Here is a 230686-nt window from a genome sequence, read left to right as displayed (position 1 = left end):
GCGGCCAGCGGGCGCGCGCCGAAGCGGAGCTGCTGGACTCCGCCGCGCAGACGGAGGCCGCGGCGCTGCTCGTCTATCGCGCGGCGGAGCTGCTGCAGCGGGGACGTCCGTGCGCGAAGGAGGCGTCGATGGCGAAGATGTTCGCCAGCGACGCGGCCGTCCGCATCGCGACGCGGACCTTGCAGTGGTGCGGCCCGGAGGCTTTGACGGAGGCGCATCCGGCGGAGCGGCTGTTCCGGGACGCGAAGGTGACGCAGATCTACGAAGGGACGAACGAGATCCATCGGATCGTTATCTCGGGCGAGCTGCTGAAAGGGCAGCGGGGATAGGAGCGAAAGGAGGTGCGGGCGATGAACGGCGGCAAGCGCGGCGGAATCAGGCATGACGGCGATAGCGGTTATCGCGTCCTCGATGGGATGGACGAAAGCAATAATGGTATTCCTGGCGAGATCGGCGAAGAAGGCAATAGCGGCCGCGACGGCGAGCCGAAGAACATCGCCGGCGAAGCCGCCCGCAATGGAAGCGGAGCACCCGAAAGCCGCAATGACGTAAGCTGCGCATCTGACGTCAGCGATCCCAAAGTCATCGCCGGCGGAAACGTTCGTGACGGAAAGGGAATCGACGCAAACGTCATTGCCGCGACCCGGACTGCCGAAAGCGCAGCGAACGGCAGCGGCCGCCCCAAGGCCGGCGCCGTCAGCGCCTCGCCGGGCGCGCGTTTCAGGGAGGCGCTCCGGCAGGAGAAGCCGCTGCAAATCGCGGGCGCCGTGAACGCTTATGCCGCCATCTTGGCGCAAGCGGCCGGCTTCCGCGCGCTGTACGTGTCCGGCGCCGGCGTGGCGAACGCGTCCTTCGGCCTGCCGGATCTCGGCATCACGACGCTGAACGACGTGGCCGAGGACGTGCGCCGCATCGCCGGCGCGGTTGAACTCCCGCTGCTGGTCGACGCGGACACGGGCTTCGGCTCCGCCTTCAACATTGCCCGCACCGTGCGCGAGATGATCCGGGCCGGAGCCGCCGGCATCCACATCGAGGACCAGGTGGCCGCGAAGCGCTGCGGCCACCGGCCGAACAAGGCGTTGGTGCCGCCGGGCGAGATGGCTGACCGGATCGCCAGCGCGGCGGATGCCCGGACCGACGCGGATTTTGTCCTGATGGCCAGGACGGATGCGCTGGCCTCGGAGGGGTTGGACGGCGCGGTCGCCCGCGCGCTGGCTTACGTGGAAGCGGGCGCCGATATGGTGTTCCTGGAGGCGGCGTCCAGCCTTGACGAATACCGGGCGTTCACGGCCCGGGTGAAGGTGCCGGTGCTGGCCAACGTGACGGAATTCGGCCGCACGCCGCTGTTCACGGCGGAAGAGCTTGGCGGCGCCGGCGCAGCGATGGCGCTGTACCCGCTGTCGGCTTTCCGGGCGATGAACGCGGCCGCGCTGCAGATGTATCGGACGATTCGCGCCAGAGGAACCCAGGCGGACGCGATCGGTCATATGCAGACGCGCGAGGAGCTGTATGGTTATCTCGGCTATTACGAGTACGAGCGCAGGCTGGATGCGCTGTTCGGCGCGGGAAGCAAACCGGAGGAGGGATGAAGGATGGTCGTGAAGAAGTCCGGCGGCCTGGCCGGGGTGGAAGCAGGCGAGACGGCGATCAGCACGGTGGGCAAAGACGGCCGCGGGCTGACCTACCGCGGTTATGCGATCGAGGATTTGGCGGAGCACGGCAGCTTCGAGGAAACGGCGTATTTGCTCATTCGCGGCAAGCTGCCGAACGTCGACGAGCTGACGGATTACCGCCGCAAGCTGGCCGCCGCAAGCCGGCTGCCGGACGCGCTGCGGCGCATGCTGGAGCTGGTGCCGGCGGACGCGCACCCCATGGAGGTGCTGCAGCTGGGCTGCGTCGCGCTCGGGACGCTGGAGCCGGAATCGCCGCAGCGTCCGACTGCGGAGATGGCGGACCGGCTTATCGCGCTGACGGGTCCCATGCTGCTGCACTGGTACCACCATCATCGCCGGGCGGCGGCCGCAGGCGCAAGCGGCAAGGTTTCGGACAGCGACGGGGAAACGCCGCAGAAGAAGCCGGTCTTCACCGCGGACACGGATGACGGCCTGCCCGAAGAAGGCGGTCTGGCGGATGGCGGTTCGAGCGACGTCGTCGCCTCCTTGGGCTTGCGTCCAACGGATTCGTCCGGCGCGGCGCATGGCGGCGCTTCGCGGGACGTTCCGGCTGGCGCGCCGGACCTCGACGATGCCGGGGAAAGCCCGCCGCCGATCGACGAGGATTATACGGTTGCCGGCCATTTCCTCTATCTGCTGCACGGCAAGCATGCCGCGATCCGCGCCCGGCGCGTGTTCGATATCTCGCTCACGCTTTACGCGGAGCACGAGTTCAACGCTTCGACCTTCGCCGCCCGCGTCACGGCGTCCACGCTTTCGAATTTCTACTCCTGCATCGCGACCGGCATCGGCACGCTGCGCGGCAATCTGCACGGCGGGGCCAACGAGGCCGTGATGGAGCTGATCGAGCGGTTCAAGACGCCGGAGGAAGCAGCCGGGGCCGCGCGGGCGCTATTGGCGGCGAAGCAGCTCGTCATGGGCTTCGGCCATCGCGTCTACAGCGTCTCGGACCCGCGTTCCGACATCATCAAGAAATGGGCGGAGATGCTGTCCTTCTGGTCGCCGGACGGGTATTTGTATCCGGTATCCGAGGCGGTCGAAGCCGTCATGCGGGAGGAAAAGGCCTTGTTCCCGAACCTGGATTTCTACAGCGCGACCGCGTACCATTTCATGGGCGTTCCGACCGCGATGTTCACCCCGGTCTTCGTGATCGCGCGGCTCGCCGGCTGGACGGCCCATATCGAGGAGCAGCGGCGGAATAACCGGATCATCCGGCCCACGGCCGCTTATGCGGGACCGGATAACCAGCCGTGGCTTGAGCTGCACGCGCGGCGTTAAATCGAAAGCGAGGTGACGACAGCATGTCGCACGAAACGAATGCAAGACCCGAGCCGGATCAACTGCTCGTCGATATCGCCGATTATGCGGCGAATTACCGCATACGGAGCGATTCGGCGTACGAGACGGCGCGCTATTGTCTGATGGATACGCTGGGCTGCGGCATCCTTGCCCTGAAGTACCCGGCATGCACGAAGCTGCTCGGCCCCGTCGTGCCCGGCGCGGAGCTGCCCGAAGGCGTCCGGATTCCGGGCACGTCCTACGCGCTTGACCCCGTAACGGCAGCGTTCAATATCGGCACCATGATCCGCTGGCTGGATTACAACGACACGTGGCTCGCGGCGGAATGGGGGCATCCGTCCGACAACCTCGGCGCCATCCTGGCCGCCTCCGACTACGTCAGCCGGAAGAACGAGACGGCGGGCAAGCCGCCGCTGCAAATGAAGGACGTCCTCACCGGCATGATCAAGGCGCATGAGATTCAAGGCGTCCTGGCGCTCGGCAACAGCTTCAACCGCGTCGGATTGGACCATGTCATCCTCGTGAAGGTCGCTTCCACGGCCGTTGCGACCGGCATGCTCGGCGGCACCCGGGACGACATCATCAACGCGCTCTCGCAGGCGTGGCTCGACGGACATCCGCTGCGCGTCTACCGCCACGCGCCCAACACGGGGCCGCGCAAGTCCTGGGCGGCCGGGGACGCGGCGAGCCGCGCCCTGCAGCTGGCCTTCCTGACGCTGCGCGGCGAGATGGGCTATCCGTCCGCGCTCACGGCCAAGGGCTGGGGCTTCAGCGACGCCTTGTTCAATGGCCGGCCCGTTGCGCTCGAGCGGCCGTTCGGCTCCTACGTCATGGAGAACGTGCTGTTCAAGGTCGCGTATCCCGCCGAATTCCATGCCCAAACCGCGGTGGAAAGCGCGATTCGCCTGCATCCGCTCGTTGCCGACAGACTGGACGACATCGCCAGAATCGTCATCTCGACGCACGAGTCCGCCATTCGGATCATCGACAAGAGCGGACCGCTGCATAACCCCGCCGACCGCGATCACTGCCTCCAGTACATGACCGCCGTCGGTCTGCTGCACGGGCGGCTGACGGCCGATCATTACGAGGACGAGGCGGCGGGCGATCCCCGCATCGACAGGCTGCGCGGGCTGATGAAGGTAACGGAGAACGCGCAATACTCCCGCGAGTACCTCGATCCGGAGAAGCGCTCCATCGCCAATGCCGTGCAGGTGTTCTTCCGGGACGGCAGCATGACGGAGCAGGAGGTCACGGAATATCCGATCGGCCACAAGCGCCGGCGGAACGAAGGCCTTCCGATGCTGAAACTGAAATTCGAAGCGAATCTGGGCACGCATTATTCCAAAGAACGGGTCGAGCGCATCGCCGAGCTGTTCGGCGACCCGCAGAAGCTGGAGGCGATGCCCGTGCATCGTTTCATGGATTTGCTGGCAAACTGACTCCGCCGACCGGGCGCGCAATAGCCGGCGCGAATGCAAAGCGGCCGCCTTCCGCTGCGTTCGCCGCCGGCTATTGCGGTCTGGGGAGCGAGCGCGCCGCGTTCCGCCGATTCGCGGAATGCCGCCGGATATTCGTTGATAAGCCAGGGACATTCGATTCAGGAGTCTTGCGAAGGGCCTCCTGTTTCCTTGCTCGGATAAGCGTCGTTAGGCATCCTGCCGTTCCTCCGCTTCCCGACCGCAGGCGGTTATTTGGCCGGCAATATGCTATGATTGCTAGCAGATAGCGTTGCGAGCGTAGCAAGAGGAGGCAGGCATCCGGCATGGGAAAATCGACTTTCAACCCCGAACGGCCTTTCAGCGCCGATCCCGATCTGCAGTTGTTGTACTGGGGGAAGGAGCAATGCGCGCCGGGCCATTCCGTCGGTCCGGGGATTCGGGAATGCTACAAGGTGCATTTCGTGCATGACGGCTTCGGAACCGTGAACGTGGGCGAACGGTCGTTCCGCCTGTCGGCGGGCGAGGCGTTCATCATTTATCCGCATGTCGTGACGCATTACGAAGCGGACGGGAACGAGCCGTGGACGTATTCGTGGATCGCCTTTCAAGGCGTGCAGATGGGCGATATCCTGGCGGGGACGAGCCTGACGCCGGATAATCCGGTATTCCCCATGGACCTGAGGCTGATGCCCGGCCTGCACGAAGCGCTGAGCGACGCGCTGTCCAATGGAGGCATCGCGGGCCTGCGATTGACCGCGCTGCTGTACGAGTTTATGTTCGCCTTGACGGAAGCGGCGCCGGCTGCGGCCGCGAAGCCGCCTATCCGGAAGCAGGACGGATATGTCCACCGCAGCATGGACTTCATTCATACCCATTACAGCGAAAGCATTACCGTCAGCCAGCTCGCCTCCCACATCGGCCTGGACCGCAAATATTTCTCCGTGCTGTTCAAGGAAGCGCTCGGGATGCCGCCGCAGCAGTATTTGCTCCATTACCGCATGGACAAGGCATGCGACCTGCTCGGAAGCGGCTCGTATACCGTCGGCGAGGTGGCCCGTTCCGTCGGTTACCAGGATGCGCTGCTGTTCTCTAAAATGTTCAAGAAAGTGAAGGGCGTCTCCCCGAAGCAGTGTATCCCTTCCGCGGCTAATCCTGACTTTGTCACATAACAATCAGCCATGCTGACATTGGCCGATCCTCGGCTTTGCATTAAGATGGATGTGAATGGACAAAGAGGAGGATATGACAATGACCTATTTGGCAGATCAAGCGCGATACGACAAAATGACATACAACCGCTCAGGGCGAAGCGGGCTTCGGCTCCCCGCGGTGTCGCTCGGGCTGTGGCATAATTTCGGCGGCATCAACGTGCTGGAGAATCAGCGTACGATGGCGAGAAGGGCGTTCGACCTCGGCATCACCCACTTCGATCTCGCGAACAATTACGGACCGCCTCCCGGCTCCGCGGAAGAGAACTTCGGCACGCTGCTGAAGCAGGACCTCGCTCCTTACCGGGACGAGCTGATCATCTCGACGAAGGCCGGTTATTACATGTGGCCGGGGCCGTACGGCGAGTGGGGGTCCAAGAAGAACCTCGTCGCCAGCCTGAACCAGAGCTTGAAGCGGATGGGCCTTGACTACGTCGATATTTATTACCATCACCGTCCGGATCCGAACACGCCGCTGGAAGAAACGATGGGCGCGCTCGATCTGATCGTCCGCCAAGGCAAGGCGCTGTATGTCGGCCTCTCCAACTACTCGGCGGAGCAGACCCGCGAAGCGTCGCGGATTCTGAAGTCGCTCGGCACGCCTTGCCTGATCCACCAGCCGAATTATTCGATGCTGTCCCGCTGGATCGAAGACGGGCTGCAGGATGTGCTGGACGAAGAGGGCATCGGCACCATCGCCTTCTCGCCGCTCGCCGGAGGCATGCTGACGGACCGTTACCTGGACGGCATTGCGCCGGATTCGCGCGCGGCCGGCCCTTCGGTCTTCATGCGGCCGGAGCATGTGACCGAGGAGCGACTAGCCAAGGTCCGCAAGCTGGACGAGCTGGCAAAGTCCCGCGGCCAGAAAATGTCGCAGCTGGCGCTCGCTTGGGTGCTCCGCGGCGGACGCGTCACCTCCGCGCTGATCGGCGCGAGCAAGGTCAGCCAGATCGAAGACGCCGTCGGCGCGCTCGAGGCGCCGGAGCTGACGCAGGAAGAGCTTGCTTTGATCGATGCGATATTGGCTTGACGCAATAGACGATAATCAGAAAGACGCAGGGCTGCCGTTAAGCGGCCCTGCGTCTTTCTGATTGTATGAGCGGCTATCGCCCGACGATCGCTTCCGCTTCGATCTCCACCATCAGCCGCGGATCGATCAGCGCCTTGACCTCCACCATCGTGGCGGCCGGCTGAATATCGCGGAAATACTCCCCGTGCGCCTTTCCGATCTCCTCCCATCTCGCGATATCCGTCACGAACATCCGCGTCCGCACGACATCGGAGAGCTTGGCGCCGAGCTCGTTCAAGGCGCCTTCGATCGTTTGCAAAATGAATCTTGCCTGCTCGTACGGATCGCCGGGGCCGACGACCTCGCCGTCCTTGATCGCGGTCGTGCCGGCCACTTCGATGCGGTCGCCGACGCGAACGGCGCGGCAATAACCGACGACCGGTTCCCAGGGCGAACCCGTGAATACTTGTCTTCTGTTCATGCAATCCACTCCCTGCTTCACTGTTATAGCGTTCATTATACGGAACACCCGCGCGTAAATGAAGAAGCAGGTTGCGGTGTTTCGTTGCGTATGATAATTTAGGTAGTAACTAATATTATTAGGCATTGCCTAAATATTGTTCATCGACAAAGGAGGACTTGCGATCATGCTGATCTGGAAACTGCGGCAAATCATGGCGGAGCGGGGAATCTGGTCCGGCGCCGCTCTCGCCCGGCTGCTGAAGGAGAAAGCCGGCTACGAGTTGTCCGCGCCGTCCATCGGCGCGCTGCTGAACGCGCCGCCGAAGCAGCTGAAGGCCGAGACGATGGACGCGCTGTGCACCGCGCTGGCCTGCACGCCAAGCGACCTGTGGGTGCATACGCCGACCTTTACGAAGGGCGCCTGATTCATGAACCGCGAAGAGGAGAGGAGGACGGACATGGCGGAGAAAACGATCCTCCCGTTCGGCGATCCCGCATTGCGCAAAATCGCCAAGCCGATCGAGGAGATCAACGCGAGAATCATCAAGCTGCTGGACGATATGAGCGATACGTTGTACGCGGCCGATGGTCGCGCGGGGCTTGCCGCTCCGCAGATCGGCATCCTGCGCCGGGCCGTCGTCATGGATTGCGGTGACGGGCTGATCGAGCTGATCAATCCGGTCATCCTCGAGGCATCCGGCGAGCAGACCGTGGCGGAGGCCTGCTTGTCCTATCCCGGCTATCGAGGGTTGGTGAAGCGCGCCCAGTCGGTGAAGGTCGGCACGCTGACCCGTTCCGGCGATTCGGTCCTGCTGGAGGCGGACGGTTATCTCGCCGTATGCATGCAGCACGAGATCGATCACTTGAACGGGATTCTGTTCATCGACCATGTGCGGGAGCCGTACTTGGTGCACGAGGAGACCGGGCACCGGGTCAGGGTATTGGACGCGCAGCGGTTGACGCGCCGCGTCTAGCGGACGCTAGCGAGAACGCGCAACATGAAGTTTGCGGACACGGAGGCCGCTAAAATTACCACTTAAGCCAAGATTACAAATGAAGCAGCCTAAGCAGCCATACGACCCCGACCGTCCGAGCCCCGGCCTATAACAAAAGCGCGCCTCCCGGGGGAGGCGCGCTTTTACCGCGTATCGAATCGTTTGTTGCGACCGGCGCTAGCGCATCAAATGATACGGCACCGTCGCGACGACGACGTCTTTCTGATTGAACAGGTAGGCGCGGAGCAGTAGGCTCGATTGGTTGTGCAGGAAATTCTGCCACCAATGCTTCGTGATGAACTGCGGGATCAGCACCGTGATATGGTCCGACTCCTGCGTCTTCCATTCCACCGTCTCGATGAAGCGGACGATCGGCCGGATGATGCTGCGGTAGCTCGAGCGCAGGACGATCAGGCGGACGCCCGGATCCCACTCTTCCCATTTCTTCTCGAGCCGCTCGATCTCTTCCTCGTCGAACCCGACGTAGACGGCGACGACGTTGTCGGTCAGCGACTTGGCGTAGCTGATGGACTGGAGAACGACCTTCGTGATGCCGGCGACGGGCACGACGATGGTGCTGCCTTTGATCGCGGGCTTCTCCTTGTCGATGTTGACGCGCAGCTCGTCGGCCGTGTTCATGTAATGCCGGTTGATCTTGAAGAAGATGAAGATGACGATCGGCAGGAAGATGAAGACCATCCAGATCTGCGAGAATTTCGTGAAGATAAAGATCAGCGTAATGATCAGCGTCGTCAGCATGCCGATCGTGTTGACGATGAAGCCGAACAGCCAGTTGGCCGGCTTCAGGCGCAGCCAGCGGAGCATCATGCCGAGCTGCGAGAGCGTGAACGGGATGAAGACCCCGACCGCGTAGAGCGGAATGAGATTTTCCGTGTCGCCGTGGAACAGGATGACGAGCAGGGCCGAGAACACGCCGAGAAAGATAATGCCGTTCGAGAACCCGAGCCGGTCGCCGCGAACCATGAAGGCATGCGGCATGTATTTGTCCTTCGCCAGCATGAAGGCGAGCAGCGGGAAGGCCGAATAGGCGGTGTTCGCCGCCAGGAACAGGATCAACGCGGTGATGCCTTGGATCGCGTAATACAGGAAGCCCCGTCCGAACGTGGCGTTGGCGATTTGCGACACGACGGTTTCCGTCGCGCTCGGCACGATGCCGTTCCAGTAGGCGAGCAGGCTGATGCCGATGAACATGGCCCCCAGGATGACGCCCATCATCATGAGCGTGACCGCGGCGTTGCGTTCCGCCGGTTTCTTGAAGTTCGGGATGGCGTTGGAGACGGCCTCGACCCCCGTCAGCGCGGAACAGCCCGAGCTGAACGCTTTCAGGAGCATGAAGAGGCTGATGTTGGAGACGGCCGTGCCGAGCTCGGGAATGCCGCCGCTCGCGCCGTGAAGGGCGAATTTGACGACGCCGGCGATGATCAGCAGGAACACGGCCCCGACGAACAGATAGACGGGATAGGCGAGCACGGAAGCGGATTCCCCGATCCCGCGCAGGTTCATGACGGTCAGGAACACGATCATGACGAGCGCGATCAATACCCGGTGGTCGTGCAGGGACGGGAAGGCCGACGTGATGGCGTCCGTTCCGGCCGAGGAGCTTACGGCGACGGTCAGGATGTAATCGACGAGCAGCGAGCCGCCCGCGAGCAATCCGGTCGGCACCCCGAGGTTGTCCTTGGCGACGATGTAAGCGCCGCCGCCTTTGGGATACGCGTAAATCGTTTGACGGTACGATAAGATCAGAATCAATAACAAGCCCAGGACGGCGATCGAAATCGGGATGGAAAACCATACCGCGGCGAATCCGGCCGCCATCAGCACGAGCAGGATTTGCTCCGTGCCGTAGGCGACCGACGACAGCGCATCGGAGGAGAGCACGGCAAGCGCCTTCAGCTTGGTCAGCTTCTCTCCCTCGAGCTCGGCGCTCTTCATCGGCCGCCCGATCAGTAATCGTTTGAATCGGCTAATCATGGATGGAACCTCTCTTTTCTCCGCATCAGGAAAACATTGTCGATGGTTAGCATTGCGTCTAGAATTTCCGTAATGAACAGAATTCATTATAGCAGAATTACGGCGGGTTAGAAGATGCACGGCGGAATTAAAAAAAGCAAGAGTTGCTTGGCTCTGCCCGGATGGTATACTTGGAACCATGCATACATTTACTGCTGCTTAACACTTGGCAGGGAGAACGGGAGGAATACCATGCCGCCGGTGCTGAAATGGGATGGGCACACGCATACGAAATTTTGTTACCATGGCAGTTCCGAGGAGTCGGACGCCTATATCGAGCGCGCGATCGAGCTTGGTTTCCAGCGGTACACGATCAGCGAGCACCCGCCGCTGCCGGCCGATTGGGTGCCGGATAAGCGGCTGATGGCGGAGCTGGCCATGCCGGATGCCGAGCTGCCGCTCTACATGGACTACGTATCCACCATTAAACGGAAGTACGAGGGCCGAATCGAAATCGCGATCGGGCTCGAGCTGGACTATTTGCAAGGCGCGCTGCCTTTTACGGAAGCGATCGTGGACCGGTATATGGACAAGCTCGAGGATGTCGTCTATTCCGTGCATTTTTTGCCGGGCGCGGGCGGCATGCGCTGCATCGATTTCACGGCGGAGGATTTCGCGGCGAACCTGCTGTCCTACTACGGCACGATGGAGAAGGTCGTCGACGAATACTATAACCATGTGGAGGCCGCCGTCGAGTGGGCATCGGGGCTTCCGATGCGCAAGCGGATCGGCCACATCAACCTGATCGAGAAATTCGCGGCCAAATTGCCCCCGATCGACGAGACGCAGATCAAGGATCGTTTAACCGCGATATTGCCGAAGCTGGCGCAGGGCGGCATCGGCATCGACGCGAACGCCGCCGGGCTTCGCGTGCCGACCTGCGGCAAGCCTTACGTGCCGGAATGGTTCATGCGCGCCTGCGAAGCGCAGGGGATCGCGCTCGTGTACGGCTCCGACGCGCATCGCCCGGAGCATGTCGGCGCCGGCTATGACTGGTTCGAATCGCAGCTGAAGCGGTAATTAAAGGCTGACGACAGCAAGCGGACGGCGGCGGGGACGAGCGGTTATCCGCTCCCGTTGTCCGCGCATGCCAACCCGGCGTTTCGGCCGGGTTTTATTTTTTTTGCGCGCCCGACGCATGGCAAGCGCGCGCCGCGTATAGATAAAGACAAAGGGCATGGGCGGAGCTGTCCGGCTCCGGCACCGATCATAGCAAAGGAATGAATGCATATGGCGACATCCGTGACGCAAGTGTACGACCCCAGCATTTGGCATATCGGTTATTGGGAATTGACGGTCCGCCTGGTGCTTGCGCTGGCGCTCGGCGGGCTGATCGGCCTTGAGCGCGAGCTTGGCGGGCATTCGGCGGGATTCCGGACGCATATCCTGGTCTGCCTCGGATCCGCCGCGATCGTGCTGCTGTCCATCTACGGGTTTGCGGAGTTTTCGACCGATCCCAACGTGCGGCTCGATCCGGCGCGGCTTGCGGCCCAGGTTATCAGCGGCATCGGCTTCCTCGGCGCGGGCACGATCCTGCGCACGGGCATTACCGTCTCCGGCTTGACGACCGCGGCATCCTTGTGGGTCGTGGCCGCCATCGGCTTGACGGTCGGCGCGGGCTTCTACTACGGCTCCGCGGTGCTGACCGTGCTCGTGGTCGTCAGCCTGTTCGTGCTGAACAAGCTGGAGAAGAAGTTTTCGAGGACGAAGCGCAGGAGAGACGTGGTCCTGCGCGTCGACAAGGATTCCGCGAGCCTCAGCAAGGTCGTGGCGGAGCTGCACCGGAGCGGCATCGGCATCAACAAAATCATCGTTGAAAACGAGGAAGCGGAGACCGCGCCGGAACGCGCCGAGATGTTGATCGTCCGGCTGCAGCTGAAGCTGGGACCATCCAAGCGGTTCGAGGAGGTCATCGTCTCGCTTGCGGCGATCGACGGCGTCTTCGGGCTTGAGGCTGGCGTGGAATCGTCATATTAACGCGGCGCGAAGGCCGGCGGGGAGAGGATACATGATGAAGCAAGCATTGAACTATCGCGAGGACGGCACGTTCACGATCGTGCAGTTCACGGATCTGCATTGGCAGAACGGGGAACCGGGCGACATCCTGACCCGCATGCTCATGGAGCGGGTGCTGGACGCGGAATCGCCGGATCTCGTCGTGTTCACCGGGGACGTGATCTACAGCAAAGACTGCGTCGATCCGCGGCAATCGTTCCGGGACGCGGTGAAGACCGTGGACGGCCGGGGAATCCCGTGGGCGGCGGTGTTGGGCAATCACGACACGGAGCATCTCGTCTCGCGCGGCGAGCTGATGAGCGTGCAGCTGGAACATGCGTCCTGCGTCGGCGAAGCGGGGCCGCGGGAGCTGAGCGGCGAGGGCAACGCCGTGTTGTTCGTGCATGACCCGGAGAGCGGCAAGCCGGTCAACGCGCTTTACCTGTTCGACAGCGGCAGCTACTCCGAGCTTCCGCATCTGATCGGGTACCAATGGATCCAGCGCGACCAGATCAATTGGTACGCGGCGCAGTCGGCCGCGATCACCGCGGCGAACGGCGGAGAACCGCTGCCGTCGCTGGCCTTCTTCCACATTCCGCTGCCGGAATACAAGCAGGTCTGGAAGAAGGAGCTGTGCTTCGGCAGCAAGCACGAGGGCGTTGCCTGTCCGCCGGTCAATTCCGGATTATTCGCTGCCATGCTGGAGATGGGGGACGTCGTCGGGACGTTCTGCGGCCACGATCACGTCAACGATTATTGGGGCGCCCTTCACGATATTCGGCTTTGCTACGGGCGGGCCACCGGTTATCAGACATACGGCCGGGAAGGCTTTCCGCGGGGCGCGCGCGTCATCAAGCTGCAGCGGGACGCGCGGGACTTCGCGACGTACGTCAGGCTGGACGACGGCCATGTCATCCGGGAGCCGAAGGAGCATTATCCGAAGGGAATGGAAGCGTAGCCGCATACGGCAACGAAGGGTTAACGCAAGGCATCGCGTAGGTTCCATTCCATCATCGAGCGTCGGACGCAAGCCTTGCCGCAGGCCGGGTTGTCCGGCGCTCTTTATTTGTGCTACGCTTAGCTAGAAGCGCGAACAAGGAGCACAAGACGATGAAACAGGTTCTGGTTACCGGATACAAAGCTTCCGAGCTGGGCATTTTCTCCGACAAGCATCCCGGCGTGGGCATCATCAAGAAAGCGCTCAGGCAGCGGCTGCGGGCCTTGGTCGAAGAGGGACTGGAATGGGTGATCGTGAGCGGACAGTGGGGTGTTGAGCTGTGGGCTGCAGAAGTCGCGCTGGAGCTTAGAGCTGAATACGATTCGCTGCGCTTGGCCGTGATTACGCCTTTCCTGGAGCAGGACGAGAATTGGAGCGAGCAGAAAAAAACGTCGTATGCCACGATTCTAGCCGGCGCGGATTACGTGAACAGCGTCTCCAAACAGAAATACGCGGGTCCATGGCAGTTCAAGGCGCGCGACCGGTTTCTGCTGGACAACACGGAGGGCCTGCTGCTCATCTACGACGAAGAGCAGGATGGTTCGCCGCGGTTTCTGCTCGAGCTCGCGCGCAAGCACGCCGAGATTACGCCCGGATACGCGATCATCGTCGTGACCGGCGAAGACCTGCAAAATGCCGCCGAGGAAGAACGGTTCTACGATTACGAATAAAGGGAGTGTTCCGCACTATGCCCCAACTTACGATGCGAGGCGTCAACATCACGGAAGTCATGAAAATCAGCGGGGCGCTCGTCGACGAACTGGCGCGAATTTGCCGGTGCAGCAAAGATAATTTCACCCTCGACTGCTTGACGACGACGACGATCCTCGACGGCGCCATCGTCCCGACGTTTCCTTTCGTCGAGGTCGCCTGGTTCGACCGCGGCCGGGAAACGCAGGACAACGTGGCCAATGCAATCACGAACCACCTGCTGACCACGGGCATTCCGGAGGTCGAGGTCGCCTTCAAGGTCTACCGGGAGACGCATTATTACGCCAACGGACAGCCGTTCATGGTCAAGGCCGGACCTCCGGTATTCGATTAAATCCGCGTTTGCCGGTACCCGCTCGGCGATGCGCCCCGCTCGCGCTTGAACAAGGTGCTGAACTGGGCGCCGCTCGAGAAGCCGCATTCCTCCGCGATGGCCGCGACGGTCAGGGTGCTGTGGAGCAGCAGATGGCTTGCCCGCTGAATGCGTTTGTTCAGCAGGTAAGCGATCGGCGAGCGGCCGAATTTCGTTTTGAACAAATGCCTGAAATGATGATAGCTGTACCCCGCCATCTCCGCTAGTTCCTCCACCGAAATCTTCTGATTGTAATTCTCGTCGATGAACGACCGCGCATAGACCAGATGGTCGGCCGAACCCTTGTATGCGCTTACTTGGACGCTCCGCCGGTGTTCGATGACGATCATGCCGAGCAGGTAATTCAAGTTCTCGTGATAATACGGCCGCTGTTCCTGCATTTCCTTGAGCATCGCATGGAGCAGCTTCTCCATGGGCCTGTCCGCCTCGTCCTCGTGCACGCCTTCCGGCAGCTCCGTCTCGACGCCCGTCAGCCGGAAACCGACGCAGATGACGTTGGTCTCCGCCAGCCGCCGCTCGTCGTGCAAGGTTCCCGGGGCCAGGATGGCGTAGGTGCCGGGCTTGTAGGCGCTGGCGACCTCGCGGATGCATGTCGTTCCGCTGCCCGCGCCGTAGTAGACAAGCTCGCAGCACGTGTGCGCATGCATCGGCATGTAGGAGCCCGCCGGGCGAACCGACTGAAACATAAAATCCATTTGCGCGTGCATCTGCCGCCGCCTCCCGTCCTTCATCCAGCCACATCGTAAAAACAATCAGCCACATCATAGAACGAACCACCCGCGCAGTCGTTGTAAAATGAGCATGACATCAAGAATCGACCGCTTCCGAATAACCAAATCATAAAAGATTACGCGCTGTCCGGCAAGCGCGGGTTTTGCTTATTTCGCGATCCGAAGAGAGGATGGAATCCATGGTCAACTACCCCGTTATATCCGAACAAAAGCTGCTGCAGCGCCTCGCGCATCCGCGGCGCAAGGTCCGCATGGTGCTGGACACCGACACGTTCAACGAAATCGACGACCAGTTCGCCGTCATCTACGCGCTGAAATCGCCGGAGAGCGTTACGGTGGAGGCGTTCTACGCGGCGCCGTTCTTCAACGATCTCTCGACCGGTCCGAAGGACGGCATGGAGAAGAGCTATAACGAGCTGCTCCGCATCGCTTCCATCATGCCGGAAATGGCCGGCATTCCGATACATCGCGGCTCCGGGGGCTACCTGCCGGAAGCGGCTACGCCGGTCGAAAGCGCCGCCGCGCGCGATCTCGTGGAGCGGGCGATGGCGTCGACCGAGGAGGACCCGCTCTACGTGCTCGCGATCGGGGCGATCACGAACGTCGCGTCCGCGATCCTGATGGAGCCGCGGATCATCGAGCGGATCGTCGTCGTGTGGCTGGGCGGGCATGCCTTGCACTGGCCGGATACGAGAGAATTCAACCTGTACCAGGACGTCCCCGCCGCCCGCATCGTGCTGAACAGCGGCGTGCCGCTCGTGCTGATTCCGTGCATGGGCGTCACGTCCCATCTGCGCACGACGCTTTCCGAGATCGAAGCGTACGTGAAGGAGAAAGGCCCGGTCGGCCAATATTTGTACGAGACGTTCCGGGATTGCAGCCCGGACCATTTCGGCTATTCCCGCGTGATCTGGGACGTGACGACGGTCGCTTATCTCGTCAACGACGACTATTTGCCGAGCTCGCTTGTCCATAGCCCGGTGCTGTCGGACGACGGCCGTTGGAGCGTCGACAAGTCGCGCCACTTCATCCGGTACGTGGATTATGTCGAGCGCGACGGCGTGTTCAAGGATTTGTTCCGTAAACTGGAAGGCTAAGGGAACCGTCGGATTCGCGTCCGGCAGACTGGATGGCTGACAGGAACCAGCAGATTCGCGGTCAGGAAAGCTGGAAGGCTCAGGAAACCGTCGGATTCGCGGCCCGGCAAACAAAATCGCGCGGAACCGTTCTCCGGGACCCTCCGGGGAACGGTTTTTTCGCGGCCGCCGCATCCCGGCGCGACTGCCCGCGTATATACCTGTGGTGACGAGGAAGGGAGCAATCGACGATGACGGATTCGGAGTTCGACCGCTTGGCGGAAGCAAGGGAACGCATGCATCGGCTGGAAAAGGCGCAGCGGCGGCAGGAGCAGCTGCGCGGCCGGCTCCGCGAGAACGAGAAGCGCGTCTTCGAGCTGGAGCTGCAGTTGGAGTCGGAGCAGGCGGACGTGGACAATTTGACCCGCATGTCGCTGGCGAATTTGTTCCGTACGCTGCTTCGCAGCAAGGAGGAGCAGCTGGAGCTGGAGCGTCAGCAGGCGCTCGCCGCCGCGCTGAAGCTGCAGGAGGCGAAGCAGGCGCAGGAGCAGCTGCAGGCGGATATTTTCCGCCTCGGCGACGAGCTTGCGGACTGCCGGAACGCGGAGCGGGAATACAAGCAGCTGCTGGCCGAGAAGGAAGCGAATCTGCGGAACTCCCCTTCATACGGCGCCGAGCTGGCGGAGATGGAAGCGCAAATCGCCGACCAGTCGATTTTGGCGAAGGAGCTCGAGGAGGCGCTGACGGCCGGCCGGCGCGTGCTGACTTCGTTGGAGGACGCTTCGCACAGCCTGGAGAAAGCCGAGGGTTGGGGCAATTGGGATCTGTGGGGCGGCGGCGGGCTCGTCAGCACGCACATGAAGCATGAACATGTGGACGCCGCGAAGGTATCGATGAACAACGCCAACCATCTGATGCGGAATTTTCGCGACGAGCTGGCCGATCTGGAGCGGACCGTCGACGTCGGGATCGACGTCAGCGGCATGCTCAAGTTCGGGGACTATTGGTTCGACGGGCTGATCGCCGACTGGATCGTGCAGAAGCGGATCCAGGAAGCCCAGAATCAGACGCTTCGGGCAGCGAGCGAGGTACGCGCTGTCGTGAGCAAGCTGCAGTCGGAATTCGCGATCGCGGATTCCGTGCTCAAGGGGGGCCGGTCCAAGCGAATCGCGTGGATCGAGCAGCAGCGGCTGTAGCGGGCTTCCGGAATCGTGTCCCTGTTGGCGGCGCGACGCACGATGGCACGAAGGATCGAATGAGGATCGAATGACAATCGAATGAAATCCGAATAAAAATCGGAACGAGTACGATCGGGCTTGCCGCGCTTCTTGCGGCAGGCTTTTTTCGTATGCCGAGGCTTCCGCGGCGGCGCAATGCCACAAAATTTCATTCGTTTTGTCGGATACCCGACATTTTTTGTGCATCGAATTGTGTTATCATCCTTATATCGCATAAGAATAGTCGGAATAATGCCTGCTTGAACGATAAGCATAAACCGGATCGAGGTGAACGCGGCCATGGACGAACTCGGCGAACGCAAGGATTTTCAAGAGACGGACGACGTCAAGGACATCATCCTGGGCGTGTTCCGCGCATACGGCACTGAGCGGACCTGCCGCAAGCATGAATTTATCTTTCAGGAGAACGATCCGCCTTCGGCTGCGCATTACGTAGAATCGGGGCTTATCAAAATCTCGCAATCTTCCCAGGAAGGCCAGGGCATCACCTTATTCCTGCGCTATCCCGGCGAGATGTTCGGCAACGCGGAGCTGCTCACCGGAATACTCCGCAGGCGCTATGCCCAGTGCTTGACGGAGAGCCGGATCATGACGCTGGAATCGCGCCTCTATCTGGAGCTTGTCCGCGAGAACGCGTCGTTCTCTTACGCGCTGGCGGTGATCACCGCGCGCAGGCTGCTGCAGACGCAGAACATGGTCGAGACGCTGATCAGCCGTCCGGTCGCCTGGCGGTTGGCCTGGTTCCTGATGCAAATGGGCCGGGAGCAGGACAATCAGATCGAGGTGCAGCTTCAATTGAGCCACGAGGAGATCTCGTACGTGATCGGCTGCAGCAGGCAGACGGTGACCGAGATCTTGAACAAATGGCGGGAGAAATCGCTCATTACGTACGCGAAGAAGCAAATCATCATTCATCATCCAAGCCGTTTCTTCTCGGCGATATGACCGTGCGCAGCTTGGAGGGGAGGGACCGGCATGATCGAGATCGACAAGGTCAGCAAAGCTTTCGAACAGAAGAAGGGAACGTCCTATCAGGCGCTGGACGAGGTTTCGTTTACGATCAAGCAGGGGGAGTTCGTCTCCCTGCTCGGTCCTTCCGGCTGCGGCAAATCCACGCTGCTGAATCTGATCGCGGGCTTCGAGAAGGCCTACGACGGAACGATTCGCGTGAACGGCGAACCGGTCAAAGGGCCGGGCGCGGGCAAGGTCGTCGTATTTCAGGAGCACGGCTTATTCCCGTGGCTGAACGTGCTGGACAACGTCGCGTTCGGCTTGAAGCAGCAGGGCGTGCCGAAGAAAGAACGGCATGCGCGGGCGCTGGAGCAGATCAAGTCGGTGCACCTGAGCAAATTCATCGACCGCTACCCGCATGAGCTGTCCGGCGGGATGAAGCAGCGCGTGGCCATCGCGAGGGCGCTCGTCATGGAGCCGGACATTTTGCTGATGGACGAACCGTTCGCGGCGCTGGACGAACAGACGCGGTATATTTTGCAGAAGGACCTGGAGGACATCTGGCTGCGGACGCGCAAGACGGTGCTGTTCATCACGCACAACATCCGGGAAGCGGTGCTGCTGTCCGACCGCGTGCTCGTCATGTCGACGCAGCCGGGCCGGATCAAGCAGGAGTTCGCCATTCAGGCGGCGCGGCCGCATCAAGCCGGCGATCCGCTCATTCACCATTACGAGAACAAAATCATGGAGACGCTCTCGGAGGAGCTGGAGAAGGTCGTCAGAGAGGAGATGGGCCATGACTATCGCATTGCGAAGAACGCTGTTCCTGATCTTCCTGATCGTAATCTGGGAGTTGGGATATAGGATTTTCGATTGGGGTTGGAAGTTCCCTTCCCCGATGCAGACCTTGGAGGCGTTCTACGACGGCTTCGCGAACGGGCATCTGTTCGGCTCGATTGTCGCCAGCATGCGCAGGCTGCTTATCTCTTTCGTCATCTCCATCGTTCTCGGGACGGGACTCGGCTTCCTGTTTGCCCGGTTCCGATTCTTCGACGAGACCTTCGGCTTCCTCGTGGTGGCGCTGCAGACGGTGCCGAGCATCGCCTGGCTGCCCTTCGCCATTATCTGGTTCGGGCTGAACGACACCTCGGTCGTCTTCATCACGACGATCGGCGCGACCTGGACGATGTCGATGGCGAGTCGAACGGGCATCGTGCAAATATCGAAGATTCACCTCCGGGCGGCGCAGATGATGGGGACGGGCAACGGCTTGAAAATGTTCTATCAGGTCATGCTGCCCGCTGCTTTCCCGCATCTGATCACGGGCGTTCGCGTGGCATGGGCATTCGCGTGGCGAGCGCTTACGGCGGGCGAGCTGATCGGCCGCGGACTCGGTCTCGGCCAAACGTTGCAGGACAGCCGCGACATCGGCGACACGGCGACGATTCTATGCGTGGTCATCATCATCGCGGTCATCGGCACGATTTCCGACCATTTTTGTTTCAAGCGGCTGGAGGACGGCATCATGGTCCGCTTCGGCCTGCATACGGCCAAAAAATAAAAGCTCGACTATCCAGGATACGGGGGAAAAACAATGCAAGATGCAAAGAGGACGAATCGATCGAAGCTCCGAACGAAACTGATCTTGCTGGGCGTAGCGCTCGGGTTGACGGGCTTGCTGTCCGCTTGCGGCTCGAACGGCGACAAGGCCGCGTCGGCCGGCGAGCAGGTGACCGTCAAGATCGGCATATTGAAGAACGTCACGCACGCGCCGGGCTTTGTTGCTCTGAAGAACGGATATTTCCAGGAGGAATTCGGCAAGAACGCGAAGATCGAAGTCACGGCCTTCGACAACGGTTCCGACTTCTCCACGGCGATCGCCACGAACCAGATCGATCTCGGTTACGTCGGCCCGGGCCCGGCGATCAACCAATACTTGAAAAGCAAGAACTTCCGGATCATCGCGGGCTCCAACAACGGCGGCGCGGTGCTGATCGCGGGCAAGGACGCCGGGATCGCCTCCGTGAAGGATCTCGTCGGCAAGACGGTGGCCATCCCGACGAAGGGCAGCACGAACGAGATCTCCCTGCGCCTGCTGCTGCAGCAGGAAGGGCTGAAGGTCACGACGGACAAATCCGGCGTACAGATTATCACCCGTGCCCCGGCCGATACGCTCGTCGCCATGCGCCAGAAGGAAGTCGACGCGACCCTTATTCCGGAGCCGTGGGGCACGCAAATGGTCGAAGAAGGCAGCGGCGTCGTGCTGGTGGATTGGGACAAAATCCCGCCGAACGACGGCAATTATCCGCTGACGATCCTGATGGCCAGCGATAAATTCCTGAAGGATCACCGCGATTTGGCCAAAGGCGCGATCAAGGCCAACGAAGAAGGCATCGACTTCATCAAGCAGCATCCGGACGACTCCTATGCGATCATCAGCGACGAATTGAAAGAGCTGAGCGGCAAAGGCATGGACGCGAAGCTGATCAAAGCGGCGCTGGACCATTTGAACCTGACAGAAGACGTGGATCTCGACGTGATCAAGACGATGGCCAAGGTCTCGTTCGACGCGGGCTACATTAAAGGCATCGACGACGAGAGTCAGGTGGATCTGAGTCAGTTCTATGATCCTTCGGTCCTTGACGAAGTGAAGAAGGACAAATAACGCAAGATTTCGGAGGTGGCAGGCATGCTGATTCAACAGCAAGACAATCTCGTGCCGGATTACCACGAGCAGCTGAAGGTGATCCTGCTCGGTACCGGGACGCCGAGGGCTTTCGGAGGCCGGGCTAAATCCTCGGTCGCGATTCTGGCCGGCAGCAAGGTGTTCCTGATCGACTGCGGCGGCGCCGTCGTGGATCAACTGATCAAAGCGGGCATCATGCCGCAGCGCGTGTCGGATGTCTTGTTCACGCATCATCACAGCGACCATAACTCGGGATTCTTCGACGTCTTCATCTCCAGCTGGCGGACGCATGTCGTGCCGGGCCGCGTGTTCGAAGGCCGGTCGGTCCCGATGAACGTGTACGGCCCGACGACGACGCGCGAGATTATCGGAAAGATGCGGGAATCGTTCGACTTCGACGCCAACCTGCGGGTCAATTACAACCTGTCGGCGGAAGACGCCTCGCGGATCGAGTACCATGAGTCCAACGAGGGCGTCGTGTATGACCAAGGCGGCATCCGGATTACGGCGTTCGAGGTCGATCACCGGCCGGTGTATCCCGCGCTTGCGTACAAGGTCGAATACAACGGCAAGTCGGCGATCGTCTCCGGGGATACCGTTCCGGTGTCGAACATGATCAAATACAGCAAGGGCGCCGATCTGCTGATCCACGAATCGTACAACAAACCGTGGCTGGACGCGCTGATCGCGGAATTCCCGGAACAGGCGCAGTCGCTGAACAATCCGGCCAAGTATCACTCGACGACCTTGGAGGTCGCGGAGCTGGCCAAGCAGGCCGGCGTGCCCCATCTCGTGCTGACGCATCATATTCCGGCGCCTTATCCGACGGAGGAAGCGGAAGCGGAATACACGCAGGGGATGCGGGATATCTTCCAGGGCAAAATCACGATGGGCCGGGATTTGATGGTCTTGGAGCTTTAAGCGTGCACGAACATAGAAAAAAGGCCGGCGGGTTGTCATGAAAATGACAACCCGCCGGCCTTTTTTTGGCGCTTGGCGCGTCCGTTAGAACCGGGCCAAATACGCTTCCAGCGTCAAGCCGAGCTTCTTGATGTCCTTGGCGACGTAGACGCCGACGTAGCGTACGTGCCAAGGCTCGTACATGTAGCCGGTTTCTTTCTCCTTGCCTTGCTCGAAACGGATAATGAAGCCGTATTCCGCGGCGTGCGCCTTCAACCATTTGCCTTCCTTGGTCTCGCCGTAGCTTTCTTCGAGGCCGTAATGGACGCTGGCGCTGGAGACGTCCATCGCGAGGCCGGTCTGATGCTCGCTCTGGCCGGGATGCGCGCTGAACGTGTTCGCTTCCTCTTCGCCGTGCGTCTTGGCGTAGGCGTTGAAGATCGATTTTTGCGAGGCGTAGGACCGGTATCCCGAGACGGCCTTCAGCTCGATGCCGTCCTGCTCGGCGCCCGCGAACAGCTTGCCCAGCGCGTCGGCGGCCACCTTGCGCATCTCCTGCTTCGGGCTGTCGCCGGAGAAGGAGAAGGGCACCGGCGCCTTCACCAGGTCGCTCGGCACGTAGCCGGGGTCGAGCTCGCGCTTCTTGTTGACGAGGACGAGGGTGCTGGCCGAATTCGTGACGAAGGCGATGCCGCCTTTTTTGATGGTCGTGCGCGAAGCCGCATTATCGTGCAAAAAATGCTGGAGCTCCGATTGGGCGGAGGTTTGCGCCGCTGCCGGTTGGTTGTCGTCCGTCTGCGATCCGGCGGGTTTGCCGGCGCCATTGCTCCCGCCATTGTCTCCGCTGCTGCTTGTCCCGGAGGAAGCCGGGTTCGTGTTGCCATCGGCGTCCGCGGCCGACGAATCGCCGAACGCGTTCTGAAGGATGGAGGTTTGCTTCGCTATGATCACGGCCCCGAGCGCGATGCAGAGCACGACGACGGATAGAATTACGGTTTTTTTCAAAAGATTCCTTGCCTCCTAATGTATGTCACAAGTACGGATTCATCTTATACAACGAATATTATAATGAGATTTGTTGCACTTGTACAACACGGCTCGCCTGTCGGCAGAGGAGATTTGTTGGATTTTACGTCGAATCTTGTCCGATGACGCCTTTCAACCCGCCTCGCAAATGCTGAAATATGGAAATCGATAGATAACCATTTTACGAGAGTTGGGAGAACGGCATCAGGTGGGGATTTTTCGAGGAGAAGCGACATTCGGAAGAAAACTGCTGCTTCTGTTGGCGGCGGCGCTGATCGCGTTCTCGACGGCGCGTCCGCAGGACGTTCAGGCGATGGACGTTTGGGGCGCGTACAAACAAGCGCAAAAGCTCGACAGCCAGGGAAAATACGCCGAAGCGATCGCCAAATACTAACAAATCGGCGAGGTCAAGGACGACGCCTATTTGCATCAGCTTGCGCGCGACATCGAAGCCTCCGGCGTCAAGGTGTTCCTTCGAATGAAAGAGTTTTACGCCACGCTCCCCATGCAGTACCCGAAGGTGAAGGGTGTCTTCTGGTTGGACAGCAATCATGACGCGTCAGCACGGATCAAGTATTACATGCTGTCGGCCAATCCGAAGCTGCTCGCCGGCTACAAGCAGTCCGCTGGCAGCCCGTTCTACCTGAGCAGCGTCGGCGACGAATCGCCGGTCGCCTACAAGCCGGCGAGTGCCGCTTCCCCGGGTTCCGGCATCGCCGCAGCGCGTGTCCGCCTACGTGAAAACCTGGTCGCCGACGCTCGCCAAGGTGACCTATGCCATCGGAGGCAGGACCGTCGCGACGGCGGCATCGCCGCCTTGGACAGCGCGGATTGATTTCGCGCCGTACAAGGGCAAGAAGATCGAGGTCGTCGTGAGGGCGTACGACGGCAAGAACAAGCTCGTCACGACGCAGAAGCTGCCCGTAAACGTAAAGCAAGTCCAGGCCGTTTAAGGCCGCATCCGGATAGGCCGAAGCTTGGAGCCCCGCGCTCCGACCTTCGCGCGCATCCGGTTTTTTTACAAGAAGGGCCGCCGCGCGTTACAATGATACGTAAATCGGGTAAAGGCAGGAAAGGGGAGACGGCAGATGAACGAGCCGAATTCTTCGCTCGAGGAGCGGCTGGCGGCCGCGCTCGCGGAGATCGAGGAGCTGCGGGGCGACAAGCTTCGCCTGCAGCGTGAGCTGGTCCGGCTGCGCGGTCTGCTGCGCGGCGGAGACCGGGAGCTGCGCTCCACGAAGCTGAACGAGGCGCTGAGGGAATAGGCGCCCGATGCCGCAAGAACCTGCGCGAATGTGCGGAGAGACACTGGAAAGCACGACGAAAAAGCGATACAATACGAGTAGTACAATCAAGGCGAGGTGATCTCAATGTCAGAAAACCAATCGACGCCGGAAACGCAAGAGCAAGAGCTGGAGCAGCCGAAAAAGGTATCCCTTGCCGATGCCGTCAAGCAGAAGCTCGCGCAGAAGAAGCTTGAACAGGCGAACGGCGGCAAGCAAAAGTTCGGTCCGGGCGGCAACCAACAAGCGATGAAGAGCCAGAATACGAAAAAGGTCAACAACCAGCGCAAGAAAATGGGCGTATAACGCAAACGAAGAACTGAAGGTGATTCTCGCCTTCAGTTTTTTTAACGATAAGGACAGTTTACCGGTCTATAAGCGGCTGTAACTTCAGAAACGGGGGCCTCCACGAATGAAACCGATTATCGATTACTGCTTGTCCATGAAATGCGCGGAGAAGGATTATCCGTTCGGGCCGGAACCGCTGGTCATGAAGGTCGGCGGCAAAATGTTCGCGCTTATCTCGGACAACGTGATCGCGTTGAAATGCGATCCCGTGATCGCCGAGAACCTGCGCGAGCAGTACGAGGCAGTGAAGCCGGGCTATCATTTGAACAAGAAGCACTGGAACTCCGTGACGGTGGACGGCACGATTCCGATGGGCGAAGTATACGATATGATCGCGCATTCGTACGCGCTTGTCTTCCAGGGGCTGCCGAAAGCGGAGCGGAACCGGATCGACGCGCTGCTTCGGCTGCCGTAATCCCGTTTCCGCTCAAGTGGCGAGCCGCCCGCGAATCCATCGCCGGGCAGCTTAATGGATCGGGCACCATCCGGGCGGAGCCGAGCAGACGGCCGTCGCGAAGCCGGGCGCCTCGTTCGCCAGATCGGCGAAGTAGCTGCCGATGACATGGTTGAGTCCTACCGATCCGTTCCGGAAGCTCCGCTTCACTTCTTCCTTGACGTGCAGGTAGTAATAGGTTTTGTCCGTCTTGGGCGAAGTGTAGACTAGCGGAGGCAGATGCGGCACGACGTCGAATTCGTTCTGAACGCGGAAGGAAACCGGCACGGCCGTATTGTAGCGCCGGACGAAGCCGGGATCCCCGACGCGGGGCGATCCGTACGTATACGTGATCAGGCTCGCCGTCTTGCGGTTGACGGCGATGTCGACGGAAGCCAGCGTCGCCAGCGCGCCGCCGAGGCTGTGGCCGGTCACGAACAGCGGCTTCTCCGGGGGCGTCTCCTTCAGCAGGCGGAAAATCGTATCGCGGGCGGACATGTAGACGTCGGTGAAGCCGCGGTGCGCCAGGCAGTTCTTCCCGATCGGCTTGAAGGCGACCTGCTGGGCGATCATGTCCGTGATCCAGTCCGTCGGCGAGATCGTGCCGCGAAAGGCCAGGATGACGCCGCGGTCGGATTCGAGCACGAAGCCGAACAGCTCCTCCTTGCCGTCATAGGAAGACGCGCCGACCGGGCCGACCAGACGATACGTCTCCGGCACCAGGAATAGCCCGTCGTTATCGTATTGCACGTAGGTTTGACCGCATACGGCCGCCAGGAATATCGCCGTTCGCAAATCCGCCGTGCTGCCGTTGTTCATGGCTGCTCCCCCTCTCCTTGTTCTCATTGTATGAGGCGTTGGGCCGCGGTGCCTTAGGCGTCTGTCACGTCAATGGGCCGGAATCGCGATTCAATTCCGCGGCGGCGGGGGTAATCAAGAAGAAGGATCTTGCAACGTACGGCGGAAGCGGCAGGGATGAAAATTCATGACTAGGAGCAGTGCAGCTGTAATGAATAAATTGACGGCACAGGACGGAACGGCAAGGCGGTGGAACATGCGCATCGCCGTCGTGGACGACAACCCGATGAACATTACCGTGGTCAGGGAAATTTTGAAGCGGGCGGGGTATTCGGATATGCGGATGGCGGCAAGCGGCATGGAGCTGTTCGCCTTGCTTGGACTGGATGCGGACGGTCAAGAGCCGGAGGGCGTTCCGGGGGACGACAGCCACGGCATCGATTTGATCTTGCTCGACATGATGATGCCCGGCGTGGACGGGATCACGGTCTGCGCCCGGATTCAGCAATCGCCCCGGCTTCGGGACATTCCCATCATCATGGTGACGGCCATCGGGGATTCCAAGAAGCTGGCGGAAGCGCTGGACGCCGGCGCGATCGACTACGTGACGAAGCCGATCAACCGGGTTGAGCTGCTGGCGCGCATTCGCGTCGCGCTGCGGCTGAAGGAACAGAAGGATTGGCATAAGGAGCGGGACCGCAGGGTCACGGAAGAGCTGCAGCTGGCGAGAGAGGTGCAGTATGCGGCGCTGCCGCAGCCGGTCGACGACGAAGGGATGGCGATCGATGCGATTTACCGCCCTTCGGAGGAACTGTCCGGCGATCTGTACGCTTGGCACCGGATCGACGACAACCGGTACGGCATCGCGGTGATCGACGCCATGGGGCACGGGATCAGCTCGTCGCTGGCCAGCATGTTCATCGCCTCCGTGCTGAAGGAAGCGATGACGAAGCAGGTAGAGCCGAAGCGGGTCGTGAAGGAACTGAATCGCCGTTCGCAGCAGCTGCAATTCGCGGACCAGCTGATCCAGTATTATTTCACGGGCTTGTACATGATCGTGGATTTGAACAAAGGCGTGCTCGAATACGTCAATGCGGGGCATCCGCCGGGGCTCGTGATCCGCGGCGACGGCAGGGTCGAGAATTTCGCGCTCGGCGGAGCGGCCATCGGCCTGTTCGTCGAGATGTCGCTGGAGAAGCATACGCTCGAGATCAAGCCGGGCGACCGGATCATGCTGTTCACGGACGGCATGTACGATCTGGTCGGCACGGATTACGAGGAAGACCGGGAAGTCAGCTTGACGGAGCTGCTGCGCCCGTTCGGCATGCGGACGCCGCTCAAAGAGCTGGAGGACGCGTTGTTCGGCGGCGAGCTTCCGCAGGAACTGACCTCCGACGACCGCTGTCTGGTCGTGGTGGATATTAAGTAACGCATGCACGAAGGGAGCACTCCGCAGGCCGGCAATAGCGCCAGGCAGCGGAGTGCTCCCTTCGTTCTGGAATAGAATACTGCGTGTCCATCCCGCCCGCCCATCAGCGGCTGGAGCGCGAAGGCAGCGGTGCCGGCGAATCGTCATCGGGCGCGGCGGGCTTAGGCGTGACCGAGACCGTCGTCTGCATTCGCGCGGACCGGTTCCGGGGCGGCAGCAGCGTGTCCCCCTCGCCGGAATCGATCCGGTCCGCATCGGAGCCGTCCGTCCGCGACGCGCTGACGATGTCGCCGCGGGAGCGGCCGTTCAGCAGATCGCCCGTCCAGCCTTTATGCCACAGCCACCAGTAGATCAGCAGCGTAATGACGACGATGAGAGAGCTGACGGTAATGAAGCCCCAGCGCTCGCCCGCCCAAGGGATTCGCTCGAAATTCATGCCCCACACGGCGCCGATCACCGTGGCCGGCATGAACAAGGCGGTGAAGATCGTGAGCGTCTTCATGATATCGTTGCCGCGGAAGTTCGAGATGGCGTCGTCCATCATGAGCAGCGTGTCGATTTCCATCGCGTAATGGCTGAGGAGGTTTTGCACGCGGTCTAGCCGCAGCTCCATGCGCTTGAACTCCTCCAGGTTCGACAGCTCGTCCATGAACGCTTCCTTGGCCGCGCCCTGGATCTCCTTGATCGGGATGAAGAGATGGCTCCAATGCAGCAGCTCGTAGCGCCGTTCGAAGATGACGTTCATGAGCCCCGTCTTGTTGTGGCGGCTCATCTTCCGCTCCAGCTCGCCGAGCCGGGTCTCGAACCGGTCGAGGCCGGTATGGAAGGTTTCCAGCATACTGGCGAGCATGACGAACAGCGCTTCCGGCGCCGTTTGGCAGCGCTGCAGTTTATCGTGCCACGGATCGAGCTGAAGCCGGAGCGAGAAACGCATGTCGCTCTGGTACGTTACCAGCTTGTCGCGGGTGACCCGAAAATGCAGGGGCTCGATGTCGTTCTCGTCGTCCGATACTTGAAACATCAGCGTCCCTTGCAGGATGGATTGGCCGCCGGGGAGCTCGGAGACCGATATTTGGTTATGCGCGCAGCCTTCCACTTCCTGAAGCCAAGCGGCGATATCCGGATGGGCCTGCTTGATATCAAGCTCGGCTCCGGCTTGCCCGCCGGCGGGTTCGTTCCGCGGCGCCGCGGCATTCCTGGCGTGTTTCCTGCTGCGCATCAGACCGGAGACGTCCGGTCGTTTGGCATGCAGCATATGCCATTCCCATTGCGAGGGAAATTGCAGCAACCGATGCATCATGGTTAGGAGGCCTCCTGCTTGTCCGTACGTGCTCGCAAAACGTTAGTACCATCATAACGCGAATTCGCCGGGGAGCACAACTCGGCGCCGGCAATTTGTTCCAAATCGCCGGCTGTTCGCGCGGGTCCGACCGATAAGAAAGAAGCACGCCCGGCGCCGGTTAGACCGGGTCAGCGTGCTTCCGAGGTTTAAAATTCTTCTTCCTGCTCGCTCAGCAGCACCTTCAACTTGTCGATGGCGCGCCGCTGAATGCGCGAGATGCTCATTTGGGAGATGCCGAGCTGGTCGGCGATATGCCGCTGCGGCAGCCCTTCGGCGTACGCGAGCATCAGCACCTGCTGCTCCTGGGGCTTGAGCTGCGACATGGCCGCCTGCAGATCGAGGCGCCGATCGACGTCGTCGAATTCGTCGCCGGGCGATCCCAGCAAATCGCCCAGGGAGGTCGCGTTGTCCTCCTCGGAGATCGGCGTATCCAGCGACACGTAATGATACAGGTCGCGGCCCGCGAGGATTTCGGTCGTCTCCTCGACGGAAAGCTCCATCTGCGCGGCGATCTCCTCGACCCGCGGAGATCGCTCGAGCTTGACCGTCAGCTCGTCGATGGCCTGCTGCACGGCGATGCCTTTTTCCTTGATCCGGCGCGGGACCTGAACGTACCAGGACTTGTCGCGCAAGTAGTTTTTCATATGCCCGATGATGCTTTTCATGGCGTAGGGCTCGAACTGCACGCCGAGCGAGCTGTCGAATTGGCTGAACAGCCGGAGGAGCGCGATCTGGCCTACTTGCATGAGATCTTCGTACAAATCGGGACGGTTGCGTGATATTTTACCGGCAGCCATTCGAACCATGGGCTCATAATGCGTAATCAGCTGTTCCGCGATCTCATTGGAGGGACTGTCCTGATAAACGATAATGAGGTCGGCGCCGGTAATCGGTGGTTGCTTGGCCGGCTGCGCACCCATCACATCTCACCGCTCTTCACCAAGCGTTTGGTCATGACCACTTCCGTTCCCATATCGCTGTTCACTTCGACGTCGTCCATCAACGCCTGCATCAGATAAAGTCCCAGTCCCCCCGCTTGCAATTCCTCGATCGATTTGCCGTTGACCGGCTTGGCGCGCCGCGCCGCCGCGACCGCATCGAAGCTCCGTCCGTCATCCTTCACGATGATGGAGAGCGCGTCGTCCTTCTTCACGAATCGCACTTCGATCCGCGGCGAAGGCGTCGGCGCTTGAGCGGCCTCGCCGGCGTTCAGGTCGCCGTAAGCGTACAATACCGCATTGTTGCAGGCCTCCGATACGGCAACCTTCATGTCTTCGATCTCCTCGTACGAGAAGCCCATCTTGACTGCCAACCCGTAAAGGGTCAGCCGCACCAAATCAATATATTCCGCAGACGCAGGCACCTGCAGCGCAATTACATCTTCCGTTAGGTTCATCGTTTATCTCTTTCCTTTCTGCTGTTTCGCCGCCGACCGGCAAATTAGGCTTGTTTCAGAAGAAACGGCGTAATGCCCGTCATGTCGAACAGCTTGCGGATATGAGGCGGCACGGCTTCCACGGCAAACGGCGCTTCCTTGGCATGCCGCGCTTTGAGCACGGATACCAATATGCCGATGCCGGTGCTGTCCACGTAGCGCAATTCGCGCAGATTCAAGATCAGCTCGCGATCGGTCAACTCGATAAGCGGGGACATGACCGCCCTCATCTGCACGGCGGATTCCAAGTCCAGCTCTCCCCCGATATACACGATGCATTTTCCGGGTTGGTTCTCTGTACGTACGATCAGTTTATCGTTTTGCTTCATCGTCACGACGCTCCTGTACACTTAATGACATCTTGTTATGGGATGAATTACCCCTCTGCCCGGATCGTGAAACAAGTAAACCCCGACTAGAAATATGTTCTAGTCTGCCCGATTGAATCCTGCATAAACAGGGTATACCAACCTTACCTGACCAAATTGGAGGCGAATGAGATGAGCTACAAAATAGGGATTTTCGAATCGCAGAACGAGGCGATCCAGGCCATTCAAGCGTTGGAGCATGCCGGCTTCACCAATAAGGAGCTGACGGTGATCGCGAGGGACCGGGAGCACTCGCGCCGGATCGAGTCGGAGACGAACGTGCACGCGGACGAGCTGCAGGACCTGGCGGACACGCGCTCCGCGACGGATCAGCACGGGCTGGGGGATCCGCGCGTCGTGGCGCCGATCGCGGCTTCGCCGGGGATGCCGATGGCGGGCACCTTCGCGGGCGGCTTCGCTTATCCCGGCACGTCGTTCGTGAACGCCGCCGCGTTCCTTGACGACGACAACGGCATGGGCAGCGCGCTGTCCGATCTCGGCGTGCCGAGCGGCGACATCGACGCATGCCGCGAGGCCATCGCGCGCGGCGCGATCGTCATCGCGGCCGACACCGGCAGCGGGCAGACGAACGGCGGCCCGGATTTGACACTGGGCGGGACGGCGGAAGCGGCATTGCGGGGCAGCAACGCGACGCGGATTTTGTAGGCTTTTGCGGGACGGATGAGAATGGGCCGGCAGCGGCCGTGTCGAATAGGGGCGAAACGCTCCCGGCACGGCCTTTTGTCATTTATAAAGGAAGCGTTGCCAACGTTGAAAACTCTCTGCTATGCTAGGGAAAACTGTGCGTTGCTGGCAGATTTTCCAAATCAGTCCTAGAGGGTGAAACCATGATGAAGCCGGTAACGGTATACGACATCGCCAAAGAAGCCAACGTTTCCGTCGCAACGGTTTCACGCGTGCTGAACAACACCGCCCCCGTAAAAGCGTCTACCCGCGAACGCATCCAAGGCTTGATCAACAAGTACCAGTTTCAACCGAACGCCCTCGCGCGCAGCCTGATCAAGAAAGCGACGGGCATGATCGGGATCATCCTGCCGGACATCACGAACCCGTTCTTCCCCGAGGTGCTCGCCGGGCTGGAACAGGAGGCGCGCAAGCGAGGCTACACGTACTTCCTCTGCGACACCGGCTCCTCCAATCAAGACATCAAGGACCAGTACAAGCGAGAATCGCAGTACCTGAACATCCTGATCGAGAAGCAGGTGGACGGGATCATCATGATCGGCGGCCGGATCGACCTGCACAAATGCAGCAAGGAAATGGCCAATGAAGTAGCCGAGGTGAACAAACGCGTACCGCTCGTGTTCATCAACGGCAATTTGCCGGGCGCCCGGTTTCACCGGGTCGTCGTCGACGAGACGGCCGGCGCGATGCGCGTGACGGAGCATCTGATCGGGCTCGGGCACCGCGACATCGCGTTCATCGGCGGCTATCCGCAGATGTCGAACACGGTGCGGCGGCTGGAGGGCTTCCGCATGGCGATGGACCGCGCGGAGCTGCCCGTGCGCGAGGATTGGATCAACCACGGCGGCTTCTCCGTCCAGCGCGGCAAGGAGCTGATGGGCGGACTGCTCGGCCTCGATGGGAAACCTCCGACGGCCGTCGTCTGCGCGAACGACCTTGTCGGCATCGGCGCGATCAAAGCCGCGGTCAAGGCCGGTTTGCAGGTTCCGCGGGACATGTCCATCACGGGCGTCGACGACGTGCCGATGGCGGCGAACGTCATTCCGGAGCTGACGACGCTGTCGCTGAAATGCCGGGAACTGGGCCGAACGGCCGCCAACGTGCTGCATCGGTTGATTTCCAAATCCGAGCCGGTCGAGCTGCTGACGACGCTTCAGCCGGAGCTCGTCATTCGCGAAAGCACGGCGCCGCCGCCATTCTAAAGGCGGGAAAAATTTCTGATTTACCCGCTTGACAGCGCTATCATTTTCCAGTTAAACTTCAAATCAAGGCAGCCCTGACAGAGGGTTTCATTTTTGGAAACTTATGAAATGGGTTTCACTCGCCGCCTCCATAACCGCATAGCTCAGCATGCCGCACGCTGCTGTACCTCGTGAAATACACGCCGTCAACGGAATTGAGAAGTTCGCGCATCTCGCCTAATCCCGCCATGCAGTCGTGTATTTTTATTTTTCCTGCTTATGAAACGGGTTTCATAAATTCGTCTTCAAGCTCACGTTCAGGGAGGATGTCCGGCATGAACATGGAAACGAAACAAGGTCCGACGCTGCAGCTAAACGCTTCATCCCTTCGCATCGGCGGTCGCGCCGAAATCATTCTCTGCGCTTCGCTCTTCTACTTCCGCATCCCCCGCGCGCTGTGGCGCGAACGGTTGGATCAGGTCAAAGCCTTCGGTTACAACGCCATCGACGTCTATTTTCCTTGGAACCATCACGAGCCCGAAGAGGGCCGCTGGGATTTCGCCGGCGAACGCGACGCGGAAGCCTTCTTGCAACTGGCGGCGGAAGCCGGCCTCTGGGTCGTCGCCAGACCCGGCCCGTATATCTGCTCCGAATGGGACGGAGGCGGACTTCCCGCATACCTGTTCGCCAAGCCGGACATGGTTATCCGCAGCGCCGATCCGCTCTACATGGAAGCCGTGGGGAAATGGTACGGGCGCATCCTTCCGCTGCTCGCCCGCTACGAGCTGAACCGCGGCGGCACCGTCATCTGCGTGCAGCTCGAGAACGAGCTCGACTTCTATGATTGCCCCGACCCCGCGGCATACATCGCCGGACTGCGCGACATGGCGCACGGCTCCGGCATCGGCGTGCCGCTCATCGCATGCGCCGGGCAAGGCGGCATCTACGAAGCGTCGGGCTTCGCGGACGGCGTCGTGCCGACCTGCAACTTCTACCCGAACGACCGCGATCCCGCTTTCGAGCACAAAGCCGCCGCTTACAAAGCGCGGCTGGCGGCATCGAATCTCCCGCTGCTCGTAACGGAGACGAACCGCTCGCATTTCCTGCTCCGGCGGCTGCTCTCCTGCGGAGCGAAGCTTCTCGGGCCTTACCTGCAAGCATCCGGCACGAATTTCGGCTTTACGAACGGCACGAACAACTGGGGCGACCCGCTCGCGTTCATGACGTCGGATTACGATTTCCGGGGCATGATCTCGCCGGAAGGCCATATTCGCCGGGAAGCCTACGAAGGACGGCTGCTGCGCCGGGTGATCCGGGCATACGGCGACGCGATGGCGGAAGCCGAGACGGCCCCGGCGTCGGAGATCGCGAGGCTCGCCCGCGGCACCGAGTCGGAGGCTCCGGCATCGGCAGGGCTTGCCAGCATGACCGAGTCGGACGCTCCTGCAACGGAAGGGCTTGCTCAAAGCGCCGAATCGACGGCGCCGACTGCGGAGATTTCCGGCCTCGCCCGGAGCGTTTCCGGCCCGAAGGCCGGCGGCTCGCACTTGGAACGGCAGCTGCGGCTAGCCGGCGGCGGGCATCTCCTCTTCCTCGCGAACGTAGGCGACGAAGCGGAGTGCGTAAGCTTGAAGCTGGCGCAGGGCGGCGACGAAGCGGTCATTCCGCAAGCGTCGCGGCTGCGCAGCGTCCCGGGCCGGTGCGCGATCTTGCCGGTCGGCGTGCCGCTCGGGCTCTGGGGCATGGCGGGAACGCTCCGCTACGCCACCGCCGAGCTGTCGGACGTCCGCCGTTCGGACGGACGGACCGCGTTGGTCTTCCACGCCGCCGGGCGGGAAGGCGAGATCGCGCTGGCGCTGGCGCCGGGGGCTGCGGTCAGCGAGGCCGCGAACATGTCGGCGCAAGCTTCGAAGGACGGCTTCCTGTTCGTCTTCCGGGCGGAAGAGGGACAAATCGCCTCCTGTCGGATCGAGCTCGCGGGCGGAGAGCGGCTGGAACTGTTCGGGCTGGCGCGCGAGGATGCGCTGTTGCTCGCGAGCATCGGCGAAGGCGGCAGCCTGACGTTCGAAGCGCCGCTCGCCTACGACACGGAGCCGCGCGAGCCGAACGTGAACTGGACATCGGCCGCGCTGGATCCGATGCAGCCGATGGCGGCAGAGCCGCCGCTGGCAACGGCGGAAGCGACGTTCCTGGAGCGGCACGGCATTTACCGCGGGTTCGCCTGGTACGAAGCGACCGGCGGCGCGCCTGCCGGCGCATCCGTCCACGGCTTGCTCGTGCGGCAAGGCAGCGACGTGGTCTCGCTGTACGCGGATTCCGCCTACATCGGCACGTGCACGCCTGGCGGAGGCAGCCGCTATATGCCGGCGGACGGCATCGCCATCGGCGGAGGCAGCCGGCTTGCGGCGAGGGTGGAAATTTGGGGGCATACCAATTTCGACGATCCGCGGCTGCCCGGCCTCCGATTGAACAGCATGAAGGGCTTGAAGGGCTTGACGGCCGTGACGGGCAAGCAGCGGCTGACGTCCAACTGGCGCGTGCGCAGGGCGCATGCCCGCGCGATTCAGCCGGAGCTGCTGGGGCCGGACTGCGATGACGGCGCCTGGGCGGTCGTCGGCTTCGGCGGCTGGCTGTCCCCGGATCATCCGGCGTTCGAATATTACCGCCGGCGCTTCGCGGCCAGCCGGACGGCCGATTCGTTCACGCTCCATTTCCAGGGCATCCAAGCGCTCGCCGAAGTGTACGTGAACGGCCGTCCCGCCGGCGCCGTCCATCCGTTCGATCCGTACGTCGATATCTCGGCGCATGTGCGTCCCGGCGAAGAGACGCTGGTCACCGTGTTCCTGGAACGGGTGCTCGGCTTGCCGGCAGGGGAAGTGACGCTCTACGAGGGCAACGTCTCGCGGGAGTGGCGGCTGTCCGCTTGCGACGAAGCCGGGCTGCTGGGGCACGCGGAGCGACGGAAGGACGGCGCGGTCGCGGCGGAACTGCCGATCAGCCTGGAAGCGGGCGGTGTCTCGTGGCTCTACGGCGCGCTGCCGGACGAAGCCCGCGGCGTGCCAGGCGGCTGGCGGGTGCAGGCGGAAGGCACCGGCATGAAGCTGACCGTTCTCTTGGGCGGCACCGTCGTCGGCCGTCTGTGGACGGACGCCGGAGCGAATCCGTCGCGGCCGGTCTTGAGCGGAGGCGACCCGCATTCGTTCTATCTGCCTGGCCCTTGGCTGCGCGAAGCCGGCCGCGATCTGGCGATCTTGCTGGAAGCGGTGGAAGCCGGCGCGATCTCGCGGCTGGACCGGCTGATCTTCGCGCCCGTCGGCGAGCCGGCGAAGCAAAATTCGGGGGAGGGGTAATGCGATGAAAACGATGACGCAGCCGAGGGCGGGGGCGAGAACCCGCCCGCGTGCGGAAGGCGCCGGCTGGAAGCGGCTCTGGACGAACCGGACGCTGCTCTTGATGTGCGCGCCGGCCGTGCTGTTCTTTGCGATATTCGCTTATTTGCCGATGCCGGGGCTGTACTTGGCCTTCATCAAATACAACTACACCGACGGGATCTTCAAGAGCCCGTTCGTCGCCTTCGAGAACTTCCGCTTCCTGGTCATGACGGGGGATCTCTGGCGGCTGACCTTCAACACGATCGCATACAACCTGGCCTTTATCGTGCTCGGCAACTTCCTTCAGATCCTCGTCGCCATCCTGCTGAACGAGCTGCGCAAGAAATGGTTCAAGAAGGTATCCCAGACGATCATGTTCCTGCCCTTCTTCATCTCCTTCGTCATCGTCGGGCTCATCGCCTACAACATCCTGAGCTACGATTACGGCCTGTTGAACGGCATCCTGAAATCGCTCGGCGCGGATCCCGTCAAAACCTACTCCAATCCGCATGTGTGGCCGGTCATCATCGTCGTGACGTTTCTGTGGCAATCGACGGGCTACGGCTCCATCGTCTATTTCGCCGCGATCATGGGACTCGATTCCGAGGTCGTCGAGGCGTCGGAGATCGACGGGGCGAACGCGCTGCAGCGCATCCGGTACATCGTGCTGCCGTGGCTGAAGCCGACCTTCATCATCCTGCTGCTGTTCTCGCTCGGGGGCGTGCTCCGGGGCAACTTCGGCCTCATCTACAACCTGGTCGGCGCGAACAACACGTCGCTCTACCCGACGACGGACATTATCGAGACGTACGTCTTCCGCTCGCTCATGAACAATTTTAATTTCTCCATGGGCAGCGCGGTCAGCCTGTATCAATCCGTATTCGGATTCATCGTCGTCATCACGGCAAACTGGCTGGTGAAGAAGGCGTCGCCGGATAACACACTGTTCTAGGAGGGAGTCCCATGCAAGCCGAAGCCGTGCGCAAACGCATCCGAAGCGATGCGACGTCCTTGTTCGTCAGAGGTTTTGGATACGCTTTCATTGGCCTGTTCGCGCTTTGCTGCCTCATCCCGTTCCTGCTGGTGCTCGGCACGTCCTTCACCAGCGAGGGGACGATCGCGACGAACGGGTTCAATATCTGGCCGCGCGTGTTCTCGACGTTCGCGTACAAGATCGTCTTCGAGAATCCGGGTCTGATCGTCGGCGCGTACGTCGTCACCATCTGCATCACGATCGTCGGCACCGCGGCCGGGCTGTTTCTCGTCGCGATGACGGGTTACGCCCTGCAGCGGCCCGATTTCGGGCAGCGCAACGCGATCTCGTTCTTCATCTACTTCACGACCCTCTTCTCCGGCGGCCTCGTGCCGTTCTACCTGCTGATCAAACAATACCTTCACCTCGGCGACAGCTACTTGGCCGTCCTGCTGCCCGGTCTCATGAGCCCGTTCCTCATCATCATGATGAAAAGCTTCACCAAATCGATTCCGCACGCCATCACGGAATCCGCCAAAATCGACGGCGCCGGCGACTTCACGATCTTTCTGCGGCTCATCCTGCCCATGGCCACGCCGGCGCTCGCGACCATCGGCCTGTTCATCGCGCTCGGCTATTGGAACGAATGGTACAACGCGATGCTGTTTCTCTCGCCGGACATGAAGTACCGGCCGCTGCAGCTGTTTCTCTACAACGTCATCACGAGCGCCGATTTCATCCGCAATTCCTCGGCGGCGTCCAACGTGCCCCTGCGCGACATGCCGCTGGAATCCATGAAGATGGCCACTGCCGTCGTCGCGACGGGGCCGGTCATCCTGTTCTATCCCTTCGTGCAGCGCTACTTCATCCAGGGGATCACCGTCGGCGCGGTCAAGGGATAACGCGCAAGCTTCGGGCAATGGCCGCAGAGACGCCGCGCGCGGCTCTGTTCCATAGCCGTCCGCGACCGGGCTGCCGTTCGCGGACGGCGCAAGACCAACGCGATTTCAATCCATGGGGAGGCTAGAAAGAATGAGACACGCGAAAAAGGTTGCGGGATTCGTATTCATGCTCATCCTTGTCATCAGCTTGGCGGCTTGCGGCGGCAACAACGGCGGCAACAACGGCAGCGCAAACGCGGCGGACGGGGCCGATAACGGCGGAAGTTCCTCGGACGGCGGCAACGACGGCAAGGCGACCGGCAATGACGGCGCCGCGGAAGGCGGCATCGACACGAGCAAGTTCGAGACGATCACCTACGTCGTGCTCGGCGATAAGCCGAAGAACGGCCAGCTGGAGACGGTGATGGAGAAGGTCAACGCCATCCTGAAACAGAAAATCAATGCGGAGCTGCAGTTCAAATGGGTGGAATGGGCGGACTGGCAGACCAAATACAACCTGCTGCTCGCGTCCGGCGAACCGCTCGACCTGATCACGATCGGCACCGACTGGCTGGATACGTGGGGCAACGCGCAGCGCGGGGCGTTCCTGCCGCTCAACGGCCTGCTGGAGAAATACGCGCCGCTGACGTTCTCGGAGATTCCGCAGGAGGATTGGGATCAGAGCAAATTCAAGGACGACATCGTCCTGATTCCGGAGGACCATTACACGCAGTGGGTCAACCACGGCATCTACTACCGCGGCGATTGGGCGAAGGAATTCGGCATCACGCAGCCGATCACCGATTTCGAGACGCTCGGCAAGTATTTCCAAGCCGTCAAGGACAACAAGAAGGGCATCGTGCCATGGGACACGAACGGCACCAACGGCACGCTCTACGCGGGCTTCGAGGCAGCGTACACGGATAATATCGACCTGCCGATCGGCACCGGCTACGCGGGCGTGTTCACCGGCAAGTCTTACGATGAGCGCTATACCGTCGACAGTCCGATCTTCAACGACAAATTCATCGATTTCGCCGCGATGATGAAGGACTGGGCGGACAAAGGCTACTGGCGCGAAGACGTGCTCAACTACAAGGGCGATACGCGCACGGAGCTGAAAGCCGGCCAAACCGGCGCGGACGCGCATCATACGCAGACGTTCAAAGGACTCCGCGTCGAGATGGATAAACAGCAGCCGGGCTCCGAGCTGCAGATGTTCTCCTATTCCGACACCCGCGGCAACCTGATCTCCATGCCGATCACGCACGGCGGCACGTCGATCGGCGCCCACAGCAAACACCCGGAGCGCGCGCTGATGGCCTACGAGCTCATCCGCCAAGACAAAGAGCTGTACCAGCTCATCAACTACGGGCTCGAAGGCGTGCAGTACGAGATCAAAGACGGCATTCGCGTACGCCCCGCCGCTTATGACGATGCCAAAGACGCTTTTTATACCGACTTCTGGGGCGGCCGCGTCGACAAATTCGAGATTCCGTCGGATACCGACTGGAGCGGCATCGGCGACGTCTACAAGAAGTACGACGCGATCAAGAAGCCGTTCCCGTACGGCAAGTTCGTTTTCGACAAAACGAAGGTCGACGCGGAAATGACGTCGATCTCGCAGGTGGTCGGCGAGCAGATGCCGGCGATCCTGTACGGCAAAGCCGGCGACCCGGCGAAAGCGGTCCAGGCGCTGCGGGACAAACTGAAAGCGGCGGGCTACGACAAAGTCAAGGACGAGATTCAGAAACAGCTGGACGCGTTCAAGCAATCGGAGCAAGGCTAAGCGGCGGCGACGCCGCATCGGCTCGGCAGGGGGAAACCTGCCGGGCCTTTTTTGCGCGGTGCGCAGACGCGCGGCGGCAAGCGGCCAGTCGCGGGGGTCAAGCCGGCGCGCCAATATTTTCTTTTTTGAGGTATGCTATATTTCAATGACCTGCATCGTCTTAATTCATGAAGGAGGCGATAATCCTATGCCGCAAGAGGAAGGGCCGGCCGGATTTCAGGCGGTATTCCGCGAGCATTACCCGATCGTGCTGCGCAAAATCACCCTGCTGGTCGGGGACCGCGCCGCTGCCGAGGATTTGACGCAGGACGTGTTTCTGCGGCTGTACCGCAATCCGCCGGAAGACCTTGAACGGGTCGGCGCGTGGCTGCACCGGGTACTTACGCGCATCGTATACGATCATTATCGGAAATCGGGACGCGAAACGAGTCTGGCGGAAAAGCAGCTCTCGCAAGCGATGTCCGAGGAGCAGGCGCATCCCGCCAACGATGCGGCCGTCATACAGAATTGGGAGCGGGAGGTCGTGCGGGGCGTACTGAGCAAGCTGTCCGAACGCGACCGCATCGCTTTATTAATGAAGGAACAGGGGTATAGCCATGCCGAGATCGCCGAAGCGCTGCAGGTGAATCCCAAGATCGTCGGGACGCTGCTGACGCGGGCGACGAACCGTTTCAAGAAAAACATGCCGACGGAGGAGGTTATGGACTCATGAAAGATCAACGATCGGACAGAGGCGCGCACGATCTGGACGTCACGGACGAGCAGGTCGAAGAAGCGCTGAGCCGTTTGTTTCGCGCCGTCAGGAACGAGCCGGTGCCGGAAGCCTGGCGGGAACGGCCGGAACCGCCGGAACGGCAATTGACGGCGGAAGTCGAAGGCAGCAAGCCGGATCCACAATATAGAGCCAATGAAGAGGAGAGTGCGACGATGTCGAATAAGCAAGATTTGAATACGGTGCCGGATTCCCGGCTCCCGCTCGTGATGGATGCCGACGGTCCGTTATCGGATCAAGCTGCGCGGGTGCCGGCACGGAAGCGGAACCGGACCAAGCGAAGATGGGCTACGGCGACGGCCGCGGCGGTAATCGCAGGCGTGATGCTGTTCACGTCCTGGGGGCAAGATGTCATGGCGAACATGCTGAGCACGTTCCGGGTGCAGCATTTCGAGACGATTTCGTTCAGCGAATCGGACATGAACGGCTTCCGCCAAGCGCTCGAGAACGGCACGCTCGGCACGCGTCAGCTGGATCTGCGGCTGTACGGCGAGGTCGAACAAACCGGCGGCGGCACGCAGCGCACGATCGATGCGGCAGAAGCGGAGAAGCTGGCCGGCCGGCCGCTGAAGGTGCTGCCGGGCGCGGATTCGAAGACGATCGACTACATGCCGGAGCAATCGATCACGTTCAAGCTGCACCCGAAAGAAATCAACAAGCTGATCGCGCTTCTCGGAGGGAAGGAAGAATTCCCGGCGTCCATCGACGGCGCGCCGATCAAGCTGGTCATGCCGGGCAGCTTCACCGTGGACATTCCGGATTCGGAAGGCTTCGGCTCGAAGCAGTTGATGCAGCTGCCGTCTCCCGCGATCGACGTGCCGGACGACGTCGACATGGAGCAAATTCGCCAAGCCGTGCTCGGTCTGCCGATCCTGCCCGACGATCTGCGCGCCAAACTGTCCGCGATCGGCGACTGGCGCCATACGCTGCCCGTTCCGACGATGGACGGCGCCGGCAAGGACGTCCGGACGGTCAGCATCGACGGCAATGACGCGATCCTATCTACGACGTCTTGGGACCGCTCGGTCATCTGGCTGCAGAACGACTGGATGTATATGCTGACCGGCTCGCTCAAAGACTTTCCGACCGAAAACGACATTATGAAGGAAGCCAAAGGATTGATGGGATCATGATGCTTCAGACACGAGGGTTGACGAAGACCTATGCGTCCGGCACCGGCTGCATGGATATTTCCTTGGAAATAAAACAAGGCCAAGTCTTTGGCCTGCTCGGTCCGAACGGGGCCGGCAAGAGTACGTTCGTCAAAATGGTCATCGGCCTGCTGACGCCCGACGCCGGCAGCGGAACATTGCTCGGCAAGCCGATCGGCCATCCGGACTCGCGGCGGAAGCTTGGGTATTTGCCCGAGCTTTTCCGCTTCCAGGATTGGCTGACGGGCGAAGAGGTGCTTCGCTACCATGCGGGACTCAGCGGCCTGAAGCTGAGCGAGACTCGCTCCTCGCGCATGGCCTCGCGCATCAAGGAAGTGTTGCGGGTCACCGGTTTGTTCGACCGCGGCTCGGATCGCGTGCGGAATTATTCCAAGGGCATGCAGCAGCGGCTCGGCATCGCCTGCGCGCTGCTCATGGATCCCGAGCTGATCATTCTGGATGAGCCTTCGTCCGCGCTCGACCCGGTCGGACGCTACGAGGTGCGGCAGCTGCTGGAGCGGCTGCGCGACGAAGGCAAGACGGTGTTTCTGAACACGCATCTGCTGGAAGACGTCGAAGCCGTATGCGACGAGGTCGCGTTTCTTCACTTGGGGAAGCTTCGCGCCGTCGGCTCCATGCGCGACCTGCTGCAAGCCGGCACCAGCTGGGACATCACGGTCGGCGGCTGGCAGCCGGAGCTGGCGGAATCGGTCGGCCGCAGCCTGCTGCCCGGCATGTCGCTGGCGGCGGGTATTCAGGAACCTGACGGAAGCGCGGTGCTCCGCATAACGGCGCAAAACCGGGAACAGATCGGATACTTGAATCGGCTGCTGATGGAGGAAGGCATTACGCTCTACGAAGTGAAGCCGGTCCAGGGCAGGCTCGAGGAATGGTTCTTGTCCATGTCGAGCGCGGCCGGACCGCCCGGCGCCGGCCGCTTGGAAGGAGGGTTGCGCGCATGATGTGGATCGCATTCGCGGGAAAAGAGCTGTTTCGCAAAAAAATCGTGCTGGTCGCGTCCGTGCTGACCCTCCTGTTCGTCGCCTTGTTCAATTTCGGTTTGTATAAGGTTACGCATCGCGGTCATAGCATCGTCCAGCTGCCCTTCGAGAACATCCTCGAAGGCATGACGATGCTGATGCTCGGCTTGCTGTTCGCAGGGATGATCGTGGCCTTCCTGGTCCTCTTCGCGACGATGGGGACGATCTCGGGCGAGGTCGAGAACGGATTGATGCTTGCGGTGTTGGCTCGGCCCATTCCGCGGTGGAAGCTGTACCTCGGCAAATATTTCGGCGCGGGGTTCTGGATTTTCCTCTACAGCACGGTGCTGTTTCTCATGATCTATTTGCCGGTGCATGATATGGCGAACATGCCGCTGCAGACGGCGAGCCTGGTGAAGACCTGGCTGCTGTTCTGCTGGGGGCCGCTGCTGCTGCTCGCCGTATCGCTGCTCGGCTCCGCGTACTTGCCCATGCTCGGCAACGGCGTCGCCTGCGCGATGCTTTACGGACTGGGACTGTTCAGCAGCTTCGCCGAATCGATCATTAACGCGAAGGGCGGCAACGAGACGCTTAGCAGCATTTCGCTCGGGGTATCGATGGTAATGCCGACGAACTCGCTGTTCTCCAGAATGACGTACGAGACGATCCAGGGCATCGATCTGCCGCTGCTGCCGGATATCATGAGCTCGCTCGGACCGTTCTCGCCGTCGAACGTGCCGAGTCCGGCATTCATCGGCTACACGGTTATCTACTTGATCGCGCTGCTCGCTCTGGGCTGCAGGGCGTTCAAGAACAAAGACATTGCATAAACGATTGCGGGAGAGGGAGCGTTAGGCGAATATGGCACAACCGGTATTGCAAGTGCAAGGCTTATGCAAGCATTACAAGGGCGTCAAGGCGGTCGACGGCGTCGACATGCAGCTGAACCAAGGCGATATCTACGGTTTCCTGGGACAGAACGGCGCCGGCAAGACGACGACGATCCGGATGATGATGGGACTTATCCGGCCGTCCTCGGGTACGGTCAAGCTGTTCGGGGAACCCGTCGGCGAGGGCAGCAACGCGGTGCTGCGCAAAGTCGGCTCGGTTATCGAATACCCCGGCTTTTATCCCAACCTGACGGCGATCGAGAATCTGAATCTGCATCGCCGTCTCATGGGCATCAAGGATAAAAATTCGATGGAGGAGGCGCTGCGCACGACCGGATTGTGGGACGCGCGGAACCGCAAGGCTTCCAACTTCTCGCTCGGCATGAAGCAGCGGCTCGGCATCGCGCGGGCGATCCTGCACGGACCCGAGCTGCTCATTCTCGACGAACCGACGAACGGACTCGATCCCATGGGGATCAAGGAGATCCGGCTGCTCATTCAAGACCTGGCGCAGAAGCGGAAGATCACCATTCTCGTCTCCAGCCATATCCTGAGCGAGGTGGAGCAGCTGGCGACGAAGGTGGGCATTATCCACCGCGGGGTCATGCTCGAGGAGTCGACGATGACGGCGCTGAAGCACAAGAATCGCCAGTACATCGGCCTCCAGGTCGACGATTTCTCCAAATCGCAGGATCTGCTGCGGGATGAACTCGGCATTCGGGATGTCCGGATGGAGGACGACGGCTGGCTCCGCGTCTATGACGACGGCCAGCAGCCCGGCGAGATGAACCGGCTGCTCGTCCGCGAGGGCATCGAGGTCAGCAGCCTGGTCGCGATGAAGGATTCGCTGGAAGATTACTTTGTACGCTTAGTGGAAGGAGGCGGCGCGCGTGGGTGATTTGATTGCATGCGAATGGATGAAGTGGAAGCGGTCGCGGATGCTGTGGCTGATGCTGCTCGGCGCCGTGCTGCCGGCGCTGCTCGTGTTTCTGGTCGAGTTGAACGGCGCGAGCGACAGCAAGCCGCTCGATTGGGTTAATTATTTCGAGACCAACCTGCAGATCATGGCAATGCTCATGTGTCCGGCCTTATTCTCGCTCTTGATCGGTTATTTGTTCGCGCGCGAGTTCCAAGAGCGAACGGTCAACAACATGCTGACGGGTCCGCATTCGCGGCTCAAGGTGCTGACGGCCAAATTCATCATCGCGTTCCCGGTGCTGCTGGCGGTGATGCTGCTGACCTTCCTGCTTATTCTGGGGACGGGCTTCTTCTTCCACGGCGCCGGAGAAGCGCTGACGATGTCGATCTTGGGGAAAGAAGCCGGCAAATACGGTCTGCTCTTGCTGCTGCAGTATGCGCTCACGCCGATCTCGGCGGCGGTCGCGCTGCTCTGGCGGAGCTATATCCCGGCCATGGGTCTCGGCATCTTCGCCGTCATCTCGGAGCTGACGATCATGCAGTCCAAGTACATCATGTATTATCCGTGGAGCGCGACGCTGAATCTGGCGACGAATATGTCGCCGGGGCATAATTCCGCGTCGATCGGGTATACGACGATGGCGATCGCTTTCGTCGTGCCGCTCGTCTTCATCGCCGCCTATTTCCGCCGGGCGGACGTGCACAGCGGGTAGCGGCTTGCGAAGCCGCCGTCGAGGCGGCCATAGGAGCGGCCGGGGTTTCTGACCCCGGCCGCTTTTTGGCATGGCGGCGTTGATGCTTGCCAGTCGGAGCCTGTCGTCTCGGCCAGAAGCTTGGTTTGCTGTTTTAGCCTGCCGACCGTGAACCTGCCGTCTCAGCTAGCTGTCTTAACTCGCTGTTCGTGCGCCTGTGACCTCATCAGCCAGCTGTATTGAGTTTCCGTCTTAACCTGCCGCTTCAGCTTTCCGACCGGAAGGACTGCGGCGATTTGCCCGTATATTGCCGGAACAGCCGCGAGAAATAATGAACGGAGCTGATATGGTATTTCTCGGCGATCTGCAGGATGCTGAGATTCGAGGAACGCAGGTCGTCCTTGGCCCGGTTGACGAGAAACTGGTTCATGTAGCGGATCGGCGTCGCGCCGGTCGTCCGTTTGAACAACTCGAAGAAGTAGCCGCGGCTTAAGCCGAGCAGCTCCGCGTAGTCTTCCGGCTGCACGCGGCGGCCGTTCAGCAGATCCTCCTCGATCTGCGCGAGCAGCTTCGTGATTCGGGGGTCCGGGATCTGATGCTCCTGCAGCGAGACGTTCAGGAAGTGCTCGATGAATGGGAGAAAATGGCTCTGCGCCGCCATGCTGCGGATAAACGTCCGCTCCGTCGTATGCGCGTTCGAGGTGTAGCAGCGTTGAAGCAGCTCGACCCAGCTGCGGAGCGAGGCGCCGACGTCCGCGATCTCCGGAATCGGATAGGGAAATGCTTCTCCGAGCAGTTCGCGCTGCAGCAGGGCCGCATCGTATGCGATGGGACCGGCAACGTCGGGGAAGACCGCGGAGCGGTCGACGAACTGCCAGTCGAAGTAGCAGCATACATGCGTCAAGGGGGCATCGGTGCTCGATATCCAATCATGGCATTGGCCGGCTTCGATATAGACCATCATGCCGGGGCGCGCGTCATGCTCGCGTCCGCGCAAGCGGAGAACGCCGCTTCCTTCCGTCACGAAGTAGATCGAGGCGGAATAACAGTGCCGGGACAGGCTGGTCTGCCCCGGCGAGAACGCGTATCTCGTCGCGTAGTAGACATAGGGATGGAATGAGGCGAAATTCATGGCAAGTCCAGCCCTTCCTTGGCTTGAATGAGCATAGCAGGTCATGCAAGTCCATAAACGGACCTGACGATCGTGCAACTAGCTGACTGTGTGCTAAATACAAATGGCACCTCGCTCGATTACATTTACTATAGCACATCTATTCGCCAACCGAAGGGGCTGTATACCATGAAAAACGAACTCAATCTGCTCTCCGACCAGCAGATGGCCGACTTTATCGTCAACGGATGCCTGGTTTTGCAAAATGAGCTGCCGAAGGAGCTTCACCAGGGCGTCATGCGCCAAATCGACTACGCGCTGCAAAACGAAGGCAATCCCGGCAACAACATATTGCCGCGCGTGCCGGACATTGGGAAGTTCTTCGACACGCCGGTCGCGAAGGGTGCGCTGACCAGCGTCCTTGGACCTGACTATTATATGCACCCGCACCGCCATATGCATTATAATCAGCCGGGCAATCAAGCGCCGGGCGGCGGACAATGGCACAAGGACGGGTACTGGTCGGCGATGCGCAGCCACCGTCCGTGGTGGGTCATGATGTTTTATTACACGCAGGACATCACGGAGGACATGGGGCCGACCGCCATCATGCCGGGCTCGCAGTACAGCGAGAAGCTCCCGGGGCGGGAGGCGGTGCTGCCGACGGGCAAAGCGGGCACGATCGCACTGGTCCATTTCGACCTGTGGCATAAAGCATCGCTCAACACCTCCGGTCTCGACCGTTACATGCTCAAATTCCAATTCGTCCGCCTGCGGGAGCCGGTCTCGCCGAGCTGGAACCATGCGGACGGCGAGCCGGTCTTTCCGGTCGACGCGCCGGACGGACATCGGGTCTTGTGGCAGGATACGTGGAATTGGCTGAGAGGGGATCGCGAAGCAAAACCGGCTGCCGCTCGTGATGCCGAACTTAGCGAAACGGAATCGTTGGATGCGGAGCTGTCCGCGGCGGATCCGGTCGTTCGCGCTCGCGCGGCGGACCGGCTTGGATGGATCGGCGATGCCGCGGCGGGCAGCGCCGCCAAGCTTGCCGCGCTCGTATCGGACACGGTAGAGGATGTCGGATTGAACGCGGCCTACGCGCTCGGCCGCATAGGCGCTTCCGGGACGGAAGCGCTGCTCGGCCTGATGAAGCGGGGCTGGAAGCAGGCGGCGCAGCGCGCGGCCTACGGGATTCAAGCCGCCGGCGCGTCGGCCGTGCCCGGTCTCGTCGAAGCGCTCCGGCAAGCGGAGGAGAACGGCAGGGGACTCGCGGCTTTCGCGCTCGGCATGAACGGAGCCGGGGCTTCGCCGGCCGTGCCTGCGCTCATCGAAGCGCTCGTCGACGAAAGCGAATGGGTCCGCCGCAATGCGGCCGAAGCGCTTGGCATGATCGGCGAACGCGCGGACGAGACGGTTCCGGCCTTGGTTCGTTTGCTGCAGGAATCGGTCGAGCGGGAGTCCGAAACCGGCGCTAGCGACGGCAATTCGAACCTGTACGTAGCGAATCAGGCGTATATCACGAACAAGCTGGGCTACACGGCGGCGCTCTCGCTGCTTCGCATCGGCAAGCTCGGCGAACCGGAACTCGTCGTCTCCGGATTGCGGGCCGGTCTGGCGAGCAAGGACCGCTATACGCGCGCCTATTCGTTCGAAGCTTTGACGGCGCTCCGCACGGAAGAAGCGATCGGCGTCCTGATCCAGCATTACCGGACTGCCCGCTGGTGCCCGGATACGCACCCGGCGAGCACGTTCTAAATCGAGTAAGCTTGGATTATTGTCTTTCTTCTATATATAGAAGCAACCCGTCAGGTCCGGGTCAAAAGCGCTCCCTTCGATACGTTCGTTTATTCGTCCGAACCTGGGATAACCGTAATCCTCCCGTCGCCTTAAGCGCCATAATCCTGCGTCTTTCTGCCAAAAATGAACGTTGACCTGCTCCTTCGAGGGGGTTATGCTAACCGTTAGAGCAAGCTTTGCGTTCCATGAAAAGCACGCGGATAAACTTACGGTTAGAGGTGACGGTTTGAACGGTTCTTGGCGTAATCAATGGACGACGGACGTGAAATTGAACGTATTGGCAGGCATTACGGCAACGCTCGCTTTAATACCGGATTCGCTGGCATTTTCGTTTATGGCGGGCGTTCCGCCGACGGTCGGCATTTATGCTTCGATTTGCATTTTGCTGGTCATTACGTTTCTGGGCGGCCGACCGGGGATGATCTCCGCCGCCGCGGGCTCCATGGCGGTCCTGATGCTCACGCTCGTGAAGGAGCACGGCATCGCGTACTTGTTCGCGGCGACGGTGCTGACGGGTATCATTCAATATTTGATGGGCGTATTCAAGCTCGGCAAGCTGGTGAATTACGTGCCGCAGCCGGTATTGACGGGCTTCGTCAACGCGCTGGCTATTCTGATCTTCATGTCTCAGCTGCGGTATTTCGAGCATGCCTCGTGGACGATGTACGCGCTCGGCGCGGCGGCGCTTGCGATTATCTATATCCTGCCGCGCTTTTTCAAGGCCGTGCCATCGCCGCTTGCGGCCGTCGTGCTGCTGACGTTCGTCGTTTGGGCGTTCGGCATTCACGACGTCAGCCGGATCGGCGATATCGCGGCGATCGACGTATCGCTGCCATCGTTCCTGCTGCCGGACGTTCCGTTTTCATGGGAAACGCTGCTTATTATTTTGCCGTATTCGTTATCGCTCGCGGTCGTGGGCTTCACCGAGACGATGCTGACGCAAAATCTGCTGGACGGGACGACCGGGGAGAAGACGGACAAAAATCGCGAAATGCGCGGACAGGGCATCGCGAATTTCGTCGCGGGCTTCTTCGGCGGCATGGCCGGCTGCGCGCTCGTGGCGGAATCGGTGCTCAACGTGAAGATGGGCGGGCGCAACCGGTTGTCTACGCTTGTCGCCGCGCTGTTCCTGCTGCTGCTCGTCGTCGCGTTGGGCGATCTGCTGTCGCTCGTTCCAATGGCTGCGCTCGTCGGCATCATGCTCATGGTATGCGCCGCGATATTCGATTGGAAATCGATTTTCAAGGTGCGGGAGGTGCCCGTCAGCGAGACCGTCGTCATGGTCATTACGGTCGCGGCGGTCGTCGTGACGCACGACCTCGCGATCGGCGTGATCGCGGGCGTGATCGTGAGCGGCATTTTCGTGCTGCTGCAGCGCAGAGCGCGGGGCCGGGCTATGGAAGGGTAGGGGACGCCAATGCAGGCAGGAGGCATCTACGACGGAAAATGGCGGGAGAGCGGGGAATATCGGCCGAAAATCGTCGCTTACTATTACAAGCAGTGGGATGATTTTCATATGGGCTTCCATACGCATGATTGGACGGAATTCATGTACGTCATGTCCGGGACTTGCACGGTCGAGACGCATGACGGCGCCATGGCGCTGCGCAAGGGTGATCTGATCATGTTGGATGCCGGTATTCCCCATAAGCTGATCGTCGAGAAGGCAAGCCCGTGCCGGATGCTGAACGTCGAGTTCACGTTCAAGCCTTGCGGCGGCATTTACCCGTCCGTCAAGCAGCTGTCGGACAACGACGCGGAATTCGCGGCTTTTCTCGAGCGCGGGTTGGGCACCGTCGTGCTGCGGGATTCGGCGGACGTGCAGCATATTTTGAAGAGCCTCGTGCTCGAGCTGGATATCGGCCGATTGGGCGCAAGCAGGGAAAACATGACGAATTTGCTCATCTCCCAACTGCTCGTCCGCGTCGCGCGATTGGCGGCCGAAGAAGCGAAGGACGGCGCGGAGCGCCAAATTCACCGCTATGTGCAAATCGCGGCCGAATACATCCATCAGCACTACGACTGCGATATTCACGCCAAAGACGTCGCGGCAGCGGTCAATCTGCACCCGGTATACCTGCAGCGCATCTTCAAGGCGAACATGAGCGTCTCCATCACGGAATACTTGACGGAGCTGCGCGTGGAGAAGGCCAAGATGCTGCTTGCCCGGACCGATGTGCCGATCATCGAGGTCGCCGACTATATCGGACTGAACAGCCGCCAATATTTCAGCATGCTGTTCAAGAAAATGACCGGCATGTCGCCCGCCGCCTACCGGAAATCGAAGGCGTCCATCCAGTCGTTTTCCAGTGTTCAAGTTTAAATAGTTGACATTCCGCGATTAAACCGGTTGCAAATGTGGAAACGCCTTCTTTATTCGCCTGCTACAATGGGGGTAGTGAGATTCATGAACCCGAATGGCGAATAGGAGGCTTTTTTCATGTCCTTTAAAGTGGCTTTTGTCGGTGCGGGCAGCATCGGATTTACGCGCGGGTTGATGCGGGATCTGCTGGCGGTGCCGGAGTTCAAGAACATTCAAGTTGCATTTACAGACATTAACGAACATAACCTCGATATGGTCACGCAGCTGGTTCAGCGGGACGTCAACGAGAACGGCCTGTCGATCGAGATTCAATCGACGACCGACCGGCGCGCGGCGCTGAAGGATGCGCGTTACGTCTTCTGTGTCGTGCGGATCGGCGGGCTGGAAGCCTTCCAGCATGACGTGGACATCCCGCTCAAATACGGCGTCGACCAATGCGTCGGCGATACGCTCTGCGCAGGCGGCATCATGTACGGTCAACGCGGGATCGCGGCGATGCTCGAGATCTGCAAAGACATCCGCGAAGTCGCCGAGCCTAATGCGCTGCTGCTCAACTACGCGAATCCGATGGCGATGCTGACTTGGGCCTGCAACAAGTACGGCGGCGTCCGCACGATCGGCCTTTGCCACGGCGTGCAAGGCGGTCATCATCAAATCGCGCGCGCGCTCGGGCTGTCGAAGAAGGATGTCGATATCATCTGCGCGGGCATCAACCACCAGACCTGGTACATCTCCGTCAAGACCGACGGCGTCGACAGAACGGGCGATCTGCTCGAGGCGTTCGAGAACGTTCCGGATTTCGTGCAAACGGAGAAGGTCCGCATCGACATGATGCGCCGATTCGGCTACTATTCCACGGAATCGAACGGCCACCTGAGCGAATACGTGCCGTGGTATCGCAAACGCGCCGGCGAGATCAAGGACTGGATCGATCTGGGCTCCTGGATCAACGGCGAGACCGGCGGCTACTTGCGCGTCTGCACCGAAGGCCGCAATTGGTTCGAGACCGATTTCCCGAATTGGATGAAAGCCGATCCGGTGAAATATACCGCCGAGAACCGCGGCGAAGAGCACGGCTCTTATATTATCGAAGGCCTGGAGACGGGACGCGTCTATCGCGGACATTTCAATGTCGTCAATAATGGGGTCATCACGAACCTGCCGGACGACGCGATTATCGAAGCGCCCGGTTACGTAGACCGCAACGGCATCAATATGCCGGTTGTCGGCGACCTGCCGCTCGGTTGCGCCGCCGTGTGCAACGTCAGCATTTCGGTGCAGCGCCTGGCCGTCGAGGCCGCCGTTCAGGGCGACGATAAACTGCTGCGCCAAGCGATGATGATGGATCCGCTCGTCGGCGCGGTGTGCAATCCGAAAGAAATTTGGCAGATGGTCGACGAGATGCTGGTCGCGCAGGCGCAGTGGCTGCCGCAGTACGGCGCCTCGATCGAAGCGGCGAAGGAACGTCTGGCCGCGGGCAACCTCGTGCCGACCCGCAACGATTATCGCGGCGCGGCACGCCTCAAGACGAAGTCGATCGAAGAACTGATGCAGGACCGCGAAGCGGCGACCCGCAACGCGAACGAGTCGGATAAAGCGAAGGAACGTCCGGCTGCGGCACATTAATCAACGCAAAAGCTCCGCAAGTCCGTTTGATCGCCAACCGGACTTGCAGAGCTTTTATTAGCAACGGAAATCGCATTATCGTTCGCGATTATCGTTTTGGGTACAGCTCATAATCGACCGACGTCGGCACGTCGATCAGGATGAGGCGAAGCGGTGCGTCTTCCGCCGCGGTAATGACGGCCTCGTCGGTTCTATCGGCTCGCACGAGGACGAAGTCTTTGTGTTTGACGGCCGTTTGGTTGTCGGGCTGGTCGGCATAGGACCATGTGCCGCCGCCGCGAATAGCAAGCGCGGTCAGCGAGCGGCCGTCCGACACGGGATGCCGGTAGACCGCGCCGGGCGCGACCTCGACGTCCCACATCCGGGCATCGGCGACGATGCTGATCGGCGAGCCGTAACCCATGATGGTTTTCTGCCAATAGCCTTCGCCCTCCAGGACCGGGAACTCTTCGTGCTCGTACTGGTTGTAGGTCGGCGCCGTTTTGACCGCTTCTTGCATGAACGGCTCGAACCAGATTTGGAAGCCTTCCATGTCCGGCCCAACGAAGCGTTCCTCGTGGCTCACGCCGGAGCCCGTCTGCATCAGTTGCACGCCGCCCGGGCCGATGGAGCTCTTCGTGCCGAGCGTATCGCCATGCTCGGCTTTTCCCGATACAACGTACGTCATGATTTCGAACGCGTTGTGGGGATGAAGCGGAATATAGCCGCCAGTCGCGGCATGCGCCCATGCCCAGTAAAACAAAGTGCTGACCCGTTTCACGACGGACCCTTCGCCGGAGAAGCCGATCGGTTTTTGTTCCGTGATTTTCCCGCCGTCAAAGGCGCCTTTGCCTTGTAAAGTAGGACCGTATACGAGCGTTTGCATGATGAATGCCTCCTTTAAGTACGTTTATGAATCTTTTTTGCTGGAAGCGAATCGGGCGAATGCTGCATTCCCCCTACATCCGTCGGCGAACGCAACCCAATCGCCAAGGTCTATGCTCCGAAGCGGGCGAATGCTGCATTCCCCGACTTCCGTCGGCGAACGCAAACCAATCGCCTTAACCTACCGCGTAGTCGCCTGGCCCCGCCAGCGCCAATCCGACCGTGATTGCGATGAGGATGATATTGTACTCCACGCCGTTTTGCCGGACCCAATAGCCGTGACGCCAGTGGACGGCGGCGATGGCGCCGAGCATGGTGAGCACGACGAAGACCGCTGCGACCACAAGCCAGAGGCCAAGCGCGAATAGCAAGCCGCCGGCCAGTTCGGCTGTCCCGGCCAACAGCGCGATGAGGATGCCGGGCTTCAACCCGATGGAACTCATCCATCCGCCGGTGCTCTTCAAGCCGTATCCGCCAAACCAGCCGAACAGCTTCTGGGTTCCGTGTCCCGCTAACGTCAATCCGACGGCCAACCGTATGATTAATAGACCAAGCGCGATGCCGATTGAAATCTCCTCCGATGGGAAGAACATCCCATTATGTTTGTTGCCGTCTTACCGCCGTCTGCGTTCCGCCGCTAAGTAAAACTGTTTTGCGCAGCGATCCCCAACTTTTTCAGCAATTCGATCGCCTGCGCCTGCTCATCCGGCGTAAGGCCATGAACGGCCTTCGAGATCGCCTCGGTATGGGGCGGGAATGCCGCTTCGATGAAGCTTTTGCCATCGTCCGTGATCTCGGCGAACGTGACTCTTCGATCGGACGGGCATGCCTTGCGTTTGGCCAATCCTTTGTCCGCAAGCTTATCGATGACGTACGTGATGTTTCCGCTCGTCATCAAGATTTTCTCGCCGATCTGCTGCAGCGGCTGTTCGCCTTTATGATACAGCAACTCCAGGACGGCGAATTCCGTAGGATTGAGCCCGCGCTTGCGAATATCCTGATGGACATGCGCGGTCACCCATTGGTGCGCGCGGGAAAGGGTGATAAACAGCCGAAGTTCATTGTCCGACTGGGAGATCGTCATTTCCGTCACCTCGATAAATGTCATTTTCTCAATATTCATTATCTTTATTTAAAGATAAATTATTGCAGCGAAAATGTCAAGTGAATACCATTAAAGAAGGCATAATTCAGTCGCGGCATGGCGCACGCACCGGCCTAATCTTTTCAAGCTAGTTGGTTGAAACCTTACCAAAAGCGTTTATTATACGGTTGAAACGAACGATCGACGGACAAGCCAGGGTTAAGACATGATCTTGAACGTATAATAATGAAGAAACGGTTCGATTCTTCCATAATGAAGCCGGAGCCATCGCATCCATTCACGCCATGAATATGTATAAGCGGAGGAAGGAAAAAGCAGCGAGAACGCATATTGGCAGTCCAAGGGAATTTATTTTTTCTCTTCATTATATATAAGTATTGCTTAAAAGCACGACGAAAGGCCGGAGCGCCTCTTCGGACACCCCAGCCTGAAGCCGCGCTTCGTTATTTTCGCGTTGCGGCACGCCCCTGTTGGACGTCGAGAGGAGCCGGTACTTCGTTGCCTCCCGCGAACTGATGCTTCACGAGCGTATTGAAGGAGGCCAGCCAAGGCGTGAGCGAACGGCCGGCCCAAGCTTCCTGGGCATACTGAATCAAGTGGTTATTGAATTCTTTGTTCGCGGAAATATGCACTTCCTGAACGGCCGGCGCCAGTTTGCGGACATGAACGGCGATCGTTTGCTTCAATTCGCCCGACAGCTGATTGTGGTCATTGACCGTGAAGTAGGAGTTGTACGGCGTTGCGATTCGTTGATTATTCCAATAAGGACTGCCGGTATCGTTGTTGTAGACGCCTTCGGTCGAACCTGTATTATCTTGTTCGCGAATGCCGCGACCGCCGGATTTATGCGTTCCGGTCGCAGTCCAGTCCGTCGTGATGCCGATGTAGGCGTTCTTGTCGGTCAGCATGACGATCGCGCCGGCAACGCCGTTGATATTCGAAACGTCGTTCGAGAGCAGGGAGCTGTACTCGAACCATGCGTTGTCATGTTGACCGGGCAACCCGCTCATGGTGCCATACATGCGGCTGCCCAGCATTTTCGGATCGCCTTTGTTCTTGCTGCCGTAATCGTAAGTGCTGTTTTGGACGTAACGCTGATAGTTGCAGCCGTTTATTACGAATAGGCTGAGCGTTATCGCGGTTACCAGAGTGAGGAAACGTGCATGCTTTGTCATAAGGTCGCTCCTTTCGTCAGCTTATCATTAGAATGGGCGACGGGAGATCAAATATGCATGATGATCCGATACATAAAGAACCATGGTTTTTGCACACAATGAAGGATAGACATGGAGCTTCACAGGTTATAAATGGCAAGCAAAAAAACGCCGAAAAGCGTTGATTTTACTGGTATGAGAACATTTTGTGAACATCCCTGGGAACATTGACAAAAAGCACCTGCAACTTTATATTTATTTAAGTGATTAGATTGCGGAAGTTGTCTAAACATCTAGGAATTGCAAGCAGCAGAGCCGCTTTTTGCACTGTCTACGGCTGCTGTCAAAACGTAAAAAGTGGGGTTGATTGATGATGAATCGGTGGCACGTTCTAAAACGGCTATTGCCGCTTCTCGCCGGAATGGTGTTGCTGCTGTCAGCTTGCGGACGAGCTGACTTGTCGACGCTGAGACCGCAAGGACCGGTAGCCGAAGAACAGTTCGGACTAATGAAACTTACGATCACGATCATGGTTATCGTCATTCTGATCGTATTTGTAATCGCTGGCTACGTTATTATTCGCTTTCGCCGCCGCCCGGGCGACAAGACGATCCCGGTTCAAGTGGAAGGCAATCACAAGCTTGAAATTATTTGGACGGTCATTCCGATTATTCTACTGATCATTATCGGTATTCCGACCGTAAACACCGTATTCGGTCTTGCCAAAGACCACACGAAAGATCCGAATGCGCTTCAGGTCAAAGTAACGGCTCACCAATATTGGTGGGAATTCGAATATCCGAATCTGGGCGTCAAGACGGCGCAAGAGCTGCTGGTGCCTAACGATGTGGTTATTTCCGTGGAAGCCAAAACCGCGGACGTGCTTCACTCCTTCTGGGTTCCGTCCCTCTTCGGTAAAATCGATACGAATCCGGGCGGAAACGTTAACACGATGTTTTTCGAAGCGCCGAAAACCGGCGTTTACCTCGGTAAGTGCGCCGAGCTTTGCGGACCTTCCCATTCCTTGATGGATTTTAAAGTAAAAGTAGTGGACCGTGCATCGTTCGACCGCTGGGTTGCGGCGATGAAAAATCCGGTAGCGCCTCCGCAAGATCAAGAAGTCGCGGATTTGCTGAATAAACAATGTCTGTCCTGCCATGCGATCGGCAGCAACGGCGCGGCATTCCCGAACCTGATGGGTATCGGCAGCCGTCAAACGGTTGCGGGCATCTTGGTGAACACGGATCAACCTAAGTACGACAACGAAGGTTCGGTCGAGCATAACTTGGAAAAATGGATCGCCGATCCGCAAGCCGTTAAACCGGGCACGCTGATGCCGAAGGTCGACTTGACCCAAGATCAAGTCAAAGCCATCGCGGAGTACTTGGCTGGACTGAAACTAGACTACTAAACAATCACGGAATGAAGGAGGTACCTACTTTGGCTCACGCACATACGGTTAAGCGGTACAGCGGTCTTATGGACTGGCTTACGACCGTCGACCATAAAAAGATCGGCATTCTGTATCTGATCGCGGGCGGTTTTTTCTTCCTCGTAGGGGGATTGGAAGCGCTCCTGATCCGGATTCAATTATGGAAGCCGCTTAACGACTTCGTCGCAGCGCATACTTATAACGAATTGCTCACGATGCATGGCACGACGATGATCTTCCTGGCAGCGATGCCGATCATTTTCGCTTTGATGAATGCGATCGTGCCGCTGCAAATCGGCGCGCGCGACGTCGCCTTTCCTTTCGTTAACGCGATCGGATTCTGGACATTCTTCGCGGGCGGCGTTCTTCTGAATGTCAGCTGGTTCGCCGGCGGTGCGCCGGATGCAGGCTGGACGTCATATGCACCGCTCGCCACGAATACTTTCAGCGGCGGACACGGCGTCGATTATTACGTTATCGGTCTTCAAATCGCCGGTATCGGTACGTTGGTCGGCGGCATCAACTTCTTGGCCACCATCATCAACATGCGCGCGCCGGGCATGAGCTTCATGCGCATGCCGATGTTCACTTGGACGGCGTTTATCACTTCCGCTTTGATCCTGTTCGCTTTCCCGGCACTGACGGTAGGTCTGGTGGCGTTGATGTTCGACAGGCTCTTCGGAGGCAACTTCTTTGAACCGACCAACGGCGGTAACGCCGTGCTATGGGAGCATATCTTCTGGATTTTCGGACATCCTGAGGTATATATCCTTATCTTGCCGGCATTCGGCGTCATCTCCGAGGTCATTAGTACCTTTTCGCGAAAACGGCTGTTCGGTTACAGCTCGATGGTATTCGCAACCGTGCTGATCGGCTTCCTAGGCTTCATGGTATGGGCGCATCACATGTTTACGACGGGTCTTGGACCGGTAGCGAACGCATTGTTCTCCATCGCGACCATGCTGATTGCCGTACCGACCGGGATTAAGATTTTCAACTGGCTGTTCACGATGTGGGGCGGTTCCATCAAGTTCACGACGGCGAATCTGTTCGCCATCGGCTTCGTCCCGACATTCGTCATGGGCGGCGTAACGGGCGTCATGCTCGCAGCCGCGCCTGCCGACTTCCAGTATCATGATTCGTACTTCGTCGTTGCCCACTTCCATTATGTTATCGTGGGCGGCTTGATTCTCGGCTTGTTCTCCGGTCTATACTACTGGTGGCCGAAAATGTTCGGACGGGTGCTGCACGAAGGTCTTGGCAAGCTCTGCTTCTGGACATTCTTCATCGGCTTCCATCTGACGTTCTTCGTACAGCATTTCCTCGGTTTGATGGGGATGCCTCGCCGCGTATGGACGTACCTGGACGGCCAAGGCTTCAATAATCTCAATATGATCAGTACGGTCGGCGCGTTCTTGATGGGCGTCGGCACAATCGTTTTCCTGCTCAACGTCGTCATTACGGCATTCAAACCAAGTAATGCAGCCAATGACCCATGGGAAGACGGACGGACGCTGGAATGGTCGATTCCTTCGCCGGCTCCGGAATACAACTTTGCGCAAACGCCGCTTGTTCGCGGTTACGACGCATTCTGGAAAGAAAAAATGGAAGGCAAGAAGGAAATGCTGCCTGCCGAACCGCTTGGTTCGATTCACATGCCTTCGCCTTCGATCCTGCCATTGATTATGGCCGTCGGGCTGTTCATCGCAGGTCTCGGATTCATGTATGGAAAAGGCGACTACGGTGACGGGTTCAAAGCCTTCATGTTCAACAACCACATCGTAGCCATCATCGGATTGGCAATTACGCTTGCCTGCATGTTCCTGCGTTCGGTGATCGACGATCATGGCTTCCATATTGAACCGGATGAAATTACGGGGGATAAGGGGGTAAAAGCATGAGCGCACACTCGCACGTAGACGGTAAGCTTCCGCACGAGCCGGAGAAAGCAACACTCGAGGGCCGTAATAAGGTTCTAGGTTTCTGGTTGTTCCTTGGCGCCGAAACCGTATTGTTCGGTACGCTGTTCTCCGCATTCTTGGCACTTCGCCATCAAGTCGGAGACGGCAATCCGTCATCGCAAGAATTGTTTGAGCTTTCAACGACCGCTTGGGCGACGTTTATCCTCTTGACGTCTTCCTTGACCAGCGTATTCGCGATTCAGGCGATGCATACGAATAAAGTGAAGTCGATGATCATCTGGCTGGTCGTCACGGTACTGCTTGGACTTGGGTTCTTGGCGCTCGAAGTAGTCGAGTTCGCGACCTACGTCGACGAGGGACATAAGTTCTCGACAAGCGCGTTCAGTTCGTCCTTTTACACGCTGGTCGGATTCCACGGCGCGCACGTATTGTTCGGGGTTCTCTGGATCAGCATCTTGATCGCTCAAATCTTGAAAAAAGGTTTGACCGTCGTCACAGCTCCTAAGATATATGTGGCCGGTATTTACTGGCACTTTATCGACGTCGTGTGGGTATTCATCTTCACCGTCGTGTACTTGATGGGAAAGGTGGGCTAAAGAATGTCAGCTGAACATTCCGCAGTCGAAGAGCGTGAGAAACACCATAAACACGAAGGTCCCAAAAAACATATCATTGCGTTCATTTTTTCCATCCTTCTGACAATCATCGCGTTCGCGATGGTTGCGGCAGGCGAAATCAACACTACGTTCATCTACATCTTCTTGGTTCTTATGGCAGCCATTCAGGTCTTCGTACAAATGGGCTTCTGGATGCACATGAAAGATCGCGGACATGCGTTCCCGATCATCGGTATTTTGATGGGCGTGTTCGTCGTATTCACGATTGTCATCATGGCCGAATATTGGGCTTGGTGGTAGTACGGTTTTAAATTGAAGAGAGGGAGGTCCTAGCTGGCCCCCTCTTTTGTTGTAAGTGAGTATCACCTTGGAAAGGGGTACCAACATGCTCGGATTGCAATACTTCAGCTTTGAAGAGTTGTGGAGCCCATGGTTTTTCTTCTTTATGACAGCGCTAGTCATCCTTTATTTCTATTTAGCTGGACCTTGGAAGGAAAAGCATGCGCCTCAGGATGCGAAGGTCACCGTCTTGCAGAAGACGTTGTTCGTATCGGGAATGGTGCTGTATTATATGGCGCAAGGCGGGCCGTTTGAGCTGCTCGGACATTTGATGTTTACGTTTCATATGGTCAACATGTCGTTATCGTACTTGATCGCGCCTCCGCTGCTGCTTCTCGGCATACCCGCCTTTATGTGGCGGCGTTTCTTTCGTGCTTCTTTCTGGTCGAAGCTGAGTTGGGCGATGCACCCGATCTTTACGCTTGTCCTGTTCAACATGCTGTTCTCGATCTATCATGTGCCGGTCGTGCATGATTATGTCATGACGCATTTCACCGTGCACCGACTCTACTATTTGGTATTGCTTGTCACTTCGTTTATGATGTGGTGGCAGATCGCGTGTCCGGTACCCGAGTGGAACCGGCTTACGGATCTTCGCAAGATGGCTTATATTTTCGCGAACGGAATGCTGCTTACCCCGGCATGCGCGCTGATCATATTCTCGACCAGTTCCATGTACGCGACGTACAGCGATCCCGAGGTATGGGCAAAAGCGATGGGTTACTGCGTCTCCGGCGATCCGGGCGCGCTGCTCGCCAAATTCACGGGACCGACGTTCTTCAATCTGATGTCGCCTGCCGAGGATCAGCAGCTTGGCGGCATCGTCATGAAACTGGTGCAAGAGTTGATGTACGGCTGCATCCTAGCCTATGTCTTTTTCCAATGGTATAAGCGAGAGCACGGAGATGCGACGGATGAAGAGATTCCGGATAACGGTGCTTTCAATTAAGCAAATAAGCAAATTTCCTGCATAGAAACGGACGGGATGAATCTTGTCAAAGTATGATATTTTTCCGACGATCAGCACCTCTTTCATCGTCATCAGCGCGATATTGGTTGCGATAGGCTGGAACCTGGCAATTAAGAGAAGGCTCGAAGCGCATAAGAAGGTCATGATTGCCGGCGCAATCGCCGCGCTTCTGTTCTTCATTATCTATGTTTCCCGAACGATCTTCGTCGGCAATACCGACTGGGGCGGTTCGGATGAAATGAAACCGTATTACCTGACGTTTCTTTTCTTCCATATCGTGCTCGCGACCGTAGGCGCGATATTCGGAATCACGACGTTGACGCTTGGTTTTCGCGAGAAGTTCGCGAAGCACCGGAAATGGGGACGGGTCACGTCGATGATTTGGTTCTTTACGGCCATCACCGGCGTTATCGTGTACGTGCTGCTCTATCTGATGTATCCCGGCGGCCATACGAAGCCGGTGCTCGACGTATTGTTCGGCAACGGATAAGCGGACCAATCGAATAGCGTTTGTCTTAAGCGGTAAATCTCCTTGTGAGGTTTACCGCTTTTTTGTACAATGATTGTTAGTTAAGAACATTCTATGTTTGTTTTAAACAGGGGGTGATGTGCGATGCTATTGCACGGTCGACGATTTACGAGAAGGGAAATCGAGGCGCGCGTCGGACGGATCGAGCAGATCGGCGGGATCCGGAGGAAGTCGCTGACGGAAGGCAATGAATCCGGGGCATCGATCATTGCGGTACGGACGGGGGCCGGGCTTGCCTATGAAGTGACGCCCGACAAAGGCATGGACATCGCGATGGCGTCGTTCGCGGGTTCGTCATTGGCATGGCAGTCGGCCAACGGCGACGTGCATCCGTCCTATTATGACGACAGGGAAAAGGATTGGCTGCGTACGGCTTCCGGCGGTTTGCTCATGAGCTGCGGCTTGATCAGCGCAGGCTTGCCGAGTACGGTAGGAGGCGTAACCTATGGACAGCATGGACGCGCGCATCATACGCCGGCCAGGCAAGTCAGCGCGGAGAGCGTTTGGATCGGCGACGAGCTGGAGCTTTGCGTGCGCGGGGTCATCGAAGAGACGTCGATGTTCGGCGGGCATTTGCGGCTGCGGCGCGAGATTCGGAGCAGATTCGGGGAAAACGCGATTAAGATTCGGGACGTAGCGGAAAATGCGGGGTTCAAGGCATGTCCGCATATGATGCTGTATCATTTTAATTTCGGCTACCCGCTGATGTCCGAGGAGACAAGGATCATGTTCCCCAGCACGCGGATTACTCCGGTTAAACCGGACGTTCCGCTGGATGGCTGCGACCGATGGGAAGCGCCGTCCCCCGATAACGAGGAGCGTGTCTATTATCATGAGCTGCCGAAGACGCCGAACGGAAGAGCGGCGGTGACGATCCATCAGCCAAACTTCCCGCTCGCTGCCGGAATAACGGCTCCCGTAACCGTAAAACTGGATTGGAAAACCGATACGCTGCCCCGAATGGTGCAGTGGAGAATGCCCGGCGCGGGCGTGCATGCGCTCGGCATCGAACCGGCGAACTGCGGCGTGGAAGGCATGGCGGTCGAACAAGAAAGGGGCACGCTGCGGATGCTGGAACCGGGCGAGTCCGTCGAATACGAATTAAAGCTGTCGATCGATTGAAGATCGGCGAGGAGGATCAGTCATGAGCTTGAACGAAAGGCAGCAGCAGCTGTTAAGCATGCTGGAAAGCGCCGGCGAAGTGAAGGTCGCCGGGTTGAAGGACCACTTTGGCGTGACGGAAATGACGATCCGGCGGGACTTGGAGAAGCTGGAGCTGGCCGGATACGTGAAACGGACATTCGGCGGCGCGATATTGGCGTCGAAGGATGTCGCGATCGGGGACCGCACGGGCGTCATGGCGGACGAGAAGCAGGCTATCGGCCGAGCCGCCGCCGCGCTCGTGCGGGAGAACGACTCGATATTCATCGACGGCGGCACGACGACGCTGCATGTCGCCCGGTATTTGAAGCCGGACCTGAATATCACGGTCGTAACCAATGCGCTCAATATTGCCATCGAGCTGCTCGAGCGGAAGATTACGACGGTGGTAACGGGCGGCATGGCCTTGGAGACGACGGCGACGCTGGTCGGCCCCGGGACGGTGGAGACGATCGGCAAAATGGCGTTCGATCGCGTATTTCTCGGCGCAACCGGCTTGACGGCGAAGCACGGCTTCAGCAATTCCAACATGTACGAGGCCGAGATCAAACGAATGGCGATCGCGCAGGCGTCGGAAACGAATATCGTGGTCGACCATTCCAAGTACGGAGCGAAAGAGCTGTTCTCGTTCGCCGCGCTCGGCGAGGTGCATCGCGTCATAAGCAGCGAGCTGCCTGAAGAATCGCTGCTGCAAGCATGCCGAGAACAAACGGTGGAGCTGTTGATCGCGAGTAAAAATGTTTGAATCAAACATAATGGTAGACATCCGAATTCCGTTGCGTTAAATTTATGTTATAAACGAACATAATTTGTTTCAATATAACAAGGGAGATGGATATGGATGTCAGTCAAACCAAGGCTCAACCGGATGTTCAGCGAACAGGGGAAATGTTTCGATGTCGCGGTGGATCACGGATTTTTCAATGAGGTTTCGTTCTTGTCCGGCATCGAGGATATGAGGAAAGCCGTTCAAACGATCGTGGAGGCCAATCCGGATTGCATTCAGCTCAGCGTCGGGCAGTCGAAATGGCTGCAGGACGTTCCCGGCAAGCAGAAGCCGGGGCTCGTCCTGCGCACGGACGCGGCGAATATTTACGGTACGGAGCTACCGCGATTTCTGTTCAGCGAGCTGATCGACCGCGCCATCGAGAAGGCGGCGGCGCTCGATGCCGTCGCCGTCTGCGTCAATCTGCTGCTGCTGCCGGGCCAGCCGGAGCTCCATCACCAATGCGTCCGCAATATCATGCTGCTCAAGAGCGAGTGCGAGAAATACGGCATGCCGCTGATGGTCGAGCCGCTCGTCATGTTACCCAATGAAGCAAAAGGCGGTTATATGGTGGATGGCGACATCGACAAAATCATGCCGTTGGTCCGTCAGGGCGTCGAGCTTGGCGCGGATGTCATCAAAGCCGATCCCAGCGACGATGTCTCGGCGTATCATCGCGTCATCGAAGTGGCTTCCGGCATTCCGGTGCTCGTACGCGGCGGCGGCCGGGCCAGCGACGAGGAAATCGTCGGCCGCACGGTCGAGCTGATGAATCAAGGCGCATCCGGCATCGTCTACGGCCGTAACGTCATTCAGCATCCGAACCCGGCGGGCATGACAAGCGCGCTGATGGCGATCGTGCACCACGGCGCGTCGGCGGAGCAGGCGCTCGCGATCCTAAACGACGGGGAGGCGCGATAAGATGAGCAAGCGCATCATTCGTTTCGGCGTTATCGGCTGCGGATTAATGGGTAAAGAATTCGCAAGCGCCGCCGCGAGGTGGCTGCACCTGGGAGGCGTCGATTTCGAACCGCGCATCGTGGCGGTCTGCGATGCCAACCCTGCGGCGACCGAATGGTTCAAGGGACAAGTGCCGAGCGTGGAGCGCGCCTACACGGATTACAGGGAGCTGCTTGCGGACGGCGAGGTCGAAGCGGTCTACTGCGCGGTACCGCATAACCTGCATGCGCAGATCTACGTCGACATTATCGAAGCCGGCAAGCATTTGCTCGGCGAAAAGCCGTTCGGCATCGACGCGGAGGCGAACGCGCGGATCAATGCGGCGTTGGCGGTCAATCCGGGCGTGATCGTACGCTGCTCGTCGGAGTTCCCGTTCTATCCCGGGGCGCATCAGGTCATCCAGTGGGTGAACGAAGGCAAATTCGGCCGCATCATCGAAGTCGAGGCCGGGTTCTGGCATTCCAGCGATCTTGATCCGACGAAGCCGATCAATTGGAAGAGGAGAATCGCGACGAACGGCGAATATGGCTGCATGGGCGATCTGGGCATGCACGTGCTTCATCTGCCCATGCGTTTCGGCTGGAAACCAAGCAGCGTAAGGGCGCTGCTCAGCAAGATCGTGGCGGAGCGTCCGGACGGCCAAGGTCATCGCGTCCCTTGCGAAACATGGGATAACGCGATCCTCGCCTGCGACGTGCGGACGGCGGATCAGCAATTCCCGATGGTGCTTTCCACCAAACGGATCGCGCCGGGCCATGCCAATACGTGGTTCATCCGCATTCAAGGCACGGAGCTGTCGGCGGAATTCAGCACGAAGAATCCGAAGCAGGTTTCGTCTCTGCCGTATTCGCCGGGCAAACAGCAGGCTTGGCACACGGTAGACGTGCCCTACAAATCGGCTTACGGCACCATAACCGGCGGAATCTTCGAATTCGGCTTCTCGGATTCCATCCTGCAGATGTGGGCGGCCTTCTGCGACGAGCTTGCGCATGGCACGGCCGGCATGTCGCAGCCGTTCCGCTGCGCGACGCCGGAAGAAGCGTCAGGCAGCCACCGCGTCTTCACGGCCGCGCTGGAGTCGGAGCGCACCGGCGCGACCGTGTCGATCGACTGGGGGAATTGAGCGTGAGCGAAGCGCGCATTGGCCCCGATGTGGTGGTAGCCGGCCATATCTGCCTCGATGTCATCCCGACGATTCACGTCGCCCATGGCGGCATGGGAGCCTTGCTCGTGCCGGGCAAGCTCGTCGAGATCGGAGCGGCACGAATCGCGACGGGCGGCGCGGTCTCCAATACGGGGCTCGCGCTGCATCGGCTGGGCATTCGAACGAAGCTGATGGGCAAAATCGGCGACGATATGTTCGGGCGCGCGGTCGGCAACGTGCTGCGGGAGTATGGAGACGAGCTGGCGGAAGGCATGATCGTGGCGCCGGGCGAGCAAACGTCGTACACCATCGTCATCAATCCGCCGAATATCGACCGGATCTTCCTGCACTGCACCGGCGCGAACGATACGTTTGCCGCGGAGGATCTGCCGGCCGACGCGCTCGAAGGAGCACGCGTCTTCCATTTCGGCTACCCGCCGCTCATGCGGAGAATGTACGCGGACGGCGGAGAGGAGTTGGCGGAGCTCCTGTCCAAGGCAAAATCGAAGGGCTTGACGGTGTCGCTCGACTTGGCGAAGCCGGATCCGGCTTCGCCGGCGGGGCGGGCGGACTGGCGCCGCATTTTCGCGAAAGCGCTGCCTTTTGTCGATGTGTTTCTGCCGAGCTTCGAGGAAATCCTATACATGCTGCGGCCGGAGAAATACGAGGAGCTGACCGCAGTACATGGCGACGACCTGCTGCCGAATGCGAATGGGGCGCTCCTGCGGGAGCTGGCCGACGAGCTGATCGCGCAGGGGGCGGCCATCGTCGTCCTGAAGCTTGGCGAGCATGGGCTCTATCTGCGCACGACCGGCGATGCGGGCAGATTCGCGTCCGCGGGAGCAGGCGCGCCGGCATGGGCGGAGGCTTGGCTGGGCCGCGAACTGCTCGCGCCTTGCTTCGAGGTCGAAGCGGCGGGCACGACGGGCGCCGGGGACTGCACGATCGCGGGATTTCTGGCGGGGCTGCTGAAAGGACTCGACCCGGAGTCGGCCTTAAGCGGCGCGGTTGCCGTAGGCGCCTGCAACGTGGAGCAGGCCGATGCGACAAGCGGCGTGCCGTCGTGGGAAGCCGTGCAGGCGCGGATCGCGGCGGGATGGCCTATACGAAGCAAGCTCTTGCACCTGCCGGGCTGGGTCGAAGTCGAGGGCATATGGCACGGACCGGAAGAACGCTGCATGCAGCGCGAATGATTGGCATTATTTATGCGGATACTAGGGCGACCAGGAGGATGATCGGCATGAAACGAAGCGAAGTCGCAGCGGCGCAGAGGAGAGCGGCGGACCTGCTTGATGCGCATGGCATTATTTTGACGCCGGAGGAGCGGGCGAACGTCGAGGTGGCCGGGTTTGGTCTCGGCAATTTGGAGCTTCAAGGCTTGGAGCTCGTGACGTATATCAATACGGACCGCTATTGCGCGAAGGAGCTGGTGCTGTTCCCGGGCCAAACCTGCCCGGAGCATCTGCATCCGCCGGTCGGCGGGGAGCCCGGCAAAACGGAGACGTTCCGCTGCCGCCACGGCGTCGTCTACCTCTACGTCGAAGGCGAGAACGACGGCACGATTCAAGCGGAGGTGCCGGAGGGCAGCGAACAATACTACACCGTTTTCCACGAGATCGAGCTGCATCCCGGCCAGCAGCACACGATTCCGCCGGGCACGAAGCATTGGTTCCAAGCCGGGGACAACGGCGCGATCGTATCGGAGTTCTCGAGCACGAGCCGCGACGAGTACGATATATTCACGGATCCGAACGTTCAGCGCATGCCGGCGATCGTGGAAGACTAGCGTCGGCAGGCGGCACCTGTTTGTCGGACGAAATTTAAACCCGCCTGGGGCGCGAGGGAAGGCAGGCTCTCTCATCGCGCCGGACGTCGGCATACACCATAACCGAAGCACGCAAACAAAACCGGCATTCTCCTAGAGAATGCCGGTTTTGTCGCGCAGGACCTGTTCGACCTTGGCGAGATGCTGCCCCATGCGGGCGGAGGCGAGCGTCTCGTCGCGGTCGCGGATGGCGGATACGATGGAACGGTGCTCGTCCAGCAGCCGGCTGGCGGATCGATGCTCGGCATAGAACCAGAGCGACCGCGTGTCGCGCATGCTCTCGTGGAGCCGCTCGGACAGCGTCTTCATCAGCTCCATCAGCATCGGATTATGCGTCGCTCCGGCGATCTGCTCGTGCAGCAGCACGTCGGCTTGTTCGCCGAAGATCTCGTCGTCCAGCCGATCCGCCATCTCGTTCAGCGTGGCGTCCAAGGCTTCGAGGTCGGACTCGCCGCGATGCTTCGCGGCCAGCGCGGCGCATCCGGTCTCGAGCACCTTGCGCACGTCGAGCAGCTGGAGCAGCGAATCGGCGCGGTTCAGCCAGGCTTCCTGCGCGAAGGCCGGCTCGTCCGGCGGGGTCTTGACATACGTGCCCCCGCCTTGGCGAATATCGAGAAGCCCCTTCGCCTTCAGCGCGCTCAACGCCTCGCGGATCGTGGAGCGGCCGACGCCGTATTCGGCGGCCAGGTCGACCACGGATGGCAGCTTGTCGCCGGGGGACAGCTCGCCGGAGGTCAATTTGAGGTGAAGCTTCTGGGCGACCCATTCGTTGCTCTTGAGCGGCCGTTCGTTCATGGACATATGGCGGGCCTCCTATATCAGTAGAAATCGCGATCGCGATAGACCGCGTGCGTAATTTTGAAGGTGCAGCGTGCTTTCATCTTATGATATACTACTTGCAAAGCAAAGTCATCAGACGACCTGATCTATTTCATCATAAAGGGGAGTTCTCCATGCTTCAAGAAGCAGTAGCCGGCAAGCTTCGCGCCATCGTCGGCGCACAGTGGTTCAAAGACGATCCCGAATCGCTGATCACGCATTCGTACGACGGCACGCCGATGCTTCAATCGCTGCCGGACGGCGTCGTGTATCCCGAGCATACGGCCCATGTATCCGCGATCCTGAAAGTGCTGCAGGAGCACCGCGTTCCCGTCGTGAGCCGCGGCTCCGGCACGAATCTATGCGGCGGAACGGTACCCGTGCAGGGCGGGGTCGTCATGGTCATGCACCGGATGAACCGCATCCTGGAAGTGGACCTCGAGAATCTGACCGCGACCGTGCAGCCCGGACTCAATACCAAAGCGTTCATTACGCACGTGGAAAGTCTCGGCCTGTTCTACCCGCCGGATCCGAGCAGCATGGCGATCTCGACGATCGGCGGCAACATCGCCGAGTGCTCCGGCGGCCTGCGCGGCCTGAAGTACGGCACGACGAAGGATTACGTCATCGGCCTGGAGGCGGTGCTGGCCAGCGGCGAGATCATCCGCACCGGCGGCAAGCTGATGAAGGACGTCGCGGGCTACGACCTGACGAAGCTGCTCGTCGGCTCGGAAGGCACGCTCGCCGTCATCACGGAAGCGACGCTGAAGCTGGTTCCCCCGCCGACGACGAAGAAGACGATGCTGGCGATGTACAAGGACTTGTACGGCGCGGCGCGCACGGTGTCCAAGATCATCGAGAACCGGATCATTCCGGCGACGCTTGAATTTCTGGACAATCCGACGATCCGCGTCGTGGATGATTTCGCGAAGCTGGGCTTGCCGCTCGACATGGACGCGATCCTGCTGATCGAGCAGGACGGCGATCCCGAAGCGGTGGAACGCGACATCGCGCGCATCGCGGAGATCTGCCGCAGCGAGAACGCGGAGCGCGTCAGCATCGCCGCCGACGAAGCGGAGGCGCTCAAGCTGCTGACGGCGCGCCGCAGCGCGTTCACCGCGCTGGCGCGGCTGCGGCCGACGACGATTCTCGAGGACGCCACCGTGCCCCGTTCCAAGATCGCCGACATGGTGCTCGCGATCAACGACATCGCCAAGCGACACGGCGTCACGATCTGCACGTTCGGCCATGCCGGCGACGGCAATCTGCATCCGACCGCGACGACGGATGCCCGCGACGCCGACGAAATCCACCGCGTGGAGGAAGCGTTCGCGGAAATCTTCGAAGCCGCGATCGCGCTCGGCGGCACGATCACCGGGGAGCACGGCGTCGGACTCGTGAAGGCGCCGTTCCTGGAATGGAAGGTCGGGGCGGCCGGCATCGCGGTCATGCAGGGGATCAAGCAGGCGTTCGACCCGAACAATATTCTGAATCCGGGCAAAATGTTCGCCAAATCGGCGCGTAAAAGGGTGGTGCTGCACCGTGGCTAAAACGCTAAGCGATTTGATTCCGACGCACGGCGATCGCGCCGGACTGGCGACGACGCTCAAGAACGCGCTCGATTACGATCAGCTGACGAACTGCATGCGCTGCGGGTTTTGCCTGCCGGCCTGCCCGACGTTTCGCGAGACGGGCTTCGAGGCGGAATCGCCGCGCGGCCGGATCGCCTTGATGAAGGCGGTCGCCGACGGCCTGATGGATCCGGACGAGGCGTTCGAGACCCAGATGAACCACTGCCTCGGCTGCCGGGCCTGCGAGCCCGCTTGTCCCGCCGACGTCAAGTACGGCCAGCTGCTGGAGCAGGCGCGCGACTCCGTCGAGAAGCATACGACGACGCACCGCTGGTGGGTGAAGGCGGCTCGCAAAACCGCGTTCGAGGGCATGTTCCCCCATCAGAACCGGATGCGCCTGCTCGGCGGCGCGCTGCAAATGTACCAGCGGACCGGCCTGCGCAAGCTGGTGCGCGGCGCCGGGCTGATGAAGCTGTTCCCGGAGCACATGCGGGACATGGAAGCGATCCTGCCCGACGCGTCGTACAAAGGCGTCGTCGAGCGGATCGGCGCGTTCCATCCGGCGAAGGGCGAGCGGATCGCGACGGTCGGTTTGTTCCGCGGCTGCATCATGGACGTCCTGTTCACGGAGACGAACAAAAACACGGTCGAACTCCTGAACGAAGCTGGCTTCGACGTCGTCATTCCGGAAACGCAAAATTGTTGCGGCGCGCTGCATGCGCACAGCGGCGAGCAGGAGGGCGCGAAGGCGCTGGCGAAGCGCAACATCGCGGCGTTCAAGGCGGCCGGCGTCGACTGGATCGCGTCCAACGCGGGCGGCTGCGGGGCGCTGCTCGTGGAATACGACCATTTGCTGCATGACGATCCGCAGTGGAAGGACGATGCCCGCTGGTTCGCGAAGCGGAGCGTCGACGTCAGCAAGCTGCTCGTGGAGCACGGCCGGCTGCGGACCGTCGCGCAGGCGGCCGTCGCCGCCGGCGCGGGCGCGATGATCGGCGGCACCGGCGCTTCGGCGGTGTCCGCGCACGCGCACGCAAGCAGCGGCCATGGCTCGGCATCGGGCGGCTGCGGCGGATCATGCAGCGGCGGCGTCGGATTCGCGTCGGACGAGAAGGTCCGCATCACGTACCAGGACTCCTGCCACCTGCGCAACGTGATGCGCTCCCCGGAGGCGCCGCGCAAGCTGATGCGCAGCGTGGCGAACGCCGAGTTCGTCGAGCTAGCGGAAGCAGACCGCTGCTGCGGCTCGGCCGGGATCTACAATCTGACGCAGCCGCAGATGGCGGGCCGGATTCTCGACCACAAGATGGAGCACGTGAAACGGACCGAAGCCCGTTATTTGCTGACGAGCAATCCCGGCTGCCTGCTGCAGATGAAGAACGGCATCGAGAAGCACGGCATGAGCGGGCAGATGGAAGCCCTGCATCTGATTGATTTTCTGCATGAACGGATTTGCGCGAAGGACTGACCGTCAATCGCTTGAGCGGGCGCCTTGATGCTTGGGTTTGGCGGTTCGTGCCAATGAGCGGTTGCGCACGAACGAGGCGAAAAGGATGCGCCGGTTCGCGGCATGAATGACCTTCGTCGTCACGGAATCCTCAAAATACGGATAACCCCTCGTCGCATATAGTGGAATAACGACAGGTACAGGGGGGCTCCGCATGCATGCATTCAAATCGCTCCTGACCAAGACGCTGATCCGGCTGTTCACCGCCTTCTTCGTTTATCCGGCGATCCTGTTCGCCTGCCTGGTGCTCGGCTTCACGTCTTCGTGGAAATCCGGGACCGTCATGCTCGTCTCTTCGCTGCTGCTGCTACTCGTGCTGAAGCGCGAAGCGGCCGCCATCCGTCCGGCGGGCGTCTGGCGCAAGTCGCGGAATCGCAAGCCGCGCGGATCGCCGCACGGGAAGCGGGCGCTCGGCTATTTTCCGGGCGCGTCGGACTCGCCTGCCTCTCCGCTGCAGCTAAGCGAGATTTATTCCGACATCGCCGCGCAGCTGCGGGAACAGGAGGCGCTGCTCGCGCTGCTTAGAACGGTGGACGGCAAGCCCGTCGGCAAACATCCGGAGGGCTGCCGGTGTTCGAGCTGCGATCCGGCGTTTCAGGGGCCGAATAAGTAAAGCAATGATCGAACCGCCAATGCGTGCCGAGAGGCTCGGATTGGCGGTTTTTTTTTTGCAGGATAAGAACCATGAAACCAGTGATGGGCACGGTTTCGCCATAACGCCACGCATGCTGGTCAATCTCCCAAGAAAGCGGTGAAATCAAGTCGTCGGCTATTTGCCGTAATTTCGTTATCCATGCCGCCGGCTTAAAATCGGCGGTTATTTTGCATTTCCCGAAATCCAACTATTGACAATCGGAACAATTACTGATTATACTGTGTATATGAATATATACAGTATATAAAGCGGAAGGAGCTGGGACGATGTCGACTTGGCAAGGCGCGTTGACGCTGCTTCGTTCCGAGGGACGCCGGTCGTGGGGCGGATTGCTCGTGACGATGTTTTTCTTCGCGTACATCAGCGTGGTCATGATGCCGTTGTTTCAGAACCTGCTGGATCACGGGGGCAAGGGCGCGTACGGCTCGATCGGCAATTTTCTGTATTTGACTCTCCTGCCCAACATGGCCTTCATCTTGAACCGCAGCGTGATTCATTATTGGAGCCGGGATCCGTACTCGCGGAAGCTTGCGTATTGGCGCACGCTGCCGATCAGCTGGAATGCCATCGTGCTGTCCAGGATGCTGCAGCTCTGTATCGTGCTCACGATCGTTTCGGTATTTTTCTTTACCGTGCAGTACGCGATTCTGAACGAGCTCCGCGAGCTGATGGCGCCGGGCGAATATATCGTCTATGCGCTGATCTGGTACGGCTACGCCTTGACTCTCGGCGCCACCTATGCGTTTTTCGAGCAAACGTTGGGCGGAAAAGCCTATTTGGCGGTTTGCCACGGCTATTTGATCTTCTATTTGCTGGTCGGGGTCGTGCTGTGGCGGACGGATACGGATCTGCTGTACCGGACGATCGAGGCTTCCCGCGGTCATGAATGGACGTGGCCCGTCATGTCGCTTCTGCTGGGCGCAGCGGCTACGGTTCTTATCGGGCTCCTGATTCGAAAGCAGCTTGCGAAGCGCAATCTCTATCATTAAGCGGGCTCGACATTCGAAGAAAGGGTGGTCGCGGTGTGGATACCGATACAACTAAATGAACAAAGCGCAGAGCCGTTGTACCACCAGATCGAAGTGCAGCTCCGCGCATTCATCGTCAGCGGGCAGATGCCCGAAGGCACGCTGCTGCCCTCGATCCGCGAGCTGGCGCAGTTGACGAAGTGCAGCGTCATTACGGTCCGGCGCGTCTATCAGGACCTGGAGAACGAAGGCTTGCTCCGCACGAGGCAGGGAACGGGCACGTTCGTGGCCAAGGTCGACGAGACGCTTCGGGACACGCAGCGGCGAAGCACGGTCATCGAAGCGATCGAGGCGGCGGTGGACGCCGGGATCCGGGTACATTTTACCGACGAGGAGATGATGGAGATGCTGCGCGAGGTGCTTGAGCGAAAACGGGCGGCGGCGGCCTTGGCAGAACGGCAGGGCGCGCCGTCGGACGAAGGAGGGGAACCGGCATGACGACGGAAACGGCGGTAGCGATCGAGGGCTTGGTGCAGCGAAGGGCGCATTTCGAGCTGGGTCCGGTCGACTTGAACATTCCGAAGGGATACGTGACGGCGATCGTCGGGCCGAACGGCTCGGGCAAGAGTTCGCTGTTCCGGCTGATGCTGGGGCTGGCGCGCCCGGACTCGGGCGGCGTGCGGCTGCTCGGGGAGCGGGTCGGCGACGGAGACCGGATGTCGATCAAGACGCGAATCGGGTACGTGCCCGAAGAGGCGATCGATATCGAGGACCGCCTTAGCGGCGAGGCAAAATCGGCCTTCGTGCGGCAGTGGTATCCCGGCTGGGACGTGAACTATTACCGGGAGCTGCTGCGGCGCTTCGAGGTCGATCCCGCGCTCAAGCTGGGCAAAATGTCCAAGGGCATGCGGCGCAAGTTCGACCTGTCGCTCGCCATGGCGCATCATCCGGAGCTACTGCTGCTGGACGAACCTTCCTCGGGACTGGATCCGATCGCGTGGAAGACGATGATCGACGCGCTCCACCGCTTCATGGAGCGGGGCGACCGCACGATCGTCATGGCCTCCCATATCATCGACGAAGTGCGCAGGCTCGCGGATTACATCGTGTTCGTCGCGCAGGGCCGGGTGCTCGGCATGTACGAGAAGGACGCGCTGTTGGAAGCTTGGCAGACGATGTACGTCGATGCAGGCGGCAGGACGCTGCCGTGGAAGGAGATGCCCGGTTACCGCAGCTGCGACTTGGCGGGCGGCGCGACGTATAAAGTCGTGACGGAGCAAGCCTTCGAAGCGGAGCAGTGGCTGGCCGCGGCCGGAGCGGTGCTGGTCAGCAAGCGGAAATTGGAGCTGGACGACATCCTGTTGAATCTAACCGAACATGCGAGAGGAGTTTACTAATCATGAATGCTTTATCGCTGGAACAGGTTTTCAAGCAGTACGGCGCCAAAACCGCCGTGAACGGCATCAGCTTCGACGTCGGCCAGGGCGAGATCTACGGCCTGCTCGGCGCGAACGGCGCGGGCAAAACGACGACGATGCGTATGGTCCTCGGTCTCATCTATCCCGATTCAGGCAAGATCCGTTATGGCGGCAAGGCTTACTCCAAGGAGCTGCTGCAAGGGCTCGGCTATCTGCCCGAGGAACGCGGCCTCTACCCGAAGGTGAAGGTCAGCGATCAGATTCTCTATCTTGCGCAGCTCCGCGGCATGTCCCGCAAGGATGCGGACGCGAACCTGAAGCGTTGGCTGGATCGGTTCGGCGTGCCGGAGTATTACGGCAAGAAGGTCGAGGAGCTGTCGAAAGGCAATCAGCAGAAAATCCAGTTCATCGCGGCGGTCATCCATCATCCGCGCATCGTCATCATGGACGAAGCGTTCAGCGGCCTCGATCCCGTCAACGTCGAGCTGTTGAAGTCGACGGTCAAGGAGCTTCGCGACAGCGGTTCTTCGATCCTGTTCTCCACGCACCGGATGGAGCATGTCGAGGAGCTGTGCCGCAACATTACGATTTTGCACAAATCCAACCCCGTGCTGCAGGGGAATTTGAAAGCGATCAAGAAGCAATTTCCGCGGGAGCGCGTCATTCTGGCGACGGACGGCGACGTGACCGGCTTGGAAGCGGTCGGCGGCGTCACGGGCATAACGCGCCATGAATACGGCTACGAGCTGATGATCGCCGACGAGGCCGCCGGCCGGCCGATCCTGGAGCTGGCGATGACGCAGACGAATGTCACGCGCTTCGAAATCATGGAACCGACGCTCAATGAAATCTTTATTAAGACGGTAGGTGAGAACCATGAATAACGGATTTTGGACGGTTGTCGGCTTCACGGCGAAGAACAAGCTGCGGGGCAAAGCGTTTGTCGTCACGACGATCATTATCGCGGTCATCATGAGTATCGGCATCAATTTGCCGTATATTATCTCGCAGTTCAGCGGCGAGGGCAAACCGACGGCGGTCGGGTACCTGGACAGCGCGGCCGACAAGGCGCAATCGCAGTTGTTCACCTCGACGCGCATCGTCGCGCTGCTTGATACTTATTACGATGCGCAGGAGAAGCCGGAGCTGAAGTTCGTGCCGATCGCGGACGCGGGCTCCGCGGACGCGAACGAGCAGGCGCTGAAGCAGGCGGTGTCGGACGATCTCGTCGACGGGTACATCGATTTCGCGCCGGATCCGGAGAGCGGGTTCCCGGCCGTAACGTATAAATCCGAGAGCCTGATGGAAACGAAGGTGTCGCAGTCGCTCTCGACGGCGCTGCAGGCGGTGAAGATGGAGGCGGTCATCGACAGCGGCGGCCTCAGCGACGAGCTGAAGGCGTTGCTGACGAAACCCATCAAGCTCGATACCGTCCAAATTTCCACCGGCGAAGGCGCAGGCTCCATCGGCAACGGCAAGTCGTCCGAGCAGCAGGGCATGGACATGGCCACGGTCTACGTCATTATCTTCATGCTGTTCATGGCGATCATGATCAGCGGCCAAATGATCGCGAGCGAGATCACGGCGGAGAAAAGCTCGCGCGTCATGGAAATCCTGATCACGAGCGTGGCGCCGCTGAAGGCGATGTTCGGCAAGATTCTCGGCATGTTCCTCGTCGTGCTGGCGCAGCTGGCGGCGTACATCGTCGTGATCATCGTCAACATGACGCTGCCGCAGAACGCCGACACCCTGAGCGGCTACGGCATCTCGCTGGATCTGATCGATCCCGCTCTGCTCGTGTACGCCATCCTGTTCTTCTTGACCGGCTTCTTCCTGTTCGCGACGCTGTTCGCGGCGGTCGGCTCGATCGTCAGCCGCACGGAGGATCTCGGCCAGGCGGTGCTGCCGATCACGATGCTGTCGCTCGCGGGCTTCTACATCTGTATCTTCAGCGGCCTCAACAGCCCGGGCTCCATGCTGATCAAAGTGTCGTCGTTCATCCCGTTCTTCTCGCCGTACGCGATGGTCGTCCGGCTCGGCCTGTCCGACCCGCCGCTCTGGCAGGTGTGGCTGTCGATCGTCATCCTGCTGGCCTCGATCCTGGCCTGCGGCTGGCTGTCCGCGAAGATCTACCGCGCCGGCGTGCTGATGTACGGCAAGAAGCCGTCGATGAAGGAGTTGTTCAAGGCGATGCGGGCGTACCGGTAGGTCCTATAAGCTTCGCTATCATCATCTTCTTTCTTCAATTTGAGTTCATCCATGTAAAGGCCAGTCAGATCAAACCCTTGATCTGACTGGCCTTTTTTTATTATGGGAATGAAATGCCGTTGGCCCTGGCGATCGGGTAATTCATAATTCCGATTGATTAACTTTGAATTGTTCGTTATGATAACATTTAACAAAAGCTGTAATCTGAACAAATATACTGAATATGTCCGTTTTCATACATATAATCCTCTTTTGTATTATTTCTAATAGGAAGGCGTGATTCGCATGACCGAGGTCCGAACGGATCGCCGAATTCATAAGACGAAACTGCATATCGTGAGTGCTTTTTTGTCATTATGCGAGAAGAGGAAATTCGATTCGATCGTGATCAAAGACATTACGGAAGCCGCGGATATTAGCCGTTCTACGTTTTATGCGCATTTCCAAGACAAATACGTGCTGATGGAACAAATCGTTAAAGACAAGCTTGCAGAGTTGATCAACCTTTACGAGAGCAAAAAAGCCGCGATTCACGCCTATGTGCCGCAACAGGAGACGCCCGACCCGTATTTTACGTTCCTGTTCGAACATTTGGCCGAGCATGCTCCCTCCTATCGGATCCTGTTATTGCATGTGCCGGAATCCGGATTCGAAGAGCGGCTGATCGAAACCGTCCAAAACACCATTAGCCTGCGAATCGACAATAACCGAATGGACCAGAAGCAGCCGATTCCATTAGACATTTTGCTTGAAAGCATGGCGTTCTGGATCGGCGGAACGGCGATATCCTGGTTAAAGCAGGGCATGATCTATTCGCCGAACTATATGGCAATCCAAATGAGCAGGCTTGCCGCGATGGGATTTTATCAAGCGATGAATTACAGGGCAAACAAATAATCGCTTCTTGTAGGATTGAAAGAGCAGTACCGTTCACATCTTGAAAAAGTGTCCGAAAAACGCCAGAAGTCGGCTTTTTGTTTGTTGACCCTTTGTCGGATGCCAGCTAAGATATAGCCAATACCTGAGTTAATGCATCGGAATTATCAGTTATGGTGAAGGAGGTGAACGGGTGAGAGGCGATGAGTTTCTGAAGAGCTTGGACGACGGGCGAACGGTCTGGTTGAACGGCAGCAAGGTTCCCCGGGTGGAAACGCATCCTGCCTTTCGCGGGACGCTCGGTACGATTCGCGGTCTCTTCAACACGCTGGATGATCCCGAGCTTCGCGCGCAGGCCGGTTTTCGAATCGCGGGACGAGAAGCGTATGCGCACAGTTCATTTCTGATTCCCCGCACGCCGGAGCAGCTCGCCCAGCGAAGTCAATCCTTTGCCTTTTGGTCCAAACAGTGCAACGGCATGATGAGCAGGCTTTCCGATTACGCGCGTTCGTTCATAACCGGTTGGTATGCGGCGCGAAATGAGCTTGATCGTTTGGATCCCGGCTTTGCCCATAAAATCTCGGCTTATTATGAAACGGCCCGGGACAACGACCTCTTTCTGACGACAGCCATTATCGATCCTCAAATCGACCGATCCAGCGGCCTTGACGATGACCGCATCGCATCGCGGTTTCTGCATGTCGTCAAGGAAACGAGCGAAGGCATCGTGGTGAGAGGGGCCAAAATGATCGCCACCGGAGCGCCCTATACGCATGATTTCGTGATCTTCTCGTTTCTTAAGCTGGAACAGGCTCATCGGGAGCATGCGCACGTCCTGATCGTCCCGGCCAATTCCCAGGGCCTGCATATCGTCTGCAGGCAATCGTTCGCCAGCGAGAAAGAACATGATTCGCCCCTAAGCGCCAGGTATGACGAGATGGATGCCGTTCTCTTTTTCGATGACGTATTGATTCCTTGGGAACGCGTCTTGATGTACGGCGATGCGGAGAAAGTGATGGCGCTGAGGGCGAACACGACTACGAATGCCCTCGCGTTCCATCAAAATATCGTGCGCTACGTCGCCAAGCTCGAATTTATCACCGGGGTGGCGTTTGCGATTGCGGAAGCCATCGGGGTCGGCGGATTTCTGCATATCCAAGAAAAGCTTGGCGAGCTGCTGACGCAAATCGATTGCATGAAGGCGCTCGTCATTGCTTCCGAGGCACAAGCCAAGGTGGACGGGAACGGCGTGTTGGTCCCGGAATTGTCCTATATCCATACCGCAAGGAACATCGGGACGAAGTTTTATCCGCGCGCGGTCGAGATTTTGCAGCAAATAGGCGGCGGAGGGTTTGTCCAGGTTCCTTCCAGCATCGAAGATTTCTACGGTACGATTTCCGAGTTGATGAGCCAGTACTTCGAGGGCGCCACGGTCAGCGCGGAGAAAAAAGTGCAATTGTTCAAGCTTGCCTGGGATCTGATCGGCAGCCCGCTGGGAGCCAGGCATGAACTTTACGAGCGGTTTTACGCGGGAGATCCCGTGCGGGGCTTCGCCAACCAGTACCTGTATCACGATAAAGAAAGTCTGACGGCTCCGATCTGGAAGTTGATCAAAGACTCCGCCAAGCGCGGGGCTGTCAGCAATTGAATACTGGAACCGATCAACCGGACAACCGGAGACCTCCAGCCTCTTCAGGCATGCAGGTCTTATTTTTATTCCGTGGAAAGGCCGCGTTGACCGCATGTTCGCCGAAATCGAAAAGCCAGGAGGAACGATATGGGAAAAAGCAAAGGCGTCTGGGGATTCGCGTCCGACCGTTACGAAGGGCTGGCCGAGCGGTTCAGACCTGTCTTCCAACGCATTCGCGCAGGCGCCGTCGATCGGGAATTAAGCCGGAAACTGCTGCACGAAGAAATTAATCTGCTCCGGGAGAGTCGTTTCGGAGCCTTGCGAATTCCCGAGGAGGAGGGGGGCTTCGGCGTATCGGTCCCCGAATTGTTCCATTTGCTGATCGAGTTGTCGGAAGCCGAATCCAATGTCACGCAAGCCTTGCGAATCCATTTCGGATTCGTCGAGCGCATTCTGAATTTGCCGGACGGCGACCGCAGGCTCCGATGGCTGAAGCGGATCGCGGACGGCGCCATTGTCGGGAACGCCTTAACGGAAATCGGCAGCGCGCAGGTCGGCAGTTATAATACGAAGCTGGCCTTGCGCGAGGATGGCCTTCGATTAAGCGGGACCAAGTATTATTCCACCGGCACCCTTTACGCGGATTGGATCGTCGTCGGCGCCGCGGCGGAACAAGGCGACGTCGTGACGGCGATGGTTCCGTCGACGGCGAGCGGCGTCGACATCGTCGACGATTGGGAAGGCTTCGGTCAGACGTTGACGGGAAGCGGCACGACCGTCTTCCGGGAGACGCCGGTGGAAGCGGACGACGTGTTCGCGCGCGAAACGTATCCCAAGTACGCGACGGCGTTTGCCCAAATGGTTCATTTGTCCACGCTGGCCGGAATAGCCCGCGCGGCGGCGATCGACGTCGCCGCGTCGATTGCCGAACGCCGGCGAACGTATTCGCATGCGGCCGCCGGCCGGTCCAGCGAGGATCCGCAAGTGCTGCAAGTGGCGGGGCGGGTGCATAGCCAAGCCTATGCGGCCGGGGCGCTCGTGCTTAAGGCGGCCGAAGCGGTGCAGCGCGCTTACGAGGCGCGGAACGCGGCGGATGCCGAGGACAACGCGAACGTCGAGGCGGAGATCGAAGTCGCGCAAGCGCAGACGGTCGTTGCCGGACTGGTGCTCGACGCCGTAGCTGCCATTTTCGATGCGCTGGGCGCATCGGCGACGATGCGATCCAAAGCGCTGGATCGTTATTGGCGCAACGCCAGAACGATTGCTTCCCATAATCCGCTGATCTATAAAGAACGGATCGTCGGCGATTATGCCGTGAACGGCACGCATCCGCCTTTCGCCTGGCAAACGGGCATCGGGTCGCCTTCACGAACCGCCCCGACGGCCGGGGACAACAACGGCGTTCGGCCCGGTCCGCCGTCCTAGGCGCTATTTTCTCATCTATCAATCTCAATGAAGGAGCGGTAAAAAATGAAAAAATCAAATCGCTTCACCGCACTCGTCGTCATCCTGGCGCTCGCCTTCCTGGTCGCGGCTTGCGGGAAGGGTAAAACGGACGATGAGGCGGCGACGGCAAACCCGGAGGATAAAATCATTCATCATGTGATGAGCGATGCGGGATTCAACGGCGAAATCGTGAAAATTTTAAAAGCGGAGCTGGCCAAAGACGGCTACGAGCTGGATTACGTGATCGTCAACGACATCATTCAACCGAACAAAATCGTCAACGACGGTCAAGCGGATACGAATTCCTTTCAGCACGAAGCGTATTTCGACCAGTTCGTCAAGGATCAGGGTCTTAAGAACATTTCCAGAGCCTTTTACACGACGTTCACGCCTTCCGGGCTTTATTCGAAAAAGTTCAAGTCGTTCAAGGAAGTTCCCGACGGCGCATTGATCGGCATACCCGTCGATCCGGCCAACAACGGACGCGCCTTATTCATGCTGCGGGATCTGGGCTTGCTGAAGCTCAAAGACGGCGTGGACGTCATTCATGCAACGCTGAAAGATATTACGGATAATCCGCATAAATTCAAATTCATGGAAGTGGATCAGCTGATGCTCCAGCGTACGCTGGATGACGTGGACGTAGGCTTCTTGTTTGCCGGAACGGCCGTTCAAATGGGCTATAAGCCCAAGCAGGACGCCTTGGCGCTGGAAGACGGCAAAGATCTGCCGTACAAAGGGATCGTGGCCGTGAACAACAAGCTGCTCGGCACGCCTAAAATCAAGGCGCTGCAAAAAGCGTACGAGAGCCAAGCCATTAAAGATTTCTACAAGGAAAAATACGGCGATGCCATCGAGGTCTTGGATGATTTGAATAAATGACGATGGGGAGGGCTTATCATGATTACCCTGCACAATGTAAGCAAGACGTTCGCGACCGCGGAGGGACCGCTTCACGCGGTATCCTCCGCCGCGCTTGAAGTGGAGCAAGGCGATATCTACGGGCTGATCGGCTTTAGCGGAGCCGGCAAATCGACGCTTCTCCGCACGATCAATTTGCTGGAAAGACCGGACGAAGGCCGCGTGATCGTCGACGGCGAGGAGCTCACCGCTTTGCCGCTTCGGGAGCTGCGGAGGAGAAGGCTTTCGATCGGCATGATTTTTCAGCATTTTAACCTGCTCAATAACCGGAACGTCTACGATAACGTCAGCTTCCCGCTGGAGATCGCCAAGGTTCCGAAAGCCCAGCGCAGGCAGCGTATCGAGAGCTGCCTGGAGATGGTCGGCTTGTCCGACAAGGCCAAGGCGTTTCCGGCCAAATTAAGCGGCGGACAGAAGCAGCGGGTCGCCATCGCGCGCGCGTTGGCCGGCAATCCGAAGATTTTGCTTTGCGACGAGCCGACGTCTTCGGTGGATCCGCAAACGACCGGCAGCATCTTGGCCGCGCTTCGGGAGATCAACCGGAATCTAGGCATCACCATCGTGATCGTGACCCATGAGATGAATGTCGTGAAAGCGATCTGCAATAAAGTGGCCGTGATGGAGCAAGGAAAAATCGTCGAGAAATTCGACTTGCGCGAGAAGAATATCGTGCCGCAGTCCCCTATCGCCCAATACTTATTCAAGAACGAGATTACGTTGGCGCGCGAAATGGAGGCCAGCTATGCTTAGCAATATTAGCAGCGCTTGGCCAGAGCTGGTTCAGGCCCTGCTGGAGACGTTGTATATGTTGGTCCTGACGATACCGATCGCGGTCGCGATCGGTACTCCGCTCGGAACCGTACTGTTCCTGACCCGTCCGAATTCCTTTCTGAAATGGCCAAAATTTTACGTGATTCTCAACGGTTTCGTCAATTTGATCCGTTCGTTTCCCTTCCTGATCCTTATGATCGCGATTATTCCGTTTACCCGAATGGTTGTCGGCACGGCGCTTGGGACAACGGCGGCGACCGTTCCGATGATTATCAACGCGGTTCCGTATTTCGCCCGATTTATCGAGCAGATTCTGCTGGACGTGAATCGCGGGGTCGTGGAAGCCGCGGAGTCGATGGGCGCCAATAAATTCCAGATCGTGTGGAAGGTGCTGTATACGGAGGCCCGCTCCGGGATTGCCAACGCGGTCACCATCGTCACGGTAAGCTTTCTGTCCTATTCGACGGTCGCGGGACTCGTCGGCGGCGGGGGGATCGGCGATTTTGCCATTCGCTACGGGTATTACCGCTATCAGACCGACGTGATGTTCGTGACGATCATCATTATGGTGCTGTTCGTCCAGGCGTTTCAGTTCGCGGGGAACTACGTCGTTCGTAAATTGGATAAACGCTTGTAAGGAAGGAGCTTATGACCATGCCCAAAAAAATTCATCTGAATGCGTTCGAGATGAACTGCGTCGGCCATATCGTGCACGGACTTTGGCGCCATCCGGATAATAACCGGCATCGGTACACCGATATCCGTTATTGGACCGAGCTTGCGGAACTGCTGGAACGCGGGAAGTTCGACGCCTTGTTTTTGGCGGATGTCGTAGGGGTCTACGATGTGTACAAACAAGGAGCGGAAACCGCGATTCGCGAGGCGGTACAGATTCCTTGCAACGATCCGCTGCTCGTCGTCCCTCCGATGGCGCTCGTCACGAAGCATCTTGCTTTCGCCGTCACGTTCTCCACGACGTACGAGAAGCCCTTCGCGCATGCGAGACGGATGTCGACGCTCGATCATCTGACCAAAGGCAGGATCGCGTGGAATGTCGTCACCTCTTATTTGCCCAGCGCGGCCCGTAATTTCGGACTGGAGCAGATGATCGCCCATGACGAACGCTACGAGATCGCGGAGGAATACCTGGACGTCTGCTATAAGCTGTGGGAAGGAAGCTGGGAGGACGATGCGGTCATTCGCGATGTCGAACGGGGGATCTACACGGATCCCGGGAAGGTGCATCTCGTTCGCCATGAGGGCCGTTACTTCAACGTGCCCGGACCGCACTTGAGCGAGCCTTCCGTTCAGCGAACGCCGGTCATCTACCAGGCCGGCAGTTCCGCGCGCGGGCGCGCGTTTGCCGCCAAGCATGCCGAGGCCGTCTTTCTTGGAGGCGGGAGCATCCCGGCGTTGAAGCGCTACGCGGATGACATTCGCGCTCAAGCGGCCGCCAACGGCCGCGACCCGGCGCATATCAAGCTGATGACGGGCCTGCTTGCGATCGTGGGACGAACGCGGGAAGAGGCGCAGGGGAAGCTCGAGCGTTTTCAATCCCTGTACAGCCTGGAAGGCGTACTGGCGCATTACGGCGGCGGCAGCGGATACGACTTATCCGCCTATGCCCCCGATGACGTTCTGACCTATGCGGAAACGAACCACGGGCAGACGGCCGCGGCTCAATTCACCAAGGAAAGCCCGCGTCCCAAAACCGTTCGCGAGGTGAAGGAGACGTTAGGAACGCTCGGCGGGCGGGGATTGTTCGTGGTCGGAACGCCCGAGGAGGTCGCCGACCGTATCCAGTACTGGGTGGAAGAAACCGGGATCGACGGCTTCAATGTCATCCAAATGCTCTCCCCCGATACCCTGCGCGATTTTATCGAGCTGGTCGTTCCCGTGCTGCAGCGCAGAGGATTGTTTCGAGAAGATTATGAAGAAACGACGTTGCGCGAACGCCTGTTGGGATCGGAGATTCGGCGGTTGCCTGCAGGCCATCCCGGCGCTGCCTACCGCAAACAGACTACTTTGACATAATTGGAGGCTGCGTATGTCGATTCGTATAGATGCTTTGCAATCCGAGGAGCCGAGCGTGCCGCATGCCCTGGCGCTGGCGTACGCGCTGGGGGAATTGCCCTTGGATCTTCGCCGTAACGAAATCCCGATCGCCCGGAATGCCGGTTCCTTCCTGCTGCGCAGAAACGAGGGGAATGACGACTTCCTCGCATTCGAGCATCCTGTCCGGGCGCTTGGGCGATTAGCGGCAGGAGAAAAGATCGCGGTAATCGGTCTGCAATTGCAGGAGCGGCATAAGGTCGTCCTCGTGCGTTCGGGATCCGCGCTGCGTACCGTGGCCGATCTTAAAGGGGTGGGCATCGGGATCGCGGGTCGCGATCCTTCGGCGATCGGATTGCGGAAGCGGGAAGCGGCCGGACTGATGGACGACGCGCTGAGACGGGCCGGCTTGCCGGTTGGAGCGCCGGTTTGGCTGGAGCTGCCCGCCGAGCGCGTTCATGACGATGCGGTCACAGGAAGCGGCGAACTTCACGCACTGCTGCATGGCAAAGTAGAGGCGGTGTACGTCGAACGCGCGGTTTCGCCCGAAACGCGGCAATTGCTGGGCGTTCGGGAATTGGAGGGCTTTCTTCCTGCCGCCCCGGAGCTTACGGCACTGATCGTGACGTCGCGGTGGCTTAAGGAGCGGCCGGAAGACATCGAACGTCTGCTCGCGCATATCCATTTGGCTGCCGAATGGGCGATTCGCCATCCCGCGGAAGCGCATCGATTGGCGGCCAAGCAGCTCGGCGTTCCCGAGCAAGCGATCGGTTCCTTTTATTCGGAGCGGCTTCATCGGCAATTCGGAGTCGACCTGGCCGAGCGGAAGTGGGGTCGCCTCGTCAGTCTTCGCAAGGAATTGCAGGCGGGCGGATGGCTGCAGGGCGAGCTCGCGTTGGATCCTTCGCAAGGGCATGCCGTTCTTCGGAAGGCCGCGGCAATCGCGGAAAGCGGGGAAATCGAGCGGCCCCAAAAGGAGCCGCTTTCGCTTTATTCGGAACGCGATCTGCCGCTATCGTTTTTTTTCGAACGGCCGCCGGCGCGTAGGCTGCATAGCGATGAAGAGGCTTTGGCGGCTGCGCGGACGTTCGCGGATGAGATTCGTGCCGGCGCGTCGGACCGCGATCGCGGGCGCAGTCTGCCGCTGACGGAAATGCGGCGGCTGGCCGAGCTCGGCTTGCTTGGACTTGTCGTGCCCAAAGCGTACGGCGGGCCTGAAGTAAGCACGCGCACGCTCGTCGACGTCTTTAAAATCATTTCGCACGCGGACGGATCCATTGGCCAAATTCCGCAAAACCATCATTTTTTCGTCAAGACGATCGAGTTGATCGGCAGCGAGGAACAAAAGAGCTTTTTTTTCCGCGAGGTGCTGCAAGGCGCTCAATTCGGCAACGGATTGGCGGAGCGGAGCCGCGGCAAAGGGGAAAGAAAGATCAAAACGTCCATTCGCCGGCCGGACGGGGACAGCGCGTACGAGCTGAACGGCAGCAAGTTTTACTCGACGGGAGCGTTGTATGCCCACTGGCTTCCCATCACCGCTTTAAACGAAGCCGAGCAGCGGGTGACCGCTTTCGTGCCGCGGCATGCGGCCGGCGTGACCGTGCTTGACGATTGGTCGGGGATCGGACAGCGCACGACGGCGAGCGGCAGCGTGGTGCTTCGCGACGTCGAGGTGCCGGAGATGCAGGTGCTGCCGCATTGGAAAATATTCGAGGGTCCGCAATACTTCTCGCCGTTCGGTCAAATCATGCATGCGGCCATCGACTTCGGCATCGCGCGCGCGGCCTTGGAAGATGCCGCGGCGTTCGTGCGATCCCATACGCGTCCGGCCTACGGCAGCGGCGTCGCCACGGCGGCCGAGGAGCCCGATCTGATCCGCCGCTTCGGAGAACTCGGCATTCGCCTGCAGGCGTCCGAAGCCTTGTTGGATCGTGCCGCCGAGGCGATCGACCGGGCGCGGGCCGAAATAAACGCGCAAACCGCCGGCCATGCGGCGCTGACCGTGGATTCGGCGAAGTGGCTCGTGACGGAGACGGCGATCGAGATCACGAATGCGCTCTTCGAAGTAGCCGGCACTTCCTCCATGGATCGCAAACATAATTTTGACCGTCATTGGCGCAACGTTCGCATCCATACCCTTCACGATCCCGCCCGGCTTAAGCTGCATCATGTCGGGAAGTGGTTTTTGAACGGGGTCTATCACGAATATAAAATATAGGCGTACTCTAACGCAAAGGCGGCACGTGCAATGGGAAAACGAATGATCATGAACGCGTTCGACATGAACGGCGCGATGCATAATTCGCACGGCTTATGGAAGCATCCCGACAGCGAGCGGCATCGCTACACCGAATTATCGTATTGGGCGGAGATGGCGCGGCTGCTGGAACGGGGGAAATTCGACGCCTTGTTTTTTGCGGACGTGGTCGGCATCTACGATGTCTACAAGCAAAGCCGGGAGCCGGCCATCCGGGATGCCGTGCAGGTTCCGCTTAACGATCCCGCGCTTATCGTGCCCGCGATGGCTGCCGTTACGGAACATTTGTCGTTCGCCGTTACCGTCACGACGACGTACGAGCATCCTTATGCGCACGCGAGGCGCTTCACCACGCTGGATCATTTGACGAACGGCAGAATCGCCTGGAATATCGTGACGTCTTACTTGCCGAATGCCGCTTTGAATCATGGTTTGGCCAAAATGATCCGCCACGACGACCGTTACGAGCTGGCCGACGAGTTCCTGGAGGTCGTCTATAAGCTGTGGGAAGGCAGTTGGGAGGCGGACGCCGTGGTTAGGGATGTCGAGCGCGGCGTGTATGCGGAGCCGGGAAAGGTGCATCAAATTGACCATGAAGGCCGGTTTTTCCGCGTGCCCGGCCCGCATTTGTCCGAACCGTCGCCGCAGCGGACGCCGGTCTTGTACCAAGCGGGAAGCTCGGAGCGGGGCCGCGATTTTGCGGCCAAGCATGCGGAGTGCGTGTTCGTCGGGGGGAATTCCAAGGCGTCGCTCAAGTCCGCGATCGAGGATATTCGTAACAAAGCCGAACGATTGGGCCGGGATCCTCGGAGCATCAAGATGTTGACGGGTCTGAATGCGATCGTCGGACACACGAGAGAGGAAGCAGAAAATAAGCTGAAGGCCTATGCCGCGCTATGGAGCGGGGAAGCGGCGCTTGCCCAATTCGGAGGCTCCAGCGGCTATGATCTGTCCGCGTACGCGCCCGACGAATATCTCGCGTACAAAGCGACGGATCACGGGCAAAGCCGGGCCGCGCAATTCACCAAACAGGTTCAGAACCGCCTTACGGTGAGGGAGGTCATCGAGCGGATCGGAACGCTGGACAGCCGGCAGGGGCGATTGCTGACGGGAACGCCGGCGGATATCGCGGACGCCATGCAGGAGCAGATGGAGGAAACCGGGCTGGACGGGTTTAATCTTGCTCATCTGGTCACGCCGGGAAGCTTGCGCGAATTCGTCGATCTCGTGGTTCCCGAGCTCCAGCGACGGGGGATCTATCAGAAAGACTATGAACCGGGAACGATGCGGGAAAAGCTCTTCGGTCCGGGGAACCGTTTGCTGCCGGAGCATCATCCCGCTTCGCAATACCGGCGCGATATGGGTTAGAATCAAGACAGGGGAGGCAGTATCCCTACTTGATACGGGAGGCGATCATGCGATGAGATTCAGAACGGTCGGCAAGACGGGCATCCAAGTATCGGAGCTCTGCTTCGGTACGATGTCCTTCGGCGGGAATGCGGATAAGGAAACCTCCAAGCAGATGTTCCATCGCTGTTTGGACAAAGGCATCAATTTCTTCGATACCGCCGATGTCTACAGCGGGGGCGTTTCCGAAGAAATACTGGGCGAGTTGATCGAAGGCAAGCGCGACGAGCTGGTTTTGACGTCCAAAGCGGGTTTCCCGTTCGGTTCCGACCCGAACGCCCGGGGAGCTTCGCGCAGGCATTTGTTCTTATCCGTGGAACAAAGCTTGAAGCGGCTTCGCACCGACCGCTTGGATTTTTATTTTATCCACCGTTTCGATTCGTTGACGGCGATCGAAGAGACGCTTCGCGCGCTCGACGATTTGCAGCGGCAGGGCAAGATCCTCTATCCCGCCGTCAGCAATTGGGCGGCTTGGCAGATCGCGAAGGCGCTGGGCATCTCGGCCAAGGAAAGCTTGGCCAGCTTTGAACTCATGCAGCCGATGTACAATCTTGCGAAGCGCCAGGCGGAAGTCGAGCTGTTGCCGCTGGCCGAATCGGAAAAGCTGGGCGTCATCAGCTATAGTCCGCTGGGCGGCGGCTTGCTGACGGGCAAATACGGCATCGGCAAGAAACCGGCCGCGGGCAGGCTGGTCGAGCAGAGCAATTACACGAAGCGGTATAACGATGAAGCCTATTATGCGATTGCCGATCGATTTGCGGGCTATGCCGCCGAGAAGGGCATTCATCCCGCGACGTTGGCGGTCGCGTGGGTTCTTCATCATCCTGCCGTAACTGCTCCGATCATCGGCGCGCGGAACCTGGAGCAGCTGGAGCCGTCGCTTGCCGCGGCAGACTTGGATTTTACGAGCGAATGGCGCAAGGAAATTACCGCCTTGTCCATCGATCCTCCGCTTGCGACGGATCGCAGCGAAGAGGCCGCGGGCCGCTAGATTTTTATTGCTGCTCCATGTGAATCCGTTCAGGGCCAGTCTGATCAAACTTGATCGGACTGGCTCTTTTTTATCTGCAAACGGGACGGCACGAATCCGGCGATCGCGAAGCATTGCGGTCGCATCAGATAGAAGAGCGAGAGTACGGGATGCGGAATGGCCGCCGAGAATAGCGATTATCAGCCTGCGCGTAGCTGCTTTATAGTACCTAAAAGCGCTTCTTCTTTAGGTATTCTTCACTAGAATATGCTATTCGATGGGTCGAATGGGGTGGTATAATGTCGATATATGGCAAAAAAAGGAGCGGTGCGAGTCGGTTGTACGGCCAGTCGCATTCTTGTTGATTCTATTGAATTCTTTACATAGGTTACAAGCTTGAATGCAATGAATCCCGTCGAATGAAAGCAATAACTTACTAGAGAGGAAGTTTGGTATGAAGTACGATTTACGGAGGGCATCGCGCAGGTTATGGAAGAGAGGAATACACGGAGCGCTCTGCCTGATGCTCTTGTCCGGATTAATGTGCGCAATCGGCAGCCGACAGGCGCATGCGGACGCAACGGTATCGACATGGAATGCATTGACGAATGCGTTCGGAACCGAGGCCAGCGGCAGCACCGTGACGCTCGGCGGCGATATCGATCAACCGTCCGGCTCGCTTGCCGTGCCGTCGGGAAAAAGCCTGATCCTCGACTTGGCGGGGCATAGCCTTGCCATTAAAACGAGCGATTTGTATGCCGCGGCCATTCAGGTGCGCGGCGGGGAGTCGCTGACCATTAAAGATTCCGTCGGAAACGGAACGCTGACGGCAGACGCGAGAGCCGGCATCGGCGCGGGCATCGGAGGGGATTTTAAATCTTCCGCTGGAACGATCACGATTGAGAGCGGGACGGTGAGTGCTTACGGAGGCTTCGATGGAGCGGCTATCGGCGGGGGACAGCAAAGTCCCAACGGCGGTAATGTAACAATCAACGGCGGGAACGTAACGGCTGTCGCCGGCGGCTCCTCGGCCGGTATCGGCGGTTCCAGCTACGGCTCCGGCGGCACGGTAACGATCAACGGCGGGAACGTGACCGCAATCGGCGGCACCAGAGGCGCGGGTATCGGGAGCGGTTATAGCGGGGCCAATGCAGGAACAGTCACGATTAACGGAGGGACCGTGACGGCAACCGGCAAAAACGGAGGTGCGGGCATCGGAGGCGGAGGTCAGTCCCCGGGAGCCAATGTGACGATTACCGGAGGCGTCGTGACCGTATCGGGCAACGGACAAGGCCCTCCCATCGGTGGCACGCCGTTCGGTTCTTTGGTCAACTCCGGAACGATTGAAATCGCAAGCGGAAACCAGCTCTCGATTCCAGCCGGCGTGACGGTGACGAACACTGGAACGATCAAGGGGACGGTTACCGGATCCGGAGCCGTGGACGGCAATAATTATACCGTTAATTTCGACTGGAACGGCGTCCCTCAGACGAATCCGGCTTCCGTAACCATCTACACGGCCTCATTGGCAGGGGCCGGCAAAGCCTTGCCCGGGTTGGCTCTTACCGGTTATATGCTGGACGGATGGTATACGCAGCCTTCCGGCGGAACGCGGTTCACGGAATCGAGCGCGATCGGCGGCAGCGTGACGCTTTACGCGCATTATACGTCGGATTTGGTTGCGCCGACGGTGGCGCTGACGGCTTCGGCGGGCATTACCAACCAACCTTTTACGGTGACGGCAGCTTTCAGCGAAGCGGTGAGCGGCTTCGCGGATGGCGATGTGACGGTAACGAACGGAACCGCGGGCTCCATCCAAGGCAGCGGAGATACGTACGCGTTCTTGGTTACGCCGACGGCGGATGGTCCGGTAACGGTCAAGGTTGCGGGCGGCGCGGCCGCTGATGCTTATGGCAACGGCAATGCGGTCTCGTCAACCCTGACGGTCACGTACGAGCGTGTGGCGCCCACGGTTGCGTTGTCGACGACGGCGTCGAGTCCGATGAACGGGGCGTTTACGGTGACGGCGCAATTCAGCGAGAACGTAACGGGCTTCGCTGTAACCGACATTACGGTGAGTAACGGCATTGCAAGCGATTTTACCGCGGTGAGCGGAACGAAGTATACGTTCGTCATCGTTCCGATCTCAGACGGTCCGGTTATGGTCAACGTAGCTGGTGCCGTGGCGCATGACTCGGCGGGGAACGCGAATACGGCGGCGCAGGGGCTCAGCCTGGCGTTCGACGCCGTCTCGCCGACAGCGATGCTCACCTCGACTGCAGTCGGTGTGACGAATGCGGCGTTCACGGTGACGGTGCGATTCAGCGAGAACGTAACGGGCTTTTCCGCTGCCGGCATTACGGTGGGAAACGGCACGGTCGGCAGCTTCAGCGCGGTTAGCGGATCCGTGTATACGTTCGTCATAACTCCAACGCAAGAAGGGGCAGTCATGGTCAGAGTGGATGGAGGCGTGGCGCAAGACGCGGCGGGGAACGCTAATAAGCCGGCGATATCGCCGATCTTCCTGCAATACGACATAACTTTGCCGAGGGTGACGCTAAGCACGGAGATAGCTTTGACAAACGCGCCGTTTACGGTGACGGCGGCGTTCAGCAAGATCACAATTGGCTTTGATGCTGCCGACATCGCGGTAGGGAACGGCACGGTCGACAGCTTTACCCGCGTGGACGCGATTACGTATACGTTCACGGTATTGCCGACGGCCGACGGGGAGGTCACGGTAAAGGTATCTGGAGCCGCGGTGCAAGACGCGGCGGGGAACGAAAATAACGCATCGAACCAGCTCAGCGTCATGTATGACCAGAGCCCGCCGACGGTCGCGCTCGGCACGACGGCGGGCGATACGACGAATGCGGCGTTTACGGTGACGGCGGAGTTCAGCGAGAGCGTAACGGGCTTCGACGTGACCGATGTCGCGGTAGGTAACGGATCGGCTGGCAGCTTTAGTGCGGTGAGCGGATCCAAGTACACGTTCATCGTCACGCCGGCGGGGGAAGGAACAGTTACGGTCGACGTGGCTGGGGCCGTGGCGCAAGACGCGGCGGGGAACGCGAATACGGCGGCGACGCAGCTCAAGCTGGTCTATGACAAGACGTCGCCGAGATTGACGCTCGGCACGACGTCGGTCAGTCCGACGAACGCGGCGTTTACGGTGACGGCGGAGTTCAGCGAGAACGTAACGGGCTTCGACGTGACGGATGTCGCGGTAGGTAACGGATCGGCTGGCAGCTTTAGCGCCGAGAGCGGGACGAAGTATACGTTCGTCGTCACGCCGATGGGCGACGGGTCGGTTACCGTCGACGTGGCCGGAGGCGCGGCGCAAGACGCGGCGGGCAATGGAAACGCGGCGGCGGCGCAGCTCAGCCTGGTATACGACAAGACCGCGCCGGCGGTGACGCTCGGCACGACGGCGGGCAATCCGACGAATGCGGCGTTTACGGTGACGGCGGAGTTCAGCGAGAACGTAACGGGCTTCGACGTGACCGATATTACGGTGGGGAACGGAGAGGCAGGCGGCCTACGCGCCGAGAGCGGAACGAAGTATACGTTCGTCGTCACGCCGACGGGGGAAGGGATAGTTACGGTCGACGTGGCCGCAGGCGCGGCGCAAGATGCGGCAGGGAATGGAAATGCAACGGCCACCCAGCTCGGCGTAACGTATAATAGGACCGCGCCGACATTGACGCTCGCCACGACGGCGGGCAATCCGACAAATGCGGCGTTTACGGTGACGGCGGAGTTCAGCGAGAACGTAACGGGCTTCGACGTGACGGATGTCGCGGTAGGTAACGGATTGGCTGGCAGCTTTAGTGCGGTGAGCGGAACGAAGTACACGTTCATCGTCACGCCGGCGGGGGAAGGAACAGTTACGGTCGACGTGGCTCAAGCCGTGGCGCAAGACGCGGCGGGGAACGCGAATACGGCGGCGGCGCAGCTCGGCCTGGTATACGACAAGACCGCGCCGGCGGTGACGCTCGGCACGACGGCGGGCAATCCGACGAATGCGGCGTTCACGGTGACGGCGGAGTTCAGCGAGAACGTAACGGGCTTCGCTGCGACCGATATTGCGGTTGGTAACGGAGAGGCGGGCAGCTTCCGCGCCGAGAGCGGTACGAAGTATACGTTCGTCGTCACGCCGATGGGCGACGGGTCGGTCACGGTCGACGTGGCCGCAGCCGTGGCGCAAGACGCGGCGGGCAATGGAAACGCGGCGGCGGCGCAGCTCAGCCTGGTATACGACAAGACCGCGCCGGCGGCGACGCTCGGCACGACGGCGGGCAATCCGACGAATGCGGCGTTTACGGTGTCGGCGGAGTTCAGCGAGAACGTAACGGGCTTCGACGTGACCGATATTACGGTGGGGAACGGAGAGGCAGGCGGCCTACGCGCCGAGAGCGGAACGAAGTATACGTTCGTGGTCACGCCGATGGAAGAAGGAGGAGTTACTGTCGACGTAGCCGGAGCCGTCGCGCAAGACGCGGCAGGAAACGCAAATACGGCGGCGGCGCAGCTTGGCCTGGTATACGACAAGACCGCGCCGGCGGTGGCGTTGTCGACTGCGGCAGTCAGTCCGACGAATGCGGCATTTGCGGTGACGGCGGAGTTCAGCGAGAACGTAAACGGCTTCGACGTAACCGATATTGCGGTGGGGAACGGGTCGGCTGGCAGCTTTAGCGCCGAGAGCGGAACGAAATATACGTTCGTCGTGACACCGACGGCCGACGGGACGGTTACCGTCGACGTGGCCGGAGGCGCGGCGCAAGACGCGGCGGGCAATGGAAACGCGGCGGCGGCGCAGATCAGCCTGGCGTACGACAAGACCGGGCCGGCGGTGACGCTCGCTTCGGCGGCGGGCAATCCGACAAACGCGGCGTTTACGGTGACGGCGGAGTTCAGCGAAGGCGTAACGGGCTTCGACGTGACCGACATCCTGGTGGGGAACGGAACGGCAGGCGGCTTTAGCGCGGAGAGCGCGACGAAGTATACGTTCGTCGTGACGCCGACGAGCGACGGGACGGTTACCGTCGATGTGGCCGGAGGCGCGGCGCTAGACGCGACGGGAAACGAAAATACGGCAGCGGCCCCGCTCAGCCTGACGTATGACGCGAGTGCCCCTGCGATCGCTTTCGATCCCGTCAACAACGCCGATCCCGCGCAACGCGCGGAGTCGACGGTAATGGTGACGGATACGGCCGACGTTCCGGACCTGTTCTATGCATGGACGCCAGGCGAGGCCGCCCCGCCGGTCGAAGACGCGGAGTGGCAGGCTTTCTCCAGCGGAGACGCGTTGATTCAAAGCGGCGGAAACGGCAATTGGTACCTGCATATTCACGCCGTGGATCAAGCTGGAAATGCCGCCGACGCCACGGCCGGTCCGTACGTGCTGGACAACGCCGCGCCGGTCCTGGTCCCGAACGGCGACAATCCGTTATATGTCGCGGCGGGAACCTCGTATGCGGAACCCGGCGCGCAGGCGAACGACAACATCGACGGGGAGCTGGATGCGGACGCCATTGCGGTCAGCGGGGAGGTAGACACGACTCGTCTGGGCAGCTACGAAATCCGGTACGAGGCGATTGACCGGTCGGGGAACGTCGGGACAGCGACTCGAATCGTACATGTCTACGATGGCGATCAGCCGTTGATCCGTCTGAACGGCGACAATCCGATGGTCGTCGCGCTGGACGGTACGTTCGCGGACCCGGGGGCGACGGCGCAGGATGCGCAGGAAGGCGATCTGACGAGCGCGATCACGGTTACGGGTGCGGTCTACACGAATAAAGCGGATACGTACTACCTGACATACGACGTGAAGGACGCCGCCGGGAACGAGGCGCCGACGGTAACGCGCTCGGTGCACGTGATTGCGCCGCCGGCCATTACGCTGCTGGGCCAGCCGGAGATGACGATTAGAGAAGGCGAAGCATTCGCCGATCCGGGGGCGCTGGCGACGGACGCCTATTACGGAGACTTGACCGGCCAAATCAAGATAAGCGGAGCGGTTGATCCGGAAACGCCAAGCGTTTACACGCTGCATTACGAGGTCAGCAATCCAATTGGCCAATCGGCGGAAGCGGTTCGGACCGTGACGGTTGAGGCCGCTCCGGTCACGCCTCCCATCGGCGGCGGCAACGGCGGATCCGGCGACAGCGGCGACGGCGGATCCGGTCCTGGCGGAGGCGGACCGGTCAATCCTCCTGCCGATTCAGACGACGCCAGCCGGGTAAAGATCATGATCAACGGCGTGGGCAGTTCGGTAGAGGCATCAACGGAAACAACGGGCGACGGACGGACCGTGACGCGCCTGCGGCTGACGCCGGAACAGACGGCGGGGCTGTTCGGCGCATCGGCGAAGGCGGTCATCGAAGTCGCCGGGCTCGGCGTCGATGCGGTTACGATCGAGCTGCCGGCAGAACCGCTTCATGATGCGCTTATCACGCATCCGAACGCTGAACTGTACGTCATCGTCGACGGAAACGGTGTTCGCATGCCGCTCCATGTCGTGCAGGCGGATGCGGTCGTGGCGGTCACGATCGGAAAAGCGGCGTCGGCAAGAAGCGATGCACTGCGCGGCGCGATCGCCGGATCGGGGGCGGAAGCGCTGCTTGATCGCCCGATTGAATATACGCTGCAGGCGGATGGACATGCCGTCAAAGGTTGGGACGCCGCCTACCGGGAAAGGATACTTGCGCTGCCGGCGCCGGCCGATGCGGATCATGCGGCGGTCGTATGGATCGATGAGCACGAAACGCTTCACTTTGTCCCGGCGGTATTCGCTCGCGACGGTATGACGGTGACTATTCATTCGCCGCATGACGGCCTGTATGCGGTCATCCGGTCGGATCGAACGTTTGCGGACGTACAGGATCATTGGGCAAGGACCGACATCGAGCTGTTGGCGAACAAGCTTATCGTCGACGGCCGGCCGGATGGGGAATTTGAGCCGGAAGCGCCCGTCACCCGCGCCGAATTCGCGGCGCTGCTCGTACGCGCGCTCGGTTTGGTCGCGGCGGGCGGAGAAGGGCTTTATACCGATGTGGAAGCGGCGGACTGGTATGCCGGGGCCATCGGGACGGCGAAGCAAGCCGGCTTGATCGACGGCTACGGGGACGGTACGTTCCGGCCGAACGAGAGCGTCACGCGCGAGCAGATGGCGACGATGATCGCCAGGGCGCTGGCTTTTGCCGGCAAATCGCCCGAAGCGAATGCGGCCGCGTTGAAGCCGTTCGCCGATGGTACGGATATTGCGGCATGGGCCGCCGATGCGGCGGCGCAATTGGTCGAAGCAGGCATCATGCAAGGAATGGCCGGCACGGAGTTCGCGCCGGATGCGAAAGCTTCCCGCGCGCAATGCGCCGTCATGCTGAAGCGGATGCTGGTCTACTTGCAATTCATCAACGGATCGGCGAATGGATCCTAACAAAATGTTGAAACGAACAAGCCTCGTTGCCTGCAGGCGACGGAGCTTGTTGCTTGTTGATCACGTCGGAGAGAAGAGCATAACTAAAAAGGGAACAGGCGCTGATCGCGGCCTGTTCCCTTTCATTTTTCCAAGACTGGTATTCGGCATCGAAGCGACCATCATTCGACGACCGGCTGACGGAACAGACCGGCACAATCGGCCTCTTCATCCCCGCCGTCGGGACGCCGTTACGAGCGATGCTTGCGATAATCCCCCCGGCATGACGCCGGCATGCTTCTTGAACGTCCGGTTGAAATGGCTGATATGGTTGAAGCTAAGATACGTTCAGGAATAAGACCGCGAGCAACCACTCTTTCCGAGAGTGGTTGCTTGCGTTGGAGGAGGCAAAGGCGTTGACTCGCTCGCCGGCGAAAACCTGTATAACTGCATGTTTATCCTGTACCTGTACGCTTATGGAAAGGCCGGAGCTCTTTATATAATTGGGGTGCGGATTCTTTATAAGTGATTATACCCTTGGCTCATAGGGCTGGAATGGAGAGGATAGCGGTTGGAACAACTAAAAGTCGGCATCGTCGGAACGGGATTCTCCGCAGGCTTTCATCTGGAAGCGCTGCGCCGCCTTCCTTATATAGAAGTCGTGGCCATCGCGGGCAGCTCGCTCGACAAGGCGAGGGAGACGGCCAAGAAATACGCGATTCCGCGGGCGTATTCGAACCCGGAAGCGCTGATCGCGGATACCGACGTTCAGGTCGTCCATAACTGCACGCCGAATCACCTGCATTTTCCAATCAACGAGGCTGTCCTGCTGGCCGGCAAGCACCTCTTGTCGGAGAAGCCGCTTGCGATGAACGCCGGCGAATCGGCCAAGCTCGTCGAATTGGCTAAACGGCAGGATGCGGTCAGCGGCGTATGCTACAACTACCGGCACTATCCGCTGGTCGCGGAAACCCGGGACCGGATTCGTTCCGGGCAGACGGGCCCCGTTCATCTGATAACGGGCGGTTACTTGCAGGACTGGCTGCTGGAAGACACGGATTACAATTGGCGGCTGCATGCGGACCTCTCGGGGGCGACGCGGGCGATTGCCGATATCGGATCCCACTGGTGCGATCTGGCGCAGCATATTACCGGTCAACGCATCGTGGAGGTGTTCGCGGATCTGAAGACGCTGCATCCCGTCCGCAGGAAGCCGCTTCCCGAACCGGATGCGGGCGGAAGGCCGCAGTACGAGGAGATTCGCATCGCGACCGAGGATTTCGGCAGCGTGCTGGTTCATTTCGAGAACGGCATCCACGGCGTGTTCACCGTCTCGCAGGTAAGCGCCGGACGCAAGAACAAACTGTTCTTCGACTTGTCGGCGGAGCGCGAGTCGCTGCACTGGGATCAGGAGGCGGCGAACAAGCTGTGGATCGGCAGCCGCGGCTCGGCCAGCCTCGTCGTCGGCTGCGATCCGGGAGAGCTCTCGCGGGAAGCGGCGGCCATGGTCCATTATCCCGGCGGGCATGAAGAGGGCTGGCCCGACGGCGTGAAGAACCTCTTTCTGAATTTCTATCAAGCGGTTCGCGAGCGCCAGGAAGGCGTCTCCGACAGGACGCCGCCGACGTTCGCGTCGATCGAAGAAGGCCATCATATGATGCGGATCAATGACGCGATTGTCGAAAGCTGCCGCATCAAGTCGTGGGCTCGGGTATAATCGGACCTGTATTAATGATAAGTATCCATAAAAAAGTGATAAAGACACGTCCTCCGATGCCCGGTATACTTGAATTGTAAGCGCTAAACAAAATAAATCGATCATGATTGTTATCATTGCTTTGGTAACGATCTAACGGAGGAATACGCTCATGCCCAAACAACTGCTCGCGGCGGCGCCCAGAAAAGCAGCAATCGGCGATTACGAAGAACGGCAGCTCCAACCGAACGAAGTCAAAGTGAAGGTGGAACACGCTTCGCCGAAGCACGGCTCGGAGCTCGCGGGCTTCCGCGGCGAAAGCCCGCATACGGCGGATTACTTCGACGAAGAGTGGAACATGTTCTTGCAGCGGGAGACGAGCGATAAAGAGACGGACGGCGGGTTCGGCAGATGGAACCTCGGCAACCAATGGGTCGGCATCATTACCGAAGCGGGAGCGGACGTCAGCGAATACGCCATCGGCGACCGCGTGTGCGGCTACGGCGGCGTGCGCGAGACGCATATCGTCAATGCCGTGAATAACTACTATTTGAAGAAAGTGCCCGCGGGCATGTCCTGGAAGAATGCGGTATGCTTCGATCCGGCGCAATTCGCGCTCGGCGGCATCCGCGACGCGCATGTGCGCGCCGGCGACCGCGTCGCGATATTCGGCTTGGGCGCGATCGGCCAGATCGCGGCGCAGATGGCCAAACTGGCCGGGGCCAGCTGGGTAGCCGTCATCGATCCGATCGAGAAACGCCGCGAAGTCGCGATCCGCGCCGGCGCCGATGCGGGATACGATCCGGTGAACCAGGACGTCGGCCTGGAGCTCAAGAAAGCGACCGGCAAGCTGGGCGTCGACGTCATCATCGAGACCAGCGCAAGCGAATTCGCGCTTCAACAAGCTTTGAGAGGTTTGGCGTACGGCGGCACGATCGCCTTCGTAGGCTGGGCACGGGCATTCAAGGGCGGACTGGACCTTGGACGCGAGGCGCATTTCAACAATGCCAAGATCGTATTCTCGCGCGCGTGCAGCGAGCCGAATCCGGATCATCCGCGCTGGAGCTGGAGAAGGCTCGAGGACGTATGCTGGGATATGCTGCTTAAAGGGAAGCTCGATTGCGAGGAGATCATCAACCCGGTCGTGCCGTTCCTGGAATCCGCCGACGGCTACGAGCAGTACGTCGACCAACGTCCGGATCTCAGCATCAAGCTGGGCGTCAATTTCGTCTAAAGCCCGCGGACCGGCAGTCTTATAGAACGAGGGGGAGCGCCATGAATCATCAGCTGGACTTTCTGCTGCAAAATGCCGAATTGAAAATCGTGGAATTCGATATGAACTGCAGAACGGAAATGCGGACGTTCAAGCGGACGCTCCCTTATTATATGATGTCCTATCATAAGAAGGGCAGCGCCAAGCTCCGGGTCGGCGACGAGACGTACGATATTCCGCCCGGATCCATCATTTACGTGCCGATGAACGTGGAGCATGACCATTTCAAGACGAGAACGGACGAAACCGAGTTTCTGTGGTGGCATTTCACGCTTCAGATCGCGGGCGTCATGGACGTCATGAAGATGTTTCAGATTCCGTATCTGTTCAAGCTGAACGATGCCGAGGCATTCGAACGGGTCTTCATGCAGTTCATGGAGGCGACGTCGACCAGCCGGCCGCTGCTCCTATCGGCCATTCTGAAGCAAGCGAAGGCGCTCGAGCTGCTCTATATGATCCTCGACAGCGCGATCTCCCGGAAGGACATGATCGGCAACCCGATGCAGTCCCAGAGTTTTCTCAATCTGCTGGCGCGCATCGTGCAGCATCCGCAGGAGCAGCTCTCGCTTCAGAGCTTGTCGGAAGAACTGCATATGCATCCTACGTATATTTGTAACCGCTTTAAAGAATTGTTCGGCAAGTCGCCGATGCAGGTGCAGCGGGAGATGAAGATCCAGCGGGCCAAGACGCTGCTCGAGACCAGCGAGATGTCGATTACCGAAATCGCGCAGGCCCTGGGCTCGAACGAGCTGCAGAACTTCACGCGTCTGTTCAAATCCTATGTCGGCGTGTCGCCGACGCAATATCGCAATCTTAAACTCAAATGGAGGAATACCCCTTGAAAATCGCGACGCAGGATAGATCCTTCTTCGGCTCCACGTACGAGCAGAAGCTGCAATCCTTGAAAACGCTCGGCTTCGAAGGCTTCGAAATCGACGGCAGAAACTTGATCGAACGGTTTGACGAGATCCGCAAGGCCGTCCGAACGACGGGGATTCCGATCAGCTCGGTCTGCGGCGGGTACCGCGGCTGGATCGGCGCTTTCGACCCCGAAGAGCGGGCCAAGGCGATAGCGGACATCGGCGAAATTCTGACGTACGCGGGAGAGATCGGCGCCGCCGGCGTCATCGTGCCCGCCGCGTTCGGGATCTTCTCGAAGAAGCTGCCGCCGTTTCGGTCGCCGCGCGATGCCGCGGAAGAGCGCCGGGTTCTGCTGGACTCGCTCGGCCAACTGAACGAACGCGCGAACCGCGCCGGCAGCCGCCTGCTGCTCGAGCCGCTGAACCGTTACGAGGATCATATGATCAACCGGTTGGACGAAGCGGGCAGCCTCATTCGCGAAGGCGGGTTTTCGGGCGTGAAAATCATGGCCGACTTCTTCCATATGCAGATCGAAGAGCCGGACGTCCATGCGAGCCTCCGCGCCGAAGCTTCCTTGATCGCGCACGTGCATTTGGCGGACAGCAACCGTCTGCAGCCGGGTTACGGCCATACGGATTTCGCGGCGTATTTCAAGACGCTGCGGGACATCGGCTTCGGCGGCTACATGGCCGTCGAATGCGAGCTTGCCCCGGGCGACGGCATGCAGGCCTACGCGGAGATGGCGGCTTACTTGAAGACATGCAGGTCCGCGGAATAAACAGACGCCAATAGGGAGGGTCTTTCCATGAATCATCGTTTTCCGAAACTGTTGACCGTACTTGCGCTCGCATCCGTTTTAGCGCTGTCCGCCTGCTCCTCGTCCTCGAAGGACGGCAAGACGAACGGGGACGCGAACGGCCAAGCGGCCGAGGAATCGTTCACGCTCAAAGTGCCCGATGCCGAGATCTGGGGCGAAGAAAGCTCCGCGCTTCAAACCATGTACGATGCGTACGAGGACAAGCATCCGAACATCAAACTCGAGCAAGTCACCATGAAGGATGATCAGACCCTCGCCGCCGCGCTCGTCTCCGGAGAGGCTCCGGACCTGATGCTGATGGACCCGTCGGCGGCCAAAGAACGCTACAAGAGCAATTATCTCGCGCCGCTGGACGCGTATTATTCGAAATACGGCTGGGATGCGACGATGTATAAATGGGCGAAGAACGCCTACGTCGAAGACGACAAAGCGATCGGCATTCCATGGAATTACGAAGGCTTGATTCTCATGTACAACGAGTCGATGTTCAAGGACAACGGTTGGACGATCCCGACCGACTATGACGAGCTGATGGCGTTGGTCCCGAAAATCAAGGAGAAGGGCATCATGCCTTTCGCATGGGGGTCTTCGGATAATCCGGGCGTCGACGATTGGTGGGTGACCAGCATCGTGAACAGCGTGCTCGGCCCGGACGGCACGAAGCAGCTGTTCTCCGGCGATACGAAATGGACCGATCCGTCCATCGTCGAAGCCATTCAGCGCTACAGCGATTTCTGGAACGCCGGTTACGTGACCGACAAGAAGTCGTACGCGATTTCCCAGGACGACAGCATGCAGTTGTTCTTGACGGGCAAAGCGGCGATGCGCTTGGACGGAACCTGGAGTCTCGCCGCCGACAACGAACCCGATTTCGATATCGGCTTCGCTCCGTTCCCGAGCTGGAAGAACGACGGCACGCCGGTCATCCCGCTCGGCGTCGGCGGAGGTCTCGTCATCAACGCCCAATCGGAGCATAAGGATGCGGTCGCGGAACTGCTGAACGAGTTCTTCAGTCCCGAAGTCGTGAAGACGATGGCGCAGCACGGCATTCCGGAGCCGATCGAGACGGATTACGGCGCGATGGACCTGAAGCCGAACGTGTCCAAGGCGCTCGACATGATCAACGACGCCGCCAAAGACGGCAGAAGCGGGTACGTGGCCTGGTCCTACGGACCTCCGCGGGTCGTGCAGGTGCTCGAATCCGACTTTCCGAGCGTGTACCTGAAGAAAACGACCGTGGAAGCCTGGTTGGCCGATCTGCAGCAGAAGAAAGAGCAGGACGTCGCCGAGAACCGGATCTTCGATCTGGCGAACTACTGATCGCGCCTCGTCGGTAAAGGATAGCGCGGTCCGGATGATCGAACCGCGCTTTTCTGTCAAACTTCAAGGAATAGGAGAGGTGGCGCGTGGCCGAAGTCAAGAAACGCTCCCAATTGAATAATGCGCGCGGCTGGTTATTCGTTCTGCCCGGCCTGCTGTTCCATGTCTTCGCGGTCGCCATTCCGGCGGTCCTATCGCTTTATCTGCCTTTTACGGAATGGAACGGGCTGAGCATGCCGACCTTCAACGGCCTGGATAACTTCAAGCAGCTCTTCCATGATTCCATCGTCGGCACGGCATTTCTGAACAATATCAAGTGGGCGCTATTCTGGGTGACCGTCCCGACCCTGTTCGCCTTCTTCCTCGCGTATCTCTTGAACAAGATCAAGCGCGGGCAAACGGTCTACCAATCGATCTACTTCTCGACTTCGATCATCACAGTGACGGTTGCCGGACAGATTTGGCTTTGGCTGTACAATCCGTTCAGCGGCATGAACTTTTATCTGGATAAAGCGGGCGTCGGGTTCATCGACATTCCGGGGTTGACCATTCCGTCGTTGTCCATCTTCTTCGTGCTGATCGCCGATATGTGGAAAGGCTTCGGCGGCAACGTCGTATGGCTGCTCGCGGCCATGACCCAGAACGACAAGACGCTCGAAGAAGCGGCGAAGATCGACGGGGCGGGTCGCTTCCGCATCATATGGAACATCATCCTGCCGCAGCTTCGGCCGACGCTGGTCATCGTCACGATGCTGACCGTACTGAATTCCTTCGGGGCGTTCGAGATGGTCTACGTCATGACCGGAGGCGGACCGGCGCATGCGACGGAAACGCTGTCGACGTATTACTACAAGCTGAGCACCACCGGCCGGCAAGCCGGCTACGGTTCGATGGTCGCCTTGCTCCAAACGTTCATCGCGGTCGTGCTGATCGCGGTCTACGGCTACCTCCGCAAGAAGAAAGGATGGGATGTCTGATGCGTATCCGGCCGAACTGGCGTCATCTACCTCTTCTTCTGGCAGCGGCGTTCTCGTTGTTCCCGATGATCTTCCTGTTTCTCAACGCGTTCAAGAAGAAGGCCGAGATCATCAAGAATCCGCTCGGCTGGCCGCTTCGCTGGACGATGGACAACTTCGCGACGGCGTGGGAGAAGGGGCATTATAACGTCGCCTATCTGAATACCGTCGCGGTGACGGGCATCACGGTCATTCTCATGTGCGTCGTGTGCGGACTCGCCGCTTACGGCCTGACGTTCATGAAGACGCCGGGAGGCGGCGTTTTCCTTGCTTACCTGTTCGTGACGATGAGCATGCCGATCGGATTCATCCCGATCTTCTTCATGACGGTGAAGCTCGGATTGATCGACAATTATTGGGGCGTCATCATTCCGTACGTGGGCGGGGGTTTCGCGTTCAACGTCTTCCTGCTGCGGGCGTTCATGATCGGCATTCCGAAGGATCTGCTGGAGTCTGCGACCGTGGACGGCTGCAATCAAGCGCGGGCGTTCTTCGCGATCATCCTGCCGCTGGCGAAGCCCGCCTTTACGGTGGTGGCGCTGTTCACGACGCTCAGCAGCTGGAACGAGATCTTCTTGTCCAACGCGATCCTGCAATCCGACGGGATGAAAACCGTGTCCGTGGCGTACTTGAATTTCACGAGCAAATACGGCACCAACTGGGGCTTGATGGCCGCCGGCGGCGTGTTGACGGTCATTCCGATGATCATGCTGTTCCTGAGCATGACGAAGAAATTCGTATCCGGCCTGCAGGAAGGCGGCGTGAAATTCTAATCGGCGCGGGCGACCCCGCTGACCGCGCGTACGAGGAGCGTGACCGACATCCCCTGTTCGTATCCGAACGAGCTCCTCGACGACTTGTTCGAATTGACCCGCTTGCCTGCGGGCGCGCGCGTCCTGGAGATCGGCGCGGGCATCGGCGAGGCGACGCTGCCGCTCGCCGAGCGCGGCTGCCGGATTACGGCGCTCGAGCCGGCCGCGGATCTGGCGGAGATCGCGCAAGGCAGGCTGGCCGCATACGCGAACGTCGAGCTCGTCGCGTCGTCCTTCGAGACGTGGGCCGCGCCGCAAGAGCCGTTCGACCTCGTCTTGTCGGCGACCGCCATGCAGGGATGGAAGGAGGAAGTCCGGTTCGGGAAACCGGCTTCTTTGCTTCGTCCGGGCGGGCACTTCGCCGTGGTTCGGCGCTTGCATGCGCGCGGGGGGGACGAATCGTTCTTCCTGAATGCGCTGCGCTACTATCAGACGCTGATTCGAGAGCCGCTAATGCCGAGTTTGGCGCGGGGGCGGGAACTGCTCGCCGAAGAGATGCGGGAGTGGGCGGACTGCGGCTATTTTCGAGCGATCGTCAGCCGAACGTACTTTACCGAAGACGAGTACGGTCGGGACGAGTATCTGGCGCTGCTGGCCACGTATGACGATCTTAGGCGGCTGCCTCCGGATTCCCGCGAGAAGCTCTTCGATTGCATCGCCGCGCTCATCGATTTCGGCTACGACGGGACGGTCCGGAAATGCACGCGCAGCGAGCTGTTTCTGGCGCAGCGCGCGTCCGACGGCCTGAACCTACGATGAAGATCAATTCGGACGGAAGCAGTCCAATCCCTTGCCGACATGGATGCATATCATAATGTGTGTACTGTTTACGCAGCTTGGACAGGCTCGACGGTTCAGGTTAAGCGAAGGAGGCGAGGCTCATTGGCTCAAGAAATAGAACGTCAGGATTTTTTGGCTCTTCTGCGTCGCAAGCTGACCGATACGGAAAGCTTGCTCGACGTCGGATGCGGCCCGTGTTTGATATTGGATGATCTTCCTTACAAGCATATCGTCGCAATGGATATTCATCGGCCTTATCTGCTCAACCGTGCGACGACATCCGGGCATGTTATCCCGCTGAACGCCGACGCGCATGCCATAGGCAAGCTGTTCGTCCCGAATTCATTCTCGGCGGTTTCCTTCGTGGATTCGATCGAGCATTTTCCCAAGCGGGAAGCGTTCGACATGCTGCGCGAAGCGGAGACCATCGCGAGGAAGCAAGTGATCGTCTTTACGCCGCGCGGCTTTTTTCCGCAGGAAAACGTAGACCTCTACGGTTTGAACGGCGAAGTGTTCCAAATGCATCACAGCGGCTGGGAGCCTGAAGAATTCGAGCGGATGGGCTTTGAAGTGACCATCATGAAAGGACAGCATGATCAGCGCAATCCGGTATTCGTCAGCGCGTTCGGTGCCGATCACCCGCCCGTGGACGCCTTGCTCGCCATCAAGAACCTATGAGCGCGGCCTCCGAGGATAAACCCAAATAGAGATGGCCCCTGATATCTTCAGGGGCCATCTCTAGTCATGCATGAGGTTGACAGCGATCATGCTGCGTCACATCCCGCGCTTGGTGCCGAAAGCGGCATCGAGCCGGTTCGGCTTACAGCCGCGCGTTCGGCAGCCTTACCAAGGCAGTTGATTGTCCATGAAGAAGAATTGGCCGGACGGTCCGTCCGCGGGCAGCGTCGCCAGCATCACGCTCGTCTTGCTGCCTTCCGTAACGTCGATCTCGGCATATTTGCCGCCGATTTCGGTCTTTACCCAGCCCGGATGAGCGGAGTTGACCTTGATGGCCGTATCGCGGAGTTCGTGCGCGAGATGAATCGTGAACATATTCACCGCCGCTTTGGACGCATCGTAAGCGAATATTTTCACGTCGTAGATTTGGGCTTCGGGATTGGTATGCAGGTTAAGGGAACCCAGCACGCTCGACAGATTGACGATGCGGCCTTCGGGCGATTTGCGGATCAAAGGCAGCAGCAGCTGCGTCAGCTCGACCAGGGTGAAGAAATTCGCTTCGAACGTTTCGCGCATGATTTTCGGCGAGACCGTGCTGGTTTCATTAATGGGCGCGAGATGTTCGATTTCCTTTTGCACGCCGGCATTGTTGACCAGAATATCGAGCTTTCCGTAACGTTGACCGAAATAATCGTACGCGGCTTGACGATCTTCGGGCAGCAGCACGTCGAATCGGATGCTCTCCGCGCGGATGCCTTCGGCAACGAGCGTTTCCGCCGCGGCCTTGCCTTTCTCCGCATCGCGTGCGCCGATGACGACTTGCGCGCCGAGCTTGCCTAGCTCGCGGGCCGTCTCGAGACCGATTCCGCGGTTGCCCCCGGTGATGAAAGCGACTTTCCCTGTGAGATTGCTTGTGTTCGTAGTCATTTTGAATTGCTCCTTCGCTGTTTATTTGGATAGAAAGAATGGACGATCGGACGAAACATGAACGTCGTGAATGGCGAATCGGCGCCTCTTCGCCATTTCGATCGCCGTACGCCGATCGAGATGGATTCTTATTGGGAACGGTCATTCTAATTTCCCGCAAACCCATCATAGCCTATTGGGAACGATCAGTAAAGAATTTTTTTTTTTGCGGTGCAAACAAACGTCGCGGAGAACATAAAAACAGCTCGAACATGGGAACGTAATAAATAATGAACCCGTTCGTTGCCATAAGGCGCGAGGCGGCCACGCTTGTCATCCGCTGCGAGAAGGCGCGTTTGAACACTTTCCACGGATTGTTTACCGATTGTTCTCAATATGGTAAGATCGGATCGAAGGGGGCTAGAGAAATGGCTAGAACCAAGGAATTCGAGGAAGACGCCGTGCTCTTGAAGGCCATGCGCCTGTTCTGGGAGCAAGGCTACGAGAAGACGTCGATCAACGATCTCGTCGAACATATGGGCATTCATCGCAGGAGCTTGTACGATACGTTCGGCGATAAGCATAAGCTGTATCTCATGGCGCTGGACCGGTACGGGAATTTGGCCAACGGCCTGCTGGGTCCGGGCATCCTGAACGCCACCACCCCAAGGCAGGCCATCGATTTCTTGTTCGACTATATGATTCAAGGCATGGAAGAGGGCAGTCCCGCGGGCTGCATGATCGTAAACACGGCGGTCGAGCTGGCCTCCTGGGATCCCGAGGCGCAAGCCAAAGTAAGCGAGGGTTTCGCGGAATGGGAAGCGCTGATCGCGGACATCGTGCGCAAGGGACAGCAGAGCGGAGAGTTTACGTCCAAGCTCGGCGCGGAGGATCTCGCGGAAAGTTTGCATAACAGCATGCTTGGCCTGCGGGTGCATACGCGGAGCATGACCGGCAAAGAAAAGCTTTATCGGATAGCCGACGTCGCAAAGGGCATATTAAATCCATGATCCGCGCAACGGCTTCATGCTCGGCATGATGGGTTCGCAAAATGTCTGGAATGAAGGATCAGCTTGAAGATCGAGCTTGGCCGGGGGACGCGGATGCGTTCGCATGGCATCTACCGGCCACGGCGGCCACGGCCAATCGGCAGGCGCATTCGATCCGAAGGGAACCGCGGCGCGCGGAATCCACGCAAAACATAACCAACCTATTGCATTCGTAATCATCGTCGAAGAGGCCGCGCAGGAGAACGTTCCTGCCCGGCCTTTTTATTTTGCGTTGGATGCGGCATATTTTAGGGCAGAACTCGCCGTCTTGTTCATATAGATCAATATAAACAAGAAAAGAGGGGATGCCCGTGACCGATTTCGAAGAAAGATTGATCGCCGTCCTGAAAGACATCAAAACCGAATTAAGCATGATCAGCAAGCGGCTCGATTCCCTGTCCGACCACGTGGACGATTCGCGCAGAAGCCTGGATACGCTGAACGAGCTGGTACAGGTCATCGCCTATTCCGATTGAACGGCCGCAGTCGTAAGCGCTGCCAATCGAACGCGCGAGCGCGCGTGCAAAACGAACAAGACGGCAGCCCCGGCGCGGAACCCATCCGAACCGGGGCTGCTGTTGCCTCGAGTCACCATCGGGCAGGAGGCGTATCCGAGTTGCCGCGCGTATCGCGAACGGTCCTGCGGTAATTTTCGGGCGTGACGCCTTTATGCCGCTTGAACATTTGGCAGAAGTAGGACGAGCTCAGCCCGCCGACTTCCGCGGCGATTTCGCGAATCGGTTTGGAGGTGGCGGCCAGCAGGGAGCACGCTTCCCGGATTCGGCGGAGCATGACGTGATCCGACAAGGTCATGCCGGTGGACGCCTTGAACAAGTGGGACAGATGATAAGGAGAAAGAAACAAATCCGCGGCGATCTCCTCCAGCCGGAAGGGACGGCGAAAATGCCGCTCCACCCACTCCGTGATGTTCTCGATATGCTGCAGCGAGCGGGGACTGGCGTTGACGCTCAAGAGGCTTTCGCGGAATGGGCCTTGTTGGAGATAACGCAGCAAGCGCAGCATGATCAGGCCGAAGCCTTCCTCCCGTTCCGCGGCGTCCCCGAGAAGGGTTTGCTGCATGTCCTCCAAAATCCCGGGCAGCGGACCGTCCTCGGGAAGAGCGAATACATGCATCGGCAAATGGCCCTTCCAAAGCCTGTCGTAAAACCGCCGCAAGCCGGGAAAAGGGGCCAAACCGACGGCCGGCGCGTGAGGATCGAAGGTCAGGTTCGTGCGCGCGTAGCCGGCGCCGGAACGGAAAGGCACGTCGACGAGATGCAGCTGGTAGGGCTGGACCCAGAGCAGGGTTCCCGCGCGCAACGGATAATGCCTGCCTTCGAGCATGACCTCGCCTTCGCCTTCGTAGACGTACAGCAGCTCGATGCCCGCGTGGGCATGATAGTAGCGGGACGCGTCCGTCCTGTACCTGTAATGATAAGAGAACGTGCCGAATTCATAGTCGATCCGCTCAAAGCTGGCCATCGTCCGGATTCCTTTCCGATTCGCAATTTACCTATAGAATAGCACAACAAACCGATGAACGCCTGCGCCTATAATACGTATGAAAAGCAAAATAGCGCTATAGGAGGCATCGGACGATCATGGACTGGACGGCAGCGATCAAGCAAACCCTGCGGACGACGAACGCGAACTTGGACCGCTTCAAAGACGCATATCCGCATGTAAGCAACGGAGACGGCAAATACGTGCGAATGAACCAAACGAATTGGACGGAAGGGTTCTGGTCGGGAATCTTATGGCTGAGCTACGAATACAGCCAAGAGCCGGCCTTCCGCGAGGCGGCGGAGCGGAGCGTGGCTTCTTTTAGACAGCGGCTCGAGCAGGGGAATCATCTGGACCATCACGATATCGGATTTCTGTACTCCCTCTCCGCCAAGGCGCAGTGGATCATCGAGCAGGACGAATCCGCCCGGGAGCTGGCGCTGCGGGCGGCCGACGCGCTCATGCGGCGGTGGCGGCCCGGCCCGCGGATTATCCAGGCTTGGGGGGCGGAGGGCGATCCGGAGAACGGCGGCCGGATCATCATCGATTGCTTGATGAATCTCCCGTTGCTGTATTGGGCCGCGGAAGAGACGGGAGACGGGCGCTACGCGGAGATTGCGCGCGAGCATGCGGAGAAGAGCAGACGATTCCTCGTCAGGGGTGACGATTCCTCGTATCATACGTTTTATTTCGATCCCGGGACGGGCGATGCCTTGCGCGGCGGCACGCATCAAGGGTTCCGGGACGGATCGACGTGGACCCGCGGCCAAGCCTGGGGGATATACGGCTTCGCCTTGGCGCATCGCTATTACAAGGAACCGGAATTCCTGGAAACGTCCAAGCGGCTGGCGCGTTATTTCATCGCGCATCTGCCTGAGGACCAGGTGGCGTATTGGGATTTCGACGTTCCCCGGGAGGAGGGCACGCCGAGAGACAGCTCGGCTTCCGCGATTGCGGCCTGCGGGCTGCTGGAGCTTGCCGGGCAGCTGCCGGAAGCGGACCCGGACCGGCACGCATTCCTCGCGGCGGCGGAGCAATCGATGCGTTCCTTGGTCGCGCGTTATTTCACGGACGGGGACGAAGCCGAGGAAGGCTTCCTGAGGCATGGGTCGTATTCCGTGAGGAGCGGCGCGTCGCCCGACGATTTCGTGATTTGGGGCGATTATTTCTTCTTGGAAGCGCTGATGCGGCTGGATAGCGGGATCCCGGGGTACTGGTACGCGCGTTAGGGCGCAGGAGCGACGTTCGCCTTAAGGCGGCTAACCGCCGCAGTAATACGGAGTACGGAAGAAAAGGCGGTCCGCAAATGAAGCGGGCAGCCTTTTCTCGCGTTCGGTTCGATTTCGGAGATCGGCCGATGCTTCGGCAGTTGCCCGCTGTCAACGGAGGTTGGTTTCGGCTTCGATGATCATGCGGAATCGGATATCAGCCGCGGTTCTCGGCGCGGGCTTTGACGGTGCGGGCGTATTCCGAGGGGGACATGCCGGTCGCCCGCTTGAAATCGCGCGAGAAATAATGAATGCTGGCATAGCCCAGCTTGACGGCGATCTCGGTAAAGCTGTACTGCTTCTCGCGGATGAGCGATTTGGCCTCCTGGATCTTCAGCTGCTTGAAGTAGTCCATCGCTCCCGTGCCGACGCGGGCCTGGAAGATTTCCTTCAGCCGGCTTTTCCCGAGGTGGACCGCCCGGCATAGCTGGTCCAGCGTCAGATTGTCGGCGAGGTGCTCGCGCATATAGGCGATGATCCGCTCTTCGACCAGCAGCTCGGCGTTGTCCTTCCGGATCGAGACCGGCTTGGCCGCCGCAATATCGCAAGCGGTCTCGCCTTGCCTCGCGAGCAGGATAAGGAGCGCTTCGAGATAAGACTTGATCAGCTGCTGCCCGGCGTACGGCGCGTCGGGGTGCGGCGATAGCCGGTGAAGCAGCGGGTCGTCGAACGGCGGATTGAACGTCCGGAAGCCTTCCTGCAGGATCAGCGCGAGCAGCTCTCGTTCCCGTCGGCCCGGCGCCAGCACCATCCCGGCGAATCGGGCCATGTCGGCCGACGCGGATTCGAACGAGATGACGATCAGGTTCGGCGGCTTGTGCTGCTGCGCGACCCGCACGGTGTGGAACTCCCCGGGTTGATGGAAGATCATGTCGCCGGGCTTCAGGAGAACCGTCCGATCATCGGCGCGCACCTCGACCTCGCCTTTGTCCACGTACAGAAATTCCCAAAAATCATGCTCTTCGCCCTCGAACACGAAGCCTTTGGCGTATTCGAAATAATGAAAGGAATATAGCTTCCCGATCGCAATGGATTCGCTCAGCGCAAACGACGTGAATTCCATGACGGCCCCTCCCGGTCGCAGTTTCGTTCTCTTCATCTTAGCACAGCCGCAGTGCAAAAACTCCGGCTGAATTGCTAAATCTACTTCGCGCAGCAGCTTCTATAATAGAACCATGACAGGAGGGCGAACCCCATGAAAAAAGGAATCAACGTCTGGTCGTTTCCGGACCATATGAGCATTGCGGACTGCATCGCGACCGCCAAGGACGCGGGCTTCGAGGGCATCGAGCTGTCCCTGAACGAGAATGGACCGCTCAGCCTGGAGAGCGGCGAACAGGAAATCGCGGACATCCGCAAGCTTGCGGAGGACGCCGGCATCGCGCTGACGAGCCTGGCGAGCGGATTGTATTGGAGTTATTCGATGACCAGCGCCGATCCGGCGAAGCGCGAGAAGGCGCAGGATATCGTCAAGAAGCAGTTGGAGACGGCGGCTATCCTGGGCGTGGACACGATCCTCGTCATTCCGGGCGCCGTAGGCGTCGACTTCATCCCGGGCAGCGAGGTCGTCCCGTACGACCAAGCCTACGACCTGGCGCTGGAAGCGATCGCGAAGCTGGCGGGTCCGGCGAAGTCGGCTGGCGTGTCGATCGGCATCGAGAACGTATGGAATAAATTCCTGCTGTCGCCGCTCGAGCTGCGGCAGTTCATCGACGCGGCGGGGTCGGACTACGTCGGCGCGTATTTCGATGTCGGCAACGTCGTCTTCGCGGGCTATCCGGAGCATTGGATCCGGATATTGAACAAACGGATCAAGAAGGTCCATTTCAAGGATTACCGCCGCGAGAGCGGGGGCTTGTCCGGATTCGTCGATCTGCTGGCCGGCGACGTGAACTATCCCGAGGTCGTCAAGGCGCTCGAAGAGATCGGCTACGACGATTTCGTCATCGGCGAGATGATTCCGCCGTACAAGCATCATGGCAAACAAATCATATACAACACATCCGCTTCGATGAGCGCGATATTGGGAAGGGGCTAGCACGCATGCTGAGAATCGGCTTGATCGGACTCGGATTCATGGGCAGGACGCATTTGGACAACTATCTTCGGCTGGAGAAAGAGGGGCTGCCGATCCGCTTGACGGCGGTCTGCGACATCGATCCGGCGAAGCTCGAAGGACGGTCGACGGGCGGCAATATCGAGACGGCCTCAGGGGATGAGGTCGACTTCGGCAGGTTCGCGAAGTATGCGTCCGTCGAAGAGCTGCTGCGTGAAGAAGAGCTGGATGCGATCGATATCGCGCTGCCGACGTACCTGCATAAAGAAGTCACGATTCAATGCCTGCAGGCGGGATTGCATGTCTTGTGCGAAAAGCCGATGGGACTGAACGAAGCGGAATGCGAGGCGATGATCGCGGCCGCCGAGGCGAGCGGCAAGCAGCTGATGATCGGCCAATGCCTTCGTTTCTGGCCGGCGTACGTCTACCTGAAGGAACTCGTGGAGAAGCAAACGTACGGCGCGGTGACGAGCGCCTCGTTCTTCCGGGGGAGCGCGACGCCGACCTGGGGACCTTGGCTGATGGAGCGCGAGAAGAGCGGCGGCGCCCTGCTCGACATGCACGTGCACGACACCGACGTCGTGAACTGGCTGTTCGGCATGCCGGACGCGGTATCGTGCCAGGCGCGCAGCGTTATTCCGGGCTCGGGCTACGACATCGTCTCGACGAACTACCGTTATCCCGACGGCAAGGTGGTCAATGCGCAGGTGGATTGGACGCTGCAGGGCGATTTCGGCTTCGAGATGAATTATCGGGTCAACTTCGAGTCCGGAAACGCGCATTTCCGCGGCGACGGGGTGCAGGTCAATCCGAGCGGCGAACCAGGCTTCTCGCCTGAGCTTTCCGCGGATCAAGGCTACTATTTCGAACTTAAGTATTTCGTCGAAACGCTGATTGCCGGAGAAGCGTTGACGGCCGCGACGCCGCGAAGCACGCAGGAGACGATCCGCATCGTCGACGCCGAGATCGCGTCCGCCGACCGCGCGGGCGACTGGGTCGCCGTCAAGCGATGACGGATCGCGGCGCTCGCGCGGGCGACGGCATCTATCGCTGCCGATTCGTCGAGCCGGCGGCCGGCGGCGCCATCCCTTGGGATGCGATCGCGTCCGTCCCGTTGTCGGACGTCGTCACGGGGGCGGCGCCGGCGCTGAAGACGGCCGTGCAGGCATGCTGGACCGGCGCCGAGCTGCGGTTTCGCTTCGCGTGCGAGGACGATCACGTGGTGGCGAATATGACCGGGCACGACGATCCGCTGTACGAAGAGGACGTGGTAGAGCTCTTCCTGGACGAGCTCGGGACGGGCATGGAATACTACGAGATCGAAGTCAGCCCGCGCAACGTCGTCTTCGACGCGCGGATCCGCAACGCTGCGCATGGCGAGAAGACAGTCGAGCTGGACTGGCACGCCGCGGGCATGGAGACCGCCGTCCGCGAGGAGGGCGCGATCCGGATCTACGAGATCGCGATTCCGTTCGCGAACTTCGCCCGGGTGCCCGCCGCCGGAACGGCATGGCGCTGGAATGCGTACCGGATCGACGAGGACCGGACGGGCGTCCGCCATTATTGGGCTTGGCGCCCGACGGGCGCCGTGAATTATCATATCCCGCGCTGCTTCGGGACGCTGCTGTTCGAAGCGAAACAAGACGGATACGAGGAGGCAGGCAACCGATGAGTCAAGACGGAACGAAGCTCGAGCTGCGATGCGTGAGCTCGCTCGCCAAAGTGTTCGCCGACGAAGAATTGCGGGATTCGCCCCATCTCCGGGCGAGCGCGCTGCGGGGCGAGGTAGCGTCCTTCCAGGTCGCGTACCGGCCGGACAGCTTGATTAAGGGCATGCGGGCGTCCGTCCGATCGGAGATCGATGCCGATATTACATTGCGGTCGGTCGGCCTCGCGCCTTCCGAGCTGCCCGTGTATGCCGACCATGACGAATACGTGCTGCGTACGACGCCGGGGCTCTACCCCGATCCGTTGTTCGAGCTGCCGGCCGATGCCGGGTCGGGCTTGACGGCCATCCCCGGTCAGTGGCGCTCCGTTTGGGTGACGGCGGAGCCGCGGCTTGGCGCCAAGCCGGGCTTATTCCCGATCGCGGTCGTCTTCGAGACGGAAGGCGGCGAGGCGCTCGGCGAAGCGGTCTTCGAGCTGGAGATCGTCCCGCTGTCGCTGCCGAAGCAGGAGCTGCTGCATACGGAATGGTTTCACGTCGACTGCCTGGCGACCCATTACGGCATCGACGTCTTCGGCGAGCGCCATTGGGAGATTATCGAGCATTACGTTCGCACGGCCGCGCGGCACGGCGTCAATCTGCTGTTGACGCCGCTCTTCACCCCGCCGCTCGATACGAAGATCGGCGGGGAGCGCCCGACCGTTCAGCTCGTCGACGTGCGGCTCGAGGCGGACGGGAGCTACGGATTCGGATTCGGCAGGCTGGGCAGATGGGTAGAGCTGTGCAGGCGGCAGGGCATCGAGCAGTTCGAATTCTCGCATCTGTTCACGCAATGGGGCGCGCAGCACGCGCCCAAGATCATGGCTTCCGTGGGCGGCGTCGACAAGCGGATCTTCGGTTGGGACACCGATGCGGGCGGCGAAGCCTACGGCGCGTTCATCCGTCAGTTCCTGCCCGCGCTGCTGGGCTGGGTGAAGGACAACGGACTGGAAGGGCGCTGCTTCTTCCACGTATCCGACGAGCCGTCGCTGCAGCACATCGACGCTTACGCAAGCGCGAGCCGGCTGGTCGGCGAGCTGGTAGGGGACTATCCGGTCATCGACGCGCTGTCGGATTACGCGTTCTACGAGAAAGGGCTGGTCAAGAACCCGATTCCGGCCAACAACCACATCGAGCCGTTCCTCGCGAACGGGGTCGAGCGGCTGTGGACGTATTACTGCTGCGCCCAATACGAGGAAGTGGCCAACCGCTTCTTCAGCATGCCTTCGGCGCGCAGCCGGATTCTGGGCATCCAGCTGTACAAATTCGAGATCGCCGGCTTCCTGCATTGGGGCTATAATTTCTGGTATTCGCAATACTCGCTCGGACCGATCGATCCGTACCGGGTGACGGACGCGAAGCATGCCTTTCCATCGGGCGACGCCTTCCTCGTCTATCCGGGCGAGGACGGCCGGCCGGTCGAATCGATCCGGCTGGAGGTGGTCCGCGAGGCGCTGCAGGATCTGCGGGCGCTTCGGCTGCTGGAGGAACGGTACGGCAGGGAATACGTAATCGCCGGCTTGGAAGAAGGATTGGCCGAGCCGATCACGTTCAGCGCGTATCCGCGGGACGCGGCATGGTTGCTCGCCAAGCGGGAATGGGTGAATGCGAAGCTGATGGAGCGGGCGTAAGCGGGCTGCGCTCGAAATTGAATTGCTGCGCCTTGATGGCCGATTCTGCGGCCGTCAGGGCTTTTTTTGCTGCGCTGCGCGTCCGGCTCTGAGTCGGACGAGCCTGGCGTCCCGCCAGCCGTGCCGGCCGCCCGCATCCACGACGGATCGCCGTTCTCGTGCAGTTTCCGATTCAAGGCGTAGATAAGAAACGGAATCGAACGACAAGAAGGCGCAAAAGAGAATCATGCCCGACGGAATGAAACCCGCGAACGTGCTCCACACGGCGTATACCACCTCTCCGATTCGTTTATGTCGCCGGCGGCGGATTTTCAGTGCACCTTCACTTCGGACCTGATCGTTGACCAATTGCTTGTCGACCAGGTTGTCGATGCAGACCAGGATGCACGGATGCTTGGCGGCCCCGATCGCGAAGGACCGGACCGTCAAATCCGACGGGGAACCGAGCAGCCGGTCGATCGCCTCGGCATTGTCCGCCGCGTGCGCGGAGTACGGGGGCATCGGCACGTCCTCGACGTATGGCTGACGATTGCGTTTTCCGGGAAATAAAGGCATAGGGTTTCCCTTCCATGGTTTTATTTACCTTATGATGACCATTCCCGCGGATTCTATGCCAGCCGGGCTTGCAGGGCGGGGGGGCAAGAGCCGTCATCCAAATTTTTTAACGGGTACCGGCACGCGGCTGGAGTGCGGGATTTCGGTCGACATGCAAAAAAATCCGCTTTCGCCGGTTCGCCGGCGGAATGGTAGAATACAAGCGTACCGTTCCGTCGCGAGCGGGACGCGGGTATCCATGAACGGACAGAAAGCGGAGTGACGCGCGTGAATCAAGACTATCAATTATCGGTAAGGGAAGCGCTTGAACGGCCAGCCTTCCAAGGGGCCTATCTGGCGGCGGGCGAAGCGGGCCTCGGACGGCTCGTCCGCTGGGTCCATATCATCGAGGTGATCCATTTCGATCAATTGCTGCAGGGCGGGGAGATGATCCTGACGACGGGGGCGGCGTTCAAGAACGACGACGCGGCGTTCATGGCGTACCTGGACCAGCTCGTCCAGAGCGAGGCGGCCTGTCTCTGCATCGAGCTCGGCCATCACCTGAGCGCGATTCCGGACGCATGGCTGGAGGCGGCGGAGACCGTCCGGCTGCCGGTCATCATATTCCCGCGGAGCGTGCGGTTCATTGATATTACGCAGGATATCCACGCGCATAGGATCAATCAGCATCATCTGGCGCTGCGGGAATTGGAGAAAACGTCCCGCGCCTTCCATCGCATGACGCTGACCTCGCAAGGGGTGGGCCAGGTGCTGGACCTGCTCCACGGCAGCACGAAGGCGACCGTGATCTACGTGCCGCGGGACGGGCAGCCGAGGTTCGTGCCGCCCGTCTCCGCGCAGGAGGCCGAGCGGTGGATGGACTTTCTGGCGGAGCGGCTGGATAGGAATTCAGAGGACGGACCGGCGGGATCGCCCGCGGTCGCGGAGCGCGGCGGGCAGTCCGTCGTCATCCAGCCCGTCGGCGCCATGGGCAAGACGTGGGCGCATCTCGTGCTCGCGTCCGACCGGAAGCCGCAGGAATACGAGTTCTTGATCATGGACTCGGCCTCGTTGTCCATCGCGCAGGATCTGCTTCGCACGCGATACGTGGAAGAACGCAAGCTGTACTCGCAGACGCTGTGGGTCGACGATCTGCTGCATCTGCGGATCCGCGACGAGGAGCAGGTCAAGCTGCTGATCGGCAGCGGGTACAAGCAGCTGAACGAGCTGCCGTACCATGCGGTCGTCGCGGCGTTCGACCACGGGCAGGGCGCGGCGCCCGGACAAGAGGGCGAAGGCGCGGAATCGGCAGGCATTCATCTCTCGCTCGCCGTGCGCGCGGTGTTCGAGCAGCAGGCGTTCCATCCGCTCATCACGCTCAAGAATAACCGGCTTGTCGTGATCGCGTTCGACAAGGCCCCGAAGTCGAAGAAGCCGGCCAAGGAACGGCTGCGGCAGGTGCTCGAATCCCTGCAGCTCCCGATAACGGAGGCGGAGGCCGCGCTGACGATCGGGATCGGCCAGGTCGGCCGCGGCTTCATGCAGGCGCATGTCAGCTACCAGGAGGCGCTCCAGGCGATTTCGCTCGCGCCGATCCTGCGGACGAACCAGGTATTCTTCGATGAGATCGGCGTGTTTCACCTGCTCTTCCATATCGCGGACAAGCAGCTCCTGACGACGTTCGTGCGGACGTACCTGGGGCCGATCCTCGATCAGGACGAAGCGAAGGGCAGCGACCTGCTGCGCACGCTGAAGGTGTACCTCGATTGCGACGGATCGAAGCGGCTCGCGGCGGAGCGGCTGTTCATCGTCAGGCAGTCGCTGTATTACCGGCTGGACAAAATCGAAGAGCTGCTGGGCGCCGATTACATGCAGCCGGAGAAACGGCTGGCGCTGCAGGTGGGCATCCGCGCGTATCAGCTGCTTCGGCCGGACGTCCAAATGTGAAAAGGTTTGGCCGGATTTATGACATTTTGTCTAATGGAACCTCCTCGGATTCGCCTTATAGTGGAATCAGTCAACGAGACGAGACCGATTCCCGGACAGGAGTCGAAGAAGAGAGAGGCTGATGCAGCATGCGTATCGGAGTACCGAAGGAAATCAAAAATAACGAGTTTCGCGTCGGCATGACGCCTGGATCGGTGTTGTCCTACAAGAAAGCCGGCCACGAGGTCGTGGTCGAGACCATGGCCGGCCACGGCATCGGGTTCGCGGACGCGGATTACGAAGCGGCCGGAGCGACGATCGTGGCGACGGCCGGGGAAGCGTGGGCGGCCGATATGGTCGTCAAAGTCAAAGAACCGCTGCCGCCGGAGTATGAGTACTTCCGCGAAGGCTTGATCCTGTACACGTACCTGCATCTCGCTCCCGAAGCGGAATTGACGCGGGCGCTGGCGGATAAACGCGTGACCGCGATCGCGTACGAGACCATTCAGCTGGACAACGGCAGCCTGCCGCTGCTGACGCCGATGAGCGAAGTAGCCGGTCGGATGTCCGTACAGATCGGCGCCCGGTTCTTGGAGAAATCGCATGGCGGCAAGGGCGTCCTGCTCGGAGGCGTGCCCGGCGTGGAGCCCGGCAGGGTCGCGGTCATCGGCGGCGGCATCGTCGGGGCCAACGCGGCGAAGGTGGCCGTCGGCCTCGGGGCCGACGTCACCATCGTCGACTTGAATCCGGACCGTCTGCGCCAGCTCGACGACCAGTTCCAAGGCCGCGTGAAGACGATCATGTCCAACCCGTACAATATCGCCGAGGTCGTGCGCCGGGCGGACCTGGTGATCGGCGCCGTGCTCATTCCGGGTGCCCGCGCGCCGCGGCTCGTGACGGAAGAGATGGTCCGCGCGATGACCCCGGGGAGCGTCATCGTCGACGTGGCGATCGATCAAGGCGGCTCCATCGAGACGATCGACCGCATCACGACCCATGACGAGCCGACGTACGTGAAGCATGGCGTCATCCATTACGCCGTGGCGAACATGCCGGGCGCCGTCGCCCGCACGTCCACGCTCGCGCTGACCAACGCGACGACGCCGTACGGCTTGCAAATCGCGAACAAGGGCTTCGCGCAGGCGGCCTTGGACAACAAGGCGATCGCCAAAGGCATCAACGTCGCCGCGGGACGGGTGACGTACCGGGCCGTGGCCGAGGCGCATGGCTATGCGCATACGGACGTGTACGCGCTGCTGCGTTAGGCAGCCGGCGCGGCGGGTTGCAGGCATGCGTCAATGCGAAGCTTATTGACGGGGCATTGAAGCGCAATGAAATTGCGAAATGCGGAAGCGTCATTGAATACGCGCAATGAAGCAACGCAACGAATACGCAACGAATAAGTGCAACGAAGAAATTCAACAAAGAAACGCAACGAGTATGCATCAAAGAAACGCAGCACAGCAGCAGAAAACCCGCCATCGGCGGGTTTTTCTGCGTCAAGATCCTCCCCGGCTCACAGCCTCCCCGCATGGCGGGACCGGGTTCATTTGGCCGGGAAGGACCCCTGATGCTGCTTGGCATAATGCTTCGGCAGCTGGCCGACCTTCTTCTTGAACATGCGCAGGAAGCCCGAGTAATCGTTGAAGCCGGCTTCCATGCAGGCATCTGTCACGCTGCGGCCTTCCTTGAGCAGCTTCTTGGCGAGGGAAATGCGCTTGTAGAGGATATATTCGTGGATCGTGCTGCCGATATGCTTCTTGAACAGCCGGCTGAGGTGGTACTTGCTCATGTAGAACAAGCCCTCCAGCCGCTCCAGCGACAGGTCCTCGGCGAGATGCCGGTCGAGATAGGCCAGGACGGGCACCAATACCGGGGGCAAATCCACGCCCGGATCCTTCGCTTGGTTCTTGTGGTAACCCCGCTGCACCAGAACCAGAATCTCGATCAGGCAGCTCAGCTTGAGGAGCGGCGCTTCGGGGAACGGATGCTTCAGCGCGTCGTCGTACTTGGCGAAGAGCGCGGCGAGGGCGGATTTCTCCTGCTCGCTCAGGCGGATCCGGTTGCGTTCCCCGGAGGGACGGTCGTAGAAGCAGCGCAGCAGCTGCAGCTCGTCCGTCTGGAACAAGCCGATCAGCGCGGGATTGAATTCGATCGTGACCCGCTCGTACAGCGCGTCCGACGTCAGGGCGGGCTTATGGATCTCATGCTCGTTCGTGACGACGAGGTCCCCGATCTGAAGCGGGTACATCGTTTTGTCCACGAAGTAATTAACGTCGCCGCCGATGAGGAAGAAAATCTCGCACCCTTGGTGCAAATGAAAATGAACGTTGAAAGGAGGTATGCGCGCGGCATGTTGGAATTTGACATGGTCGTCCAGCTGGGCGATGTAAGCGTTCAGCATCCTGCTGCCTCCCCGCGTAATCGAGCAAGATTATCCACTTCCAGGGCAATTTCGTCAAGGAAGTCGTAATTGCAATGATATAGGATGAAAGGGAGAACTTCAATCGAATGCGGGAGGGACAAGCCAATGGGCGAACGCAAAGTCAGGATCGGGCTCGTCGGAATCGGCAGCATCGGTCAGCATCATGTCAATTATTTGAGCAAAATGGACAACGTGGAGCTGGTCGGCGTCTGCGATATCGACCGGGAGAAGGCGGATGCCGCGGCGAAGGCGCACGGAACGACCGCGTATTACGAGGCCGTCGAGCTGCTGGAGCGATCGGGATTGGAGCTGGTCATCGTCGCGGTGCCGCATTACGATCATCCGCGCATCGCGATGGAAGCGTTCCGACGCGGCATCCACGTCATGTGCGAGAAGCCGATCGCGGTCCATGTCAATGCCGCGAAGGAGATGATCGCCGCCTATGAGGCCGCCAAGCAGCAGCATCCGGAGCTGCAGTTCGCCATCATGTTCCAGGAACGGACGCTGCCCGGCTACGCCAAGCTGAAGGAATTGCTGGCAAACGGCACGCTCGGCCGGTTGACGCGGGCGACGTGGATCCATACCAAATGGTTCCGCTCCCAGGCGTACTACGACAGCGGGGGCTGGCGCGCCACGTGGGCCGGCGAGGGCGGCGGCATTCTGACCAATCAATGTCCGCATACGCTCGATATGTACCAATGGCTGTTCGGGCTGCCGGACCTGATATCGGGTCATGCGCACATCGGCAAATACCACGATATCGAGGTCGAGGACGAGGTGACGGCGTATTTCGAGCATCCGGGAGGCATGATCGGCCATCTGATCGTCACGACGGCGGAGCTGCCGGGCACGAACCGGCTCGAAATCGTCGGCGATCTCGGGAAGCTGCTGCTCGAGAACGGCCAACTGCTGCATTACCGCTATCCGCAGCCGATGCTCGCGTTCACGCGGGAGACGGATCAGCGTTTCGCCGAGTGGGAGATCCAGCCCGAAAAGGTCGCATTCGACGTGGATGCGCCGAACGGGCATCAGGTCGTCATGGAACGGTTGGTCGGGCGCCTGCTTGGCTGGGCCGGCGATTTGATCGCGGAAGGACCGGAAGGGCTCGGAGCCTTGACGCTGGCCAACGGCATCATGCTTTCTTCGTTCCAGAAGCGTCCGGTGACGGTGCCGATCGACGGCGACGCCTTCCTGGCGGAGCTGGAAGAGCGGATCCGCACCTCGAGCTACGTGAAGAAAGCCGTGCGCGCGCCGGGTGCCCAGGAAGACATGTCCGCTTCCTTCGGGACGGCCAACTAAGAGGAGGAAGCGACTATGCCAACCGTGAAACTAACCTGTTTCGCCGACGAAATCTCGCATGACTTGGAGGAACAGCTGGACGTGCTGGGGCAAGAGGGACTTTCCCGCATCGAGCTGCGGGGCGTGTGGGGCAAGAACGTGCTCGACTTGACCGGCGAAGAGCTGGCGAAAATCCGCAAGATCGCGGACGCGCGCGGCTTCGGCATCTCGTCCGTCGCGTCGCCGATCGGCAAATACGGCATCGCCGACGACTTCGCGCCGCAGCTCGAGAGCCTGAACCGGGCCATTGCCGCCGCCAAGGCGCTCGGCACGCCGTATATCCGCGTCTTCTCGTATTACATGCCCGAGGGTGCCAGCCTGGACGATTGGCGAAAGGAAGCGCTGAACCGGATGAAGCAGCTGACGTCGATAGCCGAAAGTCATGGCGTCGTGCTCATCCTGGAGAACGACAGCGGCTTGTACGGCTCCAAGGATGATCGATGCCTGGAGATTCTGGGGCATTGCGATTCGAATGCGCTCCGGCTCGCGTTCGACCCCGGCAACTTCGTCATGGAAGACGTGAAGCCGATGACGGAGGCGTATCCGAAGCTGGCGCCGTACGTCGCGTACGTCCATGTCAAGGACGCCACGTCCGAGCCGAGGCAATTCGCGCCGGCCGGCGCGGGCGAAGGGCAGCTCCCGGAGCTGCTGCAGGCGCTGCAGGCGCGCGGGTATGACGGCTTCCTGTCCGTGGAGCCGCATCTGCAGCACTACCTGCCGCACGCCAGCAATCCCAAGCGCGTCGTTACCGCGGTCCGGGCACTGAAGGCGCTGCTGGAGCGGGCCGGTCAGGAATGGGAATAAAGAAAAGCTAGTCCCGTCAGTCATGCCGTCAATCAAGCAGATGGTCTTCATCCAACGCGGGTTGGATAAGGACGTCTGCTTTTTTTTGCGAATTTTGAATCTTGAATTTTCAATCTTGAATCTTGAATCTTGATCTCATCTTGATCTGAGCTTCACGCTTTCTTGATCGCCTATCGTTACACTAGCCCTTGTGATCAAGTTCGAGCGAGAGGATGAGAGAATTGAAGAAAAGCTTGCTGGCAATCGTTTGTACGGCTATGGCGCTTACCGTCGCCGCTTGCAGCGGAGGCAACGCGAACGAGCCGTCGCCGCCAAGCGGAGATAACGCGGCGCAATCCGCGAACTCGGGAGCCAATAGTCCGCCGGCCGCCGATCCGGCATCCGGAGCGCCCGCGGCCGCGCCGACGCCCGCCCCCGATCCGAACAAAAAGAGCACCGTCGCGATCTCCATGTACGGCTATGACGCTTACTACGACGATGCGAAGAAAGCCTATGAGGCCCAGCATCCGAACACGACGATCGAAGTCAAATACGTGGCCAAGGAATTTGATCCGTCCGGTTTGCTGGTGGAGAAATTCAGGACCAAGACGGCGGCCGATTTCCTGGGCGGCAAAGGCGCGGATTTGATCGTCATGGACGATCTGCCGGCTGATCACTATATCGGGCAGAACCTGCTGGTCAATCTGAGCGGCATGATGAATGGCGATCCTTCGTTCAGGAAAGAGGATTATTTTCAAAACCTGCTGGATAATGCGAAGCAGAGCGACGGCAACGTCTATGCGCTGCCTTTATCGTTTTCTCTGTCCGGGATGCTGGCGGACGAGGAAGTGCTAAGAGGGACGGGCGTGCAGTTCGACGACGGCAGCTGGACATGGGAGCAATTCAGCGGCATCGTGCAAAAGCTGCCCTTGACGGGCCAATACCAATACGGGTACTTCGAGAAAGCCAAGCCCAATATGTTGTGGCGCTTGCTGACGTCGTCCTATTCGCAATACGTGGATCAGGTTAACCGGAAAGCGAGCTTCGATTCCGATACGTTCATCGCGCTGATGAATCGCATCAATCGGTTGGAAGCGGATAAGACCGTCACTTATGACGCCAAGAACTTCATCAACAATAAGGTGTATTTTCAGCCAACGGATGTCTATTCCTTTAGCGATTATAAGGGACGTTTGAAAGAAAGCAAATTGGCCGACCCGAAGCTCTATCAAATGCCGAAGTCGGAGGGGCAGCAAGCCGGGGGCTTCTACTCGCCGTACGCCAATATCGCGATCAACGCGAACTCGGCCGTAAAACCCGAGGCGTGGGATTTCCTGAAGTTCCTGATGTCCGGCGAAGGGAGAACAACGGACAAGGGATTGGACACGGGAGCTTCCTGGTACAGCGCGTTCCCCGTATTCAAACCCGCATTCGAGGCACGGGCAGCGGCGGCGACGCAGGGAGGACTGATCGGCGAAGCGGAGGTTCGATCGTTAACCGACTATATATCGAAGGCCGCCAATCCGGTCGTCATGCTTCCGGGCGAAATCGAACTCCTGCTGTTCCAGGAAACGCCGGCTTTCTTCAGCGGGCAGAAGTCGGCCGAGGCCGTCGCGGAATTGATGCAGAATAAAGCGACGACTTATCTCAATGAATAAGCTCAGGCTTCGCGCCTGGCCGAGAAAAGACGGACCGGCAGCCATGATGTTCCTGGCGCCAAGCCTGCTTGGGTTTTCGTTATTCTACGTCATTCCGTTCGCGCTGGGTGTCTACTATTCTTTTACTGCCAAGCTTACGGGCGGCTCCTTCGTCGGGTTCGCGAATTACAAGGAGCTGCTCGGCAGCAGCTCCTTCCGTCAAGCAGCCGTCAATACGCTGCTGTTCACCGGAATCGCCGTTCCTATTCTGACTGCACTCTCGCTTGCGCTTGCGCTCATGCTCAACCGGCGCCTATGGCTGCGAAAGGGACTGCAGACGGCGTTCGTCCTGCCCCTCGTCGTGCCCGTTGCCTCCATCGTCATGATTTGGCAAATTTTCGTCGATTGGAATGGAACCTTGAACGCATGGCTGCACGGCCTTGGGCTGCCGCGCGTCGATTGGATGAACTCGAACGGGTCCATGGCGGTGCTGGTGTTGATCTATCTTTGGAAAAATATCGGCTACAACATGATTCTGTTTCTTGCAGGGCTGCAATCCATCCCGCAAAGCTATTATGAAACGGCGCGCATCGAGGGGGCAAACGGGAGCCGCCAGCTGTTCTCCATCACCCTCGTCTATCTCACGCCGACGATGTTCTTCGTGATCCTGATCTCGATCATCAATTCGTTCAAAATATTCAGGGAAACCTACCTGCTGGCGGGCGATTATCCGTATGACCGCATTTATATGATGCAGCACTATATGAACAATATGTTTTTTTCGCTGGATATTCAGAAGCTGACCGCCGCGGCTACGCTCATGGTCGGCTGCATCGTTCTCCTGGTGTCGGGCATGCTGGCGATCGAGCGCCGCTTTCAGGAAAATTTGGAGTAGCGGGAGGCGCTTATGCAGATCATCCGAGCATTACCGAGGGCGACGCTTTTTGTCTTGCTGACGGCGGCGGCGGCGGTCCTATGCCTTCCGATCGTGCTTACGATCGCGAATTCGCTGATGACGCCGAGCGAGTTTGCGCTGAATTACGGCCTGCTTGGGAAGATGACCGACGCCGCGAGCCAGAAGGATGCCTTCGTCAACCTGAAGCTGATTCCGGACTGGGTGACCTTCGCCCAGTACAAGAAGCTGCTCATCGCGACGCCGAGGTTCCTGCAGATGTTTTGGAATTCGGCGGGACTCGTCGTTCCGATCGTCCTCGGACAGACGCTGCTCGCGTCGCTTGCCTCCTATGCCTTTGCTAAGCTTCGCTTCAAAGGAAGGGACGCGCTGTTCCTGGTCTATTTGATGACGATGCTGATGCCGTTCCAGGTCACCCTGGTTCCCAACTACCTCGTCATCGACCGTTTGGGACTGTTCGATACGGATGCGGCGATTATTTTGCCGGGTATTTTCGGTGCGTTCGGCGTATTCATGCTGCGTCAATTCATGGCGCAGATCCCGACCGCTTATATGGAAGCGGCCAAGATGGACGGCGCGGGGCATGCGGCGATTTTCGCCCGCATCTTCCTCCCCTTGGTTAAGCCGGGTATAGCCGCGCTCGCCGTCCTGCTGTTCGTCGATTATTGGAATATGGTCGAGCAGCCGCTTATCTTCCTGGAGGACGCGTTCAAGCAGCCGTTGTCGCTGTATCTGCTTCAAATTCGCGAGCAGGAAGGCGATGTGATTTTCGCAGCATCCGCGTTGTACATGAGCCCGATGATTTTGCTGTTCCTGTACGCGGAAACTTATTTCGTCGAGGGTATTCAGCATTCGGGCATTAAGGGGTAACGGAAGGGGGAGTGATGAAATGGAAGCATCCGCCGAACCAACCGATTCTCGTAACCGGAAGCGGGTAATCGGGCTCATTGCCGGACTATTCTGCGCCTTGCTCATCGGCCTTACCTTATTCAGCAATACGCTGTTTGCGCTGACATTGCCCAAGGTGACCACCGAGCAGCCGGTTACCGGTTCGTTAAATTCGGCCTTCGAAGGAGAAGCGGCCCTGAATGCCGTGTCGGAGCTGGAGTTGTCGAACCCGGCCGGCGGCAAGGTGACGAAGGTGCTGGTCAAGGAAGGCGACGCGGTGAAGAAGGGACAAGGTCTCGTGCGTTACGAGAACGCCGATTCCGAGCAGCAGCTCGAAACGGAAAAAACGGCGTTGAACAGATTGAGGCTGCCGCTGCCCAGCCTGCAGCGGGCTTATATCGAAGCCGCGCATCAAGACGATCCCGCGGCACGGAACGACGCTCGGATCGCGCTGGAAAGCGCGAATCTCGACATCGCCGCGCAGGAGAAGCGCATAGCGGCTTTGCAGCGCCAAGCGGCGGAGCTGCGGGAGCTGAAAGCGCCGTTCGATGGCGTGGTGGAGGCCGTGAACGCCATAGAAGGCCTGACCTCGGGGTCGGGAGCGGCAGCCGATATTCGGCTGTCCAACGCGGATAGAGGACTGCAATTCGAGCTGCAGGTGCCGCTATATATGGCCGCTTCTCTTGCGATAAACGATCCTGTAGAGGTGACGGTTACGGGCGGGAACGGCCGTTCCGTTCAAGGGAACATAACGGCAATCGGAGAGACCGGCGCTTCCGAAGCGGCAATCGGAGAGAGCGGCGCTGCCGGACCGGGCAAAGCCGCCATCGGAGGAATCGGCGATGCCGGGCCGAGCGGTGCGGCTCCCGAGAGCGTTCGCCTGCTCGTTGGCCTGCATGATATACATTTGCGGGGAGGCGATCGGATTAAGCTGAAGCTGGAGGCCGAGGGACCGCAGGACGAAAAGATCGTTTCCAGCCAAGCGATCCATCAGGACCTGGACGGCGCTTACGTATTCGTCTTGCACACGAGCCAAGGGCCGCTCGGCAATACGAAGGTTGCGAGGAAGATGCCCGTGACCGTCACCGCCGTCAGCGGGACGAGGACGGCGATCTCGGACGGCTTGTTCGGAGACGAAGCCGTTATTCTGGAGAGCAGCGAGCCGCTCACTGACGGCGTCCAGGTCCGAACGTAGCGGCAAGCGCCGGGTAAGTCATTTCAAGTATACTGGTAGGTAAGATCGCACACGTTGGAGGAAGCGCCGAATGGAAGCGAAGACGATATTGGTCGTGGAGGACGAGCCCATCCTGAGGGAAATCGTAAAGGATTATTTTCAGAACGAAGGGTTCTTCGTGCTGGAAGCCGCGGACGGCGAACAAGCGCTGGAACGGTTTCGGAACGGACGGGTCGATCTGATTCTGTTGGATATCATGCTGCCCATGCTCGACGGGTGGTCGGTCTGCCGCCGCATCCGCAAAACGTCCGATGTCCCGATCATCATGCTGACCGCGCGCGTGGACGAAGACGACACGCTGCTCGGCTTCGAGCTGGGCGCCGACGATTACGTCACCAAGCCTTATAGTCCGCCCGTGCTGCTCGCGAGAGCCAAACGGCTGCTCGACAGCCGTTCGCGGCAGCGCAGTTCTTCCGCCGCAGATGATGCGTTGATCCGCCACGGCATTCGCATTCATTACCCTTCGCGCACGGTCGAGAGTGACGGCGTAGACATCGGACTGACTCACACGGAATTCGAAATCCTGAGCTATCTCATGCAAAACCAAGGTATCGTCGTCAGCCGGGAAAGGATGATCGTTAAAATCTGGGGCTATGCCTATGATGGCGACGATCGCACGATCAATACGCATATTCGGAATTTAAGAAGCAAGCTGGGGGCCAAATCGAAGCTGATCTCGACCATCGTCCGAACCGGCTATCGCTTCGAGGCCGGCGAATGAGAAGCCGCATCGTACTCAAGCTGTTCGCGATGACGACGCTGCTATGCGCGCTGATATTGACGTCGATCTATCTTGGTCAGGCGTTTTTTTTCAAGAACTATTATGTCAGCCAGAAAGTCAAAGACATCCAGGCTAGCCTGCAAAGCTATAAGGCGCAGTATGAATCCGGTGAAGGCGGCGCCCTGCTCGCCCAGGCGCTCGCGCAGGACTTTTACCGGGATCACGGCGCTTGGCTTGCGGTTCTGGACCATGACGGCGGGCTGATCCAAACCGATGCGTTCGATATGGAATTGATCGGCGAGAGCCTGAGCGGCCAAACCGTGACCTACACGGTGCCCCTGTATTATTTGGTAAGCGCCGACGAAGGGGAGGACTTCAAAAGCTTCCTTGCGAAGCAGACGCCTTTCTGGATCTACGGCATCGTGAAAGGGTCCGCGTTACTTCCCGCAGCCATCCGCGTGGATAATAGCGGCATCGGGATTAGAACCGAATCGTTCGAAAACGCGAACTTGAAAAAGGTCATGGACGGGATTGTATCGGATCGATTAAAACAAATCGACGAGCGCGCAGCGGATAACGCGCAATCCGTGCCGGATTTCAGCGGCAGCAAGGCGGAGCTGTACGATCCGTTCACGTATTTGCAGGGAAAAGTCGTGAAGAAGCGACTCCGGATGCTGGACGATACGAATAGTCTCCTTTATACGAATACCTTGTTTCTCGATCATATCAAGGTTTTCCAGACCACGCTGCTCTTCAAGTACGCCGGCAACGATGCGGTCGCTCAAACGCTGGATTTCGAGCAGAGCAACGCGAAATACAAGCTGTTCATACAGCCGATGCGCGGCTCCGACGGGAATACCGCTTATCTCTACGCGATGGCGTCGCTCCAACCGGTCGACGAGGCCGTGCGTTTGATTCAGAATTACTTCGTTTATGTAATCGCGTTCGTCTCGGTGCTGGTCGTGCTGGCTTCTTATTACTATGCCGTCAGCATCGCAAGGCCGCTGCTGCGCGTCAACCAGATGGCGAAGAAGCTGGCCGACCTGGATTTTACCGCCGCGATCCCGATCAAGTCGAAGGACGAGATCGGCGATCTGTCCAGAAGCATCAACTCGCTGTCGCAGAAGCTCCATGCTTATATCGGCCGGCTTCAGGACGACATCGAGAAGGAGAAACGGCTCGAGAACACCCGGAAGGCGTTCATCGCCGGCGTCTCGCATGAGCTCAAGACACCGCTCAGCGTGATGAAGAGCTGCATCTCGATTCTGCGGGACGGCGTAGCCGCGCATAAGAAGGATCATTATTTCGCGGCGATGGACAAAGAAGTGAACAAGATGGACGAGCTGATCGTGGGCATGCTGGAGCTGGCCAAGTATGAGTCGGGCACGTATCCGTTGAAGACCGAGACATTCTACATCGATCGGATGATCGACGCGGCGTGCGGGCAGTTCGGCGCCGAGCTCGACGATAAAAGGCTGCGGCTGCGCGTTCGGGCCGTCCCCGTCCAAGTCACGGCCAACCGGCTGCGCATCGAGCAGGTGCTGACCAACTTCATGACGAACGCGATCCGCTATACGCCCGAAGGGCGAAGCATCGACGTGACCGCCGCCGAGGACGGGGAGCGGGTCAAGGTTTGCGTCGAGAACGAAGGCGTCCGCATCCCGTCCGGGCAGCTGGACAAAGTATGGGACCGGTTCTACCGCAGCGACGCTTCCCGCGCGCGCGCCTCGGGAGGCGCGGGGCTCGGCCTCGCGATCGCCAAAAACATTTTGGAGCTGCACGGCGCCGAATTCGGCGTGGCCAACACGCCGAACGGGGTCGCTTTTTATTTCTGGCTTCCGAAGGCGCCGACGCCTTCTCCGCCGCTTTGAGCCGCAGCGAGGCGGACGCGAGAGCGGCCGAAGCGGCAAAGGAACGGGTCCGCGATCCCGACCGGATTACGGATTCCGCCGGCCGGCCGACCGGTCGGAAATCGATTTGCCGCGACGGCGTTTACACAAAAAGACCGAATCAGGGGGCTGATCCGGTCTTTTTGCTATTTTTTGGGTTTTTTAGGCGTCGGATTTACAATTCCTTAGGTTCAGTTTAACGCAGCAGAAACACCGCTTCTCTATTCTAAGTGTGTGGGAACGGTCTCATGTGGGAACGGTCTCACAGCCGGAAAGGGAGTGCACCTTTGGATAATCCGACCATTAAAGAAATCGCCCTGCGCGCCGGGGTCTCGAAGTCCACCGTTTCGCGGATCATCTCCGGCAAGGGCTACTCCAGCCCCGAAGCACGCGACAAGGTGCTCGGGCTGATCGAAGAACTGCAATATAAACCGAACGCGGTCGCGAGGGCCATGGTATCGCAGCGTACGCACAACATCGGCGTGCTCCTGTACAGGCGGGATCATCCGATCGCCTCGCATCCGTTCTACGGAAAAATCGTCGATGCCATCCTCCTGGCGGCGGCAACCCTGAACTACTCGGTCTTCGTCACGACCGATCACGACATGTCTTACCGATCGGCCGATTTCATGATGGAGAAACGGGTGGACGGGCTCATCCTCATCAGCCGCCTGCAGCAGAACGTCATCGACCACATTACGAAATTCGGCGTTCCCTACGTCATGGTGAACGGTTCGACGGACGTCGACGGCGTCATTCACATCGTCAACCAGGACGAAGAGGGAGGAAGGCTGGTCGCCGAGCATCTGACCCGCACCGGACACGACCGCATCTTCGTCATCGCCGGACCGCAGACGCACCGCAGCCATCATTTGCGGTTCAAGGGCTTCATGACATGCATGGAACAGACCGGCATCGAAGTGCCGGAAGCGTCGGTCCGCTATGCGGAGACCTCGACCTTCGCCGAAGGCTACGACATCATGAGCCGTCAGTGGGGACCCTTCCGGGCGGGACGGTACTCGGCGATCTTCGCCACCAACGACATGCTCGCGCTCGGAGCGATGAAATTCCTGCTGGAGCAGTCGGTGCGCATCCCCGAGCAAATCTCGGCGGTCGGCTTCGACGACATCGATTTCGCGGCGATGTTCTCGCCTTCCTTGACCACGGTCAGGGTCGATGCCGGCGAGATGGGCAGGCAATCGATCAAGCTGCTCGATCAGCTGATCCGCCAAGAGCCGAACGTCATGCATCCGAGCCAGCTGCAACCCGAGTTAATCATCAGGCAATCGACCAAATGAACCATTCCGAAAGGAGCGACAATCATTCATGCGCTGGTATCTCAAAGCGTTGGGCACCCGAAAAATCGTTGAATTCATCGTGCTCGTGCTCTTCGTCATCTTCTTCCTCGGCCCGCTGCTGAACTTGGCCATTCTGGCCTTCACCGGCAAATGGAGCTACCCGGACGTGCTGCCGCATCAATGGTCCATGAAATGGTGGACCTTCGTCTTCAAGCAGGAGGATATCGCGAAGTCCATCGGCCTCTCGTTCATGATCGCCGCGATCGTGACGGGGCTGTCCATCCTGATCTGCATCCCGGCGGCGTACGCGTTCGCCCGAATCCGTTTTCCGCTCAGCAAGTTCTTCCTGTTCTCGTTCCTGCTGACGCACGCGTTTCCGAAGATGGGCCTGTACGTGTCGATCGCGGTGCTGTTCTACAAGCTGGGCCTTATGAACACGCTGCTCGGCGTCGTGCTGATCCATATGATCAACGTGCTGATGTTCATGACGTGGATTCCGACCGCCGCCTTCCGCAACGTGCATAAGGCACAGGAGGAATCGGCGAGAGACGTCGGGGCCGGCCCGTTCCGGGTATTTCTGAAGATTACGCTGCCGATGGCCCTGCCGGGCATCATCGTCGCTTCGATCTTCACGTTCCTGAACTCGCTCGACGAGGCGCAGGGAACGTTCCTGGTCGGCATTCCCAATTACAAAACGATGCCGATCGTCATGTATTCGATCATCAGCGATTATCCGGCTTATGCCGGAGCGGTGTTCTCGATCATCCTGACGGCCCCGACGATCATCCTGCTGCTCGCCGCGAAGCGGTTCGTCAGCGCGGATGTCATGTCCAGCGGCTTTCAGCTCAAGTAACGTCGCGGAACGCGGCGGATCAATCGCAGATTCAAGGAGGCCATTATGGATATTCAGCTTTCCGTTCAACAATTGTCGAAACGGTACCATACCGGCGAAGGCGTAACCGGCATCTCGCTCGACGTGCGCAAAGGCGAGCTCGTGACGCTGCTCGGCCCGTCCGGCTGCGGCAAAACGACGGTGCTCCGCAGCATCGGCGGTTTCCTCGACCCCGATTCCGGCGAAATTCGCATCGAAGGCACGAGCGTGCTGAAGCTGCCGCCGGAGAAGCGCCCGACCTCGATGGTGTTCCAGAGCTACAATCTATGGCCGCATATGACGGTGTTCGATAACCTGGCATTCGGCCTTAAAATACGCAAGATGAAGAAAGCCGATATCCGCAAGGCGGTCGAGGAGGCGCTGCAGCTCGTGCGGCTGCCGGGCTCCGAGAACAAGCATCCCGGCGAGCTCTCGGGCGGACAGCAGCAGCGCGTCGCGCTGGCCAGGTCCCTGCTCCTGAAGCCGGCCGTGCTGCTGCTGGACGAGCCCTTCTCCGCGCTTGACGCCAAGCTGCGGCACGAGATGCGCGAGGAGCTGCGGGATATCCAAGCGCAGACCGGGCTGACGATGGTATTCGTCACCCATGACCAGGAAGAGGCGTTGTCGATCTCCGACCGCATCGTCGTCATGAACCAGGGCAACATCGAGCAGATCGCGTCGCCGCAGGAGATTTACGATGCGCCGAACACGCTGTTCGTCGCGCAGTTCATCGGCAAGATGAACTTTTTGAAAGGGGTGATTTCGGAAGAGCAAGTAGCCGTAGGGAAGTTGAGGTTTCCAAATCCGAACCGATTGTCCGGAGGGGTAAGGCTGGCATTCCGGCCTGAAGATGTCGTCATGAACAGTCCTGAAGAAGAAAGCTTGCCCGGCGTCATCAAACAGATCATGGTTCTGGGCCACTATGCCGAAGTCTCGATTCAATTGCCGGAGCATGGCGTCATTCGGGCGTTTCAGCCGCGGGATACCGTCAAGGCGCTGCATACGGGCGAGCCGGTTCGCGTCAGCTTCAAGAAAGTGCTTACTTATTCGGAAGTCTAAACCCAAACGAATCCCCAATGCCAAGGAGGCAAATAAGCCATGTTACGCAAAAAATCCGCTCTTACCTTACTGACAGTAACAACCGTTACCGCAGCGCTTCTCGCCGGGTGCGGAAGCACGAATAACGGCGACAACGCGGCCAACAACGGCGCAGCTAATAACGGTGCGGCCAACAACGGTGCGGCGAACGGCGCGACGAACGCGGGCGGCAACGCGGCTCCGGAGGACGCGGCGGCCAAGCCGGTCGAATTCAACTTCTACTTCACCGGTTCCGAGAACGTCAAGAGCCTGTGGGACACGATCATTCCGATGTTCGAGAAGGATCATGCGAACATCAAGGTAAAAGAAGTGTACATTCCGTCCGGCACGGGCGCGCAGCCGACGTACGACCGGATTCTCGCGGCGAAGAAAGCGGGCAAAGGCTCCGGCGATATCGACCTGTACGAGGACGGCCTGTCCAACGTCACCCAGGGACAGAAGGACGATCTGTGGGATACGCTCGACCCGGCCAAAATCGCCAACCTCGCTAAAGTCGACGCCAATACGCTGAAGGACGTAGCCAACCTGGCGATTCCGTACCGTTCGTCCGCGGTCGTGCTCGCGTACAACAGCGATAAGGTCAAGACGCCTCCGAAGACGCTCGACGAGCTGTTCGCTTGGATCAAGGCGAATCCGGAACGCTTTGCCTACAACGACCCGTCCACGGGCGGCGCCGGCAGTTCGTTCGTCACGACGGCGCTGTACGACAAGCTGCCGGAAGACGCGATCCACAGCACGGATGCGAGCATCGAGAAGCAATGGGACGACGGCTTCAACACGCTGAAGGACCTCGGCAAATACGTATACGGCAAAGGCATCTATCCGAAGAAAAACCAAGGCACGCTGGACCTGCTGATCAGCGGCGAAGTGGACATGATTCCGGCTTGGTCGGACATGGCGCTCGAGCAAATCGGCAACGGCCAGCTGCCGGAGACGACGAAAATCTCGCAAATCACCCCGGGCTTCAACGGCGGCCCGACGTACCTGATGGTGCCGAAGCTGTCCGAGAAGAAGGACGCGGTCAATGAATTCCTGAACTTCGTGCTGTCGCCGGAAGCGCAAGCCGTCGTCGTGACCAAAATGCACGGCTTCCCGGGCATCCAGCTCTCGAACATGCCGCAAGACATCCAGGATTCCTTCAAAGGCGTGGCCGAAGGCTTCCGGACGTTCAACATCGGCGACCTCGGCAACGAGATCAATAAACGCTGGCAGAGCGACGTAGCCGCGCAATGATGAAGAAACAGGTGAAAATGGGGATACTGGGAGTGCTTCTGGTCATCCCCTCTTTTCTGTTGCTGTTCGTCACGGTGGTCATTCCGATCGGAGTCTCGTTCAAGGAGAGCCTGACCAACAAGGAAGGCGGCTTCGATCTGTCGAATTACAAGTTCTTGTTTACCGATAAGCTGATGCGCTCGAATATCGTTTTCTCGCTGGAAGTGACGGTCATCTCGGTCGTAATCGTGCTTATCGTTAGTTATGCGCTGGCGGCTTACATGCGATTCAACAACGGCAAAATCGTGAAATGGATCAAGAATATGTACATGATCCCGATCTTTATCCCGTCGGTTATCGCGACCTACGGCTTGATCCAGCTGCTGGGCAACCACGGGTGGCTTTCCCGCTGGGTGCTGCTGCTCGGCGGCGGCGATATTCCGCGCCTCATTTTCGACATGAAGGGCATCATCATCGCCCAATTGTGGTTCAACATCCCGTTCACGACGATGCTGCTCGGCTCCGCCTTGTCGGGCGTGCCCGACGCGGTCATCGAGAGCGCGAAGGACGTCGGCGCGGGCAAGCTGCGCCTCTTCGCCCGGTTCATCCTGCCGCTCACGTACAAGACGCTGCTCGTGGCGATCACCTTCGTCTTCATGGGCGTCATCGGCTCGTTCACCGCGCCGTTCCTGCTCGGTCCGAACGCGCCGCAGATGCTCGGCGTGTCGATGGAGCAGATCTTCAGCGTGTTCCAAGAGAAGCAGCAGGCGTCCGCGCTGGCGTTCTTCACGTTCCTGCTTTGCTCGGTCATGGGCTACTTCTACATTCGCAGCATGGTCAAGGAAGAGGGGGCAAGGTCTTGATGAAACGTCTCGTGCTGGACGCGGAGGGACAGGTGCAGCCTGTCTGCTCCAAGACGCATATCGCGTACAGCTTCCATCTGGCTAAGCCGGGCGGCAAGCTGTGGATCGATTTCGCGTACGAACCCAAGAATCTGGAAGACCGCGAGCGGTCGCGGGAACTGATCGCGGCCGGCGTGGAGCAGTATACGGAGCCGGCGCAGCGCGAGCTGGTCATGGACCGCTGGGAATCCTTCCTGCCGCTCAAGAATCTGATTACCGTCTCCGTCGACGATCCGGCGCGGCATCGGGGGGCGGGCCATCGCCATGATCCCGAGCAGCTCCTGGAGCTGGGCGAAACGGAAGCGTCGCCGGGCTTCGTCTCCGGCGAGCTGATCGAGGGCTTATGGCGCGTCACGCTGAGCCTGCACGCGATCGTGACGGACGACTGCCGTTACCGGCTGCGAATACATCACGAGGAGGCATAAGCATCATGCGCTGGACGGCATGCGAACTGCATAGTCATACGTTTCACAGCGACGGCAGGCAAACCCTGCTCGAGCTGGCCCAAGGGGCGAAGGCGCTCGGGTTCGAGTGCGTCGCGCTAACGGATCATAACACGATGACGGGCTTGGAGAACAAGGAGCTCGTCGAGCGGGAAACCGGCATGACGATCATATCCGGCATGGAGTGGACGACCTTCCACGGGCATATGGTGACGATCGGGTTGACCGATTTCGTGGATTGGCGTCCCGCGGGGCCGGGCGATATCGACGCGGGCATCGCGCGGGTCCACGCCGCGGGCGGCATTGCCGGCATGGCGCATCCGTTTCGCATCGGCAGCCCGATGTGCACGGGCTGCTTCTGGGAATTCGAGATCTCGGATTGGAACGCGCTCGATTACATCGAGGTGTGGTCGGGTACCTTTCCGTCGATCAAGACGGACAATGCCCGCGCGTTCCGGCTCTGGACGGAGAAGCTGAACGAAGGGTACCGGATCGCGGCGACGTCCGGACGAGACTGGCATGCGCAGGAACGGACCGAAGATCCGGTTTCGGTGACGTATCTGCTGCTGGACGGCGGCGAAGGCTCCGTGACGGAGCAGGCGGTGCGCGCGCTGGCCGCCGGCAGGGCCGCGGTCACGATGGGGCCGCTCGTAACGCTGGAGCTGCGGTCCGAGACGGGAATCTTCGGCATCGGCGCTTGCGTGCCGGCGCAGGATCAGGGCAGCGGCTACGAAGCCGCCGCGACGATCGATTTTGGGGTAAGAGAAGGCAAGTGGGCATTCCCCGATGCGGGCTATACGCTCGCGTTGACGAGCAATCTAGGCGTGATCGGCGAAGCCGACGCGAGCATGGAGCAGACGGAGTACAGATTCGACATTCCCGGCGACGGCCTGCTGTGGGTTCGGGCGGAGCTCCGAGGAACGGTGCGCGGCGTTCGCACGACGATCGCCTTCACCAATGCGATTTACGCGGATTCGGAGAAAGCCTAGGCTTCCGAAGCCGTGACGATCCGCGCTGCGGCAAGCCTTCACTGCGATGGCCTGACCCGCGCAATTTAAAGGAGCGTGAATGAAATGACGCGACGTTTTCCGCTTGTAACGGCGCATGCCGGCAGCATGAGCATCATGGCGCATACGCTTCGCTCGGTTCAGATCGGACTCGAGCTCGGCGCCGACGTGGTGGAAGAGGATATTCGGGTGACCAGGGACGGCGTCCCTGTATTGGTTCATGACGACGAATGGTCGACCGCGGATCGGTCGACCGTGCATATAGCGGAGATGACCTACGCGGAATTAAGCGGGCTGGAGTTGGAGGCGGAGCAGGGGGAATTGCGTGAGACGTTTCGCCTCCTCCGGTTGGAAGACATCCTGCCGCTGATTCAAGCCTCCGGCAAGATCGTGAATCTGGACTTGAAGGTCGACGAAGCGATCGAGCCGACGGCGGCTCTGATCAAGCGGTACGGCTTGTCGGAGCGGGCTTTCTTCTCCGGCTGCCAGCGGGACCGGGCGCTTTTGGCCGAGCGGCTGCAGCCGGAGATGCGCAAGATGCTCAACACCGACGTCGAGCTGTTCAAGACGATGTCCTACCGGGACGCGATGGTTCAGACTTGCGAGGACGCTCTGGCGGCAGCTTGCCAAGGCATCAACATCTATCACGGCATCCTGCAAAAGGAATTCGTGGATTATGCCGCGGAGCAAGGCCTGCCGGTCTATGCATGGACCGTCGAGGACGCCGCGCTGATGCGCCGATACGCGGAGTGGGGCGTCGGCTCGATTACGACGCGCAGCGTCGCGACGCTGCTGCAGGTCAAGCGGGAGTGGCTCGGCGCGCAGCCTTGACGGCCGGTTAGACGGGACGCGTCCGCAGGTTACGGTTTACAGAAGCAGTAGTCAGGGGTATCATCTTTGCCGATGGTACCTTTTTTATTTTTGTTTTTGCAAACGCAATCATTGGCTGCGCTCATGGGCAAGCGCGCATCCGCGTTCGGCCATGGCGGCGACGGCGGTTCGATCGCGTTCGCGGATCCCGAGCATAGGCTGGCCGTCTGCTACGTCAACAATCGCTACACGAACCGGGGCGCCGGTGCGGATATTATCCAAGAATTGAAGAACGGACTCGGCATCGCCGTCGATTAAATCGGCGGGCAGCGCTGATCGGCGTTACATTGCCAATGAGAAATTGAATCGCTGCCGGCAGTTGAACGAAACATTTTACTCTCTTGGAAGTATTATCCTTTGCAGGCGCGAGTCCGCGAGGGAGGAACGATCGGAAATGAGAACACGATATGCCGTCTACGGCATTGCGGCGGTACTGATTATCGCGAGCTGGATCGGCAATATTGCCTACAACCGGTATTATCGGCTGCCGGAGGGACGGTTTCTGGAGCATCATATCGAAGCGACCGATACGCCGTCCGTGGCATTCGATCTCTATTATGTCGCGAACAAGGAAGATAAGCGGGCGATTCAGTCCATTCAGGTAAAAGGCCTGCCGTCGCTGCAATTTTATCCCGTTACGGTACATCAGGAACTAAACCGTCAAACGATCTATAAGTGGATGGGCTACAATGCGTATGATTCGGCTAGGAAAACGGTCTTGCCGCCACTGGTCGTCCGCGATGTAGACGTAACGTTCAATGACGGGCACACGCAGCCGATGGATGTCGGCGAAATCATCGTCTATCGCGACCCCTCCCCCTCTCGTTCGGGAGCTTCTGCGGTCAGCATGCTTTCCACCGGCGGCTCTTCGGACAATACAGGCTCGGTTACGGTACGCGCGGAACGGGCTGCCGTGCTGACGTCCACGACGTCCGCGCTGCTTTCTCGGCTGGGATCTGCCTTTCAGTTCGAGGTGAACGTGGCCGAGGCCGGCAAACCCGGTATGCCGGTCGAATCGGAAGCGATCTATCCCGCGAAGCTGGTCAAGGGGCAGAGCGTCACGACGGATTACCGGTTCCGTTTTCCGAATCAAGACCCCCATGGCATGGACGTCTTCAACGTGCTGCTGACGCATGCGTTCGAAGAGGCGGACGGAAAGAAAACGGATTACCGCATGTTCGCCAACTATGCGCCTTATTTTACGGAATCGCAGATGAAAGCATTCGTCCGCGCGCAGAGGAGGGAAGCCGGATGAAGTTCTCCTATTCCCGCATCGCCCTGGGCTTGACGTTCGAGCTGATCGATTTTCGAATCATGAATTTCGATCTGCTTCCGGATGTCGTCGGTTACCTGCTCGTCATGTGGGGCGCCTACCGGCTTAGCGGCGGCAACCGCGTCTTCCTGATCGCCTGGGTCGCGGCGGCGGTTCAGCTGCTGCCTGCTTGCGGCGCGCTGTTCGGCCGTCTGACCGTGATCCCGCTATCTAGTTCCGAACCGATTACACCCTCGCAACTGATCGAAGTCGCGCTCAAGAACGTGCTCGAAGCCGTGATGCTGTTCGGCATTTGCGCGGGCATTCGCGCCGGCGCCATGAAGCGGGGGCTGAAGGGCTTGGCTGAAGCCGCCCGGACGCGTTGGAGATTCGTGATCGCCATCGACGCCGCGGGCCTTTTCCTGATGCCCTTCCTGTTGAACGCGGCGAAGGACGAATGGTTCTCCTTCGCTTTTCTGTTCGCCGTCGCCGCGTTCTTCGCGCATTTCAGCGTGATTTTCCTCGTCAACCGGGCGGGCAGGGAGGGGCATGACGATGACCGCGAGGAAACCCGAGGCCCGGCAAGCGGCGGCCGGCAGGCGGATGACGCCGAGCAAACGGCCGGATAACGCGTCTCTGCCGTCCAAACGGCGAGGCGCGCGTCAGACGTCAAATAGGACGGCTATCCATGGCACCTGAAGCCCATGAATAGCCGTCCTTTCTTGATGCTCGCTTCTGGGGATAACCGGGAAGCGATTACTTGACCTCCGCGGGACCCGCGTCCAAGATCGCCTGCAGGCGGTCCTGGAGGTTGTCCGTGCATACGCCGCCATGGTAGGCGATGATCTTTTCCAGCTCCAGCGCTTGAAATTTAGCGATGGATTGCAGCGCCGTCGTTTGATCCGGCGTATAGATCGGGCTGTAAGATTGCAGGACGCCGTCCTGCGCCCTTAAGGCATCGCCCGCGATCAGCGTTTTGCTCGGAATGTGGTAAAACGACGTATGGTCCGGCGTATGGCCGGGCGTAAACACCGCGCGGATGCCGCCGGCGAAAGGCAGGATATCGCCGTCCTGCAGGGCAACGTCGACTTTGACGGGCGTGCCGACGAGCTTCTTGCTCTTGTCGAGGGGGATTTCCCCGGCCAAGTAAGGCACGGCGACTTCATGCGCAAGCACTTGAACCTGGTCTCCGAACGCTTGTACCAAAGCCGGCAAACTGCCGATATGATCCGAATCTTGATGGGTAATGAGGATTTTGGTCAGCTTCTCGAACGGAATCCCCGCTTCTTGGAATGCGGCGCGAATCAGCTCCGTTTGACCGGGAAGCCCGGTATCGACGAGAACGATGTCTTGATCGTCCCACAGGACGGTCAGAAAGAAAGGATTGTTGCGATTTTCCATGCTGATTTGAATCGTCTTGATGCCTACGTCCGATTGTGCCAATTCGAACACCGCCTTAATCTTATTGTATACGATCCAATTATTTCAATGCGTTCAAGGAAAATCAATCTCTTTCTGCCGGCCGGACGAAAAAAGCGAATGCCGCGGGCAGTCGACGACCGAGGAATCTCTTCGCGACGAGAAGCCCGCGGCCTGCTTGTCACAGCAGAGCCGCGGGCTTCTTCCTGCGTGGGTCAAATCAAGCATGCGGCGCGACCGGTTGCCGCGACACATGCGCGCTTGCTTACGCGCCGATCTTGTCGGCGCGCGCTTCCTTATGCGCTGCGCGGGAGGCCGAGCCGAAGCGGAAGTAGCCGAAGGCCGCCGCCGAAGTAAGCGCGGCGATGGCGACGCCGGCCGCCCCGATCCAAGTAACGGCGGTCAGCGAAGCGCCTTCCACGACCACGCCGCCGATGCCCGCGCCGGCAGCCATCGCCAGCTGCACGGTGGAGCTGTTCAGGCTGAGCATGATGCTGGTCGCTTCGGGCGCGAGCGAGATCAGATGGTACTGCTGCGTCGGGCCGGAAGACCAGGCGGAGAAGGACCAGAGCATGAGCAGCGGGAACATGAGCGCGGGCGAATGGGCCGCGAACGAGATCACGATCAGCCAAGCCGCGTGGAACAGCATGCCGGTCACCAGCGTGCGCTTGAATCCCCAGCGGTCGGTGCCGAATCCGCCCAGCTTGGAGCCGATCAGGCTGGCAACGCCGAAGGCGAGCAGCGCGATGCTGACGAGTTTCTCGCTCATGCCCGTAATATCGAGCAGGAATGGGGAAATATACGTGTAGGTGATGGAATAGCCGCCGAGCCAGAAGAACGTGATGCCGAGCGCGACGACGATTTTCGGATTTTTAAGCAGTTTCAGCTGATCGCGCAGCGGCACCGGCTGCTCGCCGTCCGTCTTCGGAATCGTGAAGGCGATGAGCAGCAATGCCAGCAGGCCGAGCGCGCCGATGCCGGCGAAGACGACCTGCCAATCATAGGCGGAAGCGACCAGCCGGCCGAGCGGCACGCCGACGATCAGCGCCGTGCTGAAGCCCATGACGAGCGTCGCGATGGCGCTGCCCTGCTTCTCCGGCGGCGCGATCTTAGCTGCGACCGTGAGCGCCGTGACGACGAACACGCCGCTGCTGAGCGCAACGATCACGCGAGACGCGATGAGGGCGCCGAAGCCGGAGAACACGTATGCCGCGACGTTCCCGACGATGAAGATCGCGAGCGCGTACAGCATCAGCTTTTTCCGGTCGACCTTGGCGGCGGCGGCCATCAGGAAAGGCGTGCCGAACCCGTATGCGAGGGAGAACACGGTGATCAGCTGGCCGGCCGCGGCGACGGAGACGCCGATATCGTCGGATACTTTATCCAAGATGCCGGCAATGATGAATTCGGACGTGCCGACGAGAAAGCTGACCAAAGCCAGCATATAGATTTTCAAATTATAAGACAAACGTTCCAGCTCCTTATCCGTTATCTCTCTTTATAATAATTTTATATTTCTAAATTTATCGAAATAAACGACGAAAAAAAACGGCTACCCCAATAGATAAGGAGCGTACTTGCGCGCGACTTCCTTGTTGACGCTGTAATAAATATACGTGCCGTCCTTGCGCAGCGTGAGCAGGCCGCATTCCGTAAGCTGCTTCAAGTGATGCGATAGCGTGGAACCTGCAACGGACTCGAGCTTGCTGCCGATGTCGGAGCAGCAGAGATTCATCTCTTCCGTAAGAAGCATCGCTATTTTGATCCGGGTCGGCTCTCCGAGTGCTTTGTAGACTTTCACCGCGCGTTTGACTTCCTCGTTGTCCTCGACCATGGTTTCTCACCGCCTTCGTCCATATATTTCGAAAACTATGGAAACAAGAATACCATATCTCGGCCGTCGTTGTAAATGGGCGATTCGAGCCAACCTTCGATGGGTTGTTGTCACGCCGACGATCAAGTCCCCGATTCGGAATCGAATCGGGGGCGGGGATTGCTTCTGTCGGACCTGCGAAGCTAATTTCGCCGCAGGTTCGCGAGCTGGCCCAGCACGGCTTCGAGGCTGCCCTCCTTCTCCGCCTTCAAGATCCATTGGAACCAGGGCGAGACGCCGACATTGGCGGTCAACCGTTCGACAAGGCTGGTCTGGCCGAACGGCGTCGGCCCGTTGGTCGAAATTAGCCTGCGAATCCGATTCGGATGGCGAGCGGCAAGGCCTATGCCGACCGGTCCGCCGAAATCGTGCATGACGAGCGTAATCCCTCGCAGATCGAGCGCGAGAATGAACCGTTCAAGATTGTCGATATGGTTCTGCAGCCAGTAGGTGCGGTCCTGCGGGGGTTCGCTTTTGCCGAATCCCATATGATCGGGGACGACGACGCGATAATCATCGCGCAGCGCCGTGATCAGATGCCGATACAAATACCCCCAGGTCGGCTCGCCGAGAAGGCAAAGAACGGTTTTATAACGTACTAATCGGTATGTAACTATTTTATAAAGTATCTAACGGTATAAACATGTGTCAAGCAGTATTTAGCATAGGTTTGACTAATTGCGTAAGTTCCTGTAGAATTTAATTATACTGATCGATATGAAATGAGGGTATTTATGGTGCGGCCTCGGGCATTCGATGAAGAAAAGGCGCTTCAGGCAGCGATGGACGTTTTTTGGGAGAAAGGTTTCGAAGCGACCTCGCTCAGCGATTTGACGGAAAAAATGGGCATTCAGCGGCCTAGCATATATTCGGCGTACGGGGACAAGAAGGAGCTTTTCGAAGCGGCCCTTCGCAAATACAATCACCTTCATTCTTCCTCCATCCGCAACCGGCTTCATAGCACGCCGTCGGTCAGAGAAGCATTCCGCTCCTTATTCGAAGGCATCGTGGCAGAAGGATACGAGGCAGGACCGTACCGCGGGTGCTTCTGTCTCAACGTGATGGTCGAGCTGGCGCCGCATGATGCCAAATTCGAAGTGCTGACAAGAGAACACCAGATGTATTTGGCGGCGATTTTCGGCGAAACCATCGAACGCGGAATACAATCCGGCGAATTAAGGAACGATCTGAATGTCAAGGAGCTGGCCCAAACGCTGGTCGTCTCCATGATCGGACTGACCGTGTTCATGAAAGCTCGTCCCGATCGGGCGTTTGCGGAAAATTCCGTTACTGCGATACTTGCCCTGCTGCAGGAGAACCGGTCGAATTGACATCCGTTTTCAATGGCGTATACTTAACTTGTATGTACACCAAACATTAAAGGAGGCACAGGAATGGATAACCAAACCGATCGCGCGGCCGTCGAACCTGTCGATCTCGCCAAAGCCGAACCGGCGGACGACTCCTTCCTCCGCACGTGCCTGTTTTTCAACGCCAATCGCCTCAGCCGCGCCGTGACGCGGATGGCCGAGGAACAATTCGCCCGGACCGGCCTGACGCCGATGTACGGGTATTTGATTCGCATCGTGAACGGCTCGCCGGGGATCACGCAGAAGCTGCTGGCGGAGAAGCTGTACATCACGCCTTCGACGCTGACGCGGTTTATCGATAAATTGGAAGCGAAAGCGCTCGTGGAGCGCAAGGTGAGCGGGAAGACGGTGCTCGTCTATCCGACGGAGAAGGGAATTGCCCTGGAGCCGCAGATTCGGAGCGCCTCCAAGGACTTCAAGGTCAAGTACGAAGAGATTTTGGGCAAGGAAGCGGCGGCGCTGCTCTCGTCCGAGCTGGAAATGACGAGCGGACTCCTGGAAGAGTAACGATCGCGCGCGAAAGCGCGGTTAATTTGGACACCGGCCTTGATGGCCGGTGTCAGGCTGTCGAGAAAGTCTCGCCAGCCTTTTCTTATGTCCATTACAACTCAGTATGTCCCCAGTCGCCTTTAGGGCCTTCCTCCGGCAACCCCAAGTTGTTGTTATTCAACAATATGGCTAAATAACGCGCAACGTCATTCCAAGAGCGAAGAGTCCCGACTCCCTCAATTGATCTAGGAGGGGAAGAAGGATTGGCCGTTATGTTATAACCGAAATTCGAAATAGGATTCCATGCGTTCTCGAGCCGCTGCTGCAACATCGGTAGACCGTTGTAGAATGCACCATATCTGCCCATAATATCGGCCATGATACCGTACACATCGTTAAACCGTGCAGCTTCGGAAGTGAATTGAATCATAAACATCAGCGATCGGGCTACGTCTTGCTGATTAGCGCCGTAAGGGTTCGTTGCATACGCCAGGTTGAAGACGGAATTCCACAAATCATTGAACGAGATCGGCATAGATTCCCGGCCCCTATGCGCAGCTTGGTTCATCGAATTATAATTACTGCCGAAGTTGAGCGTTTGTCCGCCCCCCGTCGGTCTGCCCTGTAACTGATCAAAATGATGGAACAAGTTATAATCGCCGTCATTAAATTGAAACGTCGTGCCGTATGTGTTCGTAAAGCCCCGCAAATATAAATCTCCCGGCGTAAACCAAAGAATGAGGTTGGTATTCCCGTTCCTTAGCGTCACCGAGGTCAGACCGTTCACGTAATGGTTGGGCTGACTATTCGCATCCCTAGGTACATATTGGGTTTGAAGCGAGCCAGTTCTATAGCTGTGTCCTACACCTGAACGAAGACTTCCTATAACCCCTCTATAATCATTCATTGCCGATAAACTGGGATTTGTCAAATTAAGATAGCTATTCGTAATGATCCCTCGAGGTACATCAGCATGAACAACTTCGCCGGTCGAGAAAAACGTGCCTGTAGCTGCCACCGCAAAAGTCAAAGCGGTTAGAACAACTTTTCTGGAATTGCGTTTAAAGCCCTGATAAATCGATGTTAGACTCATTTCATATCCTCCTCTGTTTTTTGTCTCTCAACGTCATTCTCAGCCCATGCCGGTTCTGAAATCATCCGAAGCATTCGGATGACGCTCAACCGCCGTTTTACACGCCAATGCTGTAAATTCAACTCGAATGCCGGCCTCAGGTACCATCCGCACAATCGAGCCTGGAGCTACTTGTTCCTCACCCCCTTTCTAGGGTCGCATCGTTTGATTGATATTTAAAAAACTAGTTAACTAGTTATATATTTTATTTGAGGTAATGTCAACCACATGAATAAAATCTTAACAATTCCGAGTCCGAACGCGAAAAAGATCGCCAACCGCCTGTTCAAGCAGGCGAGTTAGAGCGATCTTTTGATTTTGATGAAATGATGGTAGCTGAATACCTTCGTTGAAAACAAACAAAGTCCTAAAAATTGGGCTTTTTCAACAGCCTGACACCGGCCTTGATGGCCGTTGTTTTTTTGCGCGCAACGGCCGGCCGCGGTGACGGTCCGGCCTTTCTTTTCGCGCCGAAGGGGGTCCTTGCGAATGCGCGCCTTGTTTCCGATATCGGCGAAGAAGGTAATTCGATTGTAGTCCGGCCGCGCTTGTGACATTTTGTTGACATCGGGATCATGCTGCCGTGACAACCCTGCTTTATGCTGATGGAGCAAGCATCGAATGAAAGAAAGAGGATGACGCAGATGAGACGAACCCGCAAGAAAAGACGGCTGCCGCGCCTCCTGTTGCCTTTGATCGTCCTTGCTTTCGCCGGCTGGGTCATCATCGCGCGACCCTTCGCGCCGCATGCGGAGCGGAATGCCTTGGCTTCGGACGCGAGCCGGGCCGCCGGGGGCGCGCCATCGGCGACAGCCGCGACAGCCGAAGAGAAACCTCCGGCGACGGCGAACGTGCCGAAGCCTCCGCTCGCCCCGGTGAAGGTGTATTATAACGGTTCGGCGAAGGACGGCAAGCAGGTGGCCCTGACCTTCGACGACGGGCCGGATGGCGTCGCGACGCCGAAAATCCTGGACATTTTGAAAGCCAACCATATCAAAGCGACGTTTTTTATCGTCGGCAAGCAGGCCAAAGCCCATCCGGACATGGTGCGCCGGATCGTGAAGGAGGGGCATGCGATCGGCAACCATTCTTGGTCGCATCCCGATTTCGGCAGTTTGTCGACGCAGGACGCGAAGAAGCAGATCGAGGACACGCAGGACGAGCTTGAAGTCATCGCGGGCGTTCGCCCGATTTTGTTCCGGCCGCCTTACGGGGCTTTGAACGACGACAAGAAAGCCGCGGTCCGCGATCTGGATATGGCGATCGTGGATTGGTCGGTGGACACGAGAGATTGGGCGGGCACATCGCCGCCGAATATATTGAAGCTGGTCGACAAGGAGATTTATCCCGGCGGCATCATTTTGCAGCATTGCGCGGGCGAACAGGAGCATCTCTCCAACACGATCGCGGCGCTAAAGCAGCTGATTCCCGCGCTGAGCAAGCAGGGGTATGCGTTCGTAACCGTGCCGAAGCTGCTCCACCTGCCTGATTCGCTGTCTTAACCGGCAGTCGCGGTCGCGGCGAAGCGCCGTTCCCGCGCGGGAGGCGGCATATCCGCGAAGCCTAACGGCCGCGGCGGGCGGGTCAACGCATCCCGGACAGCAACGGCGCGATATGCCGGCGAAACACGTCCGTGGGCGGCTTGTCCGTCCGCCATTTATCGGCGGTCAGCACGACGACGGTATCTTGGCCCGGAACGATATAGATATACTGACCCCCGAAGCCTCGGGCGTAATAATAGTCCGGCGAAGGCGGATTCGGGCCGTCCGCGGCCTCCGCGAACGCGTCCGTCCACCAATGCCAGGCGTAACGGCCGCGGTTCGGCGCTTTCGCGGCGATGGCGGGCTTCACGGATCGGGCGAGCAGGCCGCGCGACAGCAGCCGCGCGTTCCCCCATTCGCCTTGCTGCAGATACAGCCGGCCGAACTTCATCATGTCGCCCGGAAGGAGGCGAAGCCCGAAGCCGCCGGTATGGATCCCTTGCGGGTCCTGCTCCCATTCGTAACGTTCGATGCCGAGCGGACCGAACAGATGCAGATCGGCGAACCGGGCGACCGGCATGCCCGCGGCCTGCGCCAGGACGGCGGACAGCATCTGCGAAGCGCCGGAATTGTATTCCATCCGCGTGCCGGGCGCGTGCGCGAGCGGCTGCTCCAGCACGAAGTCGATCCAATGCGGCGCGCGCGTCATGCGCGGAAACGAATTTTGCCCGCCGAATTCCGTCCAGTCGAAGCCGGCGGACATCGTCAGCAGATGCGCCAGCGTGATCTCCCCTTTGCGCGCGTCGCGGTCCGCGGCCAGCCGCGGGAAGAAGACGGCAGCGGGCGTCTCCGGCTCGGGCAGCAAGCCTTGGTCGAGCGCGATGCTGAACAGCGCAGACAAGATGCTTTTGGTGACGGAATTGACCTTGGCGACTTCCTCCGGAATGCGCGCTTCCCGGTAGTGCTCGTACTGAAGCTCGCCCTGCCGGCTGATCAGGCAGCTTCTCAAATTCAGCGGCGCGATGGCCGCGGTCAAGGCATTGAAATCCATGGCGTTCATCCTCGCGTTCATCCTCGCTGGTCGGTGAAGTCTGTGCGTAAAGCGTTACGATGTATTGTATCATTTGTCATCGGCGAAAGAAAAACCCCCACGCGCGTCGAAATAAGTAAGCGCAAACATAGGCTTTTCCTAAAATGTATCTGACAAATACCTGCCGCGGACCGTTGAAAACAATCGATAATCCCTATATGATGTTAGTTAAAATAACATAAATGATTCGCTGCATCATGGGGAGTGGCCCGGAAGGAGGCAGAACATGCATTTGACTGTCGAACAAGCGCTGGCTGTCTATCCGTTGTCGGAAGGGAAACTGATCGCGGGCGCGTCGGGGAAGCACCGCATCGTCAAATCGATAAATGTCATGGATGCGCCGGACATCGCGGACTGGATCAAGGAAGGCGAAATGCTGTTCACGACGGCCTACCTGATCAAGGACGATTCGGACGAGGCGTCGGAATTGCTCGTGAAGCTGTTCAACCGCGGCGCATCGGGGCTTGGGATCAAGCTCGGCCGGTTCTGGGAGGCGATTCCGGAGCGGCTGGTCCGGCTGGCCGACGAGCTCGGTTTTCCGCTGATCGCGCTGCCCTTTCAATTCACCTTCTCCGATCAGATGAACGGCTTGTTCCAAGCCGAGATGAAGCGCAGCACCGTGCAGCTCGAAGGGGCGCTGGAGAAGCAGATCCGGCTGATGCGCTTCGCGCTGCGGGCGGAATCGATGCCGTCGCTCTTCGACTCCGTGACGGAAGTGATCGGCTGCCCGATCGCGGTCGTCGGCTCCAAGGGCCAGGTCGTCTATCACTCGCCCGGCATTTCCGCGGATTGGCTGACCGGCCAGTGGCCGTGGTCCCCGCACAAGAATCGGATCAAGCACGAAGGCTTGCAGGCTTTCCGCATGCCGCTCATGAACCGCGACGCATGCACGGGCTTCGTGTTCTTTTTCGATACGCAGCCGCTCCTCTCCGCGGTCGAAGAAGGGTTGTACACCCAAACCGCCGAACTCATCTCCCACCATCTGAATTACAAATACGAAGATTATTTCGAGCTGTCGGTCCGGAAGGATTTCGGCGCGCTGATCAAGCAGTTTCTGAAAAACGGCGTAACGGCGGAAGCCGTGCTGGATTACGCCGGCCGCTGGGAAATGGATTGGCTCGGCCAGGGCTATTACTGCGCGCTGGTCGATCTTCCCTCCGAGCATGACTCCGCCCGTCGTCCGGAGCGCTTGAACGAATTGAAGGCGTCCATGCTCGGCAACGCCCGGATGCAGGCGCTGAACGGCATTCACGCCGTCATGGACGAAGGCGTGTTCTGCGTCGTCCCCGACGCGGCTGCCGGTCCCGAAGGCGAGGCGCTCCGCGCGGCGCTGGAGTCCTGCCTGGCCGGTCTTGGCCTCGATGAGCGCAAGGCGCCGAAGGCGACGATCTGCGCGCGCAAGAAGCAGCTGAAGGAAATGCCCGAAGCCTTCGCCGAATGCCGCAACACGTTCAGGCTCGCCCGCGAATGGGGCGTCGAGGAACGGATCGTCCGGTACGAGACGCTCGACCTTGCGATGATTTTCGAGCCCGTGTCCCGCGAGAAAATGCGCATTTACTGCCAACGCTGGCTCGGCGGACTGTTGAACAAGGAGCCGGGCTACGTCGGCGAGATGTTGAAGACGCTGGAGACGTATCTCGATTGCGACGGCCAGCTGAACGAAACGGCGAAAAAGCTGTTCATCCACCGCAATACCGCCACGTACCGGATCGAGAAGCTGAGCGAAATGCTCGACGTCGATTTCAAAAAGGTGAACGTGCTCATGCGGCTAAAGATCGCGTTCTTGTTCCGCCGCCTGCTGGTGACGGAAACGGGCGAAGGCGAGCGCGGCGCATGAAGAGGGCGTGCGGCCTTCGAGATCGTCCCCGTTCCGCCGCTCCGCGCCTTCTGCGCCGTAACGAGCGGGGGCAGGGGGCGATTGCCGCAATTTTTAACCGCAGCTCGTATGCATCAGCTCGTATATCGGAGTTCGTATACGCAGCTCAAAGACATCAGCTCATATATCGCAGCTCGTATCGGTCCCTTAGCTGGACCGCGCAGTCGACGTCGACCAAGCACTTAGGCGACGGACGGCTGTTTTTTTGTTCCCATAATGATCGGAGACTTCATTCATGCATGCGATGAGAGCGATCGAGCCGGAGGGGCTATCTTAGGCAATCTTGATTACGATGTGAGTTACAGGTTAGGTATAGGATAAATGAAAGCGCTATTCCGAATGATTATTGTTACCCATGCCAATATCATACGCCGATTTCGTCATTACGCACAAAATTATGTCAGCTATATAGACATGGACATGACGTATTCTTACACTGAGATTGTAGTCAGAATATTTCGAACGCAATCTATAAGGGGGAAGAGGAACCATGAATACCATGAAGGGCACTGCAGGCTTATCGAAACGCAAGACGGCGATGGCGGTTTGTCTCGTATCCGCGATGGCGGCTCTCTCGGCATGCGGCAGCAACGAGGCATCGAATACCGGCGCGACCTCGGCAACCGACAATTCCTCGACCTCGAACGCGGGGGCGAACGCGACGACCGACGGCGGAACGAACGCGAATGCGGGGACGGCCGCGAACGAGCCGGCGAAGGATCCGGTGAAGGCGACGCTCATCCTGAACTGGTTCGCCGAGCCGGAGCACGGCGGGAATTTCGCTGCGGTCGCCAAAGGCTTCTACAAGGATGCCGGACTGGACATGACGCTGATGCCGGGCGGCCCTCAGGTGTCCGCGACCCAGCTCGTCGCTTCCGGAAAAGCGGAATTCGGCATGGCGAACGGCGACGACATTCTCGTGGCCCGTCAGGAAGGGATTCCGGTCGTCGCGATCGCGACGGCGTTCCAGAAGAGCCCGCAGGCGCTGTTCTACCATAAGGACGCCAATATCAAGGACTTCGGCGATTTGAACGATCATAAGGTGTACGTCGCCTCGACCGCGAACTTCTGGCAGTACATGAAGAAGAAATACAGCCTGGACAAGGCGCAGGAGATGAAGTACACCGGACAGCTGGTCAATTTCATCAACGACAAGAACGCGGTCACGCAAGGCTACATCACCTCCGAGACCTACACGCTGCAGCAGGAGAAAGTGGATTTCGGCGTGCTGCTTAACGCCGATTCCGGCTACAACATCTACGCGAACGTCTATTTCACGACGGAGAAGATGATTCAGGAGCATCCGGACGAGGTCAAGGCGTTCGTGGAAGCGACCGTCAAGGGCTGGGATTACTACAAAACGAATTCCGACGAAATCAACCCTTCGATTCAAGAGAAGAATCCGGAGATGTCGCTCGACATGATGAAATTCAGCGCGCAGCAGGAAATGGATTTCGCCTTCGGCGGGGATGCGGCCACCATGGGCACCGGCATCATGACGACCGAGCGCTGGACGGAAGTGCAGAAGCAGCTGAAGGACGTCGGCGTCCTGACGAAGGACGAGGACATCGCCAAGGCGTTCACGACGGAGTTTCTGCCCAAGAAGTAGCCGTCGAACGGACGGGAGACGCGCTTCGGCTTCATCGAGAACGCGCGCTCCCGCTCTTCGCATCAAGCGTCAACCATAACGGTTTCAAGCGAAAGGAGCATCGCCATGGCAGCGGAAGACGCGAACACCCGCATGTTGCCCGACGAGATATACCCTGCCCGCGAACGGCCGGGCCGGATTGCCAAGCTTTTGGAAAGCCGCTCGAGAAAAGGAAACAAATCGCTCGCGGCTTTTGTCAAGAAGCTGACGCCGCCGCTCGCGGCATTCATCGTGTTTATCGGGGGCTGGCAGCTGATCTGCTTCCTGATGAATGCGCCGACCTACCTCGTGCCGAAGCCGTCGGATATTCTCAAAGCCGCGATCGAGAACCGCCACGAGCTTTGGACGGCGGTGTCGACGACGGCGTTCGAATCCGTCTTCGGCTTTCTCCTCAGCATCGTGCTCGGCATCTCGTTCGCGATTCTGATGGCCAGCTCGAAAGTCATCGAAGAGAGCGTGTACCCGTACGCCATTATCATGCAAACCATTCCGATCGTGGCCATCGCGCCGCTGATCGTCATCTGGTTCGACGCCGGCTTCCAAGCCATCGTCATCATCGCCTTCCTGATCGGATTCTTCCCGATGCTGTCCAATACGCTGATCGGTCTCAATTCCACGGAACATAACCTGCGAAATTTATTTTATTTATATAACGCGAAGCCGCTGCAGACGATGTGGCGCCTGCGCATTCCGGCCGCGCTGCCCTACATCGTGGCGGGCTTGAAAATTTCCTGCACGCTGTCCGTCATCGGCGCCATCGTCGGGGAGTACATCGCCGGCATCGGCGGCGGAAACGGCGGACTCGGCTATGCGATCACGTACGCCGCGGGACGTCTCAAAACCCCGTACCTGTTCGCCTGCGGACTGTCGGCGTCGCTGCTCGGCATCCTGTTCTTCCTGCTCGTGAACATGCTGGCCAAATGGATGCTCAGCTCGTGGCATGAATCCGAAATGAAACGCGAAGGCTGATTGTCCGCAAGGCGACGCCGCCCAGGCGCCGCGGGAGGGAATCGGGCCCAAGCGATGCGAGGAGGTCGCGCTATGCTGCAAGCGGAACAACGCGTGCTGCGCCATTACTTTTATCCCGTCATGCCGATCGGGGATCTGAGCGAGGGACCGAAGCCGATCGTCATGTTCGGCGAGCCGGTGGTCGTCTGGCTGGATGAACGGGGCCAACCGGCCGCGGCGGTCGACCGCTGCTGCCACCGCACGGCGAAGCTGTCGCTCGGCCGGACGCGGGACGGCTGCATCGTCTGCCCGTACCACGGCTGGACGTTCGACCGCGACGGCAAATGCGCCTATTTCCCGCAGTCCGAGCTGGAGGACCCGCCGAAGGTGTACAAAATCAAAGCATACCGCTGCGAAGAGAAGTACGGCTACGTCTGGATCGCGCTCGGCGAGCCGCTCGCGGGCATTCCCGATTTCGGCCGTTACGGCGATCCGGAGATCCGGCAGATCCATCAATTCCACGAGGTTATCCGCTGCTCGGCGCTCCGGCTGATGGAGAATTCGTTCGATACGGCGCATATCGCGTTCGTGCACCACAATACGTTCGGCAACAACCAGGATCCGGTGCCGCCGGAATTCGAGATCGTGCCGAACGGGCGCGGCTTCGAGATGCGCTACGAGGTGCGCGTGACCAACAAGCTGAACAAAGCCGTCAAGGCCATCGACGTCGATGCCGACGAGACGGTGCGCAAGGTCCGGGCGACCTGGTTCATGCCGTTCGTCCGGCAGCTGGATATGACGTATCCGACGGGGCTCGTGCATTCGATCGTCACTTGCGCGACGCCGATCGACAACGAATCGTGCATCCTCATCCAGTTCGTCTTCCGCAACGACAAGGAGACGGACGTGCCGGCTTCGGCGGTCATCGCGTTCGACCGCGCCGTCGTCGACGAGGATATGCTCATCCTGGAATCGACCGAGGCGAACATACCGCTCGACTTGAAGCTTCGGCTGGAGACGCATATGCATGCCGACAAGCCCGGCATCGTCATGCGGGAGATGCTGCTCAAGCTGTTCGAAGAACACGGCGAGCGGGAGATTCTGCCGCAGCTCCGCACGCCCCAGCTCTACAAGACGGAAGTGCTGGAGCGGGCGGCCAAACAAAATTAACGATGATCGGGAGGTGCATGGGCGATGCAACAGCCGATGCAACAGCCGGTGATCGGCACGAAAACCATGGTCGTCGGCCCGCACTACCTGGCTTCCGCCGCGGGCGCGCGCATCCTGCAGCAGGGCGGCAACGCGTTCGACGCCGCCGTTGCGGTCAGCGCCTGCCTCGCGGTCGTCTATCCCCACATGACCGGGCTCGGCGGGGATTCGTTCTGGCTGACGCACAGCCGGTCGGACCGCGCCGTCAGGGCCTACAACGCAAGCGGCCGGTCCGGCTACCGCGCAAGCCGCGCCTTGTACGCGGGCCAGGACGCCATCCCGCAGCGCGGCGTGCGCAGCGTCGTCACCGTGCCGGGCATGGTGGACGGCTGGGACGCCGTGCTGCGGGAATACGGAACGATGGCGCTCGCGGAGGTGCTGGAGCCGGCCATCGGCTATGCCGAGCACGGATTCCCGCTGTCGCGGGACCAATATCGCAATACGCTGCAGCGTCACCCGGTGTTGAGCGTCATGCCGGAAACCTCGGCCGTGTATACGCCCGGAGGGACGGTGCCCCTCATGGGCACGCGGTTCGTGCAGCGCAATCTGGCGCAGAGTCTGCGGCAGATTGCCCAATTCGGCCGCGACGGCTTCTACAAAGGCATCCTTGGCCGGCGGATCGCCGCCTATCTGGCCAATCGCGGCGGCGTGCTGAACGCGGACGATTTCGCCGACCACGAGGGAGCATGGGAAACGCCGCTCCGCGGGTCGTACAAAGGGCTGACGCTTTATCAGGCGCCGCCGAACTCGCAAGGGTTCACCGGCATCATGGCGCCGCAGATCATCGAGGGCTTCGGCTTCGGCGAAGGCGGATCCGTCGAGCACGGGTCCTTCGCGTATTACCATCTCCAGATCGAAGCGCTCAAGCTGGCGTTCCGGGACCGGAACGCGGTGCTGACCGATCCCGATTTCTCGGCGATTCCGGTCGATCGGCTCATCTCGCGGGAATATTGCCGGGAGCTTGCCCGCCGGATCGATCCGGCCAGGGCGTTACCGATCGCGTCCGAGCCGGTCGGCAGCGACACTGCTTACGCGGCGGTCGTGGACGGGGAGGGCAACGCGGTCTCTTTTATCCAGAGCCTGTATTTCGAATTCGGCTCGGGGGTTACGGCCGGGGATACCGGCATATTGCTGCAAAACCGCGGCTCGTTCTTCTCGCTCGACCCGAACCATGTCAATACGCTGGAGCCGCGCAAGCGGACGTTCCATACGCTGATGCCGGCGATGGCCTTCAGAGGCGATGCGCCCTATCTGCTCTACGGGACGCAGGGCGGCGAAGGCCAGCCGCAGACGCAGTGCGCGCTGCTGACCCGGATGGCCGATTACGGCATGGACCCGCAGTCCGCCGTCGGCGCGCCAAGGTGGGTATGGGGGCGAACGTGGGGAGAAGAAGAACAGGGGCTCCGAGTGGAAAGCCGCGTGCCGGAGACGGTGCGCGGCGAGCTTGCCCGGGCGGGACATCTCGTCCGGACGGTGGACGCCTTCGACGGCGTCGTCGGCCATGCGCATGCGATCTTGATCGACGGGAACGGCTTCCGCCTCGGCGGCGCCGATCCGCGAAGCGACGGTCAGGCCATCGGCTGGTAGAATAGCCGCCGAATCACAGAGACGGAGGAGGTCGCCCATGCGATTCGGTGACGTGGTCATGAAACGCAACGTCCCCTGCACGATGCGGGACGGCGTGAACTTATACGCGGATATTTATTTGCCGGAAGAGTCCGGCTCTTATCCGGTGCTTCTCATGCGGCAGCCTTACGGCCGCAAGATTGCCTCGACGGTCAGCCACGCGCATCCGGTGTGGTACGCCTCGCAGGGATATATGGTCATCGTCCAGGACGTACGCGGCCGAGGCGACTCCGAGGGGGAATTCATCCCTTTCGTCCACGAAGCCGAGGATGGCTACGACACGGTGGAATGGGCGGCGAAGCTCCCGTACTCGAGCGGCAAGGTCGGCATGTACGGCTTCTCGTATCAGGGCATTACCCAATGGGCGGCGGCCTCGCTGCACCCGCCTTCCCTCGCGACTATCATCCCGAGCATGACGGCGGGCGACGTTCATCGCTGGGCTTACCCCTACGGCAGCTTCTCGAACGGCATGCTCACCTGGGCGTTCCAGCTGGCGCGGGACTCCGCGAGGCGGGCCGGCGACACGGAAGCGGAGCTGGCCTGCACGCGCATCATGAACAATCCTGACGCGACGCTGCGCCAACTGCCCTTGAACGACCGTCATCCCATTCTCGTCCGTTATTGTCCGGCATACTTCGATTGGGTTGATCACCCGGAGTACGACGAGTACTGGCAGTCGCTGAATTGGCTGCCCGCCTTCGTCGAGGATCCGATTCCGGCCTTCCATATCGGCGGCTGGTACGACTTCCTGCTCGACGGGACGGTCCAATCGTACCTGGCGCTGCAGGAAACCTCGCCGGATCGCTCGCCGGAGCTGTTCCACCGCCTGGAGATCGGACCTTGGATCCACATTCCTTGGGGCCGCAAGGCCGGAGGCATCGACCACGGGCCGGAAGCGGACGGCGACATGCACCGGAAGCAGGCGCGGTGGTTCGATTATTGGCTGAAGGGCGAGCGGGACAACGGCTTGTACGAAGAGCCGTCCGTCCGCTGCTTCGATCTCGACGCGAAGGCGTGGAAGTCGGCGGACCGCTATCCCGAGCATGCCGGCGGCCGCAAATGGCTGCTGAGCGGATCGGCGAAGCCGGCCAATGGCGCATTGGGCGGGGCAAGGTTGACGGAAACGCGCGCGGAATTGGACGCCGAGGCAGCGCCCGACGTGTTCGTCTACGACGCGAGGCTGCCGATGCCGCTGGCCGGCTACGCGCCGACGGACCGCAGCGCGATTCAGGACCGGACGGAAATTCTGGTCTACACGGGGGATGCGTTCGAGTCGGGCTTCGGCGTGCTTGGTTCGCCGGTCGTGAACGTCGTCGCGCAGTCGATGGAAGGGCCGACGGATCTCGTCGCGATCCTGACGATGCTGCAGCCGGACGGAAGCGCGCGGTTCCTGTCCGTCGGACGGACGGAGATCGGCCAAGGCGACGGCTGGCGTCAGGCGCGGATCGTCATGCGGCCGTTCGCGGCGACGTTCCTTCCCGGTTCCGCGCTCCGCCTGGAGCTGACGGGCAGCGCGTTCCCGACGCTCATGCGCCATCCCAACGGCATTCCGATGAATAGCGCGCACCGGGCGGAAGAGTGCGATCTAACGATCGCCGTCGTGGCGGTGAAGAGCCGACCGGGCATGGAGTCCTGGATCGAGCTTCCGATTGCGGGCGAGCGATGACCGATTGACTATCGATTGACCGGCTGCCGACGGCGGCGGAGGGAGGCCCGCGCCAGGAGCGGTGCCGTTCCCCCGACGCTCCCGGCGAGCCGATAACGAAAGGGGCTGTTGGCGAATGACGAACGAATGGAAGCTGATCAATGCGAGTTTGCCGCTTCGGGACGAGGCTCATCTCTATACGCTTACGGTCCGGGACGGGATCTGGACGGAAATCGCGCCGCAGCCGGCGGTCGCGGCAATGCCGGGCGCCGTGCCGATCGACGAATTGTCCGGCAGTCCGGCGAACGGAAGCGTCGTCGATCTCGGCGGCAAGGTGCTGCTGCCCGGTCTCGTCGACGCCCATATGCACCTCGACAAATCGTTTTGCCTGCCGCAGGTCGGCAACGTGTCGGGGACGCTGGAGGAAGCGGTGAGCAACTATTCCAACGCCGTGCCCGCCTTCTCCAAAGAAGAGATCAAGGCGCGGATCATCCGCTCCGCCCTGCAGGCGGTTTCCTTCGGCACGACCGCGATCCGCACGCATCTCGATTACCATGTCCGCTGGGGCGCGGACGTTGCGCTGCGGACGATCGAAGCGGCGCTGGAGGCGCAAGCGGAGCTGAAGCCGTACGTGAAGCTGGAGCTGTTCCCGCTCGCGCCGATGTTCCGGTTCGCCGAGGGACATCTGGAAATTCTGGAAGAGACGCTGCGCATGGGCGTCACGGGCGTAGGCACCGCCGCCCATATGTCGGCGACGGCGGAAGCCGATATCGATCAGCTGTTCAAGTTCGCGGAGAAATTCGACATGCCGCTCGACTTCCACACCGACGAAAGCGACGATCCGGCTAAGCGGACGGTCAGCCATATCGCCAAACGGACGATCGACTACGGGTGGTCCGGCCGCGTGACGGTCGACCATCTCTGTTCGCTGGCGGCGATGAACGACATGGACGCGGGCATGCTGATCGAGCAGATGGCGGCCGCCAAGCTGCACGCGGTGACGCTGCCCGGCGCCAATCTGTATTTGCAGGGACGGCGCGACAGCTTCCCGGTCAGGCGCGGCGTCACGCGGGTGAAGGACCTGCTTGCCGCCGGCATCGCGCTGGCGACGGCATCGGACAATATCCACGACCCGTTCCATCCGTTCGGGCGCGGCGACCTGCTGCAGATCGGCCTCATCACAGCCTACGCCGCCCACATGGGAAGACCGGCCGATCTGCGCACGATCCTGCGCATGATCACCGAGATTCCGGCGACGATCCTTGGCTTGGAAGGCTACGGGGTGGAGCTTGGGCACGATGCGGATTTCGTTGTGTTCGACGGCGCTACGCCGGAGGAACTGTTCACGATGGTGCCGGAGCGGCGTTGGGTCTTCCGCGGGGGCGGCTGGCTGAAGCTGGCGGCCAAGCGCACCGGGTTCCAGCTTCCCGAGCTGGACCGCAAATGGGACGCGGCGACCGATAGGCTCGCGTTCGGCTCGCCGGCCGCCGTCGCCCGGTCGTAGACGAAGGAGCTGCGGCGATGACGAATCTGCTGATCGTCTATTACAGCGCATACGGCCATGTGTACGAGATGGCGCTTGCCGCCGCGCGCGGCGCCGGGAAACTGGCGGGCTGCGAGGCGCGGGTCGTCCGGATTCCCGAGCTGGAGTCGGAGAACAACCGCACGCCTTATCTCGATAAACGGAAGAAGCAGGAGGAGAGCGCGCTGTCCGGCAAGTTCCGGACGGTGGGACGCTTCGCCAAGTATGAGGCCTCCAAGGAAGCGCAATTGCCGATTCCGTTCGCGACGAACGACGATCTGCGCTGGGCGGACGGCATCGTGTGGGGGTTTCCGACCTACTTCGGCTCCATGCCCGCGCAGGTGAAGCTGTTTCTCGAGTTCGCAAGCGAGCTGTGCGCGGACGGCAGCCTCGAAGGCAAGCCGGCCGGGCTCATCACGAGCGCGGGCTCGATCCATACCGGGCACGAAGCGAATCTGCTCACGTCGATGGTGCCTTTGTTCCATTTCGGCATGATCATGGTCGGACTGCCGTATTCGGAGAATCCGGAGTACCTGACGGCGGATGCCATCGGCTGCTCGCCGTACGGCGCTTCGACGCTGGCGGGGCCGGACAGCTCGAACGCGCCGGACGAACGGGAGCTCGTCATGGCGGGCCGGCTCGGCCTGCGGGTGGCGCAAGTGGCGGAAGCGTTGAAGAACAACGGGTTTCGGCCAGGCAAATAACGCGCAAAGGGGACAACCGACATGAGTTTTCTATCCACGATCTTAACCTCCGCCGGAACGGCAGCCCCTGCCGTGAACCGGACGACGGATACGCTGATCCGGCTGCAGGACGTCGGCAAGACGTATCCGAACGGCACGGTTGCCGTGCAGCATGCCAATCTGTCGGCGGGAGAAGGCGAGTTTCTCTGCTTCGTCGGCCCGTCCGGCTGCGGTAAATCGACGATCTTCAATATGATCGCGGGCTTGACCGGCCAGACGAGCGGCACGCTCGACGTCTTGGGCACGACGCCGAAGGAAGCGCGCAGGCAAAGCGAGATCGCCTTCGTGTTCCAGGAGCATACGCTGCTTCCTTGGTCGAAGCTGATCGACAACGTCACGCTGCCTTTGAAGCTGAGGGGCGTGCCCAAGAAGGAACGGATCGCGGAAGGCGAGCGCGTGCTGGAGCTGGTCGGCCTGAAGGATTACTTGAAGGTGCTGCCCCGCGAGCTGTCCGGCGGGATGAAGATGCGCGTCTCCATCGCGCGGGCGCTCATCTCGAGACCGAAGCTGCTGCTCATGGATGAACCGTTCGGCGCGCTCGACGAGATTACGCGCCAAACGCTGCAAGACGAGCTGCTGAAGATCTGGCGGCAGGACAACGCGATGAGCGTGCTGTTCATTACGCACAACGTGTTTGAAGCGGTCTTCCTCTCGACCCGGGTCGTCGTCATGACGCCGCGGCCGGGCAAGATCTCCGACGTCATCGATATTCCGGCGCCCTACCCGCGCGACCACGATTTCCGGTCGTCGCCGGAGTTCGGCGAGTACGTGCGTCATGTGTCTCATTTGTTGAAGCACTAAGCAGAAGAGCATGACCTGCGGTCGGCAGGGTCTACAATCGCTGTTGTAGTTCTGATTTCTTTGATTATGTAAGTGACTATAGGTAGAAATCCGACTACAAAGGCGAACGCTGACGCTTTTCCGACTCCTGCCGACCTCCGGTCACTCTGCCTAAACATTGAGTTTCAACAACTTTTTTAGAAAAGAGGGATGCCGATGCATCGTCTTGGCAATCGCAAACGGGCGTGGCACGTGTCCCGGGAGCATGTGGATCTGCGCGGCGCAGGAGAGCGGGTCTCGCATGCAAGTGCACGGGCGGCGGGAGCCTTCTCGGCGGAAGGAGAGGCAGAAGGATCCTCTGCCATCACGTTCGCGGCGCAGCCGCAGCGGCTGACGCTCGATCTCGGCCGTACGGCCATCGTCGTCGTCGACATGCAGAACGACTTCTGTTCGCCGGGCGGGTGGCTGGCTTCCATCGGCGTCGATACGGCGCCGCTGCTGGCGCCCGTCGAGCCGCTGAACCGGCTGCTGCCGGCGCTGCGCGCGGCGGACGTGCCGGTCGTGTGGCTCAATTGGGGCAACCGGCCGGACCGGCTGAATCTGCCTCCGTCGGTGCTGCACGTGTACAATCCGGACGGGACGGGCGTCGGCATCGGCGATCCGCTGCCTGGGAACGGCTCCCGCGTGCTGGAGAAGGACAGCTGGGGCGCCGCGCTCGTGGACGGTCTCGTGCCTGAGCCGGACGATATCCGCGTCGACAAGTACCGCATGAGCGGATTTTGGGATACGCCGCTCGACGGCATTTTAAGGAACATGGACATTCGTACGCTGCTCTTCGCGGGGGTTAATCTGGACCAATGCGTCATGCATACGCTCCAGGACGCGGGCTGTCTCGGCTACGACGTCATCCTGCTGGCGGATTGCTGCGCGACGAGCTCGCCGGCCTACTGCGCCGAAGGCGCGATTTACAATATCAAGCAATGCTACGGCTTCGTGGCGGAATCGGCCGAACTGGCAACCGCCGTCGAAGCCCAATACGGGAAGGTGGAACAACGATGAGCATACCGGGATTGATAGCAGGCCATTACGCGGATTGTCCGGTTCATAAAATTTCTCCGAAGGATTCCAATAAATTCGTGCTGCTGTGCGACGGCACGCAGGCGCCGTTCGTCTCGGTGGTGGAAATTTTCGACGAAGGAGGCAAGACGCCGCCCAACGAGCACGCGGCAGCGGTCGAGTATTTCTACGTGTTGGCCGGAGAGGGCGCCGCGGTCGTCGGCGAGTCGGAGCTGCCGATCCGTCAGGGCTCGTTCTTCATCGTGCCGCCGGGGAACAACCACGAGGTGCGGAATACGGGCCGCGGCCGCCTGTACGTGCTGACGACGATGGTCCCGGACGAGAAGTTCTCCGATCTGATCAAATCCGGTCCCGCCGCTTCGCTCGACGAGGCCGACATGGCGGTGTTGGACGGACTATTGCAGCCGCGCTAGCTTGCTGAACCCACGGACGGATGGAGGAGTTGCGCATGGCCGATCAATGGCATGCTTACGTGAATGAGGAGTTTGGGGTCGATCCGGCCGGTTCGGGCGAGCTGCAGGGCCTCTCGTTCGCGGTCAAGGACGTGTTCGGGCTTGCGGGCTGGACGAATACCGCAGGCAATCCCGACTGGCACCGCACGCACGGACCGTCCGTCGCGAACGCCGCCGCCGTCGACCTGCTCCTTCGGCAGGGTGCCCGCTTAAAGGGCATTACGCATACCGACGAGCTGATGTTCAGCTTGAACGGCGAGAACCACCACTTCGGCACGCCGGTCAATCCCCGCGCGCAGGACCGGATCCCGGGCGGGTCGTCGAGCGGCTCTGCCGTCGCGGCAGCTTCGGGCACGGCCGACTTCGGGCTTGGCACCGATACCGGCGGCTCGATCCGGATCCCGTCCGTCTATTGCGGCTTATACGGCATCCGTCCGACGTACGGCGCCGTTCCGATGGAAGGCGTCATCCCGCTATCTGCAAGCTTCGATACGGTCGGATGGATGTCGCGCAGCAGCCGGACCCTGCTGGACGTGGGGCTGGCGCTGCTGGGGCAGGCGGATGCGGCTGCGGGAGAAGATGGCTTCAGCCGTCTGCTATTCGCGGAAGACGTATGGGATCTAACCGACGAGGCATGCCGGACGCAGATTCTTTCCTGGCTGACGGACGCGGGCGCGGCCGAAGAACGACCCGAATGGGTGATCGCGGCGCCGGAAGGCTTGGCGTCCTGGTTCGGGACGTTCCGGGCGATCCAAGGCTTCGAGATCTGGCGGGAGCACGGCGCGTGGATCACGCGGGAGAATCCCCGATTCGGACCGGGCATCGCGGAGCGCTTCGCGTGGTCGGCGACGCTGAGCCGCGGCGATTATGACCGTCAGCTCGACAATCGCCTCCGCATCCGGGCAGCCCTGGACGGGATGCTCGGCGGCGACCGCCTGCTCGTCATCCCGACGATTCCGAGCACCGCGCCGAAGATCGGGACGTCGGGCGAGGCGTTGGAACGCATCCGGACGCGGACGATGCAGATGTCCTGCATCGCCGGCTTGAGCGGCTTCCCCCAGGTCACGGTGCCGGCGGGCGAGGTCGACGGCGTCCCGGTCGGGGTCTCGTTCATCGCCGGCGCGGGCATGGACCTTCCGCTGCTTCGCTGGGTGAACCGCCTGGCGCAAGCGGCTGCCGGGCAGCGCGTCCGGATGCCGGCGCACGCATCGAAAGGCGCGACCGGCGAAGGCCGCGCACCACTAAACGGATAAGGGTGAGGACGATGTTCTTGCGATACGAAGGAACGGCGTGGGAGCAGCGCTTCCTGCCGAGATTGACGAGCAAACAGGTAAAGGAACTGCCGAAGGACGACGCGCTCGTCATCCTGCCGATCGGCGCGGTGGAGCAGCATGGCGCGCACCTGCCGGTGCTGACGGATACGTTGATCGGAGAGGCGACGTTGACCGCCGCCATGGAGAAGCTCGATCCGGACGCGCAGGTGTGGCTGCTGCCCCCGGTTCCGTACGGCAAGAGCAACGAGCATCTCGGATTGCCCGGCACGATCTCGCTCTCGGCCGCGACCTTGCAGGGCGTCGTTCTCGACATCGCCGAGAGCCTGAAGCTCAGCGGCTTCGACCGGCTGCTGCTGTTCAATACGCACGGCGGCAATACGGATCTGCTGAACATGGTCGCGCGGGAGATCCGGATCCGCAGCGGGATGACGGTGTTTTACCTCAGCCCGAGCAGCCTCGGCGGGGCCGAGGACGTCATCGCGCCGGAAGAGCTGGAATACGGCATCCACGGCGGCGATTACGAGACGTCGATCGTGAAGGCGATCAAGCCGGATTGGGTGCAGGATCGATTCGCCGTCAAGGAAGTGCCCGAGATGGCCGGCTACGAATTTCTGACGCTCGAGGGCAAAATCCGCTTCGCTTGGCGGATGGCGGACATCTCGGCAAGCGGCATCGCCGGAGACGCGACCGTCGCGACCGCGGAGAAGGGCGTCATCATCATGGAGCGGGTGGCCGGCATTCTCGCGAAAGCGCTGAAGGAGCTGTGCACGTTCAAGCTTTCGGATCTCGACCGGAGGCGGGTCGAGGCTTAATAGACGCGGAAGGCGAGGAATGCTGCATTCCCCGGCCTCCGCCAGTGAACGCAAACCAATCATCCTACGCAAACCATTCATCCTAACCAATCAACTCCCGGGGAGCGAACTGACCATGAAATTGGCATCCATTAAGGCCGACGGGCTGGAGAAAGCGGCCATCGTGACGGCGGGGGGCTACGTGCTGCTGGAAACGCTGAACGCCTCGACGGGCAGCGCCTGGAGCGAGACGCTCGCGGGCTTGCTCGGCAACGAAGAGACGGCCGGCTTGAACGCATGGTACCGCGAAGGCGGCGCGTTGCAGGCGAATAGGCTTGAAACGATCGCGTTCGAGGATGCCGCGTGCGGTCCGCTGCTGCGGAATCCGCCGAAAATCTGGGGCATCGGCGCCAACTATGCGGAGAAGGCGGAGGAGATGGCGGTTACGCCGCCCGACGGAGAGCCGATTTGCTTCATGAAGCCGGCCATGAGCCTGATCGGTCCCGGCGATGCCATCCTGCTGCCGAGAGGCGAGCATCGCGTCACGGCGGAGGCGGAGATCGGCATCGTCATCGGCCGAACCTGCAAATACGTCTCCGAAGCCGACGCGATGGGCGTAATTGCCGGCTTCACGCCGACGCTCGATATGACCGCCCAGGATATCCATGCGCGGAATCCGCGGTTTCTGGGCCGGTCGAAATGCTTCGATACCTTTTTCAGCTTCGGTCCCCATCTCGTCACGCCCGACGAATGCCCGGCTCCCGGGCAGTGGACCATCGAGACGGCGTTGAACGGCGTGACCGCTTACCGCGCGGACGTGACGCGCATGATCTATTCGATTCCGTATATCGTGTCCTATTTCTCCGGCATGATGACCCTGCAGCCCGGCGACGTGATCATGACCGGCACGCCGGGCTCGGTCCCGCTGCGGCCGGGGGATATCGCCGAATGCAGGTTGGGCGGCTTCGCGCCGCTCCTTAATCCCGTCATCGCGGAGTAGAAAGCGCGCGGCAAGGCATAGTTTGCGGGCATGCCCATTCTCCATCTCCATAAGCTCGGATGCAACCACTCGGAAAGGGAGGGATTTGGCTATGGAAAAGCTGGCTTGGAAGGAAGATATGCTGAAATCGCTCGGCGAAACGATGGTGCTGACCGACGCCGATACCGTCGAGAAGCTGTCGAAAGACTACTATTGGTATTCGCCGGTGTTGGATAAACGGCTTAAGGAGAAAAAGGCGGACGCCATCATCGCGCCGAAAACCGAGCAGGACGTGGCCGACGCGCTGGCGCTCGCCTACCGCATGCGGGTTCCGGTTACGGCCCGCGGCGCCGGGACGGGCAATTACGGCCAGGCGATCCCGCTCGAAGGCGGCATCGTCCTCGACCTCAGCGGCCTTGACCGCATCGTCGAACTCGGCGACGGCTACGCCCGCGCGCAGAGCGGCGTGCGGCTCGGCGTCCTGGACAAGACGGCGAGGGAGCAAGGGCAGGAGCTGCGGATTTACCCGAGCACGTACGTGAAAGCGACCGTAGGGGGCTTCGTCAGCGGCGGATCCGGCGGCATCGGTTCGGTCACCTGGGGCAATCTATGGGACGGAAACGTGCTGGAGGCGGTCGTCTATACCTTGGAAGAAACGCCGCGGCGGCTTGTCATTAAAGGTGAAGAACTGTTCGACTACATTCACAACTACGGCACGACCGGCATCATGACGGAAGTGACGATACCGCTCGCGCCGCGGACGGAATGGGCGCAGTGCGTGTTCCAATTCGATGCCTTCGAGGATGCCGTGCGGTTCGGCGAGGCGCTGGCGCGGGAGTCGGCAATACCGAAAAGGCTCGTGAGCCCGATGGAATGGCCCCTGCCCTCGTTCTTCAAGCCGCTGGCCAAATCGCTCGAACCGTCCAAGGCCGCCGTGCTGACCGAAATCGCGGAGCATGCGATCGGAGCGGCGGCGAAGCTTGCCGAGTCGTACGGCGGCCGGCTCGGCCATACCATCGAAGCGTCCCAATACCGCAAGGCGATCGGCGTATCGGATTTTACCTGGAACCATACGACGCTGTGGGCGATCAAGGCCGACCCCTCCTGGACGTACTTGCAGGCGGGCTTCGCGCCGGACCGGTACTTGGAACAAATCCGCGCGATCAAAGCCGAATACGGCGATGAGGTACTCTTTCACTTCGAATGGATGCTGAGCGGAGGCGCGCTCGTCCCGACCGCCCTGCCGGTCGTCTATTTCTCCACGGAGGAGCGGCTGTACGAGATCATCGCTTACTTCAGATCGATCGGCGTCGCGATCTTCGATCCGCACACATGGATGCTGGAAGACGGAGGCCGCGGCTCGATCGGCCGCATGCGCAGCCGGAAAACCGTCAACGATCCGCTCAGCCTGTTGAACCCGGGCAAGCTGTAGCCGCCGGCGGTCGTGATGGTGCGATGCGGTCTGCAATAAGTAACCGGCAAAGTCGAAGAATCGGCCTCGCGGATCGACAGCCATGAGGCACCGTCAAACCTTGCGCAAGGTACCGAAAGCATCGGCGTCAGTTGCAGTCGTTCGTTCAATAGAATTGGCCCCGGTCCGCGCGAGCAGACCGGGGCTTTTCGGGATTTCGCCTCGACTTGGGCTGCCGTCTGCAACTCGTCTAAGCACCGGCTTATTCGATTCGGCACGTTCGCCGCGCGCGTTGCGGCGCGGCAAGTCGTCATGTCGTTAGTAACAACCGGCTCCGGATTGCTTCCGATGCGAGAGACCGCCTTTATCCAGGCGAACAATTAATCCGTTCCGAAAATGGATTGACAAGGCAGATTCTTTGCTATTATATTAGTTGTACATACAAAATTTAAAGCGAGGCGTTCTTCTAATGCAGCCACCGGCTCAAACTTCTAAAATCCATTACGGCTGGGTCGTCGTGCTCGTCACGTTCGCGGCCCTGCTCGTCTCCGCCGGCATCCGGTCGATGCCAAGCATTTTCATGCTGCCGTTCGAGAAGGAATTCGGCTGGGAGCGAAGCGGCATCTCCGGCGTGATCTCCGTCGGCATATTGCTCTACGGCCTGGTCGGCCCCTTCTCGGCGGCGCTGCTCGCGAAGTTCGGCATACGCCGGATGATGGTCGTCTCGCTCGCGATCCTTGCCGCGAGTCTTTCACTCACGCCCCTGATGACGGCGTTATGGCAATACGAGCTGTTGTGGGGGATCGTATCCGGGCTGGCTACCGGCATGATGGCCAACGTGCTCGGCGTTACCGTCGCGAATCGTTGGTTCGTGCACCGCAAAGGCTTGGTCGTCGGGATGCTGACCGCGAGCGCGGCCACCGGCCAGCTGCTGTTCCTGCCGCTGCTGGCGAATATTACGGTCAACCACGGCTGGAAATTCGCGGTTTATACGGCCGTCGCCGTCGTGCTCGTATTGCTTGTCGTCGTCGCCATCTTCATGCGCAATCATCCTTCCGACGTCGGGGCGGCTGCTTACGGCGCAAGCGACGTGACGAAGCCCGAGCCGTTCCGCGGCAGCATTTTCTTGACGCCGCTGTTGACGCTGCGCGACGCCATGAAGAACAAGACGTTCTGGCTGCTGGCCGTGACGTTCTTCTTCTGCGGCTTCTCGACGAACGGCTTGATCGGCACGCATCTGATCGCCGCCTGCGGCGATCACGGCATCGAGGAAGTGATGGCGGCCGGCCTGCTTGCCTTCATGGGGATCTTCGATCTCGTCGGCACGACGCTGTCGGGCTGGTTCACGGACCGCTTCGATTCCCGGAAGCTGCTGTTCTGGTACTACGGCCTGCGCGGGCTGTCGCTGATCTTCCTGCCGTTCGCCCTGGATACGACGCCGGCGATGCTGGTCGTGTTCTCGGTCTTCTACGGGCTGGATTGGATCGCCACGGTGCCGCCGACGGTCAAGCTGGCCACGCAAGAATTCGGCAAGGAACGGGCGGGCATGGTCTTCGGCTGGGTCGTCGTCTTCCATCAGATCGGCGCCTCGACGGCGGCTTACGGCGCGGGCCTCGTGCGTCAGATGACCGGCACGTATTCGACGACCTTCGTGACCGCCGGCTTCATCTGCCTGCTGGCCGCGCTGATGGCGCTGCGCATCGCCAAGAAAGCCGCCGCGCTGCGGACGGCCTGACCGGCGCAGAATTTCGTTCGTCATGCCGGTCTAGTTTTCACTCGTTATGCAAGTCTCGATTTCACGGTTTAACGCGTTCCTTTGCCGCAGTTCCGGACCTTCGGTCACGGCTGCCGCAGAGGGGCGCTTTTGTTTATTCGGGAAGAACCGCCGGAGGCCAACTGTATATTTTCAGCTTCCTTCTGCATTTTATGCATTGCGGCGCTATGGCGTCGGACACCTAACGGGCGCATCGCTACCGCTACCGAAAGCCTGCCCCGAACGTCCGCCGGAATTTTTTGTCGTAAGCCGTTACAAAAGGCGGCCGGTCGGGTAAGAAATAGAGTTAAGCCTCCGCCTGCGCAAGTTATGGCCATATTGTGGCTATTCGCTTCGGGCGGCAGGAATCGGGCGGTCGATCTCGAATAAGAACGGATTACGTTTCAGAGGAGTGCAGGCATGAAGCAGCATGAAGACCCCAAAGTCCAAGCCGCCCGTAACCGGAACTCGTTTACGCTGCGATTGAATATGTTTTTCGGCATCACCTTTCTCTTGTTCAGCATCCTGATCGTCCGGCTCGCGATCTTGCAGTTCGTCGACGGTCCGACGCTGCAGGACGAGTTCGACAAGAACAGCACCAGACCCGTGAAAATCCCGCCGATTCGCGGCAACATCCTGGATTCCAAGGGCGCGCCGCTGGCGTACTCGACGTCGACGCAATCGCTCTACTTCACCATCCAGCCTGGCTTCAAGAAGGCGGATGCGGATAAGCTGGCGCAGCAGCTGCTGGATATCTTCAAGAGGCTCGGCAAGCCGGAGCAGGCGATCACGCTCGAGGAAATCAAGAAACGGATGGACATGGACCATATCCAAAATACGTATTCGGTGCCGCGCCGCATCAAGATCGGCCTGTCGCAGGACGAGATCGCTTATTTCGCCGAGAATCGCGAGCAGTATCCGGGCATCGACATCGTCGAGGAGAGCGTCCGGAACTACGACAAGGACGACGTCGCGGTGCAGCTGGTCGGCTATCTCAAGAAATACCGCGGCGTGAAAGAAACCATGACGAAGTACAAGGACACCACGGAAGAAGAGGACACCAAGAAGCAGTATCTGGACGACGAGGACGTCGGCGTCGACGGACTTGAATACATGTACCAGGATTTGCTTCGCGGGCAGAACGGGGTCAAGCTCTATCCCGTCAACGCGCAGAACACGATCATCGGACCGCCTACCGTTACCGTGCCCGTGAAGGGCGACAATCTCTACCTGACGATCGACAAACGGGTGCAGATGCTGACGCAGCAGGCGATCATGGATCACCTGGACTTCATGAAGCACGCGACCTCCGGCTCGTGGGTGGACGGCGCGGATGCCACGACGGGCTACGCGGTCGCGATGGAAGTGAAGACGGGCAAGGTCGTGGCGATGGCCAGCATGCCGGATTACGACCCTAACGTCTGGTCGGGCGGCACCATCAGCACGGAAGATTTGAAGGCGATCCAGTATTTCCAAACGAACGGCACGATTCGCCAATCCTATCCGCCTTATGACGACGACAAGGAGCGCAACCGCCATCCTTCTTCGATGGTGCCGCTCGGATCGACGCAGAAGCCGTTATCGGTATTGCTCGGCTTGAACGAAAACTTGATCACGACGCATACGCTTTATCAAGATAGCGGCGTCTTCTACTTCGGCAAAGCGGGCCATCAGGTCGCGATCCACGACTCGCAGGGCCATGCCTACGGCACGATCGATCCGGCGGCGGCGATCGCGCATTCGTCCAATACGTTCATGGCTTCCGAGATCGGCAATGGGCTGTACAAAAAATACGACGGCAGCATCAAGGGGGTCGACGTCTGGGACGGCTACATGAAGCAGTTCGGCTTGGGCGTCTTGACGGGCAGCGGGCTGCCGGGCGAAAACACCGGCGTTATCGACTATTACCACGAGGCGGAGAACGCGAGCCCGCAGTCCGCGCTTATCCGGGCTTCGTTCGGCCAGCAGGCCAAATACACGACGCTGCAGCTGGCGCAGTACGCCGCGATGCTCGGCAACCGCGGCAAGCGGATGCAGCCGCAATTCGTCGACAAGGTCGTCGACCAGGAAGGCAAGCTCGTGCAGGGCTACACGCCGAAGATCCTCAATACCGTCTCCTTCCCGAAGGCGTTCTGGGATGAGATCGACGACGGCATGAGCAAGGTTTCCGTCCAGGGCTTCGACGACTTCAAGTATGATTTCCTGCGGAAAACGGGGACGTCCGAGCAGGATGTCGGCGACCGGAAGAAGGTCGAGAATTCCGTGTTTATCGCGCTCGCGCCGGCGGAGGATCCCGTTCTCGCGGTCGCGGTCGTCGTGCCGGACGGCGGCTTCGGCGCATACGGAGCGGCTCCGATCGCGCGGAAGATCTTCGATGCCTACGACGAATACGTCGGACTCGACGGCACGCCGCATCCGAAAACGCCGGATACGGGCAGCGACGCGGTTAAGCCGTAAGCAATCGAAAAAGAGACCTTGAGAACGCTTGTTCTCAAGGTCTTTTTCGGTTTGCGCCGTATCATTCGCGCGGGGCAAATAACAATTGCGACGTATCTGCGCGGACTGCCATGCGCACTGCGAGCTGCGATTTGCGATCGGACAAGAAGCGAGGAGGAAGTCTCATGCCATCTGCCGAAAACGCCCGTTTACCGCGCGGTCGGCTCCCCGGCGAGCGTGTACCGATAGCTCCAAGCATTCGGCTGTTCCGCGGTTACGCCGAAGCCGAGCAGCGGGGCCAGCTTCAGGAGCGGGATGAACGTCTGGCCGCCGACGAGCCTCGGAGGATATGCCAGCTCCACCGCGTCGCCGTTCTTGACGGCGGCGGTCGTCTTGTCCAGCGTCAGCGTCACCCGGGACGAAGCGCGCGACAGCACGAGCGTCTTCGTCGCTTGATCCCAGGCATACGCGGCGCCCAGCGCCGCGGCGGCTTCCTTCACGGGGACGAGCAGCTCGCCTTCTCCCGGAATGACCAGACCGCCGAAGGACGTTTCCTGCGGTTCCTGCCCGCTCATGCCCGTCAACACGCGGACGCTCTTGGGATCGCCCGATTCCGTCAGCGCGAACGTCCGGACCTGCTCGGCCAGTTCGTCCGACAGCGCCTGCGCATTCGCCGGCGTCATCAAGTAACGCGGATCCCGCTTGCCGATGGCTTGGATGATGCCCGTGTTCACGTCTTGATCGTGATGGGACATATCCTTGTACGAATCGAGGTCGTACGTCCATTCGCCGGCGGTTTGGAAATCGTAGACCTGCGCGTTCGGCAGCGCGTTGAACTGCCCGAACATCCATACGTCCATCTCCAGCTGGTTCCGGTAACGTTCGGCGTTCGTCCGTTCCCAGACGACCTCGCGCAGCACGCTGTACGGCGGGTAGTAGAAAATAAACCGCACGTCCGGATGGGCCTTCGCGAGCGAGAGGACGCGGTCGTTGAAGTTCCGTTTGATCACGTCCAGAGGTTCTTCGTTCAATCCGAAGTAAGCCTCCTCCTGCTGGGCCGTCTCGTAATCCTTCAAGACGGCCTTTTTGCCGAACCGCACGCTGTCGTTCCAATTGTAAAGCTTCTCCAAACTCTGCGAACCCGAGCCGCCGGTCAACGCCTTGGCGATGCCTTTGAAGAATTGGCCGTAGACGTCGTAATTGAGCAAGTAGCGGTAATCGTTCCACCGGTTATCGTCGTAAAGGTAATCCGGGAACGGACCGGCGGCTTCCTGATCGCCCGTCTTCAGCGCGAAATAATCGAGCCCCCAGATCACCTGCTTGACTTTGCCGGTGTCGATCGCCAGCTTGGCGATCTTGTACTGCTCGTCCGCCGTCGATCCGCGGATCGACAGCTTCATGCTCCGGCCGCACAGCGCCTTGTCCACCTCGGAGGGCAGGAAATTCTCCGTCATGGACGTGCCGATAATGATCGTGTCGTAATCGTAATGGAGCGCCAGTCCCGGGTTCTGGTAGCGCTGCTCCGACGAGAACACCGGCTTGTATCCGAACGGCCGATGGTAGAATTGCAAAGGATCGACGAGATAAGTGACGAGCGCCGCCAGCAGGGTAAACGCCGCGGCCAGCAGGACGGTCAAGGCCAGCATCCGCTTGGCCGCTTTCGCGGTTATTCCGGAGCGGGCGGAAGGAAGGGCGGCGTGCGCGCGCGTCGGGATCGGTCGTTTAGGCTGTAAGGGAGCGGGAGTCTGCACGGCAGGTCATCGTCCTTTCTAGAAATTGAAATAGAGGAATTCGCTGATGCGGTTGAAATAGAGCAGCGAGAACACGAACAGCGCGGCCACGGCGACCGCCGAGCGCCAAGTCGGCCGGAACGCGTCGTTCAGCTGCGACGAATTGGAGAAGGCCAGCACGATCGGAAGGAACAGCGCGAGCAGCAGGATCGTCGGGGCGAGCACCCTCAAGTCGACGAGCGATACGCCCTGCAAGCCGGCCATGCCCTTCAGGATGCGGGCGGCTTGTCCCCAGCTGTCGGCGCGAAAGAATACCCACGTGACGTTGATGAACATGAACGTGACGAACCAGGCCAGCCAGCGCGGCAGCGGGCGCCCCAGCTTGCCCCAGAAGCGGTGAACGACTTGTCCGGCGCCGTGGAGCAGCCCCCAGAACAGGAAGGTCCAGCCGGCGCCGTGCCATAATCCGCCGAGCAGGAACGTAATGACGAGATTGCGGAGCATGACCGCTTCGCCGCGCCGGTTGCCGCCGAGGGGGATATAGATATAGTCGCGCAGGAAGCGGCTGAGCGTCATGTGCCAGCGCCGCCAGAAGTCCTGGATGCTAAGCGCCTTGTAAGGCGAATTGAAGTTTTGCGGCAGCTTGATGTTGAAGACCAGCGCGGCGCCGATCGCCATGTCCGTGTAGCCGCTGAAATCGTAATAGAGCTGGAAGGTATACGAGAGGGAAGCGGTCCAGGAGGCGAAAAAATGCGTCGCGCTCGCGAATCCGTCGTTCGCGGCCGCGGCGAACGTATCGGCGATGACGACTTTCTTGAACAAGCCGATGCAGAAGATGTACACGCCCTTCGAGACGTTGCCCCACTGCCAAACTTTATTGCGGAGCCGGTCGAACTGCGGCATCATCTCGCTGTGGTGCAGGATCGGCCCTGCGATGAGATGCGGATAGAAGGTGACGAACAGCATGTAGCTGACGAAATTATATTCGCTCGCTTTGCCCTTGTAGGCATCCGCGAGATAGGCGATTTGCGTGAACGTGAAGAAGCTGATGCCGAGCGGCAGCAGAAGGTGAAGCACCGGGAAGGCATGTCCCGTCCAAGTGGACAGATTGCCGAGAAAGAAGTCGGCGTATTTGTAATAACCGAGCAGCAGCAAATTCCCGCCGATGGCTGCGATCAGGAACGTTTTTCGGTAACGGGCCGCAGCTTCGCCGTTGGCCTGCAGAAGCCGGCCGAACGCGTAGTTGAAGGCGATGGAGCCGAGAATGAGGGGCAGGTAACCGACATTCCACCAGCTGTAGAAGAAGAGCGATGAGAGCGTCAGCCAGCATTTGGCCGCGAAGGTATAGCGGAACCGGTTGAGCAGGAAATAACCGGCGGCCGTAATCGGCCAGAAGGCGAAGATGAACACGTAGGTGTTGAACAACATCGAAAAACGCACGCTCCTCCGAATAATAGCGATTAGCAATGAGGCGGCGACAGCCCCGTCCGTAGCTCTATTATACAGGAACGTCAGATACTGGAATAAGGTTTCAGCATGAATTCGATGCCGGAAATAAAAAAACCGCCCGAATCGAAAGAAATTTCTTTCGATTCGGGCGGCTTGCCGTTCACGTCGGATCCGTCGCGCCCGGCGGATATTTTTTCTCGAATTCCTTCAAACCGGCAACGTAGGCTTGAATTTGCTCTTCGGTCATTTGATGCGATTCGAACAGCTTGCCGGAGCGCGCTTCCTCGAGCAGCTTGAGCAGCCATTCCTTCTCCGTCCGTCCGAATTGGATGAAGCCCTCGATCATGAGCGAGGAGCCGCGGGGAATGATCGAGCCCTTCAGCTCCAGGATCGCTTCCATCCGGGCGAGCCGCGCTTCGCAGGCTTCGAGCTGCTTCAGGACGAGCTTCTCGATCATGGCTTGGTCGCCGTGCCGGACGAAGGGCATCGCCAGAAACAATGGATGCTGCGGGTAGGAGGTCAGCTTGAACTGCTCCTGCAGCAGGGACAGGAACGCCTCGCGGCCGCCCTCCGTGATGCGGTAGATGGTCTTGTCCGGACGGTTCTCGCCGGGAACCGAGACGACTTCCGCCGCCTCGATCAATCCGTCCTGCCGCAGCTGGTCGACCGCGTAATACAGCGAGCCGTCCCGCAGCTTGAAGCTTTCGTTCCAATTGCGGAGCTTGATCGTTTGCCGGATTTCGTAGGGATGCCGTTCGCGCTCCATCAGCAGTCCCAATATCATAAGCCTCATCGACATGCGGGCTTATCCTCCGTGGTAAGACGGCGCCGGTTTGCCGGCTTCGCCGCCGGCTTGCGGACCCGGCTTGCCGGCGGCGCCCGGCGTGCCCTGCGGACCGGATTTATTCACTTCGAGACGGGCGCGGCCCAGCAGAAGCGCGAAGATGATCGCGACGACCGGAAGAATGACCGACCATTGGAAAATCGAGATGATGGAATGCGCGAATTCTTGCAGCAGACTGTTGACGATATCGGCCGGCAGTCCCATTTGCTGCTGAACCTCGGGATCAAGCAGCGCTTGGCCGCCTTTGATTTGAGCGGCAAGCTCGGGCGTCAGGTTGGGCGTATCGGCGATGTTCGATTGGAAGGCCGAGTTCTGGATCGCCCCGAACACCGCGATGCCGAGCGCGGAGCCGATCGTCCGGAAGAACGTGATGAGCGACGACGACGTGCCTTTGTACTGCGGCGGCACGGCGTTCAGCGTGGAGATGTTCAGCAAGGAGAACGATACGCCGATGCCGAGGCCGACGACGATCATGAAGAGCGAGACCACGAGCCGGCTGGTAGTGTCATCCATGACGAAGCCGAGCAGCGCCGTCCCGACGATCAGCATGACCGAGGATACGAGCATGACGTCGCGGTAGCGGAACTTGTTCACGACGCGGCCGCCGATCTGGCTGCTGGCGACGACGCCGAGCATCATCGGAATCATGACGGTGCTCGTCTGGGTGGCCGTCTTATGGAATACGCCTTGGATGAAGAGCGGGATATACGACGCGGCCGCGATCATGACGGCGCCGTACAGCAGGCTGATGGCCATGCTGCTCGTGACGACTTTGTTTTTGAACAGGTCGAGCTTGATGATCGGATCCTTCACGGCGCGTTCGACGAAGAAGAACGCGACCAGGAAAGCCGCCGAAGCCACGAAGAGCAGGATGGTTTTGGCGGAAGCCCATGCCCAGCCGTCCGAACCGCCAAGCTCGAGGCCGAACATCAGGAAGAGCACGAAGCCGGTCAGCATGATCGCGCCGACCCAGTCGATCGACTGCTTGCGGGTGTTCTTGTTCTCCTGATATGCCTTCGCGATGAAAATCACGGACAGGATGCCGATCGGCACGTTGATGTAGAAAATCCAGCGCCAGCTGATATTATCCGTGATCAAGCCGCCCAAGATCGGGCCGAACACGCTGGAAATGCCGAATACGGCGCCGAAGAGACCCATCATTTTGCCGCGTTTCTCGGCCGGGAACAGATCGAAAATGATCGTGAAGACGATCGGCATGAGCGCGCCGCCGCCGATCCCTTGAATCGCGCGGTAAATGATCAGCTGCTCCATGTTCTGCGCCGTTCCGCATAAAATGGAGCCGAGCATGAACAAAATAAGACCGGTCAGGAAAAACCGCTTGCGTCCGTACATATCCGACAGTTTGCCGAAAATCGGCGTCGCCACGACCATCGCGATCATGTACGCGGAGTAAACCCAGATGAATTTGTCGAGGCCTCCGAGCTGCTTGATTATGGTACCCATTGCGGTCGATACGATCGTCTGATCGAGCGCGGCGATGAACAAGCCGAGCATCAGACCCGCAATGACAAGCTTCACGTTGCTGCGATTTGCGTCCAATAGTGTCATCCCTTTCGATTGAGACATACTCAAATTTGATTATCCCTTAGTCATTATACTCAAATTTGAGTTAATGGCAAACTTAATTTTTTATGAAGGCCGGCAGCGGAGGATACGGTGGATTCATCCTGGTTTTCGCTCGCTTGGCGGACGAAGCCGGCATAACGAAATAAAACGGCCGATTTCCTGCCAGGCTCAGCAGGAAATCGGCCGCTTCTCTATCGCGATCCTAGTCGCGCGTTGCTATTCGTTCTCGACGACGCGGGCAACGGGCTTGCCGCAGGTCCGGCATTTGCCGGTCAGCAGCAGCGCGAATTTCTCTTCGCGGATGCTGTAATCCACGATTTCGACCGCGCCGCCGCAATTGCCGCAGAAGACGTTGCGCACAAGCTTGTCCCTGTACTGCTGGGGAATCGCCCTCCACAGCTGCAGTGCTTTGAAGGAAGTGATATTTTCGGGTCGGCTCATCTTCTTCTCTTCACTCCTCGTTCGTTCTAGAATAGCAGCGCCAACCATTCCCCACGGTCCACCGGACCGAAATAGACGGTCAGATCGATGTCCTTCAGCGCCTCCTCGACGGAGGCGGCATCGTACTTCACGCCGGCCAATCTCGCCGTGACGTCGGATACTTCGCCGGTGCCGAAGAAGTCGCCGAATACGGATGCCTCGGCGATGACGCCGTCTTCGACGAGCAGCCGCACGTCGTACGTGCCGGCGGACAGCCGTTTCACCTGGCGCACGTTGAACTTCGGCGAACGGCCGTAGTTCCAGTCCCAGTCGCGGTAACGCTCGTCCGCGAGCTTCCGGACGCCGGCCAGATCCGCCTCCGTCAGCCGGTACTCCGGCACGTCGACGCCGCTGCCGAAGACCGATTCCAGGATGAAGGCCTTGAACTGCTCCATCGTCAGCGGCTCCTTCAGAAACTCCGAGATGTTCGCGACGCGGCTGCGCACGGACTTCGTCGCCTTGGATTCGAATTTCGCCGGATTCACGTTCAGAGCGGATACGATGGCCTCCACTTCGGAATTAAACAGCAGCGTGCCGTGGCTGAACATGACGCCCTTGGATGCGAACTGCGCATTGCCCGAGATTTTGCGTTCGCCGACCTGCAAATCGTTGCGTCCCGTCAGCTCCGCGTCGACGCCGAGCTTGCGCAGCGCTTCGACGACCGGCTCCGTGAATTTGCGGAAGTTATGGAACGACTTGCCGTCGTCCCGGGTGATGAAGCTGAAATTCAGGTTGCCGAGGTCATGGTAGACGGCTCCGCCGCCGGACAGACGGCGGACGACGCGAATGCCGTTTCGTTCGACGAATTCGGCGTTCACTTCCTCGGCGGTATTTTGATTTTTGCCGATGATGATGGACGGTTCGTTGATATAGAAAAGCAGAAAATCCTGCTCGCCAGCCAAATTGCGCAGCGCGTATTCTTCAAGCGCCAAGTTCCAGGATGGATCGTGGCTGTTGCCGTTGTCGATAAATAGCATCGGTCGTTCCTCCAGTAGGTTATTCTGCGAGTGATGGTCGGCGGTGCCGGGCGGAATTCGCTCCGTTATGTTCATTATACCGCCACGAAGCAAACAGGAACAGCCCGGCGCGAACGCCGGGCTGTTCCTGGGGAACGTCAATTTTTAGTAAATCGGGAAATTCTTCCGCTGACGCATTGCGTCTCCGCCGCGTTCAGGCGAATATTTGCCGCGCCGTCCGGTTACCGGATCGGATAGTCCACGACGACGACGTTTTCGAGCACGCCGGCCAGCCCTTTCACGAAATCCTGGTGCAGGGGATGCGGGCCGTAGGCGCGAAGCGCTTCCCGACTCTCGAACGTGACGCGAAGCCCGAGGGAATACCCGTGCTTGTTGTCCGTTTCTTCCGTGACGTTCAGCCCCGCGGTAACCTCGACGAGACCCGGGATTTGGCCTTTGAACGCCAGCAGCTTGCCTATCAGCTCCTGCTCGCGCTCCGGGGTAATGGCGGCATTGAATTTGAAAATGACGAGATGTTCGAACATGGATCTGGCACGCTCCTCGCTTGGAATCGATCGCATGGATCGTTTTAGGTCGTTTTGACAAGCATTATAGCATGTCGGTGCCGTCATGCGAAATGGGGACGGCTTTCGAGGGAGACCGGACAAAGTAATCGTTTTCGATATTTCCGTGTATAGGAATAGGCATTGCAGACATTTAACGGTATAATACCCGTTAGGGTACCAAAATAACTTCGTAAGGAGAACTCAAATGTCAAAAACATTGATTTTCGGCCACAAAAATCCGGATACGGACACCATCTGCTCGGCGATCGCATATGCGGATCTCAAAACGAAGCTCGGTCAAGAGGTCGAAGCGGTTCGTCTTGGCGAAGTAAGCGGCGAAACGCAATACGCGCTGGATCAATTCAAAGCGGCTGCACCGCGTTTGGTGGAGACGGTAGCGAACGAAGCGGGCACGGTCATCCTGGTCGACCATAACGAGCGCCAACAAAGCGCGAGCGACATCGATAAAGTGCGCGTCCTTGAAGTCATCGACCACCACCGGATCGCGAACTTCGAGACGGCTCACCCGCTGTACTACCGCTGCGAGCCTGTCGGCTGCACGGCGACGATACTGAACAAAATGTACAAAGAGAACGGCATCGCGATCGAAAGCGGCATCGCGGGCTTGATGCTCTCCGCCATCATCTCCGATTCGCTGCTGTTCAAATCGCCGACCTGCACGCCGGAAGACGTCGCGGCAGCGCGCGAGCTTGCGGCTATCGCGGGCGTGGACGCGGATACATACGGCTTGGACATGCTCAAAGCCGGCGCCGATCTGAGCCAGAAAACGATCGCGCAGCTGATCTCCCTGGATTCGAAAGAATTCTCGATGGGCGGCAACAAAGTCGAAATCGCGCAAGTGAACGCGGTCGACGTGAACGACGTGCTTTCCCGCCAAGCGGAAGTCGAAGAAGCGCTTAACAAAATCATCGCGGACAAAGGGCTTGACCTGTTCGTCTTCGTCGTAACGGACATCCTGAACAACGATTCCGTCGCCCTGGCGCTCGGCGCCAAAGCAAGCGCGGTCGAAGATGCGTACAGCGTGAAGCTGGACGCCAACAGAGCGGTGCTGAAAGGCGTCGTTTCCCGCAAATCGCAAATCGTTCCGGTGCTGACCGAAACGCTGAGCAAATAAGTTAGCGAAAATACGATCGTTTTCGCGTATGAAGAGCACCCCGAGCAGCCGACTGGCTGGCGGGGTGCTTTTTGCATGCCCTTTACAACGGCACTTTAAGATGCTAAGCTACAAACGCGACGTTAACGTCATGTTTTGGAGGCGACCCGTGAGAGACCAGATGCGCATAGGCGATTTAACCAAACGAGCCGGGGTAACCCATCGCACGGTTCGATATTACGAGAGCATCGGACTGATGCCTTCAGGCGAGCGCGAAGGCAACGGCCAGCATTACTACACCGAAGAGTCGGTTGCGCGCCTTCTGAAAATCGACCAATTAAAGAAGCTCGGACTCAGCCTGGAAGAAATAAGAGACGTGATTGACCTTTATTTCATCGACGCGAGCGGCGTTCGGCCTAAAGAGAAGGTCCTCGCCATCCTGCGGCAGCATTTAACGGAAGCTGACCGTAAGATCGTTGATTTACAGCAATTCCGGGTCGAGTTAGAGGCCAATATCGAACGCTTCGAGCATTGGTTGAAGGAAAACGGGTCGCATTAATTTTTTTTGTTTCAAACATGACGTTGACGTCATGTTCTGGTAGTACGAATTTTCTCTGGGAGGGTGAACGGTAATGAATGACACGATCGGATTCATCGGACTTGGCAATTTGGGGTCGCCAATGGCGGCCAATCTTCTTCATGCCGGATATTCGCTTGCGGTATACAACCGAACGGCGAGTAAAGCCGCATCGCTGGTGACTCGGGGCGCGCGGCTGGCGTCCCGACCGGTCGAGGCCGTAACGGCCGGAGGAATCGTGGCGACTATTTTGTGGGATGATGCTGCCGTGGAAAGCATCGTCATGAGCGATGGCTTTTTAGAGAAGCTTGGAACGGGCGGCGTTCACGTCTCGATGAGCACCGTATCTCCAGAAACATCAATTAAACTTGCAGCCCTTCACGCCGAGCATGGCAGTACCTTGGTGGAAGCGCCGATCTTCGGAGTCCCGCAGGCAGCGGTCGCGCGTCAACTCTCCATTCCCATGGCAGGACCGCGGATGGCCAAGGAACGCGTTAGACCGATTATCGAGGCTATGGGAGGATTGAATATATTCGACTTCGGCGAAGCCGTCGGCGCGGCGAATCAAGTGAAGCTCGTGGGAAATTTCATGATCGCTTCAGCCGTTTACACGATCAGAGAAGGCCTCGCGATGGTCGAGAAGAACGGCGGCGATCCCCAAGCGGCGATCGACATGTTGACCCAAACGCTGTTCAACAGCCCGATCTATAAGAGATACGGCCAGATGGTTGTCGACAAAGAAGATCATCTCTTCACGCAAAACAATATCCCGTATAAGGATGTAGGCATCTTCAAAAAAATGTCGCAACAAGCGGACTTACCCGTTCCTGTGTCAAGTCTATTGCATGACCTATTAGGCCGCGAGCAAGGACAAGGATAACTACACGGCTGGGCAAAAGCAAAACCGGCAGGCTTGGAAGGGAACTTCCAAACCTGCCGGTTTTTTTTGCGGCGAACCGACTTGCTTACGGCAAATTCCGCCCCAGCGTTGCCGTGTACAGCCTGTACCAATCCTCGCGCGACAGGCGCAGATCCGCCGCGTCCTTGCAGGCGCGGATGCGCGCGGGATTGATCGTGCCGATGACCGGCTGGATGCCGGCCGGGTGCGTCATGAGCCATGCCAGCACGACGGCTTCCGTCGTCGCGTCCAGCCGCTCGGCCAGCTCGGCGACAAGCTTCGCCGTGGCTGCCACGGATTCGCTCTGGCCGTCCAGCGAACGGCCGGAGTAAACGCCCTGCGCGAGCGGACCCCACGATTGCAGCTGGATGTTTTCGAGGCGCATGTATTCCATCGTGCCTTCCGGGAACACGTTGTCGCGAGCCGTTTCCTGGTTAACGCTGATCGCCGTGTCGAGGAAGCCGTGCTTGCGCAGGCTCATCTCCAGCTGATTGACGATGAACGGCTCGTCGCTGCAGGCGGACAGCAGGCGAATCTGGCCTTGGCTCATGTTGGATACGCCGAAATGGCGCACTTTGCCGGAAGCTTTCAGCTGCCGGATCGCGCTTGCCACGTCTTCGGGATCGACGAGCGGATCCGGGCGGTGCAGCAGCAGGATGTCGAGGTACTCCGTGCCGAGGCGTTCAAGGATGCCGTCGACGCTGCGCAGGATATGCCCTTCGGTGAAATCGAAGCGGTGCGGGCCTGACTCGTCCGGGAAACGGATGCCGCATTTGGACTGCAGGATGATGTTCTCGCGCAGCGCCGGGCGTTCCTTCAGCACCTGGCCGAAGACGCGCTCCGCCTTGCCCGCCGCGTAGATGTCCGCGTGGTCGAACATGTTGATGCCGATCTCGAGCGCGGCGTCCAGCGCCTCGTGCCCTTCTTTATAATGCTCCGCGGTAATCGCCGACGCGGCGTTCCAGTCGCCGCCGAAGCGCATGCAGCCCAGCACGAGCCGGCTCGCGGGAATGCCGCGTTTTTGCAATGGAATTGGTTTCGTCATAAGGCCCTCCGATATGGTATCTTGAAATCAAACAGCAGCTCGAAATCCAAGCTCTAGGCCCCATTATGCTGCATGCGCCGAGGAATGAAAAGTACTGAAAATAGGGTTATGTAATGTACTGCGGTATACCTGCTGAGACAAAGTATAGCGCTGACATTCGATAGAAGCGCGCATCATTTCGGTAGGAATAGGCATACGTTTTCGCCGGCCGATCTGATATCTTAGCCATACGGAGCAAAGGAGAGACGGGGGACATGGCGCGCACGATGACCAATCCGCTGACGCGGATGAACGTCAAACAACAAATCATTTTGCTCTTCATCGTCATGGTCTGCCCGATCCTGCTCCTGCAGTGGTACGGCAACACGCGGGCGGAGCAGATCCTGAAGAACCACGTGACCAATGCGTACGCGGAGCTCAACAAGCAGAACATCACGCTGCTCAATCGGGATATCGACACCGTGACCAAGATCACGACGACGATCATCCAGAATCCGCTGACGCAGCAGCTCATTCCGAATCCAAAGGATTCCGTGTTCGAGCGCGTGCAGGAATATTCCAAGCTCGACAAGCTCATCGCGGGGTATTCCATCGGCGTCAACGGCGGGGAAGCGGTCTATTACAGCCTCTACGTCTACGATCCGGGCAATTATTACGACTTCGCGCCCAAAATCCCGATGACGCAAACCGGCGTTTACTTCTTCCAGGACAACGACAAGCCGGAATGGTTCGACGAAGCGGTAGCCAAGAAGGGAGCAGGCTACATGAAGCTGATCCGTACGAACATCGGCTTCTCCACCCAGACGACGCTGGCGTACATCCGCGCCGTATCGAATATCAGCGATTACGGCGTCATCGGCGTACTGGTCGCGACGAAGATGGATAAGAAGATCGGCGAATCGCTCCGGAGCGTCTCGCTCCCGGACGGCCGGATTTATTTTACCGACGGCCATAACCGGGTGCTCACCGCGACCATGCCGAGCTTGATCGGGTCCGTGCTCCAGCTGCCGCCGGAAGCGGCGACGATGAAGGCGAGTCCGGACGGCATGATCAACCTCATCACGCCGGAATTCATCTATGTCATCAACGATAACCATCTGCTCGGGCAGAAGCTCGTCTATAAAATCCCGGTCGAGTCGCTGTTGCTGCAGCAAAACGAACTGAAACGCGTCATCCAGCTCATTTCCGTCGTCTATATATTGTTCGGCATCATCATCATGCTGTATTTTTGGCAGTCGCTCATGAATCCGCTTACGCGGCTGGCGCATTTCGTCCGGTCTTACGAACCGGGCAAGCGCGTGCCGGAAACGCCGGGCAAAGGACGCAAGGACGAGGTCGGCCAGCTGATCTCGGCGCTCTACGACATGGCCAGGCGGCTGAACGTGCTGATCCATTACAAATACCAGAGCGAGATCAAGGAAAAGGAATCGCAGCTGCAGCTGCTCTATCAGCAGATCAACCCGCATCTGCTCTACAATACGCTCGAGAGCATCTATTGGAAGAGTTCGCTCGAAGGCAACTCCGAGTCCGCGGAGATGATCAAGGAGCTGTCGAAGCTCATGAAGATCAGCCTGAGCCGCGGGCGCGAGCTGATCGCGCTGGACGAAGAGATGGAGCATGCGAAGGCTTATATCAGCCTGCAGTCGAAGCGCTACGAGTACGGATTCGCGGTCGGCTGGCACGTGCCGGAAGAGCTGCGCAACAACCTGATTCCGAAAATCACCCTGCAGCCGCTGATCGAGAATTCCATCATCCACGGCGTGCGGCATATGGGCGAGGACGGCGAGATCATCATCTCGGCTTCCCTCCTGGACGGCGACAGGGTCATGATCCGCGTCGAGGACAACGGCTACAAGAAAGTCGATTTCGATGCCATTCACCGGCTGCTGAACGAGGAGAAGGGCAATCCGTCGATCGGCTACGGCATCCGCAATCTGCACCAGCGGATCCGGCTGCATTTCGGCAAAGGCTACGGCATTCATTACGAGAAACGGGAAGGCCGCGGCACGAGCGCGATCATCGTCCTGCCGCGCATGCAGGAGCAGGAGCTGCAGGCGGAGACGGGAGCGTTGAATGCTTGAAGTTGAAGCGAGATCAGCGGCTCGGCGTTGAAGTCGGAATTAAAAAGCTTAAAAGTTTTTTTATGAAGTCTTTTTATTGAAATAGGTCACGCTCTTTTCACCTCGTTTTCACTTCACCGATAGGGGGGCTTCCGCATGTACAACATCCTGGTCGTCGACGACGAACCGCTGATTTGCAAAGGCTTATGCAACTTGCTCGGCTCTTCGGGGCTGGCGATCTCGCAGCTGTTCACGGCGCACAACGGCTACGAGGCGATGGATTATTTGCGCATGGAAGACATCGATCTGCTCGTGACGGACATCCAGATGGGCGAGATGAGCGGCATCGAGCTCATGCACCAGGCCAAAATGATCAAGCCGTGGCTGCAGGCCATCGTCATCTCCGCCCACGAAACGTTCCAATACGCCCAACTCGCGATCCGGCTCGGCGCGAAGGATTATCTTATCAAGCCGTTGAACGGCGACCAATTTCTCGATTCCGTGCGCAACGTGCTGCTGAGCGTGAACAAGATCGTCCCGTCGCAGGACGAGACGCTGGCCGGCTTCCGCGAGCAGTTTCGGCTGGAGCAGCCGATCCCGGAGCGAACCGCGCTGCTGAACAAGCTGTTTAGCGATTCCGCGTCCGCCGACAAGACGGTCTCCGCGCTGGCGAGCCGCTTCGCAACGTTTCTGCCCGGTCCGTATTATTCGGTGTTCCGCGTGCAGTTGAACGGATCGTCCGAACTCCTGCAATATGCCGCGCTCAATATCGCCATGGAATTACTGGATCAGGAATGGGGGCCGGCGGCCTTCTATACGGATGACGATGCCGTCAGCATCATCATCCAGTGGAGCGACGCGCGTTACGAGGAGAACGGCACGAACAAAATCAATCAGCTCGACATGCTGGGCCGCAGCCTGCATTCGAACATGATGAACTATTTGCGCCTGCCGTGCGTCGTCGGCATCAGCCAGATTTTGCGCGGCGCGGCGTTCATCGGCGAGCTCGGCGTCCAGGCGGCCAAGGCGATCCGTTGGAACGAGGAGCGCAAGGAGCTCGGCGTGTTCTACTACGGGGATTTCAACTGGAGCCGGTACGCGCAGGATCCGACCGAGGAAGAGATGACCGCGCGCAACAACCTGATCGTCGAGAAAGCGAAGGCTTACATCGACCTGCATTACGCGCAGAAGGGGCTCACGCTCCACGAGGTCGCGCAGAAAAATCACGTCAGCCCGAATTATCTCAGTTACCTGTTCAAGAAGGACACCGGCCATAATCTGTGGGAATACGTCATCAAGCTGCGGATGGAAGAGAGCCGCAGGCTGATCCTGAACACCGATCTGCGCCGTTACGAGATCGCCGAGCGCGTCGGCTACGAATCGCCGGAGCATTTCAGCAAGATTTTCAAAAAATATTTCGGCATGAGCCCGACGGAGCTGAAGAAATAGCTAGCGGGTCTGCGTTTTCTGCTTAGCTGGGGTAAAATGGAGATGCAAGCTATCATGGCATTCGCGAGGAGGAACCGCGGTGGAAGAACATTTTGAACTAGCGAGCCGTTTCGTGAAGACCCGCTTCGGAGACCGCGCCCGAAATCTTGTACCGCTCGGAGCGGGCGATTGGTCGAGGGCGTACACGTTCTTGCTCGATGGCCGGGACAGGGTGATCCGCTTCGGCGCGCATCGGGACGATTTCGAGAAGGACCGCGTCATGGGCGCGTATGCCTCGGCCGAGCTGCCGATTCCGGCGGTGGTCGAAGTAGGCGAGACGGACAGCGGATTCTTCGCGGTCTCCGAGCGCGCGCAGGGCGAGAAGCATCTCGACGAGCTGGACGAACCGGAGCTTCGGATGGTCCTGCCGCAATTGTTCGACGCGCTGGGCGAGCTTCAGAAGCGCGATCTCGCGGCTGCGCGGGAAGTTGGACTTTGGCGTCCGGCCGGCACGGGTCCGAGCTGGGCGGAGGAGCTGTTGTCGATTGCCGGGCCGAGAGACCGGCTTCCGGGCTGGCGCGAGAGGCTGGACGCCTCGCCGCGCGAGGCGCGCGTCTTCGACGCCGGCGTCGCGAAGCTTCGCTTGCTCGCTCCTCGTCTGCCGGAATGCCGGGGGATCGTTCACATGGATCTTCTGAACCGCAACGTGTTGGTGCATGAAGGGAAACTGAGCGGCGTGTTCGATTGGGGCAACGCGTTCTGCGGCGACCCGCTCTACGATCAAGCGTGGTTTCTGTATTGGCGGCCCTGGTATCCGCAGTGGCAGGCGATCGACCTGCGGGAGATGCTGGACCGCCACTGGGAACGGCGAGGCGGCCCGCCCGAGCGGATGGAGGAGCGGCTGCGTTGTTATCTCATCCATATCGGACTGGACCATGTCGCGTATTGCGCGTTTCGGGAACGCTCGGCGGACATGAGGCGGAACGCCGAGCAGTTGTCCGCGTACCTTTGAACGGGGCATTTGCCTCCAGCACCGCGGAAAGCCTGGCGATGTCAGGCGTATAACAAGAAAAACTTCACGTTTTCAGCAAAACCGCTTCGCATGCCGAAGCGGTTTTGCTGCGTTCCGCCAAAGCGAAATTTCCGCGAACAACACTGAGTTAACACAAGGCAAGTAAGATAAGGACAACTGGCATTGCTTTCGACGACGATTGGGAGACCTGCCCCCCGGCATAAGACGGATAGGAAAGACGAGGTTGAGATGAATAACAAAAAATGGTATAAACGGCTGCTTTTTTCGCATTTCGCCATCTTGTTTATCTTCGGTCCGGTCATCTGCGCGGTTGTTTTTGCCGTCGCGTACGGCAATCTGGTCGCGGACATCAACAAATCGAATCGCGCCTACACGGAGCATGTCATGGATGCCATGACCACTTCGCTGAGAAATATCGAACTGACGCTGACCAACCAGATCGTCAACAACGAGGCGATCAACGCGTTCTTCAACGGCCCGTCCGGCGAATCCAAGCTGGACGACTATCGGGCGTCCAAAGAGATCTCCAAGCTCCGCAACAATCCGTTGATTCAGTCGGCCTATTTCTACCGTGAACGGGATCAGGTGGTGCTGACCGGCAGCTACGTCCGAAAGGCGGACGAATTCCCCGATCGGCAATTCGTGCTCGCGATGGAGCATAAACCCCGGGCCGATAATTGGTCGCCGCTGCGCGATTATACCGAATTCCCGCTCATCGATCCGTCCGAAAGGGTCATCTCGATAACCAAGAACGCAGCCGGCAATCAGGGCATCATCGTGCTGAACGTCAAGGCCGACGCGCTGCTGGCGATGGCCGGCAAGCCGAGAGGCGGCACCGGCAACGTCATGACGATCGCCGAAGATGCGGAGCATCCGATATATACGACCCGCGTCTCCGCATCCTCGGACAAGCTGCTCGCGCGCCTGCATTCGGATTATATCGGCTGGGCGTTCACGGGCGGCACGGCCGGCGCGAATCTGACCGCCCAGGCGTTCCGGCTCGCTCTGCCGCCAATGGCGCTCGTCCTGCTGTGCCTGGCCGCGATCGTCCTCGTGATCATGTACGTCGCCCGCAGAAATTACAAACCGATCGAAAACATGGTGCGCCGGGTCTCGACGTACCGGAACGAGGGCGAGACAGGGGCCGGCGACGAGTTTTCGATCATCGAACGCGCCTTCGATACGATGCTGACCCGCATGGATCTCATCGATCGGCAGCAGGCCGAGAAAAATCTGATCGCCGGGCGCAAGCAGTTCTTCTTGGAGCTGCAGGACGACGAGAAGGCGTTGTCCGCGGACGAGTGGAGCGACTACGCCCGCCTGTTCGGTCTCTCGGAAGGCCCGCACGGGCTGACGATCGCGATCGTGGAGATCGACAAATACGTTCCCCGGCTCCGGCTGGACCGGCAAGCGCTGCTGGACGCCAAGAAGCGCTTGGAGACGGAGGTGCTTCAGTGGTCGGATCAGGGGGTCAAGACCCTCAGCCTCGACTGGATATCCGGCGATCGGCTGGCGCTGATGCTGCAGGCGGAGCTGGCCGCGGAGGGAACGAGGCGTCCTGTCTCCGAGCTGCTGGACGGGCTCCGGATGCGGATCGGCCAAGAGCTGGTCTTCACGACGACGATCGGCATCGGGTCGCCGGCCGATGATTTGCCGTGCGTCAAGACGTCCTTCCGCGAGGCGCTCGCGGCTTTGCAGTATAAAATGACGGCCGGGAACGACCGGATGATCGTCTATTCCGAAATCAAGGACAAGGAGAACGGCATCGACTCGGGCTATTTTAAATGGCTGGAGGACATGGTCCATCATTTTCGGATTCCGTCGCCGGCGTGGGAAGACGACTTCGCCCGGATCTTCGATCATCTGGAGAAGCGGGTGCTGAAGAACGAGGAGCTGCAGCTGCTGCTGAACTACCTGACCCACCGTTTCGCGCGGGAGATGGAAGAGATCTCGCCGGAGATCAACGAATACTGGCACGGCGTCACCTTTCCCAAGATGTCGGAGGCGCTCAGGGAACGGGGCACGATGGCGGAGATCCGGGGGGTGTACGCGTCGCTGATCCGGGAGTTGTACGCGCAATACGCGGCCATCCTGGCGTCCGGCACCCGCGCTCATCTTATCTATGACGTAAAAAAATACATCGAGGACAACTACGCGAATCCGGATATGTCCCTGAATCAGATCAGCGACCGGTTCGGCATCAACGGGAAGTACGCCAGCCAGCTGTTCAAGGATGAATTCGACATCAAGTTCGTCGACTTCCTGATCGGACTTCGCGTTCGGCAGGCGCAGACGATGCTGCGGGAGACGGATGCGCCGATCAGCGAAATCTCCCGCCGGGTCGGCTACGAGCATGCCATCTCGTTCGGCAGAATATTCAAGAAAACGGTCGGCGTCTCGCCAGGAGATTACCGCAGGATGATGCAGCGCGGAAGCGGTCAGCAGCTTCCCAATACGCCCTGAATCCCCCGAAAACCGCCTCTTCCAGGGCGGTTTTCGACCTTTCGCAGGGTTGCGGAATTTGGTTGGTTCCCCTGAGATTGCCGGCAGAATCGCCTAATCTGACGTTTGGTATGCCGCGAGGAAACATGTAAATTGCCGCTTGTTTTCCGAATCGATACACTCGGTTTGCAGTCCAAAAAAAGATGGCGAGGTGTTTGGATGTTTACGAGAAGGAGAGCAATGAGTTCCATGCTGGCGATCGTCGCGGCGGCCCTGTTGGCGGCGGGATGCACGCAGGCCAAGAACGAGGAGAACGGCGGCAATGCGGCGGCCGCGACGGGGGCAAGCGCGACGGCGGGGGAGAAGCAGGTCACGCTCAAGGTCGGTATCTTCGACAGAGGCAATTCGCCTGCGGGTGTTACGGTAACCGACAATTATTGGACGCAGTACGTGCAGAAGAATTTCGGCGACCCGAACAACATCAAAGTGGAGTTCGTGCCGATTCCGCGCACCGACGCCACCGACAAGGTCAATGTCATGATGTCCAGCGGCGATGCCCCGGATATCGTATTCGCCAACACCAACGTGCTCACTTCTTACGGCTATGCCAAGGACGGCGGGCTGCTGGCGCTTGACGATCTGGTCGAACAGTACGGACCGAATTTGAAGAAATACTTGGCTCCGACGCTCGAGAAGGGCAAGGTGGACGGCGTGCTGTACTCGCTTCCCGGCCTGCGGGTCAACACGGGCAAGTACGAGAATCTGATCCGCAAGGACTGGCTGGACAAGCTGAATCTGCCGATGCCGAAAACGACCGACGAGGTATATCAAACCTTGAAGGCGTTCAAGGAAAAGGACCCCGGTCAGACCGGAGGCAAAGTCATCCCGCTCGGCTTCTCGCTCACGCCGGCGTCCATCGAGCCGATCGTCTGGTCCTTCATCCAGGACGGCCTGACGGACGAGCAGCGCTATACGATGTCGGAGAGCATGGGCTATCCGCTGCTGCTGCCGGGCCACAAGGACGCGGTCCAATTCCTGAACAAGCTCTACAATGAAGGGCTCATGAGTCCCGACTTCTCCCTCGACAAGGACGAGAAGCAGGTATTCCAGGACGTCATGACCGGCAAGGTCGGCATGTACAGCGACAATCTGGGCAACAGCTACAACGATACGCCGGGCGTCGCCAAGGTGTTGACGCAGAACGTTGCCGGCGCCGAGCTCGTCCCGGTCGATCCCTATACGAATAACGCCGGCAAGCATCTGAAGCCGGAATACGATCCGACGGGCTTCTACCTGATGGTGCCTGCTTCCAGCAAACGCGGGGCGGAGGCGGTCAAGTACCTCGACTGGATGGCGCAGCCGGACGTGCTGTTCACGATCATGAACGGCGTCGAGAACGAGGATTACACGCTCGCGGACGGCTTGCCGCAGCGCATCAGCTCCGATGCGACGAGCAAGCGGATGTATAACGCTAACGATATCGCCATGATTACCCAGGGCGAGGATTTCGGCAGCGACGAGAAGAACTGGGCGGCTGCCGCGGCTTCGGTGCCCAAGGAGTTCCAGCAGTACGTGAAGGACGCCTACAAAATGTCGCTGACCGACACGATCAACTACGCGAATTTCACGACGCCGATCGAGGCCGAGAACAAGTATATGCCGACGCTGCAGGATAAATACGACGAGCTGATCGTCAAGTGCATCATGGCGAAGCCGGCCGATTTCGGCAAAACCTACGACAATCTGCTGAAGGACTACATGGCGAGCGGCGGCGACGCGATCGTGAAAGAACGCACGGAGGCGTTCAAGAGCCAGAACGAATAGAGGTTGATCGGAATGCTGAACAAGAAACTTTATTTCTACCGCAATTGGCAGCTGTACGCGCTGCTGGTTCTGCCGCTCGCCTACTTTCTGATCTTCAAATACGGCCCGATGTACGGCATTCTCATCGCCTTCCAGGACTATAACCTGTTCAAGGGCATCTCGGGCAGTCCTTGGGTCGGGCTCGACGTGTTCCGGGAAATCTTCGGCATGAGCGGCTTTTACGAGGCGCTGAGGAACACCTTCCTGTTGAATCTGCTGGATCTGCTCGTCTCCTTCCCGGCGCCGATCGTGCTGGCGCTGCTGCTGAACGAGCTCATGGGACGGAAGTTCAAAAAATTCGCGCAGACGGCGCTGTACCTGCCGCACTTCCTGTCCTGGGTCATTATCGGGGGCATGATGTACCAGGTGTTCGCGACCAATACCGGCATCATCAACGTGCTGCTTGGCCATCTCGGCATGGACCCGATTCCGTTTCTGACCGACAAGTACGACTGGCTCGTCACGTACCTGGCCGTGGGCGTCTGGCAAAGCGCGGGCTGGGGCACGATCATTTACCTGGCCGCCATCACCGGCGTCAACGCCGAGCTGTACGAAGCCGCGGCCGTGGACGGGGCGGGACGGCTGCGCCGGATGTGGTCGGTAACGCTGCCGGGCATCCGTCCGACGATCGTCGTCCTGCTCATTCTCAAAATCGGCGAGATCGTTCAGATCGGCTTCGATCGGCCCTTCGTCATCGGCAACGTGAGCGTTCGCGATTTCTCGGAGGTCATCAGCACTTTCGTGTACAAGACGGGCATCCAGACGGGGCAGTTTTCCACGGCGACGGCGATCGGCTTGTTCCAGGCAGTGGTCGGCATCGTGCTGCTGCTGGGTTCGAATTATATCGCCAAAAAAATAACCGAAAACGGAGTATTCTGATGATGGCTGAGAACGGTCGACAGATGGCGGGCAGAAGCGGAGCGGGCCGGTATTTCGAGGTTGTCAATATCGCCCTGATCGCCGTGCTTGTGATCCTGTGCCTTGCCCCTTTGTTTCATATCGCTTCCATGTCGCTCAGCTCCAGTCGGGCCATTCTGTCCGGAGAGGTGACGGTCTTTCCGCGGGGCTTCAATTTCGAGGCCTACAGGAAAGTATTTCAGGACGACACGATGCTCCGGGCGCTGCTGGTGTCGATCGTATTGACGGTCAGCTACACGTGCCTGGCGATGCTGCTCACGATCGCGGCCGCCTACCCGCTCTCGAAGCGGCTGCGGGGCAAGAAAGTCGTGATGTTCGTCATTTTGCTCACGATGTTCTTCAGCGGCGGCACGATTCCCGACTATTTGCTGATTCGGAGCCTGCACCTGACGAACCATATCGGCGCGCTGATCTTGCCGACGATCGTCAATCCGTTCTTCCTGATTATTCTCATCACGTTCATCCGCTCGCTGCCGGAGAGTCTGTCGGAGGCGGCGGAGATGGACGGAAGCAGCCATTTCCGCACGCTGACGCGGATCATTCTGCCGCTCACGCTGCCGGCGCTGGCCACGCTCAGTTTGTTTTACGCCGTCGGCCGGTGGAACGGCTTCATGGACGCGCTGATGTACATCACGGATCCGAAGCTGTATCCGATCCAGCTCAAGCTGTACCAGGTCGTCGTGAACAGCATGACCAACGATCCGCTGTCGACGCAGGGCGACCAGCTGGTCTCGATCATGCCGGAGAGCATCAAGGCGGCGAGCATCATGTTCGCCACGGTGCCGATCCTGATCGTGTACCCGTGGCTGCAAAAATATTTCATCTCGGGCGTTATGCTGGGATCGGTGAAGGAGTAAAGCGGCGATGAACAAGAACGGATACTCGTTCTCCACCTGCTGGAACATCAAGCGTCACCCGAACGACGGGCGCGGCATGATCGAGGAGATCAAGACGCTCGGGTTCGGCAGCGTCGAACTGAATTACAATGTGACGCGCGCGCAGCTGGAGACGATCGAACCGATGATCGAGAAGGGCGATATCCGCGTTTCCAGCGTGCATCATGCCTTTCCCTTCGTGGACGACAAGGATTACGATACGGACTCCGTCATGCTCGGCTACGAGGACGAGGCCAAGCGCCGAAGAGCGGTGGAGCTGCTGGAGCAGTCGATCGAATACGCCGTTCGCTACGGCGCCGGGGCGGTGGTCGTCCATCCCGGCGAGGTGCCGTTCGAGACGAACGTCGACGCGGAGCTGAAGCGGATCTACCGCGAGCAGGGCCGGGAATCGCAGGCTTACGCGGCGCTGTGGTCGGAGATGGCGGCTCGCCGGGAACGGCTCGCCCCGGAATATCTGGCGCGTATCCGTCGCAGCCTGGAGGAGACCGCGGAGTTTATCGCCCGCAAAGGCTATCGCGTCGCCGTCGGAATCGAGACGCGGGCCCGCTGCTACCAGATCCCGACGCTGCGCGAGGCGGGAGAGCTGATCAACGGCCTGCAGGGCAGCACGGTCGGCCTCTGGTACGATATCGGCCATGCGATGATGATGGACCGGATGGGGCTCTACGATAATTTGCGGGACCTCCGGGCAGTCGGTCCGTACATCGCCGGCGTGCATATCCACGAGACGATCGGTCTCTCGGATCATTGGTGCCCTTATGTGCATAGCAAGGACGACGTCTATTTCGACCATTTCCTAGAAGTAATCCATCGCGCTCCGATCAAGGTATACGAGCTCAAGGCCGCATGCGAGCCGGAGGACATCGAGCGCAGTCACGCCCTCATTACGAATAAAATAGCCGCTTTGAAAGGATGAACTAGCCATGAACTGGAATGCAGAATGGATTTCCAAATACGCCCCTTATATCTATTTCGACAAGAACGAGCCTTTCTTCCCCGTCCGCGTGGGCATCACCGTGCTGGAGGAATCCGGCCCGTCCCCGTCGACGCGCAGAACGTTCGAGTTCGCCGATCCGCAGCTTCAATGCATCATCGAATACGCGATTTACTGGGATTACGACATCCAGCATCTGTACGAGCTGGAGCATGTATGGGTCTATGTCGGCCAGGACGGCGAAGTGCTGGACTGCGACGCCAGCTTCCACGGCAGGCACTTCAAAGGGCTGCTTCATGATCGCGGCAATCTGGTCGACGGCACCCATGTCAAGCTGTACTCCCAGCCCGGCAAGCACGCTTTCATGCCGAAGCCCGAGATGTTCTACCTGCTGCCGGAGCTGATGACGAGCACGGACGAGCACGCCGGCAGACGGGGATTGCTCGTCACCGGGCCGTTCGACGGCGTCTATACGACGGACGAGGAAACGGACCGGCTGGTGGAGCAGTATTTGCGGACCTTCCGCTTCAAGCCGGCGATGGAATTCGACGAATACCGCATCGATCCCGCGATGTACGTGACGTGGCCGGAGCTTCATCGGGAAGTGCCGGCGCGAATCAAGGACCGGATGGCTGAAATCAGAGCGCAATTGGAGGGATCAAGCGTATGACGGACAAAATCAAAGTCGGCATTATCGGCTGCGGATCGATCGCGAACGGCAAGCATCTGCCTTCGCTGAGCAAACTCCCGCACGTGGAGCTGTGCGCGTTCAGCGATATCGTGACCGAGAAGGCGCAGCAGGCCGCGGACAAATACGGCGCGCCAGGAGCGAAGGTATACGCGGATTACCGGGAGCTGCTGCTCGACGGCTCCATCGACGTGATTCACGTCTGCACCCCGAACGACGCTCATGCCGAGGTGTCGATCGCGGCGCTGGAGGCGGGCAAGCACGTCATGTGCGAGAAGCCGATGGCGAAGACGGCGGCCGACGCCCGCCGCATGGCCGAGGCGGCGCGGCGCACCGGCCGCAAGCTGACGATCGGCTACAACAACCGTTTCCGTCCGGACAGCCAATTCATGAAGCAGGTCTGCGAGAACGGCGACCTCGGCGAGATTTACTTCGCCAAGGCGCACGCGCTCCGCAGGCGGGGCGTGCCGACCTGGGGCGTCTTTCTCGATAAAGACAAGCAGGGCGGAGGCCCGCTGATCGACATCGGCACGCATGCGCTCGATCTGACGATGTGGCTGATGAACAACTACGAGCCTCGTGTCGTGCTCGGATCGGCTTACCGCAAGCTGGCGCAGCGCAAGGAATCGGCCAATGCCGGCGGTGCCTGGGATCCCGAGAAGTTCACGGTCGAGGATTCGGCGTTCGGGATGGTCATCATGAAGAACGGCGCGACGCTGATGGTGGAGTCCAGCTGGGCGATCAATATGGTCGATCCGCTGGAGGCGCGCTACACGCTGTGCGGCACCGAAGGCGGCGCGGACGTGAAGGACCGGCTGCGCATCAACGGCGAGATGTACGGGCGGCTGTTCGAGAACGACATCCAATTCGATGTCAAAGGCGCCGACTTCTTCACGGGGCGGAAGGAAAGCATGCATGACAAGGAGATCCGCCTCTGGATCGAGGCGGTCCTAAACGATACGCAGCCGGTGGTCACGCCGGAGCAGGCATGCGTCGTGTCGGAGATCATCGAGGCGATCTATCAATCGAACCAAACCGGCGAAGCGGTCTATTTCGACTGAGCGGCCGGACCGAAGGGAGAGAGGCAACATGATCCGGACAGCGATACTTAGCTTTTGGCATGTCCATGCCAAGGATTACGCGCTGCAGGCGGAGAAACACCCGGACACCGTCATCACGGCGATCTGGGACGAAGATCCGGCGCGCGGCCTGCTACAGGCAGAGGCGCGCGGCGTTCACTTCTACGGCAATCTGGCCGAGCTGCTGGCCGAGCCGGATATCGATGCCGTCATCGTGACAACGCCGACGACGATGCACCGCGACGTCATCGTCGCCGCGGCCCGGGCGGGCAAGCATATCTTCACGGAGAAGGTGCTGGCCCCGACCGTTCGGGAGTGCGACGAGATCATGGCAGCCGTCGAGGCCGCCGGCGTCCGGCTTACGGTGTCGCTGCCGCGGCTGAACACCCCGTTCGCCCAGGCGGCGCAGGAGGTCGTCGGCAAGGGGCTGCTCGGCAGGCTGACGCAGGTTCGCGCGAGGCTGGCGCACAAGGGCGCGCTGTCGGAGACCGGGCTGCCGGGCTACTTCTACAACCCGGAGCAGAGCGCGGGCGGGGCGATGATCGATCTCGGCTGCCATCCGATGTACCTGACGCGCCTGCTGCTGGGCATGCCGGAGAGCGTCAGCGCCAGCTACGGCTGCGTCACCGGTCGGGAAGTGGAGGACAACGCGACGGCGGTGCTGCGGTATCCGAACGGAGCGCTCGGCATCGTCGAGGCCGGATTCGTCAATCCGTTGTCGCCGTTCACGCTCGAAGCGCACGGAACCGAAGGGAGCCTGCACTTTTCCTTGCCGACCCGCAAGCTGATCGTCGCCAGTCTGGCGAACGGCGAGAATCCGGTGACGGAATGGCCGCTGCCGGAGGCATTGCCCTCCGATTTCGAGCAGTGGGTATCGCAGATCGCCGGCGGCGCCGCCGAAGCGGGCGCGCGGAATATCGAGATGGCGCTCGATCTCACCCGGCTCATGGAAGCTTCCAATCTGTCCGCCCGGTCGGGCAGCGCGGTCAAGCTTTAAAATAGGCGGCGTTTTGCTCGCATTGTCGGCAGGCCGGTTGTTCGTGGCCGCTGCGCGCACGCCGCACTGCCTATTCGGAGCGGCTGCTTGAACGCCGCGCCGTCTGTTCGCAGCCGCCGTCCGCACGCCACGCTTTCCATCATAGCCTTGACGAAAAAGCCGCGGATTCGCGGCTTTTTTTCGTGTGCGGGAAGCCCGGTTCCCCGCGGCCGACGCGAGGTTGTCGCGTTCCTTGCCGAGTTCGAGCGTTCCGGCGGACAACGAATCCCGGAGCCTACTCAGGGGCGTGCCTGATCGGTTATCATTTAGTGAAGGCTTTGGCCTTTCAGCCGCCGCATGAAGTAAGATCGCCTATAATCCCCATAGAACTGCACATGTTCAGTCCGGGCCTCCGACTCTAGAATGAGGAGGAAGAGAAGAATCGGCTTCGCCGTCCGCGCAGGCGGCGAAGCCGGGGCTTCGAGGAACGAGCATGAGAGAGGGGACGCTATGCGTATAACCGCGCGACTTAGAAAACATGCATGGGGCTATTTGTTCATTGTGCCGGCGGTCGTCATCTTCCTGCTGTTTCTGTGGATGCCGATCGTCAAAGGATTCGTGTACAGCTTTTATCGCATCGATTTCGTCAAAGGCAATTCGTTCGCCGGCTTCGGCAATTACCGCACGGTCCTGCAGGATCCGGACGTATGGACCGCCACGAAGAACACGCTGTATTACATGTTCTTGTGCCTCGTGATCGGCTTCTGGGTACCGATCGTGTTCGCGATCTCCATCTCCGAGCTGAAGCGGTTCCAGGGCTTCGTCCGCGTGGCCGCCTACCTGCCGAACGTCATTCCCGTCGTGGTCCTGTACGGCCTATGGCGCTGGCTCTACGATCCGGTCGGCCCGATCAACGCGGCCGTCACGAGCTTCGGCACGGATCCCGTCTCCTTCATGACGGATACGAATTGGTCCATGATCTCGCTCGTCTTCATGGAGACGTGGCAGCAGTTCGGCGCGGCCATGCTTATCTATCTGGCGGCCGTGCTGAGCATCCCGCGCGACCTGTACGAGGCGGCGGAGATCGACGGCGCCGGCGTATGGAAGCGCATCCGCCACATCACCCTGCCGTTCATCCGCAATATCATCGTGCTGCTGTTCGTCCTTCAGCTCATCTCGACCTCGCAGGGCTACCAATCCCAAATGGCGATGCTCGACGGCGGACCTAACCAGGCGACGCTGACCTACGCGCTGCTGATCGTCAAATACGCGTTCACGCGACTCGATTACGGCGCGGCTTCTTCGCTCGGCGTGTTGATGTTCCTCGTGCTCGGCGGACTTGCGGTGCTGCAGCATAGACTTTCGGGCAGAGAGGTGAACTAGGATGAAGAGCGCCGACCGCGGAATATTATCCCGCTACGATTTGCAGAAAACGCCGAACCGGATCGCGTACGCCGTCATGCTGCTCGTCATCGCCGCCATGGTCGCGTCGATGCTGTATCCGATTCTCGTGACCCTGTTCAACAGCCTGAAATCCAACGTGGAGGTCAACTCCTTCCCGCCGCATTTCCTGCCGCAGCATTGGACGTTCGATACGTTCAAGAAAGGCTGGAACTACATCGAGCTGCCGCTGTTCTTCCGCAACACCCTCATTATCTTCGGCGGCAACATGGTCGTGACCGTCGTCGTGCTCGGCCTCGCCGCCTTCAGCCTGTCGCGGCTCAACATCCCGTACGGCAGGGCGATCAACTTCTTCTTCCTGGCGGCGTTGTTCATTCCGCCGACGACGTACATCGTGCCGAACTTCGTCAATCTGAAGGATCTCGGCATGCTCAATACGTTCCAGGCTTTCTGGCTGTCGGCCGGCGCCAACGCGTTCTTCCTGCTGCTGCTCAAGAACTTCTTCGACGGCATCAGCCACGAGCTGTTCGAAGCGGGCCGCATCGACGGCGCGTCCGACTTCCGGCTGTTCGCGCGCATCGCGCTGCCGCTGTCGGTGCCGATCTTCTCGACGCTCGCGATCTTCGTCTTCTCCACCGCGTGGAACGACTGGTTCTGGCCGTCCCTGGTCATGCATACCGACAAGACGCGGCCGCTCGCGACCGCGATCTACAATTACGTCATCAACGTGCGCAGGCTCGACACGAACGTGAAATTCGCCATGCTGACGATGGTCATGCTGCCGCCGATCGTCGTGTTCCTGCTGTTCCAGCGGTTCATCATCCGCGGGCTTCACATGGGCGGCGTGAAGGGATAAGGCGTATTGCCGCAGGGCGTTCGCCGATCGTAGACCTGCACATGATCGACATAGGAATACACATTCTGCTTTGCCTGCGCCTCCCTTATGATGAGCGTGTAAGGCAAAATAAAGCGAGAAGGGGATATCACGATGCGAAAGCTTCGCAAGGCTTCATTCATTCTTGCCAGCGTCACCTTGCTGTCGGGCGTATTGACCGCCTGCGGCAGCAACGACGGAAACGGAAATAACGGGGGCAACGCGGGCAACGCGGGCAACGCGGGAGCGACCAACGGGGGAGCGACCGATACCGGCACGAACGCGGCGGGTGACAACGGCGGCAACGCGGCGACGGACGACGCGCCGGCGAAGAAGATCACGATCAGCATTTATTATCCGACGCCGGATCTCGTGGAGAAGCGGGCGCTGGAAGACGACAAAATCAAACGCTTCAACGAGAAATATCCGAACGTGGAGGTCGTCAAGAGCGACTGGCAGTACAATCCCAACGAGATCGGCATCAAGATGGGCGCGAACGAAGCGCCGACGCTGTTCAACACGTACGCCACGGAAGGCAAATTCCTGGCCGAGCGCGGCTGGGCGGCCGATATCACCGACCTGTACAACGGCTACGAGTTCAAGGATCAGATGAATCCGATCCTGCAGAACCAATTCATTATCGACGGCAAAGTGTACGGCATCGCTCAGCAGGGCTACGTGACGGGCACCGTCGTGAACAAGAAGATGCTTGACGACAAGGGCGTGGCGGTACCGTCGTACGACTGGACGTGGGACGACATGCTGAACACGGCGAAAGCGGTGGCCGATCCGAAGAAGGGCATCTCCGGCATCGCGCCGATGGGCAAGGGCAACGAGGCCGGCTGGAACTGGACGAATTTCCTGTTCGAAGCGGGCGGCGAGATCCAGACGGTGGACGGCGGCAAAGTCACGGCGGCCTTCAACTCCGAAGCGGGCGCGAAGGCGCTCGAATTCTACCATAAACTGGCCTGGGAGGCCAACGCGATTCCGAAGGACTTCGCGCTCGGCTGGGGCGACGCGGTCGGCGCATGGGCGCAGGGCAGGACGGCGATGGTCATCGCGGGTCCGGACGGTCCGGTCGACCAGGGCTTGAACCAAGGCGGCATGAAGCCGGAGGACATCCTCGTCTATCCGATGCCGAAAGTCGATGCAAGCGGCAAGCACACGGGCGTGCTCGGCGGCGATTTCCTCGTCATCAATCCGAACGCGACGAAGGACGAACAGGAGATGGCCTTCAAATACGCGACGTTCGATTACTTCTCCGATAAAGGCCTGGAGTCGGTCGAAGCCAGCATCCAGCAGCGCAAGACGGACAACAAATATTTCATTCCGCCGGTGATTCAGTACTTCACGGACAGCTCCGACTACGGCCAGAAAGTAAAAGCGGTCTACGACAAATACGACAACGTGTACCAATACAGCCCGGAAATCATGAGCCTGCTGGACGGCAAGCCGGAAGCGCAGTTCAACACGCAGGACTACTATGCCGAGATGACGCTTAACGTCCAATCCGTCTTTTCCAAAAAAGACGTCGATATCAAGGCGGCGCTCGACAGCTCCGCGAAGAAAATGCAAGAGAAGTTCTACAACGCGATCAAAGCGGAATAAGGAGATTCATTTAAACGACAAAAACAGCCTTAGTCCGGCGTTCGCCGAGCTAAGGCTGTTTTATCGTTGTTCGCAAGCGGCCCGGAAACTTCATCGCGTCATGTCGTGCGGACTTCCTCGTGCGGACTTCCTTTGTTCGGAGGCCTGCATGTCCACGATTGCCTGTGACGCCGACGCTATGTTTGCGCAGGTTAAAGCGAGTCGCGGTCGACGATGGAATAGGGGACATGCGTGCGCGCGGGGATGGAGGCTCCTTTGATCCGCTCGATCAAGAGCGCGGCGGATTGCCTGCCGATCTCGTCGATATGAAAATCGATCGTCGTCAGCGAAGGATGGACGAAATTCAGGATGTCGATGTTATCGAAGCCCATGATTCCGACTTGTTCCGGCACCCGGATACGGAGCGATTGGAGAAGCCGCAATACATCGAGCGCGTACACGTCGCTGCTGCACAGGATCGCGGTCTTCAGGGTCGAGCCGGCTACCGCGCGCTCCACCTCGCCTAAATAATCGCTGCCCGAGACGACGGTGCTTTGGAGTCCAGGCAGGGCTTCGCAGGCTTCGAGGAATCCCTTGTGACGCTGCTCCGGCACGTAGATGTTGCTCTTTCCTTTGAACCGCAAGGGGGGACTCACGTAGATGATGCTTTCGTATCCTTTGGACGCGATATGGCTCACGGCTTTCTTGATGGCTTGCTTGTCATTGATCCAGACGAACGGGATTTTCGCCGAGACGCGGTTGCCGAACGTTATGATCGGCACGCCGGACTGCTGCAGGAACGCTTCGAACTTCGCGCCCATATTGATCGGGGACAGGGCGATGCCGTCGACCTTCCGGTCCATCAGGCTCCTGATATATTCGATTTCGAGCTCCTGGTCCTTGTTCGACAAGACGAGATAAATGAAATAGCCTTGTCTTCGCGCTTCCTCCTCGAAGGAGTGGAACAGCTGGGAGAACACCCGATTGTGGATGTCGAACAAAATGACGCCCAAGGTTTTGGTCTCGCCCTTGACCAGGCTGCGCGCCAGAAAGTGGGGACGGTACCCGAGCTCTCCCGCCACCTTCAGTATTTTCTCCCGCGTGGCCGCGCTGATGCCGGGCCGGTTGTTAAGCGCACGATCGACCGTGCCCCGGGTCACGTTGCAAATTTCCGCGATTTGCTTGCTCGTTACTTTCATCGTCGCCGGCAGCCCCTGACTATTGATCTATTGCCTTCATCGTATAATAGAACGATTCGATGGTCAATCCGTTCATGTGCACGTGGTATGAAAAACGGAGTAAATGGGGGATTAACCCGAAATTCTTTTTCATGAAGCGTTTACAAATCCAAAATCGGCTGATAAAATAAAATCGTTCACGTGCACGGTGAGCTTAGCGTTTCGGACTTTTTTTTTCGATTTCTCCGTTCACGTGAACGGAGAGAGCAGGAACGTCATAATTTCGAATGCATAAGGGTGGGTCTGTCTCGGTTGTCCGCCGTCTGGCGAGGGATAGGAAACATTATTTATTCGAGGATGGTGTTCGAACGTGAGAAGAATAACGATGCTTTGCTTTCTGCTGGTCATGTGCTTTGCGCTCGCCGCATGCAGTTCCTCCAACAACGCGGGCAACGCCAACAACGCCAATAACGCGAATTCCTCCAAGGCCGATCCGGCCGGCGGCTCCGACGACGAGAAAGCCGAATTAACGCTCGTATGGGGCAAAGGCGACGCATCCGACGAACAGCTCAAAACGATCCTCGCCGAATTCAACAAACTGTACCCGAATATCAAAGTGAAACGGATCGAAGTGGTCAACAACTCTTGGGGAGATTACTTCAACAAGATCCAAACGATGATCGCCGGCGGCAACCCGCCCGACGTCATCCGCGTGGCCATCGAAGGCATTCAGATGTTCGCGAAGCAGGATCTGCTGCTTCCGCTCGACGACTACATGGCGGTCGATCCCAAGGCGCTCGACAATTACGACGACATCCATCCGAAGCTGGAGGCGCCGTTCATCATCGACGGCAAAACCTACGGTTTCGTCTGGGATTGGAATAACGTCGTCATGCATTTCAATACTGACAAACTGAAGGAAGCGGGACTCTCGCTACCGGACAAGAATTGGTCTCAGGACGACTTCCTGTCGTACGCGCAGAAGCTGACCACCGAGAAGGACGGCAAGAAAACGTACGGCTTCGCCATCCCGAACTATTACTTCGGCGCTTCGGCCTGGTTATTCAACAACGAAGCCAGCGTGCTGGACGACGCGATGACGACCAGCAAGCTCGATGATCCCAATGCGATCGAGCTGATGCAATTTTTCCAGGATTTGATTTACAAGTATAAAGTAGCGCCCGTGCCGAATCCGAAGGACGACCAGATCCAGATGCTCATGAGCGGGCAGGTCGCCATGATGTCGGCCGGCAAATGGCCGTTCTCCACCTATGCCAAAAACAAGTTCAGCGCGATCGACGTTCAATATTTGCCGACCTTGAAGACCAATAAAGTCATCTTCGGTTCCGGCGCGTTCCCCGTGCTGAAATCGACGAAATACCCGGATGCGGCCTATAAGCTGTCCGCGTTCCTGGGCGGGGCGTACTCGCAGAAAACGACGCTCTCCGATGCCTCGATCCCGACGCGGGTGTCCGTGATGAACGAGGTGCTGCCGAAGACGCCCGCGTCGAACTGGCAAGTCTACGCGGACAGCGCGGAGCTCGCGAAACCGGTGGAATCGCCCGTTCAGTACGCGGACATCGAATCGATCTTCAGCCGCTATATGGGGCTGATCCTCGCCAACCAATCGGATGCGGCGTCGGCGATGAAGAAAGCGAAGGAAGAGATCGACAAGGTATTGCAGAAATAGCGCGTCGGCGCGCGCACCGCGCGGAAGCGCAGCGGGCCGGGTCCGCTGCGGCTTCCGTTCCCATGGAGGAGGCATCGATATAACGTGACGAAGAAATCCAAAGATTTAGTCGCAGGTTATCTGTTCCTGGCGCCGGCCCTGCTGCTGTTCCTGGTGTTTATCGCCGAGCCCGTCGCGGCATCGATGGCGCTGAGCTTTACCGAATACAATGTCATCACGCCCTCCGAATTCATCGGCTGGGATAATTTCAAGGATTTCTTCCAGGATAGCCGGCTCGGACTCGTCTACTGGAATACGCTCAAATTCGTGCTGATCCTGACCCCGATGCACGTCATTCTGGGATTGCTTCTGGCGCTTGCCGTGCAGCGGAGGATCGCCAAGGGCTGGAAGTACTTCTACCGGACCGTGTTTTATTTTCCGGTGCTTGCCACGTCCGCGGCCGTCGCCGTAGCTTGGGCTTTCATGTTCAACAAGGAATTCGGCATCATAAACTACTTTCTGAGCCTGTTCGGCGTGGCGGGCATCCCGTGGATGCAGTCCCCGAACTGGGTGTTTCTGGCCGTCGCCATCTATAGCTTCTGGAAATTCATCGGCAACGCGTTCCTGTACTACTATATCGGGCTGCAGAACATCCCCGAGACGCTGTACGAAGCGGCCGAGATCGACGGGGCGAGCAGGCTGCAGCGGTTCGTCCGCATCACGCTGCCGATGCTGTCGCCGATGCTGTTCTTCGTGCTGGTAACGACGCTGATCGGCACGACGCAGATTTTCGACGAGCCTTACCTGATCACGGGCGGCGGCCCGGGCGACGCATCGCGATCCGTCAACATGTACATCTACGAGATCGCCTTCCAGAAGCATGAGATGGGCTACGCGTCCACGGTGTCCATCAGCCTGTTCCTGGCGGTTCTGTCGATCACCGCGCTCCAATTCGCTTTCAGCAACCGATGGGTGTCCTATGATCAAGAATAAGGCGCGGATTAAGGGGAGGTGCCGTTAGCATGAACGCTCCAATCGAAGCAGCCGGGTTGCTTCCCGAGCGCGGCATTCGGGCGCGCGCCCGCCGCAAACGGGGGCCCGAATTCATTCTGGACGGATTTCTGATCATCTTGTCGTTTCTGATGCTGTCTCCGTTTCTGTGGATCGTCTCCACGTCGCTCCGGATGCCGCAGGATTCGTTTTCGCTGCCGCCGGCGATTTTCCCGACGACGTTCGATTTCTCCAATTACGCGGAAGTGTTCAGGCAGGTGCCCTTTACCGCGTTCATCGCCAACAGCCTGAAGGTTTCGCTCATCGTCGTCGTCGGCCATGTTTTCATATCCAGCATGGCGGCGTTCGCCTTCTCGCGCATCCCGTTCGCCGGCCGGAACATGATTTTCGTCGTGTTTCTCGCCGGGCTCATGATCCCGGGGCAGGTGACGATCATTCCCCAATTCATCCTGATCTCCAAGCTGGGGCTCGTCGATACCCACTGGGCGCTGATCCTGCCGGCTTTGATCAATCCGCTCGGCATCTTCATGATTCGGCAGATGATGATGACGATCTCCCCGACCTACGACGAAGCGGCTTATATCGACGGGGCGAGCCGCATGTGGGTGTTTCTGAAAGTCGTCCTGCCGATGGTGTTTCCGGCGGTGGCCGTTACGTCCGTCATGACCTTCATCGGGAATTGGAACGACTTCTTCCGGCCGCTCATCTTCCTGAACACGTTCGAGAAAATGACGCTGCCCGTCGGCATGACGGTATTGAACGGCACCTTCGGATCGGGGAATCTCTCGGCGATACTGGCCGGCGTGACGCTGTCCTTGGCCGTCCCGCTGCTCTTCTATATATTCGGACAGAAATATCTCGTCGAAGGCATCACGGCGGGCGGTTTGAAAATGTAACGATTTAAAGCGAACGCGAGGAGGAACGCAAATGAATCTACAATTGCTCAGCGAGCTTTACCGCATGGAAAAAGACTTCACGTACAAAGGAAGCAAGACGAACGAAATCTCCTTCCCCCTCGGAGGCATCGGCTCCGGAAGCATCGGATTGGCGGGCAACGGCCGGCTGATCGACTGGGAAATCTTCAATCGTCCGAACAAGAACAGCTACAACGGCTTTTCCTTCTTCGCGATCAAGGCCGAGCATCAGGGCGAGGTGAGAGTCGCGAAGGTCTTGCAGGGCGACCTGCATCCGCACTATTCCGGAACCGGGAAGGGGCGGTTTACCGGCTTCGGCTTCGGCGTCGAGCGGGAAAGCCTGTCGGGGTTCCCCCACTTCGAGTCGACCGCGTTCAAAGGCGAGTACCCCTTCGGCGAAATCGAGTTCATCGACGCGGGCGTTCCGCTGCGGGTGAAGCTGACGGCGTTCAATCCGCTCATTCCGCTGAACGACCGCGATTCGTCGATCCCCGCCGCGATCTTTGCCTACGAGGTGACCAATACGTCCGGCGAGCAGCTCGACATCAGCCTGGTCGGCAACCTTACGAATCCGTTCGCCAAGGGAGCGCGCAACGAATACGCCGACCGCGGAGCCTTTAAAGGGATCAAGCTGTCTTCGACCTTTTTCGGGCCGGAGGACCGGGAATTCGGAGACTTGACGCTCAGCACGGACGCGCCCGACGTATCCTATCAAACGTACTGGTACCGGGGCGGCTGGTTCGATAACCTCACGGTCTTCTGGAAGGAATTCGCCGCTCCGGGACGCTTCAAGGACCGGAACTACAACGACCGGGAAGGAAGCGCCGGCCCCGCTGGGCACACGGGCAAGGACGTCTGCCTGTTAAGCGGCCATCGTTCGCTTGCGCCCGGGGAGAGCGGCACGTTCCGCTTCATCGTCTCCTGGAGCTTCCCGAATTACGTCAACTTCTGGAATCCGGGCAAAGGCGAGGACGGCCAGCCGAGCGAGCCGCCCGGCTGGAAAAATTACTACGCCACGCTGTTCGAGGACTCGACGGCGTCGGCCGCCTATGTATGGCGCAACTACGACCGGCTCTACCGCGATTCGCTGGCGTTCAAGGAAGCGCTCTTCGGCTCTACGCTGCCGGATTACGTGATCGACGCGGTGGCCGGCAACATCTCCATCCTGAAATCGCCGACCTGCCTGAGGCTTACGGACGGGACGCTCTACGGATTCGAGGGCGTCCATGCCGAGGAGGGGAGCTGCGAGGGCACCTGCACGCATGTCTGGAATTACGAGCAGGTCACGCCGTTCCTTTTCCCGGCGCTTGCCCGCTCCATGCTCGACCTGAAATATGCGTCGACGCTGTTCGAGAACGGCAAGATGGCGTTTCGACTGATGATCCCGGCCGAGCGGACGCTGACGGACGAATCGGGCTTGGCGGGCCCGCGGCGGGCGGCGGCGGACGGGCAGATGGGCACGATCATGAAGGTGTACCAGCATTGGAAGGTCTCGGGCGACGCCGCATGGCTGGCTTCCATTTGGCCCAAGGTCAAGAAGTCGCTGGAATACGCTTGGGAGCCGACCAACGAGGACGGATGGGACCGGGACCGCGACGGAGTGATGGAAGGCGTGCAGCACCATACGCTCGACGTGGAGATTTACGGACCCAACTCGTACATCACGGGGATGTATCACGGCGCGCTGCGCTGCGCCGCCGAGATGGCGGAGGCGCTTGGCGACGAGGACGGCAAGCAGTACGGCGAGCTGTACGAGCAAGGCCGGCAATGGGCGGACCAGCACTTGTACAACGGCGAGTATTTTCACCAAATCATCGATCTTCAGGACGAGCGCTTCCCGATCGATCCCGAGCTCGGGGAGATCAAATACCAGATCGGCGAAGGCTGCCATATCGATCAGGTGCTCGGGCAATGGCATGCCCATATGATCGGGCTCGGTTATTTGTTCGACCGCGCCAAGGTGAGGAAGGCGCTGGAATCGGTCTACGCCTACAATTTCATGGAGAAGATCGGCGATTACCCGAACGCGTGCCGGATCTACTCGCTGAACGACGAGAAAGGCCTGCTCATCTCGACCTGGCCGAAGGGAAATAGCCCGAAGGTGCCGGTGCCGTACGCGGACGAGACGATGAACGGCTTCGAGTACCAGGCCGCCTGCCATATGATCCTCGAAGGCATGCTGGACGAAGGGCTGAACGCCGTGAAGGCGATCCGGGACCGCTATGACGGCGAGCGGCGGAATCCGTGGAACGAGATGGAGTGCGGCAGCAATTATGCCAGGTCCATGGCGTCCTATTCGCTGCTGGTCGCGCTCAGCGGATTCCAATACGATTCCACCCGCAAGCATATCGGCTTCAGTCCCCGGGTCAACGCCGACCGGTTCGGCGCGTTCTGGTCGCTCAATCAAGCCTGGGGAAGCTTCAAGCACGAGGACGGAACCATTCGATTGGACGTTCAATACGGGGCGATCTCCCTGCGCAGCTTTCAGAGCGACTTGTTCGCCGGCAAGCTTGCCGTGTCGCCAGCCTGCAAGTCCGGTCCGATCGACGCGGAGCGGGACGGGGACATCGTTCGGTTCTCCGAGGAGATTCGGCTTGAAGCCGGAGACGGCTTAATCATGACCTTAAGCTGAAGCGGTGCTTGCCGTTCGTAAACCGGCCGCCGTTGGCGGAACGAGGTGATCAGGATGATGGACATCGAAGCGATGCTGGAAGGAATCGTGTCCCGCTTGCGGCACGTAGCCGGAATCGAAGGCATCGTCCTCGGGGGTTCCCGGGCGCGGGGCGCGCATACCGCGGAATCGGACGTGGATATCGGGCTCTACTACGGGGCGAAATCGCCCATCGATATCGCCGCTCTCGCGGAAGCCGCGGCCGAGCTGGATGACGGGAAACGCAAGGCGCTCGTCACGCCCGTCGGCGGCTGGGGACCATGGATCAACGGCGGCGGCTGGCTGACCATCCGCGCGCTTCCGGTCGATTTGCTTTATCGCGACCTGGATCAAGCCGCCGCCGTGGCCGCGGACTGCCGCGAGGGGAGAATCTCCGTGCATTATCAGCCCGGCCATCCGCATGCCTTCTGCAGCCTGATCTATATGGGCGAGGCGGCGCTCTGCAGACCGTTGTGGGATCCGAACGGCCGCATCGGCGAATTGAAGCGCCTCTGCGCCGCGTATCCGGAGCCGCTGAAGGACGCCGTGGCTTCGACGTTCATGTGGGAAGCGGACTTTTCTTGCGTCAACGCGGGCAAGGGCATCGGGCGAAACGATACGTCGTACGTTGCGGGACATCTGTTCCGGGCGGTCAGCTGCTTGACGCAGGTGCTCTTCGCGATCAACGGCAGCTATTTATTGAACGAGAAAGGAGCCGTTGCCGCTTGCGCGGCTTTCCCCCGCAGCCCGTCGGGATTCGAGGCCCGGGTCAAGCGCGGCTTCTCGCATCTTGCGGACGGCAAGGAGGGGTTGAAGGCAGCCGCCGCGGAAATCGGAGCGTTGGTCAAGGAGACGGAGGCGTTGCTGCATCGGAGCGGGTGAAGAACCAATCTGGCGGAACTACTAAATCGGGTGCCTTTTTCGAAGAATCGCCTTATAATGGGCATGCGAATAGAACGAGGTCCGCCGCAGCGCCGGCAGACCTCGTTCTATTATTCAGAAGATCGGATGCCAAAGCTGGTCGGCATTAAGAAGGACAAGCGCGATGCAGATGACGGCAAACACGAGCGCAGGCGCCGTTTTGCCGATCGAATCCTTGGCCTTGACATGGGCGAGGCAGGCCAGCAGCATCGTTGCGCCAAGCCAGATGCCCGCCCACGCAGCCTCTCCCGCATGCCAGTACCCGGCAACGAGCGCCGCGGTCCCGGCGAGCTGGACGAAGCCCGTGAAGACCCGAAACCAGCGGGGCAGCCCCAGATGGTTGAAGATGCCGACCCAATAGTTCGCCCCGATGATTTTGCTGATGCCCGAGAAGGCGAAGTATAGAGCTAGCATCGATTGAAGGACGACGGAAAACACGTGCATGATCATTTCCTCCCTTGGTCATATGAATCGATTGAAATTCGCTGCGCGGCCGACGCGCACGGCTGCAGTCCGTTGGGCGACGAAGGCCGCGTCGATCATACGTGCAAGACGGCCATATCCAGCCGTTGAACGCGCGCCGGATCGGACACCTGATCGATGCGGGTGATTTTCCCGTTCTCGTAACCGAGAACGAGAACGAGCAGCAGCCGTCCGTTCGGAGCCACGACGACGCCGACGTCTCCGTCGATAAGCGCCGGACGAGCGGCTCGCGCGCGCCCGAACATGAGTTTCTTGGCCACGCTCCGCGCACCGCGCACCTCGGTTGCGGCGGCTTCGGACGATTCCGCGCCATCGGTCCGCAGCACGACGTCCGGATCGAGCACCGCGAGCAGCGCTTCGAAGTTGCCGTCGCGCGCCGCGGCAAGGAAGGAGTCGACAAGCGATTTCTGAACGGCGAGGTCGGCTGCTGGAGAGGTCTCCGCTCCCTGCACGCGGCGGCGCGCCCGGCTTGCCAACTGCCGTGCCGCAGCCTCGGAACGACCGACGATGGGCGCGATCTCCATGAAAGGGACGGCGAATATATCATGCAGCACGAACGTGATGCGTTCCACGGGGTTCAAGTTGCCGAGCACCGCGAGCAGCGCGAGACCCACGGAATCGGCCAGCAGCGCTTCGTGCTCGGGGTCGCCTCCGGCCTCGCGGTCCATGGGCCGCTCCGTCACGGAAGCGTCCATCGACTCCTCGCGCCTCGACTTCCGCGAGCGCAGCATATCGAGGCATACCCGCGATACGACCGTCGTCAGCCATCCGTCGAGGTTTTCTACTCCGCCGGCGTCGGAGCGGTTGAGGCGAAGCCACGTTTCCTGGACGGCGTCGTCCGCTTCGCTCAAGGATCCCAGCATCCGGTACGCTACTCCCTGCAGGCGGGCTCTGCTGGCCTCGAATTGCTCGGTCAACCAATTGTTTTCGTCCATGGGCCATATTCCTCTCTCATGCGTTCTCATTAGGTTGACGGATCAAATCGGACCGATGTGACCGATAACCGGAAAAAAATACAATTCTTTGTTTTCCCGGTCGATTCCTTTATTTTCCGGCTCGCCGATTGCCGCGATTGATAAAGGCATTTCGCCGCCGCGCGCGTTCGCCGTCCGTGCTTTGTTAACACTTCCTTTACGAAAGTCACAAAAAACGCATGCCATAAAAGATGCGTTTCTTATTTTTCCTGTTATAATAAGAGGTAGATGGATGACGGGTGGCAAAGGAGAATCGCGGTGAACGAGGCACAGTTAGTGATGTTGTCAAGGCAAGGCGACGAGACGGCCTTCAAAGAGCTGGTCGAGCTCTATAAGGATAAGCTGTTTCATATGGCGCATCGCATCCTCCGCAGCAAGACGGAATGCGAGGACGTCGTTCAGGAAACTTTCTTGAAGGTGTACCTGAATTTGAACCGCTTCGACGAGAACAAACGGTTCTCGACGTGGATTTTCCATATCGGCAAAAACGTTTGCCTGGATTTGCTGCGCCGCCGCAAGACCCCGCCGCTGCCCTTGGATCAGCCCGTAACGGCCCACTCCGACCAGAATTTGTCCCTGCATGACGTCATCCCGCATGCTTCCCTGACGCCCGAAGGCGAAGTGATCGAGCGCGAGCTCGCCTCCGCGATGGCCGGGATGATCGAGAAGCTGCCCGATAAGTACAAGACCGTCGTCTACCAGCGTTATGTGCTGGAGATGTCCATGGAGGACATCGGACGCGCAAACAACATTCCGGTCAATACCGTCAAATCCCGCATTCACCGGGGCAAGGATTTCATGAAGAAACGGTGGGGCAAGATGCTGCTGCTTTACTCCCTGCTGCTGCTCAGTTTCTTCTGACCGATCGCTCCGGACATTGATCATAGTCGAATTCCATGGCGTGCAAACCGTTCTCCGGTTTGGCACGCTATTTTTGTGGTCCTTCTGCCCGCGCGGCTGGGGGAATTGTTGGGCCGAACGCGGTTACGCGACTGTGGTATAATCAGGCTTGCCGTCATCCTGGAGCGGCGAAGGGGAGGAGAAAGGTGAAATCCGTCATCAAGATCGGCCGGCTATGGTTCAAATTCAGCGATATGCGGATGGAGCGCAAGCTGCTTCTCGTGTTTCTGCTTCTGATAACGCTTCCGCTGACGTTTATCGGCGCGGTCTCCTACCGCAACTACGCGCAGTCCATCGAACGCAACACGATCGCGTATTCCACGACCACGCTCGGCAACATGCTGGACAACCTCGATAATTACATCGACGACATGAGCCGCATTTCTTCCGTTCCGGCATACCAGGAAGACATCAAGGCGAATCTGGTCGAGTCCAATAAATATCACGAGCAGCACATGCAAACCGGCGGAGGGAGCGCGCCGCCGACGAACTTCGAAGGCCTCCTGATGATCCAGCGGGGGATCGAAGGCAATATCGCGTTCATCAACAATATCAAGCGCGGCGCGACCTCGGTCTATATATTCGATAAATACGGCAACGGGTATTTCTCCGCCAAGTCGGGCGGCATCCGGATGAACGTCAAGGAAAGCTACCAGACTTGGGTCGAGAAAGCCGCCCGCTCGAGCGGCGAATCGCTCCTGATCAGCACGCAGAAATATACGAGCAACCTCAACAGCACCCGCTACGCCTTCACCGTCGTGCGCAAAATCATCGACAACTCGCTGCACGACATCGGCTTGATCGCGGTAGACGCCAACATCAGCGTGATCGAGGATCAGATTCTCAAGCTGGACAAGGTGACGCGCGGCAAATCGTTTATCTATGATACGCAAGGCAATGTTATCTACGACAGCGACAAGAAGCTGCTCGCGACCAATATCGCCGATCTGCCGATGGTTCGGAAGGCAAACGCGAACGAGGGCAGTTTCTACATGACGGAGGATGGCGTGAGGCATCTCTATATCTATACCACCTCGCCCAACACGAATTGGAAGGTCATGACGTCGATTCCGGTGAAGGAGCTGACGCGGAATACGGCCGTCATCCGGAACGTCACGTGGATCCTGACGTTTCTGACGATCGGGATCGCGCTGCTGATCTCCATTTTCTTCTCTTTCGCCCTGACGAAGCCGCTCCGTAAAATGATGCGTCTCATGAAGCGGGTGCAGGAGGGGGATTTCAGCGTGCAGTTCCAAGTGAAGCGGCGGGACGAGATCGGCCAGCTCGGCAACCAGTTCAACCGGATGATCGTGCGGATCGACGACCTCATTCAAGACATCTACGGCATGGAGACAAAGAAGAAGGAGGCGGAGCTGCACGCGCTTCAAAGCCAGATCAATCCGCATTTCATGTACAACACGCTGGAATCGATCCGCATGGCCGCGGAGTTGAACGACGATACGGATGCGGCCGACATGCTGGCGATTCTGGGCAAGCTGCTTCGCTACAGCATCAGCGATCTTAACGAGAAGGTGACGCTCGGCAGCGAGATCAATCACATTCGTTACTATGTGGAGCTGCTTAACCACCGGTATCCGGATCGCTTCGAGCTGACGGTCGACGTGCCGGAAGCGCTTGAGCAGTACGCGCTGCTCAAGCTGGTGCTGCAGCCGATCGTCGAGAACGCGATTTATCACGGGATGGATGACAACAAGCCGCGAATGGCGATTATGGTATCGGCGCGGAGAACGGATCAAGGCGTCGGCATCCGGATTACGGACGACGGCGTCGGAATGGACGAGCATACGCTGGAGCGGCTCAGAAGATCGCTGAACGGCGCGGATCCGGCGGAGGGAACCAACTATACGCCGTTCAAACGGTCCGGCGTCGGACTGCGGAACGTGAACGAACGCATCAAGCTCCATTACGGGGCGAATTTCGGCCTGACCGTGACGAGCGAGGCCGGAGAGGGAACGCAGGTTACGCTGCATCTGCCTGCCGAGGGAGGACGGAACGGATGAGGAAGACGATACGGATAAGAACAAGCCGTACGGGGAGCACAAGAGCCGTGAGTGCCGCCATGCTCTGCGCGGTTCTGCTGACGGCCTGCGATTCCGGCGGCGGCAAGGATACGGCGAACGCTCCCGCTCCCGATCAACCTCCGCAGACCGGCGAACGCGCGACGACGCTGAACGTGCTGACGAACCGGGTGGATCTGATCGAGAACGGCGTTCTGCAGAAATATGCGGATACGTTCGAGGCCAAGCATCCCGGGACCGACGTGGAGTTCGAAGGTCTGACCAATTACGCCAGCGATATTACGGTCCGGCTGTCGACCCGCAGCATGGGGGATGCGCTGCTGCTGCCCAACAATTTGACCAACGAGGACCTGGTGAATTACTTCGAGCCGTTGAAGGACGAGATGTTCGATCATATCCGGTTTGCCGATTTCAAGGCTTACCGGGGCGTGCGCTACGGCATCGCGACGGGCGCGTCGACGGAAGGAATCGTGTACAACAAGGCGGCTTTCCGTAAGGCCGGCATTACCGAGCTTCCGACGACGCTGGCCGAGTTTTACGAAGCGTGCGCGAAGCTGAAGCAAGCCGGCGTGATTCCGATCTATTTGAATTACGGCGCGCAGTGGCCGATGTCGTCCTGGGGCGAGAACCTCGTCGGCTTCATGACCGGCAATCCGAATTACCTGAACGGGATGGCCGCGACCGATCATCCGTGGCAGATCGACAATCCGTGGGGGCATGCCATCACGATCGTGAAATCGTTGATCAACAAAGGCTACGGGGAAACCGATATGTTCACGAATAATTGGGAGCTCTCGAAGAGCGAGATCGCCAAGGGCAATGCCGGCATGTATTTCATCGGCAATTGGGTCATCAATCAGGTGATCGAGGCCGGAGGCAAAGCGGAGGATATCGGCTTCTTCCCGTTCCCTTACGATGACAAGCAGGGACCGCGCTTCGCGCAGCTGAGCCCGGACTGGTTTCTCGGCGTCAGCAAGTTCAGCGCCCACAAAGAGCTCGCCCAGGAATGGGTCGACTTCTTCGTGAACGACTCCGGATACGTGAACGATTCCGGATTTCTGCCGGTCGACGAGACCAAGACGTCGTCCATGCCGCAGATTCAGCAGTTCGAATCGTATCAGCCGAGATACGTCGAGCGACGGCCGCCGAGCGACGATTTCCTGAATATCTCGGCCAAAGCGCAGATCGCCTTCTGGTCCGGAGATTACATCCAGGAATGGATTGCCGCGCCGGATCTGCGTACCGCGTTCCAAAGCTACAACGAGAAGTGGGCGGCGGCCAGACGCGAGGTGCTTGGCTTGAATTCCGCGACCCAATAGCTAACCGCGCAATAGGAAACGATAACCGGATTCGCCGTTACTGGCGGTCCGGTTTTTGTCTATCAGTCGACGAAACGGGTTGGATTCCGACTCAGGAAGGGCGAAGCGTGCTCGCGATCGTCCAAGAGGTAAATTGAAGACTACAAAACACAATTGAAACCATTTTACGGGATTCCCCTAAGCGGTAAGATTACTTTTGTAAGCGCCACCAGTAAGCGTAATCAATCCAATCAGGGGGAATAGAAAATGAAAAAGACAATTGCATACGCGATGGTTTCACTCCTTATGGTCACGTCCTTGGCTGCATGCGGCAGCAATAATGAAAGCGCGAACAACGGCGCGGCCGACAATGCCGGCACGAATACGAACGCGGCAAACGCCGATACGGCGAACGACACGGCAGCGAACGATACGGCAGCGAACGGCGAAGGCGCGAACGCCGGCGGAGACGCGGACGTCAGCGGCAAGGTCGTCTTCCTGACGAACCGTACGGACATGGTCGACAAGGAATATAAAGATTACGAGACGCGTTTCGAAGCGAAATACCCGAAGGTCGATCTGCAGTTCGAAGCGATCACGGACTACGACAAGAACGAGAAAATCCGCATCGCGTCGGGCAGCTTCCCGGACGTCGTCCTGCTGAGCACGCTGATCCCGAACGCCGATTTCCCGAAATATTTCGCGCCGCTCGACGACATCACGTTCGACGGCGACATCTACTTCAAGGATTTCAAATCGTTCGAAGGCAAATCGTACGGCATCTCCTCCGGCAACAGCACGGTCGGCATCGTCTACAACAAGAAGGCGTTCGAGAAGGCCGGCATAACGGCCATTCCGATAACGTACGACGAATTCCTCGCCGCCTGCCAGAAGCTGAAAGACGCCGGCATCGTGCCGCTCGCGTCCAACTTCAAGGACAAATGGCCGCTCGGTGCCTGGTACAACGACGTGCCGGCGATCATCAGCGGCAAGGCCGACACGGCCAACAACCGCAAAGATACGGATACGCCGTTCGCGCTTGATAACACGTACGGCAAATCGTTCGGCATCATCAAAGAGCTGTACACCAAAGGCTTCCTGGAGAAAGACGTTAACTCGACGAACTGGGAGCAATCGAAGAAGGACGTCGCGCAAGGCAACTTCGGCATGTACCTGCTCGGCAACTGGGTCATCAACCAGGTCGTGGACGCGGGCGCCAAGACGGAAGACGTCGGCTTCTTTCCGTTCCCGGCCGACAATTCGGGTCAAGCTAAAGCGCCATTGAACCCGGACTGGTTCTACGGCGTGAACAAGGACGGCAACGTGCCGGCAGCCAAAGCATTCATCAAATGGATGATCGAAGAATCCGGCTACGACGACTTCGCGGGCTTCATTCCGACGCTGAAGAGCAAAGAGCCGAAGCTGGCGCAATTGACGGAGTTCAACGGCTACAAACCGACCTTCGTCGAAGCACTGCCGACCGACGACACGGCGCTGAGCATCCAGAACAAAGCGCAAATCGACATGGACGGCTTCGTGCAAGAGTTCGTGCTTGGCAAGGATCCGCAAAAAGTGCTCGATAAAGTAAACGGCCAATGGGCGAAAGCGAGAAAAGACATCGTTAAATAATTCAGCCGCTCTCGTCCGATGACGGGTGACGGGCGCTCCTGCCGATCGCACGGCAGGGGCGTTCGCATCAATCAGGCGCCCGAAAGGAATGATGCACCGTGCTCAGCAATCTATCGTTCAAGAAGCAGCGTCTTATCATCATTCTCGGATTCACGATCATTCCGCTGCTCCTGCTCCTGACGTTCTCGTATTACCCGACATTGGAACTGATTCACCTAAGCTTTACGAATTGGGACGGCTTAAGCCCGGATAAAAGCTGGATCGGATGGGACAACTACAAAGAGGTTTTCTCCAATTCCGAGCTCTTCGGCGTATTCACGCATAACTTTGCCTACTTCGCCGTGGGAATCGTGCAGAATATCGCGGCCATTTACTTCGCTATCGTCTTGAACGGCAAGCTGAAGGGGAAGCTGTTCTTTCGCTTGCTGCTCTTTTTACCATATATCCTGAACGGCGTCGCGGTCTCCTATCTGTTCGGCTATGTCTTCGACACGACGCACGGCTCGCTCAACCTGCTGCTGCACGCGATCGGCCTGAGCGGCGACACGAGCTGGCTGGGCAGCGAGCATTTCGTGAACTATACCCTCGCTTCTATCGGCTTCTGGAAATTCATGGGCTTTAATATGGTCATTTACTTGGCGGCGCTGCAGTCCATTCCGGCAGATCTGTACGAGGCGGCCAGCATCGACGGCGCGACCGGCTGGAAGCAATTCCTGTACATCACGCTGCCGAACATCTACAAGATCATCGAGCTGAACTTCTTCCTGACGGTGACCGGCGCGCTCGAAGTGTTCGATCTCCCGTTCGTCCTGACCAACGGCGGACCCGCGGGCGCCAGCGAGACCTATGTCATGAAAATTCTCGAAACGGCGTTCCAATTCAACAACTACGGCCTTGCCTCGGCCATGAGCGTCGTACTGCTGCTGTTCGTCGTCGCCGTGCTCTCCGTTCAACGGCTCATCTTCAGCAGAAAGGGGGACTAGAGCATGGTCGCGCACAATCCGATCTGGCATGCGATCAAATACTTCTCGCTGCTCGTCGCTTCGTTCCTGGTCGTGTTCCCGCCTTACATCATTATCGTGAACGCGTTCAAGACGAAGGACGAATTCAATACGAAGTCGACGATGTCGCTGCCGGACTCCTTCTTCCACCTGGCTAATTTCGGCCACGCGTTCGAGCAGGCGAACATGAGCCGCGCTTTCGGCAATACGCTCCTCATCGTGGGCATTACGCTGTTATTCAATATTTTACTCGGCTCCGCGTTCTGTTACGCGGTCGGCCGATTCAATTTCAAATTCAAGGGACTCCTGGTCGGTCTGTTCCTGATGGCGACCGTGATCCCGTCCATCACGACGCAGGTCGTCAACTACAAGACGATTCAATCGCTGCACTTGACGAACACGCTCGGAGGCCCCATCCTCTTATACATCGGAGCGGACATCTTGCAGATCTACATCTACCTGCAGTTTATCCGCAACATTCCTTACGATCTCGACGAATGCGCGATGATCGAGGGCGCGTCGCTGTTCCGCATCTATTGGCAGGTGATCTTCCCGCTGCTCGCCCCGGCGACGGCGACGATCGTGATTTTGAAAACGATCAGCATCTATAACGACATGTATACGCCGTTTCTCTACATGCCGAAGCCGGAGCTGGTCGTCGTCTCCACGTCGCTCATGCGGTTCTTCGGCGTCAACAGCGGCGACTGGCAGAGCGTATCGGCGGCCATCATCATGATCATGATCCCGACGGCGGTCGTGTATTTGTTCCTGCAGAAATATATTTTCGCCGGCGTCACGAGCGGCGCGGTGAAATAACGGCGAACGAACGCGTTTGCGAAAGTGTGGTGCTCCAGCATGAAAATCGTGATCGTCGACGATGAACATTTCATTCGGCGCGGACTCGAAAAAATCTTATCCCAGATGGACCCGTCGCTGGACGTGCTCGGATCGTTCGGCAACGGCCAGGAGGCGCTCGCCTTCCTGACAAAGCACGAGAGCTGCAAGCCGGACGTGCTCATCACGGATATCAAGATGCCCATGATGGACGGATTGAAGCTTATCGAGATCGTCCGCGAGAAGCTTAAGGACGTTTCCATCGTCGTGCTCAGCGGTTTCAGCGATTTCGAATACGCGCGCTCGGCGCTCCGCTACGGGGTGCGGGATTATTTGCTCAAGCCGGTCGACAAGAGCGCATTATTCGATCTGCTGGGCAAGCTTCGCCAGGAGCGATGCCAGGGGGAGGCCGCGGAGCCGTCGCCTGCGGAGGAATCGCAACCGGCGCCGGCCGAGAACGAGCATTATATTATCGACGAGATCAAGGAGATTCTGGACCGCGAGTTCGACAAGAACTTCGAGCTCGAGCGGCTGGCCGGCACGGTCGGAATGAATGCCAGCTACCTGAGCCGGTTGTTCCGGAACAAGACGTCGATGACGATCACGGACTATCTGATCCAGATCCGGATCGACAAGGCGAAGCAGTTTCTGACCGATCATCCGCATTTGAAAAACTACGAGATTTCGCATCTGGTCGGCTACAGCGACCCGGTTTATTTCAACAAGCTCTTCAAGAAAATCGTCGGCGTGACGCCGAAGGATTATAAGGAGAAGCATGGGTAGGGCGGGGAAGCAGGCGGAAACGGCGGATATGCGATCGATTGCCAGGCGCGGTTTGGATGGAGCTAGAGCCTTCGTTTCCTTGGAAACGAAGGTTTTTTGATTTGCCTGCGTCTCGGTTGCCACGGCCATGAGATGCTGCGTTCTGCCTGGTTGACCATTGGGCAGCCGGACGCGCAACGGGGGATTGGCGGACTGGAGAGCCTTCCCGTTAACCGCGACGCTTGTCAATCATGCACCCGCGCATCCTCGCGGAACCTGGCCGGCGGCACTTTCATGATGCTGCTGAACGTGCGGGTGAAATAATGCACGGAGCCGAAGCCCGTCGCCTCGGCGATTTCCTTGATCGACCGGTCGGTGTAGCGCAGCAGCTCGGCTGCCCGCCGGATGCGCTGCTTGCGGACGTAGGCGGTGTACGACTCGTCCACGCCGGAGGCGAACAGGCGGGAGAGGTGCCTAGGCGAGACGCTGACCTGCGCCGCTGCTTTCTCCAGCGACAGATCGTCGTCATTCAGGTTATCGGTAATGAACAGCTTCGCCTGCTTGAGCAGGGCGGACGCGCTGCGCCTCGGCGCCGTCCATTCCCGCTGCAGCGGCTTGGTGAAGACGGACGGCAGGGCCGTCAACAGGGAAGCGGCGAGTTGCGTCAGCACCGACTCCGGCAGGGAGGCTTGGTCGCCGCCGCGGCGGAGCATGGCGCGCCATAATTGGGCGGCGGCGAGATCGTCGCCGTCCTGGACGACGACCGCGTCCGTCTCGGACAGCGCCTGGAAGGCGGCGCGAGCGGCTTCCGAGCTGCCGCTTTCCTCCAACTCGAACGCGACGAAGAGGATCGCGAGCTCCGGGTTGCATTCGATATAGTGCGTAATGCCCGGGCGGGAGCAGAACAGCGTTCCTTTGGCGAGGGGGTACAGTTTTCCGTCGTCCAAGTACGTGCCTTGACCGCCGAGCACGTAACAGATTTCGAAGAAGGAATGCTTATGCAGGAAATTGGACATGAGCTGCCCGCTCGCGCCCCAGTAATGGACGGTGAACACCGCATCCGCCGTTTTCGGCCGAAGCGCGTATTGATTCAGCCAGGTAGCGGTCTCGTTCCACAAGTACATGCGCCGAGCGCCTCCGATCATTATGATGTCTTCAAAAGACAAAAAGCTGACTTCTTTCGCTAAAGATCGCAAGCCCTTGAATCATCTACAATAAAGGCAAGGGAAAGCGATTCCATTCATAGGAGGCTATTACGATGATTAAACCACAGGACGTCGATTTTTACAATGAACAAGGGTACCTGCTCGTGAAAGGCGTTTTCAACCAGCAGGAGGTCGCGGAGATGCGCACGGCGGTCGGCGCCATCATCGATCGCGCGGCGAAGGCGAACCGCGATCACAACGCGCAGTGGCAAGGCGACTTCCTCCCGCCGGAGGAGCTGAAGAAGCTGGTGCTGAAAGGCTTCCACGACGTGCACTATCATGATTCTTCGTTCCTTCGCGCGCTGATGCATCCGAATATGACGTCCGTCTTGTCGCAGCTGATCGGACCGAACGTGCAGCTCCACCATTCCAAGATGCTCGTGAAGCCGCCGGAAAACGGCGCCGCGTTCCCGATGCACCAGGATGCGCCGTACTTCCCGCACGAGAAGCATACGATGCTTGCGGCAAGCGTTCACTTGGACGACGCGAACGTGGAGAACGGCTGCCTGCACGTTATGCCGGGCTCCCATAAACAAGGTACGCTGCCGCACGTAGGCAGACATTACCTGAATGCGAAGGAATATCCGGTTTCCGACGGCGTGCCTTGCATCGCGGAAGCGGGCGACGTGCTGTTCTTTAATTACTTGACGATTCACGGCTCTCCGCAAAACCGCAGCGAGCGCAACCGCCGCAACGTGCTGTTCCAATACCGCAGCGCGACGGATTTCCCGGTGACCAAGGAGCATTTCGATTGGGGCATGGGGCTGATGGTATGCGGCGAGAACCCGAATTTCGATAAAGTGCATCCCGAATTCACGATCGTATAGCCGAACGTCGCGCGATCGCGGCAAACGCATGGTTGAAGGCCGGCCGGAACGAAAGTTCCCGCCGGTTTTTTTGCGCGCGATTCGTCTGCGAAGGCCGAATTCACATGGATTTCATTTAAGTTTGCTAATGTGGGAGGCGATAGACGAATCAGAGAGGTGGATACCAAACCTTATGGAACGCTCAAGCATAAAATTGATGGCGGCCGCGATGTTGATCTCGGTCATGCTTGCCGGATGCGGCGCGCAAAACGATACGCAATCCGCTGACGGCGGACAAGCCGACGTTCAAGGTTCGAACGGCGGAGCAGCCGCGGCGCAGGGGACGGACAGCGGCGGCAGCGGGCCGCAGCAGCCTGACCGGACGGCCGATTATTTCGCCAAGGTGGTGAAGGCGTCCGGCGATTCCATCATCGTGCAGAAATCGACGACGTCTCCGGCGGATATGCCTTCGTTCGGCGGCGGCCGCGGAGGCGGCCAACGCCCGCAGGGCGGCGAAGGCGGCCAAGGCCAGGGCCAAGGCGGCGGAGGAACCGGCGGCCAGCGGGGCAATTGGCAGCGCGGCAACGGCGCGGACGGAACCGGCGGTCAAGCCCAAGCCGGCCAAAGCCAAGCAGCAGACGGTCAAGCCGGCGGCGGTCAGACGGCGGCGGGCGGGCAAACCGGCGACGGTCAAGCTGCCGGCGGCACGGGAACCGGCGGTCAAGGCCAGGGTCAAGGCGGCCGGCAGGGCGGGCGTCCCGGAGGCGGAGGCGGCTTCGCGAACCAGATGACGTTCGCGGACGAGCAGATCACCGTTCCGGTGAATGCCGACACCGAAATCGTGAAGTTCGGCCGCGGGCAGAGCGGAGTCACGACCGACACGATGAAAGCGGCCGACCTGCAGGCGGGCGACATTCTCATGGTATGGCTCGGTTCCGACAATAAGACGGCGCAGTACATCAGGCTTCAATTCAATCCGGCAAATGCAAGCAATCCTGCAAACGCGGGCAATACGGGAAAGGCAGGTAACGGACAATGAGAAAATGGTGGCTGCTTGGAATCGGCGCGCTGATCGTTGCCGCCGGGGTCGTCTATTATTTGAAGCGGGACACGAAGGAGACGGCGGCGGCTCCGGTCGTGCAGACGGCGCGGGTCGCGAAGGGGACGATCGAGGTGAGCGTCAGCGGTACGGGAAGCTTGGCGCCGATCGATAAAGCGACCGTAAAAGCATCCGGGCAGGGGACCGTCGAGAAGGTCAACGTGGCGGAAGGCGCGGTCGTGAAGAAGGGCGACGTGCTCCTCACGATCGAAGGCGAGGATAACGGCGACAAGATCAAATCGGATCAGTTGAACCTCGAAAGCCAGCTGCTCGATTTGGCGGATACGCAGAACAAGCTGAAGACCGCGACGGACGATGCCGGCATCGACAGCATCAAGCTGAATTTGAAGAAGATGCAGCTGCAAATCGACCAGACGCGGGCGGAGATCGCGGATCTGCAGGACGCGGAGACCGGCAGCACGATCACCTCGCCGATCGACGGCACGATCACGACGCTGAGCGTGGCGGCGGGCGATTCGCTCAATCCGTCCACCGAGCTGATGGATATCTCGAATTACGCGAAGCTCCAAATGGTCGTCGGCATCGACGAGCTGGACATCGCCAAAGTGAAAAACGGCCAAATCGCGACGATCTCCGTCGAGGCGCTTGCAGACAAGTCTTATACCGGCAAGGTCGTCAAGATCGCGGACGAGGGAACGGCCAGCAACGGCGTCGCGTCGTTCGACGTCACGGTCGCGCTGGATAAAGCGGACGGCCTGAAGAGCGGCATGTCGGCCGAAGCGACCATCGAGGTCGAGAAGAAAGAAAACACGCTGATGCTGCCGATCGACGCGGTGCAATCGCTGGGCAACCGGTACATGGTGTTCGTGCCTGCGGCAGCGGGCGGAACAGGCACTGGAACGGGCGCGGCGGGAGGTCAAGGAGCCGCTTCCGGTCAAGGCGCGGCAGCCGGCCAAGGTCAAGGAACAGCCGGCGGTCAAGGAACGGCGGGCGGCCAAGGAGCATCGACCCAAGGCGGACAAGGTCAAGGAACGGCAGGCGAACAAAACGAAGCAGGCCAAGGAGCGACGGGTCAAGGCCAGGGCGGCGGTCAAGGCGCACAAGGCCAAGGAGGAGCGCAAGGCGCAGGGGGTTACGGCGGCGCAGGCGGTGCCGGCGGCGGCCAAGCCGGCCAAGGCGGAGGCAGACGCGGCCAAGGCGGCTATGCCGGCGCAGGCGGAGGCGGTTACGCCGCTGCGGGAGGACAAGGCGGTTTCGCGGGCCGCGCCGGCAGCAACCGCAGCGGAGCCAGCAGCGCGAACAGCCGTTTCGGCACGGGAACGCCGGTCGTCATTACCGTCGGCATCCATAACGAAGATTATATCGAGGTGCTGTCGGGTCTCTCGGAAGGCGATCGCGTCATCCTGCCGACCGTCGTGACTTCTTCCTCGAACCAGCAGCAGGCAGGTCTCGGAGCGGGAGGACTTGGCGGTCTAGGCGGCGCAACCTTCGGCGGCGCGGGCGGCTTCGCTGGCGGAGGCGGTTTTGGCGGAGGCGGCTTCGGAGGCGGCGCAGGCGGAGGCCGTGCCGGCGGCGCGACGACGCGCGCAGCGGGCGGCGGGGGTACAAGGTAATGGAAGCGAAGCGCGAACCGTTGATTCAGATCGAATCGCTGTCGAAGCAGTACAAGATGGGCGGCGAAACCGTGTATGCGCTGAACGAGATTTCGCTGCGCGTCGATCACGGCGATTTTCTGGCCATCATCGGCCCCTCCGGTTCCGGCAAGTCGACGCTCATGAACGTCATCGGCTGCCTGGACGGTCCGACGTCGGGCAAATACTGGCTCGACGGCGAGGAAGTCAGCCGGCTTCGCGAGAACCGGCTGGCTGAGATCCGCAACCAGAAGATCGGCTTCATCTTCCAAGGCTTCAACCTGCTCAACAAACTGTCCGCGCTCGAGAACGTGGAGCTGCCGCTGATCTACCGCGGCGTGCCGGCGAAGCAGCGCAAGGAGCAGGCGATCGAGGCGCTGACGAAAGTAGGGCTCGAGGAACGCGTCCGCCACAAGCCGAGCGAGCTGTCCGGGGGACAGCAGCAGCGCGTCGCGATCGCGCGGGCGCTGGCGGGCAATCCGCCGATCCTGCTCGCCGACGAACCGACGGGCGCGCTCGATACGCGCACGGGCGCCGAAGTCATGGTGCTCATGCAGGAGCTGAACAAGCTCGGCCATACCATCGTTCTGATTACGCATGACATCGCCATTTCCAAGCAGGCAAGACGTGTCGTTCGCATCCAGGACGGTCAAATCAGCGAAGAAGGCGGTGAGAGACGTGAACGTCAGTCAAGCCTTCAAAATGGCGGCTAAAAGCATACTCGCGAACAAAATGCGTTCCCTGCTCACCATGCTCGGCATCATCATCGGGGTCGCGGCCGTCATCGCGCTCGTCGGCGTCGGGCAGGGCACGACGAAGCAGGTTACCGATCAGGTGCAGAGTCTCGGCACGAACCTGCTGACCGTGAGCATCACGGGACGCGGCTCCAAGACGACGCTCGATTATAAAGAGGCGGATGAGATTACGAACACGTCGGATATCGAGTTCGCCGCGCCGTACAACCAGTCGAACGCGACCGTGAAGAACGGCAGCGAAAGCACGAGCGTCAGCGTCGTCGGCTCGACGGCCGATTATTTGGACGTCAAGGATTACAGCGTTGCTGCGGGAAGGTTCGTCGCGCAGATTGATCTCGACTATTATCAGAAGATCGCCGTGCTCGGCTCGACGACGGCAACGGATCTGTTCGGAACGACGAACGCGATCGGCCAGACGTTTCTGATTAACGGCGTGCGCTACAAGGTCGTGGGCGTGCTGGCGACGAAGGGCAGCTCGCTGACCGGCTCCAACGACGAGATCGTCATCATTCCGATCACGACGTCCGAACGGCTGTTCAAGTCGAAGGGCGTCAAGTCGATCAACGTCCAGGTGGCCGACGCGGATAAGATGGACACGGTCATGACGGAGCTCGAAACCGCGCTCAGCAAGAAATTCCGCGGCGACACGAACAGCTACCGCGTGTTCAACCAGCAGGATCTGCTGGATTCGTTCAGCAGCATCTCGGATACGCTGTCGCTCGCGCTCGGCGGCGTCGCCGCGATCTCGCTGCTCGTCGGCGGCATCGGCATCATGAACATCATGCTCGTGTCCGTCACGGAGCGGACGCGGGAGATCGGCATCCGCAAAGCGATCGGCGCCAAGAAGCGCGATATCCTGACCCAATTCCTGATCGAGGCGATCGCGCTGAGCGGTCTCGGCGGCATCCTCGGGATCGCGATCGGACTCGGGACGGCGCAGCTGCTGCAGAAGTTCGCGAGCATGACCGTCGTCGTCTCGATCCCGGTCATCGGCCTCGCGTTCGGCTTCTCGGTCTTCATCGGCGTCGTGTTCGGCCTCTTCCCGGCGAACAAGGCTTCCAGCCTGCGGCCGATCGAAGCGCTGCGATTCGAATAGCATTCGAATCGGGATGAAGCAGTCTTCGATGCAGCTTATGAAAGTCGGCTTTGAAGGAACGGCCGGACAGGGATTCGCTCCCTGTCCGGCCGTTTTCGCATGTCTGCCGGCGGACCGCCATTATTAGCTATTTGCCCGCGCTTATTTTATATTTACGCTACGGCGGACCTCATATACAGTAGGGGTGAACGCTTAAATCCCGTAAAAGAGGTGCTTCCTTGAAGTCGAAATTCACGTATACCCCGCCGGCCAACGGTTACCCGGAATGGAACAACAACCCGGATATTTTCGAGCTGAACCGGATGAAAGCGCATGCCACGCTGATGCCGTTCGACTCCGTCGAAGAGGCGCTGCAGGGCAACCGCGCGGCATCCCGCAGTTATTCGTCGCTGAACGGCATGTGGAAATTCGCGTTCGCGGAGAATCCGTCGCAGCGCATCGTTAACTTCTATGAAGACGGCTTCGACCACGCGGGCTGGGACGAGATCAAGGTTCCCGCGCACTGGCAGCTGCAGGGCTACGATTATCCGCAATATACGAATATCCGCTATCCGTGGGAAGCGTCCGAAGAACTCGTGCAGCCGTTCGCGCCGACCAAATACAATCCCGTGGGCTCCTACGTGCGCAGCTTCGCGGTACCGGACGGCTGGGAAGGCCAGCCGGTGTTCATCAGCTTCCAAGGCGTCGAGTCCGCCTTCTACGTCTGGGTGAACGGCGAGCTCGTCGGCTACAGCGAGGATACGTTCACGCCCGCGGAGTTCGACCTGACGCCGTACCTGCGCGCGGGCGAAAACAAGCTGGCCGTGGAAGTCTATCGCTGGTGCGACGCGAGTTGGCTGGAGGACCAGGATTTCTGGCGGATGAGCGGGATTTTCCGGGACGTGTATTTGTACACGGCGCCCAAGGCGCACGTATACGATTTCTTCGCGGTGACGGAGCTGGACGAGGCGTACCGGGATGCGGAATTAAAGCTGAACGCGACGATCCTGAATTACTTCGAGCAGGACCTCGGCACGGTGACGCTCGAGGCGCAGCTGTACGACGGCGGCGGCCAAGCCGTGCTGCCGCAGCCGATCACGGTGCATGCGGCGCTCGGAAGCGGCGCGTCGGAGCTCGAGATCGAAGTCTCCGCGAACGTGGCGAATCCGCTGAAATGGAGCGCCGAACAGCCGAATCTGTACACGCTCGTCATCGGCTTGAAGGACGGCGAAGGGCGTTTGCTGGAAACCGTCAGCTCGCGGATCGGCTTCCGCAAGTTCGAGATCAAGGACAAGCTGATGCTGATCAACGGCAAGCGCATCGTCTTCAAGGGCGTCAACCGCCACGAATTTTCCAGCCGCACCGGACGGGCGCTCGGCTACGAGGACATGCTGACGGACGTGAAGCTGATGAAGACGCACAACATCAACGCGGTGCGGACGTCGCATTACCCGAACAACCCGCTCTGGTACGAGCTGTGCGACGAGTACGGCCTGTACGTCATCGACGAGACGAACCTGGAGACGCACGGCAGCTGGGAATACAACTCGCCGGTGCTGAAGCCGAACTTCGTGCCCGGCAGCGACCCGGCTTGGACGGACAACGTGCTCGACCGCGCCAACTCCATGCTGCAGCGCGACAAGAACCATCCGTCGATCGTCATCTGGTCGCTCGGCAACGAATCGTTCGGCGGCGATAACTTCGTCCGCATGCACGACTTCCTGCGCGAGGCGGATCCGTCGCGGATCGTCCATTACGAGGGCGTCACGCAGTGGCGGCCGTCCGACGCGGCGACGGATATCGAGAGCCACATGTACTCCCCGCCGGCCAAGGTCGCGGAATACGGGGCGTTCCCGAATTCGCCGAAGCCGTTCATCCTGTGCGAATACAGCCATGCCATGGGCAATTCCGTCGGCGGCCTGCATCTGTACACGGAGCTGTTCGACAAGTATCCGCTCGTGCAGGGCGGCTTTATCTGGGATTGGATCGACCAGGCGATTCTATCGACGAACGCGGACGGCGCCCCGTATATGGCGTACGGCGGCGATTTCGGCGAGCAGCCGCATGACGGCAATTTCTGCGGCAACGGACTGATCTTCGCGGATCGCTCGGTATCGCCGAAGCTGCTGGAAGTGAAGCAGTGCTACCAGAACGCCGCGATCGCGGCCGTGGACCTGAGCCGCGGCGCCGTAAGCGTGCTGAACAAGAACCTCTTTACCGATTTGGACGCGTTCGCGCTGCAATGGTCCGTCGCCCTTGACGGCGTCGAAGCGGCAAGCGGGACGCTGCACGTATCGGCGGCGCCAGGCGAGTCCGCCGAGATCGCGATCCCGCTGCCGGAGCGCAGCCGCGAAGACGGCGAAGCCGTCCTGACCGTGAGCCTGCTGACGAAGTCCGATTCGCCGTGGGCCGACGCCGGCCATGAAGTCGCCTTCGAGCAGTTCGTGCTGCCGGAAGCGGAGCTGGCCGCGGCGAGCGTCGGACGCGCGAAGCGCCGTCCGGGCGCGCTCGAGATCGCGGAGGACGGCGGCAAGCTGGTCGTCCGCGGCGAAGGCTTCTCGGTCGCGGTCGATCAGGCGAACGGCAGCCTTGCGTCGTACAACGTGAATGGCATTGAGCTGATCCGCGGCGCGCTGGCGCCGAACTTCTGGCGCGCGTATACGGACAACGACCGCGGCAACAAGCATCACGAGCGCTGCGCGACTTGGCGTTCCGCGGGCGAAGAGCGCAAGCTTCGCGCGCTGAGCTGGGAGCCGCAGGCGGACCGCGTGACCGTGCATGCCGAATTCACGCTGCCGACGACGACGGAATCCCGGTGCTCGGTATCGTACGCCATCCTGAGCAGCGGCGCCGTCGAGGTGGGCCTGCAGCTGTCTCCGGGCGAAGGCCTGCCGGAAATTCCGGAGATCGGCCTGATGCTGACGATGGACGGGTCGTTCGACCGGCTGGAATGGTACGGCAAAGGACCGCATGAATCGTATTGGGACCGCCAGCACGGCGCGAAGATCGGCCGTTACGCCGGCACGGTCGCGGAGCAGTTCGTTCCGTACCTGCGTCCGCAGGAGTGCGGCAACAAGGTCGGCGTCCGCAGCGCATCGGTCGGCAACGGCCAAGGCGCTTCGCTGCACGTCACGGGCGACCCGCTGATCGAGCTGAACGCCTTGCCGTACACGCCGTTCGAGCTGGAAGCCCATGATCATGCCTACAAACTGCCGGCCAGCGACAAAACGGTCGTGCGGATCAACCACAAGCAGATGGGCGTCGGCGGCGACGACAGCTGGGGCGCGAAGGCGCATCCGCAATACGTGCTCCACGCGAACCGGACGTACGGTTTCCGCTTTACGTTGACCGGCCTGTCCGAATAACGAACAAGCGCCTCGGCGCGAACGGCATACATCGTATGCCGTCCGCCGGGGCGCTTCTTTGTGTTCTCTTTCGCTTTAATTATCGATGACGACGCCTTGGCCCTCCTCCAAGCCTTTGAGGACCTCGACCTGATTGCTAGTCTTCAATCCGGCCTCGATGTCGACTTCCTTCACGCGGCTGTTCTCGATCGTCTCGACATAGTCGCGGCCGAACATGGTTTTCAAGGCTTCGCGCGGAATGATGAGCACGTTGTCGCGCTTTTCGATGAACAGCTTGAAGTCGGCGTAGGTGCCGATCCGTACGGGCGCGCCCGCATCCTTCAAGGCGATGACGAGCGACTTGGCGTTGCGGCGGTTCACGGCGTCGTCGTCGCTTTTCGGCGCGGTGGCCGGCGTTTGGATGACGGAGCCCGCATACGATACCTTGTCGAGCGTAAGCGCGACCTCGGCGCCCTTCTGCACCGAACGGATCTTCGTGGCGTCGGTGGCGTCATAGACGAAATTGACTTTCGCGGGATCCGAGACGACTGCCATCGCGACATTGGCTTCCACCGCTTCGCCCGGCTTCAGGTCGTTCAGGTACGTGACCAGCCCGTTGGCCGGCGCGAAGAGCATCGCCTTGCGATACTGCTCCTTCAGCGCGTTCAGCTGCAGCTGATCCGCTTCCAGATCGATTTTCGCCAAGGCGACGGCATCCTTGTCCGAATCTTGCTTGACGGCGTCCTGATAGCGGAGGCTGCGCTGCTCGACGGTCAATTCCTGCAGCTTCAGGCGTATCGGCAGGTCGCCGGTATCGAGCTCCGCGATCGGCGCTCCAGCCTTGACGGTATCGCCTTCGCTCACGTAGAGCTTCTTGAGGATGCCGCCCGACTCCGGGAACGAGACGGTTTGGTTGACCTCGGACACGGCCGATGCCGAGGAGGAAAGGTATAACTCCATATTGCCGCGGGTGACGGGCGACGTCTCGTGGACGGCGGCTTTGCTGGTCAGCGCGGGCGGATCGAGCGGTTCTTCTTCGTTCGGCAGCAGCGAGCAGCCGGCAAGCAGCGAGAGGGCGGCGCATAAGGCGGCGGATCGCCGCGCAAGATGAAGCCGGCGTTTCGAAATCGTCGGGTGAGCCATATGCGGGAAATGAACTCCCTTCATCATGGAATAATGGGAAACCTATATTTTACAACTTTGTCTATTCAAGCATAAACCCGGACTATGGAGGTGTCAATGTGCGCGCTTCCATTTTGCGGTCTTGTTTTTCCGCCAGCCCCAAAATAACGTGAGCTGCATGCCTCTGCGGGGAAGGATGGGCGAACGCGGACGTTATTTTGACCCGAAAATCTGCGAATCGGATAATTGTCACCCCTTTCCCGCTATGCTATGGTAGCAGATAGACGCTAGACAGGCGGAAAGACAGGCTTGAGGTCACGCGCGAAAGGCGGTAAAGCAAGATGACAACAGCTTCGGCACGTACGGCTGTTTTGCGGACGGGCACGGTATATGCCATTCTGTTCGCGATCAGCTCCGTACATTTATTGAACGACACCATGCAAGCGGTCGTAAGCGCGCTGTTCCCGGTGTTTCAGGATTCGCTCCATTTGACGTACGGGCAAATGGGCTGGATCGCGTTCACGCTCAACATGACGTCTTCCGTCATGCAGCCGGTCGTGGGTTATTTCTCGGATAAACGGCCCATGCCGTGGATGCTGCCGATCGGAATGGGCCTCAGCTTGCTCGGCATGGCGGGCCTCGCTTACGCGCCGGGCTTTTCCTATGTGCTGCTGGCGGTCGTGTTCGTCGGTCTCGGCTCCGCGGTATTCCATCCGGAAGGCTCGCGCGTCGTCTACTTCGCGGCCGGCGGACGGCGCGGACTGGCGCAGTCCATCTACCAGGTCGGCGGCAACGCCGGCAGCTCGCTCGCCCCGCTCATGACGATCTTCGTCTTCATCCCGCTCGGCCAGCCCGGCGCGGTATGGGGAACGCTGCTGGCCGCGGCGGCCATCGCGATTCTGCTGCGCGTCGTGCCGTGGTACAAAACGCAGCTGAACGAGCACGGCAAGCCGGTCAAGAAGGCAAAGTCCGCGGGGACCGTGAACGGGGCAGCCGGCAAAGGGCGGTCCGTCATCGTGTTCGCGATGACGATCCTGGTGCTGCTCGTCTTCGCGCGGTCCTGGTACGTAAGCGGCATCTCCAGCTTCTACAACTTCTTTGCGGAAGAGAAGTACGGCTTGTCGGTCAAAGCGGCTCAGGTGCCGATCTTTCTGTTCATGGCCGCGGGCGTGCTGGGCACGTTCTTCGGCGGCGTGCTGGCGGACCGGTTCGGACGCAAGCGGATGATCATCTTCTCGGTCGGGGGCGCGGCGCCGTTCGCGCTGCTGCTGCCGCATATGCCGCTCGGCTGGGTCTATCCCGTCAGCTTCGTGCTCGGCTTCATCCTGCTGTCCGGATTTTCCGTCAGCGTCGTGTACGCCCAGGAGCTGATCCCGAACAACGTCGGGATGGCGTCCGGACTGATCACCGGCCTCGCATTCGGGATGGGGGCGCTCGGCGCCATCGTGCTCGGCAACGCGGCGGAGGCGTGGGGGCTCGGCAAAGTCATGAACTATTCGAGCGTCCTGCCGCTGCTGGGACTGCTCGCCATCCTGCTGCCGCCCGACAGGCGCGAAGGAGCATGAAGTTGAACCGGGAGCCGATGCGGCTCCCGGTTTTTTCATGCCTTCTTGAGCGCGAGGAAGACGGGCAAGCCGTTCTGCAGACCGGAGCCAAGGATTATTTTGAAACAATAGAAGGGATTTCCATTAAAAAAGGCGAATATACATTCGCATGCCGGCGCGTTGGAAGTATGCACTGGGCAGCGGCTTCGCCCTGACGCAGTGAGGGCGCCAGCCGGTTTAACTTTATATCCGGCAAATGGAGGCGGTTTTAGGATGGGGAAACAAATCGGCAGCTCGCTGAGCGTGCTCGTCGTATCCGATCTTGCCCGGTCGCGGCAGTATTACCGGGAGGTGCTCGGCTTCGACGTGACCGACTGGTGGGCCGAGCGGGACGGACTGAACGGCATGGCGCTGAAGCTGCACCAGGCGCCTGAAGGGTTCAAGCCGGTGCCCAACCCGCCGGAGAGCGGCGCGGACACCGGCATCGACGTGCAGGGCTACGCCGATACATGGGCCGGACTTGACGCCTTGTACGCGGAATTCAGGAGCAAGGGAGCCAAGTTCGCCCGGGAACCGGTCGTGTACGCGGACTTCGGGCCGTGGAAGGAATTCGTCGTCGAAGACCCGGACGGCTACCATCTCGCTTTCGGCGGCGTGGACGGCGGACGGGCCCGCATCAGCATTCAGCCGCAGATCGATGCCGCCATCCTGTGGGTGAGGGACCTGGGAAGCGCGGTCGAGCGGTACGGCAAGCTGATGGGCTTGCAGATCCGCGATGAAGACCGTTACGGCCATCTGCACCTGTTCCGGTTCGATAACGGGACGAATCTCATGTTGGATTCGAATGGCATGGCGAATGTGCCGGTAGTAGAACTCGGACCGGCGCTGAAGCTGGGCGCGTACGACATCGAACGGGCGAAGCGCGAAGCGCTCGAATGCGGATTCGAAGTCGTGCGCGACATTCAGCGGCTTCCGTCGGTCGCGTATTTCAACATCCGCGACGAAGACGGCAACGTCGTCATGATTACGCAAGATCTCGTGCAGGCGGGATCATAAGGAAGCGGGGGAACGAGATGAGGGTACGTATCGTGGAAATGCCGGCGATGAAAGCGGCGGTGATCCGCTCGGAGCTCGGCGGCGAAGGCACGCGCAACGCTTGGCGGCGCATCCGCGAACTGCTCGCGGGTCATTCGGCCGTGAAGAACGACGAGTACGGGCTGGTGTTCATCCCGGAGTGGCAGTGGGCGACCGGCGTGCGGGAGCTGTGGACCGGCGTCGAGGTAGACGGATTCGAAGGACTTCCGGACGGCGTGGAGACGATCGCGATTCCGGGACGCAAGTTCGCCAAGCTGACGGTTCGCGGCGACGGAAACCGGATGAACGAAGCTTATGCGTCCCTTGCGCAATGGTTCGAACGGGAAGGCATCGAGCGCGACGTGACGGAAGGCTCCTTCGGCTTCGAGGCGAACCGGCTGAAGCCGGTCAATCCGTTCGATATTCCCCGCTCGGACATCGCCTTCTTCGATTACGACATCTACGCGCCCATCAAGCATGCGGAGGAGGTCGAAACGGACCTGTTCCCGCGCGTCGAAAGCATCGAGGTGAAACCGCAGCCCGCACGGCGGATCGTCGGGGTCGAGCGCTTCGTCGGGCAGCAGGACGGCGAAGATCCCGGATTGGCCATTCCCGCGATATGGGAAGCTTTCCGCCGTCTAAGCGGCGGAAGTATCGGAG

At 59.7% G+C, this 230686-nt stretch carries 209 protein-coding genes (2 of these 209 cut by a window edge); 169 read left to right on the top strand and 40 right to left on the bottom strand.

Annotated elements, in window-relative coordinates:
• The 6 genes from AC50YL_RS16955 to AC50YL_RS16930 form a co-directional block, all read left to right on the top strand.
• Positions 1–329: the 3' end of an acyl-CoA dehydrogenase family protein gene (locus AC50YL_RS16955; RefSeq protein WP_494833370.1), read on the top strand. The gene continues 862 nt to the left of window position 1, outside the view; 329 of the gene's 1191 nt are visible here — the last part of the coding sequence; the start codon falls outside the window, past its left edge; its stop codon occupies positions 327–329.
• A gap of 21 nt (positions 330–350) precedes the next feature.
• On the top strand, positions 351–1589 hold the full coding sequence (gene prpB / locus AC50YL_RS16950) for a methylisocitrate lyase (protein ID WP_494833369.1): 1239 nt from the start codon (positions 351–353) through the stop codon (positions 1587–1589).
• Between the two features lie 3 nt (positions 1590–1592).
• Positions 1593–2951 carry a citrate/2-methylcitrate synthase gene (locus AC50YL_RS16945; RefSeq protein ID WP_494833368.1) on the top strand — a complete coding sequence of 453 codons (1359 nt, stop codon included), beginning with the start codon at positions 1593–1595 and terminating at the stop codon, positions 2949–2951.
• Positions 2952–2974: 23 nt separating this feature from the next.
• Positions 2975–4414, top strand: coding sequence for a bifunctional 2-methylcitrate dehydratase/aconitate hydratase (locus AC50YL_RS16940; RefSeq protein WP_494833367.1), 1440 nt, complete (start codon positions 2975–2977; stop codon positions 4412–4414).
• Between the two features lie 323 nt (positions 4415–4737).
• Positions 4738–5583, top strand: coding sequence for an AraC family transcriptional regulator (locus AC50YL_RS16935; protein WP_494833366.1), 846 nt, complete (start codon positions 4738–4740; stop codon positions 5581–5583).
• Positions 5584–5662: 79 nt separating this feature from the next.
• A complete protein-coding gene (locus AC50YL_RS16930) occupies positions 5663–6652 on the top strand; it encodes an aldo/keto reductase (protein WP_494833365.1) in 990 nt (329 codons plus the stop codon).
• A 73-nt stretch (positions 6653–6725) separates the two neighbouring features.
• Here AC50YL_RS16930 and AC50YL_RS16925 read toward each other — a convergent pair whose 3' ends face one another.
• Positions 6726–7112: a RidA family protein gene (locus AC50YL_RS16925; protein WP_494833364.1), complete on the bottom strand. Its 387-nt coding sequence runs from the start codon at positions 7110–7112 to the stop codon at positions 6726–6728.
• Between the two features lie 166 nt (positions 7113–7278).
• On the opposite strand from AC50YL_RS16925, the gene AC50YL_RS16920 reads away from it, so the two are divergent.
• Together AC50YL_RS16920 and def are read left to right on the top strand one after the other, a co-directional pair.
• The gene (locus tag AC50YL_RS16920) at positions 7279–7518 is read left to right on the top strand and encodes a helix-turn-helix domain-containing protein (protein ID WP_494833363.1); all 240 of its coding nucleotides are present in this window, start codon (positions 7279–7281) and stop codon (positions 7516–7518) included.
• Between the two features lie 33 nt (positions 7519–7551).
• Positions 7552–8067, top strand: coding sequence for a peptide deformylase (gene def / locus AC50YL_RS16915; protein WP_494833362.1), 516 nt, complete (start codon positions 7552–7554; stop codon positions 8065–8067).
• Between the two features lie 198 nt (positions 8068–8265).
• Here the strand turns inward: def and AC50YL_RS16910 are convergent, their stop codons facing one another.
• Positions 8266–10083: an APC family permease gene (locus tag AC50YL_RS16910; RefSeq protein WP_494833361.1), complete on the bottom strand. Its 1818-nt coding sequence runs from the start codon at positions 10081–10083 to the stop codon at positions 8266–8268.
• Positions 10084–10314: 231 nt separating this feature from the next.
• Here AC50YL_RS16910 and hisJ point away from each other — a divergent pair, with 231 nt between their 5' ends.
• The 5 genes from hisJ (at position 10315) to AC50YL_RS16885 (ending at position 14159) form a co-directional block, all read left to right on the top strand.
• Positions 10315–11142: a histidinol-phosphatase HisJ gene (gene hisJ, locus AC50YL_RS16905; RefSeq protein ID WP_494833360.1), complete on the top strand. Its 828-nt coding sequence runs from the start codon at positions 10315–10317 to the stop codon at positions 11140–11142.
• A gap of 210 nt (positions 11143–11352) precedes the next feature.
• Complete coding sequence (locus AC50YL_RS16900; protein WP_494833359.1) at positions 11353–12099, top strand: MgtC/SapB family protein; 747 nt, start codon at positions 11353–11355, stop codon at positions 12097–12099.
• A 31-nt stretch (positions 12100–12130) separates the two neighbouring features.
• Entirely contained in the window at positions 12131–13075 is a 945-nt protein-coding gene (locus tag AC50YL_RS16895; RefSeq protein WP_494833358.1) for a metallophosphoesterase family protein, read from the top strand.
• Positions 13076–13227: 152 nt separating this feature from the next.
• A complete protein-coding gene (locus AC50YL_RS16890; RefSeq protein ID WP_494833357.1) occupies positions 13228–13785 on the top strand; it encodes an SLOG family protein in 558 nt (185 codons plus the stop codon).
• A 17-nt stretch (positions 13786–13802) separates the two neighbouring features.
• Positions 13803–14159 (top strand): DUF1904 family protein, encoded by a 357-nt coding sequence (locus tag AC50YL_RS16885; protein WP_494833356.1) that lies wholly within the window; start codon positions 13803–13805, stop codon positions 14157–14159.
• Here the strand turns inward: AC50YL_RS16885 and AC50YL_RS16880 are convergent.
• On the bottom strand, positions 14156–14905 hold the full coding sequence (locus AC50YL_RS16880) for an AraC family transcriptional regulator (RefSeq protein WP_494833355.1): 750 nt from the start codon (positions 14903–14905) through the stop codon (positions 14156–14158). The two genes, AC50YL_RS16885 and AC50YL_RS16880, sit on opposite strands and share 4 nt — an antisense overlap.
• Before the next feature lie 203 nt (positions 14906–15108).
• Here AC50YL_RS16880 and AC50YL_RS16875 point away from each other — a divergent pair, with 203 nt between their 5' ends.
• The 7 genes from AC50YL_RS16875 (at position 15109) to AC50YL_RS16845 (ending at position 21801) form a co-directional block, all read left to right on the top strand.
• Positions 15109–16026 carry a nucleoside hydrolase gene (locus AC50YL_RS16875; RefSeq protein WP_494833354.1) on the top strand — a complete coding sequence of 306 codons (918 nt, stop codon included), beginning with the start codon at positions 15109–15111 and terminating at the stop codon, positions 16024–16026.
• 230 nt (positions 16027–16256) lie between these two features.
• Positions 16257–17201 (top strand): hypothetical protein, encoded by a 945-nt coding sequence (locus AC50YL_RS16870; RefSeq protein ID WP_494833353.1) that lies wholly within the window; start codon positions 16257–16259, stop codon positions 17199–17201.
• A 321-nt stretch (positions 17202–17522) separates the two neighbouring features.
• On the top strand, positions 17523–18188 hold the full coding sequence (locus AC50YL_RS16865; RefSeq protein ID WP_494833352.1) for a Crp/Fnr family transcriptional regulator: 666 nt from the start codon (positions 17523–17525) through the stop codon (positions 18186–18188).
• A gap of 30 nt (positions 18189–18218) precedes the next feature.
• The gene (locus tag AC50YL_RS16860) at positions 18219–19058 is read left to right on the top strand and encodes an ABC transporter ATP-binding protein (RefSeq protein WP_494833351.1); all 840 of its coding nucleotides are present in this window, start codon (positions 18219–18221) and stop codon (positions 19056–19058) included.
• A complete protein-coding gene (locus AC50YL_RS16855) occupies positions 18991–19755 on the top strand; it encodes an ABC transporter permease (protein ID WP_494833350.1) in 765 nt (254 codons plus the stop codon). The genes AC50YL_RS16860 and AC50YL_RS16855 overlap by 68 nt, the downstream gene beginning before the upstream one ends.
• A gap of 33 nt (positions 19756–19788) precedes the next feature.
• Positions 19789–20859: an ABC transporter substrate-binding protein gene (locus AC50YL_RS16850; protein ID WP_494833349.1), complete on the top strand. Its 1071-nt coding sequence runs from the start codon at positions 19789–19791 to the stop codon at positions 20857–20859.
• 24 nt (positions 20860–20883) lie between these two features.
• The gene (locus tag AC50YL_RS16845) at positions 20884–21801 is read left to right on the top strand and encodes an MBL fold metallo-hydrolase (RefSeq protein WP_494833348.1); all 918 of its coding nucleotides are present in this window, start codon (positions 20884–20886) and stop codon (positions 21799–21801) included.
• An 84-nt stretch (positions 21802–21885) separates the two neighbouring features.
• Here AC50YL_RS16845 and AC50YL_RS16840 read toward each other — a convergent pair whose 3' ends face one another.
• The gene (locus AC50YL_RS16840) at positions 21886–22785 is read right to left on the bottom strand and encodes a M15 family metallopeptidase (RefSeq protein WP_494833347.1); all 900 of its coding nucleotides are present in this window, start codon (positions 22783–22785) and stop codon (positions 21886–21888) included.
• A gap of 229 nt (positions 22786–23014) precedes the next feature.
• On the opposite strand from AC50YL_RS16840, the gene AC50YL_RS16835 reads away from it, so the two are divergent.
• The 5 genes from AC50YL_RS16835 (at position 23015) to AC50YL_RS16815 (ending at position 24852) form a co-directional block, all read left to right on the top strand.
• Positions 23015–23200: a hypothetical protein gene (locus AC50YL_RS16835; protein WP_494833346.1), complete on the top strand. Its 186-nt coding sequence runs from the start codon at positions 23015–23017 to the stop codon at positions 23198–23200.
• 30 nt (positions 23201–23230) lie between these two features.
• Positions 23231–23641, top strand: coding sequence for a hypothetical protein (locus AC50YL_RS16830; RefSeq protein ID WP_494833345.1), 411 nt, complete (start codon positions 23231–23233; stop codon positions 23639–23641).
• A 253-nt stretch (positions 23642–23894) separates the two neighbouring features.
• The gene (locus tag AC50YL_RS16825; protein WP_161742723.1) at positions 23895–24071 is read left to right on the top strand and encodes a hypothetical protein; all 177 of its coding nucleotides are present in this window, start codon (positions 23895–23897) and stop codon (positions 24069–24071) included.
• 105 nt (positions 24072–24176) lie between these two features.
• The gene (locus tag AC50YL_RS16820) at positions 24177–24395 is read left to right on the top strand and encodes a hypothetical protein (protein WP_494833344.1); all 219 of its coding nucleotides are present in this window, start codon (positions 24177–24179) and stop codon (positions 24393–24395) included.
• A 106-nt stretch (positions 24396–24501) separates the two neighbouring features.
• Positions 24502–24852 (top strand): MmcQ/YjbR family DNA-binding protein, encoded by a 351-nt coding sequence (locus tag AC50YL_RS16815; RefSeq protein ID WP_494833343.1) that lies wholly within the window; start codon positions 24502–24504, stop codon positions 24850–24852.
• Positions 24853–24903: 51 nt separating this feature from the next.
• Here the strand turns inward: AC50YL_RS16815 and AC50YL_RS16810 are convergent, their stop codons facing one another.
• A complete protein-coding gene (locus AC50YL_RS16810) occupies positions 24904–25689 on the bottom strand; it encodes a lipase family protein (protein ID WP_494833342.1) in 786 nt (261 codons plus the stop codon).
• A gap of 190 nt (positions 25690–25879) precedes the next feature.
• Between AC50YL_RS16810 and AC50YL_RS16805 the strand changes: the two genes are divergently transcribed.
• Complete coding sequence (locus tag AC50YL_RS16805; RefSeq protein ID WP_494833341.1) at positions 25880–27097, top strand: PP2C family protein-serine/threonine phosphatase; 1218 nt, start codon at positions 25880–25882, stop codon at positions 27095–27097.
• Between the two features lie 103 nt (positions 27098–27200).
• Here AC50YL_RS16805 and AC50YL_RS16800 read toward each other — a convergent pair whose 3' ends face one another.
• From AC50YL_RS16800 to AC50YL_RS16785, 4 genes are all read right to left on the bottom strand, one after another.
• Positions 27201–28397, bottom strand: a complete 1197-nt coding sequence (locus tag AC50YL_RS16800) for a magnesium transporter CorA family protein (protein WP_494833340.1) — start codon at positions 28395–28397, stop codon at positions 27201–27203.
• A 188-nt stretch (positions 28398–28585) separates the two neighbouring features.
• Entirely contained in the window at positions 28586–29359 is a 774-nt protein-coding gene (locus AC50YL_RS16795) for a sigma-70 family RNA polymerase sigma factor (protein WP_494833430.1), read from the bottom strand.
• On the bottom strand, positions 29359–29835 hold the full coding sequence (gene rsbW / locus AC50YL_RS16790) for an anti-sigma B factor RsbW (protein ID WP_494833339.1): 477 nt from the start codon (positions 29833–29835) through the stop codon (positions 29359–29361). The genes AC50YL_RS16795 and rsbW overlap by 1 nt, the downstream gene beginning before the upstream one ends.
• 44 nt (positions 29836–29879) lie before the next feature.
• A complete protein-coding gene (locus tag AC50YL_RS16785) occupies positions 29880–30209 on the bottom strand; it encodes an STAS domain-containing protein (protein WP_494833429.1) in 330 nt (109 codons plus the stop codon).
• Positions 30210–30374: 165 nt separating this feature from the next.
• On the opposite strand from AC50YL_RS16785, the gene AC50YL_RS16780 reads away from it, so the two are divergent.
• From AC50YL_RS16780 to AC50YL_RS16725, 12 genes are all read left to right on the top strand, one after another.
• On the top strand, positions 30375–30908 hold the full coding sequence (locus AC50YL_RS16780; RefSeq protein ID WP_494833338.1) for a general stress protein: 534 nt from the start codon (positions 30375–30377) through the stop codon (positions 30906–30908).
• Between the two features lie 182 nt (positions 30909–31090).
• Entirely contained in the window at positions 31091–32149 is a 1059-nt protein-coding gene (locus AC50YL_RS16775; RefSeq protein ID WP_494833337.1) for a LacI family DNA-binding transcriptional regulator, read from the top strand.
• 314 nt (positions 32150–32463) lie between these two features.
• Positions 32464–35478, top strand: a complete 3015-nt coding sequence (locus AC50YL_RS16770) for a beta-galactosidase (RefSeq protein WP_494833336.1) — start codon at positions 32464–32466, stop codon at positions 35476–35478.
• Positions 35479–35491: 13 nt separating this feature from the next.
• Positions 35492–36451: an ABC transporter permease gene (locus tag AC50YL_RS16765; RefSeq protein WP_494833428.1), complete on the top strand. Its 960-nt coding sequence runs from the start codon at positions 35492–35494 to the stop codon at positions 36449–36451.
• A gap of 11 nt (positions 36452–36462) precedes the next feature.
• Positions 36463–37374, top strand: a complete 912-nt coding sequence (locus AC50YL_RS16760) for a carbohydrate ABC transporter permease (protein ID WP_494833335.1) — start codon at positions 36463–36465, stop codon at positions 37372–37374.
• A 130-nt stretch (positions 37375–37504) separates the two neighbouring features.
• A complete protein-coding gene (locus tag AC50YL_RS16755) occupies positions 37505–39142 on the top strand; it encodes an ABC transporter substrate-binding protein (protein WP_494833334.1) in 1638 nt (545 codons plus the stop codon).
• A 187-nt stretch (positions 39143–39329) separates the two neighbouring features.
• A complete protein-coding gene (locus AC50YL_RS16750; protein WP_494833333.1) occupies positions 39330–39854 on the top strand; it encodes a sigma-70 family RNA polymerase sigma factor in 525 nt (174 codons plus the stop codon).
• Positions 39851–41047, top strand: a complete 1197-nt coding sequence (locus AC50YL_RS16745; RefSeq protein ID WP_494833332.1) for a hypothetical protein — start codon at positions 39851–39853, stop codon at positions 41045–41047. Before AC50YL_RS16750 ends, AC50YL_RS16745 begins: the two co-directional genes overlap by 4 nt.
• Positions 41044–42027, top strand: a complete 984-nt coding sequence (locus AC50YL_RS16740) for an ABC transporter ATP-binding protein (RefSeq protein ID WP_494833331.1) — start codon at positions 41044–41046, stop codon at positions 42025–42027. The genes AC50YL_RS16745 and AC50YL_RS16740 overlap by 4 nt, the downstream gene beginning before the upstream one ends.
• Positions 42024–42875: an ABC transporter permease gene (locus AC50YL_RS16735; RefSeq protein WP_494833330.1), complete on the top strand. Its 852-nt coding sequence runs from the start codon at positions 42024–42026 to the stop codon at positions 42873–42875. Before AC50YL_RS16740 ends, AC50YL_RS16735 begins: the two co-directional genes overlap by 4 nt.
• A 31-nt stretch (positions 42876–42906) precedes the next feature.
• Complete coding sequence (locus AC50YL_RS16730; protein ID WP_494833329.1) at positions 42907–43833, top strand: ABC transporter ATP-binding protein; 927 nt, start codon at positions 42907–42909, stop codon at positions 43831–43833.
• The gene (locus tag AC50YL_RS16725; protein WP_494833328.1) at positions 43826–44566 is read left to right on the top strand and encodes an ABC transporter permease; all 741 of its coding nucleotides are present in this window, start codon (positions 43826–43828) and stop codon (positions 44564–44566) included. The genes AC50YL_RS16730 and AC50YL_RS16725 overlap by 8 nt, the downstream gene beginning before the upstream one ends.
• 244 nt (positions 44567–44810) lie before the next feature.
• Here the strand turns inward: AC50YL_RS16725 and AC50YL_RS16720 are convergent, their stop codons facing one another.
• The gene (locus tag AC50YL_RS16720) at positions 44811–45677 is read right to left on the bottom strand and encodes an AraC family transcriptional regulator (RefSeq protein WP_494833327.1); all 867 of its coding nucleotides are present in this window, start codon (positions 45675–45677) and stop codon (positions 44811–44813) included.
• Positions 45678–45845: 168 nt separating this feature from the next.
• On the opposite strand from AC50YL_RS16720, the gene AC50YL_RS16715 reads away from it, so the two are divergent.
• The 4 genes from AC50YL_RS16715 to AC50YL_RS16700 all read left to right on the top strand — a co-directional run bounded on the left by AC50YL_RS16715 (position 45846) and on the right by AC50YL_RS16700 (position 51402).
• Positions 45846–47411 carry a HEAT repeat domain-containing protein gene (locus tag AC50YL_RS16715; RefSeq protein ID WP_494833326.1) on the top strand — a complete coding sequence of 522 codons (1566 nt, stop codon included), beginning with the start codon at positions 45846–45848 and terminating at the stop codon, positions 47409–47411.
• A gap of 268 nt (positions 47412–47679) precedes the next feature.
• A complete protein-coding gene (locus tag AC50YL_RS16710; RefSeq protein ID WP_494833325.1) occupies positions 47680–48861 on the top strand; it encodes a SulP family inorganic anion transporter in 1182 nt (393 codons plus the stop codon).
• A 9-nt stretch (positions 48862–48870) separates the two neighbouring features.
• Positions 48871–49776 (top strand): AraC family transcriptional regulator, encoded by a 906-nt coding sequence (locus AC50YL_RS16705; RefSeq protein ID WP_494833324.1) that lies wholly within the window; start codon positions 48871–48873, stop codon positions 49774–49776.
• A 117-nt stretch (positions 49777–49893) separates the two neighbouring features.
• A complete protein-coding gene (locus AC50YL_RS16700) occupies positions 49894–51402 on the top strand; it encodes an alpha-glucosidase/alpha-galactosidase (RefSeq protein WP_494833323.1) in 1509 nt (502 codons plus the stop codon).
• An 88-nt stretch (positions 51403–51490) separates the two neighbouring features.
• On the opposite strand, the gene AC50YL_RS16695 is transcribed toward AC50YL_RS16700, so the two are convergent.
• The 4 genes from AC50YL_RS16695 to AC50YL_RS16680 form a co-directional block, all read right to left on the bottom strand.
• Complete coding sequence (locus AC50YL_RS16695) at positions 51491–52267, bottom strand: pirin family protein (protein WP_494833322.1); 777 nt, start codon at positions 52265–52267, stop codon at positions 51491–51493.
• Positions 52268–52442: 175 nt separating this feature from the next.
• The gene (locus tag AC50YL_RS16690; RefSeq protein ID WP_494833321.1) at positions 52443–52859 is read right to left on the bottom strand and encodes a DoxX family protein; all 417 of its coding nucleotides are present in this window, start codon (positions 52857–52859) and stop codon (positions 52443–52445) included.
• Between the two features lie 44 nt (positions 52860–52903).
• Positions 52904–53374: a MarR family winged helix-turn-helix transcriptional regulator gene (locus AC50YL_RS16685; RefSeq protein WP_494833320.1), complete on the bottom strand. Its 471-nt coding sequence runs from the start codon at positions 53372–53374 to the stop codon at positions 52904–52906.
• 440 nt (positions 53375–53814) lie between these two features.
• Positions 53815–54546 (bottom strand): hypothetical protein, encoded by a 732-nt coding sequence (locus tag AC50YL_RS16680; protein ID WP_494833319.1) that lies wholly within the window; start codon positions 54544–54546, stop codon positions 53815–53817.
• A 349-nt stretch (positions 54547–54895) separates the two neighbouring features.
• Between AC50YL_RS16680 and coxB the strand changes: the two genes are divergently transcribed.
• The 12 genes from coxB (at position 54896) to AC50YL_RS16620 (ending at position 66151) form a co-directional block, all read left to right on the top strand.
• Positions 54896–55936, top strand: coding sequence for a cytochrome c oxidase subunit II (coxB, locus tag AC50YL_RS16675; protein WP_494833318.1), 1041 nt, complete (start codon positions 54896–54898; stop codon positions 55934–55936).
• Between the two features lie 29 nt (positions 55937–55965).
• Entirely contained in the window at positions 55966–57858 is a 1893-nt protein-coding gene (gene ctaD / locus AC50YL_RS16670; RefSeq protein ID WP_494833317.1) for a cytochrome c oxidase subunit I, read from the top strand.
• Complete coding sequence (locus tag AC50YL_RS16665; protein ID WP_494833316.1) at positions 57855–58475, top strand: cytochrome c oxidase subunit 3; 621 nt, start codon at positions 57855–57857, stop codon at positions 58473–58475. The genes ctaD and AC50YL_RS16665 overlap by 4 nt, the downstream gene beginning before the upstream one ends.
• A gap of 3 nt (positions 58476–58478) precedes the next feature.
• Entirely contained in the window at positions 58479–58796 is a 318-nt protein-coding gene (locus tag AC50YL_RS16660) for a cytochrome C oxidase subunit IV family protein (RefSeq protein WP_161742698.1), read from the top strand.
• Positions 58797–58881: 85 nt separating this feature from the next.
• Positions 58882–59784, top strand: coding sequence for a cytochrome c oxidase assembly factor CtaG (gene ctaG / locus AC50YL_RS16655; protein ID WP_494833315.1), 903 nt, complete (start codon positions 58882–58884; stop codon positions 59782–59784).
• Positions 59785–59827: 43 nt separating this feature from the next.
• The gene (locus AC50YL_RS16650; protein WP_494833314.1) at positions 59828–60295 is read left to right on the top strand and encodes a DUF420 domain-containing protein; all 468 of its coding nucleotides are present in this window, start codon (positions 59828–59830) and stop codon (positions 60293–60295) included.
• Between the two features lie 123 nt (positions 60296–60418).
• On the top strand, positions 60419–61456 hold the full coding sequence (locus AC50YL_RS16645) for an aldose 1-epimerase family protein (protein WP_494833313.1): 1038 nt from the start codon (positions 60419–60421) through the stop codon (positions 61454–61456).
• Positions 61457–61478: 22 nt separating this feature from the next.
• Positions 61479–62240 carry a DeoR/GlpR family DNA-binding transcription regulator gene (locus tag AC50YL_RS16640; RefSeq protein ID WP_494833312.1) on the top strand — a complete coding sequence of 254 codons (762 nt, stop codon included), beginning with the start codon at positions 61479–61481 and terminating at the stop codon, positions 62238–62240.
• A gap of 96 nt (positions 62241–62336) precedes the next feature.
• Positions 62337–63182 carry a class I fructose-bisphosphate aldolase gene (locus AC50YL_RS16635; protein WP_494833311.1) on the top strand — a complete coding sequence of 282 codons (846 nt, stop codon included), beginning with the start codon at positions 62337–62339 and terminating at the stop codon, positions 63180–63182.
• A 1-nt stretch (position 63183) separates the two neighbouring features.
• Positions 63184–64344, top strand: coding sequence for a Gfo/Idh/MocA family protein (locus AC50YL_RS16630; RefSeq protein ID WP_494833310.1), 1161 nt, complete (start codon positions 63184–63186; stop codon positions 64342–64344).
• 2 nt (positions 64345–64346) lie between these two features.
• Positions 64347–65558 (top strand): carbohydrate kinase family protein, encoded by a 1212-nt coding sequence (locus AC50YL_RS16625; RefSeq protein WP_494833309.1) that lies wholly within the window; start codon positions 64347–64349, stop codon positions 65556–65558.
• A gap of 47 nt (positions 65559–65605) precedes the next feature.
• Positions 65606–66151 (top strand): D-lyxose/D-mannose family sugar isomerase, encoded by a 546-nt coding sequence (locus AC50YL_RS16620; protein ID WP_494833308.1) that lies wholly within the window; start codon positions 65606–65608, stop codon positions 66149–66151.
• Positions 66152–66283: 132 nt separating this feature from the next.
• On the opposite strand, the gene AC50YL_RS16615 is transcribed toward AC50YL_RS16620, so the two are convergent.
• Positions 66284–66991 (bottom strand): FadR/GntR family transcriptional regulator, encoded by a 708-nt coding sequence (locus AC50YL_RS16615; RefSeq protein WP_494833307.1) that lies wholly within the window; start codon positions 66989–66991, stop codon positions 66284–66286.
• Positions 66992–67143: 152 nt separating this feature from the next.
• On the opposite strand from AC50YL_RS16615, the gene AC50YL_RS16610 reads away from it, so the two are divergent.
• The 28 genes from AC50YL_RS16610 (at position 67144) to AC50YL_RS16475 (ending at position 104339) form a co-directional block, all read left to right on the top strand.
• Positions 67144–68559 (top strand): FAD-linked oxidase C-terminal domain-containing protein, encoded by a 1416-nt coding sequence (locus AC50YL_RS16610; RefSeq protein WP_494833306.1) that lies wholly within the window; start codon positions 67144–67146, stop codon positions 68557–68559.
• A complete protein-coding gene (locus AC50YL_RS16605; RefSeq protein ID WP_494833305.1) occupies positions 68552–70048 on the top strand; it encodes a (Fe-S)-binding protein in 1497 nt (498 codons plus the stop codon). The genes AC50YL_RS16610 and AC50YL_RS16605 overlap by 8 nt, the downstream gene beginning before the upstream one ends.
• A 193-nt stretch (positions 70049–70241) precedes the next feature.
• Positions 70242–70700 carry a hypothetical protein gene (locus tag AC50YL_RS16600; protein WP_494833304.1) on the top strand — a complete coding sequence of 153 codons (459 nt, stop codon included), beginning with the start codon at positions 70242–70244 and terminating at the stop codon, positions 70698–70700.
• Between the two features lie 308 nt (positions 70701–71008).
• Positions 71009–71731, top strand: coding sequence for a hypothetical protein (locus AC50YL_RS16595; RefSeq protein WP_494833303.1), 723 nt, complete (start codon positions 71009–71011; stop codon positions 71729–71731).
• A 33-nt stretch (positions 71732–71764) separates the two neighbouring features.
• Positions 71765–72208 (top strand): GntR family transcriptional regulator, encoded by a 444-nt coding sequence (locus AC50YL_RS16590; RefSeq protein ID WP_494833302.1) that lies wholly within the window; start codon positions 71765–71767, stop codon positions 72206–72208.
• The gene (locus AC50YL_RS16585) at positions 72205–73107 is read left to right on the top strand and encodes an ABC transporter ATP-binding protein (protein ID WP_494833301.1); all 903 of its coding nucleotides are present in this window, start codon (positions 72205–72207) and stop codon (positions 73105–73107) included. The genes AC50YL_RS16590 and AC50YL_RS16585 overlap by 4 nt, the downstream gene beginning before the upstream one ends.
• A gap of 2 nt (positions 73108–73109) precedes the next feature.
• Positions 73110–74012 carry an ABC transporter ATP-binding protein gene (locus tag AC50YL_RS16580; protein WP_494833300.1) on the top strand — a complete coding sequence of 301 codons (903 nt, stop codon included), beginning with the start codon at positions 73110–73112 and terminating at the stop codon, positions 74010–74012.
• Positions 74005–75336: an ABC transporter permease gene (locus AC50YL_RS16575; protein ID WP_494833299.1), complete on the top strand. Its 1332-nt coding sequence runs from the start codon at positions 74005–74007 to the stop codon at positions 75334–75336. Before AC50YL_RS16580 ends, AC50YL_RS16575 begins: the two co-directional genes overlap by 8 nt.
• A gap of 285 nt (positions 75337–75621) precedes the next feature.
• Positions 75622–76233: a TetR/AcrR family transcriptional regulator gene (locus AC50YL_RS16570; RefSeq protein WP_494833298.1), complete on the top strand. Its 612-nt coding sequence runs from the start codon at positions 75622–75624 to the stop codon at positions 76231–76233.
• Between the two features lie 172 nt (positions 76234–76405).
• Positions 76406–77860, top strand: a complete 1455-nt coding sequence (locus AC50YL_RS16565) for a 4-hydroxyphenylacetate 3-hydroxylase family protein (protein ID WP_494833297.1) — start codon at positions 76406–76408, stop codon at positions 77858–77860.
• 129 nt (positions 77861–77989) lie between these two features.
• The gene (locus tag AC50YL_RS16560) at positions 77990–79267 is read left to right on the top strand and encodes an acyl-CoA dehydrogenase family protein (protein WP_494833296.1); all 1278 of its coding nucleotides are present in this window, start codon (positions 77990–77992) and stop codon (positions 79265–79267) included.
• Between the two features lie 45 nt (positions 79268–79312).
• Positions 79313–80170 (top strand): MetQ/NlpA family ABC transporter substrate-binding protein, encoded by an 858-nt coding sequence (locus tag AC50YL_RS16555; protein WP_494833295.1) that lies wholly within the window; start codon positions 79313–79315, stop codon positions 80168–80170.
• A gap of 18 nt (positions 80171–80188) precedes the next feature.
• Positions 80189–80959: a methionine ABC transporter ATP-binding protein gene (locus AC50YL_RS16550; protein WP_494833294.1), complete on the top strand. Its 771-nt coding sequence runs from the start codon at positions 80189–80191 to the stop codon at positions 80957–80959.
• On the top strand, positions 80952–81617 hold the full coding sequence (locus tag AC50YL_RS16545) for a methionine ABC transporter permease (RefSeq protein ID WP_494833293.1): 666 nt from the start codon (positions 80952–80954) through the stop codon (positions 81615–81617). Before AC50YL_RS16550 ends, AC50YL_RS16545 begins: the two co-directional genes overlap by 8 nt.
• 17 nt (positions 81618–81634) lie before the next feature.
• Positions 81635–83014, top strand: a complete 1380-nt coding sequence (locus AC50YL_RS16540; RefSeq protein WP_494833292.1) for an LLM class flavin-dependent oxidoreductase — start codon at positions 81635–81637, stop codon at positions 83012–83014.
• A gap of 13 nt (positions 83015–83027) precedes the next feature.
• Entirely contained in the window at positions 83028–85250 is a 2223-nt protein-coding gene (locus tag AC50YL_RS16535) for an SfnB family sulfur acquisition oxidoreductase (RefSeq protein ID WP_494833291.1), read from the top strand.
• 30 nt (positions 85251–85280) lie between these two features.
• Entirely contained in the window at positions 85281–86657 is a 1377-nt protein-coding gene (locus tag AC50YL_RS16530) for an LLM class flavin-dependent oxidoreductase (protein WP_494833290.1), read from the top strand.
• 52 nt (positions 86658–86709) lie between these two features.
• A complete protein-coding gene (locus AC50YL_RS16525; RefSeq protein WP_494833289.1) occupies positions 86710–87687 on the top strand; it encodes an aldo/keto reductase in 978 nt (325 codons plus the stop codon).
• A gap of 433 nt (positions 87688–88120) precedes the next feature.
• Positions 88121–95107 (top strand): Ig-like domain-containing protein, encoded by a 6987-nt coding sequence (locus tag AC50YL_RS16520; RefSeq protein WP_494833288.1) that lies wholly within the window; start codon positions 88121–88123, stop codon positions 95105–95107.
• Between the two features lie 550 nt (positions 95108–95657).
• Complete coding sequence (locus AC50YL_RS16515) at positions 95658–96803, top strand: Gfo/Idh/MocA family protein (protein WP_494833287.1); 1146 nt, start codon at positions 95658–95660, stop codon at positions 96801–96803.
• Positions 96804–96954: 151 nt separating this feature from the next.
• A complete protein-coding gene (locus AC50YL_RS16510) occupies positions 96955–98016 on the top strand; it encodes a zinc-dependent alcohol dehydrogenase (RefSeq protein ID WP_494833286.1) in 1062 nt (353 codons plus the stop codon).
• A gap of 41 nt (positions 98017–98057) precedes the next feature.
• Complete coding sequence (locus AC50YL_RS16505; RefSeq protein ID WP_161742661.1) at positions 98058–98897, top strand: helix-turn-helix domain-containing protein; 840 nt, start codon at positions 98058–98060, stop codon at positions 98895–98897.
• Positions 98894–99694 (top strand): TIM barrel protein, encoded by an 801-nt coding sequence (locus AC50YL_RS16500; protein ID WP_494833285.1) that lies wholly within the window; start codon positions 98894–98896, stop codon positions 99692–99694. The genes AC50YL_RS16505 and AC50YL_RS16500 overlap by 4 nt, the downstream gene beginning before the upstream one ends.
• 27 nt (positions 99695–99721) lie before the next feature.
• Positions 99722–101053 carry an ABC transporter substrate-binding protein gene (locus AC50YL_RS16495; RefSeq protein WP_494833284.1) on the top strand — a complete coding sequence of 444 codons (1332 nt, stop codon included), beginning with the start codon at positions 99722–99724 and terminating at the stop codon, positions 101051–101053.
• Between the two features lie 86 nt (positions 101054–101139).
• Positions 101140–102030: a carbohydrate ABC transporter permease gene (locus tag AC50YL_RS16490; RefSeq protein WP_494833283.1), complete on the top strand. Its 891-nt coding sequence runs from the start codon at positions 101140–101142 to the stop codon at positions 102028–102030.
• Entirely contained in the window at positions 102030–102842 is an 813-nt protein-coding gene (locus AC50YL_RS16485; RefSeq protein WP_494833282.1) for a carbohydrate ABC transporter permease, read from the top strand. Before AC50YL_RS16490 ends, AC50YL_RS16485 begins: the two co-directional genes overlap by 1 nt.
• Positions 102843–102881: 39 nt before the next feature.
• Positions 102882–103640, top strand: coding sequence for a class I SAM-dependent methyltransferase (locus AC50YL_RS16480; RefSeq protein WP_494833281.1), 759 nt, complete (start codon positions 102882–102884; stop codon positions 103638–103640).
• 123 nt (positions 103641–103763) lie between these two features.
• Positions 103764–104339 carry a class I SAM-dependent methyltransferase gene (locus AC50YL_RS16475; RefSeq protein ID WP_494833280.1) on the top strand — a complete coding sequence of 192 codons (576 nt, stop codon included), beginning with the start codon at positions 103764–103766 and terminating at the stop codon, positions 104337–104339.
• A 165-nt stretch (positions 104340–104504) separates the two neighbouring features.
• Here the strand turns inward: AC50YL_RS16475 and AC50YL_RS16470 are convergent, their stop codons facing one another.
• A complete protein-coding gene (locus tag AC50YL_RS16470) occupies positions 104505–105266 on the bottom strand; it encodes an SDR family oxidoreductase (protein ID WP_494833279.1) in 762 nt (253 codons plus the stop codon).
• Positions 105267–105673: 407 nt separating this feature from the next.
• On the opposite strand from AC50YL_RS16470, the gene AC50YL_RS16465 reads away from it, so the two are divergent.
• Together AC50YL_RS16465 and AC50YL_RS16460 are read left to right on the top strand one after the other, a co-directional pair.
• Complete coding sequence (locus tag AC50YL_RS16465) at positions 105674–106255, top strand: TetR/AcrR family transcriptional regulator (protein WP_494833278.1); 582 nt, start codon at positions 105674–105676, stop codon at positions 106253–106255.
• 350 nt (positions 106256–106605) lie between these two features.
• Positions 106606–106770 (top strand): hypothetical protein, encoded by a 165-nt coding sequence (locus AC50YL_RS16460; protein WP_494833277.1) that lies wholly within the window; start codon positions 106606–106608, stop codon positions 106768–106770.
• A gap of 112 nt (positions 106771–106882) precedes the next feature.
• On the opposite strand, the gene AC50YL_RS16455 is transcribed toward AC50YL_RS16460, so the two are convergent.
• Positions 106883–107776: an AraC family transcriptional regulator gene (locus AC50YL_RS16455; RefSeq protein WP_494833276.1), complete on the bottom strand. Its 894-nt coding sequence runs from the start codon at positions 107774–107776 to the stop codon at positions 106883–106885.
• A gap of 119 nt (positions 107777–107895) precedes the next feature.
• Here AC50YL_RS16455 and AC50YL_RS16450 point away from each other — a divergent pair, with 119 nt between their 5' ends.
• A complete protein-coding gene (locus tag AC50YL_RS16450) occupies positions 107896–109026 on the top strand; it encodes a glycoside hydrolase family 88 protein (protein WP_494833275.1) in 1131 nt (376 codons plus the stop codon).
• A gap of 196 nt (positions 109027–109222) precedes the next feature.
• Here the strand turns inward: AC50YL_RS16450 and AC50YL_RS16445 are convergent, their stop codons facing one another.
• Complete coding sequence (locus AC50YL_RS16445; protein ID WP_494833274.1) at positions 109223–110128, bottom strand: AraC family transcriptional regulator; 906 nt, start codon at positions 110126–110128, stop codon at positions 109223–109225.
• A gap of 132 nt (positions 110129–110260) precedes the next feature.
• Between AC50YL_RS16445 and AC50YL_RS16440 the strand changes: the two genes are divergently transcribed.
• From AC50YL_RS16440 to AC50YL_RS16425, 4 genes are read left to right on the top strand one after another with little or no spacing between them, the layout of a single operon-like run.
• A complete protein-coding gene (locus tag AC50YL_RS16440; protein ID WP_494833273.1) occupies positions 110261–111103 on the top strand; it encodes a sugar phosphate isomerase/epimerase family protein in 843 nt (280 codons plus the stop codon).
• 5 nt (positions 111104–111108) lie between these two features.
• Positions 111109–112134, top strand: a complete 1026-nt coding sequence (locus AC50YL_RS16435; RefSeq protein ID WP_494833272.1) for a Gfo/Idh/MocA family protein — start codon at positions 111109–111111, stop codon at positions 112132–112134.
• On the top strand, positions 112131–112793 hold the full coding sequence (locus AC50YL_RS16430; RefSeq protein WP_494833271.1) for a carbohydrate-binding family 9-like protein: 663 nt from the start codon (positions 112131–112133) through the stop codon (positions 112791–112793). Before AC50YL_RS16435 ends, AC50YL_RS16430 begins: the two co-directional genes overlap by 4 nt.
• Complete coding sequence (locus AC50YL_RS16425; protein WP_494833270.1) at positions 112790–114457, top strand: DUF4091 domain-containing protein; 1668 nt, start codon at positions 112790–112792, stop codon at positions 114455–114457. Before AC50YL_RS16430 ends, AC50YL_RS16425 begins: the two co-directional genes overlap by 4 nt.
• Positions 114458–114511: 54 nt before the next feature.
• Here AC50YL_RS16425 and AC50YL_RS16420 read toward each other — a convergent pair whose 3' ends face one another.
• Entirely contained in the window at positions 114512–115012 is a 501-nt protein-coding gene (locus AC50YL_RS16420) for a hypothetical protein (RefSeq protein WP_494833269.1), read from the bottom strand.
• Between the two features lie 267 nt (positions 115013–115279).
• Here AC50YL_RS16420 and AC50YL_RS16415 point away from each other — a divergent pair, with 267 nt between their 5' ends.
• The gene (locus tag AC50YL_RS16415; RefSeq protein WP_494833268.1) at positions 115280–116938 is read left to right on the top strand and encodes a PucR family transcriptional regulator; all 1659 of its coding nucleotides are present in this window, start codon (positions 115280–115282) and stop codon (positions 116936–116938) included.
• 128 nt (positions 116939–117066) lie between these two features.
• On the top strand, positions 117067–118182 hold the full coding sequence (ald, locus tag AC50YL_RS16410; RefSeq protein ID WP_494833267.1) for an alanine dehydrogenase: 1116 nt from the start codon (positions 117067–117069) through the stop codon (positions 118180–118182).
• Between the two features lie 281 nt (positions 118183–118463).
• Here the strand turns inward: ald and AC50YL_RS16405 are convergent, their stop codons facing one another.
• Positions 118464–119321 carry a helix-turn-helix domain-containing protein gene (locus AC50YL_RS16405; RefSeq protein WP_494833266.1) on the bottom strand — a complete coding sequence of 286 codons (858 nt, stop codon included), beginning with the start codon at positions 119319–119321 and terminating at the stop codon, positions 118464–118466.
• Between the two features lie 126 nt (positions 119322–119447).
• On the opposite strand from AC50YL_RS16405, the gene AC50YL_RS16400 reads away from it, so the two are divergent.
• From AC50YL_RS16400 to AC50YL_RS16310, 19 genes are all read left to right on the top strand, one after another.
• Positions 119448–120641 (top strand): Gfo/Idh/MocA family protein, encoded by a 1194-nt coding sequence (locus AC50YL_RS16400; RefSeq protein WP_494833265.1) that lies wholly within the window; start codon positions 119448–119450, stop codon positions 120639–120641.
• A 15-nt stretch (positions 120642–120656) separates the two neighbouring features.
• Positions 120657–121484, top strand: coding sequence for a sugar phosphate isomerase/epimerase family protein (locus AC50YL_RS16395; protein ID WP_494833264.1), 828 nt, complete (start codon positions 120657–120659; stop codon positions 121482–121484).
• Between the two features lie 221 nt (positions 121485–121705).
• On the top strand, positions 121706–123121 hold the full coding sequence (locus AC50YL_RS16390) for an ABC transporter substrate-binding protein (RefSeq protein ID WP_494833263.1): 1416 nt from the start codon (positions 121706–121708) through the stop codon (positions 123119–123121).
• A complete protein-coding gene (locus AC50YL_RS16385; protein ID WP_494833262.1) occupies positions 123114–123995 on the top strand; it encodes a carbohydrate ABC transporter permease in 882 nt (293 codons plus the stop codon). The genes AC50YL_RS16390 and AC50YL_RS16385 overlap by 8 nt, the downstream gene beginning before the upstream one ends.
• A gap of 12 nt (positions 123996–124007) precedes the next feature.
• A complete protein-coding gene (locus AC50YL_RS16380) occupies positions 124008–124883 on the top strand; it encodes a carbohydrate ABC transporter permease (RefSeq protein ID WP_494833261.1) in 876 nt (291 codons plus the stop codon).
• Between the two features lie 19 nt (positions 124884–124902).
• Positions 124903–126096: an efflux RND transporter periplasmic adaptor subunit gene (locus AC50YL_RS16375; protein WP_494833260.1), complete on the top strand. Its 1194-nt coding sequence runs from the start codon at positions 124903–124905 to the stop codon at positions 126094–126096.
• Between the two features lie 70 nt (positions 126097–126166).
• Positions 126167–126856 (top strand): response regulator transcription factor, encoded by a 690-nt coding sequence (locus tag AC50YL_RS16370; RefSeq protein ID WP_494833259.1) that lies wholly within the window; start codon positions 126167–126169, stop codon positions 126854–126856.
• On the top strand, positions 126853–128727 hold the full coding sequence (locus AC50YL_RS16365; RefSeq protein ID WP_494833258.1) for a sensor histidine kinase: 1875 nt from the start codon (positions 126853–126855) through the stop codon (positions 128725–128727). Before AC50YL_RS16370 ends, AC50YL_RS16365 begins: the two co-directional genes overlap by 4 nt.
• A 305-nt stretch (positions 128728–129032) precedes the next feature.
• Positions 129033–130043, top strand: a complete 1011-nt coding sequence (locus AC50YL_RS16360; RefSeq protein WP_494833257.1) for a LacI family DNA-binding transcriptional regulator — start codon at positions 129033–129035, stop codon at positions 130041–130043.
• 28 nt (positions 130044–130071) lie between these two features.
• The gene (locus AC50YL_RS16355; protein WP_161742632.1) at positions 130072–130896 is read left to right on the top strand and encodes an ABC transporter permease; all 825 of its coding nucleotides are present in this window, start codon (positions 130072–130074) and stop codon (positions 130894–130896) included.
• 45 nt (positions 130897–130941) lie between these two features.
• A complete protein-coding gene (locus AC50YL_RS16350) occupies positions 130942–131973 on the top strand; it encodes an ABC transporter ATP-binding protein (RefSeq protein ID WP_494833256.1) in 1032 nt (343 codons plus the stop codon).
• Between the two features lie 39 nt (positions 131974–132012).
• Positions 132013–133245 (top strand): extracellular solute-binding protein, encoded by a 1233-nt coding sequence (locus tag AC50YL_RS16345; RefSeq protein ID WP_494833255.1) that lies wholly within the window; start codon positions 132013–132015, stop codon positions 133243–133245.
• Positions 133245–134087: an ABC transporter permease gene (locus AC50YL_RS16340; protein ID WP_494833427.1), complete on the top strand. Its 843-nt coding sequence runs from the start codon at positions 133245–133247 to the stop codon at positions 134085–134087. Before AC50YL_RS16345 ends, AC50YL_RS16340 begins: the two co-directional genes overlap by 1 nt.
• Positions 134087–134551: a hypothetical protein gene (locus AC50YL_RS16335; RefSeq protein WP_494833426.1), complete on the top strand. Its 465-nt coding sequence runs from the start codon at positions 134087–134089 to the stop codon at positions 134549–134551. Before AC50YL_RS16340 ends, AC50YL_RS16335 begins: the two co-directional genes overlap by 1 nt.
• A 5-nt stretch (positions 134552–134556) precedes the next feature.
• A complete protein-coding gene (locus AC50YL_RS16330) occupies positions 134557–135558 on the top strand; it encodes a CehA/McbA family metallohydrolase (RefSeq protein ID WP_494833254.1) in 1002 nt (333 codons plus the stop codon).
• A gap of 84 nt (positions 135559–135642) precedes the next feature.
• Entirely contained in the window at positions 135643–136407 is a 765-nt protein-coding gene (locus AC50YL_RS16325) for a glycerophosphodiester phosphodiesterase (RefSeq protein WP_494833253.1), read from the top strand.
• 66 nt (positions 136408–136473) lie between these two features.
• Complete coding sequence (locus AC50YL_RS16320) at positions 136474–136704, top strand: hypothetical protein (RefSeq protein ID WP_494833252.1); 231 nt, start codon at positions 136474–136476, stop codon at positions 136702–136704.
• A gap of 136 nt (positions 136705–136840) precedes the next feature.
• A complete protein-coding gene (locus AC50YL_RS16315) occupies positions 136841–137701 on the top strand; it encodes a hypothetical protein (protein ID WP_494833251.1) in 861 nt (286 codons plus the stop codon).
• Complete coding sequence (locus AC50YL_RS16310) at positions 137698–138327, top strand: hypothetical protein (protein ID WP_494833250.1); 630 nt, start codon at positions 137698–137700, stop codon at positions 138325–138327. Before AC50YL_RS16315 ends, AC50YL_RS16310 begins: the two co-directional genes overlap by 4 nt.
• A 127-nt stretch (positions 138328–138454) precedes the next feature.
• Here AC50YL_RS16310 and AC50YL_RS16305 read toward each other — a convergent pair whose 3' ends face one another.
• From AC50YL_RS16305 to AC50YL_RS16290, 4 genes are all read right to left on the bottom strand, one after another.
• On the bottom strand, positions 138455–139141 hold the full coding sequence (locus AC50YL_RS16305) for an MBL fold metallo-hydrolase (RefSeq protein WP_494833249.1): 687 nt from the start codon (positions 139139–139141) through the stop codon (positions 138455–138457).
• A 241-nt stretch (positions 139142–139382) separates the two neighbouring features.
• Positions 139383–140585 (bottom strand): MFS transporter, encoded by a 1203-nt coding sequence (locus AC50YL_RS16300; RefSeq protein ID WP_494833248.1) that lies wholly within the window; start codon positions 140583–140585, stop codon positions 139383–139385.
• 84 nt (positions 140586–140669) lie between these two features.
• Positions 140670–140951, bottom strand: a complete 282-nt coding sequence (locus AC50YL_RS16295) for an ArsR/SmtB family transcription factor (protein WP_161742623.1) — start codon at positions 140949–140951, stop codon at positions 140670–140672.
• Positions 140952–141133: 182 nt separating this feature from the next.
• Entirely contained in the window at positions 141134–141607 is a 474-nt protein-coding gene (locus tag AC50YL_RS16290) for an alpha/beta fold hydrolase (RefSeq protein ID WP_494833425.1), read from the bottom strand.
• A gap of 117 nt (positions 141608–141724) precedes the next feature.
• On the opposite strand from AC50YL_RS16290, the gene AC50YL_RS16285 reads away from it, so the two are divergent.
• Entirely contained in the window at positions 141725–142321 is a 597-nt protein-coding gene (locus tag AC50YL_RS16285) for a TetR/AcrR family transcriptional regulator (RefSeq protein WP_494833247.1), read from the top strand.
• 63 nt (positions 142322–142384) lie between these two features.
• Positions 142385–142867 carry a MarR family winged helix-turn-helix transcriptional regulator gene (locus AC50YL_RS16280; RefSeq protein WP_494833246.1) on the top strand — a complete coding sequence of 161 codons (483 nt, stop codon included), beginning with the start codon at positions 142385–142387 and terminating at the stop codon, positions 142865–142867.
• Positions 142868–142961: 94 nt separating this feature from the next.
• Here the strand turns inward: AC50YL_RS16280 and AC50YL_RS16275 are convergent, their stop codons facing one another.
• On the bottom strand, positions 142962–143942 hold the full coding sequence (locus AC50YL_RS16275; protein ID WP_494833245.1) for a ribosome-inactivating family protein: 981 nt from the start codon (positions 143940–143942) through the stop codon (positions 142962–142964).
• A 338-nt stretch (positions 143943–144280) separates the two neighbouring features.
• Entirely contained in the window at positions 144281–144571 is a 291-nt protein-coding gene (locus AC50YL_RS16270) for a hypothetical protein (protein ID WP_494833244.1), read from the bottom strand.
• Positions 144572–144625: 54 nt separating this feature from the next.
• On the opposite strand from AC50YL_RS16270, the gene AC50YL_RS16265 reads away from it, so the two are divergent.
• Positions 144626–145483, top strand: a complete 858-nt coding sequence (locus AC50YL_RS16265) for a polysaccharide deacetylase family protein (RefSeq protein ID WP_494833243.1) — start codon at positions 144626–144628, stop codon at positions 145481–145483.
• Between the two features lie 82 nt (positions 145484–145565).
• Here the strand turns inward: AC50YL_RS16265 and AC50YL_RS16260 are convergent, their stop codons facing one another.
• Positions 145566–146522, bottom strand: coding sequence for a serine hydrolase domain-containing protein (locus AC50YL_RS16260; protein WP_494833242.1), 957 nt, complete (start codon positions 146520–146522; stop codon positions 145566–145568).
• A gap of 256 nt (positions 146523–146778) precedes the next feature.
• Between AC50YL_RS16260 and AC50YL_RS16255 the strand changes: the two genes are divergently transcribed.
• The 17 genes from AC50YL_RS16255 (at position 146779) to AC50YL_RS16175 (ending at position 168743) form a co-directional block, all read left to right on the top strand.
• Positions 146779–148389, top strand: coding sequence for a PucR family transcriptional regulator (locus AC50YL_RS16255; protein WP_494833241.1), 1611 nt, complete (start codon positions 146779–146781; stop codon positions 148387–148389).
• Positions 148390–148918: 529 nt separating this feature from the next.
• Positions 148919–150037: an ABC transporter substrate-binding protein gene (locus AC50YL_RS16250; protein WP_494833240.1), complete on the top strand. Its 1119-nt coding sequence runs from the start codon at positions 148919–148921 to the stop codon at positions 150035–150037.
• Positions 150038–150142: 105 nt separating this feature from the next.
• On the top strand, positions 150143–151045 hold the full coding sequence (locus tag AC50YL_RS16245) for an ABC transporter permease (protein ID WP_494833239.1): 903 nt from the start codon (positions 150143–150145) through the stop codon (positions 151043–151045).
• Between the two features lie 72 nt (positions 151046–151117).
• Positions 151118–152194 (top strand): aromatic ring-hydroxylating dioxygenase subunit alpha, encoded by a 1077-nt coding sequence (locus tag AC50YL_RS16240; RefSeq protein WP_494833238.1) that lies wholly within the window; start codon positions 151118–151120, stop codon positions 152192–152194.
• 36 nt (positions 152195–152230) lie between these two features.
• Positions 152231–153820, top strand: coding sequence for a gamma-glutamyltransferase (gene ggt / locus AC50YL_RS16235; RefSeq protein ID WP_494833424.1), 1590 nt, complete (start codon positions 152231–152233; stop codon positions 153818–153820).
• Positions 153821–153857: 37 nt separating this feature from the next.
• On the top strand, positions 153858–155525 hold the full coding sequence (locus AC50YL_RS16230; protein WP_494833237.1) for a CocE/NonD family hydrolase: 1668 nt from the start codon (positions 153858–153860) through the stop codon (positions 155523–155525).
• Positions 155526–155640: 115 nt separating this feature from the next.
• Complete coding sequence (locus tag AC50YL_RS16225; RefSeq protein ID WP_494833236.1) at positions 155641–157008, top strand: amidohydrolase family protein; 1368 nt, start codon at positions 155641–155643, stop codon at positions 157006–157008.
• A gap of 17 nt (positions 157009–157025) precedes the next feature.
• Positions 157026–157730, top strand: coding sequence for an NAD(P)H:quinone oxidoreductase (gene wrbA / locus AC50YL_RS16220; protein ID WP_494833235.1), 705 nt, complete (start codon positions 157026–157028; stop codon positions 157728–157730).
• 21 nt (positions 157731–157751) lie between these two features.
• The gene (locus tag AC50YL_RS16215; protein ID WP_494833234.1) at positions 157752–158570 is read left to right on the top strand and encodes an ABC transporter ATP-binding protein; all 819 of its coding nucleotides are present in this window, start codon (positions 157752–157754) and stop codon (positions 158568–158570) included.
• 195 nt (positions 158571–158765) lie between these two features.
• Positions 158766–159608: a cysteine hydrolase family protein gene (locus AC50YL_RS16210; protein WP_494833233.1), complete on the top strand. Its 843-nt coding sequence runs from the start codon at positions 158766–158768 to the stop codon at positions 159606–159608.
• Positions 159605–160039 (top strand): cupin domain-containing protein, encoded by a 435-nt coding sequence (locus AC50YL_RS16205; protein ID WP_161742612.1) that lies wholly within the window; start codon positions 159605–159607, stop codon positions 160037–160039. The genes AC50YL_RS16210 and AC50YL_RS16205 overlap by 4 nt, the downstream gene beginning before the upstream one ends.
• Positions 160040–160074: 35 nt before the next feature.
• The gene (locus tag AC50YL_RS16200; protein ID WP_494833232.1) at positions 160075–161331 is read left to right on the top strand and encodes an amidase; all 1257 of its coding nucleotides are present in this window, start codon (positions 160075–160077) and stop codon (positions 161329–161331) included.
• A gap of 11 nt (positions 161332–161342) precedes the next feature.
• Positions 161343–162164 (top strand): creatininase family protein, encoded by an 822-nt coding sequence (locus AC50YL_RS16195; RefSeq protein ID WP_494833231.1) that lies wholly within the window; start codon positions 161343–161345, stop codon positions 162162–162164.
• A gap of 115 nt (positions 162165–162279) precedes the next feature.
• The gene (locus AC50YL_RS16190; RefSeq protein ID WP_494833230.1) at positions 162280–163143 is read left to right on the top strand and encodes a fumarylacetoacetate hydrolase family protein; all 864 of its coding nucleotides are present in this window, start codon (positions 162280–162282) and stop codon (positions 163141–163143) included.
• Between the two features lie 91 nt (positions 163144–163234).
• Positions 163235–164554, top strand: coding sequence for an FAD-binding oxidoreductase (locus AC50YL_RS16185; protein WP_494833229.1), 1320 nt, complete (start codon positions 163235–163237; stop codon positions 164552–164554).
• A 448-nt stretch (positions 164555–165002) separates the two neighbouring features.
• Positions 165003–166268 (top strand): MFS transporter, encoded by a 1266-nt coding sequence (locus tag AC50YL_RS16180; protein WP_494833228.1) that lies wholly within the window; start codon positions 165003–165005, stop codon positions 166266–166268.
• 438 nt (positions 166269–166706) lie between these two features.
• Positions 166707–168743 (top strand): peptidoglycan D,D-transpeptidase FtsI family protein, encoded by a 2037-nt coding sequence (locus AC50YL_RS16175; RefSeq protein WP_494833227.1) that lies wholly within the window; start codon positions 166707–166709, stop codon positions 168741–168743.
• A gap of 188 nt (positions 168744–168931) precedes the next feature.
• Here the strand turns inward: AC50YL_RS16175 and AC50YL_RS16170 are convergent, their stop codons facing one another.
• The 7 genes from AC50YL_RS16170 to AC50YL_RS16140 all read right to left on the bottom strand — a co-directional run bounded on the left by AC50YL_RS16170 (position 168932) and on the right by AC50YL_RS16140 (position 176313).
• The gene (locus AC50YL_RS16170) at positions 168932–170368 is read right to left on the bottom strand and encodes a stalk domain-containing protein (RefSeq protein ID WP_494833226.1); all 1437 of its coding nucleotides are present in this window, start codon (positions 170366–170368) and stop codon (positions 168932–168934) included.
• A 123-nt stretch (positions 170369–170491) separates the two neighbouring features.
• A complete protein-coding gene (locus AC50YL_RS16165) occupies positions 170492–171880 on the bottom strand; it encodes an MBOAT family O-acyltransferase (RefSeq protein WP_494833225.1) in 1389 nt (462 codons plus the stop codon).
• Positions 171881–172061: 181 nt separating this feature from the next.
• A complete protein-coding gene (locus AC50YL_RS16160) occupies positions 172062–172700 on the bottom strand; it encodes a PadR family transcriptional regulator (RefSeq protein ID WP_494833224.1) in 639 nt (212 codons plus the stop codon).
• Between the two features lie 6 nt (positions 172701–172706).
• The gene (locus AC50YL_RS16155) at positions 172707–174314 is read right to left on the bottom strand and encodes an MDR family MFS transporter (protein WP_494833423.1); all 1608 of its coding nucleotides are present in this window, start codon (positions 174312–174314) and stop codon (positions 172707–172709) included.
• A 234-nt stretch (positions 174315–174548) separates the two neighbouring features.
• Positions 174549–174773 (bottom strand): hypothetical protein, encoded by a 225-nt coding sequence (locus AC50YL_RS16150; protein ID WP_161742601.1) that lies wholly within the window; start codon positions 174771–174773, stop codon positions 174549–174551.
• A gap of 26 nt (positions 174774–174799) precedes the next feature.
• Positions 174800–175789, bottom strand: coding sequence for a lipoate--protein ligase (gene lplA, locus AC50YL_RS16145; RefSeq protein WP_494833223.1), 990 nt, complete (start codon positions 175787–175789; stop codon positions 174800–174802).
• Between the two features lie 221 nt (positions 175790–176010).
• On the bottom strand, positions 176011–176313 hold the full coding sequence (locus tag AC50YL_RS16140) for a Dabb family protein (RefSeq protein ID WP_494833222.1): 303 nt from the start codon (positions 176311–176313) through the stop codon (positions 176011–176013).
• A 226-nt stretch (positions 176314–176539) separates the two neighbouring features.
• Here AC50YL_RS16140 and AC50YL_RS16135 point away from each other — a divergent pair, with 226 nt between their 5' ends.
• The 3 genes from AC50YL_RS16135 (at position 176540) to AC50YL_RS16125 (ending at position 178905) form a co-directional block, all read left to right on the top strand.
• Entirely contained in the window at positions 176540–177469 is a 930-nt protein-coding gene (locus AC50YL_RS16135; protein ID WP_494833221.1) for a manganese-dependent inorganic pyrophosphatase, read from the top strand.
• 148 nt (positions 177470–177617) lie between these two features.
• Positions 177618–178007, top strand: coding sequence for a MerR family transcriptional regulator (locus AC50YL_RS16130; protein WP_494833220.1), 390 nt, complete (start codon positions 177618–177620; stop codon positions 178005–178007).
• Positions 178008–178080: 73 nt separating this feature from the next.
• Positions 178081–178905: an NAD(P)-dependent oxidoreductase gene (locus AC50YL_RS16125; RefSeq protein ID WP_494833219.1), complete on the top strand. Its 825-nt coding sequence runs from the start codon at positions 178081–178083 to the stop codon at positions 178903–178905.
• 85 nt (positions 178906–178990) lie between these two features.
• Here AC50YL_RS16125 and AC50YL_RS16120 read toward each other — a convergent pair whose 3' ends face one another.
• Positions 178991–179968, bottom strand: a complete 978-nt coding sequence (locus tag AC50YL_RS16120) for an aldo/keto reductase (RefSeq protein WP_494833218.1) — start codon at positions 179966–179968, stop codon at positions 178991–178993.
• Positions 179969–180222: 254 nt separating this feature from the next.
• On the opposite strand from AC50YL_RS16120, the gene AC50YL_RS16115 reads away from it, so the two are divergent.
• The 14 genes from AC50YL_RS16115 to AC50YL_RS16050 all read left to right on the top strand — a co-directional run bounded on the left by AC50YL_RS16115 (position 180223) and on the right by AC50YL_RS16050 (position 198168).
• Positions 180223–182049 carry a sensor histidine kinase gene (locus AC50YL_RS16115; protein ID WP_494833217.1) on the top strand — a complete coding sequence of 609 codons (1827 nt, stop codon included), beginning with the start codon at positions 180223–180225 and terminating at the stop codon, positions 182047–182049.
• Between the two features lie 135 nt (positions 182050–182184).
• The gene (locus AC50YL_RS16110) at positions 182185–183477 is read left to right on the top strand and encodes a response regulator (RefSeq protein WP_494833216.1); all 1293 of its coding nucleotides are present in this window, start codon (positions 182185–182187) and stop codon (positions 183475–183477) included.
• 79 nt (positions 183478–183556) lie between these two features.
• A complete protein-coding gene (locus AC50YL_RS16105) occupies positions 183557–184468 on the top strand; it encodes a phosphotransferase family protein (RefSeq protein WP_494833215.1) in 912 nt (303 codons plus the stop codon).
• Positions 184469–184717: 249 nt separating this feature from the next.
• Positions 184718–186952, top strand: a complete 2235-nt coding sequence (locus AC50YL_RS16100; RefSeq protein WP_494833214.1) for a helix-turn-helix domain-containing protein — start codon at positions 184718–184720, stop codon at positions 186950–186952.
• A gap of 219 nt (positions 186953–187171) precedes the next feature.
• A complete protein-coding gene (locus tag AC50YL_RS16095) occupies positions 187172–188755 on the top strand; it encodes an extracellular solute-binding protein (RefSeq protein WP_494833213.1) in 1584 nt (527 codons plus the stop codon).
• Between the two features lie 12 nt (positions 188756–188767).
• Positions 188768–189673, top strand: a complete 906-nt coding sequence (locus tag AC50YL_RS16090) for an ABC transporter permease (protein ID WP_494833212.1) — start codon at positions 188768–188770, stop codon at positions 189671–189673.
• Positions 189673–190569 (top strand): carbohydrate ABC transporter permease, encoded by an 897-nt coding sequence (locus tag AC50YL_RS16085; protein ID WP_494833211.1) that lies wholly within the window; start codon positions 189673–189675, stop codon positions 190567–190569. The genes AC50YL_RS16090 and AC50YL_RS16085 overlap by 1 nt, the downstream gene beginning before the upstream one ends.
• 7 nt (positions 190570–190576) lie before the next feature.
• Complete coding sequence (locus AC50YL_RS16080) at positions 190577–191524, top strand: sugar phosphate isomerase/epimerase family protein (protein WP_494833210.1); 948 nt, start codon at positions 190577–190579, stop codon at positions 191522–191524.
• 7 nt (positions 191525–191531) lie between these two features.
• Positions 191532–192212 (top strand): hypothetical protein, encoded by a 681-nt coding sequence (locus AC50YL_RS16075; protein WP_494833209.1) that lies wholly within the window; start codon positions 191532–191534, stop codon positions 192210–192212.
• The gene (locus tag AC50YL_RS16070) at positions 192209–193291 is read left to right on the top strand and encodes a Gfo/Idh/MocA family protein (protein ID WP_494833208.1); all 1083 of its coding nucleotides are present in this window, start codon (positions 192209–192211) and stop codon (positions 193289–193291) included. Before AC50YL_RS16075 ends, AC50YL_RS16070 begins: the two co-directional genes overlap by 4 nt.
• 28 nt (positions 193292–193319) lie before the next feature.
• Positions 193320–194306, top strand: a complete 987-nt coding sequence (locus AC50YL_RS16065) for a Gfo/Idh/MocA family protein (protein ID WP_494833207.1) — start codon at positions 193320–193322, stop codon at positions 194304–194306.
• A 489-nt stretch (positions 194307–194795) separates the two neighbouring features.
• On the top strand, positions 194796–195668 hold the full coding sequence (locus AC50YL_RS16060; protein WP_494833206.1) for a carbohydrate ABC transporter permease: 873 nt from the start codon (positions 194796–194798) through the stop codon (positions 195666–195668).
• A gap of 1 nt (position 195669) precedes the next feature.
• Positions 195670–196542 (top strand): carbohydrate ABC transporter permease, encoded by an 873-nt coding sequence (locus tag AC50YL_RS16055; RefSeq protein ID WP_494833205.1) that lies wholly within the window; start codon positions 195670–195672, stop codon positions 196540–196542.
• 132 nt (positions 196543–196674) lie between these two features.
• The gene (locus AC50YL_RS16050) at positions 196675–198168 is read left to right on the top strand and encodes an ABC transporter substrate-binding protein (protein WP_494833204.1); all 1494 of its coding nucleotides are present in this window, start codon (positions 196675–196677) and stop codon (positions 198166–198168) included.
• A gap of 191 nt (positions 198169–198359) precedes the next feature.
• Here AC50YL_RS16050 and AC50YL_RS16045 read toward each other — a convergent pair whose 3' ends face one another.
• Positions 198360–199346 carry a LacI family DNA-binding transcriptional regulator gene (locus AC50YL_RS16045; RefSeq protein WP_494833203.1) on the bottom strand — a complete coding sequence of 329 codons (987 nt, stop codon included), beginning with the start codon at positions 199344–199346 and terminating at the stop codon, positions 198360–198362.
• A 349-nt stretch (positions 199347–199695) separates the two neighbouring features.
• On the opposite strand from AC50YL_RS16045, the gene AC50YL_RS16040 reads away from it, so the two are divergent.
• From AC50YL_RS16040 to AC50YL_RS16020, 5 genes are all read left to right on the top strand, one after another.
• Positions 199696–201015 carry an ABC transporter substrate-binding protein gene (locus AC50YL_RS16040; protein ID WP_494833202.1) on the top strand — a complete coding sequence of 440 codons (1320 nt, stop codon included), beginning with the start codon at positions 199696–199698 and terminating at the stop codon, positions 201013–201015.
• 84 nt (positions 201016–201099) lie between these two features.
• Complete coding sequence (locus AC50YL_RS16035; protein WP_494833201.1) at positions 201100–201987, top strand: carbohydrate ABC transporter permease; 888 nt, start codon at positions 201100–201102, stop codon at positions 201985–201987.
• Positions 201988–202016: 29 nt separating this feature from the next.
• Positions 202017–202901 (top strand): carbohydrate ABC transporter permease, encoded by an 885-nt coding sequence (locus AC50YL_RS16030; protein ID WP_494833200.1) that lies wholly within the window; start codon positions 202017–202019, stop codon positions 202899–202901.
• A 31-nt stretch (positions 202902–202932) separates the two neighbouring features.
• Positions 202933–205551: a GH116 family glycosyl-hydrolase gene (locus AC50YL_RS16025; protein WP_494833199.1), complete on the top strand. Its 2619-nt coding sequence runs from the start codon at positions 202933–202935 to the stop codon at positions 205549–205551.
• Positions 205552–205605: 54 nt separating this feature from the next.
• Positions 205606–206451, top strand: coding sequence for a nucleotidyltransferase domain-containing protein (locus tag AC50YL_RS16020; RefSeq protein WP_494833198.1), 846 nt, complete (start codon positions 205606–205608; stop codon positions 206449–206451).
• 114 nt (positions 206452–206565) lie between these two features.
• Here the strand turns inward: AC50YL_RS16020 and AC50YL_RS16015 are convergent, their stop codons facing one another.
• Together AC50YL_RS16015 and AC50YL_RS16010 are read right to left on the bottom strand one after the other, a co-directional pair.
• Positions 206566–206934 carry a DoxX family protein gene (locus AC50YL_RS16015; protein ID WP_494833197.1) on the bottom strand — a complete coding sequence of 123 codons (369 nt, stop codon included), beginning with the start codon at positions 206932–206934 and terminating at the stop codon, positions 206566–206568.
• Positions 206935–207029: 95 nt separating this feature from the next.
• Positions 207030–207908, bottom strand: coding sequence for a sigma-70 family RNA polymerase sigma factor (locus AC50YL_RS16010; protein ID WP_494833196.1), 879 nt, complete (start codon positions 207906–207908; stop codon positions 207030–207032).
• 318 nt (positions 207909–208226) lie between these two features.
• Here AC50YL_RS16010 and AC50YL_RS16005 point away from each other — a divergent pair, with 318 nt between their 5' ends.
• The 7 genes from AC50YL_RS16005 to AC50YL_RS15975 all read left to right on the top strand — a co-directional run bounded on the left by AC50YL_RS16005 (position 208227) and on the right by AC50YL_RS15975 (position 216431).
• A complete protein-coding gene (locus tag AC50YL_RS16005) occupies positions 208227–208808 on the top strand; it encodes a sigma-70 family RNA polymerase sigma factor (protein WP_494833422.1) in 582 nt (193 codons plus the stop codon).
• A gap of 185 nt (positions 208809–208993) precedes the next feature.
• Complete coding sequence (locus tag AC50YL_RS16000) at positions 208994–210868, top strand: cache domain-containing sensor histidine kinase (protein WP_494833195.1); 1875 nt, start codon at positions 208994–208996, stop codon at positions 210866–210868.
• Between the two features lie 47 nt (positions 210869–210915).
• Positions 210916–212205 carry an ABC transporter substrate-binding protein gene (locus tag AC50YL_RS15995; protein WP_494833194.1) on the top strand — a complete coding sequence of 430 codons (1290 nt, stop codon included), beginning with the start codon at positions 210916–210918 and terminating at the stop codon, positions 212203–212205.
• Between the two features lie 246 nt (positions 212206–212451).
• A complete protein-coding gene (locus AC50YL_RS15990) occupies positions 212452–213813 on the top strand; it encodes an ABC transporter substrate-binding protein (RefSeq protein ID WP_494833193.1) in 1362 nt (453 codons plus the stop codon).
• A 98-nt stretch (positions 213814–213911) separates the two neighbouring features.
• Positions 213912–214796, top strand: a complete 885-nt coding sequence (locus tag AC50YL_RS15985; protein WP_494833192.1) for a carbohydrate ABC transporter permease — start codon at positions 213912–213914, stop codon at positions 214794–214796.
• Positions 214797–214799: 3 nt separating this feature from the next.
• A complete protein-coding gene (locus AC50YL_RS15980; protein WP_494833191.1) occupies positions 214800–215630 on the top strand; it encodes a carbohydrate ABC transporter permease in 831 nt (276 codons plus the stop codon).
• 39 nt (positions 215631–215669) lie between these two features.
• Positions 215670–216431 (top strand): response regulator transcription factor, encoded by a 762-nt coding sequence (locus AC50YL_RS15975; protein ID WP_494833190.1) that lies wholly within the window; start codon positions 215670–215672, stop codon positions 216429–216431.
• 224 nt (positions 216432–216655) lie between these two features.
• Here AC50YL_RS15975 and AC50YL_RS15970 read toward each other — a convergent pair whose 3' ends face one another.
• On the bottom strand, positions 216656–217534 hold the full coding sequence (locus tag AC50YL_RS15970; protein ID WP_494833189.1) for a helix-turn-helix domain-containing protein: 879 nt from the start codon (positions 217532–217534) through the stop codon (positions 216656–216658).
• 134 nt (positions 217535–217668) lie between these two features.
• Here AC50YL_RS15970 and AC50YL_RS15965 point away from each other — a divergent pair, with 134 nt between their 5' ends.
• The 6 genes from AC50YL_RS15965 (at position 217669) to lacZ (ending at position 226307) form a co-directional block, all read left to right on the top strand.
• Positions 217669–218442 carry a phytanoyl-CoA dioxygenase family protein gene (locus AC50YL_RS15965; RefSeq protein WP_494833188.1) on the top strand — a complete coding sequence of 258 codons (774 nt, stop codon included), beginning with the start codon at positions 217669–217671 and terminating at the stop codon, positions 218440–218442.
• Positions 218443–218614: 172 nt separating this feature from the next.
• Positions 218615–219460, top strand: coding sequence for a hypothetical protein (locus AC50YL_RS15960; protein ID WP_494833187.1), 846 nt, complete (start codon positions 218615–218617; stop codon positions 219458–219460).
• Positions 219457–221094, top strand: a complete 1638-nt coding sequence (locus AC50YL_RS15955; protein WP_494833186.1) for an efflux RND transporter periplasmic adaptor subunit — start codon at positions 219457–219459, stop codon at positions 221092–221094. The genes AC50YL_RS15960 and AC50YL_RS15955 overlap by 4 nt, the downstream gene beginning before the upstream one ends.
• Positions 221094–221825, top strand: a complete 732-nt coding sequence (locus tag AC50YL_RS15950; protein ID WP_494833185.1) for an ABC transporter ATP-binding protein — start codon at positions 221094–221096, stop codon at positions 221823–221825. The genes AC50YL_RS15955 and AC50YL_RS15950 overlap by 1 nt, the downstream gene beginning before the upstream one ends.
• Positions 221791–222963, top strand: coding sequence for an ABC transporter permease (locus AC50YL_RS15945; RefSeq protein ID WP_494833184.1), 1173 nt, complete (start codon positions 221791–221793; stop codon positions 222961–222963). Before AC50YL_RS15950 ends, AC50YL_RS15945 begins: the two co-directional genes overlap by 35 nt.
• 218 nt (positions 222964–223181) lie before the next feature.
• On the top strand, positions 223182–226307 hold the full coding sequence (lacZ, locus tag AC50YL_RS15940) for a beta-galactosidase, LacZ type (RefSeq protein WP_494833183.1): 3126 nt from the start codon (positions 223182–223184) through the stop codon (positions 226305–226307).
• Between the two features lie 75 nt (positions 226308–226382).
• On the opposite strand, the gene AC50YL_RS15935 is transcribed toward lacZ, so the two are convergent.
• Positions 226383–227456, bottom strand: a complete 1074-nt coding sequence (locus AC50YL_RS15935) for an efflux RND transporter periplasmic adaptor subunit (RefSeq protein WP_494833182.1) — start codon at positions 227454–227456, stop codon at positions 226383–226385.
• Between the two features lie 293 nt (positions 227457–227749).
• Here AC50YL_RS15935 and AC50YL_RS15930 point away from each other — a divergent pair, with 293 nt between their 5' ends.
• The 4 genes in view from AC50YL_RS15930 to AC50YL_RS15915 are tightly spaced (at most 58 nt apart) and all read left to right on the top strand, a layout consistent with a single transcriptional unit that may run on beyond the window.
• Positions 227750–228973, top strand: a complete 1224-nt coding sequence (locus tag AC50YL_RS15930) for an MFS transporter (protein ID WP_494833181.1) — start codon at positions 227750–227752, stop codon at positions 228971–228973.
• Positions 228970–229167: a hypothetical protein gene (locus tag AC50YL_RS15925; protein WP_494833180.1), complete on the top strand. Its 198-nt coding sequence runs from the start codon at positions 228970–228972 to the stop codon at positions 229165–229167. Before AC50YL_RS15930 ends, AC50YL_RS15925 begins: the two co-directional genes overlap by 4 nt.
• Positions 229168–229225: 58 nt before the next feature.
• On the top strand, positions 229226–230008 hold the full coding sequence (locus tag AC50YL_RS15920) for a VOC family protein (protein ID WP_494833179.1): 783 nt from the start codon (positions 229226–229228) through the stop codon (positions 230006–230008).
• A 17-nt stretch (positions 230009–230025) separates the two neighbouring features.
• Positions 230026–230686, top strand: the start of a protein-coding gene (locus tag AC50YL_RS15915; protein ID WP_494833178.1) for a GyrI-like domain-containing protein. It continues 815 nt past the right edge of the window; the window shows 661 of its 1476 coding nt (coding positions 1–661); it begins with the start codon at positions 230026–230028; its stop codon lies off the right edge, out of view.

It is taken from the genome of Paenibacillus sp. J22P277, from assembly GCF_059383675.1.
This window is presented reverse-complemented; position numbering and strand designations above follow the sequence as displayed.

Bases quoted from the DNA above. Each gene is read 5' to 3' on its own strand.
- prpB (WP_494833369.1), top strand. From the start codon at position 351: ATGAACGGCGGCAAGCGCGGCGGAATCAGGCATGACGGCGATAGCGGT.
- AC50YL_RS16945 (WP_494833368.1), top strand. From the start codon at position 1,593: ATGGTCGTGAAGAAGTCCGGCGGCCTGGCCGGGGTGGAAGCAGGCGAG.
- AC50YL_RS16940 (WP_494833367.1), top strand. From the start codon at position 2,975: ATGTCGCACGAAACGAATGCAAGACCCGAGCCGGATCAACTGCTCGTC.
- AC50YL_RS16935 (WP_494833366.1), top strand. From the start codon at position 4,738: ATGGGAAAATCGACTTTCAACCCCGAACGGCCTTTCAGCGCCGATCCC.
- AC50YL_RS16930 (WP_494833365.1), top strand. From the start codon at position 5,663: ATGACCTATTTGGCAGATCAAGCGCGATACGACAAAATGACATACAAC.
- AC50YL_RS16925 (WP_494833364.1), bottom strand. From the start codon at position 7,112: ATGAACAGAAGACAAGTATTCACGGGTTCGCCCTGGGAACCGGTCGTC.
- AC50YL_RS16920 (WP_494833363.1), top strand. From the start codon at position 7,279: ATGCTGATCTGGAAACTGCGGCAAATCATGGCGGAGCGGGGAATCTGG.
- def (WP_494833362.1), top strand. From the start codon at position 7,552: ATGGCGGAGAAAACGATCCTCCCGTTCGGCGATCCCGCATTGCGCAAA.
- AC50YL_RS16910 (WP_494833361.1), bottom strand. From the start codon at position 10,083: ATGATTAGCCGATTCAAACGATTACTGATCGGGCGGCCGATGAAGAGC.
- hisJ (WP_494833360.1), top strand. From the start codon at position 10,315: ATGCCGCCGGTGCTGAAATGGGATGGGCACACGCATACGAAATTTTGT.
- AC50YL_RS16900 (WP_494833359.1), top strand. From the start codon at position 11,353: ATGGCGACATCCGTGACGCAAGTGTACGACCCCAGCATTTGGCATATC.
- AC50YL_RS16895 (WP_494833358.1), top strand. From the start codon at position 12,131: ATGATGAAGCAAGCATTGAACTATCGCGAGGACGGCACGTTCACGATC.
- AC50YL_RS16890 (WP_494833357.1), top strand. From the start codon at position 13,228: ATGAAACAGGTTCTGGTTACCGGATACAAAGCTTCCGAGCTGGGCATT.
- AC50YL_RS16885 (WP_494833356.1), top strand. From the start codon at position 13,803: ATGCCCCAACTTACGATGCGAGGCGTCAACATCACGGAAGTCATGAAA.
- AC50YL_RS16880 (WP_494833355.1), bottom strand. From the start codon at position 14,905: ATGCACGCGCAAATGGATTTTATGTTTCAGTCGGTTCGCCCGGCGGGC.
- AC50YL_RS16875 (WP_494833354.1), top strand. From the start codon at position 15,109: ATGGTCAACTACCCCGTTATATCCGAACAAAAGCTGCTGCAGCGCCTC.
- AC50YL_RS16870 (WP_494833353.1), top strand. From the start codon at position 16,257: ATGACGGATTCGGAGTTCGACCGCTTGGCGGAAGCAAGGGAACGCATG.
- AC50YL_RS16865 (WP_494833352.1), top strand. From the start codon at position 17,523: ATGGACGAACTCGGCGAACGCAAGGATTTTCAAGAGACGGACGACGTC.
- AC50YL_RS16860 (WP_494833351.1), top strand. From the start codon at position 18,219: ATGATCGAGATCGACAAGGTCAGCAAAGCTTTCGAACAGAAGAAGGGA.
- AC50YL_RS16855 (WP_494833350.1), top strand. From the start codon at position 18,991: ATGACTATCGCATTGCGAAGAACGCTGTTCCTGATCTTCCTGATCGTA.
- AC50YL_RS16850 (WP_494833349.1), top strand. From the start codon at position 19,789: ATGCAAGATGCAAAGAGGACGAATCGATCGAAGCTCCGAACGAAACTG.
- AC50YL_RS16845 (WP_494833348.1), top strand. From the start codon at position 20,884: ATGCTGATTCAACAGCAAGACAATCTCGTGCCGGATTACCACGAGCAG.
- AC50YL_RS16825 (WP_161742723.1), top strand. From the start codon at position 23,895: ATGAACGAGCCGAATTCTTCGCTCGAGGAGCGGCTGGCGGCCGCGCTC.
- AC50YL_RS16820 (WP_494833344.1), top strand. From the start codon at position 24,177: ATGTCAGAAAACCAATCGACGCCGGAAACGCAAGAGCAAGAGCTGGAG.
- AC50YL_RS16815 (WP_494833343.1), top strand. From the start codon at position 24,502: ATGAAACCGATTATCGATTACTGCTTGTCCATGAAATGCGCGGAGAAG.
- AC50YL_RS16810 (WP_494833342.1), bottom strand. From the start codon at position 25,689: ATGAACAACGGCAGCACGGCGGATTTGCGAACGGCGATATTCCTGGCG.
- AC50YL_RS16805 (WP_494833341.1), top strand. From the start codon at position 25,880: ATGAATAAATTGACGGCACAGGACGGAACGGCAAGGCGGTGGAACATG.
- AC50YL_RS16800 (WP_494833340.1), bottom strand. From the start codon at position 28,397: ATGATGCATCGGTTGCTGCAATTTCCCTCGCAATGGGAATGGCATATG.
- AC50YL_RS16795 (WP_494833430.1), bottom strand. From the start codon at position 29,359: ATGGGTGCGCAGCCGGCCAAGCAACCACCGATTACCGGCGCCGACCTC.
- rsbW (WP_494833339.1), bottom strand. From the start codon at position 29,835: ATGAACCTAACGGAAGATGTAATTGCGCTGCAGGTGCCTGCGTCTGCG.
- AC50YL_RS16780 (WP_494833338.1), top strand. From the start codon at position 30,375: ATGAGCTACAAAATAGGGATTTTCGAATCGCAGAACGAGGCGATCCAG.
- AC50YL_RS16775 (WP_494833337.1), top strand. From the start codon at position 31,091: ATGATGAAGCCGGTAACGGTATACGACATCGCCAAAGAAGCCAACGTT.
- AC50YL_RS16770 (WP_494833336.1), top strand. From the start codon at position 32,464: ATGAACATGGAAACGAAACAAGGTCCGACGCTGCAGCTAAACGCTTCA.
- AC50YL_RS16765 (WP_494833428.1), top strand. From the start codon at position 35,492: ATGACGCAGCCGAGGGCGGGGGCGAGAACCCGCCCGCGTGCGGAAGGC.
- AC50YL_RS16760 (WP_494833335.1), top strand. From the start codon at position 36,463: ATGCAAGCCGAAGCCGTGCGCAAACGCATCCGAAGCGATGCGACGTCC.
- AC50YL_RS16755 (WP_494833334.1), top strand. From the start codon at position 37,505: ATGAGACACGCGAAAAAGGTTGCGGGATTCGTATTCATGCTCATCCTT.
- AC50YL_RS16750 (WP_494833333.1), top strand. From the start codon at position 39,330: ATGCCGCAAGAGGAAGGGCCGGCCGGATTTCAGGCGGTATTCCGCGAG.
- AC50YL_RS16745 (WP_494833332.1), top strand. From the start codon at position 39,851: ATGAAAGATCAACGATCGGACAGAGGCGCGCACGATCTGGACGTCACG.
- AC50YL_RS16740 (WP_494833331.1), top strand. From the start codon at position 41,044: ATGATGCTTCAGACACGAGGGTTGACGAAGACCTATGCGTCCGGCACC.
- AC50YL_RS16735 (WP_494833330.1), top strand. From the start codon at position 42,024: ATGATGTGGATCGCATTCGCGGGAAAAGAGCTGTTTCGCAAAAAAATC.
- AC50YL_RS16730 (WP_494833329.1), top strand. From the start codon at position 42,907: ATGGCACAACCGGTATTGCAAGTGCAAGGCTTATGCAAGCATTACAAG.
- AC50YL_RS16720 (WP_494833327.1), bottom strand. From the start codon at position 45,677: ATGAATTTCGCCTCATTCCATCCCTATGTCTACTACGCGACGAGATAC.
- AC50YL_RS16715 (WP_494833326.1), top strand. From the start codon at position 45,846: ATGAAAAACGAACTCAATCTGCTCTCCGACCAGCAGATGGCCGACTTT.
- AC50YL_RS16705 (WP_494833324.1), top strand. From the start codon at position 48,871: ATGCAGGCAGGAGGCATCTACGACGGAAAATGGCGGGAGAGCGGGGAA.
- AC50YL_RS16700 (WP_494833323.1), top strand. From the start codon at position 49,894: ATGTCCTTTAAAGTGGCTTTTGTCGGTGCGGGCAGCATCGGATTTACG.
- AC50YL_RS16695 (WP_494833322.1), bottom strand. From the start codon at position 52,267: ATGCAAACGCTCGTATACGGTCCTACTTTACAAGGCAAAGGCGCCTTT.
- AC50YL_RS16690 (WP_494833321.1), bottom strand. From the start codon at position 52,859: ATGTTCTTCCCATCGGAGGAGATTTCAATCGGCATCGCGCTTGGTCTA.
- AC50YL_RS16685 (WP_494833320.1), bottom strand. From the start codon at position 53,374: ATGACATTTATCGAGGTGACGGAAATGACGATCTCCCAGTCGGACAAT.
- AC50YL_RS16680 (WP_494833319.1), bottom strand. From the start codon at position 54,546: ATGACAAAGCATGCACGTTTCCTCACTCTGGTAACCGCGATAACGCTC.
- coxB (WP_494833318.1), top strand. From the start codon at position 54,896: ATGATGAATCGGTGGCACGTTCTAAAACGGCTATTGCCGCTTCTCGCC.
- AC50YL_RS16665 (WP_494833316.1), top strand. From the start codon at position 57,855: ATGAGCGCACACTCGCACGTAGACGGTAAGCTTCCGCACGAGCCGGAG.
- AC50YL_RS16660 (WP_161742698.1), top strand. From the start codon at position 58,479: ATGTCAGCTGAACATTCCGCAGTCGAAGAGCGTGAGAAACACCATAAA.
- ctaG (WP_494833315.1), top strand. From the start codon at position 58,882: ATGCTCGGATTGCAATACTTCAGCTTTGAAGAGTTGTGGAGCCCATGG.
- AC50YL_RS16645 (WP_494833313.1), top strand. From the start codon at position 60,419: ATGCTATTGCACGGTCGACGATTTACGAGAAGGGAAATCGAGGCGCGC.
- AC50YL_RS16640 (WP_494833312.1), top strand. From the start codon at position 61,479: ATGAGCTTGAACGAAAGGCAGCAGCAGCTGTTAAGCATGCTGGAAAGC.
- AC50YL_RS16635 (WP_494833311.1), top strand. From the start codon at position 62,337: ATGTCAGTCAAACCAAGGCTCAACCGGATGTTCAGCGAACAGGGGAAA.
- AC50YL_RS16630 (WP_494833310.1), top strand. From the start codon at position 63,184: ATGAGCAAGCGCATCATTCGTTTCGGCGTTATCGGCTGCGGATTAATG.
- AC50YL_RS16620 (WP_494833308.1), top strand. From the start codon at position 65,606: ATGAAACGAAGCGAAGTCGCAGCGGCGCAGAGGAGAGCGGCGGACCTG.
- AC50YL_RS16615 (WP_494833307.1), bottom strand. From the start codon at position 66,991: ATGTCCATGAACGAACGGCCGCTCAAGAGCAACGAATGGGTCGCCCAG.
- AC50YL_RS16610 (WP_494833306.1), top strand. From the start codon at position 67,144: ATGCTTCAAGAAGCAGTAGCCGGCAAGCTTCGCGCCATCGTCGGCGCA.
- AC50YL_RS16600 (WP_494833304.1), top strand. From the start codon at position 70,242: ATGCATGCATTCAAATCGCTCCTGACCAAGACGCTGATCCGGCTGTTC.
- AC50YL_RS16595 (WP_494833303.1), top strand. From the start codon at position 71,009: ATGTCGACTTGGCAAGGCGCGTTGACGCTGCTTCGTTCCGAGGGACGC.
- AC50YL_RS16585 (WP_494833301.1), top strand. From the start codon at position 72,205: ATGACGACGGAAACGGCGGTAGCGATCGAGGGCTTGGTGCAGCGAAGG.
- AC50YL_RS16580 (WP_494833300.1), top strand. From the start codon at position 73,110: ATGAATGCTTTATCGCTGGAACAGGTTTTCAAGCAGTACGGCGCCAAA.
- AC50YL_RS16575 (WP_494833299.1), top strand. From the start codon at position 74,005: ATGAATAACGGATTTTGGACGGTTGTCGGCTTCACGGCGAAGAACAAG.
- AC50YL_RS16570 (WP_494833298.1), top strand. From the start codon at position 75,622: ATGACCGAGGTCCGAACGGATCGCCGAATTCATAAGACGAAACTGCAT.
- AC50YL_RS16560 (WP_494833296.1), top strand. From the start codon at position 77,990: ATGGGAAAAAGCAAAGGCGTCTGGGGATTCGCGTCCGACCGTTACGAA.
- AC50YL_RS16555 (WP_494833295.1), top strand. From the start codon at position 79,313: ATGAAAAAATCAAATCGCTTCACCGCACTCGTCGTCATCCTGGCGCTC.
- AC50YL_RS16550 (WP_494833294.1), top strand. From the start codon at position 80,189: ATGATTACCCTGCACAATGTAAGCAAGACGTTCGCGACCGCGGAGGGA.
- AC50YL_RS16545 (WP_494833293.1), top strand. From the start codon at position 80,952: ATGCTTAGCAATATTAGCAGCGCTTGGCCAGAGCTGGTTCAGGCCCTG.
- AC50YL_RS16540 (WP_494833292.1), top strand. From the start codon at position 81,635: ATGCCCAAAAAAATTCATCTGAATGCGTTCGAGATGAACTGCGTCGGC.
- AC50YL_RS16535 (WP_494833291.1), top strand. From the start codon at position 83,028: ATGTCGATTCGTATAGATGCTTTGCAATCCGAGGAGCCGAGCGTGCCG.
- AC50YL_RS16530 (WP_494833290.1), top strand. From the start codon at position 85,281: ATGGGAAAACGAATGATCATGAACGCGTTCGACATGAACGGCGCGATG.
- AC50YL_RS16525 (WP_494833289.1), top strand. From the start codon at position 86,710: ATGAGATTCAGAACGGTCGGCAAGACGGGCATCCAAGTATCGGAGCTC.
- AC50YL_RS16520 (WP_494833288.1), top strand. From the start codon at position 88,121: ATGAAGTACGATTTACGGAGGGCATCGCGCAGGTTATGGAAGAGAGGA.
- AC50YL_RS16510 (WP_494833286.1), top strand. From the start codon at position 96,955: ATGCCCAAACAACTGCTCGCGGCGGCGCCCAGAAAAGCAGCAATCGGC.
- AC50YL_RS16505 (WP_161742661.1), top strand. From the start codon at position 98,058: ATGAATCATCAGCTGGACTTTCTGCTGCAAAATGCCGAATTGAAAATC.
- AC50YL_RS16495 (WP_494833284.1), top strand. From the start codon at position 99,722: ATGAATCATCGTTTTCCGAAACTGTTGACCGTACTTGCGCTCGCATCC.
- AC50YL_RS16485 (WP_494833282.1), top strand. From the start codon at position 102,030: ATGCGTATCCGGCCGAACTGGCGTCATCTACCTCTTCTTCTGGCAGCG.
- AC50YL_RS16470 (WP_494833279.1), bottom strand. From the start codon at position 105,266: ATGACTACGAACACAAGCAATCTCACAGGGAAAGTCGCTTTCATCACC.
- AC50YL_RS16465 (WP_494833278.1), top strand. From the start codon at position 105,674: ATGGCTAGAACCAAGGAATTCGAGGAAGACGCCGTGCTCTTGAAGGCC.
- AC50YL_RS16455 (WP_494833276.1), bottom strand. From the start codon at position 107,776: ATGGCCAGCTTTGAGCGGATCGACTATGAATTCGGCACGTTCTCTTAT.
- AC50YL_RS16450 (WP_494833275.1), top strand. From the start codon at position 107,896: ATGGACTGGACGGCAGCGATCAAGCAAACCCTGCGGACGACGAACGCG.
- AC50YL_RS16445 (WP_494833274.1), bottom strand. From the start codon at position 110,128: ATGGAATTCACGTCGTTTGCGCTGAGCGAATCCATTGCGATCGGGAAG.
- AC50YL_RS16440 (WP_494833273.1), top strand. From the start codon at position 110,261: ATGAAAAAAGGAATCAACGTCTGGTCGTTTCCGGACCATATGAGCATT.
- AC50YL_RS16435 (WP_494833272.1), top strand. From the start codon at position 111,109: ATGCTGAGAATCGGCTTGATCGGACTCGGATTCATGGGCAGGACGCAT.
- AC50YL_RS16430 (WP_494833271.1), top strand. From the start codon at position 112,131: ATGACGGATCGCGGCGCTCGCGCGGGCGACGGCATCTATCGCTGCCGA.
- AC50YL_RS16425 (WP_494833270.1), top strand. From the start codon at position 112,790: ATGAGTCAAGACGGAACGAAGCTCGAGCTGCGATGCGTGAGCTCGCTC.
- AC50YL_RS16420 (WP_494833269.1), bottom strand. From the start codon at position 115,012: ATGCCTTTATTTCCCGGAAAACGCAATCGTCAGCCATACGTCGAGGAC.
- ald (WP_494833267.1), top strand. From the start codon at position 117,067: ATGCGTATCGGAGTACCGAAGGAAATCAAAAATAACGAGTTTCGCGTC.
- AC50YL_RS16405 (WP_494833266.1), bottom strand. From the start codon at position 119,321: ATGCTGAACGCTTACATCGCCCAGCTGGACGACCATGTCAAATTCCAA.
- AC50YL_RS16400 (WP_494833265.1), top strand. From the start codon at position 119,448: ATGGGCGAACGCAAAGTCAGGATCGGGCTCGTCGGAATCGGCAGCATC.
- AC50YL_RS16395 (WP_494833264.1), top strand. From the start codon at position 120,657: ATGCCAACCGTGAAACTAACCTGTTTCGCCGACGAAATCTCGCATGAC.
- AC50YL_RS16385 (WP_494833262.1), top strand. From the start codon at position 123,114: ATGAATAAGCTCAGGCTTCGCGCCTGGCCGAGAAAAGACGGACCGGCA.
- AC50YL_RS16380 (WP_494833261.1), top strand. From the start codon at position 124,008: ATGCAGATCATCCGAGCATTACCGAGGGCGACGCTTTTTGTCTTGCTG.
- AC50YL_RS16375 (WP_494833260.1), top strand. From the start codon at position 124,903: ATGGAAGCATCCGCCGAACCAACCGATTCTCGTAACCGGAAGCGGGTA.
- AC50YL_RS16370 (WP_494833259.1), top strand. From the start codon at position 126,167: ATGGAAGCGAAGACGATATTGGTCGTGGAGGACGAGCCCATCCTGAGG.
- AC50YL_RS16365 (WP_494833258.1), top strand. From the start codon at position 126,853: ATGAGAAGCCGCATCGTACTCAAGCTGTTCGCGATGACGACGCTGCTA.
- AC50YL_RS16355 (WP_161742632.1), top strand. From the start codon at position 130,072: ATGCGCTGGTATCTCAAAGCGTTGGGCACCCGAAAAATCGTTGAATTC.
- AC50YL_RS16350 (WP_494833256.1), top strand. From the start codon at position 130,942: ATGGATATTCAGCTTTCCGTTCAACAATTGTCGAAACGGTACCATACC.
- AC50YL_RS16345 (WP_494833255.1), top strand. From the start codon at position 132,013: ATGTTACGCAAAAAATCCGCTCTTACCTTACTGACAGTAACAACCGTT.
- AC50YL_RS16340 (WP_494833427.1), top strand. From the start codon at position 133,245: ATGAAGAAACAGGTGAAAATGGGGATACTGGGAGTGCTTCTGGTCATC.
- AC50YL_RS16335 (WP_494833426.1), top strand. From the start codon at position 134,087: ATGAAACGTCTCGTGCTGGACGCGGAGGGACAGGTGCAGCCTGTCTGC.
- AC50YL_RS16330 (WP_494833254.1), top strand. From the start codon at position 134,557: ATGCGCTGGACGGCATGCGAACTGCATAGTCATACGTTTCACAGCGAC.
- AC50YL_RS16325 (WP_494833253.1), top strand. From the start codon at position 135,643: ATGACGCGACGTTTTCCGCTTGTAACGGCGCATGCCGGCAGCATGAGC.
- AC50YL_RS16315 (WP_494833251.1), top strand. From the start codon at position 136,841: ATGAGAACACGATATGCCGTCTACGGCATTGCGGCGGTACTGATTATC.
- AC50YL_RS16310 (WP_494833250.1), top strand. From the start codon at position 137,698: ATGAAGTTCTCCTATTCCCGCATCGCCCTGGGCTTGACGTTCGAGCTG.
- AC50YL_RS16295 (WP_161742623.1), bottom strand. From the start codon at position 140,951: ATGGTCGAGGACAACGAGGAAGTCAAACGCGCGGTGAAAGTCTACAAA.
- AC50YL_RS16285 (WP_494833247.1), top strand. From the start codon at position 141,725: ATGGTGCGGCCTCGGGCATTCGATGAAGAAAAGGCGCTTCAGGCAGCG.
- AC50YL_RS16280 (WP_494833246.1), top strand. From the start codon at position 142,385: ATGGATAACCAAACCGATCGCGCGGCCGTCGAACCTGTCGATCTCGCC.
- AC50YL_RS16275 (WP_494833245.1), bottom strand. From the start codon at position 143,942: ATGAGTCTAACATCGATTTATCAGGGCTTTAAACGCAATTCCAGAAAA.
- AC50YL_RS16265 (WP_494833243.1), top strand. From the start codon at position 144,626: ATGAGACGAACCCGCAAGAAAAGACGGCTGCCGCGCCTCCTGTTGCCT.
- AC50YL_RS16260 (WP_494833242.1), bottom strand. From the start codon at position 146,522: ATGAACGCCATGGATTTCAATGCCTTGACCGCGGCCATCGCGCCGCTG.
- AC50YL_RS16255 (WP_494833241.1), top strand. From the start codon at position 146,779: ATGCATTTGACTGTCGAACAAGCGCTGGCTGTCTATCCGTTGTCGGAA.
- AC50YL_RS16250 (WP_494833240.1), top strand. From the start codon at position 148,919: ATGAATACCATGAAGGGCACTGCAGGCTTATCGAAACGCAAGACGGCG.
- AC50YL_RS16245 (WP_494833239.1), top strand. From the start codon at position 150,143: ATGGCAGCGGAAGACGCGAACACCCGCATGTTGCCCGACGAGATATAC.
- AC50YL_RS16240 (WP_494833238.1), top strand. From the start codon at position 151,118: ATGCTGCAAGCGGAACAACGCGTGCTGCGCCATTACTTTTATCCCGTC.
- ggt (WP_494833424.1), top strand. From the start codon at position 152,231: ATGCAACAGCCGGTGATCGGCACGAAAACCATGGTCGTCGGCCCGCAC.
- AC50YL_RS16230 (WP_494833237.1), top strand. From the start codon at position 153,858: ATGCGATTCGGTGACGTGGTCATGAAACGCAACGTCCCCTGCACGATG.
- AC50YL_RS16225 (WP_494833236.1), top strand. From the start codon at position 155,641: ATGACGAACGAATGGAAGCTGATCAATGCGAGTTTGCCGCTTCGGGAC.
- wrbA (WP_494833235.1), top strand. From the start codon at position 157,026: ATGACGAATCTGCTGATCGTCTATTACAGCGCATACGGCCATGTGTAC.
- AC50YL_RS16215 (WP_494833234.1), top strand. From the start codon at position 157,752: ATGAGTTTTCTATCCACGATCTTAACCTCCGCCGGAACGGCAGCCCCT.
- AC50YL_RS16210 (WP_494833233.1), top strand. From the start codon at position 158,766: ATGCATCGTCTTGGCAATCGCAAACGGGCGTGGCACGTGTCCCGGGAG.
- AC50YL_RS16205 (WP_161742612.1), top strand. From the start codon at position 159,605: ATGAGCATACCGGGATTGATAGCAGGCCATTACGCGGATTGTCCGGTT.
- AC50YL_RS16200 (WP_494833232.1), top strand. From the start codon at position 160,075: ATGGCCGATCAATGGCATGCTTACGTGAATGAGGAGTTTGGGGTCGAT.
- AC50YL_RS16195 (WP_494833231.1), top strand. From the start codon at position 161,343: ATGTTCTTGCGATACGAAGGAACGGCGTGGGAGCAGCGCTTCCTGCCG.
- AC50YL_RS16190 (WP_494833230.1), top strand. From the start codon at position 162,280: ATGAAATTGGCATCCATTAAGGCCGACGGGCTGGAGAAAGCGGCCATC.
- AC50YL_RS16185 (WP_494833229.1), top strand. From the start codon at position 163,235: ATGGAAAAGCTGGCTTGGAAGGAAGATATGCTGAAATCGCTCGGCGAA.
- AC50YL_RS16180 (WP_494833228.1), top strand. From the start codon at position 165,003: ATGCAGCCACCGGCTCAAACTTCTAAAATCCATTACGGCTGGGTCGTC.
- AC50YL_RS16175 (WP_494833227.1), top strand. From the start codon at position 166,707: ATGAAGCAGCATGAAGACCCCAAAGTCCAAGCCGCCCGTAACCGGAAC.
- AC50YL_RS16170 (WP_494833226.1), bottom strand. From the start codon at position 170,368: ATGCTGGCCTTGACCGTCCTGCTGGCCGCGGCGTTTACCCTGCTGGCG.
- AC50YL_RS16165 (WP_494833225.1), bottom strand. From the start codon at position 171,880: ATGTTGTTCAACACCTACGTGTTCATCTTCGCCTTCTGGCCGATTACG.
- AC50YL_RS16160 (WP_494833224.1), bottom strand. From the start codon at position 172,700: ATGTCGATGAGGCTTATGATATTGGGACTGCTGATGGAGCGCGAACGG.
- AC50YL_RS16155 (WP_494833423.1), bottom strand. From the start codon at position 174,314: ATGACACTATTGGACGCAAATCGCAGCAACGTGAAGCTTGTCATTGCG.
- AC50YL_RS16150 (WP_161742601.1), bottom strand. From the start codon at position 174,773: ATGAGCCGACCCGAAAATATCACTTCCTTCAAAGCACTGCAGCTGTGG.
- lplA (WP_494833223.1), bottom strand. From the start codon at position 175,789: ATGCTATTTATCGACAACGGCAACAGCCACGATCCATCCTGGAACTTG.
- AC50YL_RS16140 (WP_494833222.1), bottom strand. From the start codon at position 176,313: ATGTTCGAACATCTCGTCATTTTCAAATTCAATGCCGCCATTACCCCG.
- AC50YL_RS16135 (WP_494833221.1), top strand. From the start codon at position 176,540: ATGTCAAAAACATTGATTTTCGGCCACAAAAATCCGGATACGGACACC.
- AC50YL_RS16125 (WP_494833219.1), top strand. From the start codon at position 178,081: ATGAATGACACGATCGGATTCATCGGACTTGGCAATTTGGGGTCGCCA.
- AC50YL_RS16120 (WP_494833218.1), bottom strand. From the start codon at position 179,968: ATGACGAAACCAATTCCATTGCAAAAACGCGGCATTCCCGCGAGCCGG.
- AC50YL_RS16115 (WP_494833217.1), top strand. From the start codon at position 180,223: ATGGCGCGCACGATGACCAATCCGCTGACGCGGATGAACGTCAAACAA.
- AC50YL_RS16110 (WP_494833216.1), top strand. From the start codon at position 182,185: ATGTACAACATCCTGGTCGTCGACGACGAACCGCTGATTTGCAAAGGC.
- AC50YL_RS16100 (WP_494833214.1), top strand. From the start codon at position 184,718: ATGAATAACAAAAAATGGTATAAACGGCTGCTTTTTTCGCATTTCGCC.
- AC50YL_RS16095 (WP_494833213.1), top strand. From the start codon at position 187,172: ATGAGTTCCATGCTGGCGATCGTCGCGGCGGCCCTGTTGGCGGCGGGA.
- AC50YL_RS16090 (WP_494833212.1), top strand. From the start codon at position 188,768: ATGCTGAACAAGAAACTTTATTTCTACCGCAATTGGCAGCTGTACGCG.
- AC50YL_RS16085 (WP_494833211.1), top strand. From the start codon at position 189,673: ATGATGGCTGAGAACGGTCGACAGATGGCGGGCAGAAGCGGAGCGGGC.
- AC50YL_RS16080 (WP_494833210.1), top strand. From the start codon at position 190,577: ATGAACAAGAACGGATACTCGTTCTCCACCTGCTGGAACATCAAGCGT.
- AC50YL_RS16075 (WP_494833209.1), top strand. From the start codon at position 191,532: ATGAACTGGAATGCAGAATGGATTTCCAAATACGCCCCTTATATCTAT.
- AC50YL_RS16070 (WP_494833208.1), top strand. From the start codon at position 192,209: ATGACGGACAAAATCAAAGTCGGCATTATCGGCTGCGGATCGATCGCG.
- AC50YL_RS16065 (WP_494833207.1), top strand. From the start codon at position 193,320: ATGATCCGGACAGCGATACTTAGCTTTTGGCATGTCCATGCCAAGGAT.
- AC50YL_RS16060 (WP_494833206.1), top strand. From the start codon at position 194,796: ATGCGTATAACCGCGCGACTTAGAAAACATGCATGGGGCTATTTGTTC.
- AC50YL_RS16055 (WP_494833205.1), top strand. From the start codon at position 195,670: ATGAAGAGCGCCGACCGCGGAATATTATCCCGCTACGATTTGCAGAAA.
- AC50YL_RS16050 (WP_494833204.1), top strand. From the start codon at position 196,675: ATGCGAAAGCTTCGCAAGGCTTCATTCATTCTTGCCAGCGTCACCTTG.
- AC50YL_RS16045 (WP_494833203.1), bottom strand. From the start codon at position 199,346: ATGAAAGTAACGAGCAAGCAAATCGCGGAAATTTGCAACGTGACCCGG.
- AC50YL_RS16030 (WP_494833200.1), top strand. From the start codon at position 202,017: ATGAACGCTCCAATCGAAGCAGCCGGGTTGCTTCCCGAGCGCGGCATT.
- AC50YL_RS16025 (WP_494833199.1), top strand. From the start codon at position 202,933: ATGAATCTACAATTGCTCAGCGAGCTTTACCGCATGGAAAAAGACTTC.
- AC50YL_RS16020 (WP_494833198.1), top strand. From the start codon at position 205,606: ATGATGGACATCGAAGCGATGCTGGAAGGAATCGTGTCCCGCTTGCGG.
- AC50YL_RS16015 (WP_494833197.1), bottom strand. From the start codon at position 206,934: ATGCACGTGTTTTCCGTCGTCCTTCAATCGATGCTAGCTCTATACTTC.
- AC50YL_RS16010 (WP_494833196.1), bottom strand. From the start codon at position 207,908: ATGGACGAAAACAATTGGTTGACCGAGCAATTCGAGGCCAGCAGAGCC.
- AC50YL_RS16005 (WP_494833422.1), top strand. From the start codon at position 208,227: ATGTTGTCAAGGCAAGGCGACGAGACGGCCTTCAAAGAGCTGGTCGAG.
- AC50YL_RS15990 (WP_494833193.1), top strand. From the start codon at position 212,452: ATGAAAAAGACAATTGCATACGCGATGGTTTCACTCCTTATGGTCACG.
- AC50YL_RS15980 (WP_494833191.1), top strand. From the start codon at position 214,800: ATGGTCGCGCACAATCCGATCTGGCATGCGATCAAATACTTCTCGCTG.
- AC50YL_RS15975 (WP_494833190.1), top strand. From the start codon at position 215,670: ATGAAAATCGTGATCGTCGACGATGAACATTTCATTCGGCGCGGACTC.
- AC50YL_RS15970 (WP_494833189.1), bottom strand. From the start codon at position 217,534: ATGTACTTGTGGAACGAGACCGCTACCTGGCTGAATCAATACGCGCTT.
- AC50YL_RS15965 (WP_494833188.1), top strand. From the start codon at position 217,669: ATGATTAAACCACAGGACGTCGATTTTTACAATGAACAAGGGTACCTG.
- AC50YL_RS15960 (WP_494833187.1), top strand. From the start codon at position 218,615: ATGGAACGCTCAAGCATAAAATTGATGGCGGCCGCGATGTTGATCTCG.
- AC50YL_RS15955 (WP_494833186.1), top strand. From the start codon at position 219,457: ATGAGAAAATGGTGGCTGCTTGGAATCGGCGCGCTGATCGTTGCCGCC.
- AC50YL_RS15950 (WP_494833185.1), top strand. From the start codon at position 221,094: ATGGAAGCGAAGCGCGAACCGTTGATTCAGATCGAATCGCTGTCGAAG.
- AC50YL_RS15935 (WP_494833182.1), bottom strand. From the start codon at position 227,456: ATGATGAAGGGAGTTCATTTCCCGCATATGGCTCACCCGACGATTTCG.
- AC50YL_RS15930 (WP_494833181.1), top strand. From the start codon at position 227,750: ATGACAACAGCTTCGGCACGTACGGCTGTTTTGCGGACGGGCACGGTA.
- AC50YL_RS15925 (WP_494833180.1), top strand. From the start codon at position 228,970: ATGAAGTTGAACCGGGAGCCGATGCGGCTCCCGGTTTTTTCATGCCTT.
- AC50YL_RS15920 (WP_494833179.1), top strand. From the start codon at position 229,226: ATGGGGAAACAAATCGGCAGCTCGCTGAGCGTGCTCGTCGTATCCGAT.